A 230686-nucleotide genomic window follows, 5' to 3' on the forward strand; every position below is an offset into this window, starting at 1 on the left:
ACGTGGCGGAAATCATCCGTTCCGGTGTGCAGTCGATTGCCCGTGGCCAGAACGAAGCGGCGCGCTCGCTGGGTCTGAGTGCCGGCCAGTCGATGCGCCATGTGGTGCTGCCGCAAGCGTTCAAACGCGTGCTGCCACCGCTGGCCGGGCAGTTCATCAGTCTGGTCAAAGACACTTCGCTGGTGTCGGTGATCGCTATCACTGAGCTGCTGAAAAGCGGTCGTGAAGTCATCACCACGTCGTTCTCGCCGTTCGAGATCCTGTTCTGCGTCGCCGGCCTGTACCTGTTGATCAACCTGCCGCTGTCGAAAATCGCCAGCCGGCTTGAGCGGAGGCTCGCGCAAAGTGATTGAAGTCCGCGATCTGGTAAAAGTCTTCGACACCCGTGGGCAAGTGGTGCGCGCGGTGGATAACGTCAGCACGTCCGTCGCCAAGGGTGAAGTGCTGGTGGTGATCGGCCCGTCCGGTTCCGGCAAGTCGACCTTCCTGCGTTGCCTCAATGGTCTGGAAGAATTCGATTCCGGCTCGGTGAGCATCGACGGCCTGCAACTGGCCGACCCGAAAACCGACGTCAACGCCTACCGCCGCGAAGTCGGCATGGTATTCCAGCATTTCAATCTGTTCCCGCACATGACCGTGCTGGAAAACCTGTGCCTGGCGCAGAAAGTCGTGCGCAAGCGCGGCCAGAAGGAAAGCGAGGCCAAGGCCCTGGCGCTGCTGGAGAAGGTCGGCATCGCCCAGAAGGCCCGCGAATTCCCGTCGCGCCTGTCCGGTGGTCAGCAGCAGCGCGTGGCGATTGCCCGGGCGCTGGCGATGGACCCCAAGGTCATGCTGTTCGACGAGCCGACCTCGGCCCTCGACCCGGAAATGGTCGGTGAAGTGCTGGACGTGATGAAGAACCTGGCCGTGGAAGGCATGACCATGGTTTGCGTTACCCACGAAATGGGTTTTGCCCGTGAAGTGGCGGATCGGGTGCTGTTCTTCGATCACGGCAAACTGCTGGAAGACGCCTCGCCGGCGGATTTCTTCGATGCACCGAAGGATCCGCGAGCCCAGGCGTTCCTGCGGCAAGTCCTCTAACTGCGGCGTCCTCCCGGACGCCATCGCTGGCAAGCCAGCTCCCACAGTTAATGGGGTTGAACACAAACTTCGTGGTCGACTACAAACCCTGTGGGAGCTGCGGTGCGACGATTCGACTTGCCAGCGATAGCATCACCTCGGTCCACAGCGAACCGAGGTCTGCGCATCACCTCAAACCTTGAACCGGCCCACCAGCGTTTGCAGGTGAGTGCCCAACCGCGCCAGCTCGACGCTGGAGGCCGCCGTCTCTTCACTGGCCGCCGAGGTCTGGTCTGACACATCCCGCACGTTCAGCACGCTGCGGTTGATCTCTTCGGCCACGGCGCTCTGCTGCTCGGCCGCTGCTGCGATCTGCTGGTTCATCGCCTGAATTGCCGAGACGGTGCGGGTGATGCTTTCCAGCGAACCGCCGGCACGACGGGTCAGCTCGACGCTGCTGTCAGTCAGGGTGCGGCTGTTGTCCATGATCGTCGCCACTTGCTGGGTGCCGTTTTGCAGGCCGACGATCAGCTCTTCGATCTCTTCCGTGGACTTCTGGGTGCGCTGGGCCAGGCTGCGGACTTCGTCGGCGACCACCGCGAAACCACGTCCGGCTTCACCGGCTCGGGCGGCCTCGATGGCGGCGTTGAGAGCCAGCAGGTTGGTTTGCTGGGCCACGGACTTGATCACGTCGAGCACGCTGCCGATCTTGTCGCTTTCGCGCTTGAGCTCGCCCATGGCCTCGGTGGAGTGGCCAACTTCGGCGGCCAGACGTTCGATCTGGGCAATGGCCTCGCCAACCACCTTGTCGCCTTCACGGGCCTGCTGGTCAGCTGCGACGGCCGCTTCCGAAGCCTCCTCGGCGTTGCGCGCGACTTCCTGCACGGTGGCGGCCATTTCGTTCATGGCGGTGGCGACCTGATCGGTCTCGACTTTCTGGTTGTTGACCCCGGCGCTGGTCTGCTCGGTCACGGCGGACAGTTCTTCGGCGGCGCTGGCGATCTGGGTCACGCCGTCGCTGATCCCGCCGATCAATTCACGCAGGCCCTGGGTCATGCTCTGCATCGAGCGTTGCAGTTGACCGAGCTCGTCGCGGCGCAGGGATACGAGGTTGTGGGTCAGGTCACCGGCGGCCACACGCTCGGCGACCTTCAGAGTCTGTTCCAGCGGGATGATGATCTGGCGGGTGATTGCCCAGGCCGCGAGCAGGCCGAAAGCGACGGCCAGCAGGGTGGCGATCAGCAGCATGTTTTTGGCGTGCGCGGCGTCGGTGTCGCGGACGATGGTCTGGGATTCGGTGAGTTTCTTGCTGACGTCGAGCAGGATGTCGCCCTGGGCCGACATGCGAGCCTGCGCCTTGGCGTTGTTCACCTGAGAGTCACGGAACTGGCTGACGGCGGCGCGGTAAGCCTTGAGCGATTCGGTGGCCTGTTGCAGGTTGGCGATGTGTTGCTCGGGCAGTTTGCTCGGCAGGCTTTCCAGATTGCTCAGGGCGGCGGCGATGGCGTCCAGCGCCGGTTGTTCGGCGTCGGCCTTGCCGCTGTAGGTGTAGCCGCGCACCTGATAGCGCGCCTGCTGCAGCAGTTTGCTCAGTTCGATCACGCTGTTGAATTGCGCGACGCTGTCGCCTTGCAGCAGGGATTTCTCCACTTCGCTGACCTTGGCCACGGCGTTGTCGGCGCTGGCGCCGAGTTTGCTGCGGGCGTCTTCACGCTGCACGGTGGCCTGGGTCATGTCGCCAAAGGCGCGTTTGTACTCGGCGACTGCCGCCAGTTGCTGATCGATCATGGCCACGTCGGACGGTTGCTCGATCATGCCGCGGGCGCTTTGCAGGCCGCTGTCGAGTTTGCCGAGCAGGTCGTTGACCGCGCCGGGGCCTTGTTCGCCTCGGCGGGCTTCATAGTCCAGGCGCGCCAGGCGCAGGTCTTTGGTCAGCTCGTTGAGGCTGGAGATGAACCCGAGCTTGTCGCCCCGGCTGATGATGCCGCTCATGCCGGTCCAGCCGGTAAAGGTGATCAACAGCGTCAGCAGCAGCACCAGGCCGAAACCGATTCCCAGCTTGCGTTTGACGCTGACGTTTCCAAGATTCTCGGCTAACCAACGGTACATGCGACAACTCCCCTCGGACCACTAATTGGACTTATGGAGAGTGTATCGGCCGAATGATGGCAATCTGTAACGCGATTTGTCTGGCTAATTGCTCGGAACAGCAGTGCTCAGAACAGTCGGGCGAGCAGCGCGGTGACGGCGGTTTCGACCCGCAGAATACGCTCGCCCAGCTGCACCGGTTGCAACCCGGCCTTGGCCAGCAGGTCGATTTCGTAGGGAATCCAGCCACCCTCGGGGCCGATGGCCAGGGTCACCGGTTCGCTGAGGGCGCGGGGGCAGGGCGGGAAGTTGCCCGGATGGCCGACCAGACCGAGGGTGCCGTCGGTGATGGCCGGCAGGCGGTCTTCGACGAACGGCTTGAAGCGCTTCTCGATGATGATCTCCGGCAGCACCGTATCCCGGGCCTGTTCGAGGCCGAGGATCAGATTCTCGCGAATCGCTTCCGGCTCAAGAAACGGCGTCTGCCAGAAACTCTTCTCGACGCGATAGCTGTTGACCAGAATCACCTTCGACACGCCCATGGTCGCCACGGTCTGGAACACCCGGCGCAGCATCTTCGGACGTGGCAGGGCGAGCACCAGGGTCAGCGGCAGTTTGGCCGGCGGAGGCTGATCAAGGGTGACTCGCAGTTCAGCTTCGCCTGCTTCCAGACGAAGTAACTCGGCCGAGCCCATCAAGCCGTTGATGCGCCCGACCCGCAGGCTGTCGCCGACTTCCGAGCGGTGGACTTCCTGCATATGGGTCAGGCGCCGATCACGCAGCACGACGCGGTCGGCCGCAATGAAGTCGGCTTCTTCGAGCAGCAGCAGGTTCATGGCTGAGTCGCTGGCGGCTGGTCGTTGTGATCGTCGGCGGTTTCTTCCGGGCGCTCGCGCTTGCTGACCAGACTGCCGAACAGGATGCCGACTTCGAACAACATCCACATCGGCACGGCCAGCAGGGTCTGGGAGAAGATGTCCGGCGGGGTCAGGATCATGCCGACCACGAAGCAGCCGATGATCACGTACGGACGGATCTTCTTCAGGTATTTGACGTCGACCACGCCGATCCACACCAGCAGCACCACGGCCACCGGGATTTCGAACGCCACGCCGAAGGCGAAGAACAGCGTCATGACGAAATCGAGATAACTGGTGATGTCGGTCATCATTTCCACGCCGGCCGGGGTGGCCGAGGCGAAGAACTTGAAGATCAGCGGGAACACGAAGAAGTAGGCGAACGCCATGCCGGTGTAGAACAGCAGGATGCTGGAGATCAGCAACGGTACTGCGACGCGCTTTTCATGTTTGTACAGGCCTGGCGCGATGAAGCCCCAGATCTGATGCAGGATCACCGGAATCGCCAGGAACAGCGAGACCATCATTGTCAGCTTCAGCGGCGTCAGGAACGGCGACGACACGTCGGTGGCGATCATCGTCGCGCCGGCCGGCAGGTATTCACGCAGCGGCGTCGAGACGAAGGTGTAGATCTGCTGGGTGAAGGCAAACAACCCGGCGAAGATGATGAAGATCGCCGCGACGCAACGCAGCAGGCGGGTGCGCAACTCGGTGAGGTGCGAAACCAGCGGCATGTGCTGGTCGTTTTCGGGGAGATCGCTCATGGGGCTCGCGGCGGCAGTGTTGGGTCGTGAGGCGCTGGTGTAGTCGGCGCGGCGGTGGGAGCTACGTGTTCGACCGAGTTTTCTGCAACAGCAGGCGCAGAGCCGGTCGGCGCTACAACTGGTGCAGCTGGCGTCGTGGCGGCAGGCGCATGAATCGTCTGCTCACCCACGTGCTCGACCGGCGTCGGCTCCTGCTGAACCGGCGTGAAAATCTTCCGCGCCTCCTGTTCCAGCGACAGGATGTGCTCGTTGTGCAGTTGCCGACGGATTTCGTCGGCACCGATTTCACGCTCAACTTCCTGTTTGATCGCGTTGAAGCTGCGCTTCAGCCGTCCGACCCACAGGCCGGCGGTGCGCGCAGCACCCGGCAGACGCTCGGGGCCCAGCACCAGCAGGGCAACGAGGCCGACGAGCAGCAGTTCAGAGAAGCTGATACCAAACATTAGTCAGTGCTCACACGTCTTTGCGGATCGGCTCTTCGACTTTCTGCGCCTGCACGTCGATGGTGTGCGGCGGGTTGGCCTGAGCGGTGGCTTGCGGCTGTACCGGTGGCACCGGCTGTGCAGGCGTGACGGTCGGATCGGCCGGTTTTTCGTCGTCGTTCATGGCTTTACGGAAGCCCTTGATCGACTCGCCAACATCGGTGCCGAGGTTTTTCAGTTTCTTGGTACCGAACACCAGTACCACGACCACCAGGATGACGATCCAGTGTTTCCAGTCAAAAATGCCCATGTTGCTGTTCCTCTCTTGAAGTTGTTCAGGCGGACGGACGTGAGGCTTTCTCGACGTGTCCGGACAGGCCGAAACGGCGATCCAGTTCATCCAGCACTGCCTGTGGATGCTGCCCCAGTTGGGCGAGCATGACCATACTGTGGAACCACAGGTCGGCGGTCTCGTAGATCACGTCACTGCAGTCGCCACTGACGGCGGCGTCCTTGGCGGCAATAATCGTTTCGACCGACTCTTCGCCGACTTTCTCCAGAATCTTGTTCAGACCCTTGTGATACAGGCTGGCGACATACGAGCTGTCGGCGGGTGCGCCCTTGCGCTCTTCCAGCACCTGAGCGAGGCGGGTCAGGGTGTCACTCATGTTTGTGTCCTGCGGAGTAAATAGCGTGCGGGTCTTTCAGGACCGGGTCGACCGTTTTCCAGTCGCCGTTTTCGAAGACGCGGTAGAAGCAGCTTTGACGGCCGGTATGGCAAGCGATGTCGCCGATCTGTTCGACCATCAGGATGATGACGTCGGCGTCGCAGTCCAGACGCATTTCATGCAGCGTCTGTACGTGGCCGGACTCTTCGCCCTTGCGCCACAGCTTGCCACGGGAACGTGACCAATAGATGGCACGGTTTTCCGCCGCGGTCAGCTCCAGGGCTTCGCGGTTCATCCAGGCCATCATCAATACGCGTCCGGTCTTGTGATCCTGGGCAATCGCCGGCACCAGGCCATCGGCGTCCCACTTGATCTCGTCCAGCCAGTTTTTCATCTTCGACTCCGACAGCGAACCCACACTTCAATAGTCGGGTTCAGGCGTTGAAACAGTGTGCCAGCCGATCACGGAACTGGCTATCGGCGAACGACCAGATACAAGCCGACTGCCACCATGATCCCGGCGGGCCAATGCCCCAGTTCGTGCAACGGGCCCCCGGCGGCGAGGATCGTACCGCCCGCCAGGTGGGCGCAGCCGAGCAGGCGCAGGAACCAGTCGTCCTTGCGTTTTTTCCACGGCGGCGGCGGGTCGTTGGCGTGGGGCTGGGACATGCGTTCGAGCAGATCGCGAGCCATGTTGGCCAGGTGCGGCAGTTGTTCGAACTGGCTCTGGACGTTGCCGAGCAAGGCTTTCGGGCTGACGCGCTCACGCATCCAGCGTTCGAGGAACGGCTGCGCGGTGTTCCACAGATCGAGGTCCGGGTACAGCTGACGACCCAGGCCTTCGATGTTCAGCAGGGTCTTTTGCAGCAATACGAGTTGCGGCTGCACTTCCATGTTGAAGCGGCGCGCGGTCTGGAACAGGCGCATCAGCACCTGGCCAAATGAAATATCTTTTAATGGTTTTTCAAAGATCGGTTCGCACACAGTACGGATCGCCGCTTCGAATTCATTGAGCTTGGTTTCCGCCGGTACCCAGCCCGAATCGATATGCAATTGCGCCACGCGGCGGTAGTCGCGCTTGAAGAAGGCGAACAGGTTGCGCGCCAGGTAATCCTGGTCTTCCGGGGTCAGGCTGCCGACGATGCCGCAGTCGATCGCGATGTACTGCGGGCTCCACGGGTTGACGGTGCTGACGAAGATGTTGCCCGGGTGCATGTCGGCGTGGAAGAAACTGTCGCGGAATACCTGGGTGAAGAAGATCTCCACGCCACGTTCGGCAAGCATCTTCATGTCGGTGCGCTGGTCGGCGAGGGTTGCCAGGTCCGTCACCTGAATCCCGTAGATGCGCTCCATCACCAGCACTTTCGGCCGGCACCAGTCCCAATAGACTTGCGGCACGTAGAGCAGCGGCGAGCCTTCGAAGTTGCGTTTCAACTGGCTGGCGTTGGCCGCCTCGCGCAACAGGTCGAGTTCGTCGTAGATGGTTTTTTCGTAGTCGCTGACCACGTCCACCGGGTGCAGCAGACGGGCGTCGGCGGAGACCTTCTCGGCGGCGCGGGCGAGGATGAACAGCCACGCCAGATCCTGGGCGATGATCGGTTTGAGGCCGGGGCGGATCACCTTCACCACGACTTCTTCGCCGGTCTTCAGTTGCGCGGCGTGTACCTGCGCCACCGAGGCCGAGGCCAGCGGTTCGACGTCGAAACGGCTGAACACTTCGCTGATCTTCTTGCCCAGTTGCTCTTCGATCAGTTTGACCGACAACTGCGAATCGAACGGCGGCACGCGGTCCTGCAACAGCATCAGCTCATCGGCGATGTCTTCCGGCAGCAGGTCGCGGCGGGTCGAAAGGATCTGCCCGAACTTGATGAAGATCGGCCCCAGGTCCTGCAAGGCCAGGCGCAGGCGTGCGCCGCGGCTCAGGTCCAGCGGCTTGCGCGGGAACCAGCGCCACGGCAGAACGTAGCGCAGCGCCAGCAGGAACCACGGCAAAGGCAGATCGAACAGCAGATCATCGAGGCGGTAGCGGATCACGACGCGCTGGATGCGCAACAGACGGCGGACGGCGAGCAGCTTCATGCGTTATCGCTTGGGTCGAGGGATCGGGAAAGGCGCTCGAAGCGCGCCTCGAGACGTTCCAGATCGAGTTTGATCCGGTCCAGTTCGCTGAAACGGGCTTCGGCTTCGCGTTGCCCGACGAGGGTGCGCGATTCTTCGGCCAGGTATTCGGCGAGGTTCTGGTTGAGGCTGGCAAATCCTTGTTGATACCAGCGGGCGCGGCTGCGCAGGTGACCACCGACCAGTTGCGTGGCGACCGGGCCGAGCCAGCGCGAGAGTTCGTACTCCCAGTCCAGCTCGAGGTCCTGCAGCACGCCCGCCAGCTCCAGCAGCACGCCGCTGTCGCCGTCGAGTTCGACTTCCGGTGCGTGCAGCACCGCGGTCTTGTCCTTGCTCAGGGCCAGTTTCACCAGGCTCGAGGCCGGGGCGCGCAGGGTGCAGTCGACGCCGGTTTCCCAACGGGACGCCAGCATCAGGCCTTCGTCGCTCGGCAGGATGAACAGTTGCAGCGCCGGGCTGCGGCAATCCACGGCAATCACTTTGCCGGTCAGGTGCGCCAGTCGCGGCAGCGCCGTGCTGTCGAGACGCAGCACGCGGTTCAGGCCGAGTTCGACGCTGGCGAGCAGCCCGGTCAGCAGCATCAGGGTTTGATGCCGCGGTGCAGGGCGACAATGCCTGCGGTCATGTTGTGATAGGTCACGCGGTCGAAACCGGCGTCGACCATCATCGACTTCAGGGTTTCCTGATTCGGGTGCATGCGGATCGATTCGGCCAGGTAGCGATAGCTTTCCGAGTCGTTGGTGATCAGCTTGCCCATCAGCGGCATGAAGGCGAACGAGTAGGCGTCGTAGGCTTTGGACATCAGCGCGTTGGTCGGCTTGGAGAATTCCAGCACCAGCAGGCGGCCGCCCGGCTTGAGTACGCGCAGCATCGAGCGCAGGGCGTCTTCCTTGTGCGTCACGTTGCGCAGGCCGAAGGCGATCGTCACGCAGTCGAAATGGTTGTCCGGGAACGGCAGTTTTTCAGCGTCGGCCTGGACGAACTCGACATTGCCGGACACGCCGACATCCAGCAGGCGGTCACGACCGACCTTGAGCATGGATTCGTTGATGTCGGCCAGCACCACCTGACCGGTCGGGCCGACCAGGTGCGAGAATTTTTTGGTGAGGTCGCCGGTGCCGCCGGCGATGTCCAGCACGCGGTTGCCGGCGCGCACGCCCGACAGTTCGATTGCGAAGCGCTTCCACAGACGGTGCATGCCGCCCGACAGAAGGTCGTTCATCAGGTCGTACTTGGCGGCCACGGAGTGGAACACCTCAGCGACTTTTTCCGCTTTCTGGCTTTCCGGAACGTTTTTGAAGCCGAAGTGAGTGGTGGGTTCGGCATCGCTGCCTTTGCGCTGATCAGTCATATCGCTGTCACCAAAAGAGAATGCGCGACATTCTAATCCCCAAGCCATGCTTTGTCTTGGAATGGCTAAAGGTAAGATGGGCAACCTTCGGGACGATTTGCCGCAGTGGCGGTCAAGATTCGTTGCAGGCATTCATAGCCCCATTCAAAAAGCAGGAGTCATTCAATGGCCCATATCAGTGTTGAGCGTGCCCACAGCCTGGGCAAGGAAGCGGCCCGCGAGAAAGCCGACAAACTGGCGCAGAAACTCTCCGATCAATATGGCCTGGAGCCGCAGTGGTCGGGCGATGTCCTGAACCTCAAGCGTTCGGGCGTGAAGGGCGCGGTGCATGTGGCCGAGGATTCGATCCGGGTGGACGTGGAACTGGGCCTGATGATGTCGGCCATGAGCGGCATGATCAAAGCCGAGATCGAAAAGGCGCTCGACAAAGCCTTGGTCTGATTTCTGCCTGAAATGAAATCCCCCTGTGGGAGCAAGCTCGCTCCCACATTTGTTTTGTGGTGCACCTGCCTTTTATGTCAGTTGTTAGGGTGCCGTTTCTAATTTTTCTCCCTACTTTGTGCCTGAGCCCGACACTCGTCAGGGCAGTTCCTCAAACCTTCTGCGCGTGAGGTGCACCATGGCCAAAGTTATTTTGAAGAAAAAAATCGACGCCTCGACTTCTGCCCTGAGCGACGTCAAATCCTATGCCCGCAAGATCTGGCTGGCAGGCCTGGGTGCCTACACCAAGGTCGGTCAGGAGGGCAGCGAGTACTTTCAGGAGTTGATCAAGGCTGGTCAAACCGTTGAAAAGAAAGGCAAAAAAGCCGTCACCGAAAAACTCGAAGCGGCCAACGCCGAGATCGATGAAGCCAAGAGCGAAGTCAGCTCTTTCAAAGGCCGGGTCGAAGTCCAACTGGACAAGGTCGAGAAGGCGTTCGACACACGTGTCGCCAGTGCCTTGAATCGTATCGGCATTCCGTCTAAACATGACGTTGAGACACTCTCTGCTAAGCTCGATGAGCTGACGGCATTGCTCGAACGCGTCGCGCGTAAATCTTAAGGAGAACGGGATGGCTGGTAAAAAGAACACCGATAAAGAAGGCAGCTCGTGGATCGGAAAAGTCGAAGACTATTCCCGCAAGATCTGGCTGGCTGGTTTAGGCGTGTACTCGAAGATCGACACTGACGGCAGCAAGCTCTTCGATACATTGGTCAAAGACGGCGAGAAAGCCGAGAAGCTCACCAAGGCTGCAGTCGGCAAGAAAGTCGATGCTGCCAAGGATTCTGCAAGCTCGGCAAAATCGCGCATCAGCGGCGTGAAAGATCGCGCGCTGGGCACCTGGGATCAGCTGGAAGGGGCTTTCGACAAGCGTCTGAACAGTGCGATTTCGCGCCTTGGCGTACCGAGCCGCAACGAGGTGAAGGATCTGCACAAAAAGGTCGATACCCTGACCAAGCAGATCGAGAAACTCACCGGTCTGAAAGCTCAGCCTGTCGCGGCCAAAACCGCAGCAGCCAAGCCGGCGGCCAAAACCGCTGCCAAGCCACTGGCTAAAGCCGCCGCCAAACCGGCCGCAAAACCAGCAGCCAAAACCGCTGCCGCCAAGCCTGCAGCGAAAGCCGCGGCCAAACCGGTTGCCGCCAAGCCAGCTGCAAAACCAGCCGCCAAACCTGCGGCCAAGCCAGCAGCGAAAACCGCTGCCGCCAAACCCGCTGCCAAGACCGCCGCCAAACCGGCTGCGGCGAAAAAACCGGCAGTGAAAAAACCGGCCGCGCCGAAAGCTGCTGCACCGAAACCAGCTGCGCCAAAACCGGTGACCACGCCGCAAGCACTGGCAAGCACGTCGAACTCCGCCTCGGCTCCAACCCCGGCGCCTGCTCCGACTGCTGCATCGACTCCGTCGACGCCAACCAGTCAGTCCTGATTTTTCAGGGCTCAAGAAAACGCCCGGCCTGTGTAGGTCGGGCGTTTTTGTTTGGGCGATTTAAAACTTCCCCCTCTCCCCAAGGAAGAGGGGGCTTTGGGGTTACTCGTGATCTTCGAGATACTGCAAAGCCATCCTCTCCGTCGCCACCTTCACCGGCGGCAACAGGTGCGGCGCCACCAGCATCATGATCTGGTACACCACCAGCCGCACTTCCCCTTCGCGATCAAGAATCCGCTGATAGTCCAGCGAGAACAGCAGCGTCATGGTGATCTGCTCCACCAGTTGCCCCAGCGCCTGAGTGTCGCTGACCAGTTGCCCAGACGCCTTCAACCGTGCGAGCAATGACGCCAGCGTGCGCTTGAGCACGTTGAGGAACTGGCGAATGCCCTTGGCCAGTTTCGGCAGGCGTCCGGCCAGGTTCGACAGGTCCTGGAACAGAAAGCGGTACTGCGCCAGCCGTTCGACGATCAGGTGCAGGAACAGCCAGTAATCCTCCGGCGCCAGTTCGACATCGGCGGGCGGGTCGAGCAGCGGGGCGAGGTCGTTCTGGAAGCGCTCGAACAGTCCGAGAATCAGCGGTTCCTTGCCGTGGAAGTGGTAGTAGAGGTTGCCGGGGCTGATCCCCATTTCATTGGCAACCTCCATGGTGGAGACGTTCGGCTCGCCCTTTTCATTGAACAACTGCAGGGCACATTCGAGGATCCGTTCGCTTGTTTTCATCCAGTCTTCTTAAAAGGGCTTGAGTCAGTCAGCGCACACGCACATAGGTGCCGGGTGCCGCTTCCATCGGTGGATAATTGGCGTTGCCGAGGGTCATCCGGGTTTCGTGCAGGGTGCCGGAGCGCTGTTGCACCCACTCCAGCCACTGCGGCCACCAGCTGCCATCGACTTTTTTGGCGTCGTAGTACCAGGCGCGCGGATCACCGCTGAGCTTTCCGTTCTCGACATAGTTGGCTTTCGGGTTGCCCGGCGGGTTGAGGATGCTCTGCACGTGGCCGCTGTTGGACAGCACGAAGCGCCGCTCGCCGCCCAGCAACAGGGTCGAGCGATACACCGCGTCCCACGGCGTGATGTGGTCGTTCATCCCGGCCACGCTGAAACTGTCGACCGTGACCTTTTGCAGGTCGATCGGCGTGCCGCACACTTCCAGGCCACCTGGATGGGTCAACGGGTTGTGCTTGAAGAAGTCCAGAATGTCGCCATGAAACGCGGCGGGCAGGCGGGTGCTGTCGTTGTTCCAGTAGAGGATGTCGAACGCCGGCGGCTCCTTGCCCAGCAGGTAGTTATTGACGAAATAACTCCAGATCAGATCGTTGGGGCGCATCCAGGCGAACACCTTGGCCATGTCGCGACCGTCCAGCACGCCCTTCTGATAGGAGCGCCGCTTGGCCGCTTCGAGCGTTTGCTCATCGGCAAACAGGGTGGCCGGGGTGTTCATCTCACTGTCGAGCAGGCTCACCAGATAGGTGGCGCTGGAGACCCGACGCAACTGCCGCTTGGCCTGCAGATGCCCTTGCAGCGCCGCGATGGTCAGCCCGCCGGCGCAGGCGCCCATCAGGTTGACCTCGCGGGCGCCGGTGATCGCCCGGCAGATGTTCATCGCTTCTTCCACGGCTTCGACGTAGGTCGACAGGCCCCATTCGCGATGCCGCACATCCGGGTTGCGCCAGCTGATCATGAAGGTCTGCAAACCGTTCTTCAGCGCAAACTGGACGAAGCTGTTACTCGGGCTGAGGTCGAAAATGTAGTACTTGTTGATTTGCGGCGGCACCACCAGCAGCGGTTTCGAATACTGCTTTTCGCTCATTGGTCTGTACTGGATCAGCTCTAGCATTTCATTGCGAAACACCACCGAGCCGGTGGTGGTGGCGACGGTCTTGCCGACTTCGAAAGCCTGTTTGGTCACCTGCCGTGGCAGGCCGTCGTTGTGTAATAGATCATCGAACAGATGGCTCAGTCCGCGCACCAGGCTGTGGCCGCCGGAATTGAACAGTTCCTTGACCGCCAGCGGATTGAGCAATGTGTTGGAGGGCGCCACGGCGTCGTTGAGCAGGGTGAAGGCGAAGTGCGCGCGGGCGCGGTCGTCGTCGCTCATGTTGCTTTCGTCGATCCAGCTCTTGACCTGTTTCTGCCAGGCCAGATAGGCCTGGAGGCTGCGCCGATAGAAAGGGTTGAGGCTCCACGCCGGATCGGCGAAGCGGCTGTCCTGAGGATTGGTCGGGTGCAGGGTTTCGCCGAGCAGCACGCGTCCGAGCGCGCCCCCCAGCTTCAAGGCGTGTTTTGCACTGTGGATCGGATTGCGCAAGCCGTGGGCAGCCACGCTGCGCAAGGTCGAGATCAGGTCCCGGCCGCGCAGACCGGTCATGGCACTCTGTGCATTGATGAACACGGCGGGGCTGGGCACGACGCCCGTCGCTGGTTTGTCACGCATGACTCAACACTCCTTCGTCTTCAGGCCAAAAACAAACTCACCGAACCAGAACACCATAGACGCTGTTACGGGTTGTTGCCTGCGAGGCGTCCTGCCACGCATGTTCAAAAAGCTTTGCAAGGAACTGTCCAGAAAACCGTGTCGGGCCGGTTATCCGCCCAGCGGTGTCGGGTGCGGATGCATCACCGCACGCTGACGTTCCTCCTGGAGGAATTTCATGATGATCGGCGCCACCGCCTCGGCCCGGGTAATCAGGAACAGATGCCCGTCGTCGATGATATGCAGCTGCGCGTTGGGGATTCGCCAGGCGAGCATGCGCATGTTGATCAGCGGGATCAGCGGATCGTCGTCACCGGCCAGCACCAGCGTCGGCTGGTGGATCTTGTGCAGCCAGTGAATGCTGGTCCAGCCAAGGCCCGCGAACAGCTGCCAGTAGTAGCCGAGCTTGCCCGCCGAACGCACCTTGGCCGCATGGCTGGCGGCGAGTGTCGGGTCGCGGCGGAACGAACCGCCGTAGATCATCGGGGCGATGCGGATCACATGGGACGGCTGAATGTAGCGCCGTGGACTGGCCATCATCCACAGCACTTTCGGCTTGCCCGGCACCATCACCGCACCGGCAGCGGTCGCCGCCAGCACCAGCTTCTTGCAGCGCTCGGGATAGTCGTAGGCGAACTGCTGCGCCAGCGCGCCACCCCAGGACACGCCGATCACGTTGACCTGTCCGTAGTCGAGGTAATCGAGCATCCGCGCAGTGAGTTTCGCCAGCCCAGGAAAACGATACGGCCGGCTAGGCGTCGAGGAACCACCGACACCGGGCACGTCGAAGGCGATCACTTCCAGGTCCGGATCCAGTGCCGCGACAAAAGGAAACACCAGCTCCAGGTTGGCGCCGATGCCGTTGAATATCAGCAAGGGCGTCAAGTGAGGCTTGCCGGGGCGGACCGCCGTGCGGATGGTCTGGCCATCCAGCTCGACAGTTCGAAAGATGAACGGGTGCGGCATGCTTCAAGGCCCTGTGGGTCGCAAATTCTATGTTCCACCTCGAACCCTGTGGGAGCGGGCTTGCCCGCGATGACGGTGGCAGCTTCAGCCAATATGTCGACTGATATACCGCTATCGCGGCAAGTCGAATCGTCGAACCGCCGCTCCCACAGTTACTTCAGGTGTCGGTTACCGCTCGTGAACGTAAGTGCCCGGTGAAGCTTCGCCTGCCGGATACGCCTTGTTGCCCAGTTTGGTCGGCGCCTTTTTCAGCTCGCCCGAACGCGCCGCCTGCCACGCCTGCCAGTACAGCCACCAAGAGTCGGCGTGCTTGGTCGAGTTTTCCTGCCAGTCATCGGCATTGGCGGTCATTTCATCGCTGGTCATGTAGCGCGATTTCGGGTTGCCTGGCGGGTTCAGAATGCTCTGGATATGCCCGCTGCTCGACAGCACGAACTCGACCTTGCCGCCAAACAGCTGCGCCGACTTGTAGCAGGACTTCCACGGCGTGATGTGGTCGTTGGTGCCGGCCAGCGAGAAGATGTCGGCGGTCACCTGCTTGAGGTCGATCGGCGTGCCGCACACTTCCAGTGCATCGGGGCGGGTCAGTGGGTTGTTTTTGAACATCTCGATCAGGTCGCCGTGGAACGCGGCCGGCAGTCGAGTCGTATCGTTGTTCCAGAACAGGATGTCGAACACCGGCGGCTCGTTGCCGAGCAGATAGTTGTTGACCCAGTAGTTCCAGATCAGATCATTGGGGCGCATCCAGGCGAAGACCTTGGCCATGTCTTTGCCTTCGAGCACGCCGGCCTGGTACGAATGGCGCTTGGCGGTCTCCAGGGTCTGCTCGTCGACGAAGAGCGCGACGTCGCTGTCCAGCGTTGTATCGAGCACGCTGACCAGCAGGGTCAGGGCGTTGACCTTGTTCTCGCCGATCGCCGCGTAGTGGCCGAGCAGGGCGGTGCAGGTAATGCCGCCGGAGCAGGCGCCGAGCATGTTGACGTCCTTGCTGCCGGTGATCGCGGTGACCACGTCGACGGCTTCCTTCAGGGCTTCGATGTAGGTCGAGAGGCCCCACTCGCGCTGTTCCTTGGTCGGGTTGCGCCAGCTGACGATGAAAGTCTGCACATTGTTGCGCAGGCAGAAACGCGCCAGGCTCTTGTCCGGGCTCAGGTCGAATACATAGAACTTGTTGATCTGCGGCGGCACCACCAGCAGCGGACGCTCGTGCACTTGCTCGGTGATCGGCTTGTACTGGATCAGCTCCAGCACGTCGTTGCGAAACACCACCGCGCCTTCGGTCACGCCCAGGCTCTTGCCGACCTCGAACGCGCCCATGTTGACCTGGCTCGGCATGCCGCCGTTGTGTACCAGATCCTTGGCCAGGTGCGAGAGGCCGTCGAGCAGGCTCTTGCCGCCGGTCTCGAAGAAGCGTTTGACCGCCGCCGGATTCGCCGCCGTGTTGGTCGGCGCCATGGCCTCGGTCATCAGGTTGATCACGAAGTGGCCGCGCGCGATGTCCTTGGGCGAGAGGCTGCTGTCGTCGATCCAGGCATGGAGTTCCTTGCGCCATGCCAGGTAGGTTTGCAGATAACGTTTGTACAGCGGGTTCTGACTCCACGCCGGATCGACAAAGCGACGGTCATCGCCCGCCGGTTGCAGGTCTGATTTGCCGAACAGCACGTTCTTCAGTTCGAGGCCGAACTGGGTGACGTGTTTGACACTATGGATCGGTTGTTTGATGGCCTGGGTCAGCACCATTCGAGCAGAGGCCAGCAGATCCTTTCCGCGAAGCCCAACGACAGGATTCAGCCCCAGGGTGTTCTCCGAGGCCTGGTACTTCAAATCATCGTTATTCTTGTTACTCATCTACGACGCTCCATTGTCCTGAGACGAGTACCCGGTTTTCTGCTGTGCAGTTCCACAGCCAATGCCAGGTACTACTGCTCGGGTGACCGTTGATTCTGCATAGCTGCTTTACAGTCGTAGAGCATTGCAGGGAACTTGCCAGTTCCATTGGTTACCCGAGATTGATTTTTTTCGCAAGCAGCCGATCCCGGGCCGCTTTAGCGGAGCATTCAAACAGATGAATCTAGAAAATGCCCTCTAAACAGTCCGAGGCGCGGACTAGAGCATCAGCTTGACGACGGACTGGTCCGGGTCACGGGTTTTGCCGGCGGCTTTGAGCTCGGCCAGATAATCCGCCCAGAGTGCGTCATGACGTCGCCCCAGTTCGTACAGATAATCCCAGGTGAACAGGCCGCTGTCGTGACCGTCGTCGAAGGTCAGTTTCAGTGCGTACTGACCGGCCGGTTCTACCTTGCTCAGGCCGACATGAAGCTTGCCGAATTGCAGGATCGGTTTGCCGTGGCCCTGGACCTCGGCGGAGGGGGAATGCACGCGCAGGAATTCGGCGGGCAGGGTGTACTCCTCACCCGACGCGTATTTGAGCGACAGGGTTTTCGAGGCTTTGTGCAGTTTGATGTCGGTGGGGAGTTGGGTCATGGGCTGGCGTCCGAAGTGTGGGCGACCCTTGAGCAAGTGTGGGAGCGAGCTTGCTCGCGAAAGCGGTGTGTCAGACAACATTGATGTTGACTGACACGGCCTCTTCGCGAGCAAGCTCGCTCCCACAGGGTCCGCTACTGCTGTAAGTATGGCTTACAGGATATAACGGGACAGATCTTCGTTCTGCGCCAATTCGCCCAGGTGGCTGTTGACGTACTCGGCGTCGATCAGGATCGCCTTGTCGTCGTGGGCGCTGGCCAGATCGCCGGCACTGAACGACACCTCTTCCAGCAGACGCTCGAGCAGCGTGTGCAGGCGACGGGCACCGATGTTCTCGGTCTTCTCGTTGACCTGCCAGGCGATCTCCGCCAGACGCTTGATGCCTTCCGGCTGGAACTGGATGTTCAGGCCTTCGGTTTTCAGCAGCGCGCAGTACTGCTCGGTGAGCGAAGCGTGCGGTTCGCTGAGGATGCGTTCGAAGTCCTGCGGGCTCAGGGCCTTGAGTTCGACGCGGATCGGCAGACGGCCTTGCAGCTCCGGCACCAGATCGCTCGGCTTGCTCAGGTGGAACGCACCGGAGGCGATGAACAGGATGTGGTCGGTCTTGACCATGCCCAGCTTGGTGTTGACGGTGCAGCCTTCGATCAGCGGCAGCAGGTCACGTTGCACGCCCTCGCGGGACACATCGGCGCCGCCGACATTGCCGCGCTTGGCGACCTTGTCGATCTCGTCGATGAACACGATGCCGTGCTGCTCGACCGCTTCCAGAGCCTTGGCCTTCAACTCTTCTTCGTTGACCAGGCGACCGGCTTCTTCGTCGCGTACCAGTTTCAGCGCTTCCTTGACCTTGAGCTTGCGCGACTTCTTCTTGCCCTTGCCCATGTTGGCGAACAGGGACTGCAGCTGGTTGGTCATCTCTTCCATGCCCGGGGGCGTGGCGATTTCGATGCCGGCCATCTCGGCGACTTCGATCTCGATTTCCTTGTCGTCCAGCTGACCTTCGCGCAGGCGCTTGCGGAACAGCTGGCGGGTGTTGGAGTCCTGGCTCGGCGCTTCCTCGTTGCTGAAGCCCATGCGTGCCGGTGGCAGCAGGGCGTCGAGGATACGGTCCTCGGCGGCGTCTTCGGCGCGGTGGCGAACGCGGGTCATTTCCTGCTCGCGCAGCATCTTGATCGCAGCATCGGCCAGATCACGGATGATCGATTCGACGTCACGGCCGACGTAGCCGACTTCGGTGAACTTGGTCGCTTCGACCTTGATGAACGGCGCGTTGGCGAGTTTGGCCAGGCGACGGGCGATTTCGGTTTTACCGACACCGGTCGGGCCGATCATCAGGATGTTCTTCGGGGTCACTTCAACGCGCAGCTCTTCAGGCAGCTGCATGCGGCGCCAGCGGTTGCGCAGGGCAATTGCGACGGCGCGCTTGGCATCGTCCTGGCCGATGATGTGGCGATTGAGTTCGTGGACGATTTCGCGGGGAGTCATGGACATAATAATTGACGGTCCTCAAGCAGAAACAAGCCGTGGCACAGGGGCCGCGTCAGGCTTATTCAGCGAGATCCTGCTCCTCAATGGTCTGGGTGTGGTTGGTGAATACACAGATGTCGCCGGCGATGCCGAGAGCGGTCTCGACGATTTCACGGGCCGACAGGTCGGTCTTCTTCAGCAGGGCGCTGGCGGCGGCTTGCGCATAGGCGCCACCGGAACCCATGGCGATCAGGCCGTCTTCGGGTTCGACCACGTCACCGTTGCCGGTGATGATCAGCGAGGCGTCCTTGTTGGCGACCGCGAGCATCGCTTCGAGGCGGCTCAGGGAACGGTCGGTGCGCCATTCTTTGGCGAGTTCGACGGCGGCGCGAACCAGGTGACCCTGGTGCTTTTCAAGCTGGCCTTCGAAACGTTCGAACAGGGTAAAGGCGTCGGCGGTGGCACCGGCGAAACCGGCGATGACTTCGCCGTGGTACAGGCGACGAACTTTCTTCGCGTTGCCTTTCATCACGGTGTTGCCGAGAGAAACCTGGCCGTCGCCGCCCATGACGACTTTGCCGTGGCGGCGGACTGAAACGATGGTGGTCAAGGGAAGAGTCTCCACACTGCGGGGCGAAAATGCCTTATGCCCATTCATATGGGGGTGGTGGAGAGGATTTCAACTGCGGGGCGGGAGAGGGGACGAGCGGTGCTTTGTACATGATCGTTCCTACGCAGAACGACATGATCGTTCCCACGCTCCGCGTGGGAATGCCTCAATGGACGCTCCGCGTCCCTGCGGCAAGGGACGCGGAGCGTCCCGGGCTGCGTTCCCACGCAGAGCGTGGGAACGATCAGTGGGGAGTTGTTAGCGGCTCTGGCGTTGTTGTAACAACAGGTTGCTGAAGCCGGCGCCCGCCAGTTGTTTCTGGGCGGTGGTCAGCTGTTCGCGGTTGCTGAACGGGCCGACCAGTACGCGGTACCAGGTTTCATCCTTGACCGTCCCGGATTCAACCGCGACCGCCTGGCCGAGCAGAATGATCTGCGCGCGGACCTTGTCGGCATCGGTTTCCTTGCGGAACGACCCGGCCTGCAGGAAGAACTTGGTCACCGGTGCAGCCTTGGTCACCGGCGGCGCTGGTGGCGGGGTGATCCCGGCCAGTGCAGCCTGTGCACGCGCCGTGTCGATCTTCGCCGCTTCCGCCGGGGTTACCGGCGTAGTCGGGATCGCCGGCACTTGTGGCGTCGGCAGGGTTTTCTCCGGCACGGCATCAGGCGGCACGATCACTTCCGATTCCGGCAGCAGGGTGTAGAAGTCGTACTTCGGCTTCACCGGTTGCGTCGGGCTCGGCGGAGTCTTGTTGGCCTCGGCGATCTTGGTGGCTTTCTGTTGCTGCTGTTGCTCGATCTTCTCGCGCTTGACTGTGTCGCTGCCCTTGCCCGGTTCCAGTTTCATCAGGAATACGATGAACGCGCCGACCGTCAGGCCGATGGCCATCCACAGCCAGCCCGGGATCGGTTGCTTTGCAGGAGCTTGGTAACGGCTGGCGCCACGCTTGGGTGCAGGTTTTTTCTTGGCAGCCAACTTACATGCGCTCCAGGGTTTCCAGGCCGAGCAGTTCCAGGCCTTGCTTGAGGGTACGGCCGGTCAGCGCGGCGAGGCGCAGACGGCTTTGCATTTGTGCCGGGGTGTCGGCGGCGAGGATCGGGCAGTTCTCGTAGAAGCTGGAGAACAGGCCGGCAACGTCGTACAGGTAAGTGCACAGGGTGTGTGGCGTGCCCTTTTCCGCAACGTTGTTCAGCACTTCACCGAACTGCGCCAGTTTGGCCGCCAGTTCCTGCTCGTGCGCCGCTTCGAGGACGATCTGGCCGTCGACTTCGCTGAAATCCTTGCCCAGTTTGCGGAACACGCCGGCCACGCGGGTGTAGGCGTACAGCAGGTACGGCGCGGTGTTGCCTTCGAAGTTGAGCATCAGGTCGAAGTTGAAGCTGTAGTCGCTGGTGCGGTGCTTCGACAGGTCGGCGTATTTCACCGCGCCGATGCCGACCACTTTGGCGATCGCACGCAGTTCGTCTTCGGCCAGTGTCGGGTTCTTTTCCTTCACCAGGCTGTAGGCACGTTCCTGCGCTTCGGTCAGCAGGTCGATCAGCTTCACGGTGCCGCCGTCACGGGTCTTGAACGGACGGCCATCGGCGCCGTTCATGGTGCCGAAACCCATGTGCTCCATTTCCATCGGATGGGTCACGAAACCGGCCTTGCGCGCCACGGCGAACACTTGCTGGAAGTGCAGGGCCTGACGCTGGTCGACGAAGTACAGCGCGCGATCGGCTTTCAGCTTGCCGCTGCGGTAGCGCACGGCGGCCAGGTCGGTGGTGGCATACAGGTAGCCGCCGTCAGCCTTGACGATGATCACCGGCAGTGGCTCGCCTTCGGCGTTCTTGAATTCGTCGAGGAACACACACTGGGCGCCGTTGCTTTCAACCAGCATGCCGGCGGCTTTCAGGTCGTTGACCACGTTGATCAGGTCGTCGTTGTAGGCGCTTTCGCCCATCACGTCGGCCATGGTCAGTTTGACGTTGAGCAATTCGTAGATCTTCTGGCAGTGCGACAGCGAGATGTCCTTGAACTTGGTCCACAGCGCCAGGCATTCGGCGTCGCCGGCCTGCAACTTGACCACCAGGCCACGGGCGCGGTCGGCGAATTCCGGGGATTCGTCAAAGCGCTGCTTGGCGGCACGGTAGAAGTTTTCCAGGTCCGACAGCTCGTCGCTGGTGATCGGGTTTTCCTGCAGGTAGGCCATCAGCATGCCGAACTGGGTGCCCCAATCGCCGACGTGGTTCTGACGGATCACGGTGTCGCCGAGGAATTCGAGCACCCGCGCCACGCCGTCGCCGATGATGGTCGAACGCAGGTGGCCGACGTGCATCTCTTTGGCCAGGTTCGGTGCCGACAGGTCGACGACGGTGCGTTGCGCCGGGCCAGCCTTGCGCACGCCAACGTGAGCGTCGGCCAGTGCGGCGTCGAGGCGCGAGGCCAGCGCTTGGGTGTTCTGGAAGAAGTTGATGAAGCCGGGGCCGGCGATTTCGGCCTTGGTGACGTTCTCGTCAGCCGGCAGGGCGGCGATGATTTTTTCCGCCAGATCGCGCGGCTTCATGCCCGCAGGCTTGGCCAGCATCATCGCGATGTTGCTGGCGAAGTCGCCATGGGTCTTGTCCCGGGCGTTTTCCACCTGGATCGCCGGCGTCAGGCCTTCAGGCAACACACCTTCGTTGACGAGTTGGGTGAGGGCTTGTTGGATCAGCTGGCGAATGGTGTCTTTCATGGTCTTCTCTTTCGACCGCAAGCGCGGCGGCGCATCGATGCGCGGGTGGAAAAACTGGGCATTATCCGTTGCGAAGACGGGCTTGCCAACCTTAGCAGGCAGGATGTGGATGTGTGGTGACAAATGACTGCTTTTGCGAGCAGGCTCGCTCCCACCCTGGAATACATTTCCCTGTGGGAGCGAGCTTGCTCGCGAAGGCGAGCGTCAGGTCAATACAAATCGACAGGGTCGACATCCAGCGACCAGCGCACCGCCCGGCCGCTTGGCATCTGTTCCAGCACCAGCAACCAGCTCGCCAGCAAGCGGTGCAGCGGCGCCCGGGCCGTGGCCTGCAAAAGCAGCTGCGCGCGAAAGCGTCCGGCCCGACGTTCCATCGGTGCCGGTACGGGTCCCAGCAGTTCAATGCCGGTCAGGTTCTGCTCGGCCAGCAAGCGCTCGGCCTCGCTGCAGGCTTCATCGAGAAAACCTTCGGCCTGCCCCGGCTTGTGCGCTTCGGCGCGCAACAGCGCCAGATGCGAGAACGGCGGCAGCCCCGCAGCGCGGCGTTCGCTGAGGGCCTGTTCGGCGAAGGCGAAGTAACCCTGCTCGGTCAGTTGCACCAATAAAGGATGGTCGGCCAGATGCGTCTGGATGATCACCTTGCCCGGCTCTTCCGCCCGCCCGGCGCGCCCGGCGACCTGCACGATCAGTTGTGCCATACGCTCGCTGGCGCGGAAGTCGCCGGAAAACAGCCCGCCGTCGGCATCGAGGATCGACACCAGCGTCACCCGAGGGAAGTGGTGCCCCTTGGCCAACATCTGGGTGCCGACCAGAATGCACGGCTGGCCTTTCTGGATCGTGGCGAACAACTGGTTCATCGCGTCCTTGCGCGACGTGCTGTCGCGGTCGACGCGCAGCACCGGGTAATCCGGGAACAGAATCGCCAGCCGTTCCTCGGCCCGCTCGGTGCCGGCGCCCACGGGTCGCAGATCGACCTTGTTGCACTTCGGGCACTGGCGCGGCACGCGCTCGACGTAGCCGCAGTGGTGGCAGCGCAATTCGCCGTAGCGCTGGTGCACGGTCATCCGCGCATCGCAGCGCTGGCATTCGGACATCCAGCCGCAGTCATGGCACAGGAGTGTCGGAGCAAAACCCCGGCGGTTAAGGAACACCAGCACCTGCTGGCCGGCGGCGAGGGTCTGGCCGATGGCTTGCTGCATCGGCCCGGAAATGCCGCTGTCCAGTGGACGACTTTTTACATCCAGGCGCAGGAAACGTGGCTGTTTGGCGCCGCCGGCCCGCTCGTTCAGGCGTAGGAGTCCGTAGCGGCCGGTGTAGGCGTTGTGCAGGCTTTCCAGCGATGGCGTCGCGGAACCGAGCACGATCGGGATGTTTTCCTGCCGCGCGCGTACCAGCGCCAGATCCCGCGCGTGGTAGCGCAGGCCTTCCTGCTGTTTATAGGAGCCGTCGTGTTCTTCGTCGATGATGATCAGCCCCGGATTCTTCATCGGGGTGAACAGCGCCGAACGGGTACCGATAATAATGTCGGCTTCTCCGTCACGGGCGGCGAGCCAGGCATCCAGACGATCACGATCGTTGACCGCCGAGTGCAGCAGGGCGATGCGTGCATTGAAGCGTTGTTCGAAGCGGGCGAGGGTCTGCGGGCCGAGGTTGATCTCCGGAATCAGCACCAGCGCCTGCTTGCCGGCCTCGAGGGTTTCGCGGATCAACTGCAAATAGACTTCGGTCTTGCCGCTGCCGGTGACACCGGCGAGCAGGAACGCGTGATAACTGTCGAACCCGGCGCGAATCGCCTCGTACGCGGCGCGCTGTTCGCTGTTGAGCGGCAGCTCCGGTTGGGCCAGCCAATGTTCGTGGCGCGCGCCGGGGGCGTGGCGGCGCACTTCGACTTGCACCAGATCCTTGGCCAGCAGCAGATCGAGGCTGTCCTTGCTCAGCATCAGTTTGCTCAGCAACTGATGGGCGACGCCGTGGGGATGCTGGGCCAGTGTTGCCAGGGCTTCACGCTGGCGCGGGGCGCGGGCGATGCGCGGGTCATCGAGGCTGGCGCCGGGAGCAGCGGACCAGAAGCGTTCCTGCCGAACCTCGGCCAGTTCGCCTTGGCGCAACAGCACCGGCAATGCCCAGCTCAGGGTGTCGCCGAGGCTGTGCTGATAATACTGAGCCGTCCACAGGCACAGCTTGAACAGCGCCGGCGGCAGCGGCGCGGTGGCGTCGAGCAGGGCCAGTGCCGGTTTGAGCTTTTCCACCGGTACTTCGCTGGTGTCTGTGACTTCCACCAGAATCCCGATCATCTCCCGCCGGCCGAACGGCACCCGCAGGCGCATGCCCGGTTGCAACTGCGAACGCAGCACGCCGGCCGGGGCCCGATAGTCGAACAGGCGGCGCAGGGGCGAAGGCAGGGCGAGGCGCAGAATGGCGTCGGGCACGCGGGGGATTCTCGATAGCAACGATAAAAGGGATTGGTATTCAATCTGTGGGAGCGAGCTTGCTCGCGAAAACGGTGTGTCAGGCGGCTGATATGTTGCTGATAGATCGCCTTCGCGAGCAAGCTCGCTCCCACAGGGAACGCGCAATGGGCCGGGAGCCTAGCAGACGGTCGGTCTCAGTGACAGCTTGCGTGATCGGGATTGTCTGGTAGAATCCGCGGCCTAATTACGTGCGGTATTCAACAATCGTGTTGGATGGCGGCACGCCAGCTGAGGAAAACACCATGAAAGCCGATATCCACCCGAATTACCCAGAAGTTGCAGTAACTTGCAGCTGCGGCAACAAGTTCGAAACCCGTTCGACCTTCGGCAAAGCCCTGGCGATCGACGTTTGCAACGAGTGCCACCCGTTCTACACCGGTAAGCAGAAGACTCTGGACACCGGTGGTCGCGTTCAGAAGTTCGCCGACCGTTTCGGTGCTTTCGGCGCGAAAAAGGCCTAAGGCCCTTCATTCTGGAAAACCTCAGCGGCTTTTCCGGTCTGATGAAAAAGGCGTCCCTTGCGGGCGCCTTTTTTGTGTCCGCGATTTGGCTTTCCGCCGCCCAGGCCTTCTGCCCGGCGCCGTCCGGGCTGGACAGCGTCACGGTGCAGCGGGTGGTCGACGGCGACACTCTGCGCCTGAATGACGGGCGCAATGTGCGGATGATCGGCCTCAATACGCCCGAACTCGGCAAGCAGGGTCGCAGTGACGAGCCGTTCGCGGTGGCGGCGCGCAAGCGCCTTGAAGTCCTGGTCGCCGAGAGCGACGGGCGGGTTGGCCTGCGACTCGGCTCCGAGTCCAAGGACCGTTACGGCCGAACCCTGGCCCATGTTTTCAGCGCCAGGGGTGAGAACCTCGAAGCGCAGATGCTCGCCGATGGCCTCGGTTTCCAGGTCGCGGTGGCGCCAAATGTCGATCTTGTCGATTGCCAGCAAGCCGCCGAAAGCCATGCGCGACAGGCCGGGCTCGGCCTTTGGAAGCGCTCGCCTGTACTGAAAGCAGAGCAGATCGAGCGCTCGGGTTTCGCCCTGGTCAGCGGTCGTGTGAGCAAGGTTCAGCGCAATCGCGGCGGAATCTGGATCGAGTTGCAGGACAAGCTTGTACTGCGCGTTGCACCCAATTTGCTGGATCGCTTCGATGGCGCCTCTCTGCTGGCGTTGAAGGGCAAGCAGATCGAGGCTCGTGGCTGGGTGGTCGACCGTTCCCGGCGCGGTGGACTGAAATCAGGTCAGGCGCGCTGGCTGTTGCCGCTGACCGATCCTGCGATGCTCCAGCCGTCCCGCTGAAGAAAAAGTTGTAGACATTTTTTCTGTCGATTGTGAACAGTCCAGGCCTTGTGCGCCGTGGCTCTTGGCCCAAAGTCTTAGGGCAGGGCGCTTGACAGGGGTGACCGGGCAGTCTTGTGGGGACTTTGCGAGGCGCGTATCCTCGCTGACCAGTCTGTCCAACAGTAAAAAGCGGAATGCCAAAATGTCTGATCTGAAAACTGCCGCTCTCGAATATCATGCCAATCCTCGTCCAGGAAAGCTGAGTGTCGAGCTCACCAAGGCCACTGCTACCGCCCGCGACCTGTCGCTGGCCTACAGCCCCGGCGTAGCTGAACCAGTGCGCGAGATCGCCCGCGATCCTGAACTGGCCTACAAGTACACCGGCAAGGGCAACCTGGTTGCAGTCATTTCCGATGGCACCGCGATTCTGGGTCTGGGTAACCTCGGCCCACTGGCTTCCAAGCCAGTGATGGAAGGTAAAGGCGTGCTGTTCAAGCGCTTCGCCGGCATCGACGTCTTCGACATCGAAGTCGACTCCGAAAGCCCGCAAGCCTTCATCGACACCGTAAAACGCATCTCCATCACCTTCGGTGGCATCAACCTGGAAGACATCAAGGCACCTGAGTGCTTTGAGATCGAACGCGCTCTGATCGAGCAGTGCGACATTCCGGTCTTCCACGATGACCAGCACGGCACCGCGATCGTGACCGCTGCGGGCATGATCAACGCCCTGGAAATCGCTGGCAAAACCCTGGCCGACGCCAAGATCGTCTGCCTGGGCGCTGGTGCAGCCGCCATCTCCTGCATGAAGTTGCTGGTGAGCATGGGCGCCAAGGTCGAGAACATCTTCATGGTTGACCGTACTGGCGTGATCCACGCTGGCCGTGACGACCTGAACCAGTACAAGGCTGTGTTCGCTCACCCTACCGAGAAGCGCACCCTGGATGACGCCATCGAAGGCGCTGACGTATTCGTCGGCCTGTCGGGCCCGAACCTGCTGAGCGCCGAGCAACTCAAGCGCATGGCGGCCAACCCGATCGTCTTCGCCTGCTCCAACCCGGATCCGGAAATCTCCCCGGAACTGGCTCACGCCACCCGTAACGACGTGATCATGGCCACCGGCCGTTCGGACTACCCGAACCAGGTCAACAACGTACTGGGCTTCCCGTTCATCTTCCGTGGTGCCCTGGACGTTCGCGCCAAGCGCATCAACGAAGAAATGAAGATCGCTGCCGCCAACGCCCTGCGCGAACTGGCCAAGCTGCCGGTCCCACAGGAAGTGTGCGACGCCTACGGCGGTATCTCCCTGGAATTCGGCCGTGAGTACATCATTCCGAAGCCAATGGACAAGCGCCTGATCACCGTGATCTCCGACGCCGTGGCCAAGGCTGCGATCGAGACCGGTGTGGCGACCCTGCCGTATCCGAAGAACTACCCGCTGAAAAGCGTGGATGACGTGTTCAACGGCTAAGTCGTTGTAGCGCTTCAACCGAAAGCCCCGGCTCGTGAGAGTCGGGGCTTTTTTTGTGTCTGTTGATTTTGGGGTGATCTTAAGGGCCTCTTCGCGGGCAAGCCCGCTCCCACAGTAACCGGGTGTACGCTCCAGTTGTGAACGCCACAAAACCCTGTGGGAGCGGGCTTGCCCGCGAAAAGGCCGGCCCAGACAACACAAAATCAACAGGCAATAAAAAGCCCCGCACTTCAATCGAAGGCGGGGCTTTTTGCTGCTTCAGGATCAGAACAAGTCGATCGGCGCCTGTTCATCCGCCGGCAGCGGGCTACCCGGCACTGCGCCATTGCCGATCTCGTTGACCGATGGTGGCGTGTCTTCGGCCTTGAACAGCTCGAAGTACGCGCCCGGTGTGCTCGGCGATGCCGCACGACCGCTGACCGGGTCCACCCGCAGGCTGAGGATGCCTTCCGGCTCCGGCTGGACATGCGGTGGCTTGTCCTTGAGCGCGGCGGCCATGTAGTTCATCCAGATCGGCAGTGCCACGGTGCCGCCGAACTCCCGGCGACCGAGGCTTTCCGGCTGGTCGAAACCGGTCCACACGGTGGTCACGTAATCGGCGTTGTAGCCGGAGAACCACGCATCCTTGGATTCGTTGGTGGTACCGGTCTTGCCGGCGATGTCGCTGCGGCCCAGGGCCAGTGCGCGACGACCGGTGCCGAGCTTGATCACGTCCTGCAGCATGCTGTTGAGGATGTAAGTAGTACGGCCATCGACGATGCGCTCGGCGACTGCCGGTGCTTGCGGCACAGCGGCGCTGCCAGGCGCTTCACCCGGAACCGGCGCTGCATTGACCGTGAATGCCTGAGTGGCGGGCGCAGCAATACCGTCGGTGGCCGCGCCGCCCTGCGGTACGGTCGGCGGGTTGGCGACGAACAGCGTGTCGCCATTGCGGCTTTCGATCTTGTCGATGATGTACGGGGTGATCTTGTAGCCGCCGTTGGCGAAGGTGCTCCAGCCGGTGGCGATCTCCATCGGCGTCAGGGTCGCGGTGCCCAGTGCCAGGGACAGGTTTGGCGGCAGGTCCTGCTTGTTGAAGCCGAAGCGGGTGATGTAGTCGATGGTCTTGCCTACGCCCATGGCTTGCAGCAGGCGGATCGAAACCAGGTTGCGCGATTTGTACAGCGCTTCACGCAAACGGATCGGGCCGAGGAAGGTGTTGGTGTCGTTCTTCGGACGCCAGACCTTGTCCAGGTACTCGTCGACGAACACGATCGGCGCGTCGTTGACCAGGCTGGCGGCGGTGTAGCCGTTATCCAGCGCGGCGCTGTAGACGAACGGCTTGAAGCTCGAGCCCGGCTGACGCTTGGCCTGCATCGCGCGGTTGTAGTTGCTCTGCTCGAAGGCGAAACCGCCGACCAGCGAACGGATCGCGCCGTTCTGCGGATCCAGCGACACCAGCGCGCCCTGGGCCTGCGGAATCTGGCTGAACTTCAGCGAATTGTTAGGCTGGCGCTGTACGCGCACCAGATCGCCGACCTGCGCCACATCCGATGGCTGGCGCGGTGCGGCGCCCATGCTGTTGGTATTGAGGAACGGACGGGCCCATTTCATGGTGTCCCACGCCACGTGCTCTTCACCGGTGCGGGTCAGCACCTGCAGGCCGTTCTTGTCGACCTGGGTGACAATGGCCGGTTCGAGGCTGCTGATGGTGCGCTGCTTGGTCAGTTCGGTGGCCCAGGCTTCACGGGTCTTGCCCGGCAGGCGGGATTCAGGACCACGGTAGCCGTGACGCTGGTCGTAGGTCATCAGGCCTTCGTGCAGCGCGGTGTTGGCCATTTCCTGAAGGTTGCTCGGCACCGTGGTGGTGACGCGGAAACCTTCGGTATAGGCGTCGCTGCCGTAGCGGCCGACCATTTCGGCGCGGGCCATTTCGGCGATGTACGGCGCGTTCACTTCCGGGGTCGGCACGTGATAGCTGGCATTCAGCGGTTCGTTGATCGCGGCGGTGTAGTCGGCTTCGGTGATCTTGCCGAGCTTGTACATGCGGCCGAGGATCCAGTCGCGACGCTCCTTGCTGCGCGCCGGGTTGGCCAGCGGGTTGAAGCGCGACGGGGCTTTCGGCAGGCCGGCGATCATCGCCATCTGCGCCAGGCTGACTTCGCGGATCGACTTGCCGTAATACACCTGCGCCGCCGCCTCGATGCCGTAGGCGCGGTTGCCCAGATAGATCTTGTTCACATACAGCTCAAGGATCTCGTCCTTGGTCAGCTGGCGTTCGATCTGCAGGGCCAGAAGGATTTCCGTGGTCTTGCGCGAGAAGCTGCGTTCGCTGGTCAGGAAGAAGTTCTTCGCCACCTGCATGGTGATGGTGCTGCCGCCGGACTGGATATGCCCGCTCTTGACCAGTTGGGTCGCGGCCCGCATCAGGCTGCTCGGATCGACGCCGTAGTGGTTGGCGAAGTTGTCGTCTTCAGCACTTAGTAACGCATTGATGAAATTGGGGGGAATGTCGGCGAAACGGATCGGTGTGCGGCGCATTTCGCCAAATTCTGCGATCAACTTGTTGTCGCTGCTGTACACCCGGAGCGGAATCTGCAACTGAATGCTTCTCAGCGCCTCCACAGATGGCAAACCCGGACTAAGGTAAAGAAACGCGCCGCTGAGACCTAAAAGCAGTCCGCAGAAAACGGCGACGATGGACCAACCGAAAAATTTCAGCAGACGAATCAAGGCTTTTGGACATCCACGGCAAAGAATGAATTGGGCGACAGGGTTCCGGGTAACACACAGAACGACCCGCGCCGGCAGTAAAAAGCGGAAAAAAACGCTGGGCATTATAAGCACTTTTCCGCTGGGGGCGTCATTTGCGCTTCTGTCAAGACGGGGCGAGGGAACGCAATGCGCATTACAGAGTCCGTAACTCACGGATAGTCATAGGGAATTGGTAGTGCTAGGACTCTTCAATAAAAAGGCCAATACGTTACTGGGGATCGACATCAGCTCCACTTCGGTGAAGCTGCTGGAGCTGAGCCGCCAAGGTGAGCGCTACCGGGTCGAGGCGTACGCGGTGGAGCCGTTGCCGGCGAGTGCCGTGGTCGAAAAGAATATCGCCGAGCTCGAAGGCGTCGGCCAGGCCCTGTCCCGAGTGCTGGTCAAGGCGCGCACCGGGTTGAAAACCGTGGCGGTGGCAGTGGCCGGCTCGGCGGTGATCACCAAGGTCATCGAGATGGACGCCGGGCTGTCCGACGACGAGCTGGAAAACCAGCTCAAGATCGAGGCCGATCAATACATTCCCTATCCGCTGGACGAGGTCGCCATCGACTTTGAAGTCCAGGGCGTTTCGCCGCGCAACCCCGAGCGGGTCAACGTGCTGCTGGCCGCCTGTCGCAAGGAAAACGTCGAAGTCCGCGAGGCGGCACTCGCCCTCGCCGGGCTGACCGCGCGAGTGGTGGATGTCGAAGCCTATGCACTGGAGCGCTCGTTCGGCCTGCTGGCCACCCAACTCGCCGCGTCCCAGGATCGGCTGACAGTGGCCGTGGTCGATATCGGCGCCACCATGACTACCCTCAGCGTCCTGCACAACGGCCGGATCATCTACACCCGCGAACAACTGTTCGGCGGTCGACAACTGACCGAGGAAATCCAGCGCCGTTATGGCCTGACCCTTGAGCAGGCGGGGCTCGCCAAGAAGCAGGGCGGCTTGCCGGACGACTACGTCAGCGAGGTGCTGCAACCGTTTCGCGAGGCGCTGGTACAGCAGGTGTCGCGCTCCCTGCAGTTCTTTTTCGCTTCCGGCCAGTACAACGCCGTTGACCATATTCTGCTGGCGGGCGGCACGGCGTCGGTGCCCGGGCTGGACCGGCTGATCGAGGAACGCCTGAATACCCCGACCCAGGTCGCCAACCCGTTTTCCGACATGGCCTTGAGCAGCAAGGTCAACGCCGGGGCCCTGGCGAGCGATGCGCCGGCCCTGATGATTGCCTGCGGGCTCGCGCTCAGGAGTTTCGACTGATGGCGCGGATCAACCTTTTACCCTGGCGCGAGGAGCGCCGCGAAGAGCGGCGCAAACGCTTCCTGCTGGCCTTGACCGGTGTGGTGGTCGGTTCGGTGGGGGCAGTGCTCATCGCCGATCAGATCATCAGTGCCGGCATTGCACGGCAGGTCGCGCGCAATGACTACATCGGCAGGCAGATCGCCGTGGTCGACGAGCGGATCAAACAGATCAGCGACCTCAAGGCCCATCGCCAGCAACTGGTGGAGCGCATGCGCATCATCCAGGACTTGCAGGGCAACCGGCAGATCAGCGGGCGGATCTTCGATCAGCTGGCGCGCACCTTGCCCGACGGGGTGTATTTCACCGACGTGAAAATGGTCGGCAAGACCCTGTCGATCAGCGGTGCGGCGGAGTCCAACAATCGGGTGTCCGACCTGATGCGCAACCTTGACGCTTCCGACTGGTTCGATGCGCCCAACCTCAATGAAGTGAAAGCCACCACCGCCGGGCAAGTGGATCAGGCCAACGTTTTTCAGCTGACGGTGCGCCAGACTCGACCCCGGCTCGAGGAGGGCGACCAATGAAGCCGTCCGAGTGGCTGGAAAGCCTGCGCAATGTCGATTTCAACGACCTGAACACCAGCAACATCGGTTCCTGGCCGCCAGCGGTAAAAGGTCTGGCCGGCGGGCTGTTGATGGTGCTGGTCCTGGCGCTTGGCTATAACTTTTTCATCAGCGACCTGGAGAGCCAGCTCGAGCTCAAGCGCGAAGAGGAAATTACCCTCAAGGAGCAGTTCGCAAGCAAGGCGCACATGGCGGCCAATCTCGAGCTGTACACCCAACAGATGAAGGAGATGGAAAACTCGTTCGGCGTGCTGTTGCGGCAACTGCCCAGTGACACCGAAGTGCCGGGGTTGCTGGAAGACATCACCCGCACCGGACTGGGCAGCGGTCTTGAATTCGAAGAGATCAAGCTGCTGCCGGAGGTCACCCAGCAGTTCTACATCGAACTGCCCATCCAGATCACCGTGACCGGTGCCTATCACGACCTCGCCACCTTCGTCAGTGGCGTGGCCGGGCTGCCGCGGATCGTCACCCTGCACGATTTCGAGCTGGCGCCGGCCAATCCCGAAGGCGGGCCGAAATTGCGCATGAGCATTCTCGCCAAGACCTACCGCTACAACGACAAGGGGCTGCAAAAATGAGCCCGATCCGTTTTATCGCCTTGTCGGCATTGTTATTGGTACTCAGTGGCTGTGGCGGCGATGACTTCAGCGACCTCGACGCCTACATGAATGAGGTGCGGCTGCGTCCGCCCGGCAAGATCGAACCGACCCCGACATTTCGCTCCTACCCGACGTTCACCTACAGCGCCGCCAACCTGCGCAGTCCGTTTTCGCGTCAGCTGCGGGTCGATCTGGCCGGGCAGAAACATGGCTCGCGTGACGTGAAACCCGATCCCAACCGGGTCAAGCAATACCTCGAAGGCTTCAACATCGAGCAGTTTGAAATGGTCGGCACGATTGCCAACGCCTCCGGCTCCTTCGCGCTGTTGCGTGGTGCGGGCGGAGTCCATCGGCTCAAGGTCGGTGATTACCTGGGCCGCAATGACGGGCGCATCATCGCGATCAGCGCTTCACAGGTCGATGTGGTGGAAATCGTTCCGGATGGCCAGGGCGCCTGGCTTGAGCGGCCGCGCACCATTCCTTTGAAAGAGCACTCATAAGTGGAAGTCGAACAATGAACAGGATTTTCTCCACCCTCGGTTTTTCGCTATGGATAGCGCTGCTTTCGCCGATGGTACAGGCAGCCAATCTGAAGGCGCTGGACGTCGCGGCACTGCCGGGCGACCGGGTCGAGCTGAAGCTGTCGTTCGACGGCCCGCCTCCGCAGCCCAAGGGCTACACCACCGATTCACCGGCGCGGATCGCCCTCGATCTGCCGGGTGTCGCCAGTCAACTGGCGAGCAAGACCCGTGACCTGGGCAGTGGCAATGCCCGCACAGCCACGGTGGTCGAGGCCAATAACCGGACGCGGCTGATCATCAGCCTGACGCAACTGGCGCCTTACGACACCCGGGTCGAAGGCAATACGGTGTTCGTGGTGGTCGGGCAGGGCAGCAAAGTCGCTGCACCGCGTACGGCGGCTCGTGCACCGCGCGCAGCACCTGCTGCGGCGCCGGTCCGCACGTATACGCCGACCGCCAGGGCCATTCGCGGCGTGGATTTCCAGCGTGGCACGGCGGGCGAGGGCAACGTGGTCATCGACTTGTCCGATCCGGCCATTGCCCCGGACATCCAGGAACACGACGGCAAGATCATCCTCAATTTTGCCCGTACCCAATTGCCCGAACCGCTGCGGGTGCGCCTCGACGTCAAGGATTTCGCCACCCCGGTGCAGTTCGTCAATGCCGGTGTCAGCGGAGATCGCGCGACGATCACCGTCGAGCCCAGCGGGACTTTCGACTATTCCACTTACCAGACCGACAACAAGCTGACCGTCAGCATCCGGCCTTTGACCGTCGATGACCTGCAAAAGCGCAACGCCGATCGCAACAGCTATAACGGCGAAAAGCTCTCTCTCAACTTCCAGGACATCGATGTGCGTTCGGTGCTGCAACTGATCGCCGACTTCACCAACCTCAACCTGGTGGCCAGCGACACGGTGCAGGGCGGCATTACCTTGCGCCTGCAGAACGTGCCGTGGGATCAGGCGCTGGATCTGGTGCTCAAGACCAAAGGCCTGGACAAGCGCAAGGTCGGCAACGTGTTGCTGGTGGCGCCGGCCGATGAAATCGCTGCCCGCGAACGGCAGGAATTGGAGTCGCAGAAGCAGATCGCCGAACTGGCGCCGCTGCGCCGCGAACTCCTGCAAGTGAACTACGCCAAGGCTGCGGACATCGCCAAGCTGTTCCAGTCAGTCACCAGTGCCGAGGCCAAGGTCGACGAGCGCGGTTCGATCACCGTCGATGAGCGGACCAACAACATCATTGCCTACCAGACTCAGGATCGCCTCGACGAGCTGCGGCGGATCGTGGCGCAGCTGGATATTCCGGTGCGCCAGGTGATGATCGAGGCGCGGATCGTCGAGGCCAACGTCGATTACGACAAGAGTCTGGGTGTGCGCTGGGGTGGTTCCATCCAGAACAAGGGCAACTGGAACACTTCCGGGGTCAGCAACGGCTCTTCGACCACCATCGGTACGCCGGGCAGCACCAGCACCAACTCGCCGTTCGTCGACATGGGCACGGTCAACAACACCTCCGGAATCGGCATCGCGTTCATCACCGACAACGTCTTGCTCGACCTTGAGCTGACCGCGATGGAGAAGACCGGCAACGGCGAAATCGTCTCGCAGCCCAAGGTGGTCACCTCCGACAAGGAAACCGCGAAGATCCTCAAGGGCACCGAGATCCCGTACCAGGAGGCCAGCTCCAGCGGCGCTACGTCGGTGTCCTTCAAGGAGGCGTCGCTTTCGCTGGAGGTGACGCCGCAGATCACCCCGGACAACCGCATCATCATGGAGGTGAAAGTCACCAAGGATGAACCGGACTACCTGAACAAAGTGCAGGACGTACCGCCGATCAAGAAGAACGAGGTCAATGCCAAGGTACTGGTGAACGACGGCGAGACCATCGTGATTGGCGGGGTTTTCTCAAATACTCAAAGCAAGGTTGTAGATAAGGTGCCATTTCTTGGCGATGTGCCGTATCTTGGCCGCCTTTTCCGGCGTGATGTGGTTTCGGAGAAAAAATCCGAGCTGCTGGTATTTCTCACTCCGCGTATCATGAATAACCAGGCGATTGCTGTGAGTCGTTGATTCTGTGCGAAATTTGATTCTTGTAGGACCGATGGGGGCTGGAAAAAGCACCATCGGCCGATTACTGGCCAAAGAGCTGCGCCTGCCGTTCAAGGATTCCGACAAGGAAATTGAACTGCGTACGGGCGCCAATATCCCGTGGATCTTCGACAAGGAAGGCGAGCCCGGCTTTCGTGACCGTGAGCAGGCGATGATCGCCGAGCTGTGCGCGTTCGACGGCGTGGTCCTGGCGACCGGCGGCGGCGCGGTGATGCGCGATGCCAACCGTAAAGCCCTGCACGAGGGCGGGCGGGTGGTCTATCTGCACGCCTCCGTCGAGCAGCAGGTCGGCCGAACGTCACGCGACCGCAACCGGCCGCTGCTGCGCACGGCCAATCCCGAGAAAACCCTGCGTGACCTGCTGGCGATCCGTGATCCGCTCTATCGGGAAATCGCCGATCTGGTGGTGGAAACCGACGAGCGGCCACCGCGCATGGTCGTACTCGACATTCTCGACCGTCTGGCGCAGCTTCCGCCCCGTTAAAGCATCGCCCGAAATGCGCTATCCTCGGCGTCCTGTCACAACCCGTCGAGGTTGTGGCGGATGGCGTGCGAGCGGCGTCATACCCGCTATAGGCCGCAGACAACCAATAATTCAGGGCAGGACGCCTGCTTCCATCTTCACTGTGGGGACACATGCAGACACTCAAGGTCGACCTAGGCGAGCGCAGCTACCCGATTCACATTGGCGAAGGATTACTGGACCAGCCTGAGCTGCTGGCCCCGCATATCCACGGTCGGCAAGTGGCAATCATCTCCAACGAGACTGTTGCGCCGCTCTATCTCGAACGTCTGACCCGCAGCCTGGCGCAGTTTTCGGTGGTTTCCGTGGTGTTGCCCGACGGCGAAGCCTTCAAGAACTGGGAAACCCTGCAACTGATCTTCGACGGCTTGCTGACCGCCCGTCACGACCGCCGCACCACGGTGATCGCCCTCGGTGGCGGCGTGATCGGCGACATGGCCGGTTTCGCGGCCGCCTGCTATCAGCGCGGCGTCGATTTCATCCAGATTCCTACCACGCTGCTGTCCCAGGTCGATTCGTCGGTGGGCGGCAAGACCGGCATCAACCATCCGCTGGGCAAGAACATGGTCGGCGCGTTCTATCAGCCGAACGTGGTGCTGATCGATACCGCGTCCCTGAAAACCCTGCCAGCGCGCGAGCTGTCGGCGGGCCTGGCGGAGGTCATCAAGTACGGTCTGATCTGCGACGAGCCGTTCCTGACCTGGCTCGAAGACAATGTCGACGCCCTGCGTGCGCTGGATCAAACGGCCCTGACATACGCTATCGAGCGTTCCTGCGCCGCCAAGGCCGCGGTGGTCGGCGCCGACGAGAAAGAAACCGGTGTACGGGCCACCCTCAATCTCGGCCACACCTTTGGCCACGCCATCGAAACCCACATGGGCTATGGTGTCTGGTTGCATGGCGAAGCGGTTGCTGCTGGTACCGTGATGGCGCTGGAAATGTCCGCGCGCCTGGGCTGGATCAGCGAGCAGGAGCGCGATCGCGGCATCCGCCTGTTCCAGCGTGCCGGTCTGCCGGTGATTCCGCCGGAAGAGATGACCGAAGCCGATTTTCTTGAACACATGGCAATTGACAAAAAAGTGATCGACGGTCGCTTGCGCCTGGTGCTGCTGCGCCGGATGGGCGAAGCGGTGGTGACCGACGATTATCCGAAAGAGGTTCTACAGGCCACGCTGGGAGCGGACTACCGCGCTCTGGCTCAGCTTAAAGGTTAATAAGATTCCGATGACTAGTTTGCATGCCGACGAGGCGTTCCTCGGCCATTTCCAGTTAAGTCACGACCCTTTCGCGCCGCGGGTGCCGGGCTTCAAATTCTTCCCGGCCCAGCGCAAACCGGTGCTGGGTCAACTGCATCATCTGGCGCGTTACAGCCAGTTGCTGCTGGTGGTCACCGGCCCGCAGGGCAGCGGCAAGACCCTGCTGCGTCAGGCACTGGTTGCCAGCACCAACAAACAATCGGTGCAGAGCGTTGTTGTCTCCGCCCGTGGCGCCGGCGATGCAGCCGGTGTGCTGCGTCAGGTGGCGCAGGCGCTGGACGTGGCCCAGGCCGAGGTCGGGGCGATCCTCGATCAGGTTGTGCAACTCGCGCTGACCGGTCAGGAAGTCTATCTGCTGGTGGACGATGCCGAGCAGCTCGGCGAGTCCGCGCTTGAAGCCCTGATGGCGCTGGGCGCCGGCGCGCCGGAAGGCCGTCCGCATGTGTTCCTGTTCGGTGAGTCGTCGCTGATCGCGCAGCTTGAGGGCTTGCACCTTGAGGAAGAGCGCTTCCACGTCATCGAACTACAGCCGTACACCGAAGAAGAAACTCGCGAGTATCTCGACCAGCGGCTCGAAGGCGCCGGCCGGGGTGTCGAACTTTTCACCGCGGATCAGATCTCTGATATTCACGAAAGCTCCGAGGGTTGGCCGGGCAATATCAACCAGGTCGCTCGCGATGCTCTGATCGAAGTCATGATTGCCAGCCGCTCTGCGGTCAAGCGTCCAAGTATGGGGTTCAACATGCCGAAGAAACACGTATTGGCGATTTCCGCCGTCGTTGTGGTCGCGGTCGCCGCCGCCTGGCTGATGCCGGGTCGCAACAAGGCACCGACCACCGGTGCGCCGGCCAACGAGCAGGCGCAACTGCCATTGGGCCAGGGCACGCCGCAGGCGGGTGGCGCGCCGTCCGTCGAATTCAACGGCAATACCCAGCCGATGCCGCTGCCGCTGGTCGGCAATTCCCAACCGGTAATGCGCGGTCCGCTGGCTGAAGCCGCGGGTGGTATCACTGAAGGCGACGATGGCGTGCCGGTCGAAGGCTCCAGTAACACGCCACCGACCGTGACCACCACCGCGCCACCTGCGGGCGTTCAGGCCGGCCCTGCGCCGACCCCGGTTCCGGTTCCAGTCCCGGCAGCCAAGCCGACGCCGGCACCGACCCAGGTCGCGACCGCCAAGCCTGCTCCGGCCGCTCCAGTGGCCAAACCGGCTCCGGCGCCTGCCAAGCCTGTTGCCGCCGCGAAACCTGCCGAGAAGCCGGTCACCGTCGCCAAGGCTGCCGGTGGCAGCTGGTACGCCGGTCAGCCGACCAGCAATTACGTGGTGCAGATCCTCGGCACCAGCTCCGAAGCGACCGCGCAAAGCTTCGTCAAGGAGCAGGGCGGCGAGTACCGTTATTTCAAGAAAGTCCTCAACGGCAAGCCTCTCTACGTGATCACCTACGGCAACTTCGCCAATCGTGATGCAGCCGTTTCTGCCATCAAGGCCTTGCCAGCGAAGGTTCAGGCTGGTAAACCTTGGCCTCGCACTGTCGCCAGCGTCCAACAGGAACTGGCAACAACTCGCTGAAGATTCGGCGGCCTTACCCAGGCCGCCTCTCCAAGCACCTCAAAATCTCTACAAGTGCGCGCCGTCTCTACAGACCGCGTGCCTTGTGGTGTCTGCGTCACAGTAGTCTTTGAGTCGTTGCGGTCAAAATTAAAAAAGTTTTGACTAGCACAGCAGATCGCTTTAAACCTTTCACAAATGCGACATGAATTTGCGACATTTCGTCGTCAAATTTGTGAGCCTCTGTGTCGCTGTGTACAATGACCACCCTTTTGCCCCCGCTAAGCCGGCGTACGTTCGGCGCGAGATGCAAGTGGTTGAATTGAAAAGAAATTTGCCTCGAAAAGAGGCAGCCTGGTGAGAAAGTGTCTATGAAAGCAGGTCTGTACCAACCAGATGAATTCAAGGATAACTGCGGTTTCGGCCTGATAGCCCATATGCAGGGCGAACCCAGTCATACCCTTTTGCAAACGGCCATCGAGGCCCTGACCTGCATGACCCACCGCGGTGGGATTAATGCCGACGGCAAGACCGGTGACGGTTGCGGTCTGCTGATTCAAAAGCCCGACGCGTTCCTGCGTGCCATTGCCCAGGAAACCTTCAGCGTCGAGCTGCCCAAGCAATATGCCGTGGGCATGGTCTTCTTCAATCAGGATCCGGCCAAGGCCGAAGCCGCTCGCGAGAACATGAACCGCGAGATCCTGGCCGAAGGCCTGCAACTGATCGGCTGGCGCAAAGTGCCGATCGACACCAGCGTCCTCGGCCGCCTGGCCCTTGAGCGCCTGCCGCAGATCGAGCAGGTGTACATCGGCGGCGAAGGCCTGAGCGATCAGGACATGGCGGTCAAGCTGTTCAGCGCCCGTCGTCGTTCGTCGGTGGCCAACGCCGCCGACACCGACCACTACATCTGCAGCTTTTCCCACAAGACCATCATCTATAAAGGCCTGATGATGCCGGCCGACCTGGCCGCGTTCTATCCCGACCTGGGTGACCAGCGCCTGCAAACCGCAATCTGCGTGTTCCACCAGCGCTTCTCCACCAACACCCTGCCGAAATGGCCGCTCGCCCAGCCATTCCGCTTCCTCGCCCACAACGGCGAGATCAACACCATCACCGGTAACCGCAACTGGGCCCAGGCCCGTCGCACCAAGTTCACCAACGATCTGATGGATCTGGAAGAACTCGGCCCGCTGGTCAACCGTGTCGGTTCCGACTCCTCGAGCATGGACAACATGCTGGAGCTGATGGTCACCGGCGGCATCGACCTGTTCCGTGGCGTGCGGATGATCATTCCGCCAGCGTGGCAGAACGTCGAAACCATGGACCCGGATCTGCGTGCGTTCTACGAGTACAACTCGATGCACATGGAGCCGTGGGACGGCCCGGCCGGCGTGGTAATGACCGACGGTCGCTACGCGGTGTGCCTGCTCGACCGTAACGGTCTGCGCCCGGCGCGCTGGGTCACCACCACCAACGGTTTCATCACCCTCGCGTCGGAAATCGGAGTGTGGGACTACAAGCCTGAAGACGTGATTGCCAAAGGCCGTGTCGGCCCGGGCCAGATCTTCGCCGTGGACACCGAAACCGGGCAGATCCTCGACACCGACGCGATCGACAACCGTCTGAAATCCCGTCATCCGTACAAGCAATGGCTGCGCAAGAATGCCCTGCGCATCCAGGCGACCATGGAAGACAACGACCACGGTTCGGCTTTCTACGACGTCGATCAGCTCAAGCAATACATGAAGATGTATCAGGTCACGTTCGAAGAGCGCGATCAGGTACTGCGTCCGCTCGGCGAACAAGGCTACGAAGCCGTCGGCTCGATGGGCGACGACACGCCGATGGCCGTGCTGTCCCAGCGCGTGCGCACGCCGTACGACTATTTCCGTCAGCAGTTCGCCCAGGTGACCAACCCGCCGATCGACCCGCTGCGTGAAGCGATCGTGATGTCGCTGGAGATCTGCCTCGGTGCCGAGCGCAACATCTTCCAGGAGTCGCCGGAGCACGCTTCGCGTGTGATCCTCAGCTCGCCGGTCATTTCCCCGGCCAAGTGGCGCTCGCTGATGAACCTCGACCGCCCGGGTTTCGAGCGGCAGATCATCGACCTCAACTACGACGAAAGCGTCGGCCTCGAAGCGGCGATCCGCAATGTCGCCGATCAGGCTGAAGAAGCCGTGCGTGCCGGTCGTACCCAGATCGTTCTGAGCGACCGCCATATCGCCCCGGGCAAACTGCCGATCCACGCCTCGCTGGCCACCGGCGCGGTGCACCACCGCCTGACCGAAAAAGGCCTGCGTTGCGACTCCAACATCCTGGTTGAAACCGCCACTGCCCGCGATCCGCACCACTTCGCGGTGCTGATCGGCTTCGGTGCGTCGGCGGTCTATCCGTTCCTGGCCTACGAAGTGCTGGGCGACCTGATCCGTACCGGTGAAGTCCTGGGCGACCTCTACGAGGTGTTCAAGAACTACCGCAAAGGCATCACCAAAGGCCTGTTGAAGATCCTGTCGAAGATGGGCATCTCGACCATCGCGTCCTATCGCGGTGCTCAGCTGTTCGAAGCCATCGGTCTGTCCGAGGAAGTCTGCGAGCTGAGCTTCCGTGGCGTGCCGAGCCGCATCAAGGGTGCGCGTTTCGTCGACATCGAAGCCGAACAGAAAGCACTCGCCACCGAAGCCTGGAGTCCGCGCAAGCCGATCCAGCAGGGCGGTCTGCTGAAGTTCGTCCACGGTGGCGAATACCACGCGTACAACCCGGACGTGGTCAACACCCTGCAAGCCGCCGTGCAGCAGGGCGACTACGCCAAGTTCAAGGAATACACCTCGCTGGTGGACAACCGTCCGGTGTCGATGATCCGCGACCTGTTCAAGGTCAAGACCCTCGACACGCCGCTGGACATCAGTGAAGTCGAGCCGCTGGAATCGGTACTCAAGCGCTTCGACTCCGCCGGTATCTCGCTGGGCGCCCTGTCGCCGGAAGCTCACGAAGCCCTGGCCGAAGCCATGAACCGCCTCGGTGCGCGTTCCAACTCCGGCGAAGGCGGCGAAGACCCGGCGCGCTACGGCACCATCAAGAGCTCGAAAATCAAGCAGGTCGCGACCGGCCGTTTCGGGGTGACCCCGGAATACCTGGTCAACGCCGAAGTGCTGCAGATCAAGGTCGCTCAGGGCGCCAAACCGGGCGAGGGCGGGCAACTGCCGGGCGGTAAAGTGAACGGGCTGATCGCCAAACTGCGTTACGCAGTACCGGGCGTGACCCTGATTTCGCCACCGCCGCACCACGACATCTACTCGATCGAAGACTTGTCGCAGCTGATCTTTGACCTGAAACAGGTCAACCCGAAGGCGCTGGTCTCGGTGAAACTCGTGGCTGAAGCAGGCGTCGGCACCATCGCCGCCGGTGTGGCCAAGGCCTATGCGGACTTGATCACTATCTCCGGCTACGACGGCGGCACCGGTGCTTCGCCGCTGACCTCGATCAAATACGCTGGTGCGCCGTGGGAACTCGGCCTCGCCGAAACCCACCAGACTCTGCGCGGCAACGACCTGCGCGGCAAGGTCCGGGTCCAGACCGACGGCGGCCTGAAAACCGGCCTCGACGTGATCAAGGCAGCCATCCTCGGCGCCGAAAGCTTCGGCTTCGGCACTGCACCGATGATCGCGCTGGGCTGCAAATACCTGCGTATCTGCCACCTGAACAACTGCGCCACCGGCGTTGCGACTCAGAACGAGAAGCTGCGCAAGGATCACTACATCGGCACCGTCGACATGGTGGTGAACTTCTTCACCTACGTCGCCGAAGAAACCCGTGAGTGGCTGGCGAAGCTGGGCGTGCGTTCCCTCGAAGAGCTGATCGGCCGTACCGATCTGCTGGAAATCCTCGAAGGCCAGACTGCCAAGCAACATCACCTGGATCTGACCCCGCTGCTGGGCAGCGATCACATCCCGGCGGACAAACCGCAGTTCTGCGGCGTCGAGCGCAACCCGCCATTCGACCAGGGCCTGCTGGCCGAGAAAATGGTCGAGATGGCAACGTCGGCGATCAACGACCTCAGCGGCGCCGAGTTCGATCTGGACATCTGCAACTGCGACCGTTCGATCGGCGCACGGATCTCCGGCGAAATCGCGCGCAAGCACGGCAACCAGGGCATGGCGAAAGCGCCAATCACCTTCCGCTTCAAGGGCACTGCCGGTCAGAGCTTCGGCGTGTGGAACGCCGGCGGTCTGAACATGTACCTGGAAGGCGATGCCAACGACTACGTCGGCAAAGGCATGACCGGTGGCAAGCTGACCATCGTGCCGCCGAAGGGCAGCGTTTATAAGACTCAGGAAAGCGCCATCATCGGCAACACCTGCCTGTACGGCGCCACGGGCGGCAAGCTGTTCGCCGCCGGCACCGCAGGCGAGCGTTTCGCCGTGCGCAACTCCGGTGCCCACACGGTCGTGGAAGGCACTGGCGATCACTGCTGCGAGTACATGACCGGTGGTTTCGTCTGCGTTCTGGGCAAGACCGGTTACAACTTCGGCTCTGGCATGACCGGTGGTTTCGCCTACGTGCTCGATCAGGACAACACCTTCGTTGACCGGGTCAACCACGAACTGGTGGAAATCCAGCGGATCAGCGGCGAGGCGATGGAAGCCTATCGCAGCCACCTGCAGAACGTGCTGAACGAGTACGTCGCGGAAACCGACAGCGAGTGGGGTCGTGAACTCGCCGAGAACCTCGATGACTACCTGCGTCGTTTCTGGCTGGTCAAGCCGAAGGCTGCCAACCTGAAGTCGTTGCTTTCCAGCACCCGTGCCAACCCGCAGTGATATGCGCCTGAAGAGTTTGATGAGGTTTTAACAATGGCTGAACGTCTGAATAACGACTTCCAGTTCATCGATGTCGGGCGCAAGGATCCGAAGAAGAAACTGTTGCGTCAACGCAAGAAAGAGTTCGTGGAAATCTACGAACCGTTCAAACCCCAGCAGTCGGCCGACCAGGCCCATCGCTGCCTGGGTTGCGGCAACCCGTATTGCGAATGGAAGTGCCCGGTGCACAACTTCATTCCGAACTGGCTGAAGCTGGTGGCCGAGGGCAACATCCTCCAGGCCGCCGAGCTGTCGCACCAGACCAACACCCTGCCGGAAGTCTGCGGCCGGGTGTGCCCGCAGGATCGTCTGTGCGAGGGTGCCTGCACCCTTAACGACGGTTTCGGCGCGGTGACCATCGGTTCGGTCGAGAAGTACATCACCGACACCGCGTTCGCCATGGGCTGGCGCCCGGACATGTCCAAGGTCAAACCGACCGGCAAGCGTGTCGCGATCATTGGTGCAGGCCCGGCGGGCCTTGGTTGTGCCGACGTGCTGGTGCGTGGTGGCGTGACGCCGGTGGTGTTCGACAAGAACCCGGAAATCGGCGGTCTGCTGACCTTCGGCATCCCCGAGTTCAAGCTCGAGAAGACCGTGCTGAGCAATCGCCGCGAGGTCTTCACCGGCATGGGCATCGAGTTCCGCCTCAACACCGAGGTCGGCAAGGACGTGACCATGGAGCAACTGCTCGCCGAATATGATGCCGTGTTCATGGGCATGGGTACCTACACCTACATGAAGGGCGGTTTTGCCGGTGAGGACCTGCCGGGCGTTTACGACGCGCTGGACTTCCTGATCGCCAACGTCAACCGCAACCTGGGCTTTGAAAAGTCGCCGGAAGATTTCGTCGACATGAAAGGCAAGAAGGTCGTGGTGCTGGGCGGCGGCGACACGGCGATGGACTGCAACCGCACATCGATCCGCCAGGGCGCCAAGTCGGTGACCTGCGCTTATCGTCGTGACGAAGCGAACATGCCCGGCTCGCGCAAAGAGGTGAAGAACGCCAAGGAAGAAGGCGTGAAATTCCTCTACAACCGCCAGCCGATCGCCATCGTCGGCGAAGACAAGGTCGAAGGCGTGAAAGTGGTCGAGACCCGTCTCGGCGAGCCGGATGCCCGTGGCCGTCGCAGCCCAGAGCCGATCCCGGGTTCCGAAGAGATCATCCCGGCTGACGCCGTGGTCATCGCGTTCGGTTTCCGCCCGAGCCCGGCGCCGTGGTTCGAACAGTTCGAAATCCAGACCGACAGCCAGGGCCGCGTCGTTGCGCCCGAGCAAGGTCAGTACAAGCACCAGACCAGCAACCCGAAAATCTTCGCTGGTGGCGACATGGTGCGCGGTTCCGACCTGGTGGTGACGGCGATCTTCGAAGGTCGCAATGCGGCTGAAGGGATCCTGGATTACCTGGGCGTCTAAACCCGGTTCGAAACTGCACCGCAATACCTGTGGGAGCTGGCTCGCCAGCGATAGCATCACCTTGGTCGAACTGGACAACCGAGGTGTCTGCATCGCTGGCAAGCCAGCTCCCACAGTGTTTTGTGGTGCTGATAACTCTGTATTCCAGCGCGACAAATTGACCCGATAGACAAAAGGCTGACCTGCATCCGTGCCTTTTGCGTCGCGCTCTGAGAAAATGCCCGCACTTTTTTTCCGGATGCCGACATGACTGCCCTGAAGAACGACCGTTTCCTCCGCGCCCTGCTCAAGCAACCCGTAGACGTCACCCCTGTGTGGATGATGCGCCAGGCCGGCCGCTACCTGCCGGAATACCGCGCCAGCCGCGCCCAGGCCGGTGATTTCATGAGCCTGTGCATGAATCCGGAATTCGCCTGCGAAGTCACGCTGCAACCGCTCGACCGCTATCCGCAACTGGATGCGGCGATCCTGTTCTCCGACATCCTCACCATTCCCGATGCCATGGGCCAGGGCCTGTACTTCGAGACCGGTGAAGGTCCGCGCTTCAAGAAAGTCGTCAGCACCCTGGCCGACATCGAAGCCCTGCCGATCCCGGATCCGCACAAAGACCTCGGCTACGTGATGGACGCGGTCAGCACCATCCGCCGCGAACTGAACGGCCGTGTACCGCTGATCGGTTTCTCCGGCAGCCCGTGGACCCTCGCTACCTACATGGTCGAAGGCGGTTCGTCGAAAGACTTCCGCAAGACCAAGGCGATGCTCTACGACAACCCGCAAGCCATGCACCTGCTGCTGGACAAGCTGGCGCAGTCGGTGACTTCGTACTTGAACGGCCAGATCCAGGCCGGCGCGCAAGCGGTGCAGATCTTCGATACCTGGGGCGGCAACCTGTCGGCGGCGGCGTATCAGGAATTCTCCCTGGCCTACATGAAGAAAATCGTCAGCGGCCTGATCCGCGAGCACGACGGTCGCAAAGTGCCGGTGATCCTGTTCACCAAGAACGGCGGCCTGTGGCTGGAAAGCATCGCCGACGCCGGCGCCGACGCGTTGGGCCTGGACTGGACCTGCGACATCGGCAACGCCCGCGCCCGCGTCGGCGACAAGGTTGCCCTGCAAGGCAACATGGACCCGACCGTGCTCTACGCCAAGCCGGAAGCGATCCGCACCGAAGTCGGGCGCATCCTCGCCAGCTACGGCAAGGGCAGCGGCCACGTGTTCAACCTCGGCCACGGCATCACGCCGGAAGTCGACCCGGAACACGCCGGCGCGTTCCTGCGTGCGGTGCATGAGTTGTCGGCGCAGTATCACGAGTGATCACGCTTCAATAAAAAACGCCCGGCTTATGCCGGGCGTTTTTGTTTGCGATGGGTTTAGCGTCCGAGGAGCTGTTCGGCGTAGCGGGCGATGATGTGGTCGAAGGCTTTTTGATTGGGAATCGCGGTATTTCTGATCGCCGTCACCAACCTCTCAAGCTCTTCCTCGCTGACTTGCATGACGAACTCATCATCGAAGAGGCGACGGATTGTGTCCTGCCGTCGATTTTTGAGGTAGGCGATGTCTAGCGCCAATACCTCGATCATCTTTGTGGCGGGAAGGTCGTCAGAATCTTTTGGCTGGATTTCGCCGGTTCGCAGATATCGGAAGCGCTGTTCACAGTTCTCGTCGGTGGGAGAAATGTTTTGGTTTTCGTCGAACCAGTTGCCCTTCTTATGGCCGCAGTGCAACGGATTGCCGGGCTTGGTTTCTCGCAGGCAGGAGGCATGAAGGTTGTGAAACTCCAACGCCAGCTCTTCGAAATGCTCTTGAGGTCTGAAGTGCTCGATATGGCTGGTCGAGGCATCTATTTCCCGGCCGCAATAACAGCAGAAAAAGCCTTGCTCCTTAAGCAGGGCATTATGCAAATCCCGTTTTTGCGGGTTTTGTAGCGTTGGGTAAGTTGGGCTCCACTCGTCGTTCGCCGAGTTTTTCCAATCTGTAAATGAAGCGGGTTCAGTTCCTTTGAGCACTCGCTTCATTTGCCGAGAATCTCCTTGCGCCTGATCAGTGCTTCGGCGCCGGCGAATTCCGGTAGGTCGGGGGCTTTCTTTTTCAGCGCCTCAAGTTGTGATTTTGCCTTTTCGAGGTCGTTGTCTTCCAACGTGGAAAAAAGCTCGGACAGCAGATCTTCGATTTCTGGTTCGCGCTGCGTAACGCCCATCACCTCTTCAAGTACGCTGCTGGAGTCCAGACCGTAGGTGACCCGCGGATGAGTAGGATCCCCGTTGTGCAACACGATGACTTCCTCGGGTTTCAGGCTGCCGATGATTTGTGGGGAATGGCTTGCAGCGATGAACTGGACTTTGGGAAAAGCCTGTCTCAATGCAGGCACGATGCTGCGTTGCCAGGCCGGGTGAAGGTGGATATCCAGTTCGTCGATGATGACCACGCCTGAGGTGTTCTTCAGGACGTCTTTGCCCATGTGGGGATTGAGGATGCACATGCGGCGGGCGATATCGGCGAACAATGCAATCATCCCGCGTTGACCATCGCTAAGCTCATTGAAGGGAATGGTTTTTCCATCCAGGTCGATCAACAAGCTTTGCAGCCGGAGGTCATAGCGCAAATTTTGTGCGTGGGGAATAGCGCGCTCGATCGCAGTGTTTACCCAGTAAAGTTCGTCGTCGAACTCAAGTGACTGGGTGTTGGAATCAAGAAGGTTCTGCATCCGCTCCAGCGTTCTGCCGATTAACCAGCTTTCAAATTCTCTGAGATCCGCAACTGCATCGAACCAGTTAACGTAGGCATCGAAGCGCGAGACGCGTTGTTTCGCGGCGAACTCAGCAGATACTCCGCCCCCTTGCCAGCGGCGATTGGAGCGGTAGAAAGCAAGCACAGGCAAATCGACCGGAATGGCCAGGTTGATTTTCTGTTTTAGTTTGTCTATCTCGGCATCGAATACTGAATCTACAAGATGGGGCAAGTCTTCTGCATCTCGTTTCAGGACCCAGTCTGTAGCTCCGAAGAAACTGCCTATGCCATGTACCAGTAATGGGAACTTGCGCTCAAAGCGGCTTCTGTTTTCAAAACGATCTATGACAAAGCGAATGTCTTCATTTTTTATAGAGGTCTGACTTGGCTTCATGGCATTGCCGAGTTCGATGAACGAAACGGCAACCGCCTGCAACAACGAACTCTTCCCGCTCCCATTAACCCCCACCACCAGATTGAACCCTGGCTGAAAGTCGAAAGTGGCATCTTCGTAGCAACGAAAATTCTTAATGTGGAGACGGTCCAGGCGCATTCTGGCTTCCTTTACCAAAGCAGGCGAATGCCGTCAGTGTACCTTGGCCCGTGATTACCGCTAGGGCGCAGTTGTGGCTAAACCTTTTCGCCACCACCCAGCGGCGGCAGCTTCGCCAGCTTCAACGCCACCAACAGCGCCACCAGCAACAGCGCGCCGATAAACAGGCCGATCCCGTTCCATCCCGCCATGTGCCAGAACACCCCGCCCGCCGTCCCGGCGATACTCGAGCCGGCGTAATAGCTGAACAGGTACAACGACGACGCCTGGCCCTTGGCTTTGAGCGCCCGACGGCCGATCCAGCTGCTGGCCACCGAGTGCGCGCCGAAGAAGCCGAAGGTGAAGATCAGCATGCCAATGATCACCAGCGGCAGCGGTGTGAACATCGTCAGGGCGAGGCCGGCGAACATCAGCGCGATGGTGGCCCACAGCACTTTACGACGCCCCAGCTTATCGGCCAGCGAACCGATTTTCGCCGAGCTGTAGATGCCCGACAGGTAGACCACCGACAACAGCCCCACGAACACTTGATCCATGTGGTACGGCTCGGCCAGCAGGCGGTAGCCGATGTAGTTGAACAGGGTGACGAACGCGCCCATCAGCACGAACGCTTCGAGGAACAGCAGCGGCAGGCCGGCATCGCGAAAGTGCATGGTGAAGCCGTCGAGCAGGCTGCGCGGGTGCAGCGAGCGGGAGCGGAAGTTGCGTGATTCGGGCAGGATTTTCCAGAACACCGCTGCCGCGATCAGCGCCAGACCGCCGATCACCATCATCGCCGTGTGCCAGCTGACGAAGTCGATCAGTACGCCGGTGATCAACCGTCCGCTCATGCCGCCAATCGCATTGCCGCCGATGTACAGACCCATCGCCAGACCGATGTGCTGCGGATGGATTTCCTCGCTCAGGTACGTCATTGCTACCGCCGCCAGGCCGCTCAGTGACAGCCCGATCAGCGCGCGCATGATCAATACGCCGTGCCAACTGGGCATCATCGAACTGGCGATGGTGCACAGCGCCGCGGCAAACAGCGCGGCGACCATCACTGGTTTGCGCCCGATCCGATCAGAAATCGGGCCGGTGATCAGCAGCCCGAAGGCCAGCATACCGGTGGCCACCGACAGGATCAGGCTGCTCTGCGCCGCGTTGATCGAATATTCGTGGGACAGCAGCGGCATCATCGGCTGAACGCAGTACAGCAGGGCGAAGGTGGCGAAGCCGCCGCTGAACAGCGCGAGCACCGTGCGCATGAACGCGGGCGTTCCTTTCTCGATGTAGATCTCTTGCAGTTCGGTCAGTACATCGTCCGCCGCAGCGGGCGGGACTTCATGGGCCAGTGGAGCGACGGCGGTTTTCACATCAGACCTCGGAGGGCGCGGGCAGGCAGGCAATGAAAAAATCATATAGCTGGCTAATGTTTCTATCCAATATATTGTTCGACCTGTTTGATAGCTTTTACGACCTAATGGGGTGTCCATGGAATTGCGTCATCTGCGCTACTTCATCGCCGTCGCCGAAGAACTGCACTTCGGCCGCGCCGCACAGGTGCTGGGCATCTCCCAGCCACCGCTGAGCCAGCAGATCCAGGCGCTGGAACAGGAAGTCGGTGCACGGCTTTTCGAGCGTACCAATCGTCGGGTCGAGCTCAGCGAGGCCGGGCGACTGTTTCTGGAGGAAGCGCGGCTGGTGCTGGCTCAGGTCGACAAAGCGGCGGACGTGGCGCGACGTGCGCAACTCGGCGAGCTGGGTGAACTGAAGATCGGCTTCACCTCGTCGGCGCCGTTCAACTCAACCATTCCCCAAGCGATTTTTTCCTTCCGCCAGCGCTTCCCGGCGGTGCATCTGAACCTGCGGGAGATGAGCAGCACCATGGTGGCCGACGCGTTGGTGGACGAGTCGATCGAGGTCGGCATCATGCGGCCGCTGGGTTTGCCGGATTCGCTCAGCGTGGTCGAACTGATGCGCGAGCCGCTGGTGGCCGTGCTCAGCTCCAAACATCCGCTGGCGCAGGGCTCTGAAGAGGGGCTGTTTCTCTCGGCGCTGGCTCTGGAGCCGTTCGTGTTCTTCCCGCGCAGCTATGGCAGCGGTCTCTATTCGCAGTTGATCAGTCTGGCCCGTGACGCCGGTTTCAGCCCGCACTTCGCCCAGGAGGCTGGTGAGGCCATGACCATCATCGGTCTGGTGGCAGCCGGTCTGGGTGTGTCAGTGATGCCGGCGTCGTATCAGCGGATGCGCATCGACGGCGTGGTCTATCGCCCGCTGCTCGATCCCGAGGCCGTAACGGCGGTGTGGCTGGTGCAGCGCAAGGACCAGAAATCGCCGATGGCCAAGGCGTTTGTCGAATTGCTCACGCGTAAGGTCGAAGCCGGTTGATCAGGGCAGCCGCACCAGATCACCCTTCAACGCCACCCGCGTGACAAAGATGCCGGCCCGACATTCGTAAGTGTTCAGATCCTTGCGCACATGCTGGTCGTAGTAGCTGACGATATTGGTCACCGCATTCGCCCCGACGCGTTTTGCCTCGGCCTGCAACGCAATCAGATTCGACTGCAACACCCACTCGCAGGAGTCGTGATCGCTCTTGTTGAAACCGTTGGTCTTCAAGTCACTGACTACCCCGCGCTGCAACAACCGCTGAGTGCCCTGAGGCCCGTTGCCGACCAGATAAAACTTCACACTGCCATCCAGCCGCCCGGCCCGCGTTGCATCCGACACGACTGTTTCGAACGGCATGTACATCAGGTTGGTGGCGTGGCTGGCGCTGGGCAGCAGGCTGAAAAGGGTGGCGGTGATCAGGGCTTTCGCTTGCATGGTTGTCTCCTTGACGGTGAAAGAGAACCGCGAGTACTTGACCGATCGGGCTCGCCGTTCCGGCAGGCGCAGTGTGTCGGCCTGTTTGAGCGAGTGTAGTTGTGGCGCATGGATTTGGTGGCTGGGCTCCGTACATTTCGAGTAACGGAACTGTCTTAGGGAATATGGCCGTTGTTGCGCAAAATCAGTTCTTTTTCAAACGAGTGTCACGGATGCCACTTCGATATCAGCCTAAGGAGGGCAGCGTTTTGATTTGCGATTTCAGGGGTTATGAAATCCCCGAGATGGTCAAAGTCAGACCTGTTGTTGTGATACGTAAACATCGAACCAACAGCTTGTTGGTAACAGTAGTGCCGTTGAGTACCACCGCCCCTGACTGCTTGCTTGGGCACCATCTTGAACTTGCAAGTCACCTTCAGGGAGCCAGCCCGACCTGTTGGGCAAAGTGCGACATGATTGCCACGGTCAGTCTTTCGCGGCTTGATCGGATCAAAAGCCGGGATCGGCAAGGCAAACGCATCTACCTGATCTCACATCTTGCAACAGACGAATTTCACGCCATCAAAACCGCAGTCAGACGGGCGTTGGGACTGTGATGGCAACGGAAGTGGCGCATCGAAGCCAAATGCCAGCCGTTGCTCGACATGAGGTTTCAGGCAATACTGCCGGCGTTCCCGAAAGGGGCTTGTGAGACTCTGAGGATCCTGGGCAACCAGCCAACGCAGAGCCAGACAGGTGACAGGCGATGACAAGCCAACCTGTTTGTGAAAGGGCGCCGAAAGGCGCCCTTCGTCGTTCCGGCAGTTACTGAACCGTCGCCAGATCGCCCTTCAACGCTACGCCGGCCATGATCGCGCCCGCGTGGCATTCGTAGGTTTTCGCATCCTTGCGCTCGTTGCTCTTGTAGAAGCTGACGATGTTGGTCACGGCGTTGGCGCCGGCGTTTTTTGCAGCCTGGTGCAGGCTGATGATGGCCGATTGCACGACCCACTCGCAGGCTTCCTGGTCGGTCTTGTTGAAGGCGTTGGTCTTTTTGTTGGTCACGGCGCCGGGGCTGACGACGGTGACTTTGCCGGCCGGGGCGTTGCCCGCCAGATAGAATTTCACGCTGCCGTCGATCTTGCCGGTGCGGGTTGCTTCGGCGACGGCCTTGTCGAACGGCAGGTACACCGCCGTGTCACGGGCCTGGCTGACGGCCGGCAAGGCGCAGATGAGCAGGGTGGCAGCGAGTTTCTTGAAGTGCATGGAGGTCTCCTTGACCTGGATTAATTCGGTTGTGGCCAGCGACGGAAAATCAGCGAGGTGTTGACCCCGCCGAAAGCAAAGTTGTTGTTCATCACGTATTCGTGGCTCATCTGCCGGAACTCGCCGCGCAGGTAGTCGAGCTTGCCGCAGTGCGGATCGACCTCGTCGAGGTTGAGCGTGTGCACGTACAGGTCGCGGTTGAGCATCTCGATGCTGAACCACGATTCCAGCGCCCCGCAGGCGCCGAGGGTGTGGCCCAGGAAGCTCTTTTGCGAACTGATCGGCATGCGTTCGCCGAACAGGGCACTGGTGGCCAGGGTTTCGGCGACATCGCCCTGTTCGGTGGCGGTGCCGTGGCCGTTGACGTAGCCGATGGCATCCGGCGCAAGGCCTGCGTCTTCCAGCGCCAGTTCCATCGCCCGGCGCATGGTGACTTGTTCGGGGCGGGTGGTGTGCTGGCCGTCGGCGTTGCTGCCGAAGCCGACGATCTCGGCGTGAATGTGCGCACCGCGTGCCAGGGCATGTTCCAGCTCTTCAAGCACCAGCATGCCGCCGCCCTCGCCGATCACCAGACCGTCGCGGCCCTTGTCGTACGGACGTGGGGAGGTGTGCGGTGCATCGTTTTTCAGGCTGGTGGCGTACAGCGCGTCGAACACCATGGCTTCAGTCGGGCACAGCTCTTCGGCGCCGCCGGCGAGCATCAGCGGCAGGCGTCCGAACTTGATCGCCTCGTAGGCATAACCGATGCCCTGGCTGCCGCTGGTGCAGGCGCTGGAGGTCGGGATCAAACGACCGGTGAGGCCGAAGAAGATGCTGATGTTCGCCGCCGTGGTGTGCGGCATCATCCGCACGTAGGAGTTGGCGTTGAGGCCTTCGGCCACCGAGTTGAGCAGCATGTTGCCGAACGCCTTGATCTCGTCGGTGCTGCCGGTGGACGAACCACAGGCCACGCCCATGCGCCCGTCCTTGATCGACTCGTCGCCGAGCAGGCCGGCATCAGCCAACGCTTTTTCAGCCGCGCCGACAGCCAGCCGAGAAACACGGCCCATGCTGCGCAGCTGTTTGCGGGTCCAGTGCGCCGGCACCTGGAAATCGTCGATAGGCCCGGCCAGCCGGGTGTTGAGCTCGCTGAAGCGATCCCACTCGTCCATCCGGCGGATGCCGCTGCGGTTGGCGGCGAAATTGCCGGCGATGGTATCCCAGTCGCTGCCCAGCGAGGTAATGCCGGCCATGCCGGTGACGACGACGCGCTTCATCAGCACAAGCCTCCGTTGACCGCCAGCACCTGGCGGGTGATGTACGACGCTTCCGCCGACATCAGGAAATTCACCGCACCGGCCACCTCTTCAGGCGTGCCCATGCGTTGTGCGGGGATCATTTTCATCAGTTCTTCCACCGGCACGTTTTCATCCAGCATCGCCGTATCGATCAGGCCCGGCGCAACGCAGTTGACCGTGATCTTGCGCTTGGCCAGTTCGATCGCCAAGGCTTTTGCGGCGCCGATCACGCCCGCTTTCGACGCGCTGTAATTGACCTGGCCACGGTTGCCGATCAGCCCCGAAACCGAGGTGATGCAAACGATGCGACCAGCGGCGCGGCGGCGGATCATCGGCATCATCACCGGGTGCAGAACGTTGTAGAAACCGTCGAGGTTGGTGCGCAGCACCACGTCCCAGTCATCGTCGCTCAAGGCCGGAAAGGCGCCGTCGCGGGTCAGGCCGGCATTGAGCACCACGCCGTAGTACGCGCCGTGGGCTTCAACGTCGGCTTCGAGGATGGTTTTGCAGGTTTCGCGATCCGCCACGTCGAATTGCAGGATGCGCGCGTTGCGGCCGAGCGCTTCGACTTCGGCTTTCACCGCTTGCGCGTCGCTCAGGCCGCTGCGGCAATGCAGGACGATATCGTGGCCGGCACTGGCCAGACGCAGGGCAATGGCGCGGCCGATGCCACGGCTGGAGCCGGTGACCAGTATTGATTCAGTCATCGTTCGACTCCTTGTTTGTTTCGTTGCGGGATTGCTCTAGATAGTCCGCCGCGTGGGGCGGGCGGAATACGTTCAGCCGGGCGCTCGCCTCGATGCCGGGCGCGGTGATATGGCATTCGAATACGCCCATGCCGTTGTCGTCTTCCAGCGAGCGCAGGCCATGGATGGTCAGTTCGCTGCCGACCGGAAAGGCCGCAACGTTGCATTCGAACTTGCGTGTGCCGAGCAGAAAGCCCAGCTCCACCGGGTTGTCGTTCTGCCGCGCATGGCAGCCGGCGAACGCGGCGACGCTTTGTGCCATCAACTCGACGCCGACCCAGGCCGGCAGGCTGCCGTCGGGCAGGCTGAACAGGCCGCCGGGCCGGACGGTGAGGGTGGTGTGGATCTGTTCGTCGTCAAAGCTCAGGATCCGGTCGATCAGGATCATGTCGCCAGCGTGGGGCAGCAATTCGGCGAGCGGCCAGTGGGTCATGGGGCGTCTCCGATAATCAGGCTGACGTTATTGCCACCGAAGGCAAACGAGTTGCTCATCAGGTAGCGGGGTGCAATGGACGCCAGGCGTTCGCTTGCGGTCACCCACTTGAGCGGTGGAAGGTCCGGATCCGACTGGCCATCCCAGATGTGCGGCGGCAAGGCGTGGTCAGGGTTGTCGGCACTCAGGCTCAACCAGCAGAACGCCGCTTCCAGTGCGCCGGCGGCGCCGAGGGTGTGGCCGGTCATCGGTTTGGTCGAGGAACACGGCACGCCCTCGGCAAACAGCGCGGCGACGGCCAGGCTTTCCATGGCATCGTTGTGCTGGGTCGCGGTGCCGTGCAGGTTCAGGTAGCTGATGTCGCCGGCTTGCAGGTGGGCTTGGTCGAGCGCCTTCTGCATCGATTGCAGCGCGCCACGGCCGCTCGGTTCCGGTGCGGAAATGTGGTGTGCATCGGAGCTTGCGCCAGCGCCGAGCAGGGCGATGCCCGGCCCTGTGCCGCGTGCTTTGCTCATCACGAACAGCACCGCCGCTTCGCCGATGTTGATGCCGTTGCGGTTGGCGGAAAACGGATTGCAGCGCTCGTCCGACACGGCTTCCAGCGCACTGAAACCGTTGAGGGTCAGTTTGCACAGGCTGTCGACACCGCCGCACAGCACCGCGTCGCACAGGCCCAGATCAAGCAGGCGTCGGGCGCTCATCAGCGCGCGTGCGCTGGAGGTGCAGGCGGTGGAAATCACATAGGTCGGGCCGCTCAGTTGCAGCCAGTCGGCGAGGAAATTCGCCGGGGCGCCGAGTTCCTGTTGCCGGTAGTCGTAATCGGCCGGGAACTGGTGGTCGCGAATGTAGTGCGCCAGGCCACGGCTGGCCTCGTCGATGCCCGAAGTGCTGGTGCCGAGCACCACGCCGATGCGCTCGCGCCCGTAAGTCTGGATCGCCTGCTCGATGTCATCGCGAATCTGCAACGCGGCTTCCAGTAACAGTTGATTGTTGCGGCTGCGCTGGTCCGCCAGCGCCTCAGGAATCGGCGCCAGATCACCGTGTACGGCGGCCACCGGCAGTTCGCGCTCCGGCACCCAGCCGGACTCGCGGCGCATGCCCGAGCAGTCGCCGGCAAACAGGTTGCGTGCCACGGCTTGCTTGTCGCGCCCCAGGGCGCAGATCACGCCGAGGGCATTGAGGTAGGCGGTCATGACGTCGGTTCACCGAGTGGCGTTACGCGATAGTGCGGGCCTTGTGGCAGGTTCAATTCGAAGCTCAAGGATCGGGTGTAACGGATGTCCCAGCGCGCCGGCAGGGAACGTTGGCCGTCCTGTTGCTGCGCGTCGGGGTAGTTGCGCGACAGCTCGCCCGCCGGGGTCAGGGCGAACAGCAGCGCGGCGAACAACTCCCGGGCTTCCGGGTTGGGCGGCAGCAGGCCGTCGGCCTGCCAGTGTCCGTCGATCAACTGCTGACGCGCCTGGGGAATGCCCAGCGGATCCATCATCGACCAGCGGATGCCGGGCCCTTCGCGCTGGATCACCAGCAACCAGTCTTGCTGTTGCCCGGCCAGGTGACGCTCGATATGCAGTTGCATCGGCAGCGGCAGGCTCGGGTTGCCGGCCGGCAGCGGCGCCTGGCTGGCGCAGGCGCTGAGCAGCAAGACGCAGGCGAGCAGCAGAACACGCAACATCAGACAGCCTCGTTCAAGGGTTTGCGGGCCACTACGTTGACCAGGGTTTCTTCCCGCTGGCCAAAAGGCTTGGGCTGGCGCAGGCCAAAACGTTCGAGCAGACCGAAATCTTTCGACCGGCTCCACCACAAATACGGGTATGAAACGTTCTGTTCGGCGAACTCGAAACCCTGCTGGCGAATCATCTCCAGGTACTGCGCCGCGCTCTTTTGCACGTGCATCGGATGCCGGAACAGCCAGCGAATCACCCACGTATCAATGTAAGCCTCGGTGGACTCGGCGAACAGCAGATAACCGCCCGGCTTGAGCACCCGATAGAACTCGGCCAGGGCCTTTTCCTGTTCCACCAGATGATGGAAGGTCTGGTGACAGAACAGCAGATCGACGCTGGCATCCGGCACATTGAGCGTCGCGCAGTCGCTGCCGATCAGCTCGACGTCGAAGCCCTGACGCGCGGCCTCGGCGGCGCTCAGTTCCAGGCTGTGCGGGTCGGCATCGACGCCGATCAGGCGCTGTGGCGCGAAGGTTTGGCGCAGATGGCCGAACGACTTGCCCTGGCCGCAGCCGGCATCCAGCAGCACCGGACTGGCCGGCAACGATTCGCTGAACAGCCCGCGCAAATCGTTGATCGCCACGCGCAACACATGGTGCTGCCAGGTGTGGCTGCGCAGGAACCAGAAGCCGAAACGGGTTTCCTCGACGTAGTTGTCGCTCAGGTAATTCATGTGTCGTCCCTTGCACAGAGTTCGGAGATCGTCTTCAACCGACGGCGCGCTTCACTGACGAACGGGTTGCGTTCGTCCCAGGCGTAGCCGGCGAGGATCGAGCAGATCATGCGGCGGATTTCCGGAGAGCCTTGCTCGTGGAAAATCACGTCCTGGAAAGTGCCGGCGTACCAGCCTTCGACGTAGCAGCGGAAAGTGTCGACCCCGCGTTTCAGCGGCTCTGCGAACTCCCGCTGCCAGTCCACCGATTCGCCCTGCAACTGTCGGTGCAGCACAGCGGCGGCCATGCTCGCCGAACGCATGGCAATGGTCACGCCGGAGGAGAACACCGGGTCGAGAAATTCGGCCGCGTTGCCCAGCAGCGCGAAGCCCGGACCGTGCAGGGTTTTGACGTTGGCCGCATAGCCGCCGAGGGTGCGCGCCGGTGTATCCCACACGGCGTTGTTCAGCACTTTGGCCAGGCTCGGGGTTTCGGCGATGAAACCGCGCAGGCAGGCGTCGAGGTCGGTATCGCGACCTGCGAAATGTTCAGCGGCAGCCACCACGCCGACGGAGCAGCGCCCGTTGCTGAACGGGATTGACCAGAACCAGATATCGCGGTGCTGCGGGTGGGTGGTGATGAGGATTTTTTCACGGTCGAAACCGGGGTGATCGATGTGGTCTTCAACGTGGGTGAAGACAGCCTGGCGAACCGGGAAGTTCGATGGCGCTTCCAGTTCGAGCAGGCGCGACAGCACGCGGCCGTAGCCGCTGGCATCGAGGACAAAGTCGGCTTCGACGCGGTACTCGCTGCCGTCTTCGCGACGCACATCCAGCTGCGGTCGCGGTCGTTCGAAGTCGACGCTGACAATCGCGTCGCCGTAGCGGATTTCTGCGCCCTGCAACGCCGCCTGATCGGCCAGCAACTTGTCGAAGTCGGCGCGTTGCACCTGCAGGGTCGTGGGCTTGCCGGCGGTGAAGGTGTCACCAAAATCGAAGGCGCTGTAGCGCTCGCCCCAGGCGAATGCCGCGCCGTTCTTGCGCTGGAACCCGGCGGCATTCACCGCCTCGAGCATGCCGGCTTCTTCGACGAAATCCAGGCAATGGCAGAGCAGGCTTTCACCGATGGAGAACCTCGGGAAATGCTGGCGCTCGATCACCAGCACGTCATGTCCCTTGCGCTTGAGCAATGCGGCGGCAATGGCGCCGGAGGGGCCGGCGCCGATGATCACGACCTGACGGGATTCCATTTCAACGATTGGCACGCGAGCTCCTGGGTACGGCAATAGGGTTCAGTGACGCCCGGTGCAGGCCGATGAAGGCCGGCAGCAGCGTCGCGATCAGCCCCATCAGCATCAGCGCAAAGTACAGCGCCGGGCTGATGAGCTGTTGTTGCAACAGCAGGTTGAGAAAGACGATTTCGCTCAAGCCGCGAATGTTCAGCAGCACGCTTTCGCGCCAGCGGCTGGCGCCTGCGAACGACGCGCCGGCCCAGCCGAGACCGAGCCAGTTGCCCACGATTTTGCTGACGACCGGCAACAGCAGCAGCGCCGCCCATTGCACGGCGCCGAGGCTGGCGAGGGCGCTGTGCACGTCGATCTGGACGATGCCGAACGTGAGGATCAGCGGAATCGCGACCCAGGTCTGCCAGCGGTTCATCCAGTGCGCCGGCAGCGGCAACACCAGCGGCACCTTGAGCGCGGCCATGCACAGCAGATAGCCGATGCCGAAAATCAGTGCGTTGAGTTTGTAGTGTTCGGCCAGCACCAGCAGCGCAAAAAATCCGAGGCTGTAGGTCAACGGCCGGCGGATGCCGAACACCCGCAGCAGCACTGGCACGCAGGCCATCCCCAGCGGCAGCAACAGACTGCTCAGGTGCAGACTGCCCTGAGCGAGGCCGAACAGGGTCCAGCAGGTCAGGTCGATGAGGATCGCGGTCTGCACCAGACGCCGGGTGGCGGCGGGCGGATAGTCGATGTGGCGCAGGTACAGGTACAACACCGGGATCGCGGTGATGGCGAACACCAGACCGATGGCCAGCGAGTTGATCCACGGTTGCGTCGGCAACAGCCAGTACGCCGTCGCCAGGCCGCAGGTGAACGGCACGGCGAAACTCGGCAGGGCGATCTTCACGCTCTGGCGGTCCAGGCGCAGGTCGATCACATCGCTGAGGATGTGCCCCAGCAAGAGGGCGAAGCTCAGGCTGTAGAGGTTTTTCAGCCAGCCCGGCGCGATCAGTTCGGCGCCGTTGAGTTGCCAGCCCGGTTCGATCCAGAAGTACATCAGCAGCGGCAGGCCGAAGCTGGCCAGCAGCAATTGGCTGACGATCGGGATCAGCCCGAAATGCCGGCCGACCCGAGTGGCGACGAAGAACAGCGCCAGGGCCATCAGCCAGAAAATCATCACCATCATGCTGAAGGCTCCGTGACGGCAACCGCATGTGCCTGACGCCCGGCCCACGGCGCGAGCATGAAGCTGAACGCCAGTCCGAGGCTGACCGACAGGCCGAAGTTACTCACCGCCGGTGTGCTCGACACCGCCAGCAGGCCGAACGACAGCCAGGTGGTGGCGGCCGCGAGCAAGGTGCCGAGCAGGCTGACGGCCGCACCGCCAACCTGCTCGCGCATGAGGATTGCGTAGTCGACGCTGATCGCCGTTACCAGCAGCAGGCCGAACAGGCTGAACAGGGTCAGCGGCTGACCGAGCCAGCCCAGGCTGGCGAGGCTGCACAGCGCAGCAAGCAGCGGCAGGGCGACGATCCGCAGGGCGCCACCGAGACCGAACGGCAGCATCAGCACCAGCACGATCAACACGCAGGAGGCGAGTTTCAGTTCAGCGGCGCTGATCTGAGTTTGCGCGAATACCTTGTTCAGATCACCGAGCCGATCCACCAGCATCACGCCGGGCAGGTCCAGCGCCTGCACCCGCAGCAGCGACGGATTATTCAAGCCTTGCAAGCTGACCATCGCCGCCACTCCATCCTCGGTCGGTCCCAGCCACAAGGTGCGGTAGGGCTCCCCGAGCGGGCCGGCCAGCGCTGCATCAATGTCTTCGGCGGGCAGGGTCTGCAACTGTTGCAGTTCGGTTTGCAGCGCCGCCAGCGGCACGCCGACCTCCAGCAACGGCTGCCAGAACTGCGGCAACTTGCTCAGCGCCTCACGCACTTGTTGCTGCTGAGCCGGCGGGCTGACCAGTTGATTGAGCGCCAGATAACCCTGCAGTTTGTCGAGGTTGACCAGTTGATCAAGCCGCTCGCTCAGGGCCGCTTGCCGTTCCAGCAATTGCTGCTGATCGGCGGCGCGCACCAGGAAGAACTGGCTGGTTGGCTGATAGCCGGTAATCCGCGCGATGGTCTGTGCCTCATCGGTCAGACGTTGCGGCGCGCCGACCCACTGGCGGATGTCGTTTTTGCTCTCCAGTTGCAGCAGGCCGCCGACGCAGAAGGCGATCAGCAGGGCCAGCAACACCGGCGTTCTGACGTGCTCGAGCAGGGTTTCCCGCAGTCGCACCAGACGCTCGGCCAGTTGCAGCGGCCATTGCGCCGGGCGCAGTTCGACGTTTTTCAACAGCGCCGGCAACAGGCACACCGCCGACAGGTAGGCGCCGAGCAAACCGGCGGCGGAGAAAACCGCGATCTGGGTCAGGGCCGGGAAAGGCGTCCAGGCCAGCGCCAGGTAACCGATGGCGCTGGTGGTCAGGCTCAACGTCAGCCCGGACAGGGTCAGGCGCAACGCCGGCCAACTGTGCCACGGCTTGAGGCTCCAGCTCTTGGACAGGTAGTGCAGCGGGTAATCCACCGCCACGCCGATCAGGCTGGAGCCGAGCACCAGCGTCATCACGTGCATGTGCCCGAACAGCGCCACGCAGGCCACCGCACCGAACAGCATGCCGACCAGCACCGGAATGAACGCCAGCAGCACCCGCCAGCGGCGGAAGGCGAGCAGCAACAGCAACAGGATACCGATCGTGGCGCCGCCGCCGACCCAGGTCATTTCCCGGGTCGCCTGTTGCTGGCCGTTGGCGGCGTACAGCAAACCGCTGGCGGCCAGCAATTGCACGTCGGCGCGAGCCGCTTGCTCACGGCTGTGTTGCAACAGGGCGGCGACTTGCAGCGGCTGATTCATATCGAAGGCGCTGCCGGTGGTGCGTGCGCGCAGCAGCACCCAGCTTTTGCCGTCGGCGTCGGCGATCAACGCGCCGCTGCCGATGTCCAGTTGCACCGCGCCATGTTGCGGCTGGCTGTTCTGGATGCGTCCGGTCAGGCCCAGCCAGTCGTCCTGGCTCGGCACCAGGCTGAACCCGGTGAACGGGTCGAACAGCGCCTGCACCCGTTGCTGGATGAAGGCGTCGGGATGTTCGGTCAGCAGTTGCCGGTCATCCGCCGAAAGCATCGCCAGTCGCCCTTGCAGCAGTTGCGTGCGCAGGGCCGGCAGGTCGGCTTGCAGGTTCCACTGGACCTTTTCGAACAGCCCGCTGGCCTGCCATTGCTCGCCGAGAGTCTGGGCCATGGCGACGGCTTGCTGGCGATCGGCGTGACCGACCAGCACCAGCATGTCGCGGTTGAGCGGTTCCTGCATGCGTTGTTCGGCGCGCAGCTCGAGAGCGTCCGGGTGGGTGCCGGGCACCAGTTCCATCAGGTTGGCCGACAGCGGCGCACCGTCGCGCCACTGCCAGGCGCCCAGTGCGACGACGGCCAGCAGCAGGATCAGGAACAGCCAGGGCAGCCTGCGTTCACTCGGCAAAGTCATGTTGCTCCGCGTCGCTCAGAGGTTGGCCGGCAGTGCTGTCCTGCATGCGCAGCACGGTGCTGTCGCCCTGGGTTTCCAGCAGTTCGATGGTGTTCACCAACGCGTCGCCGCTGATGTTGATCTGATTGAACACTTGCTTGAGCAGCACCGAGCGCGGGGTCAGGGTCAGTTGCCATTTCTGCGCATCGCCGCTCAGGGCCAGTTCGAAATCCCGTTGCAAACCGCTGCTGTCGCCTTGCAGCACGGCGAGGAACAAGCGGTTCTGTTCGGCGCCGGTGCTCTTGCCGGGCAACAGTTGCCAACCGCTGACGTCACGACGGGCGATACCCTTGGCGCTGATGCGGTAATCCTGCTGCAGCGGGGTTTTCAGCAACCACAGCAGACCGTGGTTTTTGGCGAGGACAAAACTGCCCTTGCTGATCAGCGGCTGGGGCAGGGCGCGAAGGTGCTTCTCCTGGATGAACTGGCCGTGAATCACGTCCGGTTTCGCCAGTTGATCGCTCAACTGTTGCAGGTCGAAGGCGTTGGCCAGCGACGACAACGTCAGCAGCGCCAGGGCCCCAAGGGATTTCAACAGCACATTCATCGCAGCATCCTTTCCACGGCATCGGTGAAGACTTTCGGCGAGGCCAGTTGCATCTCGCGGCTGCTCACTTCGACGGCGACCTGCACGGAGCTTGCGCGGGTCAGGCGTTCGCCGGTCTGGGCGTCGGTGATCAGGTAGTGAATCTTCAGGCGGTTTTCCCACTCCACCAGACTGGCGCGCACGTTCAGCCGTTGACCGAACACCGCGCCGCGCACGTAGCGCAGTTGCAGGTCGATCACCGGCCAGGCATAGCCCGAGTCGACCATCTGGTTGTAGTTGTGGCCGATCTTGTCGAGCAGTGCGCAACGCGCCACTTCCAGGTATTTCACGTAATGGCCGTGCCAAACGACGTGCATGGTGTCGACGTCAAAGAACGGCACGAGGATTTCCGTATCGGCGTGAAGCACTCCGGCACTACGCATGCAGCCTCCAGTGTTGTTCGGCGATGCGTTGCAGACACAGGCGCAGTTCGCCTTCCAGGGCGCGATCTTCGATCACTGGCGGGAAGTCCCGGGCCAGTTGTTCGTGCATGGCGGCCAGCGACGGTGGCAGCGGACGCGCGTCTTCATCGCGACCACGCAGCCATACGCCCTGATTGGCCGCCAGCAGCGTGGCGGCGGCGACCTGTTCGGTCAGTTCCAGCACGCGGATGGCGTCGCGGGCGGCGATGGTGCCCATGCTCACCTTGTCCTGGTTGTGGCACTCGGTGGAGCGCGAGAAAACGCTGGCCGGCATGGTGTTTTTCAGCGCTTCGGCGGTCCACGCGCTGGCACCGATCTGTACGGCCTTGAAACCGTGGTTGAGCATCGCGCGGTCGGCGCTGGCGCCAGACAGGTTGCTCGGCAAACCGTGGTTGTAACGCTCGTCCACCAGCAGCGCGAGCTGTCGGTCGAGCAGGTCGGCGACGTTGGCCACGAGGTTTTTCAGGCTGTCCATGGCGAATGCAATGTGTCCGCCGTAGAAGTGTCCGCCGTGCAGCACGCGCTCGGCTTCGGCGTCGATGATCGGGTTGTCGTTGGCGCTGTTCAGCTCGGTTTCGATGAACGAGCGCAACCAGTTCAGGCTGTCGGCCAGCACGCCGAGCACGTGCGGTGCGCAGCGCAGCGAGTAGCGATCCTGCAAGCGGTGCAGCGGCGCGGTCGGTGCGTCGATCGCAAGATCCTTGCGCAGCCACGCGGCGACCTGCATCTGCCCCGGGTGCGGCTTGGCGGCGAACAGACGCTCGTCGAAGTGTTCCGGATTGCCCTGCAGCGCCACCACGTTCAACGCGGTGATGCGGGTGGCCAGTTGCAGCAGGTAGTCGGCGCGGGCGTAAGCCAGGCACGCCAGACCGGTCATCACGGCAGTGCCGTTCATCAATGCCAGCGCTTCTTTCGGGCGCAGCACCAACGGTGTCCAGCCCAGTTCGCGGTGTACGTCGGCCGCCTGGCGGCGTTCGCCACGGAACATCACTTCGCGCTCGCCGGACAGGGTCGCGGCGACGTAGGACAGTGGCGTTAAATCACCGCTGGCGCCCACCGAACCTTCTTCGGGGATCAGCGGCAAAATGTCGTGTTCAAGGAAGGCATGCAGGCGCTCCAATAACTCGATGCGCACACCGGACACGCCGTGGCACAGCGACTGCAAACGCGCCGCCAGCACTGCGCGGGTGGCCTGGGCATCGAGCAGCTTGCCCAGCCCGCAACCGTGGAAGGTGTAGAGATGACGCGGCAGTGCCTCGACGTGATGCAGCGGTACCGCGACCACGCAGGAATCGCCGTAACCGGTGGTCACGCCATAGATCACGCCTTCCTTGTCCAGCAGCGAATCGAGGAACCGCGCGCCCTTGGCGATGCGTTCGCGATAAGGCGCGTCGCTCTGCAACTGCACGGGCGCCTGACGGTTGGCCAGGGCCAGCACGTCTTCGATGCGCAAAGGGCGTTCGCCGAAGGTGACCGGCTCAGGAGTTGGCGTTGTCATCGGTTTTCCAGAATGGGTAAAAGTTGAACCATTGGCACGGTGCTTCGAGGCAATAGTGACTCAGGCGTTGCGCATAGCGAGTGGCCCACTGATGAATGACCTGTTCGCGCTCGCGACGTGACCACACCACGGCGTCGGCGAAGGGTTCGAGGGTCAGGCGATAGTGGCCGTCGGGCTGTTTAAGGCACATCAGCAGATTGACCGGGCATTTCAGCAGGCCGGCCAGCAGCCACGGCCCTTGCGGGAACGGTGCCGGGTGGCCGAGAAAGTCCACGGTCACGCTGCGTCCGCCATGCAGCGGCACGCGGTCGCCGGCAATCGCAAGCCACTCGCCGCGCTCCAGCCGTTCGTGCAGTTGCAGCATGATCACCGGGTCCAGTTCGCTGACCTGAATCAGCCGCAGGTTGGTCGCTCCGGCTTCGCCCAGCAGGCGATTGAATTGCTCGGCGTGCTTGGTGTGCACCAGCACGTTCATCGTGACCTTTTCGCCCAGCTCCGCGAGCGCGCGGCACACCTCGAGGTTGCCCAGATGCGCGCCCACCAGCATTTGCCCGCGACTGCCGCGCAATTGATTGCGCAACAGCGCCGGGTCGATGATTTCGATCTGCTCGATCTTCAGCTTGCCGTTCCACACGTCGAGCTTATCGAGCAGCGAATCGGCGAATGCCATGAACTGGCGGAACACCCGCCACCGGGTCGGACGCAGTTCGTGGCGACCGCTCCAGTCGGCGAGACGTTGCTGATACTGCCAGGCACTGCGCCGGGCGGTGCGGCCGAACAGGAAAAAGTACAGAACGATGCCGTACAGCAACGGACTCAGCAGGCGCCGGCCAAGGACCTTGGCGGCGAACGCGGTAAATTTCATCAGCAGGAAGCTGCCGCGCTCTTCGCGGTCGGCCCAGTGCTTCTTGTCGGTCTCGACCGTCATGCGCGCCACCGTCGCCAGAGGATCGCGGGCAGGCGCAGCAACATGCCGAAGAACAGGCGCGTGTGCATGCTGGAGATCAGCACGTTGTCGTGGAACAGGCGAAAGTGCGACACGCCGTCCAGCGGGTAATGCACGCTGGTCTGCAACCAGCGCATCGGCTGATTGCGCCACGCCAGGCGCACCAGAATGTCCGAGTCGAAATCCATGCGCTTGCCGATCCGCGCCGAGTCGATCACGCCCAGCGTCGGTTCCAGTGGATACACCCGGAAGCCGCACATCGAATCGCGAATCTGCAGCGACAAGGTGTTGATCCATACCATCACATGGGTCAGGTATCGCGCATACAAACGGCCTTTGGGCACGCTGGCGTCGTACAGCGGATAGCCGCAAATCAGCGACTTGGGATGAGCGCGGGATTCTTCGATGAAACGCGCGACATCCTGCAAATCGTGCTGACCGTCGGCGTCGACCTGCAAGGCATGGCTGAAGCCGAGCCGCGCCGCTTCACGCAGGCCGGTCATCACCGCGCCGCCCTTGCCTTGATTGACGGTGAGGCGCACCAGATAAACCCGCTCGCGCTCGGCCAGTGCGTCCAGCACCGCCGCGCAGGATTTGCTGCTGGCATCGTCCACCAGAATGCACGGCAGATCCTCGGCGAGCAGGGCGTCGACCACCGTGCCGATGGCGGTTTCGTGGTTGTAGACCGGGATCACTGCGCAAGGATTATGCATCGCCAACTCCCAGCAGAATCCGCCCGCTGGAGCAGGTGGCCGTGTCGTTGCGATAGGCGAAATACAACTTGCCGCGCTCCGGGTCGAAGCGCAGGTGCAACTGGATTTCATCGCCAGGGCGTACCAGTTGCTGGAATTTCAGCACTTCCATGCCGGCGAAGTCGCCGGGCAGGTTCAGCAGTTGCCGACCCAGGTTCAGCGCCCATTCGACCTGCACCACGCCCGGCAGTACCGGGGCCTTGGGGAAGTGGCCGCTGAAGTAGGCCAGGTCCGGCGGAACGCTCAATTGCAGATTCCATTCGCCCTCGGTTTCAGCCTGCTCCAGTATCTCCGGCGCCTTTGGCCGTGGTGCCAGCAGCAAGGCTTCGACGTCGGCTTGAGGCAATTTGCCCTGTGAGGTCAGCGGCAACTGTCGTAGCAGACGCCAGCGGCGGGGCAGGGCCAGGGCTTCGCAATGGTCGCCGAGATGACGGCGCAGGGTTTCGGTCAGGCTGCGCCGGCCGTGTTCGCGCAGGGCAAACAGGCCCGATTCGCTGAGCACCAGCAGGGCGCCGAGGGACGCGCGGTTTTCCTGCACCACGCCCAGACGCGCTTCGGCGACCCAGTCGTGGGCCACCAGCGCCTGTTCAAGCATCGGCAGGGAAATACGTTTTTCTTCGAGTTTGACGATCCGGTCGAGTCGCCCGAGCAATTCAAAGCGGCCATCGGCCTGAATGCGCGCCGCATCGGCGGTGTGCTCGATATGCCCGGCGGGCAGATAAGGCGAAGCGATCAGCAAGGCGCCGTCGCTGTCCTGGCTCAACTCGACGCCGGCAAACGGCTGCCACAACGATTCGCCCTGACGCCAGGCGATGCCGCCGGTTTCCGAGCTGCCGAGAATTTCTGTCGGCCATTTCCCCAAGCGTTGTTGCAGGCTGTGCGCGGCGTCTGCCGGCAGCGCGCCACCGGACGAAAACACCCGACGCACGGCGCTCAGGGCCGGCCAGTCGAGGTTGTCGCCCATGCGTTTGAGCAGCGCCGGGCTGGCGACCCAGGAAAAGGCCGGGTGCTCGCGGCTGGCGCGTTGCAGGTCTTCCGGGAAGGCCAGTTGCTTGCGCAGGAACGGACGCCCGGCGCACAACGGCCACAGCACGCGGAACAGCAAACCGTAGATGTGCTGGGTGGCGACGCTGCCAAGGATGCAGGCTTCGCCGAGATCCGCGCCCCAAAGCTGTTCGAGGGCTTCGACTTCGTTGGCCAGTTGGCGCAGGGATTTGTCGATGCGCTTGGGCTCGCCACTGGAGCCGGAGGTGCACAGGCTCAGACGGCACTGGTCGAGATCCAGTTCGGCAGCGGGCAGGGCCGGTTGCAGCAGATCGCTCAGGCGGGCGTCATCGGCCTGATCGGTCAGCCACAGATCGACGTCGTTCGACCAGCGCTGGCGGGTCTGCGCTTGCAGATCCGAGGGCAGCAATACGCTGACGCCGGCGCGCCAGGCGCCGAGCAGGGCAGCGGCCAGGTCGGCGGCATCTTCCAGATGCACCGCCAGACGTTGCACGCCGCGGGCTTGCAGACCGGCGGCCAGACTCAGGGCCTGTTCGTGCAGTTGTGCGTGATTGAGTGCCGGTTCGCTCGTGACAACACGCGCCGGCAGGGCCTTGAGCAACAGCTGCTCAAGTTTTATCCAGTTCATGGGCGACCTCTTACCCGTTGTCGTATCAGCCATTCAATGGCAAACATCAGGCCGATCAATCCATAGGAGATCAGGCCGGTGTACAACATCCACCAGTTCAGTGGCGCCCACAGTGTCAGCAGGGCGGCGCACAAACCGTTGCAAAAGAAAAACACGCTCCAGGCCACGGTGACCTGGCGGGTGTAACGAATCGCCTTGGGCGGCAGTTGCGGTTCACGCAGGCGAGCCAGACGCTCGACCATCGGCGGGCCGTATTTCAGGCTCAGGCTGAACAGCACCAGCATGAAGCCGCTGATCAGCACCGGATACCAACGCAACAGCAAAGGGCTGTCGAACACCGCCAGCAGCAGGCAGAACACGATCGCCACGCAGGCCATCCACAGGCTGCCGGGCTTGCGTTCGCCGGTCAGCGCCCGGGCCAGCCACAGACCGCCCAGCAGCAGGCCGAACTGCCATGGTGCGAAATGCTCCATGCCGAAATACACCGCAAAGGGATACAACAGGCCTGCCAGCAGCAGGCCGAGGCCGATCAGTCGGCTCATGCGGCCGGTTGAACCAGACGGTAGACCGCCTCGACCACGTCGCTGACGGTGCGCACCGACTTGAATTCCTCGGCGGCGATTTTCTTGCCGGTCTGGCGTTTGATGTGATCGATCAGGTCGACGGCGTCGATGCTGTCGATTTCCAGATCCTGATACAGGTTGGATTCCAGGCTCACGCGGGCCGGGTCCAGTTCGAACAGCTCGACCAGGGCATCGCGCAGGGTGTTGAAGATGTCGTCACGAGTTTGCATGGTCCGGTCTCAAGCTGCCTGTTTTGCCGTGACGAACGCCGCAAGGCTCGCCACGTTGGAGAAATGGTTACGGGTGTCCTTGGCATCGGCGTCGATCTTGATGCCGTACTTTTTCTGGATCGCCAGGCCGAGTTCCAGTGCGTCGACGGAATCCAGGCCCAGGCCTTCGCCGAACAGCGTCTGGTCGTCGCCGATGTCCTCTGCGCTGATGTCTTCGAGGCCCAGGGCGTCGATGATCAGCTCTTTGATGTCACGGTTTAGATCGCTCATCTTCGGCGAGCTCCTTGATAAAAAATTGGTGCAAATAGTCGTTGAGCTTGCGCGAAGCCTGTGGCGCGGGCCCCTGCGCGGCAAAAGTCTGTGGGTCTATATCGGCCCCGACGCGAAAACTGAAGTGCACGCGGCGACTGGGAATGCGATACCAGGGCTCGGCCTTGGTCAGGGTGGTCGGACTGACCTTGATCACCACCGGGGTGACGATTTTCGCACCGCGCAGCGCGATGGCAGCCGCCCCCCGATGAAAGGCCGGCGCCTGACCCGGCTGGGTGCGGGTGCCTTCGGGGAAAATGATCAGGGTCTGACCGCTTTGCAGCGCGCCGGCGGCGGCGTCGAGCATGTCCATGCTGCCGTCGTTGCTGATGTATTCGGTACTGCGCAGCGGGCCACGGGTGAAGGGGTTTTCCCACAGGCTTTTCTTCACCACGCAATTGGCCCGGCGCACCAGGCCGATCAGGAACACCACATCGATCAGCGACGGGTGGTTGGCAATGATCATCTGTCCCGGACGGCCGAGACGTTCGGCGCCCTGGATGTCGTAGGTCAGCACACCGGTACGGGCCATGAACCGGACGAAAAACCAGAACAGCCGGCTGACGGTCTGGCGTGCCCGCTCGCGATGCACCCGGGCATCGCCCGGCAGACAGCCAAGCAATGGAAATACCAGCAGGCGCAGGCACAGGCCACCGAGCCCGAACAGGGCGAAGCTGGTGGCGGTGGCCAGCAGACGCCAATAGTAGGCGTCGCGGGTTTTCCCGATTACGGGTTGCGTTGCCAGGTCCATAGACGAGTCTTCCAGGCATGTTGGCAATGGGATTGCTGACCGAGCAGGGTTCGCAGCAGATTCAGCGCATGGGGCCACTGCGTCTTGGACAGTGCTTGCGGGGCGCTGTTCAGGGTCAGCCGCCAGTCGGTACCGGGGGTGAGCAACAGCCCGACGGCATAGGGAAACGGAACGTCGTCGATCCACGTCGAGTAGGCTTCGGGCGGTTGTTCCTCGGTGATCACCAGCAGCACCGCCGGGGCACCCTCGTTCAGTAACGTGGCGGCTTCCAGCATGCCGTGTTCGAGGCCGTCGCCGGCGGCGGCGAGGGCGGTCATTTCGCTGGTTTCGCCACGCATGATCGACCACAGGCCGATGATCGCGTTGTGCACCGACAGGCTGAACTGGGTGGGTGACAGCGGCTGTTCGTTGGCCAGATCGCTGAGAATTTCAAAGGTGCGCGGGGTTTCGCCGTGCCGGGAGACAAACACCAGCGGCAGGTTTTCCAGACCTTCGGCCAGCGGCCAGCCGACACTGAACGCCATCCGCGCCAGACGACTGAGGCGACGGCGCTGCATGGCCGGCAGAAACGACACATCGGGTGCGGCATCGCTGCCTTCGAGCACGACCGGTTGTCGGCTCCAGGCTTGCCAGGCTTCCACACTGTCGAGCCCGGGAGCCCAGGCACGCCATTGGGCGATGTTGAAGTTGATCACGGACATTTATCCCGCCCCTGCGGGCTGATTTGACGCGGTTTCGCCAACGTCGCCGCTGAGCTGATTTAGCCGGAAGTGGCATGGCGCGTGGCGCCGGGTGGCGCGCATTATCCCGGTGCGACGAGTGTGTAGCAAATGCTGGTTACATTTTGCGCAGTGAAATGGACCGAATGGTACGCAGCAAAAACTGTCACTTGGCCATTATCCAGATTGTCAGGTGTCTGTCTGTCGGGCGAATCGGCGATCAGCGGGTGTCTTTGCGCCCTATTCATTGGGATATTGGCGCCTGACGCTGTAGTCCGTGTCCATCGAGGTAGCGAACCGGCACCGGGCACCACTACACTCGGTCATTCTTTGATACACGGAGGTTTTGTCATGCGGCGCGTGGTGTTCAATCAGAAAGGTGGCGTGGGCAAATCCAGCATTGCCTGCAATCTGGCGGCGGTGAGCGCCAGCGAGGGTTATCGCACGCTGTTGGTCGACCTCGATGCCCAGGCCAACTCCACTCAGTATCTGACCGGGCTCACGGGTGATGACATTCCGATGGGCATTGCCGACTTCTTCAAGCAGACCCTGTCTTCCGGACCGTTCTCGAAAAAGAATCAGGCGGATATCTACGAAACGCCGTTCGACAACCTGCACATCATCACCGCCACCGCCGAACTGGCCGACTTGCAGCCCAAACTCGAGGCCAAACACAAGATCAACAAGCTGCGAAAGCTACTCGACGAGCTGTCGGAAGATTACGACCGGATCTATCTGGATACGCCGCCGGCGCTGAATTTCTATGCGGTCTCGGCACTGATCGCCGCCGATCGGGTATTGATTCCCTTCGACTGCGACAGCTTCTCCCGTCAGGCCCTCTACGGTCTGATCGCCGAGATCGACGAGTTGAAGGAAGACCACAACGAAGGTCTGGAAGTCGAAGGCATTGTGGTCAATCAGTTCCAGGCCCGGGCCAGCCTGCCGCAGCAGATCCTCGACGAACTGATCGCCGAGGGCCTGCCGGTACTGCCGGTCTACCTCGCCAGTTCAGTGCGCATGCGCGAGTCGCATCAGGCCAACACGCCGCTGATCCACCTCGATCCACGGCACAAGCTGACGCAGCAGTTCGTCGAGCTGCACAACCTGCTCGAAGACGCCTGAAACCTTGTCAGATGCCCTGGCTGCGCAGCCATGCCATCAACTGCGGCAACGGGAATGCCCCGCTCTGACGGGCCACTTCCCGGCCATTCCTGAACAGAATCAGGCTCGGAATCGAACGAATCCCCAACTGCGCCGACAACTGCTGATTGGCCTCGCTGTCCAGCTTGGCCAGCCGGCACTTGCCCGCCAACTGCGCAGCCGCCTGCTCGAACACCGGCGCAAACGACTTGCACGGCCCGCACCAGTCCGCCCACACGTCCACCAGCAATGGCAGATCACCCTTGATCTGACTGGCGTAATCGCCTTGCTTGAGCTCGAACGGTTTGTTCAACAGCACGTCGGACTTGCAGCGCCCGCACTTCGGATGGTCGTTGAGGCGCTCGGCGGGGATGCGGTTGAGGCCGTTGCAGGAGGGGCAGGGGATGAGGAGTGGGTCGGTCATGATCGGGATCCAGTGGAAAGCTGATATCTCCTAGTTGGAGACGTTTGCTCATATTTTCAATCGTGCAGTGTTTGGCTGTGAGCCTAGGCTGAGATGGATCGGTCGAGACCCGTTGGTCTGCTCGGTCATATCGCAACTTGCGATAATTTTGATCTGTGATTAACTCCCCATAGCAGAATGCGATAAGGATGTTGCATGCATGTCATTACTGGAAAACGAATACGAGAGGCCAAGTCTAAATGGCCTATGGCAGCCAAAGCATTGGATTACTGGTTTCAGCTTGCTAAAGAAAGCAACCCATTGGATTTCGCTGAGATGAGGGATTTGTTTCCTGCGGTCGACGTCGTTGGTGATTTTCACGTTTTCGACATCGGTGGTAATAAGTTGCGGCTCATCGCATTTGTCAGATATCGATCTCAAAAGCTGTACATAAGGCATGTTTTGGATCACCGCGAATACGATCGCGGCAAATGGAAGGAGTGGAGCGCATGAGTGTTTTGGTCAAAAAAGCTGCGGAACATTGGGCGTTCGTAGCCCCGTTGTTGCGTAAGCCGAAAAACGAGGACGATTACGACCTGCTGGTGCGAGCAGTGGACGAGTTACTCGACATTACTGGTCACGATGAATCTCACCCATTGATGAGCTTGGTGGACATCATTGGTGACTGGATAGAGGAATGGGATCGCACGCATCACCCGATGCCGGTGCCTAGCGGTGCAGAAATGCTCGGCTACATGATGCGTGAACACCGCCTGACCCAGAGCGATCTTCCGGGTGTTGGATCTCAATCGGTTGTATCGGAAATTCTGAGTGGCAAACGTCAGCTCAACCTGCGGCAGGTCCGTTGGTTGGCTGAACGCTTCAAAGTGCCAATTGAGGTCTTTGTCCCGGCTCAAGAGGAACAACTGATCTCCAAATGCTTGCCCCACTCCGGCGGCCGTTCCGCATAGTTCTCCATTCCAGGTTGTTCCTCGAATGGATTGCTCAACACCGCATGCAGCCGGCGCACTTTGGAGTAGTCACCCTGTTCCGCCGCATCAATCGCCTTCTGCGCCAGATAGTTGCGCAGGATGTAGAGCGGATTCACCGCGTGCATCCGCGCGCGGCGCTGTTCCTGATCGGTTGCGCCATCGCGTGCGACACGGGCGACATAGCGCTCGCCCCACGCATCGAAACCTTTGATATCGACGAAGTCATCGCGCAGGCGTGCGACGGCCTGTTCGGCTGACTCTTCGCCCAGGCGGCGGAAGAACAGCGTGTAGTCGACGCCGCTGTTCTGCATCAGTTGCAGCAGTTGTTCCAGCAGTTGCTGGTCGTCGTCCTCGGCGGTGGTGAAGCCGAAGCGGCGGCGCATCAGGTCGAGGTAGTGCGCCTGGAACAGCGGCAGGTACAGGCCGAGGGTTTCGCGCAGGGCTTCGACGCTGATGAATGGCGTCAGGGCCTGGGCCAGGGCGCTGAGGTTCCACTGGCCGACCGGCACCTGATTGCTGAACGAGTAGCGGCCCTGGTCGTCGGAATGGTTGCAGATGAAGTTCGCGTCGAAATCGTCGAGGAAGGCGAACGGGCCGAAGTCGAAAGTGATGCCGAGGATCGACATGTTGTCGGTGTTCATCACGCCGTGGCAGAAGCCGTAGGCCTGCCACTTGGCGATCAGTTCGGCGTTGCGCTCGACGATCTCGCGGAACATCGCCAGATACGGTTCCGGCTGTTCCAGGCATTCGGGGTAGTGCATCGCCAACACGTGTTCGCCGAGCTGCTTCTGCTGTTCGGGACGCTTGGTGTAATAGAAATATTCGAAGTGGCCGAAACGGATATGGCTCGGCGCCAGGCGCAGCACCATCGCGGCGCGTTCCTGTTTCTCACGCCACACCGGGGTGTCGGAGCCGATCACGCAGGCGGCGCGCGAAGACGGGATGTTCAGCGCATGCAGCGCTTCGGACGCGAGAAACTCGCGGATCGACGAACGCAGCACAGCGCGACCATCGCCCATGCGCGAGAACGGCGTCTGCCCGGCGCCCTTCAGATGCAAGTCCCAGTGCTCACCGGCCGCGTTGTAGACCTCGCCCAGCAACAACCCACGACCGTCGCCCAGTTGCGGGGTGTAACCGCCGAACTGATGCCCGGAATAGACCATCGCCCGCGGCTCGGCATCGGCCCACAGCTTGTGGCCGCCGAACAGCTCGGCAAACTCCTGGGTGTCGGCCACCGCTGGATCCAGATCCAGCAGCGCCAGGGCCGCAGGGCTGGCGACCACCAGTCGCGGATTGTCGATCGGTTCAGGCAGCACATGGGCCGAGAACGCATCACCCAGACGGGCGAAGCGGTTGTCGAAGGTCAGTTCGTCGAGGGCTTTCAAGGACCGGCTCCAGCAGAATGTCCGAGCATTCTGCTGGGATTAGGCGGGTTAGTCGAGTTTGGCCGGCGGCGGTTCCTGCAACGGTTTCTGGTCGTCGCTGACCGGCACGATGGTTTTGGTTTCCGGTTCGATCGGCACCATCTTGTATTCCTGACCGTGTAGGTTCTTCAGGTAAACCTCCATCTGGCGGAACGAGATGTTGATGTGCTGCTTCTTGAATTCGCGGTTGATGAAGCGGTTGACCTCATCGAGCACCGGGTTGCGGTCGCCGAGATCGCGCACATGCATGCGCAATTCGTGGTCGAGGGTGCTTTCGCCGAAGTTGAGGAAGTACACGTGCGGCTCGGGTTCCTTGAGCACGCGCGGGTTTTCCCGGGCGGCCTTGAGCAGCAGTTCCTTGACCAGATCCAGATCCGAACCGTAATCGACGCCCAGTTTCAGGGTCACCCGGGTGATGGTGTCGGTCAGCGACCAGTTGATCAGTTGCCCGGTGATGAACGTCTTGTTCGGGACAATGATGTCCTTGCGGTCGAAGTCGGTGATGGTCGTGGCGCGGATGCGGATTTTGCTCACCGTGCCGGACAGGTTGCCGATGGTGATGGTGTCGCCGATCCGCACCGGGCGTTCGAACAGGATCATGATGCCGGAGATGAAGTTCGCGAAGATCTCCTGCATGCCGAAACCGAGGCCCACCGACAGCGCCGCCACCAGCCACTGCAACTTGTCCCAGCTCACGCCGAGGGTCGACAGGGTCGAGACGAAGCCGACCCCGGCGATCACGTAGGACAGCAGCGTCGTGGTCGCGTAGGCACTGCCCTGGGCCAGATTGAGTTTCGACAGTACGAACACTTCAAGCAGGCCCGGCAAGTTGCGGGCGAGCGCAAAGGTGATGCCGATGATGATCAGCGCGCCGAGCATGTCGCCGATGCTGATCGGCACCATGCTCATGTTGGCGCCGGTGCCGCTGGTGTACTCGTAGAGGGTGATGTTGTCGAGGTACGAGAACACCGTGATCAGGTCGGCCCAGACCCAGTACAGCGCGGCGATGAAACCGCCAAGCAGCGCCAGACGGATCAGGCGCAGGGACTGTTCGTTGACCTTCTCGATGTCCAGGGTCGGCTCTTCGATCACCGCTTCGCCGTCGCCGGCTTCTTTCGCGGCCTGACGTTTGGCCAGGGCGCGCTGGTAGGCCAGACGGCGTGCCGCAACCGCGAGGCCCCGGACGAACGTGGCTTCGATCACCAGCCAGAACATCAGCAGGTACAGGGTGTTGATCAAGCGGTCGCTGAGCTTCAGGGCGGTGTAGTAGTAGCCGAAGCACACGGCGACGAACAGCGCGATGGGCAGCAGGGTGAACATCACGCCCACGGCCTTGCGGAACAGCGAGGCGTTTTCGTGGGTCGGGCTGCTGATCAGCAGGCGGCTGAGCAGCCACGCCATCAGGGCGTAGCAGGTCAGCACCACCGGCATGCCGATGACATCGTCGGCCAGTGCCGCCGGTTGCAGTTCGGCAACCGCCACGACGGCCACCAGCGCCATGACCACCAATCCGAGGCGACGCACCCAGCCCTGCAGGAATTCGACCTGCGGCTTTTCCCAGCGGAAGTGCAACTCGGCCACGCCGCCTGGCGCGAGGATCCGGTAAGCGGTGTAAAACACGAGCCATGCCTGGGCCATTTGCAGCAGCGCCGCGCCCATGTTGGCGTTCTGCCCGCGGGCGTCGATCTGCAACGCCAGTCCGCACAGGGCCAGGCCCAGCGCCACCGGCATCGCCAGCAGAATATTGATCAGGATCGCCTGCGGTGTATGCCACTGGCTGTCACGCTTGAAGTGACCGATGTCCTGGTGAACCTTGTTCAGGCGCGAATACAGTTGCTTGCGGCGCCACAGCAGCGCGCCGATCAGCAGCGCCAGCGGCAGGAACAACAGCGGTCGCTGGGTCAGGCCGTCGGTCAGTTCGCTGAAGCTCGAGGCCAGCGGCAAGGTGTCGATCTGACGCTTCAGGCGTTCCGGCACGCCGCGCATCCACTCGGTGTCCAGCGGCTTGTTGCTGGGAATCCAGAACATCTGCTCGTCGAGGGTCGCGCGCAGGCTCTGCGCGGTGCTCAGCAGTTGTTTCTGGTTCAGTTGCAGGGTGATCGACTCGTTGAGCATCGCGCTCAGTTCGCGGTTCAGACGCTCCAGCAGGTCGGCGCGGGTGTTGGCCAGTTCCAGCAGGCTCTTGCGCAGTTGCGGCGTGACCTGCTCCGGCGGCTGGGTGGACAGCAGGTTGTCGACGTAAGCCGTCGGGTTGCTCAGCAGTTCACGTTGCTGGCTGACTTCGAACTGATACAGGCGGATGTCGGCGATCTGGTCCGCCAGGTCACGATCGACCTTGAGTCGCGGCAGCGCTTGTTTCTGCTTGTAGAGAATCTTCGACAGCAGCAGGCTGCCCTTGAGCACGTTGATCTGCTCGTCGAGGGCCGAATCGCTCTGGGTCACGCTGTCCAGTTGCTGTTTGGTCTGCAGGTTCTGCTGGGTGACTTCGTTGAGGCGGTCGGTGCTCTTGAGCAGGTAGTCGGAGAGCTTGAGGTTAGCCGCGCTTTCGGTGGCGAGCAGGGTGCTGCCGCCGGACTTCTGCGCCTCGATCGATTGCTGGGTCACGGTTTCCTGAGACAGGGCCAGACGCTTCTGGTTGATCAGGGTTTGCAGTTCCTGAATCTCGCGGTCCAGTCGGTCGGATTTCTCCGAGAGCAGGTCATGCTGACTGTTGCCCAGATCCTGCAACTGGTTATTGCCGGCCAGTTCCTGGCGGCGCAGCGGGATCAGCGCGTTCAGGGCGGCCAGCTCGGCGTTGATCTGGTCGCGTTGCTCGGCGCTCAGGGTCTTGCCGCCGTCCTTGCCGGTCTTGAGGATGTTGTTGATCTGCTGGATGCGCGTCTGGCTGCTGGAAATCTCGGCCTGGGCGCGCTCGGGGCGGGTCTGGGCGGTGATGATCAGGCTGTTGGCTTCGGCCAGGGCCTTTTGCAGATCGCTTTGCTGGGTCGAGCGCTCGGTGAGCATCTGCTCCAGCTGCTGGATGTTTTCCTTGGGGAAGCGCTGCGCCACCGGCACCAAGGCGCTGGCCTTGAGGCGGGTCAGCTCGCGTGCGTTCTCGATGGTCTGCTTCGGCGCGGTGGCCAACTGCTGCTTGAGGTCGCTGAGCTTTTGCTCGTAGTCACGCCGGTTGTTGAGCTGGTTCAGCGTGTTTTGCAGGACCGTCTGCAGGGTCTTTTTATCGGCGTCGGGCAGTTTGCTGTCGGCGATCTTGTCCAGACTGGCCTGCACGGCTTCGCTGGACGGCGGTTCGGCGGCTTGCAGCGGGCCGACGGAAAGACTCAGGCCCAGCAGGGCCGCGACGAAAAAGGAGCGCAGGGTAGGCATAGAGACCGGTCAAGCAAGTGAGAGTGGACGCAGTTTAGAGGAAGAGCCCGGGGCCCGGGCGACTTCCTTCGGGGAATCTGACGCCCACTTTGCCGATCTTGTTCCCGTCCATGACTGCAACCGTCCAGTGGGTGTTGTTCCATTCCACCTGGTCGCCGACGATCGGTGCACCCCCGACCTTGTGGGCGATGAACGTACCCAGTGTCATGTCCGGATCGATGCCTTCGGCCGAGAGGCCATAGAGCGCCGCAACCGCTTTGAGCTGGGCGTCTCCTTCGAGTACGAAGTCGCCGAAGAAGCGCAGATCGAGGCCCCGTTGCGGTGCCTGGCTGAACAGTTTTCCGAGGGCCGGCAAGTTGTGTTCATGGCCGATAACACACAGCAAATCATCGACTTCCAGCACCGTACTACCCGACGGATGGAGCAGTTGCTGACCGCGAAACAGGGCGGCGATACGGGTGCCTTCGGGCATTTTCAGTTCGCGCAGGGGAGAACCGATGCACCATTTTTCCGCGCCGAGCTTGTAAACGAACAGCTCCCACTCGCTGGTGACGTGCACTTCGAGGGCCGCGCGGGAGATCGGCGCCGGTTCCGGCGGTACGGTCACCTTGAGCAGCTTGGCCACCCACGGCAGGCTTGTGCCCTGTACCAGCAGCGACACCAGCACGATAAAGAACGCGAGGTTGAAGTACAGCTGTGCATTCGGCAGCCCGGCCATCAGTGGGAACACCGCCAGAATGATCGGTACCGCGCCACGCAGGCCGACCCAGGAAATGAACGCCTTTTCGCGGCCATGGAAAGCCTTGAACGGCAGCAGCCCGACCAGCACCGACAGCGGCCGTGCGAACAGAATCATCCACAGCGCCAGACCCAGTGCAGGCAAGGCAATTGGCAGCAGATCATGCGGCGTGACCAGCAGCCCCAGCACCAGGAACATGCCGATCTGCGCCAGCCACGCCATGCCGTCGAGCATGTGCAGGATGCCGTGACGGCTGCGCACCGGCCGGTTGCCGATCACCAGACCGCACAGGTACACGGCGAGGAAGCCGCTGCCGTGCAGGGCGTTGGTCAGGGCGAACACCACCAGACCGCCGGCGATCACCAGAATCGGATACAGACCGGCCGCCAGATTGATCCGGTTGACCAGTTGCAGCATCAGCCAGCCACCGCCCAGACCGATCACACCGCCGATGCCGAACTCGCGGATCAGGTGGGTCAGCAGGCTCCAGTGCAGACCGGTCTGGCCGCTGGCGAGCATGTCGATCAGGGTCACGGTGAGGAACACCGCCATCGGGTCGTTGCTGCCGGATTCGATTTCCAGGCTGGCGGTCACCCGCTCGTTCAGGCCCTTGCCGCCGAGCAGCGAGAACACTGCTGCGGCGTCTGTGGAACCGACGATGGCGCCGATCAGCAGGCCCTGGATCAGGTTGAGGTCGAACAGCCAAGCGGCGGCCATGCCGGTGAGGCCGGTGGTGATGAGTACCCCGACCGTCGCAAGTGACAATGCCGGCCACAGGGCCACACGGAAACTGGACACCCGGGTGCGCAAGCCACCGTCGAGCAGGATCACTGCCAGTGCGAGGTTGCCGACCAGATAGGCCGTCGGGTAGTTATCGAAAATGATGCCGCCGCCATCGACCCCGGCAGTCATGCCGACTGCGAGGATGATCACCAGAATCGGGATGCCGAGACGGGAAGAAAGGGAGCTGACAAGAATGCTTGCGCCTACCAGCAACGCGCCGATCAAGAACAGGCTGTTGATGGTCGTCGCATTCAAAGGCAGTACTCCAGAAGCGGAAAGACGGGCGCAAACTGACCATGCAGTCTGCGTGCCAGCGATTCTAACCTGTTGAAATGTGATGCTGTCAAAAAGCTTTTGTACCAGGGGAGGCGATCGTTCCCACGCTCCGCGTGGGAATGCCTCAATGGACGCTCTGCGTCCGCTTTTGGGACGCAGAGCGTCCCGGGCTGCATTCCCACGCAGAGCGTGGGAACGATCAACCTCTCGACGTGGGAATGATCAAAAGGGGGCTTCTATCTCAGAGGCTGAACCGCCCAACCATATTGTTCAGATCCAGCGCCAGGCGCGACAGCTCATTACTCGCCGCACTGGTCTGATTCGCCCCGGTCGCCGATTGCACCGACAGATCGCGGATGTTCACCAGGTTGCGATCCACTTCCCGCGCCACTTGCGCCTGTTCTTCGGCGGCACTGGCGATGACCAGGTTGCGCTCGTTGATCTGGACAATGGCCGTGTTGATGGTGTCCAGCGACAGGCCGGCGCCACGGGCGATGTTCAGAGTCGACTCGGCGCGCTCGGTGCTGTTGCGCATCGAGTCCACGGCGTGCTCGGTGCCGCTCTGGATGCTGCCGATCATGCGCTCGATTTCGCTGGTCGACTGCTGGGTGCGGTGGGCCAGAGCACGGACTTCGTCAGCCACCACGGCAAAACCACGACCGGCTTCACCGGCGCGGGCCGCTTCAATCGCAGCGTTCAGTGCCAGCAGGTTGGTCTGGTCGGCCAGGCCCCGGATCACATCCAGCACCTTGCCGATGTCGCGGGATTCGTTGGCCAGGTCGCCGATCAGGGTCGCAGTGCTCTGCACGTCGGCGCTCATGCGTTCGATGGCGCTGACGGTTTCCTGCACCAGGTCGCGGCCGTCGCCGGCGGAGGTGGTTGCGTCCTTCGAGGCTTCCGAGGTGCTGACCGCGTTGCGCGCGACTTCTTCCACGGCGCTGGTCATCTCGTTGACCGCGGTGGCGGCCTGCTCGATTTCGTTGTTCTGCTGGGTCAGGCCACGGGCGCTTTCGTCGGTGACGCTGTTCAGCTCTTCGGCGGCGGACGCCAGTTGGGTGGCCGAGCCGGAAATCCGCTGCAGGGTGTCGCGCAGCTTCGATTGCATCTTGGCCATGGCCGCCAGCAGACGCCCGGCTTCGTCGGTGCCGTCAACGTGGATCGGCTGGGTCAGGTTGCCTTCGGCGATGGTTTCCGCGGCCTCCAGTGCTTTCGAGATCGGCCTGGTGATGCTCAGGGTCAGCAGCCAGGCAAACAGGAAAGTCAGGCCGGTGGCGATCACCAGCAGGGTCACCACCAGATTGAAAGCCGAGGAATATTGGTCGGCGGCCTGCTGGTTGGTTTCGCTGATCTGCTTGCCGTTGATCTGCATCAGGCGATTGAGCACGGTATTGATCGCTTCAGAGTTGCTCAGCAATTCGGTGTTCAGCAGGTTGCGCAGCTCATCCACCTGATTGTTGCGCGACAGGGTTTTCATCCGGTCTTCGATCTGGCGGTATTGACCCAGCAACTGCACGTACTGGTCATAGGCCGCACGCTCGGCCGGGCTGCCGATCAATGGCTCGTAATCGGACTGGGCCTTGCGGATCTGCTGGTTGCGCATCTCCAGCAGCTCGACGGTTTTCTGCTGCACGTCCGGCTCGCGGTTTACCAGCAAACGGTACGACAGCACCCGCAGGCGCAGGGTCAACTGAGTGAACTCGTCGAGGTTCTTGATGCTCGGCACGCTGGTGGTGGTGATGTTTTCGGCGGCGCCGCGGATTTTGCTCATCTGGTTCAGGGCGAACACACCGAGAATCAGCATCAGGCCGCCGATCAGGGCGAAGCCGGTGAACGCCCGGGGGGCGATGTTCATATTGCGAAGGGACATGGAGGCGGATACCAAAGAAGGGCCGCATCCGTGCGGGCTGAGACTGCTGTTGGGTGACTTATCGGTCATACGACTAAAGTCTTGAGTCGGTGTGCGTATTTGTCGCATCCGCACGCAAGCGACGAAGTGCAGGAACCAGATCGGCAGATCACAGTCTCTAACACTCGCAAGAATGGTCGGCCGCCAGGAAAATCAAGGCCTTGCGCCGGTTTAACCCTGGCGTCAACGACGACTTTTCTTTATCGTACGCGCCCTTTGAAAAAGCCCTGGAAGATCAAAATGTTGGAAGCATCCCTCAGCCAATTGGAACAGCTCGTCAGCGATCTGGTGCAGCAGAACCAGACCCTCTCGCAAACCAACCAGACCCTGTCCACGGAACTGGCCCAGGCCAAGGATGAAAACGAAAGCCTGCAACTGAGCCTGATGGAACAGGAAGAAAAGCACGGCGCCACCGCCGCGCGCATCCAGGCCCTGGTTGATCGCGTCAACGCAGGTCCTGTCAGCGCATGAACCACGGCACAGCAGGGGTAAAAGTCATCTCCATCATGGGGGAGGACTATTCGATCAAGGCACCGGCCGGGGAAGAACAGACCCTGCTGGACGCCGCGTTGATGCTCAAGGCCGCACTGGCCGACACCAAGAAGAAGTACCCGACGCTGATCGGTGACCGCCTGCTGGTGCTGGCGGCGATGAATCTGTGCTCGCAGCAGATTGAAATGAAGAAGCAGCATCAGGAAGAGCTCGAGCGTTACCAAGAGCAAGTCAGCGCCACGGTCGAGAGCATCGCCAAGACCATCAATCAGGGTTGATGGGGTTGCGCACAACCAAAGAATAAGATTGTCGATTGTGTTGTATACAATCGGCACGGCTGTTGCAGTGTTTCAGCCTCTTATTCTTTGGGGGTGCTCCATGCAGTTCTGGCGTCGCAGTATTCAATGGCAGCTGATCCTCGGCATGGGCACCGCCCTGCTGGTCAGCATTCTGATCGTGGTTGGCATTTATACCCTGGTGGTCAACCGCCTCGCCCAGAGCTATCTGGTCGAACAGGCGCTGCCGTCGAGCATCGAAGCGACGCGCAACGACATCGAACGAATCCTCGTTCAACCCCTCACCGCCGCCAAGGACATCGCCAGCAACGCCATGGTCCGCGACTGGCTGGCCAATGGTGAGGACTCCGGCAAAACGTCGGGCTTCGCGCAGTATCTCGAAGGCATCCGCGCCGAACACAAGGCGTTCACCGCGCTGATCATCGGCACCGAATCCAATCACTACATCACCGAAAAAGGCCTGGATCGCACCCTCAGCCGATCCAAACCGGCCGATGCCTGGTTCTACTCTTTCCTCGACAGCAATCAGCCGCGAACCCTGAACATCGACAACGACGGGGCCACCGGAGAGCTGGCGCTGTTCATCGATTTGAAGGTCGAGCAGGCCGGCAAAGTGGTCGGTGTCGCGGGGCTCGGGTTGAGCATGAAAGAGCTGTCGGAGCTGATCCACAACTTCAGCTTCGGCGAGCGCGGCAAGGTCTATCTCGTGCGTTCCGACGGTCTGATCCAGGTCCATCCCGAGGCACAGTTCAGCGGCAAGCGCACCTTGAGCGAGCAGATCGGCGGCTCGGCGGCACAAGCGGTCATGGGTCATAAAGTGGCGACCAACAGCAGCTTCCAGCGCGATGGCGAAGACTTCCTCGCCTTCAGCCTGCCTTTGCGCGACCTCGGCTGGACGCTGGTGGCAGAAGTGCCACAGTCGCAGATCTACGCCGAAGCCCGCCGGGCGATGTGGATGAGCAGCGGCATCGGTCTGGCGGTGGCGCTGGTTTGCCTGGCGTTGGTGATCTGGCTGGCCCAGGGACTGGTGCGACCGATTCGTCAGGTAACAGCCGCGTTGGTAGCAATCGGTAGCGGTGGTGGAGATTTGACCCATCGGTTAGATTCCAGCCGCGCCGATGAGTTGGGTGATCTTGCGCGGGGCTTCAACCGTTTCCTCGACAGCCAGCGCGGGATGATCGGCGAAGTGCTGACCACGAGCGAGCGGCTGCGTGTCGCTGTCGGCCAGGTGGCCAGGGTTGTGGATAACACCGCCGAGCGCTCTGGCCGGCAGCAGGAAATGACCGACATGGTCGCCACCGCTGTCCACGAAATGGGCCTGACCGTGCAAGAAATCGCCCAGAACGCCGGCAATGCTGCGCTCGCCTCGCAAACGGCTCGCGATGAAGCGATGCAGGCGCGGGAAGTGGTGGGTGGCTCGATTCGCCATATAGAAAGCATGTCCGATGAAATCGGGGTCGCGGCGGGGGCGGTGGGTGAGCTGGCGCATCAGGTGGCGTCGATCGATCAGGTGCTCGCGGTGATTCGCGGTGTTTCCGAGCAGACCAATCTGTTGGCGCTGAACGCGGCAATTGAAGCGGCGCGAGCCGGGGACATGGGGCGTGGTTTTGCGGTGGTGGCGGATGAAGTCCGCACCTTGGCGCGTCGCACTCAGGCGTCTACCGACGAGATCCAGCAGATGATCGGCAGCCTCAAGCAGGGGGCGGAGAATGCGGTTTCATCGATGCGCACCGGGCAGGCCGCAACTGGCACCGGAGTCGAGTCGAGCCAGCGTACCGGGGCGTCTTTGACTGCCATTACAGGCCAGGTCGAGCGCATCAGCGACATGAATCATCAGGTGGCGACGGCGACCGAGGAACAGTCTGCGGTGACCGAGGAGATCAATCGTAACGTGCAGGGGATTTCCGATCTGGCCCGGGCAACGGCAGGGGAGGTTCGGGCTTGTCGCGAGGATTGTCAGATGTTGCAGCGGTTGGCGGATGATCTGGCGCGGCAGATGGGTGGGTTCAAACTCACCTGAATAATGCGGCGCCCGTGATGGCGCCATCGCGAGCAAGCTCGCTCCCACAGGTTCCGTGGAGAGTTCACTGCATGTGTGAACACCCTGTAACCCTGTGGGAGCGAGCTTGCTCGCGATTGGATCTTGGCCGTTATACAAGGCTGGGGTTAGAACCACGCATCCTGCATGCTCAGGCAAACATCATCCCGAGCCTCCAGCAACGCCAATTCATGCTGACACCCCGGCACTTCCCACGTCAGAAAATAACGCGCCGCCTGCAACTTGCCCTTATAGAAGTCGACATCCGCCGCATTCCCCTTGGCCAACCCTTCCTCGGCCCGAATCGCTTGTTCAAGCCAGCGCCAGCCAATCACCGCGTGCCCGAACACCTTCAGGTACAACGCCGAGTTCGCCAGGCTGCTGTTGACCTTGCCCTGGGCCAGATCGGTCAGCAGACCGATGGTCACCGTCTGCAAGCGCGCCACCAGTTTCTCCAGCGGCTCACGCAATGCGGTCAACGATTCGTACGCCACCGCGCGTTCGGCTGTGTCGGCAATCAGGCGAATCAGTTGCTTGAGCCTGGCGCCACCGTTCTGCGCCAGTTTGCGCCCGAGCAAGTCCAGCGACTGAATGCCGTGGGTGCCTTCGTGGATCGGGTTCAGGCGGTTGTCGCGGTAGTACTGCTCCACCGGGTATTCGCGGGTGTAGCCGTGGCCACCGAGAATCTGGATCGCCAGTTCGTTGGCTTTCAAGCAGAACTCGGACGGCCAGGATTTGACGATCGGTGTCAGCAAGTCCAGCAGTTCATGGGCCTGTTTGCGCTCGGCCTCGGTTTCCAGCGTGGTGGTGTCATCGAACAGTCGCGCCGCATACAGACCGAGATCGAACGCACCTTCAACGTAGGATTTCTGCGTCAGCAGCATGCGTCTGACATCGGCGTGCTGAATGATCGCCACTGGCGCCGTCGTCGGGTCCTTGCTGTCCGGGACACGGCCCTGCGGACGTTCGCGAGCGTATTCCAGCGAGTACAGGTAACCGGCATAACCGAGCATCACCGCGCCCATGCCGACGCCGATCCGCGCCTCGTTCATCATCTGGAACATATAGCTCAAACCATGATGCGGCTTGCCCACCAGATAGCCGACACACTCGCCGTTATCGCCGAAGTTCAGCGCCGTGGAAGTCGTACCGCGCCAGCCCATCTTGTGGAACAGCCCGGCCAGCAGCACGTCATTGCGCTTGCCCAGATTGCCGTCATCGTTGACCAGAAACTTCGGCACGATGAACAGCGAAATGCCCTTCACCCCGGCCGGTGCGTCCGGCAGCTTGGCCAGCACCATGTGCACGATGTTTTCCGATAGCGGGTGATCGCCGCCGGAAATGAAGATCTTGTTGCCCTTGAGGCGATAAGTGCCGTCAGACGCAGGCTCGGCGCGTGTACGAATATCCGACAGCGACGAGCCGGCATGGGGCTCGGTCAGGGCCATGGTGCCGAAGAAGCGGCCGTCGATCATCGGTTGCAGGAAGCGCTGCTTCTGCTCTTCGGTGCCGAAACTTTCGATCAGGTTGGCCGCACCCATGGTCAGGAACGGATAGGAAGTCGAAGCGGCGTTCGCCGACTGAAAGTGAGCGAAGCAAGCCTGGGACAGGAGTGTAGGAAGTTGCATGCCGCCGGCGTCGAAACTGCGCGCAGCGTTGAGGAATCCGGCTTCGAGGAAGGCATCCACCGCCGGTTTCACCTCGGGAATCAGAATCGCCTGACCGTTCTCGTAGCGCGGCTCGTTCTCGTCGCCCTTGCGGTTGTGCGGTGCGAAGTACTTCTCGGCGATGTTTCGCGCCGTGCCGATGGCCGCATCGAAGGTTTCGCGGTTGTGCTCGGCAAATCGCTCGCGCCGGGTCAGGCCCTCGGCATCGAGGACTTCGTACAGCTCGAAAGCCAGATTGCGGGAACTGAGCAGCGTCTCGGACATGGCGGCCTACCTTTTTTTGGAATGGGCCGAGTCTAGGCGTGCGAATAAAGGCTGAACAGGAAGATTGATGCGCGTGATGGAGAGGCCAAAGGAGGGTAAGGCATGATCGTTCCCACGCTCCGCGTGGGAATGCAGCCCGGGACGCTCCGCGCCCCTAAACGGCGTGACGCAGAGCGTCACAGGAGGCATTCCCACGCAGAGCGTGGGAACGATCAGCGGTGATCAGCGGGGGGTTAGCCGATAGTCATCAGGCTGGCGTTACCGCCCGCCGCCGCGGTGTTGACGCTCAACGCACGCTCGATCACCAGGCGCTCCAGTGCAATGTTGGTCTCGCCCTGGGACAAGCCCTGAACTCCAACGATGGCGCCGGCACGCTTGGCGATCTGCTGGCAGACCGCACGCAACTGGTCGGAATGGCCGTGATGCAGAACCGCATCAAACACCACGTCGTCCTTGTTCCAGTCGGAAACCAGTTTGATCCGCGCCTGAATCTCCTTCGGCAGGCGTGCGAACAATGCCTTGCTGGTGTCGGACTCCGGCCAGACCGCCGAACCGCCCACCGCCAGTACCGCAGCCAGTTGGGTCAGCAGATCGCCTTCGATGTCAGCAAGGCACAGCACGTGCTCGCGCGGCAGGATCGCGTAGCTGTTCTTCTCGCCGGTCGGGCCGGCCAGTACGCGGGTGATACCGCTTTGCGACTGCGCTGCGTACTGCACGCACAGGGTGCTCAGGTCGGCGAACTTGTTGCTGTCGGCCCAGGCTTTCAGGGCGGTCAGCGGCTTGCTCATGGCGTCGCGCAGACGAACGTCCGGTGCCACGGCAGCATCACCGCGAGCGAAGGACTGTTCGATGGCATCGGTAGGACGCGTCGATAGCAGGCGGTACAGGTACAGCGGGCCACCGGCCTTCGGACCGGTACCCGACAGACCTTCGCCACCGAACGGCTGGACGCCGACCACGGCACCGACGATGTTGCGGTTGACGTAGACGTTACCGGCGTTGACGTTGTCGATCACCTTGGCGATGGTCTCGTCGATGCGGGTGTGCACGCCGAGGGTCAGGCCGTAACCGGAGGCGTTGATCTGGGCGATCAACTGGTCGATCTCTTTACGCTTGTAGCGCACCACGTGCAGTACCGGACCGAAGATCTCGCGTTGCAGCTCGTCAAAGCTTTCCAGCTCGATCAGGGTCGGCATGACGAAGGTGCCGCGTTTGACTTCCTCGGTATCGGCGATGGCCACCTGGTACACGTTGCGACCTTTGTCGCGCATGCCCTGGATGTGCTTCTCGATACCGGCCTTGGCTTCGGCGTCGATCACCGGGCCGATGTCCACGGACAGGCGTTCCGGGTTGCCGAGACGGCTTTCAGCCATCGCACCTTTGAGCATTTCGATGACGCGATCAGCGGAATCTTCCTGCAAGCACAGGACGCGCAGGGCCGAGCAACGTTGACCGGCGCTGTCGAAGGCCGAAGACACCACGTCGATCACCACCTGTTCGGTCAGTGCCGAAGAGTCGACGATCATCGCGTTCTGGCCGCCAGTTTCGGCGATCAGCGGAATCGGACGGCCCTGGTTGTCGAGGCGACCAGCAATGTTGCGTTGCAGCAAACGCGCGACTTCGGTGGAGCCAGTGAACATCACGCCCTTGACGCGCTCATCGCCCACCAGACCGGCGCCGACGGTTTCACCGCGACCCGGCAGCAGTTGCAGCACGCCTTCCGGAATCCCGGCTTCGAGCAGCAGACGCACAGCCTGTGCTGCAACCAGTGGAGTTTGCTCGGCCGGTTTGGCCAGTACCGGGTTACCGGCGGCCAGTGCGGCGGCGACTTGACCGCTGAAGATCGCCAGCGGGAAGTTCCACGGGCTGATGCAGACCACCGGGCCCAGTGGGCGGTGGGCGTCGTTGCTGAAATCGTTGCGTGCCTGCACCGCGTAATAACGCAGGAAGTCGACGGCTTCGCGGACTTCGGCGATGGCGTTGGCGAAGGTCTTGCCGGCTTCGCGGGCCAGCAGGCCCATCAGCGGCTGGATTTCGCCTTCCATCAGATCAGCGGCGCGTTCCAGAATCGCGGCGCGTTCGGCCGGCGGGGTGGCCTGCCAGATCGGTGCAGCGTTCAGGGCGCATTGAATGGCGTTGTCGACGTCTTCGACGGTGGCTTCCTGCACGTGGCCGACCACGTCACGCAGATCGGACGGGTTCAGCACCGGTGCCGGCGCTTCGTTACTGGACGCGCAACCAAGCATCGGCGCGGCTTTCCAGTTGTTGTGCGCGGTGGCCAGCAGGGCGCAGGACAGCGACGCCAGACGGTGTTCGTTGGCCATGTCGATGCCGCTGGAGTTGGCGCGCTCGGAACCGTAAAGGTCACGCGGCAGCGGAATGCGCGGGTGCGGCAGGCCGAAACCACCTTCCACGGTTGCCATCTGCTCGATCTGCGCCACCGGATCGGCCACCAGTTCCTGAATCGAAATCGACTGGTCGGCGATACGGTTGACGAACGAGGTGTTGGCGCCGTTTTCCAGCAGACGACGTACGAGGTACGCCAGCAGGGTTTCGTGGGTGCCGACTGGAGCGTACACACGGCACGGACGATTCAGCTTGCCTTCGGAGACTTTGCCTACAACCTGCTCGTACAGAGGTTCGCCCATGCCGTGCAGGCACTGGAACTCGTACTGGCCCGGGTAATAGTTCTGACCGGCAATGTGATAAATCGCCGACAGGGTGTGGGCGTTATGCGTGGCGAACTGCGGGTAGATGACTTCCGGCACCGACAGCAGTTTGCGGGCGCAGGCGATGTAGGAAACGTCGGTGTACACCTTGCGGGTGTAGACCGGATAGCCTTCCAGGCCTTCGACCTGGGCGCGCTTGATTTCGCTGTCCCAGTACGCGCCTTTCACCAGGCGGATCATCAGGCGATGACGGCTGCGGCGAGCCAGGTCGATCACGTAGTCGATCACGTACGGGCAACGCTTCTGGTAGGCCTGGATCACGAAACCGATGCCGTTCCAGCCAGTCAGTTGCGGCTCGAAGCACAGGCGCTCGAGCAGATCCAGCGACAGCTCCAGGCGGTCGGCTTCTTCGGCGTCGATGTTCAGACCGATGTCGTATTGCTTGGCCAGCAGGGTCAGCGACAGCAGGCGCGGGTACAACTCGTCCATCACGCGCTCGTACTGGGCACGGCTGTAACGCGGGTGCAGGGCCGACAGCTTGATCGAGATGCCTGGGCCTTCATAAATCCCACGGCCGTGGGACGCTTTGCCGATCGAGTGAATGGCTTGTTCGTACGAGGCCAGGTACTTCTGGGCGTCGTGTTCGGTCAGCGCCGCTTCACCCAGCATGTCGTAGGAATAACGGAAGCCCTTGGCTTCGAACTTGCTCGCATTGGCCAGGGCTTCGGCGATGGTTTCGCCGGTCACGAATTGCTCGCCCATCAAGCGCATGGCCATGTCGACGCCCTTGCGGATCATCGGCTCGCCGCTCTTGCCGATGATGCGACTCAGGGACGAGGTCAGGCCGGCTTCGTTGTGGGTCGACACCAGTTTGCCGGTCAGCAGCAAACCCCAGGTCGCTGCGTTGACGAACAGCGACGGGCTGTTGCCCAGGTGTGGCTGCCAGTTGCCGGTGCTGATCTTGTCGCGGATCAGCGCATCGCGAGTGCCTTTGTCCGGGATACGCAGCAGCGCTTCGGCCAGGCACATCAGCGCCACGCCTTCCTGGGACGACAGGGAAAATTCCTGCAGCAGGCCCTGAACAATGCCTGCACGACCGCCGGCACTCTTCTGGTTACGCAGTTTTTCCGCGATGGTTGCGGCGAGTTTGTTGGTGGCTTCGGCCATCGGCGCCGGCAGGCGAGCCTGCTCGATCAGCATCGGCACCACTTCCGGCTCAGGGCGACGGTAAGCAGCGGTGATCGAGGCGCGCAGAACCGATTGCGGCAGGATGCTTTCGGCGAATTCGAGGAAGCATTGGTGAGCGTGATCGGTGTGGACTTCGCCCGCGTCGTCGGCGTCCTTTGCGGCCAAACCGTTCAGCTCGGTCAGGGTTGCACCACCCTCGAGTTTTTCCAGGTAATTGAAAATTGCCTGCTTGATCAGCCAGTGCGGTGTGCGATCAATCGAGGTTGCGGCGGCTTTCAGGCGCTCGCGGGTCGGGTCGTCAAGTTTGACCCCAAGGGTGGTGGTAGCCATATTTTTATCCTCATAGGTGCCGCAGTTGCGCGACAACAGCTGGCGGCAAGATTAGCCGCGAGCCGAAAGAGGTGCAACCGGGTGCAACCCTTTTTTTGTCGGAATAATCGGCAACTCGTCAGGAAATAATTTCTGGTACGAAAGTGCTGCTCCTGCTTGGTGCTTTTGCTTCTAGAAAAGCGCTGTGACTGCGTTAAAAGGGAGCAAAAAGCCACTTCCGTAGGATAAATCCGACTGGGTGCAACTAATTCTCAAGAAACTGGTTGCACCTGTTTTGCTTTGTTGCATAGGATTCGCGCCCAAGGTGCAACCGGGGAAACCCGGCGCACCGGCCAATGGCTTTCCTGGGGAAACATTGGTCATAAATGCGCGGCCGTGCGAATCGTCTGTCAGACGTCAGTCTGCAAACGGTGCAACCGCCGCCGCTACATAAAAACAAAGCCAGGGCACGTACGTAATGAGCGCAAGCAATCCAACCCTGATCACGTTCGTGATCTACATCGCAGCAATGGTGCTGATCGGCTTCATGGCCTATCGCTCCACCAACAACCTTTCTGACTATATTCTCGGTGGCCGCAGCCTGGGCAGCGTAGTGACGGCATTGTCCGCCGGCGCTTCCGACATGAGCGGCTGGTTGCTGATGGGCCTGCCGGGCGCCATCTACATGTCCGGCCTGTCCGAAAGCTGGATCGCCATCGGCCTGATCGTCGGTGCCTACCTGAACTGGCTGTTCGTCGCCGGCCGTCTGCGTGTTCAGACCGAGCACAACGGCGATGCACTGACCCTGCCGGACTACTTCTCCAGCCGTTTCGAAGACAAGAGCGGTCTGCTGCGGATCATTTCGGCAGTCGTGATTCTGGTGTTCTTCACTATCTACTGCGCTTCCGGCATCGTGGCCGGCGCCCGTCTGTTTGAAAGCACCTTCGGCATGTCCTACGAGACCGCGCTGTGGGCCGGTGCTGCGGCAACGATTGCCTACACCTTCGTCGGCGGTTTCCTCGCGGTGAGCTGGACCGATACCGTACAGGCCACCCTGATGATCTTCGCGCTGATCCTGACGCCGATCATCGTGCTGCTGGCCACCGGCGGTGTGGACACCACGTTCCTGGCCATCGAAGCACAGGACCCGAGCAACTTCGACATGCTCAAGGGCACCACTTTCATCGGCATCATCTCGCTGATGGGCTGGGGTCTGGGCTACTTTGGCCAGCCGCACATCCTGGCGCGTTTCATGGCGGCGGATTCGGTGAAGTCGATCGCCAAGGCCCGTCGTATCTCCATGACCTGGATGATCCTGTGCCTGGGCGGCACCGTGGCGGTGGGTTTCTTCGGTATCGCTTACTTCTCGGCGCACCCGGAAGTAGCAGGTCCTGTCACCGAAAACCACGAGCGCGTGTTCATCGAACTGGCGAAAATCCTGTTCAACCCATGGGTTGCAGGCGTTCTGTTGTCGGCAATTCTCGCGGCGGTAATGAGCACCCTGAGCTGCCAGTTGCTGGTGTGCTCGAGCGCCTTGACCGAAGACTTCTACAAGGCTTTCCTGCGCAAAAACGCTTCCCAGGTTGAGCTGGTATGGGTTGGTCGCGCCATGGTGCTGGTGGTTGCACTGATCGCTATCGCGATGGCCGCCAACCCGGACAACCGCGTACTGGGTCTGGTGTCCTACGCCTGGGCCGGTTTCGGTGCAGCCTTCGGTCCGGTGGTGCTGATCTCGGTGATCTGGAAGAAAATGACCCGTGACGGCGCACTGGCCGGCATCCTGGTCGGCGCGATCACCGTGATCGTCTGGAAGCACTTCGAGCTGCTGGGTCTGTACGAAATCATCCCGGGCTTCATCTTCGCCAGCCTGGCGATCTACTTCGTCAGCCTGATGGGCCAGCCGAGCGCCGGCATGGTTCAGCGCTTTGAAGCGGCCGAGAAGGATTTCCATCTGAACAAGTGATGGAGATGAGCTGAGGCTCACAAGAAAACGGCCCGCTTCCTGTAGGAAGCGGGCCGTTTTTTATTGCCTGTGATTTCTGATTAGCGCTGGCGATCCCTGTGGGAGCTGGCTTGCCAGCGATGAGGGCGACACATCCAGCACTTAGAGTGACTGACAAATCGCCATCGCTGGCAAGCCAGCTCCCACACGAGGCTGCGATATTTCTGACGGAAGTGTCTGTAGTTGGATGCGTTGATTGTTGAAGGCCAAATCGAAGTTTTGAGTAGGGAAAATCTGATTTTTCAGTCACCCAGCCTGCACCCCTTGCCCCTCATGCAGAATCGCCCGCCCTCAATCTGCAGAGAGACATCGGATGTTCGCGCCTGCCAATCAACCGCGTTTCACGTTGACCGTCGAAGGCGCCCAGTTTGACCTCAAAGTCCTTGAGTTCACGGGCAAGGAAGCCATCAGCCAACCCTATCGATTCGAGGTGGAGTTGGTCAGTGAGCGGCCGGATCTGGATCTGGAAAGCCTGCTGCATTGTCAGGCGTTTCTGAGTTTTGATGCCCAAGGTAACGGTGTTCACGGGCAGATTTATCAGATTGGTCAGTGGGATTCCGGAAAACGTCTGACCCGCTACCACTTGAGCCTTGTTCCACGTCTGATGTATCTCGGTCATCGGATCAATCAACGGATTTTCCAGCATCAGACGGTTCCGCAGATTGTCGCGCAGATCCTCAAAGATCATGCAATCCTGCGCGACGCCTTCGAGTTCCGACTGGGAAGTGACTACCCCGCGCGCGAATATTGCGTGCAGTACGCCGAGAGTGATTTGGCGTTTATCCAGCGCCTTTGTGCTGAGGTGGGCATTCATTTCCACTTTCAACACAGTTCCAGCGGACATTTTCTGGTATTCGGCGATGACCAGACCGTGTTTCCACGACTGGCCGAGCCCGTCTTGTATTTGCCCGGCAGCGGCATGATCGGGACAGCGTCGGCGATCCAGCGCTTCAACGTTCGCCTGGAAACGCGGACCAGTGTTGTCACTCGGCGCGACTACAACTTCGAGAAACCGCTGCTGCACATGCAAAGCGGCATCGACAGTGAACAGCGCCCGGTGCTGGAGGACTATCACTTTCCCGGCCAGTTCAGTGATCGCGAGAGCGGCAGGCAACTGGCTCAGCGCGCACTTGAGCGGCATGTCGCCGATTATCGGCAGGTCGAGGGACGCAGCGATGCATCCGCACTGGCCTGCGGACACTTCCTGCAACTGGCCGAGCACCCACGCCAGGATTGGAATGACCTCTGGTTGCTGACAGCCATCGAGCACTATGGCCGACAGCCGCAAGTGCTGGAGGAATCGGTGACCAGTGATGGGGAGGATGCCCAAGGTTACCGTAATGCCTTTCTTGCAACACCGTGGGATGTGTTTTTCCGTCCAGCTCTTGGGCCAGACAAACCACGAATGCTTGGCTATCAACCGGCCGTGGTCACCGGCCCGAAAGACAGTGAAATCCATTGCGACGAGTACGGTCGGGTCAAGGTGCAACTGGCCTGGGATCGCGACGGCGAACTCAACGAGCATTCCAGCTGCTGGCTGCGGGTCGCCAGCGGCTGGGCCCATGACCGTTATGGGAGCGTGCTGATTCCGCGGGTCGGCATGGAAGTGCTGGTGGGGTTCATCGATTCCGATGCCGACAAACCGCTGGTCATGGGTTGCCTGCCGAACGCCGCCACGCCGGTGCCGCTGGATCTGCCGGCCGACAAGACCCGCAGTATTTTCCGCAGCCAGAGTAGTCCCGGCGGCGGGGGCTACAACGAATTGCGCATCGAAGATCGCAAAGGCGCCGAGGAAATCTACCTGCGCGCCCAGCGAAACTGGACGCAGCATGTGCTGAATGATCAGCAGGTGCAGGTGGATAACCAGCGCAGCGTTGTCGTGACCGGTCTCGCTAAACATGAACTGAAAGCGGATGAGCAGCGCATCACCCATGGCCAGCGCCAGACCGAAGTGAAGCAGGATGATCACCTCACGGTGACCGGCGACCGACACATCCGCGTGAGCAATCAGGCGATCAACGCCAGCGCTCAATTCCACGTCAGCGCCGGGCAGCAAGTGGTGATCGACGGCGGGGCGAGCGCGACGATTCAGGCGGGCGGGCAGTGGATAAACATCGGCCCGGGCGGGATCTTCAGCAGCGTGCCGATTGTGGTGGGTGGCGCGCCGATGGCGGCGATGAGTGCGGCGCCGACAGTGCCGGGGTTGCCGGAGAAACTGATGGCGGCACCGGCAGCGATTTTGACTGCCGCGCAAATCATGAGCCTTAAAGGTGATGCGCCGTTCTGCGAAGAATGCGAGCGCTGCAAGGATGGTGTTTGTGCAGCCTGATCAATGGTTGAAGGATGAGCCGCTCAAACCGTCGGAGCAGTTGTTCGCGATTTTCAGTAGCTCCAGTGCGGCAGAGCCACTGAAGGCCTGGCCGCTGAAAGCGCAGATGCCGAAACCGGTCTGGGCGGAAACGATCTATGCGGAGTGGGATGCGGTGATGCCCTACGTGGGAATCGTCGACGCGGGCAGTGAGTTTCTGGATTGGGTGGCGACCACGGAGTCTCGGGACTGGGGCTGGCTGGCGGTGTCCTCGGCGGGGCTTGATACAGTGGTCGAGCACTTTCGCAGTTTGACCCAGGTGCTGATGCCGGACGGGAAAGCGGTGTTCTTCCGGTTCTGGGATGGGCGGTTTTTTTTGCCGATCCTTGAGTCGTCCGAGGTGGATGCCGGGCAATTGCTGCCGGTTCTCTCGCGAGTATTGATCAATGGTCAGCCAGTCGAGATCGGGGGCAGGGCGCGGGTCTCGGGGCGGGAGTATCCTTGGTGGTCGGTGCCGGAAAAGCTGCTGGCGCAATTTGGCGGTGATGCCCGGATCAACAATGCCTTGCAGTGGTTGAGCGAGGAGCAGCCGGCGTTGTTCGAGGCATTTCCCGCCGATGTTTTGCGCTGCAAGGTTGTCAGGTTTTTTGCGGTTTCGGCGTCGGACGAATCGTCGGCTTCGGCATTACTGGACTACTTGCGGGACGAATCAGAGTGAAATTTCCGGGCGAAGGCTTCGGACGTTTCCTGCGAGTTGCGGCGGTTTGCGTGAACTGGTGGGCGCGGTGGTGCGGGGATAGTCTTTGGTTGTCTCCGCAAGTGTGGAGGCAGGGCGTAGGAGCCCTGATTTCAGAGCAGTGCATAAGCGTCGTTGCCCGATTTGCGGCAGTCTTCGCTCGACCGTAAGATCCTTTGCGGCGGTTATGCGCGGGCACGCTTCGGCGTGGCTGAGTGCTCTGGTCTCAGTCCTCCTACCCCGCGCATGGCTGCCACCCAATCCTGTAGGAGGGAAACGGTGTGCGCCTCTTTCACTACCAGAGGATTAAACAATGAGCACGCTTCATCCAGATCCACCCTACGAACCCTTCATCCCTCACCCCAACAACCGCCTCATGGCGCTGACCAGCAACTGCAACGACATGCCCACCCTGTTCATCGACACCCACGCCCCGCTCGACATCCTGATGGACGCCGCCAACTACCGCATCCGCGCGGTCATCCAGGTCCTGGAAAACATGTGCATGCGCGGCTCGGTCGAGTGCGACTCGGTCATCCTCAGCGACTTCGCCCAGCTCTGCGTGATACCGCTGCGTGACGGCTGTGATGTCTTGGATGTGATTGGCAAACGCCTACACGCCATACCGTCCTGACTCGATCGTTCCCACGCTCTGCGTGGCTCCAGGGACGCTCTGCGTTCCAGGCATCCACCGCAATTGTGGCTGATACCCCATGCGACGCGGAGCGTCACGGGCTGCATTCCCACGCAGAGCGTGGGAACGATCATCAGTGCGGCGGGACGCCACTCAGCTGCGAGCCCCTGACTTGCCGCCCGGTAAAAGGTAAACTTCACGGCCCTCGCAGGAGCAGCCATGAATTATCGTCACGCCTTCCATGCCGGCAATCACGCCGATGTGTTCAAACACCTGACCTTGACCCGCCTCATCGCCCTGATGTCGCGCAAGGAGCAGCCGTTTGCCTATCTCGACAGCCACGCCGGCATCGGTCTGTATGACTTGCAGGGCGATCAGGCCAACCGTACCGGCGAGTACCTGGAAGGCATCGCGCGGTTGTGGGATCAGCCGGATCTGCCGGCGCTGACCGCTGACTACATGAAAGTGCTGCACGAGATGAACCCGGATGGCCAGTTGCGCTATTACCCGGGTTCGCCGGAGCTGGCGCGGCGTCTGACCCGGCCGCAGGATCGGGTGATGCTCAACGAGAAGCACCCCGAAGACGGCGTCTTGCTCAAAGACAACATGGCCGGCGATCGTCGGGTCAAAGTGCATCTGGGCGAGGGCTGGCATGTCGCCCGCGCGATGTTGCCGGTGCAGGAGAAGCGCGCGGTGATGCTGATTGATCCGCCGTTCGAGCAGCTTGATGAAATGCAGCGTTGTGCGGCGTCAATGAAAGAGGCCATTGGCCGGATGCGCCAGACCGTGGCAGCGATCTGGTATCCGGTGAAGGATCAGCGCGCGCTGCGTCGTTTCTATCAGGATCTGGCCGGCACCGGTGCGCCGAAGTTGCTGCGGGTCGAGCTGTTGGTGCATCCGCTGGACACGCCGAACAGCCTGAACGGTTCTGGCCTGGCGATTGCCAATCCGCCGTGGGGGCTGGAGGAAGAATTGCGTGAGCTGCTGCCGTGGCTGTCCAAGAAGCTTGGGCAGACCCAGGGTGGATGGCAGATGGATTGGTTGATCGCCGAGAGCTGATCTCTATTGATCGCCGATCGTTCCCACGCTCCGCGTGGGAATGCAGTCCGGGACGCTCCGCGTCCCAACAGCGGACGCAGAGCGTCCATTGAGGCATTCCCACGCAGAGCGTGGGAACGATCGGCCGAGGTGGTCAGTTACCCGCCAGGCTCGGTGGCATGCAAACGCCAGTGCCGCCAATCCCGCAGTAACCTTCCGGATTTTTCGCCAGATACTGCTGGTGATAGGTCTCGGCGAAGTAAACCGTCGGGGCCTGTTCAATCTCGGTGCTGATTTCACCCAGACCTGCCTTCGACAGCTCAGCCTGATAAACGGCTTTGCTCTTCAGCGCCGCATCCAGTTGCTCCGGATGGGTCGCGTAGATCACCGAACGGTACTGAGTGCCAATGTCATTGCCCTGGCGCATGCCCTGCGTCGGGTTGTGCAGTTCCCAGAACATCGCCAGCAGCTCTTCGTAGCTGACCTTGGCCTTGTCATACACCACCAGAACCACTTCAGCGTGGCCGGTCAGGCCCGAGCAGACTTCTTCGTAGGTCGGGTTCGGCGTGTAACCGCCGGCGTAACCGACCACGGTGCTGACCACGCCTTCACGCTGCCAGAAGCGCCGCTCGGCACCCCAGAAGCAGCCCAGACCGAAGATCGCGAAGTCGACGTCTTCGAAAAACGGGCCGAGCAGCGGTGTGTCTTCGAACACGAAGTGCTTTTCAGGCAGGGTCATTGCGGTTTCGCGGCCAGGCAGAGCTTGTTCTTTAGTCGGTAGCACGTTCTTGTTCACCAGAATTTCCGAGCGCAGAACCATGATCGTTCCTCTCAGTCAGGATGGGATGTCTATAAGCTGACCACCAGTGTGCCCAATGATGCCCGATTTCGCACTATTCAAATGTGGGAGCGAGCTTGCTCGCGAAGGCGGCGATCCATTCAACATTTGCAGTGACTGACCCACCGCCTTCGCGAGCAAGCTCGCTCCCACAGGGTTGGGGGGGATTATGGGATTTAGAGGCAGAGCGGGCCGCGCGGGTAGCGCTTGAGCGCCTGGATCAGTTCGGCACCCGGAATCGGCCGGTCGAACAGGTAGCCCTGGCCGACGTCGCAGCGGTGCCGGCGCAGGAACGCCAGTTGCTCGGCGGTCTCGATGCCTTCGGCCACGACCTTGAGTTTCAGGTTGTGGGCCATGGCAATCACGGCGGAGGTGATTTCCATGTCGTCCTGGTTATCCGGGATTTCGTGGATGAAGCTGCGATCGATCTTGATGATGTCGATCGGGAATTTCTTCAGGTAGCTGAGCGACGAATAGCCGGTGCCGAAGTCGTCCATGGCCAGAGTCAGGCCCAGACGCTTGAGCTGGTCGAGCTGCAAGTGGGTGTCTTCGGTGGCTTCCAGCAGCAAGCCTTCGGTCAGCTCCAGTTCCAGCAGATTGGCCGGCAGCGCTTCTTCCTTGAGGATGTTGGCGATGGAGGCCACCAGGTCGGGGTCGGAGAACTGCTTGGGCGACAGGTTGATCGCCACTTGCAGATTGCCCATGCCGGCGGCGGTCAGCGCCTTGCTCATGCGGCAGGCCTGGCGGGCAATCCACTTGCCGATCGGAATGATCAGGCCGGTTTCCTCTGCGACGCTGATGAACTGATCCGGGCGGATCATGCCGCGCTCCGGGTGGTTCCAGCGCAACAGCGCTTCCATGCCCAGCAGACGACCACTGCGCAGGCACAGCTTCGGTTGGTAGAACACGTCCAGTTCATTCTGGGTCAGGGCGCGGCGCAGGTTGTTTTCGACGAACAGTTTGTAGCTGGCCTCGGCGTTCAGCGCCTCGGTGAACACCTGCACCTGATGTTTGCCGTTGGCCTTGGCCTTGTGCAGGGCGAGGCCGGCGTTGCGCATCAGGGTCTGCGGGTCGCGGCCGTGCAGCGGCGCGCAGGCCAGGCCCACGGAGCCGGTGACGCTGATCAACTGGTTGTCGACGAACATCGGTTTGTCGAGGGTCAGCAGTAACTGGCTGGCGATCTGCTGCCCGGCCTCAAGGTCGGTGTTGTCGAGCAACACCGCGAACTCGTTACTGGCGAACCGCGCCAGGCTGCCACTCGGGCTGAGGCTGTTACGCAGGCGCCGGGCCAGGCTGATCAACAGTTTGTCGCCGGTCTGGTGACCGAGGCTGTCGTTGATCCGCTTGAAGTTATCGATGTCCACCAGCAGCAGGCTGATCGGGGTATCGCTATCCCGGGCGAAGCGTTCGTCCAGATTGCGGATAAATGCAGGGCGGTTACCGAGGTTGGTCAGGTTGTCGGTGTAGGCCAGGCGCTCGATGCGCTGCTGCGCCAGTTTGGTCTGGGTGATGTCTTCGTAGATGCCGATGTAATGCGTCAGCTCACGGTTGTCGCCGTAGACCTTGGAAATCGACAACTGGCCCCAGTAGGGTTCGAGGTTCTTGCGGCGGCTCTTGAATTCGCCCTGCCAGCTGTTGCTCTTGGCCAGCGCCGACGGCGCGTCGAACAGCAGCTCGCTGAGGTTTTCCAGGGCCGGCAACTCCGACAGGCGCTGGCCGTGGACTTCCTCGGTGGTGTACTGGGTGATCGCGGTGAAGCTCGGGTTGACGTACTCGACCACGCCGTCGCAATTGACCAGCAAAAAGGCGTTTGCACTTTGCTCGACCGCACGCTGGAACAGGTGCAGGGCGCTGGTGGCGGTGCGGCGGTTGTGGTTGTTGATGACCTGGGCGAACTGGTCGGCCAGTTCACCGGCAAAGGCGATTTCGTCGGACTGCCAGGCGCGGGTGACGCCGGTCTGCTCCAGGCACAGCACGCCGACCACCTGGCCGTCGACGCGGATGCTGGCGTCGAGCATGGCATTGACGTCACGCGGGCGCAGGGCTTCGGCCATTTCCCGGGTTCGCGGGTCACGCATCGCGTTGTGTGCATCGATGGCGCGGCTGCCGTGCAGCGCGTCCATGTAATCGGGGAAGTCGCTGACGTCGATCACGTCCGGCAGGATGTATTCCTGGGTGGCACGGTGGTACGCCGAGATCGGCACCAGCTTCTGGCCTTCGAGGTTCCACAGGCTGGCGCAGTCGATTTCGTAGATATCGCAGGCACAGCGGGTGATCAGCTCGGCGGCTTCCTGCAGGGAGTTCTGGCTGCTGTAGCGCTGGCGGGCCAGCAACAGGATCAGATCCTGTTGGGCGCGCACTCGCTCCAGGTGTTGCAGCTGTTCCTGCTGGGCACGCTGATTGAGCTCAAGGGCGATTTGCAGGCGCGAGTTCTGGGTTTCCAGGTCGACGGACTGCAGCGGCGGCGCTTCGTCGAACACATCGTCGACCGCCAGCAGGTAACCGCGCAGCAAGTGACGGTTGTGCTGTTTGTAGGCTTCGCCGAGTTCGAGAATGCTCAGCGCACCGGCGGCGGTGTGCAGGGTATAGCGCACCAGATAGTGCGGGCTGTCGCGCAATTGTTGCTGGATCGCGTCGTGCAACTGATAACGCGCTTCGGGCTCCATCAGGCTGGCGTAGGGCGAGCCGACCAAAGCGCAGAGTTCAACGGCGGGCTGGCCGAACTGGCGTTCGCAGTTGGGATCGAGAAACAGCATCGCCCAGCTGGCTTCATTCAGGCGCTCGAAACGCAGCATGCCGAGCCGCGAGGGCACAGGCAACTGCGTCACTACCTCGGCCACCATACGGCTGGCGGCATCGGGTTGGCTCTTCATGAAGGGAACTCGCTTGGAAATTTGCTGAACGCGCCGGGCTCGCGCCCTCTTTACTGTTGCCTGCGGCAAGGTTGCATCATTGCGGCACCGACTGACAAGAGACATGAAGGCCAAGTGCTATAAGAATATGTCGGCTGCAGTGAACATTTCTCCAGCACATGCCGGAAACTAATGCTGCGCAGCGTGAAGATGTCCGTTCCAGAGCCTTCCGGCATCCGGAACGGCCGTGCCGCTGGATTCATCGCAACGGAATATCGATGGATTGCAGGTGCCTGCCATCCCGGTCGTGATAGTTGACCTGGATCCGCCCGGCCTCGACCACCATGTGTGCGAAGTTGTCCTGGCTGATCACCTGGCTGGTCAGCGCGTGCCGGTATTCACCTGCCTCGGTCTGCGCCAGCGGCTTGTCGAGCATGAAGGTCGCGGCGGTGGCGTAGGGCAGCAGTTTGCTGTTGCTCAGCGGTGAGGACACGACGGTGTGCACTTCAAAGTCCGTGTCTTCGCTGTGTGTCAGGCGACTGGTCAGCGAGCCATGCACATCGCCGGAAATGAACACGACGTTCTTGAGCCGATGCTGGCGGATGGTTTCCAGCAGGCGCAGGCGCTGTTCGGGGAAGCCTGCCCAGGCATCATCGCCGTTCATTTTGCGGTCTGGGTAGAGCATGACGCTGGTGACCACGAACTTGACCCGTGCCGGGCTCTCCACCAGCCACTTGCACAAGGCCTGTTCCTGTTCTTCATCGAGGATGCGGCGGTCGTCGTTCGACAAGTTGCGGCGAGTTCGACTGTCCGTCACAAACCATTCGATATCGCCATCGCTGAATTGATACCAATAATGCTTCAGTGTCGTGCGATCAATTGTTCCGCTAGTTGTTGTTGAACAGATCGGGCTATGACTCGCTTGATAAATATCGTAAGTCGCCATTGCGTTGCGATAAAGCGTTTTATCGGACTCATGGGCGTTCATTGGCCAGTTATCTTCTATTTCGTGATCGTCCAGGATCATGTAGGTCGAAGTGCCGGACATCAATCGTCGAATATTAGGCAGGGAAAACGCCGCGCGATACTTTGCAATGAACTCGTCATAGTCGCGATCCGGGGCGAACAGGTTCAAGTCGTCGGCGTAGATCTGATCGCCACACATCATGATTGCGCTGATTGCCGGTTGTGCACCCTCGATCAACTGGCTGATGGACGCGAAGATCCGGTCGCCCAGATGCGGGAGCACCGGGACGCCGGCGGTCATGCGCAGGTAACGGCAGGAGCCGAGGATGTAGGCGCGAGGCTGCAAAGGCTGGCTGCTGCGGGTGCGCAGGCGATACGTCTCCCGTGGCCATTGCAGCGGCAACTCCGCCACGCTGTGGATAGTGTGGACGGGACTCATGGGGCTGAACCAGCCGGTCTGGTATTCGTAGTCGGTGTCAGCTTCCAGATAATCGAGTACCAGCACTTCAGTCATGTCGCGGGTTGAGTCAAGTTTGACGAACTGGCCCGGCTGCCATTGTTTCGAATTCAGTGGCCGGTAACGTATGCCGGCAAATACGGCCGCGTTATGTTGCAGCCCGCCACGAATAAATATTCGCGCCTGGTTAGTTGTTGTGTGGCCAATAATCGGGCCGACGGTAGGTTTTAGCATGTTCGAATCCATTCGAATAAGTGTTGGTGAGAATAAAGTTGTCCGGTGTTATTGGTGCAACTTTGATGTGCCAAGGTTAGTTGCGTGTTGCTGAAAAATATCGACAGGAAGTGGACTCGGGTCGTGGTCTATATCAGCGCAAGTTGTGGGAAAAGTGCGGACGACAGTTATTTCAGGCAAAAAAAAGCCCCGCCAAACTGACGGGGTTGAGGTACGAGCGTGTGGCGCTCGAAAACGTGGAGCACGGTCGGCCCTCCGTTGCCGGAGGGCCGAGCGCTTTACAGCAGGATGGTGCGGATGTCCGCCAGCAGGTCGCTCAGACGCTTGGTGAAGCGTGCAGCAGCGGCGCCGTTGATCACACGGTGATCGTAGGACAGCGACAGTGGCAGCATCAGTTTCGGCTGGAAGGCTTTGCCGTCCCAGACTGGCTGGATGGTTGCCTTGGAAACACCGAGGATCGCCACTTCCGGCGCGTTGACGATCGGCGTGAAGCCGGTGCCGCCAATGTGGCCGAGGCTGGAAATGGTGAAGCAGGCGCCTTGCATCTCGTCCGACGAGAGCTTCTTGGTCCGGGCTTTTTCAGCCAGGGAAGCGGCCTCGGCGGCCAGTTGCAGCAGGCTCTTCTGGTCGACGTTTTTGATGACCGGTACCAGCAGGCCATCCGGGGTGTCGACGGCGAAGCCGATGTTCACGTATTTCTTGCGGATGATCGCCTTGCCGCTTGGAGCCAGCGAGCTGTTGAAGTCCGGCAGTTCCTTGAGCAGGTGTGCGCAGGACTTGAGCAGCAGCGGCAGGATGGTCAGCTTGACGCCGGCCTTCTCTGCGACAGCTTTCTGTGCGGTGCGGAACGCTTCCAGTTCGGTGATATCCGCCGAGTCGAATTGCGTTACGTGCGGCACGTTCAGCCAGCTGCGGTGCAGGTTGGCAGCGCCGACCTGCATCAGGCGGGTCATCGGCACTTCTTCGATTTCGCCGAAACGGCTGAAGTCGACGACCGGAATCGGCGGGATGCCCGCGCCACCGGTTGCGCCAGCAGCAGCGGCCGGTGCTTCCTTGGCCTTCTGCATCATGGCTTTGACGTAGGTCTGCACGTCTTCTTTCAGGATGCGACCGTGCGGACCGCTGGCGCCGACAGCGCTCAGCTCGACGCCGAATTCGCGTGCCAGTTGACGCACGGCAGGGCCGGCGTGAACTTTCGCACCTGGCTTGGCTGGAGCAGCAACCGGAGCGGCGGCAGCAGGTGCAGCGGCAGCTGGAGCAGCAGCGGCCGGCGCCGGAGCGCTCGGAGCAGCAGCGGCAGCTGGAGCCGGGGCAGCAGCCGGAGCGGCGCCTTTGACTTTCAGCTTGAGGATCAGGTCGCCGGTGCCGACTTCGTCGTCCAGCTTGATGGAAATGCTTTCCACCACGCCCGCGGCAGGCGACGGGATTTCCATGCTTGCCTTGTCGGATTCCAGAGTGATCAGCGACTGGTCGGCTTCAACGCTGTCGCCAGCCTTGACCAGTACTTCGATGATCTTGGCCTTGCCGGCCGAACCGATGTCCGGAACGTGGATGTCCTGAACGCTGTCGGCAACCGGAGCTGCAGGTGCGGCAGCCGGAGCCGGCGCAGCGGCAGCGGCTGGAGCAGCAGCCTGGGCCGGAGCGGCAGCCGCAGGGGCCGCAGCACCCGCCACTTCCAGATCCAGGATCAGGTCGCCGGTGCCGACTTCGTCATTCAACTTGACGCTGATGGCCTTGACCACGCCAGCGGCAGGCGACGGGATTTCCATGCTCGCCTTGTCGGATTCCAGGGTGATCAGCGACTGATCAGCCTCGACGGTGTCGCCGACCTTGACCTGGATCTCGATGATCTGGGCCTTGCCCGACGAACCGATGTCCGGCACGTGCACTTGTTGAACCGAAGCGGCAGCTGGAGCGGCGGCAGGCGCAGCCGGTGCAGGCGCGGCAGCCGGCGCAGCTTCAGCCTTGGCGGCAGGAGCAGCAGCCGGAGCAGGGGCCGCTTGCGCGGCGCCCTCGACTTCCAGTTCCAGCAGTTCGTCGCCTTCTTTCAGACGGTCGCCCAGCTTCACTTTCAGGCTCTTGATGACCCCGGCCTTCGGGGCTGGCACTTCCATGCTGGCCTTGTCCGATTCCAGGGTCAGGATGCTCTGGTCGGCTTCGATACGGTCGCCGACCTTCACAAACAGTTCGATTACTTCACCTTCACCGCTGCCGATGTCAGGTACGCGAATGAGTTCGCTCACAAAGTTTCTCCTCAGCAGTCCAGTGGGTTGCGTTTTTCCGGGTCGATGCCGAACCTGGTAATGGCCTCGGCCACGACTTTAGGTTCGATATCACCACGGTCAGCCAGTGCTTCCAGGGCTGCCAACACCACGAAATGACGGTCGACTTCGAAGAAATGACGCAGTTTCTTGCGGCTGTCGCTGCGACCGAAACCGTCGGTGCCCAGGACTTTGAATTCCTTGGACGGTACCCACTGACGGATCTGCTCGGCGAACAGTTTCATGTAGTCGGTCGATGCGATGACCGGACCCTTACGGCCGCTCAGGCACTCTTCGACGTAGCTCTGTTTAGGCTTCTGGCCAGGTTTCAGACGGTTGCTGCGCTCTACGGCCAGGCCGTCGCGACGCAGTTCGTTGAAGCTGGTGACGCTCCACACATCGGCGCCGATGTTGAACTCTTCACGCAGGATCTTCGCCGCTTCACGGACTTCACGCAGGATGGTGCCGGAGCCCATCAGCTGTACGTGGTGCGCCGCATCGCGGGTGTCTTCTTCCAGCAGGTACATGCCTTTCTTGATGCCTTCTTCGGCACCGGCCGGCATGGCTGGCTGCTGGTAGGACTCGTTCATCACGGTGATGTAATAGAAGATGTCCTGTTGCTCTTCGGTCATCTTCTTCATGCCGTCCTGAATGATCACCGCCAGCTCGTAGCCGTAGGTCGGATCGTAGGTGCGGCAGTTCGGGATGGTGGCAGCCAGCAGGTGGCTGTGACCGTCTTCGTGCTGCAGGCCTTCACCGTTCAGGGTGGTACGGCCGGCGGTGCCGCCGATCAGGAAGCCACGGGTGCGGCTGTCGCCAGCGGCCCAGGCCAGATCGCCGATACGCTGGAAGCCGAACATCGAGTAGAAGATGTAGAACGGCAGCATTGGCTGGTTGTGGCTGGAGTACGAAGTACCGGCGGCGATGAAGGAGCTCATGGCGCCTGCTTCGTTGATGCCTTCTTCAAGGATCTGACCTTTCTGGTCTTCCTTGTAGAACATCACCTGGTCTTTATCGACTGGCTCGTAGAGCTGGCCGACGGACGAGTAGATGCCCAGCTGACGGAACATGCCTTCCATACCGAAGGTACGGGCTTCGTCCGGGATGATCGGAACGATGCGCGGGCCGATTTCCTTGTCCTTGACCAGTTGCGCGAGGATCCGCACGAAGGCCATGGTGGTGGAAATTTCACGGTCGCCGGAACCGTCGAGGATTGCCTTGAGGGTGTCCAGATCCGGAGTCGGTACGCTGAAGCTTTGTGCGCGGCGCTGAGGGACGAAACCGCCCAGTGCAGAGCGACGCTCGGCCAGGTAACGGGCTTCGGCGCTGTTTGGCTCAGGCTTGAAGAACGGCAGGTTTTCCAGCTCTTCGTCTTTCACCGGAATGTCGAAGCGGTCGCGGAACAGCTTCAGGCTGTCGACGTCGACTTTCTTGGTGTTGTGTGCGGTGTTCTTCGCTTCGCCCGCACCGGTACCGTAACCCTTGATGGTCTTGGCCAGGATGACGGTCGGTTGTTCTTTGTGGTTGACCGCTTCGTGGTACGCCGCGTAGACCTTGTACGGGTCGTGGCCGCCACGGTTGAGTTTCCAGATCTCGTCGTCGGACAGGTCTGCAACCATCGCCTTGAGTTCTGGCGTGTTGAAGAAGTGTTCACGAACGAATGCGCCGTCTTTGGCCTTGTAGTTCTGATACTCGCCGTCGATGACTTCGTCCATGCGACGTTGCAGGATGCCGTCGACGTCCTTGGCCAGCAGTGGGTCCCAGAAGCGGCCCCAGATGACTTTGGTCACGTTCCACTGAGCACCGCGGAACACGCCTTCGAGTTCCTGGATGATCTTGCCGTTGCCGCGAACCGGGCCGTCGAGGCGCTGCAGGTTGCAGTTGATGACGAAGATCAGGTTGTCCAGCTTCTCGCGGCCGGCCAGGGAGATCGCGCCCAGGGATTCCGGCTCGTCGCACTCGCCGTCGCCCAGGAAGCACCAGACTTTCTGTTTGCCCGGCTGGATGAAGCCGCGGTGTTCCAGGTACTTCATGAAGCGTGCCTGGTAGATCGCCTGGATCGGACCCAGACCCATCGAAACGGTCGGGAACTGCCAGAAGTCAGGCATCAGCCAAGGGTGCGGGTAGGACGAGAGGCCCTGACCGTCGACTTCCTGGCGGAAGTTGTTCATCTGGTCTTCGGTGATGCGGCCTTCCATGAATGCACGGGCGTAAACGCCTGGCGAGGTGTGGCCCTGGAAGTAGATCAGGTCGCCGCCGTGTTCGTCGGTCGGGGCCTGGAAGAAGTAGTTGAAGCCGATGTCGTACAGGGTCGCACTGGAAGCGAAGCTGGAGATGTGACCACCCAGGTCAGAATCTTTCAGGTTCGTACGCATTACCATCGCCATCGCGTTCCAGCGTACCAGCGAGCGAATGCGGCGTTCCATGAACAGGTCGCCAGGCATGCGTGCTTCGTGGGTAACGGGGATCGTGTTGCGGTAAGGCGTGGTGATGGCGTAAGGGAGCTGTGAACCGCTGCGGGTTGCCAGTTCACCCATACGGGTCATCAGATAGTGAGCACGGTCTTCGCCTTCTTTGTCGAGAACCGATTCCAGGGCGTCCAGCCATTCCTGGGTTTCGACGGGATCGAGGTCTTGCATGGCTTGCTCCAGGGCGGAAAGGCTTCCAGAATCGGTTGCCTGAGTTTGCGACTGGCCTTGTGGGCAGACGATTTAAAATTCTTGGATTGCCGACAGGTTGTTCCGGCGGCGTGTAGTTTTACTACAAATCATCCGGCATTTCAGCCTTTCGAATGTATAGACGAGTAGTAAAACTACAGATGAAAGGCTTGTGGCCTCCGGCTGCGTTGTGAGAATAATCGTTAAGGTTGGTCTTTAGCCATCCGTAAAAGGTGAAAGTTTGATGCTGGCTGCCAAAGAAAAAGAAATTTCAGCTATTTCTCACTTTTGTTCGACAGTCCTTCGCGTAGCGGTTTTTCAATCATCACTACAAGCGGCCATTTACACGCCGATCAAGGATAGACCATGACCCTGCCCGCGCTTGCCGAACTGCCCGCCATTCTCCTGCCGTTGGTCAGCCGATCGGAGCAGTCGTTCCGTGCGGCTGTCGGTCAACTGGAAGACGATCTCGGCTTCTCGTCCTGGACGCCGGAACGCTGGGCGCAGTTCGCCCGCGTCAGTGCCGCCAGCGATTTCGTCATTGAACAGAGCGTTCGTGACCCTTTGATGTTGTTGTCGCTGGTGCAGTCCGGCGAGCTGGACCGGCCGTTCGCCCCCGGCGAATTGTGTGGGCAGATTGCAGAGGCGGTCAGCACCGCGCAGACCGAAGATGAACTCGGGCGAGCACTGCGCCGTCAGCGCACCCGGCATCAGGTGCGGATCATCTGGCGCGACCTCAACCGCCAGGCCGACCTGGTGCAGACCTGCCGCGATCTCTCGGACATGGCCGACGCCAGCATCGATCAGGCCTATCAATGGTTGTACCGTCGCCATTGCGACCAGTTCGGCACACCGACTGGCCGGCGCAGCGGCGAACCGCAGCAGATGGTCATCCTCGGCATGGGCAAGCTCGGCGCGGTGGAGCTGAACCTGTCCTCGGACATCGACCTGATCTTCGCCTACCCCGAGGGCGGCGAAACCGTCGGCGTGAAGCGCCCGCTGGATAACCAGGAATTCTTCATCCGCCTCGGCCAGCGCCTGATCAAGGCTCTCGACCCGATCACCGTCGACGGCTTCGTGTTCCGCGTCGACATGCGCCTGCGCCCGTACGGCTCGTCCGGCGCGCTGGTGCTGAGCTTCAATGCGCTGGAGCAGTATTACCAGGATCAGGGCCGCGACTGGGAACGCTACGCGATGATCAAGTCGCGGGTGGTGGCCGGCGATCAGGTGGCCGGCGAGCAGTTGCAGGAAATGCTGCGGCCGTTCGTGTACCGGCGCTATCTGGACTTCTCGGCGATCGAAGCGCTGCGCACCATGAAGCAGCTGATCCAGCAGGAAGTGCGGCGCAAGGGCATGGCCGACAACATCAAGCTTGGCTCGGGCGGTATCCGCGAAGTCGAGTTCATCGCCCAGGCCTTTCAACTGATTCACGGCGGTCGCGACCTGAGTCTGCAACAGCGCCCTCTATTAAAGGTGTTGAGCACGCTTGAAGGGCAGGGCTATCTGCCGCCGGCGGTGATCAGCGAGCTGCGCGAAGGTTACGAATTCCTGCGTTACACCGAACACGCGATCCAGGCGATTGCCGACCGCCAGACCCAGATGCTGCCGGACAGCGCTCAGGATCAGGCGCGCATTGCGTTCATGCTGGGTTTCGCCGACTGGGAGGCGTTCCACGAGAAGCTGATGTTCTGGCGCGGCCGAGTAGCCTGGCACTTCGCGCAAGTGATCGCCGATCCCGATGAGGACGAAGGCGTCGAGAGTGAAGTGGTGGTCGGTGGCGAATGGCTGCCGCTGTGGGAAGAGGCTCAGGACGAAGAAGCGGCCTGCCGCCAATTGGAGGAAGGCGGTTTCGCCGACGCGACCAAGGCCTTGAAGGCATTGACGAGCCTGCGTGCCAGCCCGCAGTTGCGGGCGATGCAGCGTCTGGGGCGCGAGCGTCTCGATGCCTTCATTCCGCGCCTGCTCGCCCAGGCGGTGGAGCATGAAAATCCCGATCTGGTGCTGGAGCGGGTGCTGCCGCTGGTCGAAGCGGTGGCCCGGCGCTCGGCTTATCTGGTACTGCTGACCGAAAACCCCGGCGCGCTGCGGCGTTTGCTGACGTTGTGTGCCGCCAGCCCGTGGATCGCCGAGCAGATCACCCGTTTCCCGCTGTTGCTCGATGAATTGCTTAACGAAGGCCGGCTGTTCAAGCCTCCGCTGGCGCCGGAACTGGCCGCCGAATTGCGCGAGCGCCTGACCCGGATCCCGGAAGACGACCTCGAACAACAGATGGAAGCCCTGCGCCATTTCAAACTGGCGCACCGCTTGCGCGTCGCCGCCTCGGAAATCGCCGGTAGCCTGCCATTGATGAAAGTCAGCGATTACCTGACCTGGCTGGCCGAAGCGATTCTGGAGCAAGTGCTGGCTCTGGCCTGGCGCCAGACTGTGGCCAAGTACGGCACACCGCTGCGCACCGACGGCACGCTGTGCGATCCCGGCTTCATCATTGTCGGTTATGGGAAAGTCGGCGGGATCGAGTTGGGGCATGGTTCGGACCTGGACCTGGTGTTCATCCACGATGGTGACCAGCAGGCCGAAACCGATGGCCCGAAACCCATCGATGGCACGCAGTTCTTCACCCGGCTCGGCCAGCGGATCATCCACTTGCTGACGGCGCAGACCAACTCCGGTCAGTTGTACGAAGTGGACATGCGCTTGCGTCCGTCCGGGGCGTCCGGGCTGTTGGTCAGTTCGCTCGGCGCGTTTGCGCGCTATCAGGAAAATGAAGCCTGGACCTGGGAACATCAGGCGCTGGTGCGGGCGCGGGTGCTGGTGGGCAGCAAGGATGTCGGGCAGGCGTTCGAGAATGTCCGGGCCCAGGTGTTGGGCAAGGCGCGGGACCTCGCGAAACTGCAACAGGAAGTGAGCGAGATGCGCGCCAAGATGCGCGACAACCTCGGCAGCAAGAGCACCGCCGCCGGCACCGCGGCGAATGCCTTCGAGGCCACGGCGCCGTTCGACCTCAAGCAGGACGCCGGAGGTATCGTCGATATTGAATTTATGGTGCAATACGCGGCTCTGGCGTGGTCGCAAACCCACCCGCCGTTGCTGCGCTGGACGGACAATATCCGCATTCTGGAAGAGCTGGAGCAGGAAGGGCTGATGCCTGCCGAAGACGCCAGCCTGTTGCGCGAGGCCTACAAGGCCTATCGTTCCGCCGCCCACCGGCAGGCCTTGCAGAAGGACGCCGGGGTGATATCGGGCGATCAGTTCGCGGACGAACGGCGGCAGGTGATGCGGATCTGGCGTGAGCTGGGGCTAAGCTGAAACGCTTTAAATGTGGGAGCGGGCTTGCCCGCGATAGCGGAGTGTCAGGCGATGTCGATGTTGAATGTGCCGGCCCATCGCGAGCAAGCTCGCTCCCACAGTAATCTGCGGTGAATGGCAGATACGTGAACAGATGCAAAACCCTGTGGGAGCGGGCTTGCCCGCGATAGCGGAGTGTCAGGCGATGTCGATGTTGAATGTGCCGGCCTTTTCGCGAGCAAGCAGTCGGCAGAAATGTTGAAGGTAATGTCCCATCGCAGCTTCCGGTGCTCTCACAGTGATTGTCGAGACGGGGAGGCGTAAAGCCTCCCCGGTTCGTTTATGGAAACCACATGAATATTCTGATCGTTGGGCCCAGTTGGGTCGGTGACATGGTGATGGCGCAGACACTGTTTCAGTGTCTCAAGCAGCGCCACCCGCAGTGCGAAATCGACGTGCTGGCCCCCGAGTGGAGCCGGCCGATCCTCGAACGCATGCCCGAAGTGCGCAAGGCCTTGAGCTTCCCGCTCGGCCACGGCGCGCTGGAGCTGGCGACCCGTCGGCGGATCGGCAAATCCCTGGCCGGTCAGTACGACCAGGCGATCCTGCTGCCGAACTCGTTGAAGTCGGCACTGGTGCCGTTCTTCGCCGGCATCCCGAAACGCACCGGCTGGCGCGGCGAATTCCGCTACGGCCTGCTCAATGACGTGCGCACGCTGGATAAAGAACGTTATCCGCTGATGATCGAGCGTTTCATGGCGCTGGCTTACGAGCCGAACGCCGACCTGCCGAAACCGTATCCGCGCCCGAGTCTGCAAATCGATCCGGTGACCCGCGAGGCCGCCTTGGCCAAGTTCGGTCTGACTCTCGACCGTCCGGTGCTGGTGTTGTGCCCCGGCGCCGAATTCGGCGAAGCCAAGCGCTGGCCGTCCGAGCATTACGCCAAGGTCGCCGAGGCGCGGATTCGCGAAGGCTGGCAGGTCTGGCTGTTCGGCTCGAAGAACGATCACGCGGTCGGCGAAGACATTCGCGCGCGGCTGATTCCGGGCCTGCGCGAAGAGTCCGTGAACCTCAGCGGCGGCACTTCGCTGGCCGAGGCCATCGACCTGATGTCCTGCGCCGACTCGGTTGTCTCCAACGATTCCGGCCTGATGCACGTGGCCGCTGCGCTGAATCGCCCGTTGGTGGCGGTCTACGGTTCGACGTCGCCAGGTTTCACCCCGCCGCTGGCCGAACACGTGGAAATCGTCCGTCTGGGCCTCGATTGCAGCCCGTGTTTCGACCGCACCTGCCGTTTCGGCCATTACAACTGCCTGCGCCAGCTGATGCCGGACGCGGTCAACGATGCCTTGCAGCGTTTGCAGGGCTCTGTGGTCGAGGTTCATTAACTTGCGGGTATTGCTGATCAAGACTTCATCGCTGGGCGACGTGATTCACGCGTTGCCGGCGCTGACCGACGCCGCCCGGGCCATTCCCGGGATCAAGTTCGACTGGGTGGTGGAAGAAGGTTTCGCCGAGATCCCGACCTGGCACCCGGCCGTAGGCAAAGTGATTCCGGTGGCGATTCGCCGCTGGCGCAAAAACATCTGGAAAACCATCACCAGCGGTGAGTGGAAGCGCTTCAAGCAGTCCGTTCGTGCGAACAAATATGATCTGGTGATCGACGCTCAGGGCCTGCTGAAAAGCGCCTGGCTGACCCGCTACGTCAAAGCCCCGGTGGCCGGTCTCGACAAGGGTTCGGCCCGCGAGCCGATCGCCGCACGTTTTTATGACCGCAAACTGGCGGTGGCCCGTGGGCAGCACGCCGTCGAGCGTGTGCGCCAGTTGTTCGCGATTGCTTTGGGTTACGACTTGCCCAAGGGCCTGGGCGATTACGGCCTCAACGTCGAGCGTCTGGTCGAGTTGCCGCGCAAGAATGCCTACGTAGTGTTCCTCCATGGCACCACCTGGGACACCAAGCACTGGCCGGAAGCCTACTGGCGCGAGCTGACCGAACGGGTCGGCTACCTCGGCGTCGGGATCAGGCTGCCGTGGGGCAACCCGCTGGAGAAGGCCCGGGCCGAGCGCATCGCCGCCGGTTTCAACCACGCCGAAGTGCTGCCGAAGCTGAACCTGGCCGGTGTCGGCAAGGTGCTGGCCGGCGCCCAGGCCTGCGTTGCGGTAGACACCGGTCTCGGCCATCTGGCCGCGGCGCTGGATGTGCCGACGATTTCCCTGTTCGGCCCGACCAATCCGGGCCTGACCGGCGCGTACGGCAAGCTGCAGATTCACCTCGGCAGCGATTTCCCGTGCGCGCCGTGCCTGCAAAAGAAATGTACGTATCAACCGACCGCGCAGGATGCCCGTCAGTTTGACCTGAAACGCGAGTGGCCCCTGTGCTTCACGCGTCTGAATCCCGAGCGTGTTGCCAGCCGACTGAGCACGTTGTTGATGGCTGAGGAGCTGCGCTGATGCAATTGGCTTTTGTCCTGTACAAATATTTCCCGTTCGGCGGTTTGCAGCGCGATTTCATGCGCATCGCCCTCGAATGCCAGAAGCGCGGGCACCAGATCCGCGTCTACACCTTGATCTGGGAAGGCGACGTACCGCCCGGTTTCGAAGTGCTGGTGGCGCCGGTCAAGGCGTTCTTCAATCACCGCCGCAATGAAAAACTCAGCGCGTGGATGGAAGCGGACCTGGCCAAACGCCCGGTGGATCGCCTGATCGGCTTCAACAAGATGCCGGGGCTGGACGTCTACTACGCCGCCGATGGCTGCTTCGAAGACAAGGCGCAGAACCTGCGCAATTCGCTGTATCGCCGCTGGGGCCGTTACCGCCATTTCGCCGAGTACGAGCGCGCAGTGTTCGCCAAAGACGCGAAGACCGAAGTGCTGATGATCTCCGAAGTACAGCAGCCGCTGTTCATCAAGCATTACGACACGCCGCTGGAACGCTTCCACCTGCTGCCGCCGGGCATTGCCCAGGATCGTCGACGCCCTGCGGATGCCGACGAGATTCGCGCCGGTTTCCGCGCCGAATTCAACCTCAAGGACAACGAACTGCTGCTGGTGCAGATCGGCTCCGGGTTCAAGACCAAGGGCGTCGATCGCAGCCTGAAAGCGCTGGCCGCCTTGCCCGCCGAGCTGAAGAAACGCACCCGACTGTTTGTAATCGGCCAGGATGACCCCAAATTGTTCCAGATGCAGAGTGCGACGCTGGGCCTGGGCGACAACGTGACGTTCCTCAAGGGGCGTAGCGATATCCCGCGTTTCCTGCTCGGCGCCGATCTGTTGATCCACCCGGCGTACAACGAAAACACCGGCACGGTGCTGTTGGAAGCGCTGGTCGCCGGGTTGCCGGTGCTGGTCAGCGCGGTCTGCGGTTATGCCCATTACATCGCCGAGGCCGACGCCGGGCGAGTACTGGACGAGCCGTTCGATCAGGCGCAACTGACGCAATACCTGACTGACATGTTGAATGACGACGCTGCACGGGCGGCCTGGAGCCGCAACGGTCTGGCCTTCGCCGAGACGGCCGACCTCTACAGCATGCCGCAGCACGCGGCCGATGTGATTCTGGCGGAGCACGCTTAAATGAAGTTGATGCTGGCTGAACCGTTCAAGAGCCTGTGGGCTGGCCGCGATGCGTTCGTGGAAGTCGAAGGCTTGCAGGGCGAGGTGTACCGCGAGCTGGAAGCCCGCCGGACGTTGCGCACGGAAGTCGACGGCAATGGCTTTTTCGTCAAGATTCATCGGGGTATTGGCTGGGGCGAGATCTTCAAGAATCTGCTGACCGCCAAGCTGCCTGTACTCGGCGCGGGTCAGGAATGGAAAGCCATTCAGCGCTTGCAGGAAGTCGGTGTGCCGACCATGACCGCCGTCGCGTACGGCGAGAAGGGCAGCAACCCGGCGGATCAGCATTCGTTCATCGTCACCGAAGAGCTGGCGCCGACCATCAGCCTTGAAGACTTCAGCATCGACTGGGTCAAGCAACCGCCGCAGCCAAAACTCAAGCGGGCGCTGATCGCCGAGGTCGCGCGCATGACCGGCATGATGCACCGCGCGGGGGTCAACCACCGCGACTGCTACATCTGCCACTTCCTGTTGCACACCGACAAACCGGTCACCCCGGAAGATTTCAAACTCTCGGTGATCGACCTGCACCGCGCCCAGACCCGCCCGGCGATCACCCAGCGCTGGCGCAACAAGGATCTGGCGGCGCTGTACTTTTCCGCGCTGGATATCGGCCTGACCCGTCGCGACAAGCTGCGCTTCCTCAAAGGCTACTTCCAGCAACCGCTGCGCCAGATCCTGGCTGAAGAAGCACCGCTGCTGAGCTGGCTCGAAGGCAAGGCCAACAAGCTCTACGCGCGCAAGCAGCGTTACGGGGATGCGCTCTGATGGCGGGTTGGAATCTGGAGCCTGAGTACCGTGAACTTGCGCAGTATTTCGGTAGCCTCGAAGCGGTCTTTGCCCTTCAGGGCGAGCGCCTGACTCGCGATCCCTTGTCCGAAGTCATTCGCGTGGAACTCAACGGCGTCAATTATTACGTCAAGCGCTACGTCGGCGCCGGCAAAGGCCTGCGGCGTTATCTGGGCAAGCCCCGGGTGAAGATGGAATGGCAGAACCTCAAGCGCTTCGCCAAGTGGGGCATTCCCACCGCCGAAGTGGTGGCGTGGGGTCTGGAACGCAATGGCATGGCCTACGATCGCGGAGCGATGATCACCCGTGAACTGCCGCGCACCGAAGACCTGTCGGCACTGGCCGAGCGCAATGATCCCAAGCTCAAGGATCGCGCCTGGGTCGATGGCGTCAGCCGGCAGCTGGCCGGTTACACGCGTGTCATGCACGACCACCGCTTCACCCATAACGATCTGAAGTGGCGCAACCTGCTGATCGACGATCAGGCGCAGCTGTTTCTGATCGACTGCCCGAACGGCGATTTCTGGCGCGGCTTCTGGCTCAAGTACCGGATCACCAAGGATCTGGCCTGTCTCGACAAAGTGGCCAAGTATCATCTGTCGAACACGCAGCGCCTGCGCTTCTACCTGCAATACCGTGGACGTGATCGGCTGAATGCCGCCGACAAGCAACGGATTCGCCACGTGGTGAGATTTTTCGAGGGACGCGAATGACTGATTTTCTGGCCGCTGAAGACCGTGCGCTGCTGGAGCGCCACGGCCTCGGCACGTTCGATGCGCTGTGGTCCAAGCAGCTCGACGCCGTGGATGAGCCCAACACCGATGGTGGTGGCTGGAGCAGCGTTTTTCGTCTGGAGCTGGAAGGGCATGGCTATTACCTCAAGCGCCAGTGCAACTACCTGACCCGCACCTTGCACGCGCCCTTCGGCGAGCCGACCTTCGCCCGGGAATTTCGCAACATCAGTCGTTACAACAAGCTCGGCATTCCGGCGTTGCAGGCGGCGTTCTTCGGTGAGCGCAAGGTCAACGGCGAAGTCCGTGCGATCCTGCTGACCCGCGCGCTGGACGGTTGGGACGATCTCGATTCGCTGTTGCAGCGCTGGTCGGACCTCGATGCCGCGCAGCAATCGGCAATTCTCAAGGCTTGCGGGTTGCTGGCGCGCCATCTGCACGGTGTACGTCAGGTGCACGGCTGCTTCTATCCAAAGCACATCTTCCTGCGCGCCGAAGGCGATGGCTATCAGGCGCAGTTGATCGACCTGGAAAAGACCCGTCCGCTGTTGTTCGGTTTGCGTGACCGGGTCAAGGACCTGGAACCGCTGCTGCGCCGCGCGCCGGAGTGGAGCGACGCGCAATTGCGTGAGTTGTTGGCAGCGTATCTCGATCAATCGACGAACAGTTCGCTGGTCGATAGCTGGGTCACGCGGCTGACTGCACGGCGCAGTCGCAAGGAGACCCGCTGATGCAATTGTCCGACCTGAAAAGCGCCGGGCGCACGCCGAGTCTACCGCTGACGGTTTCGCTGGCCGATGCGGCCGGAACGGCAGATCTGCAATTGCTCAGTCTGTTGCGGGTGTTGCCGGGGCAGCGGTACGTCGGTGCCGGTGTGTGGCGCGGGCGTCCGGTGCTGGCCAAACTGTTGGTCGGTAGCAAGGCTGCGCGGCATTTTCAGCGTGAACTGGAAGGTGTGAAACTGCTCGCTGCTCAGGGCATGACCACGCCGTTGCTGCTGGCCGATGGCCTGAAGGACGGCGAGGGTGGCTGGCTGCTGTTCGAGTTCCTCGAAGGCGCCGAAAGCCTCGGCGATGCCTGGAACAAGGTCGAATCCTTGCCGGTGCTGGCCGACGAGCAGTCGGCGGTGCTGGCCGAAGCGCTTGGCGCCATTGGCCAGTTACACGGCAAAGGCTTGTGGCAGGAAGACCTGCACCTGGACAACCTGTTGCGCCACGGTGGTCAGCTGTATCTGATCGATGGCGCGGGCATCTGTGCGGAAAACGCCGGCCAACCGTTGTCCCGGCAGAAAGTGCTGGAAAACCTCGGGGTGTTCTTCGCCCAATTGCCCAAGTCGCTCGAGCCGTTCACCGAAGAACTACTGGTGTATTACCTGCTGAGCAACAGCGAGCACGCGCTGCCGCTGGAAGCCTTGCAGAAGCAGATCGACAAGGTGCGCGCCTGGCGGTTGAAGGATTTCCTGATCAAGGTCGGTCGTGAATGCACGTTGTTCAGTGTGCGACGCGGAGCCTTTGGCCTGCGTTCGATCCGTCGTGAAGAAGAACCCGCGATGCTGCCGGTGCTGGAGCAGGCCGACGCCTTGCTCGATCAGGGCCATCTGTACAAGACCGGCGGCGCGGCCAGTGTCGGCAAGGTCGAGGTTGCCGGACGTGCACTGGTGATCAAGCGCTACAACATCAAGAATTTTGCCCATTGGCTCAAGCGCTTCTGGCGTCCAAGCCGCGCCTGGCATTCCTGGCGCGAAGGCAATCGCCTGGCGTTCCTCGGCATCGCCACGCCCAAACCGCTGGCGGTGCTGGAAACCCGTTTTCTCTGGCTGCGCAGCAAGGCCTATCTGATCACCGAGCACCTGGCCGGGCCGGACATCATCGAGCGCTTTGCGCCGTATGTTGAAAGCGGTGCGGCGCCGGAAAGCGAGTTGCAGGCGCTGGATCAGCTGTTTGCACGGTTGATCGCCGAACGTATCAGCCATGGCGACTTCAAGGGGCACAACCTGTTCTGGCAGGAAGACCGCTGGGCGCTGATCGATCTGGATTCGATGTGCCAGCACGGCTCGGTGGGCAGCTTCGCCCCGGCCTATGCCCGGGATCGAGCGCGGTTCATGCGTAACTGGCCTGAAAGCAGTGCGTTGTATCAGGTGATTGATCAGCGGTTGCCCAAGGATGTCTCGGGCACTGCGTGATTGTTTTCACCAGCGCGTAAGACATTTCTGCAGTTGAATCCGGGTAAGGCATGTGGCGACAAATCCTTGTGACTTGTCCTACGGCCTTCCCCGACCCCATGAACTGCCCGCCGGAAAGCCCCGATGCTAGTTTGCCCCGACGTTCCCGGAGGGCAAATCTTGACCATCAAAGCGGCTATCACCATCGGCGCATTTTCCCTGGCATTGTCCGGCTGCGGCACCGCCGTCTCCGTGTTGCAGGATGACGAAGCCGCCACGCGCGGCCTGCGCAAACAGAAGACCTATTGTCAGTCGATTCCGCGCGTCTACAGCGGGCTCGCCCATGATTTCTGCCTGCTGCACGCGCCGCCCGATCCTACCGGCATTCTGGTGCCGGTCGTCCTGCTCGACCTGACCCTGTCCGGCGTCTTCGATACGGCGTTCCTGCCGTATACGATCTATCGCCAGGCGGTGGACGGGAATATCAGTGTTTATTGGCGATCAAGCCGGGGGTAGATACCTTGCCCCCAACCAGCGAATACAGCGATGTCATCGTTTATGTCGATGAGAGCGGAGATCACGGGATGCAGACACTGGATCCCAACTATCCAGTCTTCGTGCTCGCGTTTTGTGTCTTTCATAAGAGGCATTACTGCGAGAAAGTCATTCCTGCTCTACAGAAATTCAAGTTTGCACACATGGGACACGATTTGATCGGTCTGCATGAGCTCGAAATTCGTAAAGAAAAGGGAGCGTTTTCTGGCCTTTTCATGTCCAGAGAACACAAGAATGCTTTTCTTGAGGAGCTGACTTGCATCATTGAAGGCAGCAACTTCGTTCTGATCAGTTGCGTCGTAGACAAGGCTTCCCTTCGCGAGAAACAAGGCACGGGACACAATCCTTATCACCTCGCTCTCGGCTTTTGTCTGGAAACGCTCTATGAGTTTTTGCAAGAGAAGAATCAACAAGGGGCACTGACGCACGTGATTTTCGAGCGCCGAGGAAAGCGCGAGGATAACGAGCTTGAGTTGGAGTTTCGCAGGATGTGTGGTGGGGCGAATCGATGGGGTATTCAACTGCCGTTTGACATAGTTTTTGCAACCAAACAGGTGAATTCCACCGGCCTGCAGCTAGCCGATCTTGTTGCGAGGCCCATTGGCATGAGCGTGTTGAGGGCGGGGCAGGGAAACCGTGCTTTTGACGTGCTCAAGCGCAAGTTCTATTGCAGCGGGGGCGGAGCAAAGTTGGAGAGGGTTTCGAGAATTGGGGTTTGAAGATTTTCCCATCCCCAAAAAGCGAAAAGCCCCGGTGATCTCACCGAGGCATCAACGCCGACCGGGATCTCCCAGTCCATTTGCAGGGGAGTCTAAGTTGAAGCTTCTGTTGCGTCAACGCACCGGCCGGCCAGTTCCGCTAGAGGTTTGTCGGCGCTTTTAAGCTATAATCCCGCCCTTTAGCTGTCTCTCGCCCGGTGCGAGGGCACATCATTTTTCAAGGCGCATCGCGCCTGAATGCAGACTAAAGAGGCTAGACCCCTGTGGCATTGACGATTCTTGGCCTGTCCGGCGCCCTTAGCCATGATCCTTCAGCAGCCTTGTACATCGACGGCAAGCTGGTCGCGGCGGCTGAGGAAGAGCGCTTCGTACGCGATAAACATGCAAAGAACCGCATGCCCTACGAATCGGCGAAGTTCTGCCTGGAGCAGGCAGGCATCAAGCCGTCCGACGTTGACGTGGTCGCGATTCCGTTCGCCCCGATCAGCATTTTCGGCAAGGCCCGCTGGCAGTACGCCAAGCGTTACTGGTACGCCCCGGACCGCGCACTCGACGCGATCCTGATGGGCAACCGTCGCTACAAGCGCTATCGCAACAAGATCGTCTGGTGCCTGGAGCAACTGGGCTTCGATCCGAAGAAAATCAAGATCGAGCCGGTTGAACACCACCTGGCCCACGCTTCCAGCGCTTATCACTGCTCGGGTTTCAAAGAGAAAACCGCGATCCTCGGCATCGACGGCAAGGGCGAATACGCCACGACCTTCTTCGGTTACGGCGAAAACGGCAAGATCCACAAGATCAAGGAATTTTTCGACCCTGACTCCCTCGGTGGCCTGTACGGCGCGATCACCGAGTTCCTCGGTTTCGACATGCTGGACGGCGAGTTCAAGGTCATGGGCATGGCGCCGTACGGCGACGCCAGCAAATACGATTTCTCGCGTCTGGCCTCGTTCGAGAACGGCGAGCTGGTGATCAACACCGACTACGCCAACGTCATCGGCCTGCGTCGCTATAAAGAGAAGGGCAAGGGTTACTACTTCTCGCCGAAGCTGATCGAGTGGCTGGGTCCGAAGCGCGAAGGCGATATCGCCGACGAGCCGTACATCCACTACGCCGCCAGCATTCAGGCACTGTTCGAAAAAATCGCGCTGCAGATGATCGACTACTACCTGGGCGACGTGCTCAAGGAAACCGGCAAGCTGGCCTACGCCGGCGGCTGTGCGTTGAACGTCAAGCTCAACCAGAAAATCATCGCCCGTGACGACGTCAAGGAGCTGTTCGTACAGCCTGCCTCCGGCGATGCCGGCACCGCAGTCGGCGCAGCGGCCTATGTGTCGAACGCCCGTGGCGTGCCGGTCGAGAAGATGGAACACGTCTACCTCGGCCCGTCGTACAGCAACGAAGACGTGATCGCCGCGTGCGCCCGTCACGAGAACAAACCGACCTGGCGCAAGCTCGACAACATGCCGGAGCAGATCGCCAAAATCATGGTCGATGGCAACCCGGTGGCCTGGTTCCAGGGCCGCATGGAATTCGGTCCGCGCGCACTGGGCGGTCGTTCGATCATCGGCTGCCCGAGCGTGGCTGGTGTGGCTGACCGCATCAACCACCAGATCAAGTTCCGCGAGCGCTGGAGGCCTTTCTGCCCGTCGATGCTCGACACCGTTGCGCCACAGATGATCAAGATCGATCACCCGGCGCCGTTCATGACCTTCACCTTCGAAGTGGCGGAAGAGTGGAAGACCCGCGTGCCGGAAGTCGTCCACGAAGACGGTACTTCCCGGGCCCAGGTGCTCAAGCGCGAATACAACCCGCGCTACTACGACATGATGAAGGCGCTGGAAGTGCTGACCGGCAACGGCGTGTCCCTGAACACCTCGCTCAACCGCCGTGGTGAACCGATGATCTGCTCGCCGACCGATGCCCTGAACATGTTCTTCGGCTCGGATCTGCAGTACCTGATCATGGAAGACATCCTGGTGGTCAAAGAAGGCGCAAACGCTTATGACACGCTCGGCTGAACGCCATGTGCTGCAGTTCTGCCACGGCTATGACGGGCCGTTCCTGGACTGCGCGCGGCAGTACGCCAGCCTGTTCGCGGGCACCGGTTATCGGGTCACCACGGTCTTTCTGACCGGGGCTGCCGATAGCGAGGTGGCCGCGGCCTGCGCCTCCGATGAAGTGTTGTTCATGGAATACAGCTCCAAGGCCATTCGTGGCCTGAAGCTGGGTGCCATCGGCGATCTGCGCAAGATTGCCGCTTCACGCAATTTCAGTTTCTGCATCGCCCATCGCTTCAAGCCGATCTACATCGCCTTGCTCGGCACTTCGCTGCCGGTGATTGGCGTGCACCACGCGTTTGGCGATTACAAGCGCGGTTCGCGCAAACTCTTTGCGCACATTTTTCGCAAGCGCCTGAGCCTGCTCGGCGTGTCCGATGCGGTGCGCGACGACATGCGCCGTTGCCTGCCGAAATGGCCGGCGGCCCGTATCCAGACCCTCTACAACCGCATCGATGTATCGGCGTTGCAGATGAGTCAGGTGTCCGCCCGTGAAGCCCGCGAGACCCTCGGCCTGTCGGCGGATGCATTTATTGTCGGCAACGTCGGGCGTCTGCACCCGGACAAGGATCAGGCCACGCTGTTGCACGGTTTTGCCGCGGCATTGCCCGGTCTGCCAGCCAACAGCCAACTGGTGATTCTCGGCAAGGGGCGGCTTGAGGATGAACTCAAGGCGCAGGCTCGTGAGCTGGGCGTCGGTGATCGCGTGCTGTTTCTCGGCCAGGTGCCGGACGCGCGCAATTACTTCCGGGCGTTCGATGTGTTTGCCTTGAGCTCCGATCATGAACCGTTCGGCATGGTGCTGCTGGAGGCCATGGCCGCCGGTGTGCCGTTGCTGGCCACGGCGTGCGGCGGGGCGAAGGAAGTGGTTGAAGGCGTGGGCATCCTGTTCCCGCTGGGCGACGCCGAGCATCTGGCCCAGGGCCTGAAACATCTGGCCGGCATGGACGAGCAGCAGCGTCGTCAATGCGCGGAGATGATGTTCGATCGCCTGCGTGAGCGCTTCTCCGACCGCGCCGTACGCGACACCTTCTGGCATTTGCCGCAAGTTACCGATCTGGCACCGAGGGGCTGATGCTCAACCGATTTCAAGGCTGGCGCGAACGTGGCTGGTCGCCCGTTGACGCCTCAACTTATGCACAGGCCTGGCAACGTTTCGGCGGCAGCGTCGCGACTCATCCCATGGTCGTCGAGCGTCTGGCGGATCTGGCCGGCATCCCGGTGCGCTATCTGGCCTGGGAGCAGCAGGGCGAAGTCAAAGCCGCAATCCCGACCTGGGGCCGCGACCTGGCCTTGTCCAAGGACGTGCTCAAGCGCAACGGCAAGAAAGGCCTGTTCGATCTTGGCAACGCCGAGCTGATCCTGCCGGCCGCCGCCGATGCTCAGGCTCCGCTGCGCCATCGTGGGCGCTACCTGTCGGCGCTCAACGAAAACCGCTTCAGCGGCCTCAAGTTGCAGACCGAGCAACTGGCCATGGCCCGTACCCCCGAAGAACTGTCGAAGAAGTTTCGCTACAACCAGCGCCGCGAACTGCGCCTGCTGGAAGAGGCGGGCGGCGTGGTGCGGCCGGTCAGCGACTTCTCGAGTAGCGAGCTGGCAGCGATCTACTGCGACCTGTTCCAGCGCCGCTGGGGTTTCCCGGCCACTGGCGCGGCACGCATGGCTGACGTCATTGAGCTGTTGCGCGAGCTGTTGATCGGTTCGGTGATCTTCCTCAACGACGCGCCGATTGCCATTCAACTGGTGTATCGCGTCGAAGCCCAGGAGTGGATCAGCGTCGAGTACATCAACGGCGGCGTCGATCCCGAAACCCGCGAATTCAGCCCCGGCAGCGTTCTGAGTTTTCTCAATACGCAGAGTGCCTGGGAACATGCGCGGGCACTGAACAAGCCGCTGCGCTTTTCCTTCGGTCGTGCCGACCGTGAATACAAGGATCGCTGGTGCAATCCTGTGCCGGTCTTCACCGTATGAGTCAGCCCATGAGCCGCAAACAGCAACTGCTCAAGCGTCACCGGCGCAATAAACGCATCGGCCTGTTGATCGCACTGTTCGTGTTGATCGCCCTCGGCGTGCTGGTGGCCTGGTGGTTGCCGCTGGTGCTGGCGGTAGTCGGCTGGATTGCCCACGAAGCGTGGTTCGCCGATCACCTGTTCTATTCGCCGAAGGACGATTACCAATACAGCTTTCCGCCATTCACCCCGCAGCCCAAGGTGCATTTGAACGGTGAACATTTGCGCCTCGACGAGGGTGTGATGCTGGTGGACGACGCCACGCTGATCCTCGCGGTGAAGGTCAAAAGCAGCTTTCTGGGACGCTTCTTCGATCCTCGGGTCGAGCTGGCCGGTGGCACCGATCCCGATGTGCAGACGTTCGAGCGCGGCGTCAATGGCCTGCGCTATCTGAACCTCAGCGGCCAGGCACAGGCCCTGTCGCAAGGTCTGTTGCGTCTGCGCGGACGCTTTTGCCGGGTCTCCGGCGAGCCGGTGCTGTGGGCGCTGGAGCAACCGGATTACCGCCAGCAGCGGGTGATGGTCATCGCCCCCCACGCCGACGATGCCGAACTGGCCGCCTACGGACTGTACAGCCAGGCCAGTGAAACCTGGATCGTGACCCTGACCGCCGGCGAGATCGAAGCCGAACACTATCAGCAGATGGGCCTGAACAAGGTCGAGGCGGCACGGCTCAAGGGCCGCTTGCGTGCCTGGGACAGTCTTGCCGTACCGCGCTGGGCCGGCGTGCCGCAGGAACATTGCGTGCAGCTCGGGTATTTCTGCCTGCAACTGGCGGCGATGCAGGCTGCACCGAATCAGTCCATTGGCTCGCGCGAAGCCGATCTGAGCGACACGCGTCTGTTCCGTCAGTTGAATCCGTTTGCCCTGCCCGGCGATGCCGACGGCGCGCCGACCTGGAACAATCTGCTGGCCGACCTGCGTGAAGTGCTGTCCCGTGCGCGCCCGGATGTGATCGTGCTGCCGCATCCCACACTCGATCCGCATCCCGATCACATCTGCGCCCAGGAAGCCGTTCTGGAAGCCTTGCGCGGCCTCGATTGGCATCCGACGCTGCTCGGCTATGCCAACCACTTGCACGACAACGACCGTTGGCCGATGGGCGACAGCGGGCAGGGCATCGCCTTGCCGCCGACGTTCGACGCGGCACTCGCGATGCAGCCGCTGTGCCTGCCGCTGTCGATCGAAGTGCAACGGGACAAGGCCATGGCGCTGGGCATGATGCATGACCTGCAGCCACCGGCGCCGGTCAAGCGTCGCCTGCGCCGGTTGTTTCAGCGGCTGCTGGCCGGCCGGCGTCCGTCGGTCTACGGCGAGAACGAATTTTTCCGCAAAGCAATCAGGCGCCAGGAGTTGTTCTGGGTACTGAAGCAGAGCGAAACAGGGGCGACGGGATCGCACCGGGGAGAGGTATGAGTCAACGCGCAAAGGTTCTGCAGCTGCAGCCCGACTACAACGTCAAATCCCATGATTTCGCCGACCTCGCCGAGCAAATCGTCAAGGCGCTGCCGACCGATCGCTACGAGGTGACAGCAGCCTTCCTGCGCGGCAAGCCAGGGCCGGGCGAGGCCGTCAGCCGTGCCGACCGTTCAGTGTATTTCGAGTTTTCCGACAAGTCGCTCAAGGGCATGCGCCTGCGGGCGATGTGGCAGCTGTACAAGTTCTGCCGCCGGGAAAAATTCGACGTGGTGATCTGCAACCGCTTCAAACCGGTGAACATGATGCTGACGCTCAACCGCTGGTTGAAAGTGCCGCTGTGCATCGGCATTTCCCACGGTTTCGGCGAGTACGACCGCTTCTACCGTCGTCGCCAGACTCAACGCCTGATTGATCGGCACTGGCGTTTCGTTGGTGTGTCGCCGGCGGTCAAGCAGTACCTTCTGGACTGCGATTGCGGTTTCACTGACCAGAACACGTACGCGATCACCAACGCCATCGATATCGAACAGGCCGAAGGTTTGCAGCACAGCCGCGAACGTGCGCGCGAGTTGCTGGGTATCGACCCGAAGGTGCGTCTGATCGGTGCGCTGGGGCGACTGGTGTCGGTCAAGGGTCACACTTACCTGTTGCAGGCTTTCGCCCAGCTCAAAGACAAATACCCGAACACCCAACTGGCAATCATCGGTGCCGGACGCCTTCAGGCACCGCTGGCCGCCGAAATCGAGCAGTTGGGCCTCAGCGGTCGAGCGCACCTGCTGGGCTTCAAGGAAAACGCCCTGCAATACGTGCGCGCGTTCGATATCTGGACCATGCCGTCGCTGGCCGAAGGCCTGGGCCTGGCCTTGCTGGAGGGCATGAGCGGGCATCTGCCGGTGATCGCCTCGAACGTGCCGGCCATGCTGCCGCTGATCGAAGGTGCCGGTGGCTTGTCGATCACGCCCAAGGACGTGCCAAGCCTGGTCGCGGCGCTGGACACCTACCTCGCGCTGTCGGATGACGAGCTCAAGGCCAAGGGCGAGCAGGCCTACCGCTATTTGCAGGAACAGCACGACATCGAGGTCTTCCGCCAGGAATACCTGAACCTGATCGACTCCGGCCTGGAGCAGGCCCGCAAGGAACAGCCGTGAGCGAAGAAAGAGCCATGAGCGAAGAAAGAGTCATGAGCGAGTCCGCAGCCGTGAGCGGTGAGCAACCTCTCGTCACCGTCATCATCGCGTCCTATAACCACGGGCCGTACATCGAGGAAAGCATTCTCAGCGTCATCAACCAGAGCTACCGGAACATCGAGCTGCTGGTGGTCGACGACGGCTCGAAGGACGACAGCGTCGAGCGCATCAAGGCCTTGCAGGAAAAACACGGCTTCGACTTCCGGGTGCAGCAGAACCAGGGCCTGACCAATACGCTCAACGGTGCAATCGCACGGGCCAAGGGCAGCCTGATTGTGCCGTTCGGTTCCGACGACATCATGTACCCGGACCGGATCGCCACCCAGGTCGCCTACATGGACGGCAAGCCTGAAGTGGGCATCTGCGCCGGCAACATCGAACTGATGGATGCCGACGGCAACCTCTACCCGGAAAAACGTCAGCGTCGGGACGTGCCGTTCCGCCGCCTGGACTTCGATGACATGTTTCTGGAGCGCAAACCATATCCGCCGGCGCCGACCCTGATGATCCGCCGGGAAGCACTGGACAAGGTGGGGGGGTTCGATCCGACGATTCGTCTCGAGGATCTCTACATCGAGCTGAAAGTGACCCGCGCCGGCTACTTTATCGATGGCCTGAACGTAGTGATGGCGCGCTATCGCAAGCACGCCACCAACTCCTACAAGAACCACCGCTTCATGATCGAAAACATTCTGCGTACCTACGCGCTGTTCAGTGATCATCCGCTGTACGACGAAGTGCGTTACAAGTCGCTCAACTCGATGTTTCTGAAGACCGCCAACCGCGATCGCAAACTGGCCCGTGAACTGCTGGCGCAGATTCCCTTCAAGGCCTGGAACAAGAAAACCTGGCGCGGGCTGGGCCGGTTACTGTTTTCGCCACTGGAAAAAGACTGAGGTCGTTGTCGCTCGCACTCAGCGAGCGACTTTTTCCGCCAGTTGCTTGCTGCCTTTCTGACGCTGGCGAATCCACTGCACCACTTTCTTGCCCGCGTTCATGCCTGGCTGCTCGATGTAAAGGAATGTCGCGCTGCTGATCAGTATCAACAGGCAGGTGCAGGCAGCCAGCAACGGCAGGTAAACCCAGGTCTCACGGGCATCGAGATGCAGCACCGGCGGCAGACGCTGGACCATCAGCCAGAGCACGAAACCATGGAGCAGATAGGTGCTGTAGCTGATTTCACCCAGCCAGCGAATGCTGCGTGGTTTCAAGGCGCCGAACAACGTGTTGCCCGAAGCCACGATCACGAAAAACAGTGACAACAGAAACAGCGGCGCGATCTTGAAGGCCCGGTTGAACACGGTGAAGGCCAGTGCCAGAGCCACCAGGGCGATCACGCTGGCCAGCGTCGTGCGGCTCCAGGCCACCAGTTGCGGGCGGCGAACCCAGTAAGCAGCGGTGATACCGCCGAGAAAACTGGCCAGGAAATGCTTCTTGAGCGAATGCTCCCAACCGACCAGCTGGTAAAGCGTGTAGATCCCGATCAGGCACAGGACCACCTGTCGCCAATTGCCGCGATAGACGAATATCAGCGCCGCCAGTGGCAGCGCCAGATAGAAAAACACTTCATAGGCCAGCGTCCAGGTGACGTTGGAGATCAGCATGCCGGTTTGCGGATACTGGTTGACGTCGGGACGGTCGAACGTCAGCCATAGCAAGCCCTGCTTGAACAGCTGTGACAGCGGCACCTTCAGTTGCCAGTCCTGCAGGTAGAAAACGGTGACGAACACCGCCAGCATCAATGGCAGATACAGCGGATACAACCTGAACACCCGCGAAATGCCGAAGGCCAGCCAGTCGTGCTGACGGCCCTGGGCCAGCAGGCGGCTCCAGAACAGGAAACCGGTAATCATGAAGAACAAGGCCACGCTCCCCTGTCCCAGCATCGAGTAGAAGTTGCTCGGCGGAAACTCGATCACTCCCGTGCGCAGGAAAATCCAGGTGATGATCGAGTGATGCACGAATACACCGAATGCCAGATAGCCACGCAGGCCGTCGATACTTGCATAGCGGCTTTCACCCGAGTGCTGCAGGTGGCGTGCGATTTTCGGCACGGCTCGCAGCAGCAGCGCGGCGGATACGATGGCCAGCAGATAGGCGGCCGGCGCAATGAACGGACTGGTCTCAATCATCAATGAACCCGAGCCGGCGTGTTGCCGGCCAGCACTTGCCTGTGCAGATTGTCTACGGCGGATTTCGACGCCGTTACGGCGTACCCCTGGAGCAGCGCCTCGAGGTGGTCCTCGAAAAGCCAGCGTTTGTCGACGGTGTAGCGTTGCATGTGGCGCAGATTGCGCTGACGCAGTGACAGACTGAGTGGCGAAGGGTAGATCCGCAGGTCGGCCAGATCGATCAGCCCGAACTCGCCATCCTCCAGCACCAGTACGTTACCCAGATGCAGCGAGCGGAAATACACACCTTGCTCATGCAGGCTGGCCATGAATTTGCCGAAACGCTCCACCAGCGCATGCCGCACGGCCGGCGCGGTGATTCCCTGCAGAACCTGGCGCAGGGTATGGCCCGGCAGCGGCGTGTAATGCACGGCGCTGCTGCCGTCGTCGAGGCGATACAGGTTCAGCACCTGGGGCGTGGGAATGCCCATCCCGCGCAATTGCTCGCTGTTGACGGCAAACCGTTCGGAATACGGGTTGAAACTGCCCGAGGTGTACCAGCGGCGGCGGCGAAACAGCTTGAGAAAGCTGCCATCGGAAAGGCGCAGGACCTTCGGTCCGAGTCCGTCTTCCTCGATGACCTGGGCGTCGTTGCCGAGCTGTTGCAGGGCGGATGACGAAAGCTTCTGTACCGGCATCGTCAAAAGACGTCGGGCACGTTGATTGATGCTCAGGGCCGCAATCAGCGCCAAAGGAATCCAGAGCAGGAACCAGTGCTCCTTGGGGCGAGAAATGATCCCGCCACCCTCGGTCAGCCCGGCACCGATGCCGAACACCAGCCAGGTCGAAGCGATGATCAGCAGCGGTTGCACGCGCTGGCGCCAGCTGCTCAGCAGCCCCCAGGCCTGAAAAAACAACCAGGGCAGCATGCCGAGGATGCCGACGTAATAAAGAACGCCCAGCGCAAAGCTGTGCGGTTCCTGGAAGTTGTAACCGACGCCCGGGTCTATCGCCAGAACCGCGTTGTAGCCGTGGCCGATCCATGGATGTTCAGCGATTTTTTCCAGGGCCTGCTGCCAGATTTCGAAACGGTAGGAGTCACCGCGCTCGATGATCATCTTCGAGAACAGCACCGCCACGGTTGCGCCGCCGATCACCAGCGTGCCCAACAGCACCAGCGAGCGACGGTTCCAGCAAATCAGGCTCAGCCACAATGCTGCCATGGTCAGCGCTACCAGCGGGGTGCGGGAACCGGTTCCGATCACGGCCATGAACATGATCAGCATTGCAGGGATGCTGAGCCAGTACAGCCGGCGATTCTTGCAGGTCATGCTCAGACTGAGCCAGTAGGCGCAGAAAAATCCGAACAGGTGGGAGCTGAGCAGCGGGTTGTCGAACGCGCCGCCGCCGATCAGGCGCGCGCCGGGTTCAAAATGGAGCACGAACGGGACCAGGAAACAGGTCGTTGCGACCAGGGCCACCAGCGCGGCGCCGAACAGCAACGGTGAAAGGATGTCGCTGCGGTAGCGAACCAGCAGGAAACATCCGGCGAACAGCATCAGGGTATGCAGCGGTGGCTTGAACATGCCGCTTATCGGCTCGTCCTGCGGCCCCCAGCAAAGGCTGAGCAGTGCCCAGGCGGCGAACAGCAGCAGGGCGATGAACACCGGTTCACGCAGCATTTCCCTGATTTCCCGCGGGCGCAGGCACAGGGCGATCAGTGTCGGAATGCTGAACAGCCCGTAAAACAGCTTGTGATGAATACTGCGACCCGGCAGGAAGAACAGCGCGCACAAGAGCAGGAAGTAGCCGACGGGAAGTATCCACAGGCTGATGAAATCGAAAATTCGATTGGACGTACTGCTAAAGCCGCGAAGTTGCATGCTGAAAGATTCAATCCTGAGGTTGATCGGCCATTTCGATGATGGCTATTTGACGCTGAAAAAGACGCCTAACAATAACAGCCTTTGGCCGATTGCCAGAACCCTGAAGAAGCTGTGCTAAAGTCAGCGTCCTTTTTATCGACTTTCGCGTGATATGACCGACTCCAGTCCCGCCGCAAGCCCTTCGAGCTTGAAAATCTACTTCCGCCTGCTCGGCTATGTCCGGCCGTACATCAGTCTGTTCCTGATCAGCATCGTCGGTTTTCTGATTTTTGCCTCGACCCAGCCGATGCTCGGCTACATCCTCAAGTACTTTGTCGACGGTCTGTCCAATCCCGAGGCAGTGCTGTTTCCCACCGTGCCTTACCTGCGTGACCTGCAGCTGTTGCAGGCCGTACCGCTGCTGATCATCCTGATCGCCGCGTGGCAGGGGCTCGGATCTTATCTGGGCAACTATTTCCTGGCCAAGGTTTCCCTGGGCCTGGTGCATGATCTGCGGGTGCAGCTCTTCAACAACCTGCTGGTCCTGCCCAACCGTTACTTCGACAAGCATAACTCCGGGCACCTGATTTCGCGTATCACCTTCAACGTCACCATGGTCACGGGGGCGGCAACAGATGCGATCAAGGTCGTAATCCGTGAAGGCATGACGGTGATCTTCCTGTTCGCCTCCCTGCTGTTCATGAACTGGAAGCTGACGCTGGTGATGGTTGCGATCCTGCCGTTGATCGCCGTGATGGTGCGCACCGCCAGCAAGAAATTCCGCAAGCAGAGCAAGAAAATCCAGCTGGCCATGGGCGACGTGACCCACGTGGCGTCGGAAACCATTCAGGGCTATCGCGTGGTGCGCAGCTTCGGCGGCGAAGCCTACGAGGAGAAACGCTTCCTCGACGCCAGCCAGAGCAACACCGACAAGCAGCTGCGAATGACCCGCACTGGTGCGATCTATACGCCGATGCTGCAACTGGTGATCTACAGCGCCATGGCGGTGCTGATGTTCCTGGTGCTGTTCCTTCGTGGTGACGCGTCGGCCGGTGACATGGTCGCCTATATCACGCTGGCCGGCCTGCTGCCCAAGCCGATCCGTCAGTTGTCCGAAGTCAGTTCTACCATCCAGAAAGGTGTGGCCGGTGCCGAAAGCATTTTCGAGCAGCTGGACGTCGAACCGGAAGTCGATACCGGCACGGTCGAGCGCGACTCGGTCAGCGGTCGCCTCGATGTGCGCAACCTGAGTTTCACCTATCCGGGCACCGAGCGTCAGGTGCTCGACAACATCAGTTTCTCGGCCGAGCCGGGACAGATGGTGGCGCTGGTGGGGCGTTCGGGCAGCGGCAAGTCGACCCTGGCCAACCTGATTCCGCGCTTCTATCACCACGACAAGGGTGAAATCCTCATCGACGGCGTGGAAGTGGAGCAATACAAACTGCTCAACCTGCGCCGCCATATCGCCCAGGTCACCCAGCACGTCACGCTGTTCAGCGATACCGTGGCCAACAACATCGCTTATGGCGATCTGGCCGGCGCGCCGCGCGAAGACATCGAGAAAGCCGCGCGTGACGCCTACGCCATGGACTTCATTTCGCAGCTGCCTGAAGGCCTGGACACTCAGGTCGGCGAAAACGGCGTGCTGCTTTCCGGCGGCCAGCGCCAGCGTCTGGCGATTGCGCGCGCCCTGCTCAAGAACGCGCCGTTGCTGATTCTCGACGAAGCTACCTCGGCTCTGGACACCGAATCCGAGCGGCACATTCAAGCCGCGCTGGATCAAGTGATGAAGGGCCGCACCACGCTGGTGATCGCTCACCGTTTGTCGACAATCGAGAAGGCCGACCTGATTCTGGTGATGGATCAGGGCCGGATCGTCGAGCGCGGCACCCACGACGAGCTGCTGGCACAGAACGGCTACTACGCGCGTCTCAATGCCATGGGCCTCGACGCCCCGGCCGAAGACATCGCCTGATCAAGAAGTACACCCTGTGGGAGCGAGCCTGCCCGCGATGACGGTGCGACAGTCAACATCAATGTTGAATGTGCATACGCCATCGCGAGCAGGCTCGCTCCCACATTCATTTGTATCCAGACCTTTACCCTTCCTGACCAAACCGGCATAAAACCCGGCATCGCGCTTGTTAAGGTTCCTGAACGAACTCTGACTGCAAATCGAAGGGGCCATCCTCTTCGCGCGGGTGCTGGCATGCTGCAACGTTATCTCTGGAAATTGCTGCCCAAGCCGCAGCGGGCCTTTCTGCTGGGGCGTCTGTCGGTGGTCGACCGGCAGGTGGTGAACAAGTCGATGTCGGCCAACCTGCGTTTTCCCGAAGCTTTCGCACAGCGCTCGTGCCTGTTCATCCATGTGCCCAAATGCGCCGGCAGCAGCGTGTGCGCGGCGATGTTCGACGGCTGGCGTCCCGGCCATTTGCCGTTGTACTGGTATGAAGAGCAATTCCCTGCGCAGTTCGCCGCCGCGTACAAATTCGCTTTTGTGCGTGATCCGCTGGAGCGCGCCTACTCGGCCTACGCCTTCCTGCGCGGCAACGAGCTGAGCAGTCGTGACCATGCAGCGCAGCAACTGGTCCGACAGTACCGCGATTTTGACGATTTCGTCGGACGCTGGCTGCATGCCGACAATATCCCGCGGCAACTGCACTTTGCTGCGCAAACCGACTTTCTTACCGATTCGCTGGGCCATCTGGCGCTGGATTTCATCGGATATCAGGAGCACCTGGAGCGGGATTTCCGTCTGGTGTGCGAACACCTGGGGCTGAAGAACCCGTTGCCGCACGTCAACCACTCCCGGCAACGACGTCCGCTGCCGGCGCGAGAGTTTTGCACGCTGCGCACGCAGCGTCTGGTGCGACGGGTCTATGAGCGTGACTACGAGATGCTCGCCTATGAATGAGGCATCGTTGTTCAAAACATGAGCAAAAAATCCTGTTGTTTCATCCTGTTGCAGCCGCCGCACAAGCCTTCGCCAACCCTGTGTTAATATCGCGCCCCTGTTCATTTTGTATGTGGGTTGCTCCATGAAGTTGTCCATGCCGCGATTCGATCAAGCCCCTGTCTTGGTGGTCGGCGATGTCATGCTCGACCGTTACTGGCATGGTGGTACCTCACGGATTTCCCCTGAGGCGCCGGTTCCTGTCGTTAAAGTCGAGCAAATCGAAGACCGCCCGGGCGGTGCCGCCAACGTTGCCTTGAACATTGCCGCGCTGGGTGCGCCGGCGTCGCTGGTCGGTGTGACCGGTGACGACGAAGCCGCCGACAGCCTGAGCAACAGCCTCAAGGGGGCGGGCGTACGGGCTCTGTTCCAGCGCATCGCGCACCAGCCGACCATCGTCAAGCTGCGGGTCATGAGCCGGCACCAGCAATTGCTGCGTATCGACTTCGAAGAACCGTTCGCCACCGACGCACTGGCCCTCGGCGCGCAGGTCGACGACCTGCTCGAAGGCATCAAGGTGCTGGTGCTGTCCGACTACGGCAAAGGCGCCCTGAAAAACCATCAGGCGCTGATCCAGGCCGCGCGTGCCAAAGGCATTCCGGTGCTGGCCGACCCGAAGGGCAAGGATTTCTCGATCTACCGTGGCGCGAGCCTGATTACCCCGAATCTCAGCGAGTTCGAAGCCATCGTCGGCGGTTGCGCCGATGAGCACGAGTTGGTGACCAAGGGCGCGGCGCTGATGCACGACCTCGATCTCGGCGCACTGCTGGTGACCCGTGGCGAACACGGCATGACCCTGTTGCGTCCGGATCATCCGGCGCTGCATTTGCCTGCGCGGGCCCGTGAAGTGTTCGACGTGACCGGTGCCGGCGACACAGTGATTTCCACCCTGGCGGCCGCGATTGCCGCTGGCGAAGAACTGCCGCACGCGGTGGCGCTGGCCAACCTGGCGGCGGGCATCGTGGTCGGCAAGCTCGGTACGGCGGCGATCAGCGCCCCGGAACTGCGTCGCGCCATTCAGCGCGAGGAAGGTTCCGAGCGTGGCGTGCTGGGTCTGGAGCAACTGCTGCTGGCAGTCGCCGATGCCCGTGCGCACAACGAGCGGATCGTGTTCACCAACGGCTGCTTCGACATCCTGCATGCCGGCCACGTGACCTACCTCGAGCAGGCGCGAGCGCAAGGTGATCGTCTGATCGTCGCGATCAACGACGATGCTTCGGTCAGCCGCCTGAAAGGGCCGGGCCGGCCGATCAACAGCGTCGACCGGCGCATGGCGGTTCTCGCCGGTCTCGGCGCGGTGGACTGGGTGATCAGCTTTGCTGAAGGCACTCCGGAAAACCTGCTGCGCGAGGTCAAGCCGGACGTGCTGGTGAAGGGCGGCGACTATGGCATCGACCAGGTTGTCGGCGCCGACATTGTTAAAGCCTACGGCGGCACCGTCAAAGTGCTGGGGCTGGTGGAAAACAGCTCGACCACGGCGATTGTGGAAAAGATCCGCAAGTCCGAGTGATGCAAACATAAAGACCGCGCCTGCGATGACTCTCCGGAGTCACTCGCAGGCGCGGTCTTTTGCCGTTCAGGAATTCACTTTCTTGCGCGGCACGATCTTCTTCAGCAGTTGCTTGGCCTTGCCGCGCAACCGCGCCAGCCCTGTGTCCTTGGGCGGCGTCAAACCCTGCTGGCGCAACCAGTCCTTCCAGCGAATCCGCTCATCGCGCACCAGCCAGCCGTCCTGCCGGGCGAAGCTTTCCGCCAGGTACAGACCGCGAGTGCCCGCCGGGTACAACTGACCTTTCTTCAGCGTGTACAGCTCGGGCAGCGGCTCGCCGTCCTGCAACGGCATCAAGTACAGATCGGGGCGCTTGCGGTCGAGCCGGGCGACCAGTTGATCGCCTTCCAGTCGTTCATCGACATGGAACAGGCTCAGGTTCTTGGCTTCCTTGGGCACGTCCAGTCGCAGGTCGTAGATCAACTGCAGGGACGCAGTCGGCAAATGCACGTAAGCCCTCGGCCGTTCGAGCAATTGCAGATTGGCGCAGCGCACCGGCCGCGCCGAACCGGACAACGGTGTCAGGCGAAAGGGCAGGGCCTCGCGATAATGCAGCGCCGACGCATACGGCGCCGGCAGCCAGGTGTCGTTGAAGCGCCCGCCGAGCCAGCCTTCCGGGGTTTCCAGCAGGCATTCCTCGGCGATCTCCTGGATCGCCGTGTGCAGCGGAATGTTCAGCTCATGGGCCGGCACGTAGCCGGAAATCAGCTTGAGCACCACATCGCCGCGGTCCTGCCGGCGCTGGCGCACCAGCACCCAGTAATCGCGATTCTGCCAGTGCAGGGTCAGGCGCACCGAAACACCAAGGTTGGCCAGCTCCAGCGCAAAGCGTTCGGCGTCGGCCACACTGACCGGTTTGCGCCGCTGCAAGGTCTGGGCGAAATTCAGCGGCATGCCGACGCTCTGGTAGGTCAGGCCTTCCGGCGTGGCTTCGACGAACAGCGGCAGCGTCTTGAAGTTGCTCGGGTTCTTTCTGATGAGCGTACGCGGCATGTCGGCTCCTGCTTAAGGCCGCGAGGCGGCGTCAGTGACCACGAAGGACCTGGGCAACGGTCGCAACGTTATGGGCGAGGTGCAGCGGATTGATTGTCCCGACGATGGCGCTGGCCACGCCGGGCTGGGCGAACAGCAACTCGAAGCTGGCGCGCACCGGGTCAACGCCGGGACTCAGGCACACATGACCGCTGGCCAGGGCCTTCTTCACCAGAATGGCTTTGCCGTGGGCAGCAGCATAGTCAATGACCGCCTTCTCGTTTTGTTCGTTCAGATTGTAGGTGACCATCGCGCAGTCGCCTTGCTCCAGTGCCTTGAGGCCACCGTCGACGGTTTTGCCGGAAAAGCCGAAGCCGCGAATCTTGCCTTCGGCCTTCAGCGCCGCGAGGGTTGCATAGACCTCGCTGTCGTTGAGGATTGCCAGATCGTTACCGTCGGAGTGCACCAGCACCAGGTCGATAAAATCCGTTTCCAGACGTTGCAGGCTGCGCTCCACCGACATCCGGGTGTGAGCGGCGCTGAAGTCGTGGGTCGACTGGCCGTCGACAAATTCTTCGCCGACCTTGCTGACAATCACCCAGTCCTGACGCTGACCGCGCAGCAGCGGGCCGAGGCGTTCTTCGCTGCGGCCATAGGCCGGGGCGGTGTCGATCAGGTTGATGCCCAGCTCCCGCGCCTGCTTGAGCAGCATGCGCGCGGCGTCGTCGTCGGGGATCTGGAAGCCGTTGGGGTATTTCACGCCCTGGTCGCGGCCTAGCTTGACGGTGCCCAGGCCCAGCGGCGAAACCAGCAGGCCGGTGCTGCCCAGCGGACGGTGCAAATCGTGCAGGGTCGGCAGGCTCATGGCAGCAATTGCTCCCAGGCCGGAACACCCATCGGTGGTTTTGGCAGTTCGGGCAACGGGGCTGCGTGGCTTGGCTGGATGCCGTCGCGTTCGAGGGACGCGATCACGCGGTCAGCGAAGTCCGGCGCCAGGGCCAGTTTGGTTGGCCAGCCGACCAACAGGCGACCTTCTTCGGCGAGGAAGGCGTTGTCCGGGCGGGTCAGACCGCTTTGCAAAGGCTCGGCACGGTCAACGCGCAGGGTTGCCCATTGCGTGGTGCTGAGATCGATCCACGGCAACAACTGTGCGATTTCCTTTTGCGCAGTGACGATCTGCTCGGCCGGTTCGCGGGCAACGCCTTCGCTTTCGGCAATGTCACCCCCCATGTACCAGACCCACTGACCATTCGCTGCCGGATGGGTCGTCACGGTAATCCGTGGCTTGGTGCCGCCACCGAGGCAGTGCGCGTACAGCGGCTTAAGGCCCGGCCCCTTGGCGATGATCATGTGCAGTGGCCGGCGTTGCATGGCCGGATGAGTCAGGCCCAAGGCAGTCAGCAGATCGGCAGTGCCGGCACCGGCGCTGAGGACGATGCGCTGGGCGCGGATCTCGCGGCCGTCGACCTTCAGGCCGACCAGCACGCCGCTTTCCAGCAATGGCTCGATGGTCTGGCCAGCGAGCAGACCGTCACCCGACAGGTCGGCCAGGCGCTGGATCAGGCTCGGCACATCGATCACCAGTTCGGCGAGGCGGTAGACCTTGCCCTTGAAGCGCTTGTCTTGCAGGGCCGGTGGCAGTTGATCGCCCTTGACCTGATCGACCCGACCACGCACCGCTTTGCTGGCGAAGAAACTGGTGAGGTTGCCGGCCAGGGTGCCCGGCGACCAAAGATAATGGGCTTCGGACAGCAGGCGCACGCCGGTCAGGTCCAGTTCGCCGTTGCCGGCCAGGGCTTCACGCCAGCGGCGCGGCATGTCGGCGATGGCTTCCGAGGCGCCGGTCAGCGCACCGTGCAGCGCGTACTTGGCGCCGCCGTGGATGATGCCCTGGGACTTCACACTCTGCCCGCCGCCGAGGCTGGCGCTTTCCACCAGCACGGTCGAGAAACCCTGGCGACGCAGGCGCGCGTTCAGCCAGAGGCCGGCGACACCCGCGCCGACAATCAGCACGTCGGTGGAAATTGGAGATGGCATGCAACGACCTCAGTGTTCAAGACGAGGGCGCAGTATACAGACTCGGGGAAAAGGGGATTTGTCGATGATCAACAGGGCTGACGCAAATCCAAATGTGGGAGCAAGCTCGCTCCCACAGGAATAGTGGTTGACGTTCAGTGGCCAGCGGTTTTCGAGAACAACTGGATGACGACCACGCCGAGCACGATCAGCGCCATCCCGAGCATCGCCGGGATATCCAGCTTCTGCCCATAGATGAACAGTGCCGCGACACTGACCATCACGATGCCCATGCCGGCCCACACCGCGTAGGCCACACCCACCGGCACGCTGCGTACCACCAGGGTCAGCATCCAGAATGCAATGCCGTAGCCGACGATGACCAGCAACAGCGGCAAAGGCGTGCTGAAGCCTTTGACGGCTTTCATCGAAACGGTCGCGATCACTTCGGCACAGATGGCGATTGCCAGGTAGACGTAAGCGTTCATGTTCGAATCCTCGTGTATAGCGTTGCTTTCTGAGGCGGCATTCTAGTGACTCCCCAGATGGGGTAAAGTCATTACCTATCTGTATACAAGATGGGTTGGCGGATGAGCATGCAGTGGAATCTGGAGCAGTTGCGGGTGTTCGTCGCGGTGGCCGAACAGCGTTCGTTTTCCGCCGTGGCGCGTCAGCAACGCAAGGCGCAGTCGGCGATCAGCAGCGCGATTGCCATGCTCGAGGACGATCTCGGTGTCAGTCTGTTCGAGCGTAGCAGTGGTCGCCAGCCGAGTCTTACCGAAACGGGTGAAGCCTTGCTTGAAGAGGCGCGGGAAGTGTTGCGCCAGTGCGAGCGCCTGAATGGTCGGGCCATGGCCATGATGCGTGGGCAGGAAGCGCAGCTGCGAGTGGCCCAGGACGAGGCGATGCCTTATCAGGCGCTGGTGGAAAGCTTCGGCGCGCTGGCCGAGCAATTTCCCAGTCTTGAGGTGCAACTGACCAGCGCCGCCCAAGGTGAGGTTTCGCGCAAGCTGGTGGAGCGCCGGGCCGATCTCGGGTTGCTGTTCTATCACGATGAAATCCCCGAAGCGCTGGAGCGCCGGGTGCTGGGCAGTGTGGAAATGGTCACGGTCTGCGGCGTCAATCATCCGCTGGCGGCGCAATCCCGGGTCAACTGCCAGCAGCTTGCCCAGCATCGGCAATTGCTGATGTCGACCCAGACCAGCGTCTACCCCGGCAGCGAACCGGCCAGCCCACAGGTCTGGCGTGCCGACAGTTTCTACGTGATGGCCGAATGGCTGGTGCGCGACCTCGGCTGGGCCTGGCTGCCGCGCCACGTGGTGCAGTATTCGGCGTACCAGGGCCTGATGGTGGAACTCGACAGCGAATGGACGCCGCCGGCACTGGTGGTGGAACTGGTCTGGCGTCGCGACGAACCCCTCGGGCCGGCCGCCCGCTGGCTGGCGGAGCGATTTGCCATACACCTGCGGGCGATCGGCGGCAAAAGCCGATAAACTCCGCCGCCATGAATAGAACTCTCTACACCGCGCTGTTTTACCTGGGGCTGCCATTGGTGGCGATTCGGCTGTGGTTGCGCTCGCGCAAGGCGCCGGCGTATGCCAAACGGATTGGCGAACGTTTCTCCTATGGCATGCCGACCCTGCAGCCGGGCGGCATCTGGGTTCACGCGGTGTCGGTGGGCGAAAGCATCGCCGCCGCGCCGATGATTCGTGCACTGCTGCAACGTTATCCGCAGCTGCCGATCACCGTGACCTGCATGACGCCGACCGGTTCAGAGCGTATCCACGCGATGTTCGCCAACGAGCCACGGATCCAGCACTGTTACTTGCCCTACGATTTGCCCTGCGCGGCGGCGCGTTTTCTGGATCGCGTGCAGCCGAAGCTGGCAGTGATCATGGAAACCGAACTGTGGCCCAACCACATTCACCAATGCGCCAAGCGCGGGATTCCGGTAGCGCTGGCCAACGGACGCCTTTCCGAGCGCTCGGCCAAGGGCTATGGCCGCTTCAGCAAGCTGACCGCGCCGATGCTGGCCGAAATGAGCCTGTTCGCCGTGCAGACCGAAGCCGAAGCCCAGCGCTTCCGCGATCTCGGCGCGCGCCCGGAGACAGTCGAGGTCACCGGCTCGATCAAGTTCGACCTGACCATCGACCCGCAGCTGCTGCAACGCGCCGCTGAACTGCGCGGCCAGTGGCAGGCGCTGGAGCGGCCGGTGTGGATCGCCGCCAGCACCCATGAAGGCGAAGACGAGGTCGTGCTGAACGCCCACCGTCGTTTGCTGGCCAACCATCCGGATGCGCTGCTGATTCTGGTGCCGCGTCACCCGGAGCGTTTCACCTCAGTATTCGAGCTTTGCCAACGCGAAGGTTTCTCCACGGTACGCCGTTCCACTGGCGTGAGCGTCGATGCGCAGACTTCGGTGCTGCTCGGCGACACCATGGGCGAATTGCTGTTTCTATATGCATTAGCCGACAGCGCGTTCGTCGGCGGCAGTCTGGTGCCCAACGGCGGCCATAACCTGCTGGAGCCGGCAGCGCTGGCGAAACCGGTGATCAGCGGCCCGCACCTGTTCAACTTCCTCGACATCGCCGCGCAACTGCGCAGTGCCGGGGCGTTGGCCGAGGTGGATGACGCCGAAGGTCTGGCAACAGAAGTGCAGCGGCTGTTCGAACTGCCGCGCGATGCGCAGCGCATGGCCGAGGCCGGGCTGAGCGTGATGCGCCGCAATCAGGGCGCGTTGCAGCGCTTGCTCGATGGACTGGGCAGGTTGATCGACCGCCCATAAAAAAACGCAGCCTCAGGGCTGCGTTTTTGTTTAAGGCCGGGCCTTGAGCTGGGCTTCCGCAGCTTTGGCCAGATCCGGCGGCAGGAAGTCCTTGTCCGGGTTGTAGTCGGCTTTCAGATAACGCGTCAGATCCTGCAGATCACCCGGATTCAACGTCCCCGCCGCCTGCTTCAGGCGCAGGTTGTCGAGGATGTAGTCGTAGCGGGTGTTGTTGTAGTTGCGTACCGAGGTGTAGAGCTGGCGCTGGGCGTCGAGCACGTCGACGATGTTGCGCGTCCCCACCTGATAACCGATTTCCGTGGCTTCCACCGCGCTCTGGTTGGAAATGATCGACTGGCGACGCGCCTGCACTTGCTCGACGTCGGTGTTCACCGCGCGGTGCAGGTTGCGAGTGTTTTCGACTACTTGCCGGCGCAGGCCTTCACGCTGCTGCTCGGTCTGGTCCAGGCGTGAGTACGACTCACGCACTTGCGAACTGGTCAGCCCGCCGCTGTAGATCGGGATGTTCAGTTGCAGGCCCACAGTGCTCTGCTCGACGTTGCCACTGTACGGCGTACCGAACGCATTCGGGTTGGCGAAGCCGAGGGCGTCGTTGTCGCCTTTTTCGTATTTGGCCACGGCGTCGAGGGTCGGCAGGTGGCCGGCCTTGCGCTGTTTCAAGGTCTGTTCGGCGGAGCTGACGGCGTAGTTGCTGGCCAGCAGATTGAGGTTCTGTTTGGCGGCGGTGTCGACCCAGGCTTTGGCGTCGTTTGGCGCCGGCGGCAGGATCGGCAACGTGTGGACGATGCCCTGGATCGAGTTGTATTGACGGTTGGTCAGAGTGATCAGCGCTTCGAACGCATCATCGACCTGACGCTGGGCGACGATCCGGTTGGCGCGCGCGGTGTCGTAACTGGCTTGTGATTGCAGCACGTCGGTCTTGTCCGACAGGCCCACGTCGAAGCGCTCGTTGGACTGGTCGAGCTGGCGCTTGAATGCGGCTTCCTCGGCCTTGGTCGAGGCCAGGTTGTCCTGGCTGCGCAACACGTTGAAGTAGCTTTCGGCAGTTTGCAGGATCAGGTTCTGCTCGGTAGCCGAGAGTTGCAGCGCGGCCTGCTCGTTGACGTCCTTGGCGGCCTGGTACTGGAACCAGCGATCGGCGCGGAACAGTGGTTGCGCCAGTGTCGCCTGATAGGAATGCGCGCTGCGGTTGGCGATGGCCGAGGGCTGGTCGATCGAGGTGCGCACGTTGGCGGTTTCTGCGCCGCCGGACAGATTCGGCAGCAGCCCGGCGCGGGCCTGGGGCACGACTTCTTTCTGCGCGCCGTACTGGGCGCGGGCGGCGGCCAGGTCGGCGTTGTTGTCGACTGCTTCCTGATAAACGCTGACCAGGTCAGTCTTGGTCGATAAAGGCGCTTCTGCTGCCCAGACCGTTGCGGTGGACGCACAAGACACGGCGACAGCCAGTGAGAGTTTGCGCAGCATGAGGCGATCCCTAGCATGAATATTATGGAAATAATCCGGGCGCCAAAGGTAAGGCGCGGCCCATGCAGCGTCAAGGCGCAGCATGGCGTAGCGAGTGTAGTTGCGCAGGCGGCAGGCAACAATCTGCCAATTGCGCCATTCATCATGGTGTTTGCAGCGGTGTTGGCGTTCTTTGCCGGTTGTGTCTAGACTGGCCGGGTTCTTGTCGGGGTGCCTTGCTATGAGGCTGAGATCGAATAATTTCGGATCCCGTTGAACCTGATCAGGTTAGCGCCTGCGTAGGGAACAAGATTTCTCGTCACCCGGCGAGTCCTCTTGTGCTTCGTCCGGGAAATTGTTCGACAATCGAACGCTCGACGACGATGCACAGCACCAGTCCTGGTGCGTCCGTGCCTTTCAGGTTCTGCTCCGACAATCCACTGCCTGGATGCTGTCTGGAGAGCCCGTGATGACTACAAAATCTAAAAACGCGATCAACCTGAGTGACTCGGCCAAGGTCGACGAGCAGTCGGTTCAGCCGTTCACCCGTTCGCAAAAAGTCTACGTTCAGGGTTCCCGCCCGGACATCCGCGTGCCGATGCGCGAAATCACCCTCGATGTGACCCCGACCGATTTCGGCGGCGAAATCAACGCGCCGGTCACCGTCTACGACACCTCGGGTCCGTACACCGATCCGAACGTCGTAATCGACGTACGCAAAGGCCTGGGCGACGTGCGTTCGGCTTGGATCGACGACCGTGGCGACACCGAGCGCCTGCCAGGCCTGAGCTCGAATTTCGGTCAGCAACGTCTTGCCGACGCGGAACTGACCAAGCTGCGCTTCGCCCACGTCAACAACCCGCGCCGCGCCAAGGCCGGGGCCAACGTCAGCCAGATGCACTACGCCCGCAAAGGCATCATCACCGCCGAGATGGAATACGTCGCCATCCGCGAAAACATGAAGCTGCAAGAGGCCCGCGCTGCCGGTCTGTTGAAGCAGCAGCACGCCGGCCACAGCTTCGGCGCGAGCATCCCGAAAGAAATCACCCCCGAGTTCGTCCGTGAAGAAATCGCCCGTGGCCGCGCGATCATTCCGGCCAACATCAACCACGTCGAACTGGAACCGATGATCATCGGCCGTAACTTCCTGGTGAAGATCAACGGCAACATCGGCAACAGCGCGCTGGGTTCGTCCATCGAAGAAGAAGTGGCGAAACTGACCTGGGGCATTCGCTGGGGCTCGGACACAGTGATGGACTTGTCCACCGGCAAGCACATTCACGAAACCCGCGAGTGGATCATCCGTAACTCGCCGGTTCCGATCGGCACCGTGCCGATTTATCAGGCGCTGGAAAAAGTGAATGGCGTCGCGGAAGACCTGACCTGGGAGCTGTTCCGCGACACGCTGATCGAGCAGGCGGAGCAGGGCGTCGACTACTTCACCATCCACGCCGGCGTGTTGCTGCGCTATGTGCCGCTGACCGCCAAGCGCGTGACCGGCATCGTGTCCCGTGGCGGTTCGATCATGGCCAAGTGGTGCCTGGCCCACCACAAAGAGAACTTCCTCTACACCCACTTCGACGAAATCTGCGAAATCATGAAGGCCTACGACGTCAGCTTCTCGCTGGGCGATGGCCTGCGTCCGGGCTCGATTGCCGACGCCAACGACGAAGCTCAATTCGGCGAACTGGAAACCCTCGGCGAGCTGACCAAGATCGCCTGGAAGCACGACGTGCAATGCATGATCGAAGGCCCGGGCCACGTGCCGATGCAGTTGATCAAGGAGAACATGGACAAGCAGCTGGAGTGCTGCGACGAGGCGCCGTTCTACACCCTCGGCCCGCTGACCACCGACATTGCACCGGGTTACGACCACATCACCTCCGGCATCGGTGCGGCGATGATCGGCTGGTTCGGTTGCGCGATGCTCTGCTACGTGACGCCGAAGGAACACCTGGGTCTGCCGAACAAGGATGACGTGAAGACCGGGATCATCACCTACAAGATCGCGGCCCACGCAGCAGACTTGGCCAAAGGACATCCGGGCGCGCAGATCCGCGACAACGCCTTGAGCAAGGCGCGTTTCGAATTCCGTTGGGAAGACCAGTTCAACCTCGGTCTGGACCCGGACACCGCCCGTTCGTATCACGATGAAACCCTGCCGAAGGACTCGGCGAAGGTCGCGCATTTCTGTTCGATGTGCGGGCCGAAATTCTGCTCGATGAAGATCACTCAGGAAGTCCGCGAATACGCGGCCAACCAGCGGATCGACGCGGTCGACGTGGACGTCGCCCAGGGCCTGGCGGAACAGGCCGAGCGGTTCAAGAAGGAAGGCAGTCAGCTGTACAAGAAGGTTTGATCCCGCACTGATCGTTCCCACGCTCTGCGTGGGAATGCCTCTAGGGACGCTCCGCGTCCAGTGACGCGGAGCGTCACGGGCTGCATTCCCACGCGGACGGTTCGACGCCTCGACGTGGGAACGATCACAACGGGTCAGCACAACAACAAATGTCCCTCTGAGATAACACCCTTGAGCATTCAACCCGGTACTTATTCCCCCGACCTCGCCGTGCCCGCCGATAAGCGTGTATTCGGCGGTCGCGATCTGTTTTCCCTGTGGTTTTCCCTCGGCATCGGCCTGATGGTTTTGCAGACCGGTGCGCTGCTGGCCCCGGGGCTGGGCCTGTCGGGATCGCTGCTGGCGATCTTCCTCGGCACCCTGGTCGGCGTCCTGTTGCTGGCTGCCGTTGGCGTGATCGGCAGCGACACCGGCCTGTCGTCGATGGCTGCGCTGAAACTCAGCCTCGGCAGCAAAGGCGCGAGCCTGCCGGCGCTGCTCAACCTGCTGCAATTGATCGGTTGGGGCTCGTTCGAAATCATCGTCATGCGTGACGCCGCCAGCCTGCTCGGCACCCGTGCGTTCAGCGAAGGTTCGCTGTGGGCCAGTCCGATGTTGTGGACGCTGTGCTTCGGCGCATTGGCGACATTACTCGCGGTCAGCGGTCCGTTGACGTTTGTGCGCAAGATCCTGCGCAAATGGGGCATCTGGCTGATTCTGGCCGCGTGCATCTGGCTGACCTGGAATCTGTTCGCCAAGGCTGACCTCGCCGCCTTGTGGGCGCAGGCCGGGGATGGGTCGATGCCGCTCGCTGTGGGTTTCGACATCGCCATTGCGATGCCGCTGTCGTGGCTGCCGCTGATCGCCGACTACTCGCGTTTCGGCAAGAAGGCGAAGAACGTGTTTGGCGGCACGGCGATCGGTTTCTTCATCGGCAACTTCTGGCTGATGAGTCTGGGCGTGGCCTACACACTGGCGTTCGCGCCGAGCGGTGAAGTCAACGCGCTGCTGCTGGCACTGGCTGGCGCAGGTCTGGGCATTCCGCTGTTGCTGATTCTGCTGGATGAGTCGGAAAACGCTTTCGCCGACATTCACTCGGCAGCGGTTTCCAGCGGGATTCTGTTGCGTCTGAAAGTCGAGCATCTGGCGTTGGCCATCGGCGTGATCTGCACCCTGATCGCCCTGCTCGCGCCACTGGCGCAGTACCAGAACTTCCTGCTGCTGATCGGTTCGGTGTTTGCGCCGCTGTTCGGCGTGGTGTTGGTGGATCACTTCATCCTGCGCAAGCGCAGTGCCCAGGTGGCGTCGGCCGCGTTGCGCTGGCCGGCACTATTGGCCTGGCTGGGTGGCATCAGCACCTATCACTTGCTGGCCAATCTGTATCCGGATGTCGGCGCGACCCTGCCGGCGCTGGTGCTGGCAGGGCTGCTGCAACTCGTGCTCGGTCGGGCTTTCAGTTACGGCCGGGAAACAGCTCGGGCTTGAGAATGCCGTTCAGGCGCGGGTAAGGGATCTTCAGTTCGACGTGGCCCAGCGCATAAGGCGCGATGGTGGTCACGTCGTACTTGAGGATCACGCCGCCGTAGGTCAGCGCCACGTTCGGGGTTTTGACGAACGGCCAGCTCTTCACGAATTCCGGTTCCTGATCGAGCTTGGTGCTGATCAGCCAGCTGTTGTGCGCCACTTGCGCCGCTTTCCAGAACGCCTCTTCCTGACCCGGCAGCAACATGTCCGCCAGGGTCAGCACCTTGTGCTGCTGACGCGAATAGTTGATGAAACCGCGTCCCGGCGTGCCGTGGGCGCCGCCGGTGTCCAGGTAGCTCGACGTTTCAATGATCACCAGACCGTCATGCTGCTCGCGTACTTTCGCCTGCAAATAGCTGCTGTTGCGCGGGCCGGCGTTGGCCAGGAACTGCTCGCGATACGCTGCCAGCGTCGGCGCCACCGGGGCGTTCGGTGCAGTGCGGGTCATTTGCAGCAGGCGTTTTTCGATGATGCCGTCCAGCGCCGGTTCTGCCGGGAAGCGCAGGGTGTCGATGTTCACCAGTGGACAGTCCGGGTTGGAGCAACCGGGTTTCAGCGTTTCCGAGGCGTCGCGGGTGGTTTCCAGCGGCGTGCGGTAGTTGGGCTGGAACAGGCTGGCGCAGGCACCCAGGGTCAGGGCGATGGCGGCCACGGAGGCAATTTTGAAAAGCGACATGGGCGTCCTTTCTGAAGCAGGGGAAGGCAAAAAGTTACCGCTTCGACTCTCAACGAAGCGGTCAGTTCGCCACTAAGCTAATTAGAGTGGGTTTCGCCTCCACCGTCCATCCCGCTGACAGTAAAGGGGCTGCATCAAACGTCACGGGCGCGTTAGGATGGCGCGAAGTCGAGGTGGCAGGTAAGGCGCCTCGTATTGGATTTGCAGTAAAGAGGATGCTCATGACCGATTTTGCCAAAGCCATTCCGACCGCCGTCGATATCGTGCGACGCGAGCAGTGCTACAAGGGCTTCTACAAGCTCGACCGTCTGCACTTGCGCCACGAACTGTTCGCCGGTGGCATGAGCCGCGAAATCAATCGTGAAGTGTTCGTGCGCCACGATGCGGTGTGCATGCTGCCCTACGATCCGCAGCGCGATGAAGTGGTGCTGATCGAGCAGTTTCGCGTCGGCGCACTGGGCAAGGCGGACAACCCGTGGCTGGTGGAACTGGTCGCCGGTCTGATCGACAAGGATGAACAGCCGGAAGAAGTTGCTCACCGCGAGGCACAGGAGGAAGCTGGGCTGGACATCAAGGCCCTGTGGCCGATGACCAAATACTTTCCATCGCCGGGCGGCAGCAACGAATTCGTGCATTTGTATCTGGGGCGTTGCAGCACCGAAGGCGTGGGCGGCCTGCATGGGCTGGAGGAAGAAGCTGAAGATATTCGCGTCACGGTCTGGGCTTTTGAAGATGCCCTGCAGGCCGTACGTGACGGACGGATTGCCAATGCGGCGAGCATCATCGCCTTGCAGTGGCTGGCGCTCAATCGCGCCGAAGTGAGGGGGCTATGGTCGTAAACAAGCTGCGCGATCGCTACCGCGTCGACCTCGTGGGCCTGCAAGCCGCCTGCGAGGCCAACTACGCGCGCCTGATGCGACTGTTGCCGGACATGCGCAGCGACCCCGAGGCGCGGCGCATCGCCGTGACCCAGGGCGACCAGATGCTCGGCGTGCTGACTCTGGAAGTGTTGCAGGCCTGTCCATACACCACGACCCTGCAGGTGCGCCAGGAACACAGCCTGCCGTGGCTGCCGGTGCCGCAACTGGAAGTGCAGGTCTATCACGACGCGCGTATGGCCGAGGTGATCAGCGCCGAACATGCGCGACGTTTTCGCGGCGTCTATCCTTACCCGAATGCGGCCATGCATCAGCCCGACGAGAAGGCCCAGCTCAATCTGTTCCTGGGCGAATGGCTGAGTCATTGCCTGGCGTGCGGACACGAATACGCGGCGGTCCGATAACCGCCGCAAGTTGTGAACTGCGTCCGGTTCGCCGGTTTCTCTTTGCGCTGTCCCCCCGCATAATTGCCGCACCTTTCCAGTCCCGCGATCCCGGGGGAGAACGCCTTGCCGAGCGTATCGACTTTGACCACCGCCGACGCGGCGTTGCTGGTGCAACTCTCTGACAGTCATCTGTTCGCCGAGGCGGATGGAACGCTGCTGGGCATGAATACCCGCGAGAGCCTGCAAAAAGTCATCGAGCTGGTGCTCGAACAGCAACCCCGGATCGATCTGATCGTTGCCAGCGGCGACCTTTCCCAGGACGGTACGCTGGAGTCCTACCAGCAATTCCGCCAGATGACGGCGCAGATCGATGCACCGGCCCGCTGGATCCCCGGCAACCACGACGAGCCGCAGATCATGGCTCAGGCGACTGTGAAGAGTGCTTTGCTGGAGTCAGTTGTCGATGTCGGCAACTGGCGCGTGACCCTGCTCGATTCGGCGGTGCCCGGATCGGTGCCGGGGTATTTGCAGGATGACCAGTTGCAACTGCTCGCCCGCTCCCTGAGCGAAGCGCCGGATCGCCATCATCTGGTGTGCTTCCACCACCATCCGGTGTCGATCGGTTGCGCCTGGATGGAGCCGATCGGCTTGCGCAATCCGGAAGCGTTTTTCGAAGTGCTCGACCGTTTTCCGCAGGCGCGTGCGGTGCTGTGGGGGCATGTCCATCAGGAGATCGACCGCGAGCGCAACGGCGTAAGGCTGATGGCCTCGCCGTCGACCTGCATCCAGTTCGAACCGGGCAGCGAAGACTTCAAGGTCGGCGAGCAGGCACCGGGGTATCGATGGTTGCGGCTGTTGCCGGACGGGCGGATCGAGACGGGCGTGGAGCGTGTCACCGGTTTCCGGTTCACTGTTGATTACGGCTCCAACGGTTATTGATTAAAAGGGCACAACGCTGATTTGCTCGGGTGCTGGCCCAACACCCCTCGACTCCCTGTAAACTCCGCTATCTTCAGCCGACGCCCAGGGAGCTCAAATGTCCGGTTCGATTCTCTATATCCATGGTTTCAACAGCGCGCCGGCCTCGAAAAAGGCCTGTCAGTTGGTTGAGGTGATGGAGCGGCTGGGTTTGAGCGACCAACTGCGTGTGCCGGCGCTGCATCACCACCCGCGCGAGGCCATCGGTCAGCTGGAGCAGGCAATCGCCGAACTCGGCCGGCCATTGCTGGTGGGAAGCTCGCTCGGCGGCTACTATGCGACTCACCTGGCCGAGCGCCATGGCCTGAAAGCCCTGCTGGTCAACCCGGCCGTCAGTCCACACCGGATGTTCGACGGATACCTGGGCACCCAGAAAAACCTGTACACCGACGAAACCTGGGAGCTGACCCACGACCACGTGACGGCCCTGGCCGAGCTGGAAGTGCCGGCACCGCAGGATCCGCAGCGTTATCAGGTATGGTTGCAGACCGGGGATGAAACGCTGGATTATCGCCTTGCCCAGCAGTATTACCGGGCCTGTGCCTTGCGCATTCAGGCCGGCGGCGACCACAGTTTTCAGGGATTTGTTACACAATTGCCAGCATTGCTCAGCTTTGCCGGGATTGGCGCCGATACCTATCAGGCAATCGATTTCACCGCACTGTGAAGTCTTGCCCCATTTTCATTGAATCACTGACGACGAGACCCTATGGCCACTCCCAGCGCTAGCTCTTATAACGCCGACGCCATCGAAGTCCTCTCGGGCCTCGACCCGGTGCGCAAACGCCCCGGCATGTACACCGACACCAGTCGGCCGAACCACCTCGCCCAGGAAGTCATCGACAACAGTGTCGACGAAGCCCTGGCCGGCCACGCCAAATCGATCCAGGTCATCCTTCACGCCGATCACTCGCTGGAAGTCTGCGACGACGGTCGCGGCATGCCGGTCGACATCCACCCGGAAGAGGGCGTTTCGGGCGTCGAACTGATCCTGACCAAGCTCCATGCGGGCGGCAAGTTTTCCAACAAGAACTACCAGTTCTCCGGCGGTCTGCACGGGGTGGGTATTTCCGTGGTCAACGCCTTGTCGACGCAGGTGCGGGTGCGGGTCAAGCGTGACGGCAACGAATATGAAATGACTTTCGCCGACGGCTTCAAGGCCACCGATCTGCAAGTGATCGGCACCGTCGGCAAGCGCAATACCGGGACCAGCGTGTACTTCGCGCCGGACCCGAAATACTTCGATTCGCCGAAATTCTCCATCAGCCGCCTCAAGCACGTGCTCAAGGCCAAGGCCGTTCTGTGCCCGGGGCTGCTGATCAGCTTCGAAGACAAAGGCACCGGCGAAAAGGTCGAGTGGCACTACGAAGACGGCCTGCGCTCCTACCTGGTGGATGCGGTCAGCGAATTCGAGCGCCTGCCGGACGCGCCGTTCTGCGGCAACCTGGCCGGCACCAAGGAAGCGGTCGAGTGGGCCCTGCTGTGGTTGCCGGAGGGCGGCACCTCGGTCACTGAAAGCTACGTCAACCTGATCCCGACGGAGCAGGGCGGCACCCACGTCAACGGTCTGCGTCAGGGCCTGCTCGACGCGATGCGCGAGTTCTGCGAATTCCGCAGCCTGCTGCCACGCGGCGTGAAGCTGGCGCCGGAAGACGTCTGGGAACGCATTGCTTTCGTCCTGTCGATGAAGATGCAGGAACCGCAGTTCTCCGGTCAGACCAAGGAGCGTCTGTCGTCCCGTGAAGCGGCGGCTTTCGTTTCCGGCGTGGTCAAGGATGCGTTCAGCCTGTGGCTCAACGCCAACCCGGAAACCGGTCTGGCCCTGGCAGAACTGGCGATCAGCAACGCTGGCCGTCGTCTGAAAGCGAGCAAAAAGGTCGAGCGCAAGCGCATCACCCAGGGGCCGGCACTGCCGGGCAAGCTGGCCGATTGCGCCGGACAGGACCCGATGCGTTCCGAGCTGTTCCTGGTGGAAGGTGACTCCGCCGGTGGTTCGGCCAAACAGGCGCGGGACAAGGAATTCCAGGCGATCCTGCCGTTGCGCGGCAAGATCCTCAACACCTGGGAAGTCGACGGCAGCGAAGTGCTGGCCAGCCAGGAAGTGCACAACATTGCCGTGGCCATCGGTGTCGATCCGGGCGCCGAGGACATGAGCCAGCTGCGTTACGGCAAGATCTGTATCCTCGCCGACGCCGACTCCGACGGTCTGCACATCGCGACCTTGCTCTGCGCCTTGTTCGTGCAGCATTTCCGCCCACTGGTGGATGCCGGTCACGTCTATGTGGCGATGCCGCCGCTGTACCGCATCGACCTGGGCAAAGAGATTTTCTACGCCCTGGATGACGCCGAGCGCGACGGGATCCTCGACCGCCTGGTGGCCGAGAAAAAACGCGGCAAGCCGCAGGTCACCCGATTCAAAGGCCTGGGTGAAATGAACCCGCCGCAACTGCGTGAAACCACCATGGACCCGAACACCCGGCGCCTGGTGCAGTTGACCCTCGGCGACGACTTTGCCGAGACCTCGGAAATGATGGACATGCTGTTGGCGAAAAAACGCGCCGGCGACCGCAAGACCTGGCTCGAATCCAAGGGCAACCTTGCCGAGGTTCTGGCCTGATGCGGTTTGGCTGGGCCTTGGCGGGTGCGTTGCTGCTGGGTTCGATGACGGTGTCGGCAGAGCCTGTGCAGGAGCTGCGCGTGCTCGCCGAACACCCTGTCGAAGGCATGCGTGGCGGCAACCTGTCAGGGCTGGCCTTGTGCGGCAATGACCTGTGGACCGTATCGGATCGCGACGATGACCAGATCTACCGTCTCGATATCCGCGACCGGGTCTGGCAGGCCACGGCCGTGCGCATTGATCCGCCAAAAGTGCCGGACAGCGGCTTGCCGTGGGGCATCAGCTCGCGCACCTGGGCGGCGTCTTTCGTTCGTGGCGGCGATCTGGATTTCGAAGGCATCAGCTGCGATAACGCCGGCAACCGCTACATCGTCAGCGAAGCCCACGCGGCCGTGCTGCAAGTGCCGCCGCAGGGGCCGTCGTCGTGGCTGAAAATCTCGCCGATGATGGTTCGCGAAGCGCGGGCCAGTGGGATGTTGCTGCAATTCAACGCGATATTCGAAGGCCTGGCGATCAACCCGGCGGGCGATCAGATGTGGCTGGCTGCCGAGCGGCAAAGCCGTGGCTTGTTGATGATCAAGCGCCAGCAGACAGTGTGGGATTGCGATGGTCGCTGCGTGTTGCTCAGCGAAGGCGGCATGGAGATGCAACCGCCGCAGTTCCCGAAAGCCCGTCCGGTCAATCGGGATTTTTCCGACGTGTCCCTGTTCGACGGCAAACTGTTTACCCTTGAACGCAACGCCTACCAGATCTGTCGACGCGATGCGCAGACGGCCAAGGTCGAGATCTGCTGGTCGTATGCGGCCGAGCTGTTGCAGGCCAATCGGCGTTATTCGCAGAACTTCGGGCTGGAAGAAGCGCTAGTGGTCGATGCACAGGGTGCCTGGATCGGCGTCGACAACAATTTCGGCCCTCGCGCCGACGGCGAGGTTCGCCCGATCATCTGGCGCTTCGCCGCGCCTGAGGGTGGCTGGAGCGTCAAGCCTTAGACTTCCATTTTCTCGTGTTACTGATTGTTCGCTATCCGCAGCAGAATCGGAGAACCCTGTAATACTTGGGTCAGGAAAGATTGTCCCGTCATTGAAGGACTCGCCCGAGCGTTTCCGCCGGACAGGCTTGTGATGGGCACGCTGATGATTAAAAGTGCTCAATGAATTACAGCTTTGCTGCACTGGCTACTGGTTGAAGTCCTTAGCCTCAAGTGCACGCAATGACGCTCTGAAGCAATGCTGTCGAGACAGTAGTGAGGTCGTTGAATTCCGACATGTCGTGCAAGGCTCGGGGAAACTTGAAACGCCGACTGCGGGAGATTCAATGATGAAACTCAATTATGTTGTTGCGGGTATTTTGTTCGCCTGTAGTTCACTGGTACTGGCTGCCGATCCTGAGTTACATATGCTTTCGGAGCACCCAGTGGATGGAATGCGTGGTGGTAACCTATCCGGCCTGGCCAGGTGCGGTGGGCAGTTGTGGACGATTTCGGATCGAGATGACGATCGACTCTACAAGCTCGATACGCGAGCCACGGTGTGGAAGGCCGCTGCTGTTTTGATTAATGTTCCATCCGTACCTGACGATGCTGGACGGACTCTGGGCATGAAGGCCCAAAGCTTTTTCAGGTCGCTTGCGGGTAATGGTGCGTTGGACTTTGAAGGCATCACCTGCGACTCTGCCGGGAATCTGTACGTTCTCAGTGAAACGTATTCAGCCATTCTCAAGGTCTCGACGAGCGGAGTCTTGGCTTGGCTGACCGTCTCGCCGAAGGTGCTGACGAAGGCGAGGGAAGCCGGATTGTTGGCACACGCCAATGCGCTGTTTGAAGGATTGGTGATTACTGGCATTGCCAGTACTCAAATCTGGCTGGCTGCAGAGCGGCAAAAAAGAGGGTTGGTAAAAATCGAGCGGCGTATTACACCAATTTATTACACATGGTATTGCGCTGTCGGTTGTGTGGTGATGACCGAGGGAGGGTTGGCGCCGCAACCGCCCCAGTTCCCAGGCTCAAAATTAGTCGAGAAGGACTTTTCGGATATTGCTCTATTCAATAACAAGTTGTTTCTGCTGGATCGCAATGCTTTCAAAATCTGTCGCCATGAAATGTTGACGGGCAAGCAGGAGCGTTGCTGGTCATTCGCTGCGGATGCACTGGTTCCGAGCCGTCAATACAATGCCGAACACGGAATGGCCGAAGCGTTGCTGGTCGATGCGCAAGGCGCGTGGATCGGCGTCGACAACAATTCCACAACCCGTGCCGATGGCGAGTCTCGTCCAATTGTGTGGCGTTTTGCTGCTCCTGCGGGCGGCTGGGATGAGAGCCCTTGAGTCAGCAACCACCAGGCAAGCGCGCCGGCCGGGTGCTGATGATTCTGGCCTGGTGCGCGGCGCTGTTTCTGGCCACGCGGTTTTTCGGCCAGTGGGAAGAGCGCCAGCGCAATCCCAATGTGGAAGTGGCTTCGCAGCAGGGTAACGGCTTTATAGAAGTGAAATTGATCGGCAACGCCCAGGGACATTTTGTCGCCAGCGGACTGATCAACGGTCGGCCGGTGGAGTTCATGCTCGACACCGGCGCGACCGACGTGGCAATCCCGGCCGAGGTGGCGAAGAACCTCAGGCTGGAAGAAGGTTTCGGTGTGACCCTGAGCACGGCCAATGGCCTGAGCCAGGGCTATCGCACCCGTATCGACCGCCTGCAACTGGGCGACATCGTGCTGCGGGACGTCCGCGCACTGGTGGCGCCCGGACTGCATGGCGATCAGGTGCTGCTCGGCATGAGCGCCCTGAACAAACTTGAATTTACTCAGCGCGGCGGCACCATGCTGCTGCGCCAGACAACGAACCGATGAGGCCCGCATGAGCGACAACCTTGCAGACAGCTTAGATGGCGTAGAACGCCGGTCGCTGGCTGACTTCACCGAAAATGCCTACCTCAACTACTCCATGTACGTGATCATGGACCGTGCCCTGCCGCATATCGGCGACGGTCTGAAACCGGTACAGCGGCGTATCGTCTACGCCATGAGCGAGCTGGGGCTGGATGCCGATTCCAAGCACAAGAAGTCGGCGCGCACCGTCGGTGACGTGCTCGGCAAGTTCCACCCGCACGGCGATTCGGCGTGCTACGAAGCGATGGTGCTGATGGCCCAGCCGTTCAGCTATCGCTACACGCTGGTGGACGGCCAGGGTAACTGGGGTGCGCCGGACGATCCCAAGTCCTTCGCCGCCATGCGTTACACCGAAGCGCGGCTGTCGCGTTACTCCGAAGTACTGCTCAGCGAACTGGGCCAGGGCACCGCAGACTGGGGCCCGAACTTCGACGGCACCCTGCAGGAACCGCTGGTGTTGCCGGCACGTTTGCCGAACATCCTGCTCAACGGCACCACCGGTATCGCCGTGGGCATGGCCACCGACGTGCCGCCGCACAACCTGCGCGAAGTCGCCACCGCCTGCGTGCGCCTGCTCGATGAGCCGAAAGCTACGGTCGAACAGCTCTGCGAGCACATTCAGGGCCCGGACTATCCGACCGAAGCGGAAATCATCACCCCGCGCGCCGACCTGCTGAAAATGTACGAAACCGGCAAGGGCTCGGTGCGCATGCGCGCCGTTTACCACGTCGAGGACGGCGACATCATCGTGACCGCGCTGCCGCACCAGGTCTCCGGGGCCAAGGTGCTGGAGCAGATCGCCGCGCTGATGCAGGCCAAACCGTCGAAAGCGCCGCAGATCGCCGATCTTCGCGACGAGTCCGACCACGAAAACCCGTGCCGCATCGTGATCATTCCGGTCAACAGTCGTGTCGATCACGAAGCGCTGATGCAGCACCTGTTCGCCAGCACCGAGCTGGAGTCGACCTATCGGGTCAACGTCAACATCATCGGTCTGGACGGCAAGCCGCAACTGAAAAACCTCCGTGCGTTGCTGGTGGAGTGGCTGGAATTCCGTGTGCTGACCGTGCGTCGCCGCTTGCAATTCCGTCTCGACAAGGTCGAACGTCGCCTGCACCTGTTGGACGGTTTGCTGATTGCCTACCTCAACCTGGATGAAGTGATCCACATCATCCGCACCGAGGAACACCCGAAGGCCAAGCTGATCGAGCGTTTTGCCCTCAGCGAAATCCAGGCCGACTACATCCTCGACACCCGTCTGCGTCAGTTGGCGCGACTGGAAGAGATGAAGCTGCGCGACGAGCAGGACGAGCTGCTCAAGGAACAGGCCAAGCTGCAAGCCCTGCTGGGCAGCGAAGCCAAGCTGAAGAAGCTGGTGCGCACCGAACTGCTGAAAGATGCCGAAACCTACGGCGACGACCGTCGGTCGCCAATCGTCGAGCGCGCCGAAGCCAAGGCGCTGACCGAACACGATCTGCTGCCGAACGAAAAAGTCACTGTCGTGCTGTCGGAAAAAGGCTGGATCCGTTCGGCCAAGGGCCACGAGATCGACGCCACCGGCCTGTCGTACAAGGCCGGGGACGGCTTCAAGACCTCGGCGGCGGGGCGTTCGAACCAGTCGGCCGTGGTCATCGACTCCACGGGCCGCAGTTATTCGCTGGCCACCCACACCCTACCATCGGCACGGGGCCAGGGCGAGCCGTTGACCGGCCGTCTGACGCCGCCGCCGGGCGCAACGTTCGAATGTGTGTTGATGCCTGAGGAAGATTCGCTGTACGTCATCGCCTCCGACGCCGGCTACGGTTTTGTGGTGAAAGGCGAAGACCTGCAAGCCAAGAACAAGGCCGGCAAGGCCCTGTTGAGCCTGCCGAACAACGCCAAGGTGATCGCGCCGCGCCCGGTCGCCGACCGCGAGCATAACTGGCTGGCTTCGGTGACGACCGAAGGTCGCCTGTTGATCTTCAAGATCAGCGACCTGCCACAATTAGGGAAGGGCAAAGGCAACAAGATCATCGGCATTTCCGGTGAGCGTGTGGCCAGTCGCGAAGAATATGTCACGGACATCGCCGTTCTTCCGGAAGGCGCCACCTTGGTGCTGCAGGCCGGAAAACGCACCTTGTCGCTGAAAGCCGACGACCTCGAACACTACAAAGGTGAACGTGGTCGCCGTGGTAACAAACTGCCACGTGGCTTCCAGCGGGTGGATGCGCTGCTCGTCGAAAACCTCAATTAACCGTCCTAGACGCTCCGATCTACGATTTAACCCGTAGATCGGCGCTTTGGCGCTGGAGTCGGAACGCATATTCACGGATGATATGGCCTTTCCAAGCGCCGGCGTGGCCGAGCGTTCTTCATATTTATTGAGTATTTTCACTGTGGTCAGCCTTGTGGCGGCCACCTGGACGGGATGATGACTTCTCTGCGCCCCCTTATTTTCCTGCTCGCCGGCGTTCTTGGCCTGGCGGGTTGCAGCGTTCACCAGCCGGTGTCGCTGTATCAGCTGGACAGCGGAAGTCCGGCTCAGCCTGCGCAAAGCTCAGGCATGGCAGTTTTGCTTGGCCCTGTAATCGTTGCCGATTACCTGCAACGTGAAACCCTGTTGCAGCGTCAACCGGACGGCAGCCTGCAAGCCTCGGTCGATGGCCGCTGGGCTGGCAGCCTTTCTTCGGATATCGATCAGTTGCTGTTGCGTCAGGTCGCCGGGCATCTGGACAGTCAGCGCGTCGTGCTGGCGCCGGCCACCGTGGGCTTCACCCCGGACGTGCAGGTGCTGTTGACCATTACGCGTCTGGACTCGGGTCAGTCGCAACCGGCGATCCTCGACGCGCAATGGCGTCTGATCGACCGCCGTGGCCAGGTGCGCGACAACCGCATCGTCCATCTGCAAGAGCAGCATGCCGGCACCACCGCCGCACAGGTGCAGGCGCAAGGCGTGTTGTTGCAGCGTCTGGCCGAGCAGTTGTCGGTAGCGCTCAAGCCGTTGGCCAACCAGCCACCGGTTGCCGAGGCACCGCGCAAACCGGCAGCAAAACCGGCAGCGCCGGCGGCGGAAGCCGAGAAGCAGCCGAAGATACCGATGGCTTCGCCGATTCGTACCGATATGGAAGTGTTCCGCTTCTAGGTCTGGATCGAGTCAGGACAGAGCCCGCCTTGTGCGGGCTTTGTTGTGTCTGGGGTTCTGAGTCAAAGATCAAAAGCCCTCTCACCCCAACCCTCCCGAGACGTCGGACCGCCCGTAGGGAGAGGGAGCCGACCGAGGTGTCTGGCGCTATCCATCGACCTGAAAGATCTTGGCGATTATGGATTTGGCGCAGTTTGGTCTTTCGATTATGGATTCGGCACAGCACGTTCAGGTCGGTGTAGATCCCGAGCATTCCCCAATCGGTCCCCACTCCCGATGGGAGAGGGCTAGGGTGAGGGGGCTCTCAAGGCCAGGCGCAATCTCGAAACCACCACGCACAAAAAAGCCCGCAGACAATCACTCATCTGCGGGCTTCTTCACATCAGGGCCTCAGGCCCGACGCTCATGCATCCGCGCCATTTGCCGCTCGAGCATCGACGGATAAGGCTCCATCAACCGCTCCACACAGCAGGCACCTTCAGGGCTGGCAATCGGCCGGATTCGCGCACGTTGACGGATCAACGCGTCGTCACCGATCTTGCGCTCCACCAGCAGCAGGTTGCGGCTGTGTTGCGACAGGGCCAGGGCGTCCTGGGCGGAGTCGGTCAGCAACAAGTCAATCTGGCTCAGGCCGAACAGTTCGTCGCCGAGGGTCAGGCCCAGCTGCAATTGCAGGGTGATGCCGCTGTCGGCGACTTCGATCTGCAACTGGTGGCCCAGCGCTCGCAGCAGCTCGCCGCAGCAGATGGCGTTGGTCAGGTAATCGTCACCGCTGTCTTCGGTGTGGAACAGCATCAAGGTGCTGCCGTCGTTCAGGGTTTCGATTTCGCCCTGATACAACGAGGCAGCCTGCTCCAGGCAGTCGCGATAGCGATCCTGCAACTCTTCCAGACGTGCGCGCGGCAAACGGCGCAGTTGTTCCTGCGAGCCCAGTTGCACCGCCAGCACCGCCGTGTGTTGCGGCACGCTTGGGGTCGGTCGACGCACAGCCGGTTGTGCGGTTTCGTTCAGCGACTCGTCACGCAGGTCGGCGAACGGATCTTCGTCATCGTCGTCTTCAACGGTGCTGACCACATGGCGTGGCGCAGGTTTCTGCGCAGCCAGCGGGCGGCTTTCGTCGAAACTCGGATCACGCAGGTTGCGTACTTCGAATTCCGGCTCGTCGTCCTCGAACTCGGGTTCCGGCTCGGGCTCCGGTTCGGCCGGCTCCGGGGCATAGTTGGCGTGCAACTGACGGGCAAGGTCGCCGATCTCGTCCTGACGCTCGATACCCGGCGTGTATTCGTCGATCCGGCGCAGCCACACGCGCAATTGCAGCAGCGGCGTGGAGATGTGTCGGCCAAGGCGCAGACTCAGGGCCAGGGACAGCGCCAGCAGGATCGCACTCAGAATGCCCATGCTTTGCAGGCTGATGGTCATCGGCTGCTGGAACTGATCCATGTCCAGACTGATGCGCAGTTGCCCGGCGGTCACGTCCTGGAAGGTGATCTTGCTCTCGTACATGCCCTCGGCTTCGCCCAGCAGGCCGTGCTTGGGCCGCTGACCGGACTCGGCGAGGATGCGGTTGTCCACGCTGTAGATGGCGGCGTGGGCCACCAGCTTGTTCTTGGTCAGGTTGTTGAGCAGCACGTTGAGGCTGAGGATGTCGTTGGACACCAGCAGTTCGGTGGCGGAGGTGGCGGTCTGCGTGGTCAGGCTTTCGCCCAGCGCATCGGCCTGCTCGTGCATGGCCTGCTTGAACTGCAGCCCCATCACGCAGGCATAGATCACCAGGGCCAGGGCGACCAGGATCACGTTATGGCTGGCAATGCGCAATGCAATCGGTACACGGCGGTGGCGCAGTGCACGGAAGATCAGCAGAAAGAAGTTATCGGTTTTAACTGGCGTGGGCCGGTTCACTGAGCTCGGCTCTTTTGTCCGTGAAGTTGACGCGCAGTATAGCGACAGGCCCTAGACCGGCAAAGCGCTGGCGGTGCCCGATGGTCACTGAAAGTGGGTAGAATGCGGTTTTTTTCCAGTTGCGGGGGTGCGCGTTGCGCGAAATCGTCCTGATTAACATCACGGGAGTCGACCGTCCGGGTCTGACGGCGGCCATTACCGGTGTTCTGGCCCAGGGTGGTGTGAATATCCTCGACATCGGTCAGGCGGTAATCCACGACATGCTGTCGTTCGGCATCCTCGTGGAAATCCCCGATTCCGAGCAAGGCAAGTCGGTGCTCAAGGACATCCTGTTCAAGGGCTATGAGCTCGACCAGCAGGTGCGCTTCACCCCGGTATCCGAAGAGGATTACCAGCAATGGGTGGGCAATCAGGGCAAGAAACGCCACATCGTTACCCTGCTGACCCGCAAGGTCACCGCCGGCCAGTTGCAGGCCGTGAGCTCGATCACCGCCAAATACGGTCTGAACATCGACCATATCGACCGTCTGTCGGGTCGCATGCCGCTGGACACCCCGGCTGACAAGGGCAAGGGCTGCATCGAGTTCTCCGTGCGCGGCGAAGCTGCCGATCCGCAGGCCCTGCGCGCCGAATTCCTCAGCGTGGCCCAGGAGCTGAACGTCGACATCGCCTTCCAGGAAGATTCGCTGTTCCGTCGCAACCGTCGTCTGGCGGTGTTCGACATGGACTCGACGCTGATCGAAGCCGAAGTCATCGACGAGCTGGCCAAAGCCGCCGGCGTCGGCGACCAGGTTTCGGAAATCACCGAGCGGGCAATGGCCGGCGAGCTGGACTTCCGCGCCAGCTTCAAGGAGCGTCTGGCGCTGCTTAAAGGCCTGGATGTGAGCGTGCTCGATTCGATCGGCGCCTCGCTGCGCCTGACCGAAGGCGCGGAAACCCTGTTCGCCGAACTCAAGCGTCTGGGCTACAAGACCGCAATCCTGTCCGGCGGCTTCACCTACTTCGCCAAGCAATTGCAGGCCAAGCTCGGCATCGACTACGTGTTCGCCAACGAACTGGAAGTGGTCGACGGCAAGTGCACCGGCGTGGCGATCGAGCCGATCGTCGATGCCCAGCGCAAGGCGGATCTGCTGAAACAGCTGGCTGAAAAAGAAGGTTTGCGTCTGGAGCAGACCATCGCTGTGGGCGACGGCGCCAACGACCTGCCGATGCTGGCAATCGCCGGTCTGGGCGTGGCGTTCCGCGCCAAGCCGCTGGTCAAGCAGTCGGCGAAGCAGGCGATCTCGACCCTCGGTCTGGATGGCGTGCTGTACCTGCTGGGCTTCCGGGATCGCGACGGGCAGCTCTGACCCAGGCACAGGATCGCGGCCCTCGGCTGCGGTCCTGGCTCAAAGGGATTTCCACAACGAGTCGAAATCCTCCTCGCTCCCGCCATTCCTGGCGGCCTCCAGCGAGCGATAGGCAAACTGATTGAAACTGTGAGTGCTGGCCACCCGCCGATCCAGCCCGGCGCGGTGCTCTTCGCCCAGGGTGTTGATCAGCACTTTATTGCCTTCCTGAAACGGCAGCCGTGGCGCCAATAGCGTCGCAGGCAAGTCGATAGCGCTGATTTCCGGCAACAACAAACCTCGCAAGTAATGGCTGTGATCGTCCCGCGTGCGCACCAGTTGCAAGCCGCAGGGCTGGGCATGGGGCGCCACCAGTTCGATGCCCATTTGCGTTCCGGCACCGCGCACCTGACGGATCCAGCGCACCACGGCAATGCTCCAGCCTTGATTCGTAGTGTCCTGAATCCCGACCATTTCCCCGGTCTGCAATTCGGCGGGCACTTCTTTCGGCCACGCCAGGCAATAACCACCGGGGCTGTGGTTGATGACGGGCAACGCATAAGTCGGGTAATGCGGCGGGCTGTCGGCGTCGCCCTCGTCGTCGGACAGTGGTTCGTAGCGAATTTCTTCGTAAGGCAAAAACTCGTCGGACTTGCTCTGTGGGGCCGCGTCGAATGCCTGGCTCCAGCTGTCCTTTTCGCCTTGGGCCACCGCACGGCTGAAGTTCGCGGCGCGTGAGCCGGGATGCTTGAGCAATTCGCTGAAGGTGCGTTCGCCACCCAGATAGAAGTGCAGGGCGCTCATGCCGACGCACACGGTCAGGTTGCCCTGGCCGATAGTGCGCTGGAAGCTGCGTTCGGCGGCTTCGCCCCAAGTGGCGTGCAGATGTTGCAGAGTGTCGAGCGTCAGGCCGGCCGGCACTGGCAGCGGAGTCGAAGCCTGCTCATGCAGCAGATGAGCCTCGATGGCATTCACCAGCGGTTGTGGATCGAATCCCAGCAAGCCTGGCTGCTGTTCGCTGCGAAACTTGCTGCGATAACGCGGACCAGCGTCGATCTCCGCAGAAACGGCAAACAGCCCTTCGCCCGAGGCGCCGGGATGCAGTTTCAGCCAGGCACTCCACGGCTCAAGCACCTGCGCGAGTTGGGCGATCGGGTTCTGGCGCAACTGATTGCAGCGGGCGCTACCCAGCAGAAGGACGGCGAGGTAGGTCTGCTCGACGCTCAACTCGCCGGTCAGGCTGGCAAGGTCGTCGCGCACCCGACGGTGTTGCAGTTGCAGGTCGCAGGCGCAGCGAAACAATTGATGCAGTTCAAACCACAGCTGTTCCGGCGCGGCGCTGTACAACTGCGTAGCGCGAACCAGTTGCCCTTTCAGCGCATGGGCCGCCCGTTGCAGCGCTTCGCTCACCAGAGCTGCGCGATCCCGAGAGTATTTGGGCGCTATCCGCACAATGATCTGTTTGTAACCGATGGCCAGCTGACTTTGCAGGGCCTGGCACAGGTTGCTGATCTTGCGTGAACGCTCATCGAGCATGATCGCCTGATGCAGAAAATGCCGCTCCAGATGCTGGCAGACGAAGTACACCTCAGGTCGCAGCAGTTCCAGCAAGTGCAGGCGGTTGTCGCTGGGGGTCAGCAGTTGATTGAGTTCGCCGAGGCCTTGATACAGCAGGCGCGCGGTTTCGCCGATGTTGGCCTTGGGCAGGTCGGCAATCCAGCGCTTGAGGTCCCGCGGGGTGGCTTCACAGAAAGACAGGCGCAACTGCGTGGGCGTCGGGGCGCTCAGTTTTGGTTGGGATCGAGGCTCACTCATGCCGTGACCAGCTCCGGCGGCGAATAGGACAATGCCCAAAACTCTAGCAGTTGTGGTCTGTTTCGCAGGCGATTGTCAGGCTTTTTTACCGTTGGTCTGCTGGCCTGATGCCATTTCCGCAGGCGCTACTACGCTCTCAGGCGTGCGATCGGAAACGCACGGTTGCACGGCTTGCCGCAACGTCGGGCAGGTCTCTGAAAAACTTCAAGGAGATGAGGTTCATGTCTAAATACGCAGTGGCAAATCAATGGGGCGGTAGTTCGGCACCTTGGCATCCGGGTGGAACCTGGGTGCTGGGCGCGCGGGACAACCAGAACGTCGTCGCCATCGACATCAAGTCTGGCGATGGTGGCAAAACCTTTACCGGCACCATGACCTATGCCGGCGAAGGCCCTATTGGCTTCAAGGCTCAGCGCACTGGCCAGAACCAGTACAACGTCGAAAACCAGTGGGGTGGCAACGATGCCCCCTGGCATCCAGGTGGCAAGTGGGTGATCGGCGGGCGGGATAACCAGAACGTTATTGCATTGAGTGTCACGTCCAATGACGGAGGGAAAAACCTCAGCGGCACCAATACCTACGCCAACGAAGGGCCGATCGGCTTCCGTGGGCAGATAGAGTAACGGCGCCAACCAGGTCGTGTCCGCCCCTTCGCAGACGTGCGAAAGGGCGGATCAACAGGTTCAGGCGTTCGACAGTGCCAGGGCCTGGCCCATCTGTACCGGCGAGCCGGCTTTGAGTTCTTCAACCCATTTCACCTGATCCGGCCCGAACAGCACGATCGCGGTCGAACCCAGCTTGAAGCGCCCCAGTTCCGCACCTTTTTCCAGATGAATCGGCGCGCGGGCGGCTTCGTCGTAGCGGAAGGTTTTCAGCTCGCGCTTCGGCGGCGTGACCAGACCTGCCCACACGGTTTCGATCGATGCCACGATCATCGCGCCCACCAGCACCACGGCCATCGGCCCGCGCTCGGTGTCGAAAATGCACGCCACGCGCTCGTTGCGGGCGAACAGTTCCGGAACGTTTTCCGCGGTGGTCTGGTTGACCGAGAAGATCCGGCCCGGGATGTAGACCATTTCGCGCAGGGTGCCGGCCAGCGGCATGTGTACGCGGTGGTAGTCCTTCGGCGACAGGTAAACAGTCGCGAATTCACCGCCCATGAACGGCGCTGCATTGGCCGCGTCGCCGCCCAGCAGTTCCAGCACGCTGAAGCTGTGGCCCTTGGCCTGGAAGATACGACCGTGTTCGATCGGGCCGAGTTGGCTGATCGCACCGTCGGCCGGGCTGAGGATCGCGCCCGGGGTCTGGTCCAGCGGGCGTGCGCCGTCTTTCAGGGCACGGGTGAAGAAGGCGTTGAAGTGCTCGTAAGCGGTCACGTCTTCAACCAGTGCCTGCGACATGTCCACTTGGTAACGCTTGGCGAACCAGGTGGTGAAGGCATTCTTGAACCAGCGCACGCGGCACTCGGCGACGCAGCCGGCCAGGCGCGACAGCAGGTGATGAGGCAGCAGGTACTGGCTGATGATAAACAAACGCTCTTTCATGACTGTCCTTAAAAATCCTTAAAGCTCGACGGGGGTGTCGGGGTGGTTGCCCCATTCGCCCCAGGAACCGGCGTAGCCCTTGACCCGCGGATAACCGAGGGCCTTGGCCACCAGATAAGTGAAACCGGACCGGTGATGGGTCTGGCAGTGGGTAATGATTTCTTTGTCCTGGGTGATCCCGAGGTTTTCGAGGATCTGCGGCATGTCGGTACGGATGCGCAACTGACGCGCCTGATCCATGCCCGCCGTCCATTCGAAATTGACCGCGCCGGGGATGTGTCCACCCTTGGCCGCCAGGACTTTCTCGCCGGAATACTCCAGCGGCCCGCGAGCATCCCAGATCGCCAGGTCCGCAGCGCCGAGACGGCTTTGCAGGTATTCACGGGTGGCGGTCGGCTCCTCGTGCAGCGTGAGGGCAACCGGGCCGCCCACCGCTGGAGGAATCTGGATCGACATCGGCGAACCTTCCGCCAGCCACGCCGGCAGACCGCCGTCGAGGTAATGGTATTTGTCGTGACCGATCACATCGAGCAGCCAGATGAAGCGCCCGGCCCAGCCGCCGCCTTCGTCGTCATAGACCACGTAGACCGCGTCCTTGCGATGGCCGAGCTCGCCGAACAGTTCTTCGAGTTTTTCTTTGCTCGGCAACAGGCCCGGAGCCGGCGCCTGACCCAGCTGGGTGCGTTTCGGATCAACAAAACGTGCGCCGGGAATGTGTCCCTCGGCGTAGCGGGCGGCACTGGTCAGATCCACCAGAATCAGATCGCGGGATTCGAGGCGCGGCAGCAGGTCGCTCGGCTCGATCACCAGGGCCAGGCCAGAGAAATCAGACATGTGAGGTCTCCAGAGCACAAAGGGGAAGGATTGTAGCTGTCATTGGCCGCGCTGGCTAAAACTGTGCAGGGCTTTCTCGATGCACTGCGCGGTTTTGCCGAAGGCCTGCACGGTGATGTCGGCGAATGGCCCGCCACCCTGATCGGCGACCACGATCATGATCACCCGGCCGTTGTTCACCAGCGAACGCAGGAACAGGTGTTCGCCACGGAACAGCGTGCGCAACGAGGGCGGCAGCAGGGCAGAAAACTGGGCGTTGTTGTCCGGGGTGATCCGTACCTGCGCCTGCTGTGCGAGCAAGCGTTGCAGCACCGAACTCTGGCTGACGACGAAATTGAGCGCAGCGGCTTCCTTCGGCAATCCCGAGGTTTGATGGACGCGCAGATTGGCGTGGCTGCGGTCGGCCATCAGGATCATCACCCGACGCATGCCGCTGGCGATCAGCGCGTCGCGGGCGGCGACGGTCAGGCTCATGGCATTGGTGAAGCGGCTTGGCACGGCCAGCAGCTCGGCGCATTGCTGGCGCCACTGGGTCAGATCTTCAGCGGACGGCGCCGCAGCCGGCAGCATTCCGGCGGGCAGGCGACGGGTGCCCCACGGCCACAGCAGCGAAACCGCCGGGTGCCAGAGGTCGGGCATGAAATGATGGCGAGCGCTGACGGCGGCCTGTTGGTGCAGCTGCTGTTGCACTTCGTCCATCGAGATTTGCAGGTAGAGGCTGGTCAGGTATTGCCAGCGCTCGCTGTGCGGACTGTCCCAGGCCTGTTGCGCCGACAGTGCCAGGCCGTTGGCCAACAGCACGGTGTTGGCCGGCTGATTAAGCCAGCGGCGCAGGGTCGGGTCATCGTCGAGGCGGTTTTGCTGGCGCAGCGGATGATCGACGTCGCGGGCAATGCGCAGGACCTTGACCAGTTCGCGTTGTTCGGTCAGCAGCAGCCGATAACCTTGCTGGACCCAGATCGGCAAACGCCAGGCTTCCACCAGCGCTTCACCGATTTTCAGCAGGCGCACGCCGAACAGCTGCTTTTCCACGACGCGCGCCGATTCGCCCTTGTGGATAACCCGCACCTCCCATTCTTCAAGCAGTTTGGGAAAGGTCAGCGCCAACGGCCACAGTGGCGACAGAAACAGCAGGCTGCCCCAATGAATGTCTTGCCACAGTCGCGCCAGGCGGCTGGCGAAAAAGCCGTTGGCCTGTTGCGTCGCGTGCTGGCTGATCATCTGCAACTGGCGCAGGGCCTGGGGGATCTGTGCCGCAGGTTCGGCAGGCAGGCGCGCCAGCAACTCTTCGGTGCGGGCGAGGCCGAGGCGATTGATCGCCACTTCGAGGTTTTCCGCCGGCGCAGTCATGTTGCCGTGGGTGTGGCGGTTGGCCTCGCGGATGATGCTCAGGGCCAGCGCCGGGCTGTCCTGCATCAGGTCGGCGATGTCGCGCAGCGAGCTGCGGTCATCGCGAATCGCCCGGCAGACCCGGTCATGGGCATCTTGCGGCACCGGCAGGCGAACGCTGTCGAGCAGCTTCACCCAGCCATCGAGCGTGGTCGGTTTTGCGTGTGGGACGTTCGTTTCATTAGCCATGTCTGGACGGGATCTTCATCTGCTGTAGACGCGCCCGGCACGGGCTAAATTGGCTTTTCGCCTGAACTGGCTATAGTCTGGCGCAGTTTTGCCGATAAGTAGAAGAAGAGATTTTTTAACTTCCGAATATGACCTTGAACCCGACTTAAATAAGTACTTTCTACCTATGGCTAAAATTATCGGCATCATCGTCGTATTCGCGAGCGTGCTCGGCGGATACGTGCTCTCCCACGGCAAGATTGCCGCCCTGATCCAGCCTTTCGAGGTGATGATCATCGGTGGTGCTGCACTCGGTGCATTCTTGCAGGCCAACCCCGGCTACATGACGATGCACGTGCTCAAGAAATCCTTGAGCATGTTCAGCTCGCGTTTCAGCCACACGTTCTATCTGGAAGTGCTGGGCCTGATCTACGAGATCCTCAACAAGAGCCGCCGTGAAGGCATGATGGCCATCGAAGGCGACATCGAAGATGCCGCCGCGAGCCCGATCTTCGCCAAGTACCCGGCGGTACTGAAAGACGAACGCATGACCGCGTTCATCTGCGATTACCTGCGCATCATGTCGTCCGGCAACATGGCTCCCCACGAGCTGGAAGGCCTGTTCGACATGGAACTGTACAGCCTGAAGGAAGACCTCGAGCATCCGTCCCACGCGGTGAACGGCATCGCCGACGCCATGCCGGGTTTCGGTATCGTTGCGGCGGTACTGGGTATCGTAGTGACCATGGCCTCGCTGGGTGAAGGCGATCAGAAGTCCATCGGTCTGCACGTAGGTGCGGCACTGGTCGGTACCTTCTTCGGTATTCTCGCGGCGTACGGTTTCTTCGGTCCGTTGGCGCACTCCCTGGCCCACGATGCCAAGGAAGAGCTGAACGTCTACGAAGCCATCAAGGCCTCGCTGGTGGCTTCGGCTTCCGGCATGCCGCCATCGCTGGCTGTCGAGTTCGGTCGCAAGGTTCTGTACCCGGCTCACCGTCCAAGCTTTGCCGAGCTGGAACAAGCCGTTCGCGGTCGTTAAGTCATGGAAAATAACCAGCCGATAATCATCAAGCGCGTCAAGCGCATCGCCGGCGGGCATCACGGCGGGGCGTGGAAGATCGCCTTCGCCGACTTCGCGACGGCGATGATGGCGTTCTTCCTGGTGTTGTGGCTGCTGTCCACCGCGACCCCGGAACAGAAGATCGCCATCGCCGGTTACTTCAAGGACCCGGTCGGTTTCTCCGAGAGCGGTACGCCGTACATCATCGATCTGGGCGGTACGCCGACCCTCGCGCCGGAAAATACCCTCAACCCTGAAGTGAAGTCGCAGCCGCAACCGGACAAGGTCACGGTCGACACCGAACAGGTTGAAGGCATGGCCGAGCAGGTCGAGAAGGAACGCCTGGAACTGTTGCTGCAAGAACTGCAGAACAAGGTCGACGAGAACCCGCAACTGCAGAAGTTCAAGGATCAGATCCTGTTCGAAATCACGCCGAACGGCTTGCGCATCCAGATCATGGACGCCGAGAACCGGCCGATGTTCGACTCAGGTTCTGCACGCCTGAAACCGTACTTCGAAGACATCCTGCTGGCCATGGCCGACACCATCAAAGCGGTGCCGAACAAGATCAGCATCAGCGGCCACACCGATGCCAAGCCTTATGTGGGCAACGGTGACTTCGGCAACTGGGAGCTTTCGGCCAACCGTGCCAACGCCGCCCGGCGTGCGCTGGTGGCGGGCAGTTATCCGGATTCGCAAGTGGCGCGTGTGGTGGGTTACGCCTCGTCGGCGCTGTTCGACAAGGAGAACCCGTTCAACCCGGTCAACCGCCGCATCGACATCGTGGTGCTGACCAAGAAGGCCCAGGCAGCCATCGAAGGTTCGCAAGGTGCCGACCCGTCGAAACCGGCAGATCAAGGCCAGAACGGCGCCGCGCCGGCTACCCCGGTCGACCCGAACGCCTTGCCGGCGGATCAGCAGCCGGTGCCGGCCCACGAGTTGCGTGAACGGTTGAACCTGTTTGACGACGCGGCGCCGAAGCCAGCCGCGCCGGGCAGTGCGGCGCCAGCCCCGGTGCCTGCTGCACCGGCCACTGCTCCGGCGCCCGCGCCGAAACAGTGATCCACAAAAAAGCCGACAGTGATGTCGGCTTTTTTGTGTCTGGCAACTTGAAAACTCAGTAACCGTTTTCCGGCAGGCTGGCGATGATCGAGCGGTAGCTGTTCATTCGCTGCTGCTGCACGCGGCCGTCTTCCAGGGCCTTGAGCAGTGCGCATCCCGGTTCGCGATCATGCTTGCAATCGCGGAAGCGGCAGGTGCCGAGCAGGTCGTTGAACTCGATGAAGCCGGCTTCGACGTCGGCGCGGCTGACGTGGCCGAGGCCGAATTCGCGGATGCCCGGGGAGTCGATCAGTTCGCCGCCGCCGGGGAAGTGGAACAGACGCGCGGTGGTCGTGGTGTGCGTGCCCTGGCCGGACAGCTCGGACAGCGGGCCGACACGGGTTTCGACTTCCGGCAGCAGGCTGTTGACCAGCGACGACTTGCCGACACCGGACTGGCCGACGAACACGCTGATGCGACCGTCGAGCTGCTTCTGCAATTGCTCCATGCCGTTGCCGTGGTGCGCCGAGACTTCCAGCACCGGATAACCCAGCGTGCGATAGACCGCCAGCAAGGCATTCAGCGCCGGGGCGTTCTGCTCGTCGATCAGGTCGAATTTGTTCAGCAGCAGCAACGGGCGGATGCCGGCGTGCTCGGCCGCGACCAGATAACGGTCGATCAGGTTCGCATGGGGCTCGGGCAGCGGGGCGAAGACGATGACGATCATGTCGACGTTGGCGGCCACCGGTTTGAGCTGGCCACGGCTGTCCGGACGGCACAGCTCGGTGGTGCGCGGCAGTTGCGCGACAATCACGCCGATGCCCTGGTTTCCGGCTCTCCAGACCACCTGGTCGCCGGTCACCAATGCAGGCAGGTTGGCACGCAAGTGGCAGCGGAAGACCTGGCCGGCCAATTCACCGTCAACGGCCTCGACCTCGACCTGCACACCGAAGTGGGCGATCACCAGGCCGTGCTGTTCCGGGCCCAGGTCGCCGCCTTCGAGGGCCTCGACGGCCGAGGACTCGCGTTTGGCGGCGCGGGCGGCGCGCTCGCCCTGAATCTTTTCGATGCGCCAGTTTTGACGACGATTGAGTTGGCGTTTGGCCATGGGTGTTCCGTCTGAAGAATGCAGCGATTAGGTAAAACGGCCGCGAGTTTAGCACGCCCGGCAGGCTGCCTAGGCTAAACTGCGCAGCATTGCTCAGGAGCCGAAATATGCAAAACCCGCAGAATCTGATCTGGATCGACCTGGAAATGACCGGTCTCGATCCGGAAAACGACGTGATCATCGAAATGGCCACCATCGTCACCGACAGTAATCTGAACACCCTGGCCGAAGGCCCGGTGATCGCTATCCACCACAGCGATGAAGTCCTCGCGCGCATGGACGAGTGGAACACCCGCACCCACGGCAACTCCGGCCTGACCCAACGCGTGCGTGACAGCCGCGTGAGCATGGCCGAGGCCGAGGCCGAAACCATCGCCTTCCTCGAAAAGTGGGTGCCGAAGGGCAAGTCGCCGATCTGTGGCAACAGCATCTGCCAGGATCGCCGCTTCCTTTATACCCATATGAAGTCCCTGGAAAGCTATTTCCACTACCGCAACCTCGACGTCTCCACGCTCAAGGAACTGGCTGCGCGCTGGGCGCCGGACGTACGCGACAGCTTCAAGAAGGGCAGCACTCACCTGGCGCTGGATGACATCCGCGAGTCCATCGCCGAGCTGCAGCACTACCGCAAGCATTTCATCAAGTTCTGAGATCGGCACCCACGCCGGGGCGCCCTCTTTTGGTGCCTCGGCGAAGTGAGTAGACTGCGCGCCTTCCTGCCAGGATCGCCACCATGTTGCTGATGCTCTACCTCGTCGCCATTACTGCCGAAGCCATGACCGGCGCCCTGTCTGCGGGCCGTCGCGGCATGGACTGGTTCGGCGTGGTGCTGATCGCCTGCGTCACGGCTTTGGGTGGCGGTTCGGTGCGCGACGTACTGCTCGGGCACTATCCGCTGACCTGGGTCAAACACCCGGAGTACCTGGTGCTGACGACAGTTGCGGCAATGATCACCGTGTTCACCGCGCGCTGGATGCGTCACCTGCGCTCGCTGTTCCTGGTGCTCGACGCGGTCGGTCTGGTCGCGTTCACCCTGATCGGTTGCATGACTGCTCTGGAAATGGGTCACGGCATGCTCGTCGCCTCGGTCAGCGGGGTGATCACCGGCGTGTTCGGCGGCATCCTGCGCGATATTTTCTGCAACGATATTCCCTTGATCTTCCGCCGTGAGCTGTATGCCAGCGTCTCCTTTGCAGCTGCCTGGTGTTACATGCTGTGCCTGTATCTCAATGTGCCGAGTGAGCAGGCAATTCTGATCACCTTGTTTGGTGGTTTTCTGTTGCGATTGTTGGCGATTCGTTTTCATTGGGAAATGCCAAAGTTTGTCTATAACGACGAACATTGATATTTGTTGTAGCTGTTTTTCTGGGTAACAATTTGCAAGTTTCTGATGCCTCGCAAGTGTATGTTTCTTACATTTTTCGCTTTGCTGTTTGTTTTAAAGCCATGTTATTTCTTTTGTTGATGGGTTGTTCGATATCAATCCTTAAATGAAAATCTTCAAAGGAAATGCATCATGAGTGAAGACGTGAGCGCAACACCGCGTCAGCAAGCTGTACCGCCTGTTCTCGAAGGAATTGCCAACTTCAAAGTAAAGTTTGATGCAGGCGACAGTACCAGCAGCAAATCGCTATATGGTAATGGCCGTATGCAGGTGAAAGTTCAAGTTCTGGTTTCCGGGGTGGACGCCAACGGCGACGCCATGTACGTGCCTGAAGATGTAATGAATAGCATAGAACTCATTCATTACAGCACTGGCAGGACGTTGCGTGATGGCTGGGCCGCGAGTACCGAACAGGGGCGTTATACCCTTGAGACGCAGACTTCCGCCGCCGTCGGGATCATTCACGACGACGATGTTGAAAGTGACAGCGTCCATCCTCAGGTTCGCACCTTCTGGGTATCCTCGTCGGTCGCGGGGACGACCAGGATTGCTGCGCGCTTGTCACTGAACGGGATGAGGATTTTCAGTAACGGAACCACGCTTTCCAGCGTCCATGACAGCAGCATAACGATCGAAGCACAAACGCCTCCGGCCTATGCCATTGAGCAGTTTCGCTGGTATCAAGCCCGACGCGGTAATGAAGAACCCGGTAATCGTATCTTTAACTATTATCTGGGGCTTTACCCGCAGGGGCAGCAAATCAAACTGGTTGATTGGATTGCAGAAGGAGCCAGCGCAGGCGAAGACTACGCTTTTGCTGGGGGAAACAAGCTGCAAGAGTCGAGAACTAACTACATGCTGGCCACTTTTGTCCGCCCCGGACGAAGTACTTTGGACGTGAAGTTGCCGTTCGATGGAGATCCTATTGCGTTCCTTTTTTCCGAAGCCGTTACCAGAGCGTCTAAATGGTACTCTGTAAGGGTTAATGATCATGACGGAGAACTGACTGTCGTACAGGCTCTGTCCGAATACTCGGAAATTGCGCAGAGTTCCAGGTATGGCGAAATTCTTCGCTTTCGCGCCATAGATCAACACGGCACCGAGCACAAGCTGGCGTTCAGGCTGGATTTTTACACGCGCAATTTCACACTCGAGCGAGGCTGAGTTGCTACTTCGCTGATGCAAATTCGGTGGGAGTGGTAGGTATATATGCGCTTTTATACTGCGAGTATCGATAAGCTGTGAGGTTCAACTCCCAGGTATTCGCATGGAAAGTGCAGTACTTATGACTCCCGTTGGCTCTATGGTTTTGCGGGGCCAGCGCAACCACACCTCAAGGATGAGCGCTCATGGCTGATAAAACGCCCAAGGTCAAACCTGTTCCTGCCCCAAACAATTCACCCGATTTCAGCATCGATGTTGCACATCGGCCACCGCCCCCCACTTCTGCAGCGCCGCAGATATCCATGCCGAATCGACTGGAGCCGTCGCACACTTTCTCCCGGCCTGATTTGGACGCACTGACGCAGGAGAACAATATAAGTGCGACCCCGATCTCTTTTGCGATCGATGAACTCGCGATAATTTTCACATCCCCCTCGCTGACAGACTATCGGATACCCACATCAACACATCTTGGCGACGCCGATGCGCAGGGTATCCGAAGGTACAAGGGGCGTCAGTTTGTAGAAGTCGCCGACAACCATTTCGTGCAAGTGGTTCTGGATGCCGAGAGTGGTCTGTTTCGTGTCACGCAATCCACAGAGCTCAACCCTTCCGGCCCGCTATTGAAGCGCAATGGCGAAGGCAGGTTCTGGCATGCGGTGGACAGCGGTGGAGGGCAAGCGTTACAGCAATTGATTCGCCCGCAGCCGTTGCCATCGCGCCAGGCTGTGAGCGAAATTCTGGAGCTTGTACCGCTTCGGGCTACTGTCGACTCTGCCGACATGCAATACAGGCAGACAGGAAGGTTGCGAGGCGGGGCCGATAGTGATCCGGCACAGGCAAAGTCCATTGCAAAGCGCGTACGCGATCTTTATCCGCTGCTAACGGATGAGGAAGTGAAGATGTTTATCAACGAGCGTTTGAGGAGCGATCCATACGGATTGCTGAAACGGCTGGAAAAAGAGTTCCAAACGTTACGTCAGGAGTTGAAAGTGTGGAGTGCAGAAATACCTCCACCGCCAGGGGCGGGCCTGGAGTGGACACCCCTGGCACTGGCCGAGCAACTGCAGTTGCGCCAGCATTTTAGCGAAAATCTGCAAGCCATCTGGCAGCAAAAGTCGATAACACCCTATGACTCCGGTGGTGAAAGTTTTTCTTCGTTCATCGACTTCAGCGGTGAACTGCCGAACATGACTGCCAGATTCGAGTATGTGACGGAGCTTGCGCTGGAGGCACGCAATCCGAATGTGAAACTGGGCAAGTTGCTCGACAGTTTTCCCAACGTTCGCTACCTGATCCTTGAGAAGGTGCGGATGGAGGCATTCGCTCCGGGCATTTTTCAGATGCGCAACCTGCGGCATCTGGTCTTGAGGGATTGCTCACTTCGGCTGTCTGACAATGATGCGGATGGACTGGCGAGAATCGAAACGCTGACACTGTTGAGGCTTGATGAAAATCCGTTGGGTGTTGTTCCTCATCTGGGATTCATGCGCCAGTTGGAAGAGGTGTACTTGAGTGATACCGGCCTTGTTCGAGTTCCTTCCGGAGTGGAGCAACTGGAAAATCTCAAGCTGCTTGATTTGCACGATAACAATATTGTCGATATCAGAGAGGAGCTGTTTGAAATACCGGATACGCAGAATTTGTTTGTCAATTTGATCGGCAATCCGCTGGGGGAATCTGCAAGATTTCGTATCGACGAATATCTACAGGGCGCCAGTATGGATAGCAAGATTGATATAAGAACGCGAGAGCCTGTGTTTGATGATGTTTCAGATCTTTCCGACTCTTCTGATAGTGGAGTGGATTCTGAAAGCGATTGATGGCGGTTTTGGGCAAGCACGAGTGATGTGAGTTTTTGCCTGGCGGTAGTTTTTTGTTTTGGCCACCTGTTCCCTCGTTTTCTGGCGAGTGCGTGAAGGTGGCTTTTTTGTGGGTGAATGAATGTAACTTGATTGATGATTTTGGTGTTGTCGGGGGGGAGTTGTTTTAGGAAATGCTGGCGTGCTTTGGCTGGTGTTTGTGAGTTTTCAGGTTTTCTTGATTTTCAGAGTTTCTGTTTTTTAATATCTACTCTCGTTTGATCACATTTTGATATGGGGCGCTTCTGTTTTTTTATCTCTCGGAAATGTACTAATTGGTCTGCGCAATAAAGCGCTTGTCCAGTTTTTTCGGAGAAAGTTAATATGTTTGAGAATGATCTGAATATTCAACGACTCGAGGTAAAGTTTGAGTCGTCCACTGAACGTCAAAAATTACTTTATGCCAACGGCCGCATGCAAGTACGGGTGCTGGTGCTGGTTTCGGGAGAAAACGCTCAAGCAGAGGAAGTGTCGCTCCACGGGCATCCCGCTCTGGAGACGCTGAAGTTGATCAGCTATAACACCTCTGCTCCGCTTGGCGGTGACTGGAGTGTCGACGCACAGGAAAACCGTTATGCCCACGACATGGCAGGAGGGACTGCTCGCGTTATGCCGTTGGTACCTCTGGTGGGCAATCGAATTTCCGATTCATCGGAAAGTGTTCAGGTCTTCGAGTTTTGGGTGACCAGTCGGCGCCCGGGCTCGATCCAGGTTGCCGCTGAAATCATCCTGAATGGCAAAAAATACCGTAGCAATGGGCCCACCCATGAAAGCAGCATTACGCTGCAAGCGATTGCACCCAAGCTGTACCCGATCGCAAATTTCATGCTGAACAGGACCAGAGTCCTGGATTCGCCCCGTCTCTTCGAAAAACTGGAGCAGTACAGCCTGGTCTTGTATGGCGAAGGACGGCGGATCAACCTGCTTGATTGGAAAAGTCTGCAGGTTAACCATGATGCAGATTATGCAACCGAATTCTTCTCTTCGGGTGATGCCACAAAGATCTCGAGTGGGCTGAAAAGCTATGTCGGCTACATTGCTCCAATTTATGGTGCACAAGTGACGGCGCGAACCTCTCAAGGCTTTCGAACATTACCTCAGGATGTCGGAACAATATCGATACTCAGCCATTTGACAGCGGAACTTCCGAACAAACCTGAGCGCGCGGAACAGGTGGATTTGCAGGTTTTCGATGAGTTCGGTACAGAACACAGAATTCGTATCAGTCCTGATGTTGCCAATCGATCTTATAAAATAATTTGATGTGAGCTTTGAGGGTTCATGGCTTTTTTTTGCTCATTCGATCAAGTCAGCGGAGCTCTCGTTTTCATATTTTGTCTTGCAGGTTTCTGGATACTATTTCATGAGTTATCAAGCCCCCGATTTCGTGAGCTCCAATGCATTCAATTTTAGTGATTTTGTTTCCGGAGGCGTTGATCCCCGAACAGGTGTATATACCTGTGCCTTGAAACTGGGCGCTGTCCGGTCCGCCGGTCTCAATGGGCCCTCATTCAATCTTGCTCTGGGCTTCAACCCACTCAATACACGTAACGCCGGTTATGGTACGGGATGGTCGTTATCCATCAGTCGATATGACTTGCGCAGCAAAGTCATGACACTGGCCAGCGGTGAAACCTATAAAGCTTCTGAAACGAGCAATGCTTTGTTGTTCAGGGAAATGAAGCTGGAGAGTGCCAAAGTTCTGAAGGTCGGTACCGGGCATTACGAAGTCCGTTACAAGGATGGTCGGCGAGAAGAGCTAAAAGTCCACGGTGCCACCCATGTTGCCGTGCCCATGCGGATCATCGCGGCAAACGGGGCGAGCATCACCTTGAAGTACGCAACGTACAATGAGCAACCCATGCTTATTGAAGTCTCGGATGCAAAAACAACGCTGCTCAAAGTCAGCCGTACGGCTGGTAGGCTCACGATAGTTCAGAATCCGGGCACCCCGGCCAGTGCCGAGGTCTCGATGACGTTCAAGAACGATCGAGTCACGGCCATCGGTTTACCGGTCGGCAGGGGCTGGGATCTGCAGTACGAACTCATTGATGGCATCAGCTATCTGAGGCGAGTGGATTCGCCTCTTGGCGCGGTGGAAATCATGCGCTACAAGCAGGTCGGACATCTGCTCCCCACTCTTGAGGGCGCACAGAGTCTGCCGTATGTAATAGCCCACGACATTTTCGCCAGGCAGGGACAGCAGAAGGTCGTCAAGACTTACACGTATTCAGACCACAATTATTTGGGGCATGGCGTGCCATCGGATCCTGTTGATGCCGGTGACCCGCTCTACCGTGCACCCGGAAACTATCAGTACAGCTCTACCGAGCGATTGATTGTGGGAGAGAAAACTCATACCCAGATCAAGCGTACCTACAACAAATTTCATCTGTTGGTTTCTGAAGTGACCACCTGCGGTGATTCGGTGGCTTCGGTTTCTACCGAGTACCACGGTGACGTCAATAAGCCATTTACCGAGCAACCGGCGCAATTCCAGATGCCGAAGGTTCAGACTCGCCGTTACGAGAACAGCGTCAGCAAGAATAAACGCATTGAAATCTCCACCACTGAGTTCGATTCCTCCGGCAACCTGGTGAAGCAGGTACAAGCCAATGGCATCACCACGCAGTACGAATATTATCCGGACATCGATTCAGAGGACTGCCCGAAAGACCCTTTGGGCTTTATTCGCTTCTTGAAAACGAAAACCGTGGTGCCAGCGGCTGGCGGTGGTGCTTCCACCGTCACACGCTATCGCCATGCGCTTCACCCCGCCCTCGAAGGCGCAACGCTGGCCAGCGTTGTACCCGTCCAGGAAAGTTTTTTCGAACGGGTCGAAGGTCGTGAGGTTTTGCGCTCAAAGGTTGACCTGACCTACCTGAATACGCCCGGAAACCCTGCCACGCACGGCCTTTTGCAACAGCAAAGCGCCACCCGCAATGGCAAGGCGACACGCATCGAATACTCGTATGTGCTTGGCGCCGGCACGCGGGTGCTGAAGAAAACCGTGCACGGTTTTGACGGTACGACCCGCTCGACCGAGCATACGCTCTCGACCTTGAGCGGACTGATAATCTCCGAACGCGATGCTGACGACGGTGTAATCGAATTCGAATACGACAAGCTTGGCCGCCGTCTGCGCAAGTCCCTCGCGCCCGGTACGGCGCATGCCTCCTCTACTCATTGGAGTTATGAGGCCGCCAAGGGGAACGAACCCGCGACGGTGATCACGTCAGATTCGTCAGGCGGCATGCAAAAAATGACTTACGACGCACTGGGGCGTATCACCGAGGTTCAGGAAAAGGACTGTGACAATCCGGACTCGCAAGGCCGGTTTCCGATGCGCGCGATCTATACCGCCGTTCATGACAGCACGGGGCGGCCTTTTGAGGTCACTCACCGCGACTGGTGGGAAGGGCTTGTACGTGAGGTCAAATCGGATTTTTTTTACGACGACTGGGGACAGGTCAAGGAGACCCGCCATGGCGACGGGCGAATCGAGCACAGCGAGTTCGATCCGATCAGTCGCCAGCAAAAGAGCTGGCGACAGGGCATGGGCAAAACCGTCACGGTCATCAACGCTTTCGGCAAACCTGACAGCGTCGAGATATTCGATCTGAAAGACCAGAGCCTGGGCAAGACCGTCAATGAATATGACGGGCTGGGCCGGGCACTCAGTCAGACCGATCCGGCAGGCAACAAAACCCGTTATGAATATGACGTGTTCGACCGTATGGTTCGCACTATTCTGCCGGACGGCCATGTCGTGGAGACTGCGTTTGCAGCTCACAGCACCGATGAACTGGCTGTGGAAATCAAAGTGGCCGGCCTGTCACTGGGGCAGCAGATGTTCGATGGTTTGAACCGTGTGATCGAAAGTTCAGTGGGGGGACGTAAATCGGTCATCCGTTATGACGCGGGTCGCAGTCAACCCAAATCCCACACGAACCCCGCAGGTCAGGAGATCGAGTTCATCCATGCACCTGAACAGGGGGGGCAACTGACTGAGCGAAAAGCTGTGAAGGGCGACGGCGAAGGTCTGGTCACCCGCTTCACCTACGATGGCCTGAACGGGAAAACCAAAAGCTGCATCGAACAAGGTCGCGAGCGGCATTTCGAATATTTTCCTTCCGGGCGCCTGAAGTCGGAAACCACCCAATATGGCGAACACCGCAAGACCGTTTCCCATACCTATACTTTCACAGGCCTGCCCCTGACCTACGTGGATGTGCTGGGCACAAAGCATACGACCGAGTACGACACGTGGGGGCGCAGAACCTCGTTCAGGCAGGGTTCGGTGCAGGCCGGATTTTTCTATGACAAGCGCGGACTGCTGGAAAAAATCGAAACTCGCGATACCTCCTCCAAACGCCTGTTGACGACGCACCTGGTCTACGACGATATCGGGCGTGAAATTACCCGCAGTTACGAGGCCAATGGTTTACCCACCCAGACACTGACCTCCAGCTACACAGTGGCCGGCAAACTGGCGCAGAAAGTCTTGAGGCGTGGCAGTTTCGTGCTGCGCGACGAACGATTCACCTACGACGTGCGCGGGCGACTCAGTCAGTACGACTGCGACGGCAGCCAGCGGCCGAAGGATCCATACGGCAAGGAGATCGTTCAGCAAAAATTCACCTTCGATGCGCTCGACAACATTCTCTCCCTGCAAACCATCTTCCCGCAGGGGATCAACGTAACAACTTTCAGTTTCAGCCCGATCGATCCGGCGCAGCTCGTCAGGGTTACTCATTCCCATGCCGACTATCCCGCGCCGGTCACGCTGGAATACGACGCCGACGGCCGGATGATCAAGGATGATCAGGCGCGCACCCTGGCGTATGACGCCTTCGGACGTCTGATTCAGGTGAGCAATGCGCGAGGCGAGGTGGTACGTGGTTACCATTACGATGGCTTTGATCGGCTGGTCGAGCTTTCGCAGCCGCGAACGACAAATATGCAGCGCTACTATCAAAACGCCAATGTCAGCAGCGAAATCCGGGGCCAGGATTCACGCAGTGTCGTGCGCAACGACGGGTTGGTGTTGGGGCAGCAACAATCAGGAGCTGATGCGGGCAGCCGGATCTTCGGTACGGATCAACAGCAAAGTGTGTTGACTCAACTGCAAGGCGAGCAATGGGAGGACAGCGCCTACAGCCCCTACGGTTATCGTCCGGCCGAAGGCGGGCTGTTCAGCCTGGCGGGCTTCAACGGTGAGCAACTGGATGCGGTCACTGGTCTGTATCTGCTGGGCAATGGCTACCGAGCCTACAGCCCGACCCTGATGCGCTTCACCAGCCCCGACAGCATGAGCCCGTTCGGTGCGGGCGGCTTGAATACCTACGCCTACTGCCTGGGTGATCCGGTCAATCGCGTCGATCCTACGGGGCATGTTTCCTGGCAGTCGATTGCCGGGATTGCATTGGGGTTTATCGGGATTGTCGCCAGCATCGTTACTTTGGGGGCGGCCACACCGCTGGCGTTGTTTGCCATGGGGTTGGGCATTACTTCGGGCGTGGCTGCCATCGGCAGTGAACTGGCCAATGAGCTGGTGCCCCATTCTGAAGCGGGATCAATACTTGGCTGGGTAAGTCTTGGGCTGGGGATCGCGTCACTGGGCGCCGGACTGGCTGCCGGGGCAAAGGCAGCGATTAAGGCCGGAAGACAACTCGAGTCGGCATTCCGGCCGGGGCTTGCCGGCAAGGGCGCCAAAAAGGCAGCCAAGGCAATGGCAGCTCAGGACACGGCGCCACCTCCAGCCTGGACCTTGACCGAGGATTTCGCTGCGCACGATTACCTGCCCAACGGCAAGCCGGGCAACGTTTCAAGGGGTAAATACCAGGAGTTCAAAACCGACATCGCGACGAACAATAAATCGCCAATCGACGCCGCGAGAAATTATCCCGGGAGCAAATACGACCCTTATCCGAACTATGCCAATGCCAGGCCCTATAAGGGCTACGAGCATGCTCACCTGCGTCTGACTCAGGAACATCGTGTGTTCTTCCTGACAAACAAGGACACCCGGCATGTCATCATCAAGCAGGTAGGGGCGCACGACCCTGCGTGGTAACTGAAGCAATGAGGGAGCGTGAGGGGGTTACTCCGGGTTCTGTTGTCCCCGCTCTGAATGCCGGTTCAACGCCCACTCCACATGCTCCCTGACCAGCTCCGACGGATAATCCCGTCGTGCCTTCAACGCTTCCAGCACTGGAATCGTTGAAGGCGCATTCCCCAGCCCCACTGCCAGGTTGCGCAGCCAGCGCTCATAACCGGCTCGCCGCAACGGCGAGCCTTCGGTACTACTTAAAAACGTGTCTTCATCCCACATAAACAGCTCGGCCAACTCGGCATTGTCCAGATTGTGCCGTGGCTTGAAGTCGCTTTCGCCGGACGGTCGGGCGAAGCGGTTCCACGGGCAGCAGATCTGGCAGTCGTCGCAACCGAACACTCGATTGCCGATCAGCGGTCGCAGGTCTTCGGGAATGGCGTTCTTCAGTTCGATGGTCAGGTAGGAAATGCAGCGCCGTGCATCCAGCACATACGGGCCGACGAAGGCGTTGGTCGGGCAGATGTCGAGGCACGCGGTGCATCGTCCGCAATGTTCGGTACTGTGCGGTTCATCCACTGGCAGCGGCAGGTCGACGAACAGTTCGCTGAGAAAGAAGTAACTGCCGGCCTTGCGGTTGAGCACCAGGGTGTTTTTGCCGATCCAGCCCAGGCCCGCCTGTTCGGCGATGGCCTTTTCCAGCACCGGCGCACTGTCGACGAAGGCGCGGAAACCGAACGGGCCGATTTCGGACTGAATCCTGTCTGCCAGTTGTTGAACGCGTTTACGGATCAACTTGTGATAATCGCGGCCCAAGGCATAACGCGAGATGTAGGCTTTTTCCGGTTTGGCCAGCAATTGCGCCATTTGCGTGTCGCCCGGCAGGTAGTCCATGCGCAGCGACACCACGCGCAAGGTGCCCGGCACCAGCTCTTCGGGGTGCGAACGTTTGCTGCCATGGGCGCCCATGTAATCCATTTCGCCGTGGTAGCCAGCCTCGAGCCAGCGTTGCAGGTGCTGTTCATGCTCGGCCAGGTCCAGACCGCTGATGCCGACTTGCTGGAAGCCCAGCTCGCGGCCCCAGTCCTTGATGGATTGGGCGAGGGCAGGCAGATCTGTGGTGATGGCGGACATGAGGCAAGAGAAACCGGAGCTGAGGTGCGTATAATTCTGCCAGACATCGGAGCCCGAAGACGCATGCCGCACACTAAAGATCAATTACCCGACGCGCTGTACCGTGCCGCGCAGGTGCGGGAACTCGACGCACGGCTGATCGCCGCCGGCACGCCGGGCTTCGAATTGATGCAGCGTGCCGCTCATGCCACCTGGCGCGCACTGGTGCGCCAATGGCCGGCCGCGAATGAAATGACGGTACTGGCGGGGCACGGCAACAACGCCGGCGATGGTTATCTGGTGGCGGCGCTGGCCCATCGGGCGGGTTGGCAGGTTCAGGTACTGGCTGTCGGCGACCCGCAACGTCTGAAGGGCGATGCCGCCGTGGCCCACGCCGAAGCCGTGGCCGGTGGTGTCTCGATTGCTCCATGGGATCTCTCCTGCGAGTTGCGCGGTATCGTCGTTGACGCGTTGCTCGGCACCGGCCTGAGCGGTGAGGTGCGTGAGCCCTATGCCGCTGCGATTGCGGCGATCAATGCCAGCGGACTGCCGGTGGTGGCGGTCGATATCCCTTCCGGATTGTGCGCCGATACCGGTCATGCGCTGGGTGATGCGGTGTACGCCGACCTCACCGTGACTTTCATCGGCCTGAAGCTCGGGCTGTTCACGGGCGCGGCAGCGGATCACGTCGGCGAACTGCTGTTTAACGATCTGCAGGCTTCGGCCGAAAACTTCAGTGACATTCCTGCCGCCGCTCAACGGCTTGATGTGGCTAACCTGCCGCGTCTGGCTGCTCGTGCGCCCGCTGCGCACAAGGGGCGATTCGGTCATGTGCTGCTGGTCGGTGGCGATCACGGCTTTGGCGGGGCGATTCTGCTCAGCACCGAAAGTGCCTTGCGCAGCGGGGCCGGCATGGTTTCGCTGGCGACCCGTCCGGAACATGTGCCGGCGGCGCTGAGCCGGATACCGGAAGCCATGGTGCTGGGCACTTCTTCGGCCAATCAATTGATGGGGCTGCTGGAAAAGGTGTCCGTGCTGGTGGTCGGGCCAGGGCTGGGTCAGGCCAGTTGGGGCAGGGCGCTGTTGTCGGCCGCTGCCAATGCCTCGCTGCCGCAGGTGTGGGATGCCGATGCGCTGAACCTGCTGGCCTCCGGTCTTGTCAGTTTGCCCAAGGGTTGCGTGATCACGCCGCATCCGGGTGAGGCGGCGCGCCTTCTGGGGATCAGCACCGCCGACGTGCAGGCCGATCGTCCGGCGGCGGCGCTGGCGTTGAGCGAAAAATATACAGCGGTAGTGGTGTTAAAGGGCGCCGGCAGTCTTATCGCCGATCCCGACAGACGTCTGGCTTTGTGTCATCAAGGCCATCCGGCCATGGCCACTGCCGGGCTTGGCGATGTACTGGCCGGCCTGATCGGCGCGCTGCTGGCCCAGGGCATGAATGCGTTCGACGCGGCTTGTCTGGCTGTCTGGCTGCACGCCAACGCCGGTCTGCAACAAGGTAAATTCGGCCGTGGGCTGGCGGCCAGTGATCTGATTCCAGCCATTCGTCAGTTGTTGGAGGAGCATGCACCGTGTCTGAAGTAACCCTTTATCTGGCCGATGAACAGGCCATGAGCGACTTTGGCGCACGCATCGCCCGTATCACACAGGGCCATGGCCTGATCTTTCTTGAAGGCAACCTCGGGATGGGCAAAACCACGCTGTCGCGGGGCATCATTCGCGGTCTGGGGCACGTCGGGGCGGTGAAAAGTCCGACCTTCACCCTGGTCGAACCCTACGAAATCGGCGACGTGCGCGCGTTTCACTTCGACCTGTATCGTCTGGTCGATCCGGAAGAGCTGGAGTTTCTCGGCATTCGCGACTATTTCGAAGACGACGCCCTGTGCCTGATCGAATGGCCCGATAAAGGTGCAGGCTTTTTGCCAAAGCCTGACCTGACCATTACCATTAGCCCGCAAGACAGCGGACGTTCGCTGACCATTTTATCCCAGGGCTCGCGCGGCGAGGCCTGGTGTGCCGCTTTGGCATTGGAAACCAATTGAATGATGGGGTTAGGTATGCGCTTTCGCGCGTTGGTGGCTGCCGCTGGACTGATGTTGATGGCAGTAACCGTCAACGCCGTGGCCGACACGAAGGTCAACAGCGTGCGCCTCTGGCGGGCGCCGGACAATACGCGACTGGTATTTGACCTGACAGGCCCGGTGCAGCACAGCGTCTTCACGCTGACCGCGCCGGATCGTCTGGTGATCGATATCAACGGCGCCACCCTCGGCGCGCCGCTGAATGTGCAGACCGCCAACACGCCGATCACTGCCATGCGCTCGGCCCAGCGCACGCCGACCGACCTGCGGGTGGTCATCGACCTCAAAAAAGCTGTCACCCCGAAAAGCTTCTCGCTGGCGCCGAATGCGCAGTACGGCAACCGTCTGGTGGTCGACCTGTTCGACAACCCGTCCGACGCCGCACCGCCGCCTGCGCCGACGCCGTCGGTCGCAACCGTTCCGGCGGTGCCGGTCACCCCGGCCGAACCCGCGATCAAACTGCCACCGGCACCCGCCGGCAAGCGCGACATCATTGTGGTCATCGACGCCGGTCACGGTGGCGAAGACCCGGGTGCGTCGGGCTCGCGCGGCCAGCGTGAAAAAGACGTGGTACTGCAGATCGCCCGTGAGCTCCAGCGTCAGGTCAACGGCATGAAAGGCTTCCGCGCCGAACTGACCCGTACCGGCGACTACTTCATCCCGCTGCGCGGCCGTACTGAAATTGCCCGCAAGAAGGGCGCCGACCTGTTCGTCTCGATCCACGCCGACGCCGCGCCGTCTGCGGCCGCGTTCGGTGCCTCGGTGTTCGCCCTTTCCGACCGTGGTGCCACCTCGGAAACTGCCCGTTGGCTGGCCGACAGCGAAAACCGTTCCGACCTGATCGGCGGTGCCGGCAACGTCAGCCTCGACGACAAGGACCGGATGCTCGCCGGCGTTCTGCTCGACCTGTCGATGACCGCCTCGCTGACCTCCAGCCTCAACGTCGGCCAGAAAGTCCTGACCAACATTGGCCGGGTCACCCCGCTGCACAAGCAGCGCGTGGAGCAAGCCGGGTTCATGGTGCTGAAGTCGCCGGACATCCCGTCGATCCTGGTGGAAACCGGCTTCATCTCAAACGCCAACGAAGCTTCGAAACTCTCGGCCGCGAGCCACCAGCAGGCGCTGGCGCGTTCGATCAGCAGCGGCGTGCGCCAGTTCTTCCAGCAGAATCCGCCACCGGGCACTTACATCGCCTGGTTGCGCGATTCGGGCAAAATCGCTCAAGGGCCGCGTGATCACCGAGTGGGTCCGGGTGAGACCGTGGCGATGATTGCCGTGCGGTATCAGATCTCGCCGGCTACGCTGCGCAGCGCCAACAATCTGAAAAGCGATGATTTGAAAGTCGGTCAGCACCTGACCATTCCCGGCACCGAACTGGCGTCCAAAGAATGAATCAGGTCCTGAACGCTGCCCGCATCGAACTGCTCAGCCCGCGGCTGGCGAACCAGATCGCCGCCGGCGAGGTGGTCGAACGCCCGGCCTCGGTGATCAAGGAGCTGCTGGAAAACAGCCTCGACTCCGGCGCCAGGCGTATCGACGTCGATGTCGAACAGGGCGGCGTCAAACTGCTGCGGGTGCGTGACGACGGCAGCGGTATCTCTGCCGATGACTTGCCGCTGGCTCTGGCCCGTCACGCCACCAGCAAGATCCGCAACCTGGAAGACCTCGAACAGGTGATGAGCCTGGGTTTTCGCGGCGAAGCCCTGGCTTCGATCAGCTCCGTGGCACGCCTGACCCTGACTTCGCGCACCCGCGATGCTGATCAGGCCTGGCAAGTCGAGACCGAGGGGCGCGACATGGCACCCCGCGTGCAGCCGGCGGCGCACCCGGTCGGCACCTCGGTGGAAGTCCGTGACCTGTTCTTCAACACCCCGGCACGACGCAAATTCCTCAAGACCGAAAAAACCGAATTCGATCACCTGCAAGAAGTGATCAAGCGTCTGGCGCTGGCGCGTTTCGACGTGGCGTTCCATCTGCGCCACAACGGCAAGATCATCCTCAGCCTGCACGAGGCCCACGATGATGCGGCCCGCGCCCGGCGTGTGGCGGCGATCTGCGGTTCGGGTTTTCTTGAGCAGGCCTTGCCGATCGAGATTGAGCGCAATGGCCTGCACCTGTGGGGTTGGGTCGGTCTGCCGACCTTCAACCGCAGTCAGGCGGACTTGCAGTATTTCTTCGTCAACGGCCGCGCGGTACGCGACAAACTGGTGGCTCACGCGGTGCGTCAAGCCTATCGCGATGTGTTGTTCAATGGCCGGCATCCGACGTTCGCACTGTTTTTCGAGGTCGATCCGGCAGCGGTCGACGTCAACGTGCACCCGACCAAACACGAAGTGCGCTTCCGTGACGGGCGCATGGTGCATGACTTCCTGTATGGCACCTTGCACCGTGCGCTCGGTGATGTGCGGCCGGAGGATCAGCTTGCCGGTTCGGTCACCACCGCGATCGTCCGGCCAACCGGCCTTGAAGCCGGTGAATTCGGGCCGCAGGGCGAAATGCGTCTGGCGGCCAACGCGTTGCTGGAGCAGCCGCAGGCGCAGCCGGCCTTCAATACCTCGTCGGGCGCCAGCGCTGGCGGCGCTTATCAGTATCAATACACGCCGCGTCCGCAATCGACCGTGCCGGTTGCCGAGGCGCAGGCTGCGTATCGCGAGTTTTTTGCGCCGCTGCCCGAAGCGAATGCCAACGCGCTGCCGGCCGGTCAGGAAGACATTCCGCCGCTGGGCTACGCGCTGGCGCAGCTCAAGGGCATCTACATTCTGTCCGAGAACGCCCAGGGTCTGGTTTTGGTGGACATGCACGCCGCTCACGAGCGGATCATGTACGAGCGGCTGAAGATTGCCATGGCCAGCGAAGGCCTGAGTGGCCAGCCGCTGCTGGTGCCGGAATCGCTGGCGGTCAGTCAGCGCGAGGCCGATTGCGCTGAAGAGCATGCGGCATGGTTCCAGCGCCTCGGTTTTGAATTGCAGCGCCTTGGCCCGGAAACCCTGGCCATCCGGCAGATCCCGGCCCTGCTCAAACAGGCCGAAGCCAACCGTCTGGTGGGCGACGTATTGTCGGATCTGATGGAGTACGGCACCAGCGACCGCATCCAGGCCCATCTGAATGAACTGCTCGGCACCATGGCCTGCCACGGCGCGATCCGCGCCAACCGGCGCCTGGCCCTGCCGGAAATGAACGGCCTGCTACGCGACATGGAAAACACCGAGCGCAGCGGTCAATGCAACCATGGCCGACCGACCTGGACCCAGCTGGGCCTGGACGATCTGGACAAACTGTTCCTGCGCGGTCGTTGATGAGCCAGCTTCCTCCAGCGATTTTCCTGATGGGCCCGACCGCTGCGGGCAAGACCGACCTGGCCATCGAGCTGACCAAGGTGCTGCCGTGCGAGCTGATCAGTGTCGATTCGGCGCTGGTCTATCGCGGCATGGACATTGGCACCGCCAAGCCTTCCAGGGAACTGCTGGCTGAGTATCCTCATCGTCTGATCGACATTCTCGATCCGGCCGAAGCGTATTCTGCAGCGGATTTCCGTCGCGATGCACTGGTGGCCATGGCCGAGATCACCGCACGCGGAAAAATTCCGCTGCTGGTGGGCGGCACGATGCTCTATTACAAGGCTTTGATCGAAGGCCTTGCGGACATGCCGGCGGCCGATCCTGAAGTTCGCGCGCAGATCGAAGAAGAGGCTGCACGCCTTGGCTGGCAGGCCCTGCACGATCAACTGGCGATAATCGACCCAGAGTCGGCGGCACGCATCCATCCGAACGATCCGCAACGACTGAGTCGTGCGCTGGAAGTTTACCGGGTCAGCGGTCAGAGCATGACTGAACTGCGGCTGAAGCAATCTGTACAAAGTACCGAAGCGGCCGCATCGGGACTGCAACAATTGCCCTATACTGTCGCGAACCTGGCGATTGCTCCAACTAATCGGCAGGTACTGCACGAGCGCATTAAACAAAGATTCACAAATATGCTGGAACAGGGATTCATCGACGAGGTCGTAGCCCTGCGTAATAGAAGTGACCTGCATGCCGGGTTGCCGTCTATACGTGCGGTAGGCTACCGCCAGGTCTGGGACTTCCTGGATGGCAAGCTGACGTCGGCCGAGATGCAGGAGCGGGGCATCATCGCCACGCGCCAATTGGCCAAACGCCAGTTCACCTGGCTGCGCAGCTGGAAAGATTTACACTGGCTCGACAGTCTGGATTGCGACAATCTGCCACGCGCCTTGAAATACCTTGGGACGATCTCCATATTGAGCTGAGTCCTTGCAATTGCCGTCTATCCTTGGGGGTGTGGCGGCAAAAGCCATCTGTTTACCTATTTTTTATATTGAATCCTTAAAGGAGTGCGGCACATGTCAAAAGGGCATTCGCTACAAGACCCTTACTTGAATACTTTACGTAAAGAGAAAGTGGGGGTTTCCATCTACCTGGTGAACGGGATCAAACTGCAAGGCACGATCGAGTCGTTCGACCAGTTCGTTATCCTGCTGAAAAACACCGTCAGCCAGATGGTTTACAAACACGCTATCTCTACAGTCGTGCCGGTTCGTCCAATTCGTCTGCCTAGCGCAACCGAATCCGAAGCAGGTGACGCTGAGCCAGGTAACGCCTGATAGGAGTCTCCTTTGTTCTTTGAGCGCCACGGTGGTGGTGAACGAGTCATCCTCGTTCACTTGGATGGACAGGACCCTGAGGCGCGCGAAGATCCGCAGGAGTTTCAGGAACTGGCAAATTCGGCTGGCGCCGAGACCGTTGCGTTTTTTAACGTGCCGCGTCATCGGCCAACCGCCAAATACCTGATTGGCAGCGGCAAGGTCGAGGAACTGCGCGACCTGGTCCACGCCGAAGAAGCCGATCTGGTGATCTTCAATCACGTCCTCACGCCCAGTCAGGAACGTAACCTCGAACGTGTTTTCGAGTGTCGCGTGATCGACCGTACCGGTCTGATTCTCGATATTTTCGCCCAACGCGCCCGTACCCATGAGGGCAAGCTCCAGGTAGAACTGGCCCAGCTTGACCACATGAGCACCCGGCTGGTTCGCGGCTGGACTCACCTTGAGCGTCAGGGTGGTGGTATCGGCATGCGCGGCCCGGGTGAAACCCAGCTCGAAACCGACCGGCGACTGCTGCGGGTTCGCCTGCGCCAGATCAAGGGCCGGCTGGAAAAAGTGCGTAGCCAGCGCGAACAGTCGCGTCGCGGCCGCTCGCGTGCGGATATTCCTACCGTTTCTCTGGTGGGATACACCAACGCCGGTAAATCCACGCTGTTCAATAACGTGACGAAGTCCGAGGTTTACGCGGCTGACCAACTGTTCGCCACGCTGGACCCGACCCTGCGCCGTCTGGATCTGGACGACCTGGGGCCGATTGTCCTGGCCGACACGGTGGGTTTCATCCGCCACTTGCCGCACAAACTGGTCGAGGCATTTCGGTCTACGCTCGAAGAGTCGAGCAACTCCGACCTGCTGTTGCACGTGATCGATGCGGCCGAACCGGATCGCATGTTGCAGATCGAGCAGGTGATGGTGGTGCTGGGCGAGATCGGTGCCCAGGACTTGCCGATCCTCGAGGTCTATAACAAACTCGATTTGCTTGAAGGCGTTGAGCCACAAATCCAGCGCGATGAAAACGGCAAGCCCCAACGGGTCTGGCTGTCGGCGCGTGATGGCACCGGTCTGGAATTGCTCGAGCAGGCGATTGCCGAGTTGTTGGGCAGCGACCTGTTCGTGGGAACGTTGCGCCTGCCTCAGCGGTTCGCGCGTCTGCGTGCCCAGTTCTTCGAGCTGGGCGCGGTACAGAAAGAAGAACACGACGAAGAAGGGGTCAGCTTGCTGGCCGTTCGATTGCCACGCTCGGAGCTCAATCGACTGGTCAGTCGTGAAGGCGTTGTGCCGACGGAGTTCATCGAGCAACACACTTTGCAATAAAAGCCTGGCAAAGCGGTTGTGCCGCAACGGCAGGCATTCTGTAGCATTGGTCGGCGCGCCGTGGGTGCGTCTTTGCTTTATCAGATGGAGAGCGCTATGGCTTGGAATGAGCCGGGTGGCAACTCGAACAATCAGGATCCTTGGGGTGGCAAGCGTCGCAACAACGGCGACCGCAAGGGGCCGCCGGATCTCGACGAGGCCTTCCGAAAGCTGCAGGAAAGCCTGAACGGGTTGTTCGGTGGTGGAAAAAAACGCGGTGATGACGGTGGTGGCTCGGGCAAGAGCGGCGGCTTCGGCGGCCTGCTCGGCATCGGCCTTGTCGTGCTGGCGGCCGTCTGGCTGTACAGCGCGGTGTACGTCGTGGACGAGCAGGAGCAAGCCGTGGTGCTGCGCTTCGGCAAGTACTACGAGACTGTCGGTCCCGGTCTGAACATCTACTTCCCGCCGATCGACAAGAAGTACATGGAGAACGTCACGCGTGAGCGTGCCTACACCAAGCAGGGCCAGATGCTGACCGAAGACGAGAACATCGTCGAAGTGCCGCTGACCGTGCAGTACAAGATCAGCAACCTGCAAGACTTCGTGCTGAACGTCGACCAGCCGGAAATCAGCCTGCAACATGCGACCGACAGTGCGCTGCGCCATGTGGTGGGTTCCACCGCGATGGACCAGGTGCTGACCGAAGGTCGTGAGCTGATGGCCAGCGAGATCAAGGAGCGTCTGCAACGTTTCCTCGATACCTATCGCACCGGTATCACCGTCACCCAGGTCAACGTACAGAGCGCAGCGGCACCGCGTGAAGTGCAGGAAGCCTTCGATGACGTGATCCGCGCCCGTGAAGACGAGCAGCGTTCGCGCAACCAGGCTGAAACCTACGCCAACGGCGTGGTGCCGGAAGCCCGTGGTCAGGCCCAGCGTATCCTTGAAGATGCCAACGGTTACCGTGACGAAACGGTCTCGCGCGCCAAGGGTGAGGCAGATCGCTTCACCAAGCTGGTCGCCGAGTATCGCAAGGCGCCCGAGGTCACTCGCCAGCGTCTGTACCTGGACACCATGCAGGAAGTCTTCAGCAGCACCAGCAAGGTACTCGTGACCGGCAACAAGAACGGCCAGAGCAACCTGCTTTACCTGCCGCTGGACAAGATGATTCAGAACAGTTCGGGCAGTAATGCGCCGGTCACCGGTTCGGCTGCCGCCAGCAACAACACGGACGTCACGCCGCATGTCACTGACCTGCCGCAGTCGCGTACAAGGGAGACCCGCTGATGAGCAATAAATCGCTGATCGCCCTGATCGTTGGCGTTGTTGTAGTACTGGTTGGCTGGAACTGCTTCTACATCGTCGCTCAGACCGAGCGTGCGGTGCTGCTGCAATTCGGTCGCGTGGTTCAGGCTGACGTTCAGCCAGGTCTGCATGTGAAAGTGCCTTACGTTAACCAGGTGCGTAAATTCGACGCACGTCTGATGACGCTGGATGCACCGACACAACGCTTCCTGACGCTGGAAAAGAAAGCCGTGATGGTCGATGCCTACGCCAAGTGGCGCGTGAAAGATGCCGAGCGCTTCTACACCGCGACTTCCGGCCTCAAGCAGATTGCCGACGAGCGTCTGTCCCGTCGTCTGGAATCGGGCCTGCGTGACCAGTTCGGCAAGCGCACCCTGCACGAAGTGGTGTCGGGTGAGCGCGATGCGCTGATGGCTGACATCACCGCGTCGCTGAACAAGATGGCGGAAAAAGAGCTGGGTATCGAAGTGGTCGATGTCCGGGTCAAGGCCATCGATCTGCCGAAAGAAGTGAACCGCAGCGTGTTCGAACGTATGAGCACCGAGCGTGAGCGTGAAGCTCGCGAGCACCGCGCCAAGGGTAACGAGCTGGCTGAAGGCATCCGTGCCGACGCCGATCGTCAACGACGCGTGCTGCTGGCTGAAGCCTATCGTGAATCCGAGGAGATTCGCGGTGACGGTGACGCCCAGGCCGCTGCGATCTACTCCAAGGCCTACGGTCAGGATCAGGAGTTCTACGGTTTCTACCGTAGCCTTCGTGCCTACCGTGAAAGCTTCGCGAACAAATCCGACGTCCTGGTCCTTGACCCAAGCAGCGACTTCTTCCGTTACCTGGAAAAGTCCAAGCCTTGATACGACGTTGACCTGAATCATTCCGCCCGGCGGCTAAAACCTCGGGCGGGGTGATCCTTTGGGAAAACGTGTGTATGATGCGGCAGCCGGGAAATTCCCGGCTTTTTTGCGTCTGCACGTTTGATTGCTGTTTTTGTTGCAGAAGATCGGGTTGAATGGCCCGACAGTTTTTCGAGGAAAGTGATGGGCGAAGCCGGTAACAGGCCTTTCGCCGCGTCGTTCATGCGCGTGCGTTTTGAACGGGCCGGTCATTTTCTGCTTCACTCAAGGCTCGCCCTCGGGCTGGCCGCCCGGATCTAAGGGGAATGGCGTAATGGCAACGGTAGACCGCTGGCTGCTGCCAGATGGCATCGAAGAAGTACTGCCACCGGAAGCGGCGCGCATTGAAGTCGCGCGTCGTCAGGTGTTGGATCTGTTCCAGAGCTGGGGTTACGAATTTGTCGTGACTCCCCATATCGAGTACCTGGAATCCCTGCTGACCGGCGCGGGCCAGGACCTGGATCTGCGTACCTTCAAGGTCATCGACCCGCAATCGGGCCGGCAGATGGGTTTCCGTGCAGACATCACGCCGCAAGTGGCGCGCATCGATGCGCACACCCTGCGTCGCGAAGGCCCGAGCCGTCTGTGCTACGCCGGCAGCGTGCTGCATGCCCAGCCGCGTGCCTTGTCGTCCTCGCGCAGCCCGATCCAGCTGGGCGCCGAGTTGTACGGCGATGCGAGCCCGAGCAGCGACGTTGAAGTCATCAGCCTGATGCTGGCCATGTTGCAACTGGCCGACGTGCCGGACGTGCACATGGACCTCGGGCATGTCGGCATCTACCGCGGTCTGGCCCAGGCGGCCGGTCTGTCGGGTGAAGTCGAGCAGCAGTTGTTCGACGCGTTGCAACGCAAGGCCATCGACGAGGTCATTACCTTGACCGAAGGCCTGCCTGCCGATCTGTCCGGCATGTTGCGCGCGCTGGTCGACCTGTGCGGCGGCCGCGAAGTGCTGAGCGCTGCCCGCGAGCGTCTGGCCAATGCGCCGGCGCCGGTACTGGCGGCGCTGGAAGATTTGCTGGCGATCGCCGAGCGTCTGTCGGTGCGTTTCCCCGAACTGCCGCTGTACTTCGACCTGGGCGAGCTGCGCGGTTATCACTACCACACCGGTGTGGTGTTCGCGGTGTTCGTGCCGGGTGTTGGCCAGTCCATCGCCCAGGGCGGTCGCTACGACGACATCGGCGCCGACTTCGGTCGCGCCCGTCCGGCAACCGGCTTCTCCACCGATTTGAAAACCCTGGTGACCCTGGGGCGTGCTGAGATCGAGCTACCGTCTGGCGGTATCTGGATGCCTGACAGTACGGATGCGGCACTCTGGCAGCAGGTTTGCCAGTTGCGCAGTGAGGGTCAGCGTGTCGTTCAGGCGTTGCCTGGACAACCTTTGGCCGCCGCCCGTGATGCGGACTGCGACCGGCAATTGATCCAGCAGAACGGGCTTTGGCAAGTATCGCCACTGGCTTCTTGAGTTTTCCTGCCGGCTGACGCCGGCACCAAGTTTGCGCGAATGAGGACAAGTGTTATGGGTAAGAATGTCGTAGTCCTGGGCACCCAATGGGGTGATGAGGGCAAAGGCAAGATCGTTGATCTGCTGACCGAACATGCTGCCGCCGTAGTGCGCTACCAGGGTGGCCACAACGCCGGTCACACTCTGGTGATCGACGGTGAAAAAACCGTCTTGCACCTGATCCCGTCGGGCGTGCTGCGCGAAGGCGTGCAGTGCCTGATCGGCAACGGCGTGGTGGTTGCACCTGACGCCCTGCTGCGCGAGATCACCAAGCTGGAAGAGAAAGGCGTACCGGTGCGCGAGCGCCTGCGTATCAGCCCTTCCTGCCCGCTGATCCTGTCCTTCCACGTGGCGCTGGACCAGGCCCGTGAAAAGGCCCGTGGCGAGCTGAAGATCGGTACGACCGGTCGCGGCATCGGCCCGGCTTACGAAGACAAGGTTGCACGTCGTGGCCTGCGTGTTGGCGACCTGCTCAACATGCCGCGCTTTGAAGACAAGCTGCGTGAACTGGTGGACTACCACAACTTCATGCTGGTCGGGTACTACAAAGAGCCTGCCATCGAGTACGAAAAGACTCTGGCCGAGTGCAAGGAATACGCCGAGCTGCTCAAGCCGCTGATGCTGGACGTGACTGCCGAGCTGCACGACCTGCGTCGCGCCGGCAAAGACATCATGTTCGAAGGCGCCCAGGGTTCGTTGCTCGACATCGACCACGGCACCTACCCGTACGTGACCAGCTCCAACACCACCGCTGGTGGCGTGGCGACTGGTTCGGGCGTTGGCCCGATGTTCCTGGATTACATCCTGGGCATCACCAAGGCTTACACCACTCGCGTGGGTTCGGGTCCTTTCCCGACCGAGCTGTTCGACGAAGTCGGTGCGCACCTGGCCAAACAAGGTCACGAGTTCGGTGCTACCACCGGCCGTGCCCGTCGTTGCGGCTGGTTCGACGCCGTTATCCTGCGTCGCGCTATCGATGTGAACAGCATCTCGGGCATCTGCCTGACCAAGCTGGACGTACTCGACGGCCTGGAAACCATCAACATCTGCACCGGCTACAAAGATGCACAAGGCAACGCCGTTGCGCCGACTGACGCTGACAGCTACGTAGGCCTGCAGCCTGTGTACGAAGAAGTGCCGGGCTGGACCGAATCGACCGTGGGTGCCAAAACCCTGGAAGAGCTGCCGGCTAACGCTCGTGCCTACATCAAACGCGTTGAAGAGTTGATCGGCGCGCCGATCGACATTATTTCGACGGGTCCGGACCGCAACGAAACCATCGTTCTGCGTCATCCGTTCGCTTGATAAGTCGTTGATGTAAAAAACAAAGGCCCCTTCATCGGGGCCTTTGTCGTTTATGCCTGTTGGACGGCATGACCTTTGCTGTGATTCTGTCTACAAGAGTGCCATCAAATTAATGGCGTCAGAAGTAGAGGGATTCAAAGTGTCAGCCGTTCTCTCACTGTTACAAAGCCGTCTGTTACGGCCCGTGTTCGTTACCCTTGGTATCGCCCTTTTGGTGCAGGTGCTGGTGGCCGTCGCCCTGACGCGGAGCACTGTCACCGCGCTGGAAGCCGATCTCGGTACTCGCCTGGGCGCCGACAGCCAGAAGTTGTCCGGTGAACTGGAGCAGGCCGGTCGCGAAGTCACCTCGAGTCTCGACAACCTGTCCTCAAGTACCCGTCAGCGTCTCACCGCCGGTCTTTCTTCGCGCCTGAAGGAAGAGCAGGCGCAGCTGCGTGCGACCCTGGAAAAAGACCTGAAGGATTCGGCCAATGACATGGCCCAGTTGCTGGCCTCGGTGGCGCCCCGTGCCATGTGGGACAGCGACGTGCCGACCCTGTCCGAATTCGCCCGCCGGGCCCAGCGCAATCCCAATGTGCTGTTCGTGGTGTATGACGACGCCACCGGCCAGCATCTGACCCGCTACCTCAACCGCGAAAACCCGATCAACAAGGCCCTTTTGGAAAAGGGCCAGGGTGAGCGGGCACTGGATAAAGTGCTGGATGCGGCGAAGAACGATCCGTCGGTTTACTACGTTGAGGCCTCGATCAACCCCAATGGCGTGGAAATCGGCAAGGTGTTGATGGGTGTCTCGACCGCCTCGGTTGAAACCGATCTGGCGGCGCTCGATCAGCGCTTCACGGCGTTGATTGCCAGCAGCGATCAGCTGGTTGGCGACAGCCTCAAGGGCGCCGCTGCCGACAGTGCCACCGCCATGCGTGCGCGCCTGCAATCGGCGCAATCCACGGCTGCCGAGATGAAGGCCAACACCACCAGCACCGTGCAGGACGCTGCAGCAACCCTTCGTTGGCGCATCGGCATGGGCCTGGCGCTGGTCGGTGCCGGCGTGCTGTTGCTGCTGGCCGTGGTGCTCGGTCATCGAGTGGTCAATCGCCTGAAAATGCTCAACGCCGCCATGGATGATCTGGCAGCAGGCGAGGGTGATCTGACCAAGCGCGTGCAGATCAACAGCAAGGACGAAATCGGCGACATGGCCTCGGCGGTCAACCGCTTTGTGGATAAGTTGCAGCCGATCGTGCGCGAGGCCGGGGATGTGGCTCAGCGTACCGGTGTGGAAATCGGCGCCATGACTCTGCGCAACGCCGGTGCCGATGCGGCGGCCGGAATGCAGCGCGATGAAGTGGCCGAGAGTCTGCGGGCGCTTTCGCAAATGGCCGACGAAGCACAATCGGAAAGCCATGCGATGCAGGCCGCACTGAAGCAGGTTGTGGATATTCGCCAGGCCACCGACGAGAACACTCGCACCTCGGCGAAGGTCGGCAGCCTGATCGAGGCGCTGGCGGGGCAGGTCGACACGGGGGCGAAAGTCATCGAGCGGCTGGCGCAGCAGAGCGAGCAGATCGAAGTGGTGCTGACGGTGATTCACGGCATCGCCGAGCAGACCAACCTGCTGGCGCTCAACGCGGCCATCGAAGCGGCCCGGGCCGGTGAAACCGGACGCGGGTTTGCAGTGGTGGCGGACGAAGTCCGCGCGCTGGCGAGCAAGACCCAAAGCTCCACCGGCGACATTCAGGCGCACATCGTGGCCTTGCAGCAGGGTGCCCGTGAGGCGGTGGAGGCGATCGGTCAGGCCGGGCGTCAGGCCAGCGAAGGTTTGCTGGTGCTGCGTGACAGCGCGCGGTTGCAGCAGTCGGTGCAGGCGTCGGTCGAGCAGGTGCATGCGGCGATTGGTCTGGCGACTCAGGCAGCGGCGCATCAGGCGCAGGGCGCGCAGGCCGTGCGTGGGCGCGTCGAGACGATTCATGCCCAGGCCGAGAAGGCTGCACAGGCAGTGGTGGAAACCACGGCCAGCGGCAAGGTGCTGGATGGTCTGGCGGCGCAGCTCAAGGCCAGTCTGGGGCAATTCCGGGCCTGATACTCCGGGCAAAAAAAATCGCAGCCTCGGCTGCGATTTTTTTATCGGCTCAAATACATCCGGGTTGTCAGCAGGTAGACGGGCAATCCCGACACCACAATCAACAAGGCCGCATAAGGCGCCGCCGCTGCGAACTCGACATTGGCGGTGTGCGCCCAGACCTCGGTCGCCAATGTGTTGAGCCCGGTCGGGCTCAGCAGCAATGTCGCCGTCAGTTCCTTCATGGCATCCAGAAACACCAGCGCAAACGCCGCGCCCAGTGCCGGGAAGATGATCGGCAGGGTCACTCGACAGAACGCCGTAAACGAAGATGCGCCCAGTGTACGGGCGGCTTCTTCCAGTTGCGGCGCGGCCTTGTTCAGCGCCGTGCGAATCGGTGCCTGAGCCAGTGGCAGAAACAGCAGCGCGTAAGCGATCAGCAATAGCGCGGAGGTCTGGTACAGCACCGGCACGTAATGCAGGGCGAAATACACCAGCGTCAACGCAATCACCAATCCCGGCAGGGCGTGCAGCAGATAGGGCAGGCGTTCGGCCCAGATCGCCAGTTGGCCTTTGTAGCGCACCACCAGCAACCCGACCGGCACTGCCAGCACCAGACACAATCCCGCGCCACCCAGCGAGAGCGCCAGCGACGACAGCAATGCTTCGGTGATCGCCGCCACGGGGAATGCCGCTGACGATCCCACGGCGAGCCAGTAAGCCAGCATGCCCAGCGGAATCCCGCTGCCGACAATCGCCAGCATCAGGCAATACAGCTGACCGGCGATCGCCCAAGGCCCGAGTCGCACTTGTTCAGCCCGACGCGCCGCGCCCTGGCCGGTGCGCACATGACGGCCCTTGCCGCGAACGCGCAACTCCAGCCACAACAGCATCAAGCACAGCGCCAGCAATACCGCCGACAGCATCGCCGCGTTGGCATTGCTGAATTCCAGTTCGAATTGCTGATAGATCGCGGTGGTGAAGGTTTGCAGGCCAATGATCGACAGTGCGCCGAATTCCACCAGCATGTGCAGCGCGATCAGCAACGAGCCGGCCAGCAGTGAAGGCCAGAGTAAGGGCAGTGTGACGCGGAAAAACACGCCCCAGCGATTCTGTCCCAGCGTGCGAGCCGATTCTTCAAGAGAGGGATCGAGATTGCGCAGGGTTGCCGCCACCGGCAGAAAGATCAGCGGGTATTTCGACAGGCTCATTACCAGGATTGCCCCGCCAAGCCCTTCGAACTGTGCGCTCAATGAAACCCAGGTAAAGCTGCTGACGAATGCCGGTACAGCGAACGGCAGGCAAAGTATCACGCCCCACAGCCGTCGGCCCGGCAGATTGCTGCGTTCCAGCAACCAGGCCAGCGACAGGCCGATCACGCCACAGGTCACAGTCACGCCAACCATCAGCGCCAGCGTGTTGCGCAGCAGGCCAAACACGTAAGGGCGCCACAGCAAGTGCAGCGCTTCGGTCCATCCCGCCTGCCAGGCTTTGAGCCCGACGTAGGCCAGCGGCAACAGGCTCATGACCACCAGCAGCAACACCGGCAGCACCAGCCAGATCGACGGCCGCTTGCGCCGTGGCACGTAACCCCCGCGTGCAGCGGGGGTGGATAACGATGCGGTCATCAGTTCAGGCCAACTTCACGTTCCAGCTCCAGCGCTTCTTCGGCGTTGCCCAGATCGGCCGGCGTAACGTCCGGGGCTTCCAGTTCACTGAAAGGCTTGAGGCCGCGATCCGACTCCATACCTTTATGCAGCGGGTATTCGGCGGTGGTCTGGGTGATCACGCGCTGGCCTTCTTCGCTGGCCATGTAGGCGAGGAATTGCTGGGCTTCTTTTGGATGTTTGCTGGATTTCAGCACGGCTGCACTGGACACGGTGATCAAACCGCCCACGTCACCGCCGGTGAAATAATGCAATTTGGAATCAAGCTTGCCTTTTTCCCGTTGCAGGGCGAACCAGTAGTAGTTGTTCACCAGTACGGTGGCGACTTCGCCGTTTTCCACCGCCTTGAGGGCGACCATGTTGTTGCTGTAGGTCTTGCCGAAGGCGCGCAGGCCGGTCAGCCATTCTTCGGCGGCTTCGCGACCGTGCTTTTTGATGATGGCTACGGCCTGTTCCTGGAACGCGCCGCTGGTCGGTACGAAACCGACCTTGCCTTGCCACTGCGGGTCGGCGAAATCCAATACTGATTTCGGCAGGTCTTTTTCATCGACCAGTTTCGGGTTGAATGCGACTACGCGAACCCGGGCGGTGACGCCGATCCAGGTGCCGTTGCCGGCGACGTATTCTTTTGGCAGAACGGCCAGGGTTGCGTCGTCGGCCTTGGCCAGCAGGCCTTGCTCGCCGAGGTTGTTCAGTGGTGGTGATTCTTCGGTGTAGATGACATCGGCAGGGGAGCGGTCGCCTTCCTCGATGATCTGGCTGGCCAGTTGGTTGCTGCTGCCCTTGCGCACATTGACGTGAATGCCGGTCTTGGCTTCGAAGGCTTTGGCGATCGCGTCGCCGACTTCCTTGTGTTGACCGTTGTAGAGTGTCAGGGAAACCGCGTCGGCAGCCTGGGTGAGGGGAGTGGCGAGTGCCAGGCCGAGCAGGGTGAAGGTCAAGCCGCGGCGCAGGGTATTTCGAAACATCATTCGCAGGGTTCCTCACTGTCGCATTGCAAAAACTTGCAACAATGATAAACGATATTGTTTCTCAAGTGCGCCTTGCGGGGAGGGGGAGGGTCTGGTAGGCGTTGGGTTCCAGGATTTTCCAAACCCCGGAAACGCAAAAACCCGCTTTCGCGGGTTTTTGTGAGATTCAAGATCGTGACCTTGAATTTGAATTGGTGCCCAGAAGAAGACTCGAACTTCCACGACCGTAAGGTCACCAGCACCTGAAGCTGGCGTGTCTACCAATTTCACCATCTGGGCTTCATCTTCAGCGTTGCCGCTGTTGATGTGGCGCACTATACGGAGCGCCTTTTGATCTGTAAACCCCTGATTTGATTTTAATAAATCAATTTCAGAAAAAGGCGGGGCGCAGAATGCAAAAAACCCGCTTTCGCGGGTTTTTGTGTGAGTCTTGAAACTGATCTAGTCTCAAGCTCGAAATTGGTGCCCAGGAGAAGACTCGAACTTCCACGACCGTAAGGTCACCAGCACCTGAAGCTGGCGTGTCTACCAATTTCACCACCTGGGCATCTCGTCAACGTGTGTACGTCGTCGATGGCGCGCACTATACGGAGCACCTTTTTAACTGTAAACCCCTGCCAGCAAAAAAAATGATTTTTTTTACCAGCGGTGTTCAAAACGCCCTTCAGGCGTCGATACAAGGCGCCAGACGCGCCTTATATAGTCGGAAATTTCCCGTTTGATGGCGCCTATGCCAAACTAACCCGCATATAGACAAGGTGAAAACTCTCTAATGGCCGATTGGCAGTCCCTCGATCCCGAGGCCGCTCGTGAAGCGGAAAAATATGAAAACCCTATTCCCAGCCGCGAACTGATCCTTCAGCACCTTGCTGATCGGGGTTCGCCTGCTGCCCGCGAGCAACTGGTCGAAGAATTTGGTCTGACCACAGAAGACCAGATCGAAGCCCTGCGCCGCCGCCTGCGCGCCATGGAGCGCGATGCTCAACTGATCTACACCCGCCGTGGCACCTATGCGCCGGTGGACAAGCTCGACCTGATTCTCGGTCGCATCAGCGGTCACCGCGACGGTTTCGGCTTCCTGGTGCCGGATGACGGTTCCGACGACCTGTTCATGAGCCCGGCGCAGATGCGTCTGGTGTTCGATGGCGACCGTGCCCTGGCCCGTGTTTCCGGTCTGGACCGTCGTGGTCGCCGCGAAGGCGTGATCGTCGAAGTGGTGTCCCGTGCCCACGAAAGCATCGTCGGTCGTTACTTCGAAGAAGGTGGTATCGGCTTCGTTGTTGCGGACAACCCGAAGATCCAGCAGGAAGTGCTGGTTACCCCGGGCCGCAACGCCAACGCCCAGATCGGTCAGTTCGTCGAGGTGAAAATCACCCACTGGCCGACTCCGCGCTTCCAGCCACAAGGCGATGTGATCGAAGTGGTCGGCAACTACATGGCGCCGGGCATGGAAATCGATGTCGCTCTGCGCACCTACGATATTCCGCACGTCTGGCCTGAAGCCGTTCTGAAAGAAGCCGGCAAGCTCAAGCCGGAAGTCGAAGAGAAAGACAAAGAGAAACGCGTCGACCTGCGCCATCTGCCGTTCGTCACCATCGACGGCGAAGATGCCCGCGACTTCGACGACGCGGTCTACTGCGAATCCAAGCCAGGCAAACTGCGCCTGTTCTCCGGCGGCTGGAAGTTGTACGTGGCGATTGCCGACGTTTCCAGCTACGTGAAGATCGGCTCGGCCCTGGACAACGAAGCCCAGGTGCGCGGTAACTCGGTGTACTTCCCCGAGCGCGTGGTGCCGATGCTGCCGGAGCAGCTCTCCAACGGCCTGTGCTCGCTGAACCCGCACGTCGACCGTCTGGCCATGGTTTGCGAGATGACCATCTCCAAGTCCGGCGAAATGACCGACTACTGTTTCTATGAAGCGGTGATCCATTCTCACGCCCGCCTGACCTACAACAAGGTCAGTGCGATGCTGGAAACGCCAAAAGCGACCGAAGGTCGCAAGCTGCGCGGTGAGTACACCGACGTCTTGCCGCACCTCAAGCAGCTCTACGCGCTGTACAAGGTATTGCTGGCCGCCCGTCACGTGCGTGGCGCGATCGATTTCGAAACTCAGGAAACCCGGATCATCTTTGGTTCCGAGCGCAAGATTGCCGAAATCCGTCCGACCACTCGCAACGACGCGCACAAGCTGATCGAGGAATGCATGCTGGCGGCCAACGTGGCCACCGCCGAATTCCTGAAGAAGCACGAAATCCCTGCGCTGTACCGCGTCCATGACGGCCCGCCACCGGAGCGTCTGGAAAAACTTCGCGCGTTCCTTGGTGAGCTCGGTCTGTCCCTGCACAAAGGCAAGGATGGTCCGTCGCCGAAGGACTATCAGGCCCTGTTGGCCAGCATCAAGGACCGTCCGGATTTCCATCTGATCCAGACCGTGATGCTGCGCTCCCTGAGCCAGGCGGTGTACAGCGCCCAGAACGAAGGCCACTTCGGCCTGAATTACGAAGCCTATACCCACTTCACCTCGCCGATCCGTCGTTACCCGGACCTGCTCACGCACCGGGCGATCCGCAGCGTGATCCATTCGAAACAGGACACCCCGCACGTTCGTCGTGCCGGTGCGATGACCATTCCGAAGGCACGCATTTATCCGTACGACGAGGCCGCGCTGGAGCAACTCGGCGAGCAGTGCTCGATGAGCGAGCGCCGTGCCGACGAAGCGACCCGCGATGTGGTGAACTGGCTCAAGTGCGAGTTCATGAAAGACCGCGTGGGCGAGTCGTTCCCGGGCGTGATTACTGCCGTGACCGGTTTCGGCCTGTTCGTGGAGCTGACCGATATCTACGTCGAAGGTCTGGTGCACGTTACGGCGCTGCCGGGCGATTACTACCACTTCGACCCTGTGCATCACCGACTGGCGGGCGAGCGCACCGGTCGCAGCTTCCGTCTTGGCGATACCGTTGAAGTGCGGGTCATGCGCGTTGATCTCGACGAGCGCAAAATCGACTTCGAGATGGCTGAAAAAACCATCAGCGCGCCGATCGGCCGCAAGAAGCGTGGCGCCGAGGCGACCGCTCCAGCGGCCAAGGCTGTGGAAGAAAAGGCTCCGGCAAAAACCGCCAGCCGTCGTCCGGCCAAGGAAAAGGTTGCTGAGGCTTATCGCCCGAGCGATGCCGTGGCCAAAAACGCCGAGCTGCGCAAAAGCCGTGAAATGAAGAAGGCCTTGCTGGCCGACGCCAAAAACGGTGGTAAAGCGGCGTCCGGGGGAAAGACCGGACGGTCGGCGCCTGAAAAGGCCTCCGGCGGCAAGCCAGCCAAACCGAGCAAACACCGCAAGGGCCCGCCAAAAGCGGGTTCCGCTCCAGCCAAAAGCGGCGGGGCACGTAAACCGAAGGCGAAGTCATGAGTCAGTTGGAAAAAATCTACGGCGTTCACGCGGTAGAAGCGTTGCTGCGTCACCACCCTAAACGCGTCAAGCAGATCTGGCTGGCTGAAAGCCGCAACGATCCGCGCGTGCAGACACTGATCGAGCTGGCCAACGAAAACCGCGTTCAGGTCGGTCAGGCCGAGCGTCGTGAAATGGACGCCTGGGTCGAAGGCGTGCACCAGGGTGTGGTGGCGGACGTCAGTCCAAGCCAGGTCTGGGGCGAAGCGATGCTCGACGAACTGCTCGATCGCACTGAAGGCGCGCCGCTGTTGCTGGTGCTCGACGGTGTGACCGATCCGCACAACCTCGGCGCCTGCCTGCGCTCGGCAGATGCTGCCGGTGCGCTGGCGGTCATTGTGCCGAAGGACAAGTCCGCCACCCTGACCCCTGTGGTGCGTAAAGTGGCTTGCGGCGCCGCGGAAGTGATTCCGCTGGTGGCCGTGACCAACCTCGCACGCACCCTGGAAAAGCTTCAGCAGCGTGGTCTGTGGGTAGTCGGCACGGCGGGTGAGGCCGAGGTCAGCATTTATGACCAGGACCTGACCGGCCCGACCATCCTGATCATGGGCGCCGAAGGCAAAGGCATGCGTCGCCTGACCCGTGAACATTGCGACTACCTGGTGCACCTGCCGATGGCCGGTAGCGTCAGCAGCCTCAACGTTTCGGTGGCGACTGGCGTGTGCCTGTTCGAGGCCCAGCGCCAGCGCGGTGCCAAGGCCAAGGCGGCTGCCAAAAAGGCTTAAGTCTCACACCGATTTAAATGTGGGAGCGAGCTTGCTCGCGAAAACGGAGTGTCAGTCGACAAAAAATGTTGCCTGATGTATCCCCTTCGCGAGCAAGCTCGCTCCCACAGCGTCTTATGGCGGGGCAAAATTTCGGTGACTGTTCAAATAATCACCAATTGCCTTGCGCCTCTTCTATCCCTTCTCTACAATTGCGCCCCTTGCTGTGGCGGCAGGCATGCATGTGCCCCGCGCCAGCAAGTCCATAAGTGTCATTCACTCCTTGTCTGACCGTTTTTGAGCGGCAGGCTACAACCCGTAAGGAGCATTCATGCGTCATTACGAAATCATCTTTCTGGTCCACCCTGACCAGAGCGAGCAAGTCGGCGGCATGGTTGAGCGTTACACCAAGCTGATCGAAGAAGACGGCGGCAAAATCCACCGTCTGGAAGACTGGGGCCGTCGTCAACTGGCCTACGCAATCAACAATGTTCACAAGGCTCACTACGTGATGCTGAACGTTGAGTGCACCGGCAAGGCCCTGGCCGAGCTGGAAGACAACTTCCGCTACAACGATGCTGTGATCCGTAACCTGGTCATCCGTCGCGACGAAGCCGTTACCGGCCAGTCCGAGATGCTCAAGGCTGAAGAAAACCGCAGTGAGCGCCGTGAGCGTCGCGAACGTCCTGAGCACGATGGCAGCGCCGATGGCGATGACAGCGATAGCGACAGCGACAACAGCGATAACGCTGACGAGTAATCCACGGACCTTTTAAGGAGCCTATCAAATGGCACGTTTCTTCCGTCGTCGTAAATTCTGCCGCTTCACCGCTGAAGACGTGAAGGAGATCGACTACAAAGATCTCAACACTCTGAAAGCCTACGTATCCGAGACCGGCAAAATCGTTCCAAGCCGCATCACCGGTACCAAAGCTCGTTATCAGCGTCAGCTGGCCACCGCTATCAAGCGCGCCCGCTTCCTGGCCCTGCTGGCCTACACCGACAGCCACGGCCGCTGAGACCGGGCAGTCGACAAGTAGCAAAGGATTGAATGCATGCGTGCCTTAGCTGAGTTCATCATGCGCGGCCGCATGCAGGCCACTCTTGTAGTGGCCGGATGTGCAACATTGCCGTTGTTGTATTGGTTGGGTGCCGCCGCCGGGAGCCTGGTGCTTCTGCGGCGCGGACTGACCGACGCCCTGGGCGTCGTGTCGCTGGGACTGCTGCCGGCATTGATCTGGTGGCTGTATGCCGATGACCCACGGGCACTTCTGGTGCTGCTGGGGTCTTCGGGGCTTGCGCTGGTGTTGCGCGCAAGCGAGTCCTGGGTTCGTACGCTGCTGGTCAGCGTAGCCATGGGGCTGGTGTTTTCAGTGGTGCTCGGGGTGGCGTTTGCGCCCCAGATCGAGATGCTCGCGCAGGCCTTGATAAAGGTCATGCCCGCGCTTCTCGGTGATGCCTACCAACATTTGTCGGTAGACGAGCAGGCGCGTTTCGCGTCGCTGATTGCACCGGTCCTGACCGGCCTGATTGCGGCCCTGTTGCAGATCGTCAGCGTGCTGAGCCTGATTGTCGGGCGCTATTGGCAGGCGTTGTTGTACAACCCGGGTGGTTTTGGTCGCGAGTTTCGCGCCATCCGGATCCCGCTGGGGCTGGCGATGTTACTGCTGGCGTTGATGCTTCTGGGCCCGAATCTCGGTGCACAGATGGCCATGTTGACGCCGTTGTGCAGTGTACCGCTGGTGTTCGCCGGGCTGGCCCTGATTCACGGGCTGGTGGCGCAAAGGCGACTGGCCGGTTTCTGGCTGGTGGGGTTGTACGTGACGCTGTTGCTGTTCATGCAGCTGATCTATCCGTTGCTCGTGGTTCTGGCCATTGTCGACAGCCTGATTGATTTTCGCGGTCGGGTGTCGAAAGACACCGATAACGCGAACGGTGAAGGTTAAAAGTTAAGAGGATTTCCACATGCAACTGATCCTTCTGGAAAAAATCGCCAACCTGGGCAACCTGGGCGACAAAGTAAACGTTAAGGCCGGTTACGGCCGTAACTACCTGCTGCCTTTCGGCAAAGCCACCGCTGCGACCGCTGCCAACCTGGCTGCGTTCGAAGAGCGTCGCGCTGAGCTGGAAAAAGCCGCCGCAGACCGTAAAGCATCGGCTGAAAGCCGTGCTGCCCAACTGGCCGAGCTGGAAGTGACCATCACTGCCACCGCTGGCGACGAAGGCAAGCTGTTCGGTTCGATCGGTACTCACGACATCGCTGACGCACTGACCGCCTCCGGCGTTGAAGTTGCGAAAAGCGAAGTTCGTCTGCCGAACGGCACCATCCGCAACGTGGGTGAATTCGACGTGGCTGTGCACCTGCACGCCGAAGTTGAAGCCACCGTACGCGTTGTCGTGGTAGCAGCTTAAGCAACACCCTGATCGACTGGCGGCTTGTCCGTCAGACGGTTAACATCGGGCACGATCCTGTTTACAGGTCGTGCCCTTTGTCTTTCTGCACTCCCTGCTTTTCCTGATTAAAAAGTGGCCATGAACGAAATCTCCGCTCCCGAGCAATACGATCTGCAAACCGCCGCGCTGAAAGTGCCGCCGCATTCCATCGAGGCCGAACAGGCCGTGCTCGGTGGTCTGATGCTGGACAACAACGCCTGGGAACGCGTGCTCGATCAAGTCTCCGACGGCGATTTCTACCGACATGACCACCGTCTGATTTTCCGTGCGATCGCCAAACTGGCCGATCAGAACATGCCGATCGACGTCGTGACCCTTGCCGAGCAACTGGACAAGGAAGGTCAGACCTCGCAGGTCGGCGGCCTCGGCTATCTTGGCGAGCTGGCGAAAAACACGCCGTCCGTCGCCAACATCAAGGCCTATGCGCAGATCGTCCGCCAGCGTGCGACGTTGCGTCAGTTGATCGGTATCAGCACCGAAATTGCCGACAGCGCCTTCAACCCCGAAGGTCGCACCGCCGAGGAAATCCTCGACGAAGCCGAGCGGCAGATTTTCGCAATTGCCGAGGCTCGGCCAAAAACCGGCGGCCCGGTGGGTGTGAACGACCTGTTGACCAAGGCCATCGACCGTATCGATACCCTGTTCAACACCGCCGACGCGATCACCGGCCTGTCCACCGGCTACACCGACCTCGACGAGAAGACCAGCGGCTTGCAACCGTCCGACCTGATCATCGTCGCCGGTCGTCCGTCGATGGGTAAGACGACTTTCGCGATGAACCTGGTGGAAAACGCCGTGTTGCGCAGCGACAAGGTAGTGCTGGTGTACTCCCTAGAGATGCCAGGCGAATCGTTGATCATGCGTATGCTGTCGTCCCTCGGTCGCATCGACCAGACCAAGGTGCGTTCCGGTCAGCTGGAAGACGATGACTGGCCGCGCCTGACCTCGGCGGTCAACCTGCTCAACGACCGCAAGCTGTTCATCGATGACACCGCGGGTATCAGCCCGTCGGAGATGCGTGCCCGGACCCGCCGTCTGGTTCGTGAGCACGGTGACATCGGCCTGATCATGATCGACTACCTGCAGCTGATGCAGATCCCCGGCTCCAGCGGTGATAACCGGACCAACGAGATTTCCGAGATCTCCCGATCCCTGAAAGCCCTGGCCAAGGAGTTCAACTGCCCGGTGGTCGCCCTGTCGCAGCTCAACCGCTCCCTGGAACAGCGTCCCAACAAGCGCCCTGTGAACTCCGACTTGCGGGAATCCGGAGCGATCGAGCAGGACGCCGACGTGATCATGTTCGTGTACCGGGACGAGGTGTATCACCCGGAAACCGAGCACAAGGGCATCGCCGAAATCATCATCGGCAAGCAGCGGAACGGCCCGATCGGCTTCATTCGCCTGGCCTTCATCGGCAAGTACACCCGCTTCGAAAACCTTGCCCCGGGCAGCTACAACTTCGACGACGACGAGTAAGGGCTGACGGCCCCGGGCTGGTTTCCGATTGCCGGACGCCGCAGTTGCTGCGTCCGGCTTATGGCGAGCGACTCGTTATGCGAAGGCAAAGAGCTTCTGCGCCACTTTCGGACTGATGAGCTCTCGCCATATCGCCTGGTGTGCAAGCCCTGCCTGCTCCTGGCGTTGCTGATGCTGGCTGCCCAGCCTGGCCTGGGCAAGGGTTTTCAGGTGGGCGCCCTTGACGGTGAAGTCAAGCGGCTGCCGATCCTGGCGGTCGTAGTGGAAGTGGGCTTCCCACAACGGTGTATTGCCGGAGCGGTCATTGATCGAATAGACATCGAGAAATGATTTGTCCCTGCCCTTGCCGAGCTGTTTGCGATCGACTGTCTTGAAGACGCTGAGCTCTGAATGATCGAGCAGGTAGTAAAGTCGCAGGACATCCAGCACGTCCTTGTCCTTGTACATGCGCAACATGGTGTTGCGCCCCGCCTCGCTGAGCGAATCGCCTGCCGCTTTCAGCCGTTTGATGATTGCGACCTGTGCATCATCGATAGTCCCTTGGCTGCTCTCCAGACGCGTGGCCAACCCATGAAGCTCGTCGGCACCTTCGTCAAGTGATTCCCGGATACTGGTTGGATTTGCCTTGCGGTTTTCCATTGCCTGGCCTTCGGTGAGCAGTCCGTCGACTTTGGCCAGCAGGCGGTTTGCCTGGCCGAGCAGTTGTGCTTTCGATTCCGCAGGCGATGCGGAGCGTATGGGGCGCCATTCGCCCTGTCTTTTCTCGTAGCGTTGAGGAGGTTCGTTCGGTTTGAACGGATCCGGTACTTGAACGGTGACGCTACCGTCCGCATCGACTTCCTTGAGCCCCACAAGGACTCGGTAGGTGCCGTGCTGTCGGGTCCGGAAAATTTTTCGTGGTGCAGTGGGGGCCGCCGCGGGGACAGGTTGCTGTGGCACGAAATCCAGATCGATGTCCTGATCGAGCGCGGGCCAATCGGTGTTGTTCTCGATTCTGCTGTGAATGTCGTTCAGCCGAGTGTCGAGCCTTGATTCGAATGTGCCAAGCAAAGACAAGACCTCTTGGAGGTGAGGCGCGTTTTCAGCGTCTGGCGCTATAGATAGTTCCTCGAAACGGCCTTTTTCAAGCCTGATCTCATCGAGCGCGAGTCGCAGGGCAACTGGTTGAGTATGGCTGGCCACGTTGTGCAGCTCCTCCACGAAAAAGTGGATGGCCATGTAGCTGCGGATACCGAAGGCCGGTGGTTGCTGCGGGTCGTCGGAGAGCAGGCGCAGGCAGATGTTGTATTTGCTGTAGTTGACCTGATCAAAACTCGGTACGCCTCGATTGAGCTCCTCGATTTCGGACGCGGCACTGCGGGTCGATTTCTGGATCTGATCCATCACGGCTTGTCGTTCTTCAAGGATCCTGAGCTTCTTGTTCAGGTGGGCAAGATTGCTCGTCAATGCCTCGACCGTCATCGTTTGTAGGGTGGTGTACACCCGCCTGTCCATGACGGCGATCAGTTTGTTGAAAAAGTCGACCCGGTTCAGTTGTTGAGTATGCAGTTCGGACTTATAGACACCGCCGGCCTTCAGCAGAATCAGCCAGTCCTTGTTGTCGATGAGTGATTTGACGTAATCGGCCTGCATCCTGGTGTGTCTGATGATGTGCACTTCAAGTCCGATCAGCGCCGCTCTTTCTGCCTGACTGCCCTCCGGCAGATGTTTTGCAGCGTTCCAGAGTTGATGGAAGCGCATCTGGGACGTTTCCAGCGCACCGAAGGCTTGCTTGACGGGCTCGTACTGTTGCAACAGATAAGCCACTTTGTCCTGGGACGTTGCTGTGCGGCGCATGCCGCCTTGCAGCCCGAAGAAATGAGGAACCCATCGGTTATCAGCGTTTCGAGTGATGGCCAGGGACTCACCCGCTCGGCTTCCCCGATAAATGTTCGCGCTGTCGTGGGCAACCGGGTCCTTCGAGTTGACGATGCGCCAGACGCTCTGCGCGGGAGATGAGGCATCTACGTCGCGCATGATCTGGTAGGCGTGGCCCTCAACGACGGCGTACAGCTTGCCTTCAAAACCGTGCAGCCCGTCGTGGTCCGGCGTTGCAGCGGAGAAATCCAGTGGGGTGCGGAAGCTTTGCAGGCGCTGCCGTGGCAACGGGAAATGCATTGAGTCAGCGTCATCGAGCGAAAACCAGCGCAGGCTGGCAGGGTCCTGCAATAGAAAAGGTCCTGAGGGTTCCCGTTCGCCGGGCAGTTTGGCGCGGTACAGTCCGCTTGCGGAGTCCCGACCCACGTGCAGGACGTGGCCATCCTCGGTATGGACGAACAGCCGTCCTTTCAAATGCATGAGTCCTTGGGCATCGGCTGGCGGCAATACACCGCCGAGGGTGATGCGGTAGTCCGCCAGTGGCGACGCAAACGGGTTGTCAGGTGGGGCGGAGTCCGGGATTTCAGTAATGGTCAGCGGCGGGGCCGGCGTTATTGCATCAAGGTCGCCGGCGGCCGGCAGCCTGCCGGGTCCTTGGTGTGGAACAGAAGGCGTGTCGTGGGAGGGCGGCCGAGGCGTAACGCCAGTTCGGGGTCGGTGGTCGTTGATCGAGTGCGAGGGCGTATGCACTTCGGCGTTGGTGATCCCCCTTGAAGGCGGTTTTACGGGCATAAGTATTCATCCTTGAATGCTTGAGTGGTGTCTGGCGTTATTGCCGGTTTTGTGTGGTGAACCGGTGCGGCGCTTATCGTCTGGAGCGAAAAAGGGACAGATAAGCGGCAATTGGAGAATCCGACCACGGTCGTCGGAATTGGTCAAAATTTGTGCTATATTCCGCGCCCGCGAAATTCAATGAAAGCCAACACCGGTTATCGACATGCAAGCAGCCAAGCCGTTATTTGACTATCCAAAATATTGGGCCGAATGTTTCGGGCCAGCACCGTTCCTGCCCATGAGCAGGGAGGAGATGGATCAGCTTGGCTGGGATTCCTGCGACATCATCATTGTTACGGGAGATGCCTACGTCGATCACCCGTCGTTCGGCATGGCGATCATCGGCCGGCTGCTGGAGTCGCAAGGCTTCCGCGTCGGGATCATCGCGCAGCCGAACTGGCAGTCCAAAGACGACTTCATGAAGCTCGGCGAGCCGAACCTGTTTTTCGGTGTCGCGGCCGGCAACATGGACTCGATGATCAACCGCTACACCGCAGACAAGAAAATCCGTTCCGACGACGCCTACACCCCCGGTGGCATGGCCGGCAAACGTCCGGATCGCGCGAGCCTGGTTTACAGCCAGCGCTGCAAGGAAGCCTACAAGCACGTGCCGATCGTGCTCGGCGGCATCGAAGCCTCGCTGCGCCGCATCGCCCACTACGACTACTGGCAGGATCGCGTGCGCAACTCGATCCTGATCGACGCCAGCGCCGACATCCTGCTGTACGGCAACGCCGAGCGAGCGATTGTCGAAGTCGCCCAGCGTCTGTCCTACGGTCACAAGATCGAAGACATCACCGATGTGCGCGGCACCGCGTTCATCCGTCGTGATACGCCGGCGGGCTGGTACGAAGTCGACTCCACGCGCATCGACCGTCCGGGCAAGATCGACAAGATCATCAACCCGTATGTGAACACCCAGGACACTCAGGCTTGCGCGATCGAGCAGGAGAAGGGCCCGGTTGACGATCCGGAAGAAGCCAAGGTCGTACAGATCCTGGCCAGCCCGAAAATGACCCGCGACAAGACCGTGATCCGCCTGCCGTCGATGGAAAAGGTGCGTAACGACCCGGTCCTGTATGCCCACGCCAACCGCGTGCTGCACCTGGAAACCAACCCGGGCAACGCCCGAGCGCTGGTGCAGAAGCATGGCGAAATCGACGTCTGGTTCAACCCGCCGCCGATTCCGATGACCACCGAAGAAATGGACTACGTGTTCGGCATGCCCTACGCACGTATCCCGCACCCTGCGTACGGCAAGGAAAAGATCCCGGCCTACGACATGATCCGTTTCTCGGTGAACATCATGCGTGGCTGCTTCGGCGGCTGCACCTTCTGCTCGATCACCGAGCACGAAGGCCGGATCATCCAGAACCGTTCCGAAGAGTCGATCATTCGCGAAATCGAAGAGATCCGCGACAAGGTGCCGGGTTTCACCGGCGTCATTTCCGACCTCGGCGGCCCGACCGCGAACATGTACCGCATCGCCTGCAAGAGCCCGGAAATCGAATCCGCGTGCCGCAAGCCGTCCTGCGTGTTCCCGGGCATCTGCCCGAATCTGAACACCGACCACTCGTCGCTGATTCAGCTGTACCGCAGCGCCCGCGCCTTGCCGGGTGTGAAGAAGATCCTGATTGCCTCCGGCCTGCGTTACGACCTCGCGGTCGAGTCGCCGGAGTACGTCAAGGAGCTGGTGACTCACCACGTTGGTGGTTACCTGAAGATCGCCCCGGAACACACCGAGGAAGGTCCGCTCAACCAGATGATGAAGCCGGGGATCGGCACCTACGATCGCTTCAAGCGCATGTTCGAGAAGTACACCAAGGAAGCCGGGAAAGAGCAGTACCTGATTCCGTACTTCATCGCCGCGCACCCGGGCACCACCGACGAAGACATGATGAACCTGGCCCTGTGGCTCAAGGGCAACGGCTTCCGGGCCGACCAGGTGCAGGCGTTCTACCCGTCGCCGATGGCCACCGCCACCGCGATGTACCACTCGGGCAAGAACCCGCTGCGCAAGGTCACCTACAAGAGCGACGGCGTGACCATCGTCAAGAGCGAGGAGCAGCGTCGTCTGCACAAGGCTTTCCTGCGCTATCACGACCCGAAAGGCTGGCCGATGCTGCGTGAAGCGCTGACCCGCATGGGCCGCGCCGACCTGATCGGGCCGGGCAAGAACCAGTTGATCCCGCTGCATCAGCCGGCTACCGACAGCTACCAGAGTGCCCGTCGCAAGAACTCGACCCCGGCCGGCAGCCACAAGGTCGCGAAAGAGAAGACCACCAAGATCCTCACCCAGCACACCGGTCTGCCACCGCGCGCCAGCGACGGCGGCAATCCTTGGGACAAGCGTGAACAGGCCAAGGCCGCGGCGTTCGCCCGTAACCAGCAGGCCGCCAAGGAGCGCAAGGAAGCCGCGAAGGGCAAAGGGCCGAAACCGGCACGCAAGCCGGTCGTACCGCGCTAAAACGCACTTGAGCTGAACAAAACGCCAACCTTCGGGTTGGCGTTTTGCATTTCAGGGTTCAATGCATGTGTTAGCGCCACGGGCCTCATCGCTGGCAAGCCAGCTCCCACAGGTTTATCTGCCGTTCCCAAAACTGTGGCCACTGAAGCTAGTTGTGGGAGCTGGCTTGCCAGCGATGGCGCAAGTTCCAACACCGCGTAAACATCTGCCCGCCACATTTAGGCGCAACTTCGCCAAACCATTTCACCGCATCGCCCGATTTTGGTGCTGTACTGCCCTAAGCATTCCGGGAAAGCGCCCAAGCCTCTGCATGGCATAAGTCTTGCGCGCTTTCGAATACGCTTGGGCTCGCAGGAGGCACGCCGTGTCGATTCATGTCGCATTGCATCACGTCACGCATTACCGCTACGACCGCGCTGTCGAACTCGGCCCGCAGATCGTGCGTCTGCGCCCGGCTGCTCACAGCCGCACGCGGATTCTGTCTTATTCACTGAAAGTCTCGCCCGAGCAGCACTTCATCAACTGGCAGCAGGATCCTCAAGGCAACTACCTTGCACGGCTGGTGTTCCCCGAGAAAACCGCCGAGTTGCAAATCGAGGTCGATCTGCTGGCCGAGATGGCGGTGTTCAACCCGTTCGACTTTTTCCTCGAGCCCTACGCCGAGAAAATCCCCTTCGCCTACGCCGCCGATGAGCGCAAGGAGCTGGCGCCGTACCTCGAAACCCTGCCGCTGACGCCGAAATTCAAGGCCTATCTGGACGCCATCGACCGTACGCCGCTGCCGGCCGTGGACTTCCTGGTGGCGCTCAACCAGCGTCTGAGCGAAGACATCAATTACCTGATCCGCATGGAGCCGGGCGTACAGACCCCGGAACACACCCTCGAGCATGCCTCCGGCTCCTGCCGCGATTCGGCGTGGCTGCTGGTGCAACTGCTGCGCAATCTCGGGCTGGCGGCGCGTTTCGTCTCCGGTTACCTGATTCAACTGACTGCCGACGTGAAAAGCCTCGACGGCCCTTCCGGCACCGAAGTGGACTTCACCGACCTGCACGCCTGGTGCGAGGTGTATTTGCCCGGCGCCGGCTGGATCGGCCTTGATGCAACGTCGGGGTTGTTCGCCGGTGAAGGGCATATTCCGTTGGCCTGCAGTCCCGATCCCTCCTCGGCGGCGCCGATCAGTGGTCTGGTGGAACCTTGCGAGTGCGAGTTCAGCCACGAAATGTCGGTGGAGCGGATCTGGGAAGCGCCGCGGGTCACCAAGCCCTACACCGATGAGCAATGGCTGGCGATCCAGGCGCTGGGCCGGCAGATCGACGCCGACCTGTTTGAAGGCGACGTGCGCCTGACCATGGGCGGCGAACCGACCTTCGTGTCCATCGACGACCCGGACGGCGCCGAATGGAACACCGCCGCGCTGGGCCCTGACAAGCGCCGGCTCTCCGCGGAACTGTTCCAGCGCATGCGCAAGCACTATGCGCCGAAGGGCTTGGTGCATTTCGGTCAGGGCAAGTGGTATCCGGGCGAGCAACTGCCGCGCTGGTCGCTGAATTGCTACTGGCGTCGCGACGGTGTGCCGATCTGGCACAACAACGCGCTGATCGCTGATGAGCAGCAGGATTACGGCGCGGATGGCGCATTGGCAGGGCGCTTTCTGGCGAGTGTCGCCGAACGCCTGAAACTGCCGACACGCTTTGTGTTCCCGGCCTACGAAGACAATTTCTACTACCTCTGGCGCGAAGGCGCCTTGCCGAGCAACGTCAGCGCCGAAGACTCGCGCCTAGAGGAACCGCTGGAACGTGCGCGACTGCGCAAGGTGTTCAGTCAGGGGCTGGACAAGGTCATCGGCCAGGTGCTGCCGCTGGCGCGCACTGCCAAGGGCGATCAATGGCAGAGCGGGCGCTGGTATCTGCGTGATGAGCATTGCCGGCTGGTGCCGGGGGATTCACCGCTGGGCTACCGCCTGCCGTTGGGTTCGCAGCCCTGGGTGAAGGCGGCGGAGTATCCGTTCATTCATCCGAACGACCCGAATCAGGATTTCTCCGAGTTGCCCGAAACATCGCAGCTCAACGAACACGGCGAGCCAGCTCCGGCGGACGAGCGTGTACCGAAGATCGACGAGTCCGCCGACTGGCTGACCCGCACCGCGTTCTGCGCCGAGGCACGGGAAGGCCGCTTGTACCTGTTCATGCCGCCGCTGGAGCGGGTCGAGGATTATCTGGAGCTGGTGGCCGCCATTGAAGCCACCGCCGAGGAACTGCATTGTCCGGTGCTGCTGGAAGGCTACGAACCGCCGAGTGATCCGCGCTTGAGCAACTTCCGCATCACCCCGGACCCTGGTGTGATCGAGGTCAACGTCCAGCCGTCCGCGACGTGGGACGAGTTGGTTGAACGCACGGAGTTCCTGTACGAGGAGGCGCGCCAGACCCGGTTGTCCACCGAGAAATTCATGATCGACGGGCGACACACCGGCACGGGCGGCGGCAACCATTTCGTCCTCGGCGGCGCGACACCGGGTGATTCACCGTTCCTGCGCCGCCCGGATCTGCTGCGCAGTCTGATCAGTTACTGGCACAACCATCCCTCGCTGTCCTACCTGTTTTCCGGCCTGTTCATCGGCCCGACCTCTCAGGCGCCGCGAGTCGATGAAGCGCGCAACGATGCGTTGTATGAGCTGGAAATCGCTTTCGCGCAGATGCCGGCGCCGGGAGAAGAGTGCGCCCCATGGCTGGTGGATCGGCTGTTGCGCAATTTGCTGATCGACGTCACCGGCAACACCCATCGCGCCGAGTTCTGTATCGACAAACTGTATTCACCGGACGGCGCCACCGGGCGCCTCGGTCTGCTGGAGTTGCGTGCGTTCGAAATGCCGCCCCATGCGCGCATGAGCCTGGCCCAGCAACTGTTGCTGCGGGCGCTGGTGGCGCGGTTCTGGCGCGAGCCTTATGCACCGCCGAAACTGGCACGCTGGGGCACCGAATTGCATGACCGTTTCCTGCTGCCGCACTTCATCGAGCAGGACTTCGCTGACGTCATCGTCGAACTCAGCAATGCCGGTTATCCCTTGCGCGCGGAATGGTTTGCGGCGCATCTGGAGTTCCGCTTTCCCAAGGTCGGCGACTACGCCGTCAATGGTATCGAACTGGAACTGCGCCAGGCTCTCGAACCCTGGCACGTGCTGGGCGAGGAGGGCGCGGCGGGCGGTACGGTGCGCTACGTTGACTCATCGCTGGAGCGTTTGCAGGTCAAGCTTACGGGGCTGCCTGCGCAGCGTTACCTGCTGACCTGCAACGGCATCCCGGTGCCGCTGCAACCGACGGGACGGGTCGGCGAGTTTGTTGCCGGTGTGCGTTTCCGCGCGTGGCAACCGGCCAACTGCCTGCAACCGATGATCCCGGTGCATGCGCCATTGGTGTTCGATCTGCTCGACACCTGGATGCAACGCTCGCTGGGTGGCTGCCAGTACCACGTCGCCCATCCGGGCGGACGCAATTACGAGACACTGCCGGTCAACGCCAACGAAGCGGAGAGCCGGCGCATGGCGCGTTTCTTCCGCATCGGACATACGCCGGGGAAACTTCCTATACCGAACCTTACAACCTCCGACGAGCTGCCGATGACGCTCGATTTACGACGTTTCTGAATCATGCACGACGCTCGGATTTTTCGTATATCCGGGCGTCATGTGCCTGCGTTAGTCTGACCGCTCCTTGCCGGCTGCCGAGCTTTCCATGCCTGACCTGCTTGACCGCTACCCGCTGACGGCGGGCACCTACCACGAACTGCTCGACGACAGCGGAGCGGTGCGCCCGCACTGGCGGCGACTGGTCGACCAATTGCAGCGCAGCACCCCGGCGCAACTGGTGCAGCGTCAGGCGTTGCTGACCCGGCAGATTCAGGAAAACGGCGTTACCTATAACGTCTACGCGGACCCGAAAGGCGCGGATCGTCCTTGGGAACTGGATCTGCTGCCTCATGTGATCGCCGCTGACGAATGGCAAAAACTGTCGGCCGGGATTGCCCAGCGCGCGCGGCTGCTCAATGCGGTGCTGGCGGACCTGTATGGCCCGCAGCAGTTGATCCGCGAAGGCTTGTTGCCGGCGGAGCTGGTGTTCGGCCACAACAACTTCCTCTGGCCCTGTCAGGGCATTGCGCCGCCGGACGGGGCCTTTCTGCATCTGTATGCCGTCGATCTTGCGCGCACGCCGGACGGGCGCTGGTGGGTGACGGCGGATCGTACTCAGGCACCTTCCGGTGCCGGTTATGCGCTGGAAAACCGCACCATCGTGTCCCGCGCCTTCCCCGAGTTGTACCGGGATCTGAAAGTGCAGCATCTGGCCGGATTCTTCCGCACCTTGCAGGAAACCCTGGCCCGTCAGGCCCCCTGCGACGATGACGCGCCGCTGGTGGTGTTGCTGACGCCGGGGCGCTTCAACGAGAGCTATTTCGAACATCTTTATCTGGCGCGCCAGTTGGGTTATCCGTTGGTGGAGGGCGGCGACCTGACGGTGCGTGATGCCACGGTCTACCTGAAGACCCTCAGCGGCCTGCGCCGGGTGCACGCGATCATGCGCCGGCTCGACGATGACTTCTGCGATCCGCTGGAATTGCGCACCGATTCGGCACTGGGCGTTCCGGGATTGCTGGAGGCGGTACGTCAGGGCCGGGTGCTGGTGGCCAACGCCCTGGGCAGCGGCGTGCTGGAGTCACCGGGGCTGCTGGGTTTCCTGCCGAAGATCAATCAGTACCTGTTCGGCGAAGAGCTGATCCTGCCGTCCATCGCCACGTGGTGGTGCGGCGAAGCGCCGGTGTTGGCCCAGGCCCTGGAAAAACTGCCGGAGCTATTGATCAAACCGGCGTTCCCGTCGCAAAGCTTTACGCCGGTGTTTGGCCGGGATCTGAGCGAAAAACAGCGTGAAAGTCTCGCCGCGCGCATGCAGGCCCGCCCTTATGCCTATGTCGCGCAAGAACTCGCCCAGTTGTCCCAGGCGCCGATCTGGCAGCCCGAGGATGGCCAACTGCGAGCCCGGGCGATCGGCATGCGCATGTACGCGGTGGCCAGTCACGACGGTTATCGGGTGCTGCCCGGGGGCCTGACCCGGGTCGCGGCCGAGGCCGATGCCGAAGTGGTGTCGATGCAGCGCGGTGGCGCGAGCAAGGACACTTGGGTGCTGGGGGATCGACCGCCGAGCGGCGAGCAGTGGAAAGCTCAGCGCAATATCGGCGTGCCTGATCTGGTGCGCCGCGATCCGTATCTGCCGTCGCGGGTGGTAGAGAACCTGTTCTGGTTCGGCCGTTATTGCGAGCGTTGCGACGACAGCGCACGGCTGCTGCGGATCATGCTGGCGCGCTACGTCGACGGCGATGATCCTCAAGCCTTGCAGGCCGCTGTTGATCTGGGCGAGCGGCTGATGCTGCTGCCGGACGAAGGTGAGCTGCCGGAACGCTTGCTCGCGGCACTGCTCGGCGAGGACTGGTCGTTCAGTTTGCGTTCCAACCTGCAACGCTTGCAGTGGGCGGCATCGCAAGTGCGCGGCAAGCTGTCCCGGGAAAACTGGCAGGCGCTGGTGGAGCTGCAGCGTGAGGCTTCAGAGTTGGACACCGATGAACCGGATTTCGGCGAGCTGCTGGATTTTCTCAACCGGTTGGTGATGTCGCTGGCGGCGCTGTCCGGGTTTGCCCTCGACGACATGACCCGTGACGAAGGCTGGCGCTTCCTGATGATCGGCCGGCGGATCGAGCGCCTGCAATTTCTCAGCAGCAGCCTCGCGGGTTTCCTGCGTGGCGCCGGGGCGTTCGATCAGGCAGGGCTTGAGTGGTTGCTGGAACTGGGCAATAGCAGCATCACCTATCGCTCTCGTTATCTGGCAGTGGCGCAGTTGATTCCGGTGCTCGACCTGTTGCTGCTGGATGAGCAGAACCCTCATGCGGTGCTGTTCCAGTTGAAACTGGTGACCCGCACCCTGAAGCGGCTGAATGATGACTTCGGTGTGCCGAGGGAGGCGGGGTTGCCGCCGCTGGTCGAGCGTCTGGCGCGCTTCGACCTGAGCTGTCTGGAGAATCCGCTGTTCGGCGAATCCAGCGTGCGCGCGGCCCTCGACGGTCTGGCGGATCTGCTGCAGGAAATCGCCGACGCCAGCAGTCAGGTGTCCGACCGTCTGGCCCTGCGCCATTTCGCCCATGTCGATGATGTCAGCCAGCGCACGGTGTCCGTCTGATGAGCGCCCAATACCAGATTTTTCACGACACCTGCTATCGCTACGACAGCCCGGTGTCCCTGGCCCAGCAACTGGCGCATCTGTGGCCGCGCGAATGCGAGTGGCAGCGCTGCACCGAACAGCAACTGCTGATCAGTCCGGAGCCGACCACTCGCCGTGACGAGCAGGATGTGTTCGGCAATCCGCTGACCCGCCTGGCCTTCGAACGGCCCCACGATGAATTGCAGGTCAACGCACGGCTGACGGTCGAAGTGCTGGCGCGGCCCGTGGTGGATTTCCACCAGTCACCGGCCTGGGAACTGACCCGTAATGCGCTGACCTACAGCAGCCAGCCGCTGTCTGCCTCGTTGCTGGAAGCCTGTCGCTATCGATTTCAGTCGCCCTACGTGCATCTGAAGCGCAGCTTCGTCGAGTTCTCGGAGAGCTGTTTCCCGGCCGGCAGGCCGTTGATGTTGGGCGTGCAGGCCCTGATGCAGAAGATTTTCAGCGAATTCACCTTCGATGCCGAAGCGACGCAAGTCGCGACGCCGTTGGTCGAAGTGCTGGAGCGTCGGCGCGGGGTCTGCCAGGACTTCGCGCACCTGATGCTCGCCTGCGTGCGATCACGCGGACTGGCGGCGCGTTACGTCAGCGGCTATCTGCTGACCCAACCGCCACCGGGGCAGCCACGGTTGATCGGCGCCGACGCTTCCCATGCCTGGGTCTCGGTGTTTTGCCCGGTGCTGGGCTGGGTGGATTTCGATCCGACCAACAATGTGCAGCCGGCGCTGGAACACATCACCCTGGCCTGGGGCCGGGATTTCTCCGATGTCTCGCCGTTGCGCGGGGTGATTCTGGGAGGGGGGAGCCATGATCCCGAGGTCCGGGTCACGGTGATGCCGCTGGAAGAATAAAAAAAATGTGGGAGCGAGCTTGCTCGCGATTACAGTGGGTCAGTCACATCCATTTCAGATGTGCCGCCCTCATCGCGAGCAAGCCCGCTCCCACAGGGATTGTGTTCAGTGGTCTTGCGGTGTTGCTCAGGCGTCGGGCGCCTGGTCTTTCGGTGCCTCAACATCATCATCGGTCGCCACTTCACCGTCAGGGTTCAGTGCCGCTTCTTCAGCCATCTGTTTCTTGCGCTGAAGCTTTTCCTCTTTCTTCTGTTCCTTGGCCAGGTCACGTTGACGTTTGGCGAAGGAGTAATTGGGTTTGGCCATGGGCGATCCTCTGGGGTCGAAGGTGAGGTTGAGCGGCGCGTATTCTGCCCTGTATCGGTGCCCGGCGGTTAACCGGGTTTCTGGTCGACCCATTTTGGGGTGACGGTGGGCTTCCAGTTGTCGAGGGCTTCGAGCAGCGTTTGCGGCGATTCACTCACTTGCAGCATGTCACGGTGCGGCGCACGAACGAAGCCTTCGCCGACGATGTGATCGAGAAATGCAGTGAGTTTGCTGTAGAAACCGTTCACTTCCAGCAGGCCCAGTGGCTTGCCGTGGTAGCCGAGCTGGCCCCAGGTCCAGACTTCGAACAGCTCTTCCAGAGTGCCGAGGCCACCGGGCAAGGCGATGAACGCATCGCTGAGTTCAGCCATCCGCGCCTTGCGGGCGTGCATGCCGTCGACCACTTCCAGGCGGGTCAGGCTCTTGTGACCGATTTCCTTGTCCATCAGGCTCTGCGGGATGATGCCGATCACTTCGCCACCGGCCGCCAGCGCGGCGTCAGCGACAATCCCCATCAGGCCGACAGCGCCACCGCCGTAGACCAGCGTCAGCTTACGCTCGGCGAGAGCTGTGCCGAGGGCGATCGCGGCTTCGGTGTACGCCGGGGTGGTGCCGGCGTTGGCACCGCAAAATACACAAACGGATGTGAGAGACATGCCTTCCTCCTGGGTCAATCGGTCACAGGGTAATGGCTGGCACGCCTTGATCCAAGGGCTAGACTTCGCGTTTCGGGGTTTCATAAGTGCCGCTGGCACCACAGGCGTAGGCGGCGAGCAGACTGCACAACAGGCTGTTGAAGGACATGACGGATGCTCCAGATGAGTATTGAGCCCTGAAGATACGGCCCGGCCAAACGTCTGGCTGTTAGATTGTTTCGATGAGTGTCATAGCCTGAAAGTTGTATACAATTTTTGACTCAAGTCATAGGAACTTGCGAAGATTTCAGGCAGTCTTCCAACCATTCGTGTTTTTGTTAACCCTGCCTTGGAGATTCACCATGTTTTCCAAAGTTGTTGCGGTATCCCTGCTGGCCCTGGCCAGCAGCCAATTGATGGCTGCCGAGTGCAAAACCACCGTTGATTCCACCGACCAGATGTCCTTCAACACCAAGGCCATCGAAATCGACAAGAGCTGCAAGACCTTCACCGTCGAGCTGACCCACTCCGGCAGCCTGCCGAAGAACGTCATGGGCCATAACCTGGTGATCAGCAAAGAAGCCGACATGCAGCCGATCGCCACCGACGGCCTGGCCGCCGGCATCGACAAGAACTACCTGAAGGACGGTGACGAGCGCGTCATCGCTCACACCAAGATCATCGGCGCCAAGGAAACCGACTCGCTGACCATCGACGTGTCCAAGCTCAAGGCTGACGAGAAGTACGGCTTCTTCTGCTCGTTCCCGGGCCACATCTCGATGATGAAAGGCACTGTGACCCTGAAGTAAATTTCAGCGACACCAGTCAGCAAAAAGCCGCTGTAGTTCGCTACAGCGGCTTTTTTATGTCTTGACCGTTTGTCGGATTTCGCTCTGAACCTGTTATTTCTGACAGTAGACGCAGACTTTCTTCGAGGCTCAAATCGCCAGACATCGCGCGTGTCGTGCGACATGAGAAAGAAGGGAATGGTCATGAACAAAAAAGTTGAAGTCGATGAGTGCGAAATTACCGAGGTCACGAATTTGAAGGGCAAACTGATCGAGCGGGGCGGGGAAACCTCCGATCGGACACTGATTATCCGCGGGAAAGCCTATCGTGATGCGAAAGTAACCATTGAGGATGATTTTCTCACACGTGCGGAAGTGCGCTCAGATCCAACCGGGAATTGGAACGTAACGTTGGAAAACCTGCCTGAGGGCGAGCGTTATTTTGAAGCGGTAGTTGACGGTAAGCGTTCAAAGAGCTGGATTGTTTTTATCGTGTGACAGCGTTCAGTGATGGCTCTAGTCATCAAAGCAAGTGACTGCCCTGCGCTAAGTGAGGCGCTCTGAACAAGCGCCTCACTTAGAGACATAACATCAAGGCGCAAACGGCATCACGCGTTTGTGATGAGTCTTTTTGTAGGTGTTGACGATGATGTCGAACGCTTCCTGACGCACGGGCTCTCCGTGCAGGAACGCGTCGATCTCGGCGTAGGTCACGCCGTGGGACGCCTCGTCCGGCTTGCCCGGCGACAGGTCTTCCAGATCCGCCGTCGGCACTTTTTCCACCAGCGATTCCGGTGCGCCAAAGCTGCGGGCGATGGCCCGGACCTGGTTTTTCACCAGACCGCTGAGCGGGGCCAGGTCGCAGGCGCCGTCACCGAACTTGGTGAAGAAACCCATCACTGCTTCCGCCGCGTGGTCGGTGCCGATCACCAGGCCGTGAGCCGCGCCGGCGATGGTGTACTGGGCGACCATGCGCATCCGGGCCTTGGTGTTGCCGAGCACGAAATCCACCGACACCGCATGCTTGCCTTCGAAGGCTGCGACTTCGCTGGCCAGGGATTTGACCGCCGGGCCGATGTTGACGGTGTGGCGCTCGTCCGGGGCGATGAAGTCCACCGAAGCCTGGGCGTCGTGTTCATCGAACTGCACGTCGTACGGCAGGCGCACGGCGATGAACTTGTAGGCCTCGTCACCGGTGCGCTCGCGCAGCTCACGCATGGCGCGCTGGGCCAAAAGGCCTGCGGTCAGCGAATCGACACCGCCGCTGATGCCCAGCACCAGGGTCTTGAGTCCGGAACTGGTCAGGCAATTCTGGATGAAGGTGATGCGTCGGGCGACTTCCGCTTCGAGGGCCTGGTAATCGGCGAACGGCGGCTGAACGTTGAGTTGTTCAGCAATCTCACGCTGTACGGCTTGCATGAATTCACTCCTTGCTGGAAAGGCTGGAAACGGCAGGAACCTGGAAAACGTGTCGCAAATAGGCGACGAAATTCGGGTCTTTGCAGTGGGTCTTGCCCGGCTCGTCGGAGATCTTCGCCACCGGTTGGCCGTTGCAGGCGGTCATTTTAAGCACGATGCTCATCGGTTCGACACCCGGAATATCGCAGGTCAGGTTGGTGCCGATGCCGAAGCTGACATTGATCCGGCCGCGCAGCGCCCGGAAGATCTCCAGCGACTTGGGCAGCGTCAGGCTGTCGGAGAACACCAGGGTCTTGCTCATCGGGTCGATGCCGAGCTTGTGATAGTGGGCGATGCATTTTTCGCCCCACTGCACCGGATCCCCGGAGTCATGCCGCAAACCGTCGAACAGCTTGGCGAAGAACAGATCGAAATCGCCGAGGAACGCGTCGGTGGTGATGCAGTCGGTCAGGGCGATACCCAGCAGGCCGCGATACTCGCGGACCCAGCAATCGAGGGCGGCGATCTGGCTGTCTATCAGCCGTGGGCCGAGTTGCTGGTGGGCCATGATCCATTCGTGGGCCATGGTGCCCAGCGGTTTCATGTCCAGTTCGCGGGACAGGTGCACGTTGCTGGTGCCGACGAAACGCCCGGGGAAGTCGTGCTTGAGCACGTTCACCACTTCTTCCTGCACGCGGTAGGAAAACCGGCGACGGGTGCCGAAATCGGCGACCTGCAACTGCGACAACTCTTCGGCCGAGGCATTGGCGGTCAGCCAGTCGAACTTGCGGTACAGCTGCTCGCGCGCCTGTTCCAGCACCGTTTCACGGTAGCGATAACGGTTGCGCACTTCGCTGACTATCGCCAGCAGCGGCACTTCAAACAGAATCACATGCAGCCACGGCCCGCGCAGGCGGATGAACAGCTCGCCGTTCTCGATGCCGGTGTGCAGATAGCGCAGGTTGAAACGGAACAGACCGAGGAAGCGCAGGAAATCCGGCTTGAGGAACGAGATGCGCTCGAGAAAACTCAACTGATCGGCGCTCAGGCTCAACTCGGCCAGACGCTCGACCTGAAAGCGGATCTCCGCCAGGTAAGGGCGCAGATCTTCACTGTTACGGCAACGAAACTCCCATTCGACTTCGACGTTGGGGTAGTTGTGCAGCACCGCCTGCATCATCGTCAGTTTGTAGAAGTCGGTGTCGAGCAGGTTCTGCACGATGCGATCGGCAAACACACTCTCGCTCATAACGGGGTCTCCAGACGGGCCGCGCGTTGGCGCGGTATCAATCAATGGCGCTAGTGGCGCATATCCGGGGTGGGGATTGCCAGTGATTTTTATCCCGGCACCGGCTCTCAGACCGCATCAGGACTGTCGATCTGCTCCAGCATCCACTTCACGAAATCCCGCACCTTGGGCACTTCTGCCGCGTGTTCCGGGTAGGCCAGGTAATAGGCGTCGGTGCTGGGCATTGCATGCTGCCAGGGAATGACCAGTTTGCCGTCGGCCAATTCCTCTTCCACCAGAAACCTTGGTAATAGCGCGACGCCGCAGCCGACCTGCGCGGCGCGGATGCACATATAAAAGGTTTCGAAACGCGGGCCGTGGTAGCTGTGTTCGGTCTGATAACCCTGACTGTCGAACCAGTCGTGCCACGCTTGCGGGCGCGAAGCATTCTGCAGCAGGACCAGATCGGTGAGTTGCGTTGGATCAGTCAACGGCGTGTCCGGCAGGCTGCTCGGCGCGCAGACCGGCACCAGTTCTTCGCCGAACAGCTTCAGGCATTCGGTGCCGGGGCGTGAACCCTGGCCGAAATAGAACGCCAGGTCGCTGCGCCCTTGCAGCAGGTCATCGGCCTCCTGCTCGTTGCACAGGTCCAGATGAATCGACGGATGGCGCAGGCGCCAGCCCTTGAGGCGCGGCACCAGCCAGCGGGCGCCGAAGGTCGAGGGTGTGGAGACGCGCAGGACTTCGGTCTCGCCGCCGTAGGAACGCAGGTAATGGGTCGACATCTCGACCTGGGTCAGGATTTTTCTGACTTCCACCAGGTACAGATCGCCGGCCGGGGTCATCTGCAAACGGCGGCGTACCCGGCGGAACAACAAGTGCTGTAACAATTCTTCGAGCTGCGCCACCTGCTTGCTGACGGCGCTCTGGGTCAGGTTCAGTTCCTCGGCGGCCCGGGTGAAACTCAGGTGCCGGGTCACGGCCTCGAAGCACTGCAGCGCGGTGATCGACGGCAAGTGGCGTTTGTTCAGCATGGGCGATCCTTTTCTTGTCTTTCTGCGCAGCATGAATAAACGGAATGATATCTCGCGTAAAGGTCGTTTGTTGCACAGCCTTCCTGACGCTACAACTAAAGGTCTGCCCGGTCGTGAAATCGCGCCCGCACACATTCAGTTTTTTGCTTGAGGAGTGACCCATGGTTGCCGCATTGCTTGATCGTCTAGGTGTGAACCCGGCCCTGTACCAGAACGGCAAAGTGCCGGTGCATTCGCCCATCGACGGCAGCCGCATCGGCGCCGTGAACTGGGAAGGCCCGGCCGAAGTCGAGCAGCACATCAGTCGCGCAGATCATGCGTTCGAACAGTGGCGCAAGGTGCCGGCCCCGCGTCGCGGCGAGCTGGTGCGTCAGTTCGGCGAAGTGCTGCGTGAATACAAGGCCGACCTCGGCGAGCTGGTGTCCTGGGAAGCGGGCAAGATCACCCAGGAAGGCCTTGGTGAAGTGCAGGAGATGATCGACATCTGCGATTTCGCCGTCGGTCTGTCCCGTCAGTTGTACGGTTTGACCATCGCTTCCGAGCGCCCGGGCCACCACATGCGTGAAACCTGGCATCCGCTGGGCGTGGTCGGCGTGATCAGTGCGTTCAACTTCCCGGTCGCGGTGTGGGCGTGGAACACCACGCTGGCGCTGGTCTGCGGTAACCCGGTGGTGTGGAAGCCGTCGGAGAAAACCCCGCTGACCGCACTGGCCTGTCAGGCGCTGTTCGAGCGCGTACTGAAGAATTTCAGCGATGCCCCGGCGCACCTGAGCCAGGTGATCATCGGCGGCCGCGATGCCGGCGAAGCGCTGGTCGATGACCCGCGTGTCGCACTGATCAGCGCCACCGGCAGCACCCGCATGGGCCGCGAAGTGGCGCCGAAAGTCGCCGCACGCTTCGCTCGCAGCATTCTCGAACTGGGCGGCAACAACGCGATGATCCTCGGCCCGAGCGCCGATCTGGACATGGCCGTGCGCGCCATTCTGTTCAGCGCAGTAGGCACTGCCGGCCAGCGTTGCACCACGTTGCGTCGCCTGATCGCACACGAATCGGTGAAAGAAGAAATCGTCACCCGCCTCAAAGCTGCGTACGCCAAGGTTCGTATCGGTCACCCGCTGGAAGGCAACCTGATCGGCCCGCTGATCGACAAGCACAGCTTCGAAAACATGCAGGACGCGCTGGAGCAGGCGCTGAGCGAGGGCGGCCGGGTGTTCGGCGGCAAGCGCCAACTGGAAGATCAATTCCCGAATGCCTACTACGTGGCGCCGGCCATCGTTGAAATGCCGGAGCAGAGCGACGTGGTGTGCAGCGAGACCTTCGCACCGATCCTCTACGTGGTCGGTTACAGCGATTTCGAAGAGGCACTGCGCCTGAACAACGCCGTGCCGCAAGGTCTGTCGTCGTGCATCTTCACCACCGATGTGCGCGAGGCCGAGAAATTCATGTCGGCAGTCGGCAGTGACTGCGGCATCGCCAACGTCAACATCGGCCCGAGCGGCGCGGAAATCGGCGGCGCGTTTGGCGGTGAAAAAGAAACCGGTGGTGGTCGTGAGTCCGGTTCGGATGCGTGGCGCGCGTACATGCGCCGCCAGACCAACACTGTGAACTACTCGCTGGAGTTGCCGCTGGCTCAGGGCATTACTTTCGATTGACAGAATAATCGATGCGACGAAGAAACCTGTGGGAGCGGGCTTGCCCGCGATGGCAGTCTGTCAGCCAACTAATCTCTGACTGGACTGACGCAATCGCGGGCAAGCCCGCTCCCACAGGATCAGCAATGTGTTTGGCAGGTTTCTGTTGGAGTCTGGCAATGCCGTTACGCGAAGAATGTCTGTGGGAAAAACTCACGCCGCAACGACCGGATAACACCGCGCTCAGGGGCGAGGTCAAAGTCGATGTCTGCGTGATCGGCGCCGGGTTTACCGGGTTGTCGGCGGCGCTGCATCTGTTGGAAAAGGGCAAAAGCGTCTGCGTGCTCGAAGCCCATCGCGCCGGGCATGGCGGGTCCGGACGCAACGTCGGGCTGGTCAACGCCGGGATGTGGATTGCGCCGGACGAGATCGAGGCCGGTTTCGGCGAGGCGGTCGGCAGTCAGCTCAACCGCATGCTCGGTGCGGCGCCGGCGCTGGTGTTCAGCCTTGTGGATAAATACAACATCGATTGCCAGTTGCGCCGCGAAGGCACCCTGCACATGGCGCACAACGCCAAGGGCGAGGCGGATCTGCGCAGTCGTGAAGAACAGTGGAAACGCCGGGGTGCGCCGGTCGAACTGCTGACCGGCAAGGCCTGTGAACAGGCGACCGGTACACAGAAGATTGCCGCCGCGCTGCTTGACCGGCGTGCCGGAACGCTCAATCCGATGGCTTATGTCACCGGGCTGGCCAACGCTGTCATTAAGCTTGGCGGAAAGATGTTCGATCATTCCCCGGTCGCGCGTCTTGAGCGTCAGGGCCAGCAATGGTCGGTGCAGACCGTGCAGGGTTCGGTGCTCGCCGAACAAGTGGTGATCGCCTCCAACGCCTACACCGAAGGCGACTGGACCGAACTCAAGCGCAATTTCTTCCCCGGTTATTACTATCAGGTCGCTTCGGTGCCGCTCACCGAAGACGCTGCCCATGAAATCCTCCCGGGCGGGCAGGGCTCGTGGGATACCCGTCAGGTGCTGAGCAGCATTCGCCGCGACAAGGACGGTCGTCTGTTGCTGGGCAGCCTCGGCAACGGCAATCAGAAACCGACCTGGTTCCTCAAGGCCTGGGCCGACCGGGTGCAGCAGCATTACTTCCCCAACCTCAAACCCGTGGAGTGGGAATGCACCTGGACCGGGCGCATTGCTTTCACTCCCGATCATCTGATGCGCCTGTTCGAACCAGCGCCGGGACTGGTGGCCGTCACCGGTTACAACGGTCGTGGCGTGACCACCGGCACCGTGGTCGGCAAGGCCTTCGCCGATTACCTGTGTAACGGAAATCCTCAGGCGTTGCCGATTCCCTTTGCACCGATGCAGCCTCTGGCGGGTGTGGGTTTGCGCAGTTGTCTATACGAGGCCGGGTTCTCGCTGTATCACGCGGGCCAGTGCCTGCGCATTGTCATTTGAGTGTTGAAATATGTTGCGTGAAGCGGCGCTTTTCGGCGTAGCGACTAGCCTGTAATGGTGCGGGTTGTAGCAGTCCCGCACCAGCAGTGTGCAGTTCGGTGACGCGGGCTGTTACAGGCTGGTTGCACGTCGTTTGGTGCCGCGGTTGCAATGATGGCGCGTGCGGGTTGCGCCTGAAAAAATAACTGGTTTCACCTTCCGCGGTTTAGACGGTTGCACGCCCAATGAAAATGGGAACGAAACAGTCGAAATAACAAGAAAGCAGCGACTTTTTGAAGAATAAAAAACCGATGGCACGGCCCTTGCTCTGAGCATTCAAGTGAAGTCGCAGTGCCAACTAAAAAAAACCTTGGAGCACCACCTCATGTCCCAGACGTTTTACAAGAAAGGCTTTCTGGCCCTCGCAGTGGCTACTGCGCTGGGTGTTTCTGCGTTTGCACAAGCTGATGTGAAAATCGGTGTGGCGGGTCCGATGACGGGCGCCAACGCGGCATTTGGCGAACAGTACATGAAAGGGGCACAAGCGGCGGCCGACGCGGTCAACGCGGCGGGCGGCGTCAACGGGGAGAAGATCGTCCTGGTCAAGGGCGATGACGCCTGCGAGCCGAAACAGGCGGTGACGGTCGCCAAGGACCTCACCAACCAGAAAGTCGCCGGTGTGGTCGGCCACTTCTGCTCGTCCTCCACCATTCCTGCGTCCGAGATCTACGACGAAGCCGGCATCATCGCGATCACCCCGGGTTCCACCAACCCGCAAGTGACCGAGCGCGGCCTGAGCGCCATGTTCCGTATGTGCGGCCGTGACGACCAGCAAGGCATCGTGGCCGGCGACTACATCGTCGACGTGCTAAAGGGCAAGAAAGTGGCCGTGCTGCACGACAAGGACACCTACGGTCAGGGCCTGGCCGATGCGACCAAGGCTCAACTGGAAAAACGCGGCGTGAAGCCGGTGCTGTACGAAGGCCTGACCCGTGGCGAGAAAGACTTCAGCGCCGTGGTCACCAAGATCCGTGCGGCCGGTGCCGACGTGGTCTACTTCGGCGGCCTGCACCCGGAAGCCGGTCCACTGGTCAAACAACTGCGTACCGAAGGCCTGAAAGACGTGAAGTTCATGTCTGACGACGGCATCGTGACCGACGAACTGGTGACCACCGCCGGCGGCCCGCAATACGTCGACGGCGTGCTGATGACCTTCGGCGCCGACCCGCGCCTGCTGCCGGAAAGCAAGACGGTTGTGGATGCCTTCCGCAAGGCCGGCACCGAGCCTGAAGGCTACACCCTGTACGCCTACGCTTCGGTTCAGGCACTGGCCGCCGGCTTCAATGGCGCCAAGTCCAACAAGGGCGAAGACGCTGCCAAATGGCTGAAAGCCAACCCTGTGAAAACCGTGATGGGCGAGAAGACCTGGGACGCCAAGGGCGACCTGAAAGTCTCCGACTACGTGGTTTACCAGTGGGACAAGGACGGCAAATATCACCAGCTGGAAAAACAGAAATAACGGCACCTGATCAACCGGACGCCACATTCCCTGTGGGAGCGGGCTTGCCCGCGATGACGGCCTGACAGTCGACAACTTTGTTGAATGTTCTACCGCTATCGCTGGCAAGCCAGCTCCCACAAGGGGGCTGCGGTTTCCTGTCTGACATTGCTCCGACGTAAATCTGTATTTTTCCTAGAAGAACCGCGCGCCCCAGGGTGTGCAGGTTCTCACTGCGTGAGATTGCGTTATGGATGGTATTTTCCTGCAGCAACTGGTCAACGGCCTGACCCTCGGGTCGGTCTATGGCCTGATCGCCATCGGCTACACAATGGTCTACGGCATCATCGGCATGATCAACTTCGCCCACGGCGAGGTTTACATGATTTCCGCTTACCTCGCGGCAATCAGTCTGGCTCTGCTGGCTTACTTCGGTATCGAATCCTTCCCGCTGCTGATGCTCGGCACACTGGTCTTCACCATCGTCGTCACGGGGGTGTATGGCTGGGTCATCGAACGCATCGCCTACAAACCACTGCGCAACTCCACCCGACTGGCACCGCTGATCAGCGCCATCGGTATCTCCCTGATCCTGCAAAACTATGCCCAGATCAGCCAGGGCGCCCGTCAACAGGGTGTTCCGACGCTGCTCACCGGTGCCTGGCGCATCGACGTCGGCTCGGGCTTCGTCCAGCTGACCTACACCAAGATCTTCATCCTCGTCGCGGCGTTCGTCGGGATGGGCCTGCTGACCTACGTGATCAAGTACACCAAGCTCGGCCGCATGTGCCGCGCGACCCAGCAAGACCGCAAGATGGCTTCGATTCTGGGGATCAACACCGACCGGGTGATTTCCTATGTGTTCATCATCGGTGCAGCAATGGCGGCCCTGGCCGGCGTGCTGATCACCATGAACTACGGCACGTTCGACTTCTACGCGGGCTTCGTCATCGGCATCAAGGCGTTCACTGCTGCGGTGCTCGGCGGGATCGGTTCGCTGCCTGGCGCCATGCTCGGCGGGATCATCCTCGGGATCTCCGAGTCGCTGTTCTCGGGCCTGGTCAACTCCGACTACAAAGACGTGTTCAGCTTCTCGCTGCTCGTACTTGTTCTGGTCTTCCGGCCTCAGGGCCTGCTGGGCCGTCCTCTTGTGTCGAAGGTGTAAGCGATGTCTTCAACCACTACAAAATCCATCGATGTCAAAAAAAGCCTGGTTGAGGCGATTCTCGCCGGTCTGATCGCCCTGATCGTGTTCGGGCCGATTGTCGGCGTGGTTCTCGACGGCTACAGCTTCAACCTCGAACCGACCCGCGTGGCGTGGATCATCGCCATCGTCATGGCTGGCCGCTTTGCCCTCAGCCTGTTCCTGCAAACCCCCAAGGGGCTGCGCATTCTCGAAGGATTCGAGAGCACCGGTTCCGGCGTGCACGTGTTGCCCGCCGATCACAAATCCCGCCTGCGCTGGATCATCCCGCTGCTGATCGTGCTCGCCGTGGCCGTGCCGTTCGTGTCCAACTCCTACCTGCTGGGCGTGGTCATCCTCGGTTTGATCTACGTGCTGCTGGGGCTGGGACTGAACATCGTGGTCGGTCTGGCCGGCCTGCTCGACCTCGGTTATGTGGCGTTCTACGCCATCGGTGCCTACGGTCTGGCGCTCGGTTATCAGTACCTCGGGCTGGGCTTCTGGACCGTGCTGCCGCTGGCGGCGATCACCGCTGGCCTTGCCGGTTGCATCCTCGGTTTCCCGGTACTGCGCCTGCACGGCGACTACCTGGCGATCGTGACCCTAGGCTTCGGTGAAATCATTCGTCTGGTGCTCAACAACTGGCTGTCCCTGACCGGCGGCCCGAACGGCATGCCGGCGCCACTGCCGACCTTCTTCGGTCTGGAATTCGGCAAGCGGGCGAAGGATGGCGGGGTACCGTTTCACGAGTTCTTCGGCATCGCCTACAACCCGGATGTGAAGTATTACTTCATCTATGCGGTGCTGTTCCTGGTGGTGCTGGCCGTGCTTTACATCAAGCACCGTCTGGTGAAGATGCCGGTCGGCCGCGCCTGGGAAGCCCTGCGTGAAGACGAGATCGCCTGCCGCTCGATGGGCCTCAACCACGTGCTGGTCAAGCTCTCGGCGTTCACCATCGGTGCATCCACGGCGGGTCTGGCGGGTGTGTTCTTCGCCACCTACCAAGGCTTCGTCAACCCGACTTCGTTCACCTTCTTCGAATCGGCATTGATCCTCGCCATCGTGGTGCTCGGCGGCATGGGCTCGACCATCGGTGTGGTGATCGCAGCGTTCGTGCTGACCGTCGCCCCGGAACTGCTGCGCGGCTTCGCCGAATACCGCGTGTTGCTGTTCGGGATCCTGATGGTGTTGATGATGATCTGGCGACCTCGCGGGCTGATCCGCATCAGCCGCACCGGGGTCACTCCACGCAAA

The 230686-nt window shown here is 61.1% G+C and carries 185 protein-coding genes, 2 tRNA genes, 4 pseudogenes and 1 riboswitch (2 of these 192 running past the window's edge); of the genes and pseudogenes, 107 read left to right on the forward strand and 84 right to left on the reverse strand.

All coding sequences use genetic code 11. From position 1 onward, the window contains the following. Both IHQ43_RS02000 and IHQ43_RS02005 read left to right on the forward strand, forming a co-directional pair. Nucleotides 1–353: the 3' end of an amino acid ABC transporter permease gene (locus IHQ43_RS02000; RefSeq protein WP_007952431.1), read on the forward strand. It extends 607 nt beyond the left edge of the window; only the last 353 of its 960 coding nucleotides appear in the window; its start codon lies beyond the left edge, outside the window; the stop codon is at nt 351–353. Then, entirely contained in the window at nt 346–1080 is a 735-nt protein-coding gene (locus IHQ43_RS02005) for an amino acid ABC transporter ATP-binding protein (protein ID WP_192563199.1), read from the forward strand. Before IHQ43_RS02000 ends, IHQ43_RS02005 begins: the two co-directional genes overlap by 8 nt. A gap of 171 nt (nt 1081–1251) precedes the next feature. On the opposite strand, the gene IHQ43_RS29745 is transcribed toward IHQ43_RS02005, so the two are convergent. The 11 genes and pseudogenes from IHQ43_RS29745 to ubiE all read right to left on the reverse strand — a co-directional run bounded on the left by IHQ43_RS29745 (nt 1252) and on the right by ubiE (nt 9327). Further along, complete coding sequence (locus IHQ43_RS29745; protein ID WP_371807397.1) at nt 1252–2124, reverse strand: methyl-accepting chemotaxis protein; 873 nt, start codon at nt 2122–2124, stop codon at nt 1252–1254. Further along, nucleotides 2107–3168 (reverse strand): annotated as a pseudogene (locus tag IHQ43_RS29750) (methyl-accepting chemotaxis protein); the annotation flags it as partial. The gene IHQ43_RS29745 and the pseudogene IHQ43_RS29750, both read right to left, overlap by 18 nt. Nucleotides 3169–3275: 107 nt before the next feature. Continuing rightward, nucleotides 3276–3983, reverse strand: coding sequence for a 16S rRNA (uracil(1498)-N(3))-methyltransferase (locus tag IHQ43_RS02015; protein WP_192563201.1), 708 nt, complete (start codon nt 3981–3983; stop codon nt 3276–3278). Continuing rightward, nucleotides 3980–4768, reverse strand: coding sequence for a twin-arginine translocase subunit TatC (gene tatC / locus IHQ43_RS02020; protein ID WP_007952425.1), 789 nt, complete (start codon nt 4766–4768; stop codon nt 3980–3982). Before tatC ends, IHQ43_RS02015 begins: the two co-directional genes overlap by 4 nt. After that, complete coding sequence (gene tatB / locus IHQ43_RS02025; RefSeq protein ID WP_192563202.1) at nt 4765–5211, reverse strand: Sec-independent protein translocase protein TatB; 447 nt, start codon at nt 5209–5211, stop codon at nt 4765–4767. Before tatB ends, tatC begins: the two co-directional genes overlap by 4 nt. Before the next feature lie 10 nt (nt 5212–5221). Continuing rightward, the gene (locus IHQ43_RS02030; RefSeq protein ID WP_007952423.1) at nt 5222–5500 is read right to left on the reverse strand and encodes a twin-arginine translocase TatA/TatE family subunit; all 279 of its coding nucleotides are present in this window, start codon (nt 5498–5500) and stop codon (nt 5222–5224) included. A gap of 25 nt (nt 5501–5525) precedes the next feature. Next, complete coding sequence (locus IHQ43_RS02035; RefSeq protein WP_192563203.1) at nt 5526–5858, reverse strand: phosphoribosyl-ATP diphosphatase; 333 nt, start codon at nt 5856–5858, stop codon at nt 5526–5528. Continuing rightward, nucleotides 5851–6252 carry a phosphoribosyl-AMP cyclohydrolase gene (hisI, locus tag IHQ43_RS02040; RefSeq protein WP_007909357.1) on the reverse strand — a complete coding sequence of 134 codons (402 nt, stop codon included), beginning with the start codon at nt 6250–6252 and terminating at the stop codon, nt 5851–5853. Before hisI ends, IHQ43_RS02035 begins: the two co-directional genes overlap by 8 nt. A gap of 80 nt (nt 6253–6332) precedes the next feature. Beyond that, entirely contained in the window at nt 6333–7937 is a 1605-nt protein-coding gene (gene ubiB, locus IHQ43_RS02045; RefSeq protein WP_192563204.1) for a ubiquinone biosynthesis regulatory protein kinase UbiB, read from the reverse strand. Beyond that, nucleotides 7934–8557, reverse strand: coding sequence for a ubiquinone biosynthesis accessory factor UbiJ (locus IHQ43_RS02050; RefSeq protein WP_039772453.1), 624 nt, complete (start codon nt 8555–8557; stop codon nt 7934–7936). Before IHQ43_RS02050 ends, ubiB begins: the two co-directional genes overlap by 4 nt. After that, nucleotides 8557–9327 (reverse strand): bifunctional demethylmenaquinone methyltransferase/2-methoxy-6-polyprenyl-1,4-benzoquinol methylase UbiE, encoded by a 771-nt coding sequence (gene ubiE, locus IHQ43_RS02055; RefSeq protein ID WP_007952418.1) that lies wholly within the window; start codon nt 9325–9327, stop codon nt 8557–8559. Before ubiE ends, IHQ43_RS02050 begins: the two co-directional genes overlap by 1 nt. A 165-nt stretch (nt 9328–9492) precedes the next feature. On the opposite strand from ubiE, the gene IHQ43_RS02060 reads away from it, so the two are divergent. The 3 genes from IHQ43_RS02060 (at nt 9493) to IHQ43_RS02070 (ending at nt 11234) form a co-directional block, all read left to right on the forward strand. Continuing rightward, nucleotides 9493–9768 carry a polyhydroxyalkanoic acid system family protein gene (locus IHQ43_RS02060; RefSeq protein ID WP_007952417.1) on the forward strand — a complete coding sequence of 92 codons (276 nt, stop codon included), beginning with the start codon at nt 9493–9495 and terminating at the stop codon, nt 9766–9768. Between the two features lie 178 nt (nt 9769–9946). Next, nucleotides 9947–10369 carry a phasin family protein gene (locus IHQ43_RS02065; protein WP_039772451.1) on the forward strand — a complete coding sequence of 141 codons (423 nt, stop codon included), beginning with the start codon at nt 9947–9949 and terminating at the stop codon, nt 10367–10369. 10 nt (nt 10370–10379) lie between these two features. Next, nucleotides 10380–11234 (forward strand): phasin family protein, encoded by an 855-nt coding sequence (locus tag IHQ43_RS02070; protein ID WP_192563205.1) that lies wholly within the window; start codon nt 10380–10382, stop codon nt 11232–11234. Nucleotides 11235–11336: 102 nt separating this feature from the next. Here the strand turns inward: IHQ43_RS02070 and IHQ43_RS02075 are convergent, their stop codons facing one another. The 10 genes from IHQ43_RS02075 to IHQ43_RS02120 form a co-directional block, all read right to left on the reverse strand. After that, nucleotides 11337–11957: a TetR/AcrR family transcriptional regulator gene (locus IHQ43_RS02075; protein WP_007952414.1), complete on the reverse strand. Its 621-nt coding sequence runs from the start codon at nt 11955–11957 to the stop codon at nt 11337–11339. Nucleotides 11958–11985: 28 nt separating this feature from the next. Further along, nucleotides 11986–13668 (reverse strand): class II poly(R)-hydroxyalkanoic acid synthase, encoded by a 1683-nt coding sequence (phaC, locus tag IHQ43_RS02080; RefSeq protein ID WP_192563206.1) that lies wholly within the window; start codon nt 13666–13668, stop codon nt 11986–11988. Nucleotides 13669–13818: 150 nt separating this feature from the next. After that, nucleotides 13819–14673 carry a poly(3-hydroxyalkanoate) depolymerase gene (gene phaZ / locus IHQ43_RS02085; RefSeq protein WP_007952412.1) on the reverse strand — a complete coding sequence of 285 codons (855 nt, stop codon included), beginning with the start codon at nt 14671–14673 and terminating at the stop codon, nt 13819–13821. A gap of 168 nt (nt 14674–14841) precedes the next feature. After that, nucleotides 14842–16521 (reverse strand): class II poly(R)-hydroxyalkanoic acid synthase, encoded by a 1680-nt coding sequence (phaC, locus tag IHQ43_RS02090; protein WP_192563207.1) that lies wholly within the window; start codon nt 16519–16521, stop codon nt 14842–14844. Nucleotides 16522–16779: 258 nt separating this feature from the next. Beyond that, nucleotides 16780–17157: a gamma-butyrobetaine hydroxylase family protein gene (locus IHQ43_RS02095; RefSeq protein WP_192563208.1), complete on the reverse strand. Its 378-nt coding sequence runs from the start codon at nt 17155–17157 to the stop codon at nt 16780–16782. A gap of 153 nt (nt 17158–17310) precedes the next feature. Next, the gene (hslU, locus tag IHQ43_RS02100; protein ID WP_192563209.1) at nt 17311–18648 is read right to left on the reverse strand and encodes an ATP-dependent protease ATPase subunit HslU; all 1338 of its coding nucleotides are present in this window, start codon (nt 18646–18648) and stop codon (nt 17311–17313) included. A gap of 55 nt (nt 18649–18703) precedes the next feature. Further along, nucleotides 18704–19234 (reverse strand): ATP-dependent protease subunit HslV, encoded by a 531-nt coding sequence (hslV, locus tag IHQ43_RS02105; protein WP_003196958.1) that lies wholly within the window; start codon nt 19232–19234, stop codon nt 18704–18706. 258 nt (nt 19235–19492) lie between these two features. Continuing rightward, a complete protein-coding gene (locus tag IHQ43_RS02110) occupies nt 19493–20209 on the reverse strand; it encodes an SPOR domain-containing protein (protein ID WP_011332070.1) in 717 nt (238 codons plus the stop codon). Between the two features lies 1 nt (nt 20210). Next, nucleotides 20211–21947, reverse strand: a complete 1737-nt coding sequence (gene argS, locus IHQ43_RS02115; protein WP_102718298.1) for an arginine--tRNA ligase — start codon at nt 21945–21947, stop codon at nt 20211–20213. A gap of 209 nt (nt 21948–22156) precedes the next feature. Beyond that, entirely contained in the window at nt 22157–24376 is a 2220-nt protein-coding gene (locus IHQ43_RS02120; protein WP_192563210.1) for a primosomal protein N', read from the reverse strand. Nucleotides 24377–24660: 284 nt separating this feature from the next. Between IHQ43_RS02120 and rpmE the strand changes: the two genes are divergently transcribed. The 3 genes from rpmE to IHQ43_RS02135 all read left to right on the forward strand — a co-directional run bounded on the left by rpmE (nt 24661) and on the right by IHQ43_RS02135 (nt 27156). Beyond that, nucleotides 24661–24879, forward strand: a complete 219-nt coding sequence (gene rpmE, locus IHQ43_RS02125) for a 50S ribosomal protein L31 (RefSeq protein ID WP_007952398.1) — start codon at nt 24661–24663, stop codon at nt 24877–24879. Nucleotides 24880–24920: 41 nt separating this feature from the next. Beyond that, nucleotides 24921–25703 carry a thermonuclease family protein gene (locus IHQ43_RS02130; RefSeq protein ID WP_192563211.1) on the forward strand — a complete coding sequence of 261 codons (783 nt, stop codon included), beginning with the start codon at nt 24921–24923 and terminating at the stop codon, nt 25701–25703. 184 nt (nt 25704–25887) lie between these two features. After that, entirely contained in the window at nt 25888–27156 is a 1269-nt protein-coding gene (locus IHQ43_RS02135) for a malic enzyme-like NAD(P)-binding protein (protein WP_007952395.1), read from the forward strand. A 264-nt stretch (nt 27157–27420) separates the two neighbouring features. Here IHQ43_RS02135 and IHQ43_RS02140 read toward each other — a convergent pair whose 3' ends face one another. Continuing rightward, entirely contained in the window at nt 27421–29868 is a 2448-nt protein-coding gene (locus IHQ43_RS02140; RefSeq protein ID WP_192563212.1) for a penicillin-binding protein 1A, read from the reverse strand. Between the two features lie 217 nt (nt 29869–30085). Between IHQ43_RS02140 and IHQ43_RS02145 the strand changes: the two genes are divergently transcribed. The 11 genes from IHQ43_RS02145 to hemE all read left to right on the forward strand — a co-directional run bounded on the left by IHQ43_RS02145 (nt 30086) and on the right by hemE (nt 45900). Beyond that, nucleotides 30086–31150 carry a pilus assembly protein PilM gene (locus IHQ43_RS02145; protein ID WP_007952389.1) on the forward strand — a complete coding sequence of 355 codons (1065 nt, stop codon included), beginning with the start codon at nt 30086–30088 and terminating at the stop codon, nt 31148–31150. Continuing rightward, nucleotides 31150–31716 carry a PilN domain-containing protein gene (locus IHQ43_RS02150; protein WP_192563213.1) on the forward strand — a complete coding sequence of 189 codons (567 nt, stop codon included), beginning with the start codon at nt 31150–31152 and terminating at the stop codon, nt 31714–31716. Before IHQ43_RS02145 ends, IHQ43_RS02150 begins: the two co-directional genes overlap by 1 nt. Beyond that, nucleotides 31713–32336, forward strand: a complete 624-nt coding sequence (gene pilO / locus IHQ43_RS02155; protein WP_192563214.1) for a type 4a pilus biogenesis protein PilO — start codon at nt 31713–31715, stop codon at nt 32334–32336. Before IHQ43_RS02150 ends, pilO begins: the two co-directional genes overlap by 4 nt. Continuing rightward, nucleotides 32333–32857 carry a pilus assembly protein PilP gene (locus tag IHQ43_RS02160; protein WP_192563215.1) on the forward strand — a complete coding sequence of 175 codons (525 nt, stop codon included), beginning with the start codon at nt 32333–32335 and terminating at the stop codon, nt 32855–32857. Before pilO ends, IHQ43_RS02160 begins: the two co-directional genes overlap by 4 nt. Before the next feature lie 14 nt (nt 32858–32871). Further along, nucleotides 32872–34950, forward strand: coding sequence for a type IV pilus secretin PilQ (locus IHQ43_RS02165; protein WP_192563216.1), 2079 nt, complete (start codon nt 32872–32874; stop codon nt 34948–34950). Nucleotides 34951–34954: 4 nt separating this feature from the next. After that, nucleotides 34955–35473, forward strand: coding sequence for a shikimate kinase AroK (gene aroK / locus IHQ43_RS02170; protein ID WP_011332081.1), 519 nt, complete (start codon nt 34955–34957; stop codon nt 35471–35473). A gap of 152 nt (nt 35474–35625) precedes the next feature. Next, nucleotides 35626–36726: a 3-dehydroquinate synthase gene (aroB, locus tag IHQ43_RS02175; protein WP_011332082.1), complete on the forward strand. Its 1101-nt coding sequence runs from the start codon at nt 35626–35628 to the stop codon at nt 36724–36726. 10 nt (nt 36727–36736) lie between these two features. Next, on the forward strand, nt 36737–38338 hold the full coding sequence (locus tag IHQ43_RS02180) for an AAA family ATPase (protein WP_192563217.1): 1602 nt from the start codon (nt 36737–36739) through the stop codon (nt 38336–38338). Nucleotides 38339–38688: 350 nt separating this feature from the next. Further along, entirely contained in the window at nt 38689–43134 is a 4446-nt protein-coding gene (gltB, locus tag IHQ43_RS02185; protein ID WP_192563218.1) for a glutamate synthase large subunit, read from the forward strand. A gap of 33 nt (nt 43135–43167) precedes the next feature. Further along, nucleotides 43168–44586: an FAD-dependent oxidoreductase gene (locus IHQ43_RS02190; RefSeq protein ID WP_007909438.1), complete on the forward strand. Its 1419-nt coding sequence runs from the start codon at nt 43168–43170 to the stop codon at nt 44584–44586. A gap of 246 nt (nt 44587–44832) precedes the next feature. Continuing rightward, complete coding sequence (hemE, locus tag IHQ43_RS02195) at nt 44833–45900, forward strand: uroporphyrinogen decarboxylase (RefSeq protein ID WP_007952372.1); 1068 nt, start codon at nt 44833–44835, stop codon at nt 45898–45900. A 56-nt stretch (nt 45901–45956) separates the two neighbouring features. On the opposite strand, the gene IHQ43_RS02200 is transcribed toward hemE, so the two are convergent. From IHQ43_RS02200 to IHQ43_RS02210, 3 genes are all read right to left on the reverse strand, one after another. Then, nucleotides 45957–46601 (reverse strand): retron system putative HNH endonuclease, encoded by a 645-nt coding sequence (locus tag IHQ43_RS02200; RefSeq protein ID WP_192563219.1) that lies wholly within the window; start codon nt 46599–46601, stop codon nt 45957–45959. After that, complete coding sequence (locus IHQ43_RS02205) at nt 46598–47866, reverse strand: AAA family ATPase (RefSeq protein WP_192563220.1); 1269 nt, start codon at nt 47864–47866, stop codon at nt 46598–46600. The genes IHQ43_RS02200 and IHQ43_RS02205 overlap by 4 nt, the downstream gene beginning before the upstream one ends. Before the next feature lie 77 nt (nt 47867–47943). Beyond that, the gene (locus tag IHQ43_RS02210) at nt 47944–49221 is read right to left on the reverse strand and encodes an MFS transporter (protein ID WP_192563221.1); all 1278 of its coding nucleotides are present in this window, start codon (nt 49219–49221) and stop codon (nt 47944–47946) included. 118 nt (nt 49222–49339) lie between these two features. On the opposite strand from IHQ43_RS02210, the gene IHQ43_RS02215 reads away from it, so the two are divergent. Further along, nucleotides 49340–50236, forward strand: a complete 897-nt coding sequence (locus tag IHQ43_RS02215; protein ID WP_039766450.1) for a LysR family transcriptional regulator — start codon at nt 49340–49342, stop codon at nt 50234–50236. On the opposite strand, the gene IHQ43_RS02220 is transcribed toward IHQ43_RS02215, so the two are convergent. Beyond that, nucleotides 50237–50674, reverse strand: coding sequence for an excinuclease (locus tag IHQ43_RS02220; RefSeq protein WP_192563222.1), 438 nt, complete (start codon nt 50672–50674; stop codon nt 50237–50239). A gap of 212 nt (nt 50675–50886) precedes the next feature. Between IHQ43_RS02220 and IHQ43_RS02225 the strand changes: the two genes are divergently transcribed. Next, nucleotides 50887–51270 carry a type II toxin-antitoxin system PemK/MazF family toxin gene (locus IHQ43_RS02225; RefSeq protein WP_085611128.1) on the forward strand — a complete coding sequence of 128 codons (384 nt, stop codon included), beginning with the start codon at nt 50887–50889 and terminating at the stop codon, nt 51268–51270. Between the two features lie 208 nt (nt 51271–51478). Here IHQ43_RS02225 and IHQ43_RS02230 read toward each other — a convergent pair whose 3' ends face one another. The 21 genes from IHQ43_RS02230 to IHQ43_RS02330 are packed head-to-tail and all read right to left on the reverse strand — an operon-like array spanning nt 51479 to nt 69929. Beyond that, nucleotides 51479–51919 carry an excinuclease gene (locus tag IHQ43_RS02230; RefSeq protein ID WP_085648021.1) on the reverse strand — a complete coding sequence of 147 codons (441 nt, stop codon included), beginning with the start codon at nt 51917–51919 and terminating at the stop codon, nt 51479–51481. Between the two features lie 20 nt (nt 51920–51939). Continuing rightward, nucleotides 51940–53175, reverse strand: coding sequence for a beta-ketoacyl-ACP synthase (locus IHQ43_RS02235; protein WP_192563223.1), 1236 nt, complete (start codon nt 53173–53175; stop codon nt 51940–51942). Next, nucleotides 53175–53903: a 3-ketoacyl-ACP reductase FabG2 gene (locus IHQ43_RS02240; RefSeq protein WP_192563224.1), complete on the reverse strand. Its 729-nt coding sequence runs from the start codon at nt 53901–53903 to the stop codon at nt 53175–53177. Before IHQ43_RS02240 ends, IHQ43_RS02235 begins: the two co-directional genes overlap by 1 nt. Beyond that, nucleotides 53896–54375, reverse strand: a complete 480-nt coding sequence (locus IHQ43_RS02245) for a hotdog family protein (RefSeq protein ID WP_192563225.1) — start codon at nt 54373–54375, stop codon at nt 53896–53898. Before IHQ43_RS02245 ends, IHQ43_RS02240 begins: the two co-directional genes overlap by 8 nt. Further along, nucleotides 54372–55568, reverse strand: coding sequence for a beta-ketoacyl-[acyl-carrier-protein] synthase family protein (locus IHQ43_RS02250; RefSeq protein ID WP_192563226.1), 1197 nt, complete (start codon nt 55566–55568; stop codon nt 54372–54374). The genes IHQ43_RS02245 and IHQ43_RS02250 overlap by 4 nt, the downstream gene beginning before the upstream one ends. After that, the gene (locus IHQ43_RS02255; RefSeq protein ID WP_192563227.1) at nt 55565–56047 is read right to left on the reverse strand and encodes a hypothetical protein; all 483 of its coding nucleotides are present in this window, start codon (nt 56045–56047) and stop codon (nt 55565–55567) included. Before IHQ43_RS02255 ends, IHQ43_RS02250 begins: the two co-directional genes overlap by 4 nt. Further along, nucleotides 56047–56772 carry a class I SAM-dependent methyltransferase gene (locus tag IHQ43_RS02260; protein WP_011332096.1) on the reverse strand — a complete coding sequence of 242 codons (726 nt, stop codon included), beginning with the start codon at nt 56770–56772 and terminating at the stop codon, nt 56047–56049. The genes IHQ43_RS02255 and IHQ43_RS02260 overlap by 1 nt, the downstream gene beginning before the upstream one ends. Next, entirely contained in the window at nt 56769–58016 is a 1248-nt protein-coding gene (locus IHQ43_RS02265) for an NAD(P)/FAD-dependent oxidoreductase (protein ID WP_192563228.1), read from the reverse strand. Before IHQ43_RS02265 ends, IHQ43_RS02260 begins: the two co-directional genes overlap by 4 nt. Next, nucleotides 58003–59163, reverse strand: a complete 1161-nt coding sequence (locus IHQ43_RS02270) for a cation:proton antiporter (protein WP_192563229.1) — start codon at nt 59161–59163, stop codon at nt 58003–58005. The genes IHQ43_RS02265 and IHQ43_RS02270 overlap by 14 nt, the downstream gene beginning before the upstream one ends. Continuing rightward, complete coding sequence (locus IHQ43_RS02275; RefSeq protein WP_192563230.1) at nt 59160–61499, reverse strand: MMPL family transporter; 2340 nt, start codon at nt 61497–61499, stop codon at nt 59160–59162. Before IHQ43_RS02275 ends, IHQ43_RS02270 begins: the two co-directional genes overlap by 4 nt. Beyond that, nucleotides 61483–62085, reverse strand: a complete 603-nt coding sequence (locus IHQ43_RS02280; protein ID WP_192563231.1) for an outer membrane lipoprotein carrier protein LolA — start codon at nt 62083–62085, stop codon at nt 61483–61485. Before IHQ43_RS02280 ends, IHQ43_RS02275 begins: the two co-directional genes overlap by 17 nt. After that, nucleotides 62082–62507: an acyl-CoA thioesterase gene (locus IHQ43_RS02285; RefSeq protein WP_011332100.1), complete on the reverse strand. Its 426-nt coding sequence runs from the start codon at nt 62505–62507 to the stop codon at nt 62082–62084. The genes IHQ43_RS02280 and IHQ43_RS02285 overlap by 4 nt, the downstream gene beginning before the upstream one ends. Beyond that, entirely contained in the window at nt 62500–64044 is a 1545-nt protein-coding gene (locus tag IHQ43_RS02290) for an HAL/PAL/TAL family ammonia-lyase (protein WP_074689588.1), read from the reverse strand. The genes IHQ43_RS02285 and IHQ43_RS02290 overlap by 8 nt, the downstream gene beginning before the upstream one ends. Continuing rightward, nucleotides 64025–64972, reverse strand: coding sequence for an LpxL/LpxP family acyltransferase (locus IHQ43_RS02295; RefSeq protein WP_039766474.1), 948 nt, complete (start codon nt 64970–64972; stop codon nt 64025–64027). Before IHQ43_RS02295 ends, IHQ43_RS02290 begins: the two co-directional genes overlap by 20 nt. After that, entirely contained in the window at nt 64969–65703 is a 735-nt protein-coding gene (locus IHQ43_RS02300; RefSeq protein ID WP_192563232.1) for a glycosyltransferase family 2 protein, read from the reverse strand. Before IHQ43_RS02300 ends, IHQ43_RS02295 begins: the two co-directional genes overlap by 4 nt. Beyond that, nucleotides 65696–67375, reverse strand: coding sequence for an acyl-CoA synthetase family protein (locus IHQ43_RS02305; protein WP_192563233.1), 1680 nt, complete (start codon nt 67373–67375; stop codon nt 65696–65698). The genes IHQ43_RS02300 and IHQ43_RS02305 overlap by 8 nt, the downstream gene beginning before the upstream one ends. After that, nucleotides 67372–67917, reverse strand: coding sequence for a COG4648 family protein (locus IHQ43_RS02310; protein WP_007952346.1), 546 nt, complete (start codon nt 67915–67917; stop codon nt 67372–67374). The genes IHQ43_RS02305 and IHQ43_RS02310 overlap by 4 nt, the downstream gene beginning before the upstream one ends. Beyond that, nucleotides 67914–68168: an acyl carrier protein gene (locus IHQ43_RS02315; RefSeq protein ID WP_007947135.1), complete on the reverse strand. Its 255-nt coding sequence runs from the start codon at nt 68166–68168 to the stop codon at nt 67914–67916. The genes IHQ43_RS02310 and IHQ43_RS02315 overlap by 4 nt, the downstream gene beginning before the upstream one ends. Before the next feature lie 9 nt (nt 68169–68177). After that, nucleotides 68178–68438, reverse strand: a complete 261-nt coding sequence (locus tag IHQ43_RS02320) for a phosphopantetheine-binding protein (RefSeq protein WP_007952344.1) — start codon at nt 68436–68438, stop codon at nt 68178–68180. Next, nucleotides 68419–69228 (reverse strand): lysophospholipid acyltransferase family protein, encoded by an 810-nt coding sequence (locus IHQ43_RS02325; protein WP_192563234.1) that lies wholly within the window; start codon nt 69226–69228, stop codon nt 68419–68421. The genes IHQ43_RS02320 and IHQ43_RS02325 overlap by 20 nt, the downstream gene beginning before the upstream one ends. After that, on the reverse strand, nt 69204–69929 hold the full coding sequence (locus IHQ43_RS02330; RefSeq protein WP_192563235.1) for a beta-ketoacyl synthase chain length factor: 726 nt from the start codon (nt 69927–69929) through the stop codon (nt 69204–69206). Before IHQ43_RS02330 ends, IHQ43_RS02325 begins: the two co-directional genes overlap by 25 nt. Before the next feature lie 369 nt (nt 69930–70298). Between IHQ43_RS02330 and IHQ43_RS02335 the strand changes: the two genes are divergently transcribed. Next, on the forward strand, nt 70299–71069 hold the full coding sequence (locus IHQ43_RS02335; protein ID WP_007952339.1) for a ParA family protein: 771 nt from the start codon (nt 70299–70301) through the stop codon (nt 71067–71069). A 7-nt stretch (nt 71070–71076) separates the two neighbouring features. On the opposite strand, the gene trxC is transcribed toward IHQ43_RS02335, so the two are convergent. Further along, on the reverse strand, nt 71077–71511 hold the full coding sequence (trxC, locus tag IHQ43_RS02340) for a thioredoxin TrxC (protein ID WP_192563236.1): 435 nt from the start codon (nt 71509–71511) through the stop codon (nt 71077–71079). A gap of 195 nt (nt 71512–71706) precedes the next feature. Here trxC and IHQ43_RS02345 point away from each other — a divergent pair, with 195 nt between their 5' ends. Then, nucleotides 71707–72003, forward strand: coding sequence for a type II toxin-antitoxin system HigB family toxin (locus IHQ43_RS02345; RefSeq protein ID WP_192563237.1), 297 nt, complete (start codon nt 71707–71709; stop codon nt 72001–72003). Beyond that, nucleotides 72000–72398, forward strand: a pseudogene (locus tag IHQ43_RS02350) (helix-turn-helix domain-containing protein); the annotation flags it as partial. The gene IHQ43_RS02345 and the pseudogene IHQ43_RS02350, both read left to right, overlap by 4 nt. A gap of 5 nt (nt 72399–72403) precedes the next feature. Here the strand turns inward: IHQ43_RS02350 and selO are convergent. From selO to IHQ43_RS02370, 4 genes are all read right to left on the reverse strand, one after another. Further along, nucleotides 72404–73867 carry a protein adenylyltransferase SelO gene (gene selO / locus IHQ43_RS02355; protein WP_192563238.1) on the reverse strand — a complete coding sequence of 488 codons (1464 nt, stop codon included), beginning with the start codon at nt 73865–73867 and terminating at the stop codon, nt 72404–72406. Between the two features lie 48 nt (nt 73868–73915). Next, nucleotides 73916–77269 (reverse strand): mechanosensitive channel MscK, encoded by a 3354-nt coding sequence (gene mscK / locus IHQ43_RS02360; RefSeq protein ID WP_192563239.1) that lies wholly within the window; start codon nt 77267–77269, stop codon nt 73916–73918. 34 nt (nt 77270–77303) lie between these two features. Then, nucleotides 77304–79046 (reverse strand): potassium/proton antiporter, encoded by a 1743-nt coding sequence (locus IHQ43_RS02365; RefSeq protein ID WP_192563240.1) that lies wholly within the window; start codon nt 79044–79046, stop codon nt 77304–77306. Between the two features lie 262 nt (nt 79047–79308). Then, a complete protein-coding gene (locus IHQ43_RS02370; RefSeq protein WP_192563241.1) occupies nt 79309–80934 on the reverse strand; it encodes a methyl-accepting chemotaxis protein in 1626 nt (541 codons plus the stop codon). A 279-nt stretch (nt 80935–81213) separates the two neighbouring features. Here IHQ43_RS02370 and IHQ43_RS02375 point away from each other — a divergent pair, with 279 nt between their 5' ends. The 4 genes and pseudogenes from IHQ43_RS02375 to IHQ43_RS29925 all read left to right on the forward strand — a co-directional run bounded on the left by IHQ43_RS02375 (nt 81214) and on the right by IHQ43_RS29925 (nt 83781). Then, complete coding sequence (locus IHQ43_RS02375; RefSeq protein ID WP_064592964.1) at nt 81214–81444, forward strand: hypothetical protein; 231 nt, start codon at nt 81214–81216, stop codon at nt 81442–81444. Continuing rightward, nucleotides 81441–81743 (forward strand): cell division protein ZapA, encoded by a 303-nt coding sequence (locus tag IHQ43_RS02380; RefSeq protein WP_192563242.1) that lies wholly within the window; start codon nt 81441–81443, stop codon nt 81741–81743. Before IHQ43_RS02375 ends, IHQ43_RS02380 begins: the two co-directional genes overlap by 4 nt. 145 nt (nt 81744–81888) lie before the next feature. After that, nucleotides 81889–82914 (forward strand): annotated as a pseudogene (locus IHQ43_RS29920) (cache domain-containing protein); the annotation flags it as partial. A gap of 135 nt (nt 82915–83049) precedes the next feature. Further along, nucleotides 83050–83781, forward strand: coding sequence for a methyl-accepting chemotaxis protein (locus IHQ43_RS29925; RefSeq protein WP_459797306.1), 732 nt, complete (start codon nt 83050–83052; stop codon nt 83779–83781). A 146-nt stretch (nt 83782–83927) separates the two neighbouring features. Here IHQ43_RS29925 and IHQ43_RS02390 read toward each other — a convergent pair whose 3' ends face one another. Continuing rightward, nucleotides 83928–85730 (reverse strand): acyl-CoA dehydrogenase, encoded by a 1803-nt coding sequence (locus IHQ43_RS02390; RefSeq protein ID WP_192563244.1) that lies wholly within the window; start codon nt 85728–85730, stop codon nt 83928–83930. A 233-nt stretch (nt 85731–85963) separates the two neighbouring features. Beyond that, nucleotides 85964–89917, reverse strand: coding sequence for a trifunctional transcriptional regulator/proline dehydrogenase/L-glutamate gamma-semialdehyde dehydrogenase (putA, locus tag IHQ43_RS02395; protein WP_192563245.1), 3954 nt, complete (start codon nt 89915–89917; stop codon nt 85964–85966). Nucleotides 89918–90374: 457 nt separating this feature from the next. On the opposite strand from putA, the gene putP reads away from it, so the two are divergent. The 5 genes from putP (at nt 90375) to IHQ43_RS02420 (ending at nt 96635) form a co-directional block, all read left to right on the forward strand. Further along, nucleotides 90375–91859, forward strand: a complete 1485-nt coding sequence (gene putP, locus IHQ43_RS02400; protein WP_192563246.1) for a sodium/proline symporter PutP — start codon at nt 90375–90377, stop codon at nt 91857–91859. 352 nt (nt 91860–92211) lie between these two features. After that, nucleotides 92212–94227 carry a type VI secretion system Vgr family protein gene (locus tag IHQ43_RS02405; RefSeq protein WP_192563247.1) on the forward strand — a complete coding sequence of 672 codons (2016 nt, stop codon included), beginning with the start codon at nt 92212–92214 and terminating at the stop codon, nt 94225–94227. Beyond that, entirely contained in the window at nt 94208–94924 is a 717-nt protein-coding gene (locus tag IHQ43_RS02410) for a DUF4123 domain-containing protein (RefSeq protein ID WP_192564938.1), read from the forward strand. The genes IHQ43_RS02405 and IHQ43_RS02410 overlap by 20 nt, the downstream gene beginning before the upstream one ends. Nucleotides 94925–95255: 331 nt before the next feature. Further along, nucleotides 95256–95576, forward strand: coding sequence for a hypothetical protein (locus tag IHQ43_RS02415; RefSeq protein ID WP_085608455.1), 321 nt, complete (start codon nt 95256–95258; stop codon nt 95574–95576). A gap of 219 nt (nt 95577–95795) precedes the next feature. Then, nucleotides 95796–96635: a 23S rRNA (adenine(2030)-N(6))-methyltransferase RlmJ gene (locus tag IHQ43_RS02420; RefSeq protein ID WP_007952304.1), complete on the forward strand. Its 840-nt coding sequence runs from the start codon at nt 95796–95798 to the stop codon at nt 96633–96635. Nucleotides 96636–96768: 133 nt separating this feature from the next. On the opposite strand, the gene msrA is transcribed toward IHQ43_RS02420, so the two are convergent. The 5 genes from msrA to aceE all read right to left on the reverse strand — a co-directional run bounded on the left by msrA (nt 96769) and on the right by aceE (nt 106861). Further along, on the reverse strand, nt 96769–97434 hold the full coding sequence (gene msrA / locus IHQ43_RS02425) for a peptide-methionine (S)-S-oxide reductase MsrA (RefSeq protein WP_007952303.1): 666 nt from the start codon (nt 97432–97434) through the stop codon (nt 96769–96771). Between the two features lie 194 nt (nt 97435–97628). Beyond that, complete coding sequence (locus IHQ43_RS02430) at nt 97629–100325, reverse strand: putative bifunctional diguanylate cyclase/phosphodiesterase (protein ID WP_192563248.1); 2697 nt, start codon at nt 100323–100325, stop codon at nt 97629–97631. Nucleotides 100326–100563: 238 nt separating this feature from the next. Further along, nucleotides 100564–101961 (reverse strand): alkaline phosphatase D family protein, encoded by a 1398-nt coding sequence (locus IHQ43_RS02435; protein WP_192563249.1) that lies wholly within the window; start codon nt 101959–101961, stop codon nt 100564–100566. Nucleotides 101962–102239: 278 nt separating this feature from the next. After that, nucleotides 102240–104204, reverse strand: a complete 1965-nt coding sequence (gene aceF, locus IHQ43_RS02440) for a dihydrolipoyllysine-residue acetyltransferase (protein ID WP_192563250.1) — start codon at nt 104202–104204, stop codon at nt 102240–102242. A gap of 11 nt (nt 104205–104215) precedes the next feature. After that, complete coding sequence (aceE, locus tag IHQ43_RS02445; RefSeq protein WP_192563251.1) at nt 104216–106861, reverse strand: pyruvate dehydrogenase (acetyl-transferring), homodimeric type; 2646 nt, start codon at nt 106859–106861, stop codon at nt 104216–104218. Nucleotides 106862–107123: 262 nt separating this feature from the next. On the opposite strand from aceE, the gene IHQ43_RS29665 reads away from it, so the two are divergent. The 17 genes and pseudogenes from IHQ43_RS29665 to IHQ43_RS02525 all read left to right on the forward strand — a co-directional run bounded on the left by IHQ43_RS29665 (nt 107124) and on the right by IHQ43_RS02525 (nt 126301). After that, complete coding sequence (locus tag IHQ43_RS29665; protein WP_255261909.1) at nt 107124–107249, forward strand: hypothetical protein; 126 nt, start codon at nt 107124–107126, stop codon at nt 107247–107249. Beyond that, a complete protein-coding gene (gene glnE / locus IHQ43_RS02450) occupies nt 107246–110185 on the forward strand; it encodes a bifunctional [glutamate--ammonia ligase]-adenylyl-L-tyrosine phosphorylase/[glutamate--ammonia-ligase] adenylyltransferase (RefSeq protein WP_192563252.1) in 2940 nt (979 codons plus the stop codon). Before IHQ43_RS29665 ends, glnE begins: the two co-directional genes overlap by 4 nt. 332 nt (nt 110186–110517) lie before the next feature. Continuing rightward, nucleotides 110518–111552: a lipopolysaccharide heptosyltransferase II gene (gene waaF, locus IHQ43_RS02455; RefSeq protein WP_192563253.1), complete on the forward strand. Its 1035-nt coding sequence runs from the start codon at nt 110518–110520 to the stop codon at nt 111550–111552. A 1-nt stretch (nt 111553) separates the two neighbouring features. Continuing rightward, on the forward strand, nt 111554–112615 hold the full coding sequence (waaC, locus tag IHQ43_RS02460; RefSeq protein WP_192563254.1) for a lipopolysaccharide heptosyltransferase I: 1062 nt from the start codon (nt 111554–111556) through the stop codon (nt 112613–112615). Then, a complete protein-coding gene (locus IHQ43_RS02465; RefSeq protein ID WP_192563255.1) occupies nt 112615–113736 on the forward strand; it encodes a glycosyltransferase family 4 protein in 1122 nt (373 codons plus the stop codon). Before waaC ends, IHQ43_RS02465 begins: the two co-directional genes overlap by 1 nt. Then, complete coding sequence (rfaP, locus tag IHQ43_RS02470; protein ID WP_085608461.1) at nt 113737–114543, forward strand: lipopolysaccharide core heptose(I) kinase RfaP; 807 nt, start codon at nt 113737–113739, stop codon at nt 114541–114543. It abuts the gene before it with no gap. After that, entirely contained in the window at nt 114543–115277 is a 735-nt protein-coding gene (locus tag IHQ43_RS02475; RefSeq protein ID WP_192563256.1) for a lipopolysaccharide kinase InaA family protein, read from the forward strand. Before rfaP ends, IHQ43_RS02475 begins: the two co-directional genes overlap by 1 nt. Continuing rightward, nucleotides 115274–116026 carry a lipopolysaccharide kinase InaA family protein gene (locus IHQ43_RS02480; RefSeq protein ID WP_192563257.1) on the forward strand — a complete coding sequence of 251 codons (753 nt, stop codon included), beginning with the start codon at nt 115274–115276 and terminating at the stop codon, nt 116024–116026. The genes IHQ43_RS02475 and IHQ43_RS02480 overlap by 4 nt, the downstream gene beginning before the upstream one ends. Next, nucleotides 116026–117477 carry a lipopolysaccharide kinase InaA family protein gene (locus tag IHQ43_RS02485; protein ID WP_192563258.1) on the forward strand — a complete coding sequence of 484 codons (1452 nt, stop codon included), beginning with the start codon at nt 116026–116028 and terminating at the stop codon, nt 117475–117477. Before IHQ43_RS02480 ends, IHQ43_RS02485 begins: the two co-directional genes overlap by 1 nt. 159 nt (nt 117478–117636) lie before the next feature. Then, complete coding sequence (locus tag IHQ43_RS02490; RefSeq protein WP_192563259.1) at nt 117637–117972, forward strand: YceK/YidQ family lipoprotein; 336 nt, start codon at nt 117637–117639, stop codon at nt 117970–117972. Nucleotides 117973–117980: 8 nt separating this feature from the next. Further along, nucleotides 117981–118768: pseudogene (locus IHQ43_RS02495) on the forward strand (DUF3800 domain-containing protein); the annotation flags it as partial. Between the two features lie 225 nt (nt 118769–118993). Then, nucleotides 118994–120751 carry a carbamoyltransferase family protein gene (locus IHQ43_RS02500; RefSeq protein WP_007952261.1) on the forward strand — a complete coding sequence of 586 codons (1758 nt, stop codon included), beginning with the start codon at nt 118994–118996 and terminating at the stop codon, nt 120749–120751. Then, the gene (locus IHQ43_RS02505) at nt 120735–121865 is read left to right on the forward strand and encodes a glycosyltransferase (protein ID WP_192563260.1); all 1131 of its coding nucleotides are present in this window, start codon (nt 120735–120737) and stop codon (nt 121863–121865) included. The genes IHQ43_RS02500 and IHQ43_RS02505 overlap by 17 nt, the downstream gene beginning before the upstream one ends. Further along, entirely contained in the window at nt 121865–122761 is an 897-nt protein-coding gene (locus tag IHQ43_RS02510; RefSeq protein WP_192563261.1) for an antimicrobial resistance protein Mig-14, read from the forward strand. Before IHQ43_RS02505 ends, IHQ43_RS02510 begins: the two co-directional genes overlap by 1 nt. Nucleotides 122762–122769: 8 nt before the next feature. After that, nucleotides 122770–124215, forward strand: coding sequence for a PIG-L family deacetylase (locus tag IHQ43_RS02515; RefSeq protein WP_192563262.1), 1446 nt, complete (start codon nt 122770–122772; stop codon nt 124213–124215). Further along, complete coding sequence (locus IHQ43_RS02520; protein WP_039766564.1) at nt 124212–125366, forward strand: glycosyltransferase family 4 protein; 1155 nt, start codon at nt 124212–124214, stop codon at nt 125364–125366. The genes IHQ43_RS02515 and IHQ43_RS02520 overlap by 4 nt, the downstream gene beginning before the upstream one ends. Before the next feature lie 32 nt (nt 125367–125398). Beyond that, nucleotides 125399–126301 carry a glycosyltransferase gene (locus tag IHQ43_RS02525; RefSeq protein ID WP_208492429.1) on the forward strand — a complete coding sequence of 301 codons (903 nt, stop codon included), beginning with the start codon at nt 125399–125401 and terminating at the stop codon, nt 126299–126301. Nucleotides 126302–126319: 18 nt separating this feature from the next. Here IHQ43_RS02525 and IHQ43_RS02530 read toward each other — a convergent pair whose 3' ends face one another. Next, on the reverse strand, nt 126320–127537 hold the full coding sequence (locus IHQ43_RS02530; protein WP_192563263.1) for an acyltransferase family protein: 1218 nt from the start codon (nt 127535–127537) through the stop codon (nt 126320–126322). Further along, the gene (locus tag IHQ43_RS02535) at nt 127537–129399 is read right to left on the reverse strand and encodes a bifunctional O-antigen ligase/aminoglycoside phosphotransferase family protein (protein WP_192563264.1); all 1863 of its coding nucleotides are present in this window, start codon (nt 129397–129399) and stop codon (nt 127537–127539) included. The genes IHQ43_RS02530 and IHQ43_RS02535 overlap by 1 nt, the downstream gene beginning before the upstream one ends. A 154-nt stretch (nt 129400–129553) precedes the next feature. Between IHQ43_RS02535 and msbA the strand changes: the two genes are divergently transcribed. The 3 genes from msbA to hldE all read left to right on the forward strand — a co-directional run bounded on the left by msbA (nt 129554) and on the right by hldE (nt 133844). Further along, a complete protein-coding gene (gene msbA / locus IHQ43_RS02540) occupies nt 129554–131356 on the forward strand; it encodes a lipid A export permease/ATP-binding protein MsbA (RefSeq protein WP_192563265.1) in 1803 nt (600 codons plus the stop codon). A 234-nt stretch (nt 131357–131590) separates the two neighbouring features. After that, nucleotides 131591–132295: a sulfotransferase family 2 domain-containing protein gene (locus IHQ43_RS02545; RefSeq protein ID WP_192563266.1), complete on the forward strand. Its 705-nt coding sequence runs from the start codon at nt 131591–131593 to the stop codon at nt 132293–132295. Between the two features lie 124 nt (nt 132296–132419). Continuing rightward, a complete protein-coding gene (gene hldE, locus IHQ43_RS02550) occupies nt 132420–133844 on the forward strand; it encodes a bifunctional D-glycero-beta-D-manno-heptose-7-phosphate kinase/D-glycero-beta-D-manno-heptose 1-phosphate adenylyltransferase HldE (RefSeq protein WP_192563267.1) in 1425 nt (474 codons plus the stop codon). A gap of 66 nt (nt 133845–133910) precedes the next feature. Here hldE and IHQ43_RS02555 read toward each other — a convergent pair whose 3' ends face one another. From IHQ43_RS02555 to IHQ43_RS02570, 4 genes are all read right to left on the reverse strand, one after another. Beyond that, nucleotides 133911–134876: a metal ABC transporter ATPase gene (locus IHQ43_RS02555; RefSeq protein WP_192563268.1), complete on the reverse strand. Its 966-nt coding sequence runs from the start codon at nt 134874–134876 to the stop codon at nt 133911–133913. Between the two features lie 31 nt (nt 134877–134907). After that, nucleotides 134908–135720 carry an aldo/keto reductase gene (locus tag IHQ43_RS02560; RefSeq protein ID WP_011332151.1) on the reverse strand — a complete coding sequence of 271 codons (813 nt, stop codon included), beginning with the start codon at nt 135718–135720 and terminating at the stop codon, nt 134908–134910. Next, entirely contained in the window at nt 135717–136892 is a 1176-nt protein-coding gene (locus IHQ43_RS02565) for an NAD(P)/FAD-dependent oxidoreductase (RefSeq protein WP_192563269.1), read from the reverse strand. Before IHQ43_RS02565 ends, IHQ43_RS02560 begins: the two co-directional genes overlap by 4 nt. A 134-nt stretch (nt 136893–137026) precedes the next feature. Beyond that, complete coding sequence (locus IHQ43_RS02570; protein WP_085654394.1) at nt 137027–137359, reverse strand: DMT family transporter; 333 nt, start codon at nt 137357–137359, stop codon at nt 137027–137029. Nucleotides 137360–137461: 102 nt separating this feature from the next. Here IHQ43_RS02570 and IHQ43_RS02575 point away from each other — a divergent pair, with 102 nt between their 5' ends. Together IHQ43_RS02575 and waaA are read left to right on the forward strand one after the other, a co-directional pair. Continuing rightward, nucleotides 137462–138364, forward strand: coding sequence for a LysR family transcriptional regulator (locus tag IHQ43_RS02575; protein WP_192563270.1), 903 nt, complete (start codon nt 137462–137464; stop codon nt 138362–138364). A gap of 11 nt (nt 138365–138375) precedes the next feature. Continuing rightward, nucleotides 138376–139656, forward strand: a complete 1281-nt coding sequence (gene waaA / locus IHQ43_RS02580; protein ID WP_192563271.1) for a lipid IV(A) 3-deoxy-D-manno-octulosonic acid transferase — start codon at nt 138376–138378, stop codon at nt 139654–139656. A gap of 30 nt (nt 139657–139686) precedes the next feature. On the opposite strand, the gene IHQ43_RS02585 is transcribed toward waaA, so the two are convergent. Beyond that, nucleotides 139687–141120 carry a TolC family outer membrane protein gene (locus tag IHQ43_RS02585; protein WP_192563272.1) on the reverse strand — a complete coding sequence of 478 codons (1434 nt, stop codon included), beginning with the start codon at nt 141118–141120 and terminating at the stop codon, nt 139687–139689. 196 nt (nt 141121–141316) lie between these two features. After that, nucleotides 141317–141422: riboswitch (TPP riboswitch) on the forward strand. Between the two features lie 146 nt (nt 141423–141568). On the opposite strand from IHQ43_RS02585, the gene thiC reads away from it, so the two are divergent. Next, nucleotides 141569–143458, forward strand: a complete 1890-nt coding sequence (gene thiC, locus IHQ43_RS02590; RefSeq protein WP_127796733.1) for a phosphomethylpyrimidine synthase ThiC — start codon at nt 141569–141571, stop codon at nt 143456–143458. A gap of 171 nt (nt 143459–143629) precedes the next feature. Beyond that, entirely contained in the window at nt 143630–144922 is a 1293-nt protein-coding gene (gene cytX, locus IHQ43_RS02595) for a putative hydroxymethylpyrimidine transporter CytX (RefSeq protein ID WP_192563273.1), read from the forward strand. Here cytX and IHQ43_RS02600 read toward each other — a convergent pair. Then, nucleotides 144891–145637, reverse strand: a complete 747-nt coding sequence (locus IHQ43_RS02600) for an RsiV family protein (protein ID WP_085701039.1) — start codon at nt 145635–145637, stop codon at nt 144891–144893. The two genes, cytX and IHQ43_RS02600, sit on opposite strands and share 32 nt — an antisense overlap. A 221-nt stretch (nt 145638–145858) precedes the next feature. Between IHQ43_RS02600 and IHQ43_RS02605 the strand changes: the two genes are divergently transcribed. The 10 genes from IHQ43_RS02605 to IHQ43_RS02650 all read left to right on the forward strand — a co-directional run bounded on the left by IHQ43_RS02605 (nt 145859) and on the right by IHQ43_RS02650 (nt 156499). Continuing rightward, complete coding sequence (locus tag IHQ43_RS02605) at nt 145859–146476, forward strand: NUDIX domain-containing protein (protein ID WP_192563274.1); 618 nt, start codon at nt 145859–145861, stop codon at nt 146474–146476. Continuing rightward, entirely contained in the window at nt 146467–146919 is a 453-nt protein-coding gene (locus tag IHQ43_RS02610; RefSeq protein ID WP_007952222.1) for a DUF1249 domain-containing protein, read from the forward strand. The genes IHQ43_RS02605 and IHQ43_RS02610 overlap by 10 nt, the downstream gene beginning before the upstream one ends. Before the next feature lie 105 nt (nt 146920–147024). Next, the gene (gene cpdA, locus IHQ43_RS02615; protein ID WP_192563275.1) at nt 147025–147840 is read left to right on the forward strand and encodes a 3',5'-cyclic-AMP phosphodiesterase; all 816 of its coding nucleotides are present in this window, start codon (nt 147025–147027) and stop codon (nt 147838–147840) included. Nucleotides 147841–147937: 97 nt separating this feature from the next. Next, complete coding sequence (locus tag IHQ43_RS02620) at nt 147938–148546, forward strand: YqiA/YcfP family alpha/beta fold hydrolase (RefSeq protein WP_064382909.1); 609 nt, start codon at nt 147938–147940, stop codon at nt 148544–148546. 42 nt (nt 148547–148588) lie between these two features. Further along, the gene (gene parE / locus IHQ43_RS02625; protein WP_085608483.1) at nt 148589–150496 is read left to right on the forward strand and encodes a DNA topoisomerase IV subunit B; all 1908 of its coding nucleotides are present in this window, start codon (nt 148589–148591) and stop codon (nt 150494–150496) included. Continuing rightward, nucleotides 150496–151485, forward strand: coding sequence for an esterase-like activity of phytase family protein (locus IHQ43_RS02630; protein ID WP_192563276.1), 990 nt, complete (start codon nt 150496–150498; stop codon nt 151483–151485). Before parE ends, IHQ43_RS02630 begins: the two co-directional genes overlap by 1 nt. 328 nt (nt 151486–151813) lie before the next feature. Continuing rightward, nucleotides 151814–152818, forward strand: coding sequence for an esterase-like activity of phytase family protein (locus IHQ43_RS02635; protein ID WP_192564940.1), 1005 nt, complete (start codon nt 151814–151816; stop codon nt 152816–152818). Continuing rightward, a complete protein-coding gene (locus IHQ43_RS02640; protein WP_007952204.1) occupies nt 152815–153339 on the forward strand; it encodes a retropepsin-like aspartic protease family protein in 525 nt (174 codons plus the stop codon). The genes IHQ43_RS02635 and IHQ43_RS02640 overlap by 4 nt, the downstream gene beginning before the upstream one ends. A 7-nt stretch (nt 153340–153346) precedes the next feature. Beyond that, complete coding sequence (gene parC, locus IHQ43_RS02645) at nt 153347–155611, forward strand: DNA topoisomerase IV subunit A (RefSeq protein WP_129972327.1); 2265 nt, start codon at nt 153347–153349, stop codon at nt 155609–155611. Nucleotides 155612–155788: 177 nt separating this feature from the next. Further along, nucleotides 155789–156499, forward strand: coding sequence for a PqiC family protein (locus IHQ43_RS02650; RefSeq protein WP_192563277.1), 711 nt, complete (start codon nt 155789–155791; stop codon nt 156497–156499). Between the two features lie 390 nt (nt 156500–156889). On the opposite strand, the gene IHQ43_RS02655 is transcribed toward IHQ43_RS02650, so the two are convergent. Further along, nucleotides 156890–158398, reverse strand: a complete 1509-nt coding sequence (locus IHQ43_RS02655; RefSeq protein WP_192563278.1) for an AhpA/YtjB family protein — start codon at nt 158396–158398, stop codon at nt 156890–156892. 134 nt (nt 158399–158532) lie between these two features. On the opposite strand from IHQ43_RS02655, the gene serB reads away from it, so the two are divergent. Next, nucleotides 158533–159747: a phosphoserine phosphatase SerB gene (serB, locus tag IHQ43_RS02660; protein ID WP_007952163.1), complete on the forward strand. Its 1215-nt coding sequence runs from the start codon at nt 158533–158535 to the stop codon at nt 159745–159747. Between the two features lie 39 nt (nt 159748–159786). Here the strand turns inward: serB and IHQ43_RS02665 are convergent, their stop codons facing one another. After that, a complete protein-coding gene (locus tag IHQ43_RS02665) occupies nt 159787–161541 on the reverse strand; it encodes a molecular chaperone (protein ID WP_192563279.1) in 1755 nt (584 codons plus the stop codon). Nucleotides 161542–161762: 221 nt separating this feature from the next. On the opposite strand from IHQ43_RS02665, the gene IHQ43_RS02670 reads away from it, so the two are divergent. Next, complete coding sequence (locus IHQ43_RS02670; RefSeq protein ID WP_064379080.1) at nt 161763–162164, forward strand: lectin OAA family protein; 402 nt, start codon at nt 161763–161765, stop codon at nt 162162–162164. A 60-nt stretch (nt 162165–162224) separates the two neighbouring features. Here IHQ43_RS02670 and asd read toward each other — a convergent pair whose 3' ends face one another. From asd to IHQ43_RS02685, 3 genes are read right to left on the reverse strand one after another with little or no spacing between them, the layout of a single operon-like run. After that, complete coding sequence (gene asd, locus IHQ43_RS02675) at nt 162225–163085, reverse strand: archaetidylserine decarboxylase (RefSeq protein WP_007952166.1); 861 nt, start codon at nt 163083–163085, stop codon at nt 162225–162227. Between the two features lie 18 nt (nt 163086–163103). Beyond that, nucleotides 163104–163919, reverse strand: coding sequence for a rhodanese-like domain-containing protein (locus tag IHQ43_RS02680; protein ID WP_192563280.1), 816 nt, complete (start codon nt 163917–163919; stop codon nt 163104–163106). Between the two features lie 39 nt (nt 163920–163958). Beyond that, nucleotides 163959–165497 carry an HDOD domain-containing protein gene (locus IHQ43_RS02685; protein WP_192563281.1) on the reverse strand — a complete coding sequence of 513 codons (1539 nt, stop codon included), beginning with the start codon at nt 165495–165497 and terminating at the stop codon, nt 163959–163961. A gap of 166 nt (nt 165498–165663) precedes the next feature. On the opposite strand from IHQ43_RS02685, the gene motA reads away from it, so the two are divergent. Together motA and motB are read left to right on the forward strand one after the other, a co-directional pair. Then, nucleotides 165664–166515, forward strand: a complete 852-nt coding sequence (gene motA / locus IHQ43_RS02690; protein WP_007952169.1) for a flagellar motor stator protein MotA — start codon at nt 165664–165666, stop codon at nt 166513–166515. A gap of 3 nt (nt 166516–166518) precedes the next feature. Continuing rightward, entirely contained in the window at nt 166519–167598 is a 1080-nt protein-coding gene (motB, locus tag IHQ43_RS02695) for a flagellar motor protein MotB (protein WP_192563282.1), read from the forward strand. A 55-nt stretch (nt 167599–167653) separates the two neighbouring features. Here motB and rsgA read toward each other — a convergent pair whose 3' ends face one another. Next, nucleotides 167654–168685: a small ribosomal subunit biogenesis GTPase RsgA gene (rsgA, locus tag IHQ43_RS02700; RefSeq protein WP_007950741.1), complete on the reverse strand. Its 1032-nt coding sequence runs from the start codon at nt 168683–168685 to the stop codon at nt 167654–167656. A gap of 107 nt (nt 168686–168792) precedes the next feature. Here rsgA and orn point away from each other — a divergent pair, with 107 nt between their 5' ends. The 6 genes from orn (at nt 168793) to IHQ43_RS02730 (ending at nt 179171) form a co-directional block, all read left to right on the forward strand. Next, nucleotides 168793–169335: an oligoribonuclease gene (orn, locus tag IHQ43_RS02705; protein WP_192563283.1), complete on the forward strand. Its 543-nt coding sequence runs from the start codon at nt 168793–168795 to the stop codon at nt 169333–169335. 83 nt (nt 169336–169418) lie between these two features. Beyond that, a complete protein-coding gene (locus IHQ43_RS02710) occupies nt 169419–170030 on the forward strand; it encodes a trimeric intracellular cation channel family protein (RefSeq protein WP_064379088.1) in 612 nt (203 codons plus the stop codon). A 171-nt stretch (nt 170031–170201) separates the two neighbouring features. Beyond that, on the forward strand, nt 170202–171233 hold the full coding sequence (locus IHQ43_RS02715) for a hypothetical protein (RefSeq protein WP_192563284.1): 1032 nt from the start codon (nt 170202–170204) through the stop codon (nt 171231–171233). 185 nt (nt 171234–171418) lie between these two features. Next, nucleotides 171419–173056 (forward strand): leucine-rich repeat domain-containing protein, encoded by a 1638-nt coding sequence (locus tag IHQ43_RS02720; RefSeq protein WP_192563285.1) that lies wholly within the window; start codon nt 171419–171421, stop codon nt 173054–173056. Nucleotides 173057–173419: 363 nt separating this feature from the next. Further along, on the forward strand, nt 173420–174358 hold the full coding sequence (locus IHQ43_RS02725) for a hypothetical protein (RefSeq protein ID WP_192563286.1): 939 nt from the start codon (nt 173420–173422) through the stop codon (nt 174356–174358). Nucleotides 174359–174458: 100 nt separating this feature from the next. Next, complete coding sequence (locus IHQ43_RS02730) at nt 174459–179171, forward strand: RHS repeat domain-containing protein (RefSeq protein ID WP_244142238.1); 4713 nt, start codon at nt 174459–174461, stop codon at nt 179169–179171. Nucleotides 179172–179198: 27 nt separating this feature from the next. On the opposite strand, the gene queG is transcribed toward IHQ43_RS02730, so the two are convergent. Then, nucleotides 179199–180281, reverse strand: a complete 1083-nt coding sequence (gene queG / locus IHQ43_RS02735; protein WP_192563287.1) for a tRNA epoxyqueuosine(34) reductase QueG — start codon at nt 180279–180281, stop codon at nt 179199–179201. A gap of 63 nt (nt 180282–180344) precedes the next feature. Between queG and IHQ43_RS02740 the strand changes: the two genes are divergently transcribed. The 12 genes from IHQ43_RS02740 to IHQ43_RS02795 all read left to right on the forward strand — a co-directional run bounded on the left by IHQ43_RS02740 (nt 180345) and on the right by IHQ43_RS02795 (nt 195330). After that, nucleotides 180345–181844, forward strand: a complete 1500-nt coding sequence (locus IHQ43_RS02740) for an NAD(P)H-hydrate dehydratase (RefSeq protein WP_192563288.1) — start codon at nt 180345–180347, stop codon at nt 181842–181844. Next, the gene (tsaE, locus tag IHQ43_RS02745; RefSeq protein WP_007950729.1) at nt 181832–182302 is read left to right on the forward strand and encodes a tRNA (adenosine(37)-N6)-threonylcarbamoyltransferase complex ATPase subunit type 1 TsaE; all 471 of its coding nucleotides are present in this window, start codon (nt 181832–181834) and stop codon (nt 182300–182302) included. Before IHQ43_RS02740 ends, tsaE begins: the two co-directional genes overlap by 13 nt. Before the next feature lie 51 nt (nt 182303–182353). Continuing rightward, on the forward strand, nt 182354–183733 hold the full coding sequence (locus IHQ43_RS02750) for an N-acetylmuramoyl-L-alanine amidase (RefSeq protein ID WP_425220299.1): 1380 nt from the start codon (nt 182354–182356) through the stop codon (nt 183731–183733). After that, complete coding sequence (mutL, locus tag IHQ43_RS02755; protein WP_192563290.1) at nt 183730–185637, forward strand: DNA mismatch repair endonuclease MutL; 1908 nt, start codon at nt 183730–183732, stop codon at nt 185635–185637. Before IHQ43_RS02750 ends, mutL begins: the two co-directional genes overlap by 4 nt. Further along, entirely contained in the window at nt 185637–186608 is a 972-nt protein-coding gene (gene miaA / locus IHQ43_RS02760) for a tRNA (adenosine(37)-N6)-dimethylallyltransferase MiaA (protein ID WP_192564942.1), read from the forward strand. The genes mutL and miaA overlap by 1 nt, the downstream gene beginning before the upstream one ends. A 93-nt stretch (nt 186609–186701) precedes the next feature. Then, nucleotides 186702–186962 (forward strand): RNA chaperone Hfq, encoded by a 261-nt coding sequence (gene hfq, locus IHQ43_RS02765; protein ID WP_007902656.1) that lies wholly within the window; start codon nt 186702–186704, stop codon nt 186960–186962. 12 nt (nt 186963–186974) lie between these two features. Next, nucleotides 186975–188276, forward strand: a complete 1302-nt coding sequence (gene hflX / locus IHQ43_RS02770; protein ID WP_192563291.1) for a ribosome rescue GTPase HflX — start codon at nt 186975–186977, stop codon at nt 188274–188276. 96 nt (nt 188277–188372) lie between these two features. Then, entirely contained in the window at nt 188373–189542 is a 1170-nt protein-coding gene (gene hflK / locus IHQ43_RS02775) for an FtsH protease activity modulator HflK (RefSeq protein ID WP_085685164.1), read from the forward strand. Beyond that, a complete protein-coding gene (gene hflC, locus IHQ43_RS02780) occupies nt 189542–190411 on the forward strand; it encodes a protease modulator HflC (RefSeq protein ID WP_007950723.1) in 870 nt (289 codons plus the stop codon). The genes hflK and hflC overlap by 1 nt, the downstream gene beginning before the upstream one ends. Before the next feature lie 313 nt (nt 190412–190724). Continuing rightward, nucleotides 190725–191912 (forward strand): ATP phosphoribosyltransferase regulatory subunit, encoded by a 1188-nt coding sequence (locus tag IHQ43_RS02785; RefSeq protein WP_011332186.1) that lies wholly within the window; start codon nt 190725–190727, stop codon nt 191910–191912. Between the two features lie 54 nt (nt 191913–191966). Next, nucleotides 191967–193256 (forward strand): adenylosuccinate synthase, encoded by a 1290-nt coding sequence (locus IHQ43_RS02790; protein ID WP_007950715.1) that lies wholly within the window; start codon nt 191967–191969, stop codon nt 193254–193256. A 139-nt stretch (nt 193257–193395) separates the two neighbouring features. Next, a complete protein-coding gene (locus IHQ43_RS02795) occupies nt 193396–195330 on the forward strand; it encodes a methyl-accepting chemotaxis protein (RefSeq protein WP_192563292.1) in 1935 nt (644 codons plus the stop codon). A 41-nt stretch (nt 195331–195371) separates the two neighbouring features. On the opposite strand, the gene IHQ43_RS02800 is transcribed toward IHQ43_RS02795, so the two are convergent. From IHQ43_RS02800 to IHQ43_RS02815, 4 genes are all read right to left on the reverse strand, one after another. Beyond that, the gene (locus tag IHQ43_RS02800; protein ID WP_192563293.1) at nt 195372–196937 is read right to left on the reverse strand and encodes an ABC transporter permease; all 1566 of its coding nucleotides are present in this window, start codon (nt 196935–196937) and stop codon (nt 195372–195374) included. Beyond that, nucleotides 196937–197947, reverse strand: a complete 1011-nt coding sequence (locus tag IHQ43_RS02805; RefSeq protein ID WP_192563294.1) for an extracellular solute-binding protein — start codon at nt 197945–197947, stop codon at nt 196937–196939. Before IHQ43_RS02805 ends, IHQ43_RS02800 begins: the two co-directional genes overlap by 1 nt. A gap of 192 nt (nt 197948–198139) precedes the next feature. Further along, nucleotides 198140–198226, reverse strand: a tRNA-Leu gene (locus IHQ43_RS02810). 181 nt (nt 198227–198407) lie between these two features. Then, nucleotides 198408–198494, reverse strand: a tRNA-Leu gene (locus IHQ43_RS02815). A gap of 225 nt (nt 198495–198719) precedes the next feature. Here IHQ43_RS02815 and rnr point away from each other — a divergent pair. From rnr to dnaB, 7 genes are all read left to right on the forward strand, one after another. After that, nucleotides 198720–201350 (forward strand): ribonuclease R, encoded by a 2631-nt coding sequence (gene rnr, locus IHQ43_RS02820; RefSeq protein WP_192563295.1) that lies wholly within the window; start codon nt 198720–198722, stop codon nt 201348–201350. Continuing rightward, the gene (gene rlmB / locus IHQ43_RS02825) at nt 201347–202114 is read left to right on the forward strand and encodes a 23S rRNA (guanosine(2251)-2'-O)-methyltransferase RlmB (protein ID WP_192563296.1); all 768 of its coding nucleotides are present in this window, start codon (nt 201347–201349) and stop codon (nt 202112–202114) included. Before rnr ends, rlmB begins: the two co-directional genes overlap by 4 nt. Before the next feature lie 310 nt (nt 202115–202424). Beyond that, nucleotides 202425–202853: a 30S ribosomal protein S6 gene (rpsF, locus tag IHQ43_RS02830; protein ID WP_007950702.1), complete on the forward strand. Its 429-nt coding sequence runs from the start codon at nt 202425–202427 to the stop codon at nt 202851–202853. A 28-nt stretch (nt 202854–202881) separates the two neighbouring features. After that, entirely contained in the window at nt 202882–203112 is a 231-nt protein-coding gene (gene rpsR, locus IHQ43_RS02835) for a 30S ribosomal protein S18 (RefSeq protein WP_002551829.1), read from the forward strand. 36 nt (nt 203113–203148) lie between these two features. Further along, entirely contained in the window at nt 203149–204039 is an 891-nt protein-coding gene (locus IHQ43_RS02840) for a YybS family protein (protein WP_192563297.1), read from the forward strand. Between the two features lie 19 nt (nt 204040–204058). Beyond that, complete coding sequence (gene rplI, locus IHQ43_RS02845; RefSeq protein WP_003186385.1) at nt 204059–204505, forward strand: 50S ribosomal protein L9; 447 nt, start codon at nt 204059–204061, stop codon at nt 204503–204505. A 120-nt stretch (nt 204506–204625) separates the two neighbouring features. Further along, a complete protein-coding gene (gene dnaB, locus IHQ43_RS02850; RefSeq protein ID WP_192563298.1) occupies nt 204626–206023 on the forward strand; it encodes a replicative DNA helicase in 1398 nt (465 codons plus the stop codon). Between the two features lie 75 nt (nt 206024–206098). Here dnaB and IHQ43_RS02855 read toward each other — a convergent pair whose 3' ends face one another. Further along, the gene (locus tag IHQ43_RS02855) at nt 206099–208672 is read right to left on the reverse strand and encodes a hypothetical protein (RefSeq protein WP_192563299.1); all 2574 of its coding nucleotides are present in this window, start codon (nt 208670–208672) and stop codon (nt 206099–206101) included. A 205-nt stretch (nt 208673–208877) separates the two neighbouring features. On the opposite strand from IHQ43_RS02855, the gene IHQ43_RS02860 reads away from it, so the two are divergent. The 4 genes from IHQ43_RS02860 to IHQ43_RS02875 all read left to right on the forward strand — a co-directional run bounded on the left by IHQ43_RS02860 (nt 208878) and on the right by IHQ43_RS02875 (nt 218289). Next, the gene (locus IHQ43_RS02860; protein WP_192563300.1) at nt 208878–211181 is read left to right on the forward strand and encodes a YgiQ family radical SAM protein; all 2304 of its coding nucleotides are present in this window, start codon (nt 208878–208880) and stop codon (nt 211179–211181) included. A gap of 364 nt (nt 211182–211545) precedes the next feature. Next, complete coding sequence (locus IHQ43_RS02865) at nt 211546–214821, forward strand: transglutaminase family protein (protein WP_192563301.1); 3276 nt, start codon at nt 211546–211548, stop codon at nt 214819–214821. An 88-nt stretch (nt 214822–214909) separates the two neighbouring features. Continuing rightward, entirely contained in the window at nt 214910–217396 is a 2487-nt protein-coding gene (locus IHQ43_RS02870) for a circularly permuted type 2 ATP-grasp protein (RefSeq protein WP_192563302.1), read from the forward strand. Continuing rightward, complete coding sequence (locus tag IHQ43_RS02875) at nt 217396–218289, forward strand: transglutaminase family protein (RefSeq protein ID WP_192563303.1); 894 nt, start codon at nt 217396–217398, stop codon at nt 218287–218289. The genes IHQ43_RS02870 and IHQ43_RS02875 overlap by 1 nt, the downstream gene beginning before the upstream one ends. 126 nt (nt 218290–218415) lie before the next feature. On the opposite strand, the gene IHQ43_RS02880 is transcribed toward IHQ43_RS02875, so the two are convergent. Both IHQ43_RS02880 and IHQ43_RS02885 read right to left on the reverse strand, forming a co-directional pair. Beyond that, nucleotides 218416–218595 carry a hypothetical protein gene (locus tag IHQ43_RS02880; protein ID WP_007950694.1) on the reverse strand — a complete coding sequence of 60 codons (180 nt, stop codon included), beginning with the start codon at nt 218593–218595 and terminating at the stop codon, nt 218416–218418. 68 nt (nt 218596–218663) lie between these two features. Continuing rightward, nucleotides 218664–219251: an LOG family protein gene (locus IHQ43_RS02885; RefSeq protein ID WP_192563304.1), complete on the reverse strand. Its 588-nt coding sequence runs from the start codon at nt 219249–219251 to the stop codon at nt 218664–218666. Between the two features lie 341 nt (nt 219252–219592). On the opposite strand from IHQ43_RS02885, the gene azu reads away from it, so the two are divergent. Then, nucleotides 219593–220039, forward strand: a complete 447-nt coding sequence (azu, locus tag IHQ43_RS02890; protein WP_007950684.1) for an azurin — start codon at nt 219593–219595, stop codon at nt 220037–220039. A gap of 183 nt (nt 220040–220222) precedes the next feature. Further along, on the forward strand, nt 220223–220516 hold the full coding sequence (locus tag IHQ43_RS02895; protein ID WP_192563305.1) for a hypothetical protein: 294 nt from the start codon (nt 220223–220225) through the stop codon (nt 220514–220516). 93 nt (nt 220517–220609) lie between these two features. Here the strand turns inward: IHQ43_RS02895 and nadE are convergent, their stop codons facing one another. The 3 genes from nadE to IHQ43_RS02910 form a co-directional block, all read right to left on the reverse strand. Further along, the gene (gene nadE, locus IHQ43_RS02900; RefSeq protein ID WP_192563306.1) at nt 220610–221437 is read right to left on the reverse strand and encodes an ammonia-dependent NAD(+) synthetase; all 828 of its coding nucleotides are present in this window, start codon (nt 221435–221437) and stop codon (nt 220610–220612) included. A gap of 4 nt (nt 221438–221441) precedes the next feature. Next, nucleotides 221442–222665 (reverse strand): nicotinate phosphoribosyltransferase, encoded by a 1224-nt coding sequence (gene pncB / locus IHQ43_RS02905; protein ID WP_085685119.1) that lies wholly within the window; start codon nt 222663–222665, stop codon nt 221442–221444. A gap of 107 nt (nt 222666–222772) precedes the next feature. Then, a complete protein-coding gene (locus IHQ43_RS02910) occupies nt 222773–223678 on the reverse strand; it encodes a LysR family transcriptional regulator (RefSeq protein ID WP_007950669.1) in 906 nt (301 codons plus the stop codon). 161 nt (nt 223679–223839) lie between these two features. Here IHQ43_RS02910 and amaB point away from each other — a divergent pair, with 161 nt between their 5' ends. The 5 genes from amaB to livM all read left to right on the forward strand — a co-directional run. Next, entirely contained in the window at nt 223840–225330 is a 1491-nt protein-coding gene (gene amaB, locus IHQ43_RS02915) for an L-piperidine-6-carboxylate dehydrogenase (protein ID WP_192563307.1), read from the forward strand. A gap of 158 nt (nt 225331–225488) precedes the next feature. Then, nucleotides 225489–226772 (forward strand): L-pipecolate oxidase, encoded by a 1284-nt coding sequence (gene amaA / locus IHQ43_RS02920; RefSeq protein WP_192563308.1) that lies wholly within the window; start codon nt 225489–225491, stop codon nt 226770–226772. A gap of 364 nt (nt 226773–227136) precedes the next feature. After that, on the forward strand, nt 227137–228270 hold the full coding sequence (locus IHQ43_RS02925) for an ABC transporter substrate-binding protein (RefSeq protein ID WP_192563309.1): 1134 nt from the start codon (nt 227137–227139) through the stop codon (nt 228268–228270). Nucleotides 228271–228499: 229 nt separating this feature from the next. Beyond that, on the forward strand, nt 228500–229414 hold the full coding sequence (locus IHQ43_RS02930) for an ABC transporter permease subunit (RefSeq protein ID WP_007950661.1): 915 nt from the start codon (nt 228500–228502) through the stop codon (nt 229412–229414). 3 nt (nt 229415–229417) lie between these two features. Beyond that, on the forward strand, nt 229418–230686 hold the 5' portion of the coding sequence (livM, locus tag IHQ43_RS02935) for a high-affinity branched-chain amino acid ABC transporter permease LivM (RefSeq protein ID WP_007950660.1). It continues 33 nt past the right edge of the window; the window shows 1269 of its 1302 coding nt (coding positions 1–1269); its start codon is at nt 229418–229420; its stop codon lies beyond the right edge, outside the window.

Origin of the sequence: Pseudomonas gozinkensis (genome assembly GCF_014863585.1) — a bacterium.
In the GTDB taxonomy this organism is placed as follows: Bacteria; Pseudomonadota; Gammaproteobacteria; order Pseudomonadales; family Pseudomonadaceae; genus Aquipseudomonas; species Aquipseudomonas gozinkensis.

Coding starts and splice junctions, on each gene's coding strand:
- IHQ43_RS02130 (WP_192563211.1), top strand. CDS start 24,921: ATGAAAAAGGCGTCCCTTGCGGGCGCCTTTTTTGTGTCCGCGATTTGG.
- IHQ43_RS02535 (WP_192563264.1), bottom strand. CDS start 129,399: ATGCAACTTCGCGGCTTTAGCAGTACGTCCAATCGAATTTTCGATTTC.
- IHQ43_RS02620 (WP_064382909.1), top strand. CDS start 147,938: ATGTCCGGTTCGATTCTCTATATCCATGGTTTCAACAGCGCGCCGGCC.
- aroB (WP_011332082.1), top strand. CDS start 35,626: ATGCAGACACTCAAGGTCGACCTAGGCGAGCGCAGCTACCCGATTCAC.
- IHQ43_RS02610 (WP_007952222.1), top strand. CDS start 146,467: ATGGTCGTAAACAAGCTGCGCGATCGCTACCGCGTCGACCTCGTGGGC.
- parC (WP_129972327.1), top strand. CDS start 153,347: ATGAGCGACAACCTTGCAGACAGCTTAGATGGCGTAGAACGCCGGTCG.
- IHQ43_RS02160 (WP_192563215.1), top strand. CDS start 32,333: ATGAGCCCGATCCGTTTTATCGCCTTGTCGGCATTGTTATTGGTACTC.
- IHQ43_RS02415 (WP_085608455.1), top strand. CDS start 95,256: ATGAGCACGCTTCATCCAGATCCACCCTACGAACCCTTCATCCCTCAC.
- IHQ43_RS02015 (WP_192563201.1), bottom strand. CDS start 3,983: ATGAACCTGCTGCTGCTCGAAGAAGCCGACTTCATTGCGGCCGACCGC.
- IHQ43_RS02255 (WP_192563227.1), bottom strand. CDS start 56,047: ATGTTGCGTGTTCTGCTGCTCGCCTGCGTCTTGCTGCTCAGCGCCTGC.
- IHQ43_RS02345 (WP_192563237.1), top strand. CDS start 71,707: ATGCATGTCATTACTGGAAAACGAATACGAGAGGCCAAGTCTAAATGG.
- IHQ43_RS02135 (WP_007952395.1), top strand. CDS start 25,888: ATGTCTGATCTGAAAACTGCCGCTCTCGAATATCATGCCAATCCTCGT.
- IHQ43_RS02370 (WP_192563241.1), bottom strand. CDS start 80,934: ATGTCCCTTCGCAATATGAACATCGCCCCCCGGGCGTTCACCGGCTTC.
- hflC (WP_007950723.1), top strand. CDS start 189,542: ATGAGCAATAAATCGCTGATCGCCCTGATCGTTGGCGTTGTTGTAGTA.
- phaZ (WP_007952412.1), bottom strand. CDS start 14,673: ATGCCGCACCCGTTCATCTTTCGAACTGTCGAGCTGGATGGCCAGACC.
- IHQ43_RS02390 (WP_192563244.1), bottom strand. CDS start 85,730: ATGTCCGAGACGCTGCTCAGTTCCCGCAATCTGGCTTTCGAGCTGTAC.
- IHQ43_RS02290 (WP_074689588.1), bottom strand. CDS start 64,044: ATGACAACGCCAACTCCTGAGCCGGTCACCTTCGGCGAACGCCCTTTG.
- IHQ43_RS02405 (WP_192563247.1), top strand. CDS start 92,212: ATGTTCGCGCCTGCCAATCAACCGCGTTTCACGTTGACCGTCGAAGGC.
- trxC (WP_192563236.1), bottom strand. CDS start 71,511: ATGACCGACCCACTCCTCATCCCCTGCCCCTCCTGCAACGGCCTCAAC.
- IHQ43_RS29665 (WP_255261909.1), top strand. CDS start 107,124: ATGCTGGCTGCCAAAGAAAAAGAAATTTCAGCTATTTCTCACTTTTGT.
- IHQ43_RS02260 (WP_011332096.1), bottom strand. CDS start 56,772: ATGAATTACCTGAGCGACAACTACGTCGAGGAAACCCGTTTCGGCTTC.
- IHQ43_RS02205 (WP_192563220.1), bottom strand. CDS start 47,866: ATGCGCCTGGACCGTCTCCACATTAAGAATTTTCGTTGCTACGAAGAT.
- IHQ43_RS02095 (WP_192563208.1), bottom strand. CDS start 17,157: ATGACCCAACTCCCCACCGACATCAAACTGCACAAAGCCTCGAAAACC.
- IHQ43_RS02305 (WP_192563233.1), bottom strand. CDS start 67,375: ATGAACTGGATAAAACTTGAGCAGCTGTTGCTCAAGGCCCTGCCGGCG.
- IHQ43_RS02545 (WP_192563266.1), top strand. CDS start 131,591: ATGCTGCAACGTTATCTCTGGAAATTGCTGCCCAAGCCGCAGCGGGCC.
- glnE (WP_192563252.1), top strand. CDS start 107,246: ATGACCCTGCCCGCGCTTGCCGAACTGCCCGCCATTCTCCTGCCGTTG.
- IHQ43_RS02710 (WP_064379088.1), top strand. CDS start 169,419: ATGTTGCTGATGCTCTACCTCGTCGCCATTACTGCCGAAGCCATGACC.
- IHQ43_RS02075 (WP_007952414.1), bottom strand. CDS start 11,957: ATGAAAACAAGCGAACGGATCCTCGAATGTGCCCTGCAGTTGTTCAAT.
- IHQ43_RS02515 (WP_192563262.1), top strand. CDS start 122,770: ATGAGCCGCAAACAGCAACTGCTCAAGCGTCACCGGCGCAATAAACGC.
- IHQ43_RS02720 (WP_192563285.1), top strand. CDS start 171,419: ATGGCTGATAAAACGCCCAAGGTCAAACCTGTTCCTGCCCCAAACAAT.
- hslU (WP_192563209.1), bottom strand. CDS start 18,648: ATGTCCATGACTCCCCGCGAAATCGTCCACGAACTCAATCGCCACATC.
- aceE (WP_192563251.1), bottom strand. CDS start 106,861: ATGCAAGACCTCGATCCCGTCGAAACCCAGGAATGGCTGGACGCCCTG.
- IHQ43_RS29925 (WP_459797306.1), top strand. CDS start 83,050: ATGGTCGCCACCGCTGTCCACGAAATGGGCCTGACCGTGCAAGAAATC.
- IHQ43_RS02525 (WP_208492429.1), top strand. CDS start 125,399: ATGAGCGAGTCCGCAGCCGTGAGCGGTGAGCAACCTCTCGTCACCGTC.
- IHQ43_RS02910 (WP_007950669.1), bottom strand. CDS start 223,678: ATGCTGAACAAACGCCACTTGCCGTCGATCACCGCGCTGCAGTGCTTC.
- IHQ43_RS02715 (WP_192563284.1), top strand. CDS start 170,202: ATGAGTGAAGACGTGAGCGCAACACCGCGTCAGCAAGCTGTACCGCCT.
- hflK (WP_085685164.1), top strand. CDS start 188,373: ATGGCTTGGAATGAGCCGGGTGGCAACTCGAACAATCAGGATCCTTGG.
- IHQ43_RS02150 (WP_192563213.1), top strand. CDS start 31,150: ATGGCGCGGATCAACCTTTTACCCTGGCGCGAGGAGCGCCGCGAAGAG.
- IHQ43_RS02505 (WP_192563260.1), top strand. CDS start 120,735: ATGACACGCTCGGCTGAACGCCATGTGCTGCAGTTCTGCCACGGCTAT.
- IHQ43_RS02875 (WP_192563303.1), top strand. CDS start 217,396: ATGAGCGCCCAATACCAGATTTTTCACGACACCTGCTATCGCTACGAC.
- IHQ43_RS02600 (WP_085701039.1), bottom strand. CDS start 145,637: ATGTCGCTTTTCAAAATTGCCTCCGTGGCCGCCATCGCCCTGACCCTG.
- hemE (WP_007952372.1), top strand. CDS start 44,833: ATGACTGCCCTGAAGAACGACCGTTTCCTCCGCGCCCTGCTCAAGCAA.
- IHQ43_RS02930 (WP_007950661.1), top strand. CDS start 228,500: ATGGATGGTATTTTCCTGCAGCAACTGGTCAACGGCCTGACCCTCGGG.
- rplI (WP_003186385.1), top strand. CDS start 204,059: ATGCAACTGATCCTTCTGGAAAAAATCGCCAACCTGGGCAACCTGGGC.
- waaF (WP_192563253.1), top strand. CDS start 110,518: ATGAATATTCTGATCGTTGGGCCCAGTTGGGTCGGTGACATGGTGATG.
- hfq (WP_007902656.1), top strand. CDS start 186,702: ATGTCAAAAGGGCATTCGCTACAAGACCCTTACTTGAATACTTTACGT.
- IHQ43_RS02200 (WP_192563219.1), bottom strand. CDS start 46,601: ATGAAGCGAGTGCTCAAAGGAACTGAACCCGCTTCATTTACAGATTGG.
- IHQ43_RS02060 (WP_007952417.1), top strand. CDS start 9,493: ATGGCCCATATCAGTGTTGAGCGTGCCCACAGCCTGGGCAAGGAAGCG.
- IHQ43_RS02725 (WP_192563286.1), top strand. CDS start 173,420: ATGTTTGAGAATGATCTGAATATTCAACGACTCGAGGTAAAGTTTGAG.
- IHQ43_RS02410 (WP_192564938.1), top strand. CDS start 94,208: ATGGTGTTTGTGCAGCCTGATCAATGGTTGAAGGATGAGCCGCTCAAA.
- hisI (WP_007909357.1), bottom strand. CDS start 6,252: ATGAAAAACTGGCTGGACGAGATCAAGTGGGACGCCGATGGCCTGGTG.
- IHQ43_RS29745 (WP_371807397.1), bottom strand. CDS start 2,124: ATGCAGAGCATGACCCAGGGCCTGCGTGAATTGATCGGCGGGATCAGC.
- IHQ43_RS02035 (WP_192563203.1), bottom strand. CDS start 5,858: ATGAGTGACACCCTGACCCGCCTCGCTCAGGTGCTGGAAGAGCGCAAG.
- IHQ43_RS02730 (WP_244142238.1), top strand. CDS start 174,459: ATGAGTTATCAAGCCCCCGATTTCGTGAGCTCCAATGCATTCAATTTT.
- IHQ43_RS02670 (WP_064379080.1), top strand. CDS start 161,763: ATGTCTAAATACGCAGTGGCAAATCAATGGGGCGGTAGTTCGGCACCT.
- rpmE (WP_007952398.1), top strand. CDS start 24,661: ATGAAAGCCGATATCCACCCGAATTACCCAGAAGTTGCAGTAACTTGC.
- IHQ43_RS02310 (WP_007952346.1), bottom strand. CDS start 67,917: ATGAGCCGACTGATCGGCCTCGGCCTGCTGCTGGCAGGCCTGTTGTAT.
- IHQ43_RS02275 (WP_192563230.1), bottom strand. CDS start 61,499: ATGACTTTGCCGAGTGAACGCAGGCTGCCCTGGCTGTTCCTGATCCTG.
- IHQ43_RS02485 (WP_192563258.1), top strand. CDS start 116,026: ATGCAATTGTCCGACCTGAAAAGCGCCGGGCGCACGCCGAGTCTACCG.
- IHQ43_RS02685 (WP_192563281.1), bottom strand. CDS start 165,497: ATGGCTAATGAAACGAACGTCCCACACGCAAAACCGACCACGCTCGAT.
- azu (WP_007950684.1), top strand. CDS start 219,593: ATGTTTTCCAAAGTTGTTGCGGTATCCCTGCTGGCCCTGGCCAGCAGC.
- IHQ43_RS02215 (WP_039766450.1), top strand. CDS start 49,340: ATGGAATTGCGTCATCTGCGCTACTTCATCGCCGTCGCCGAAGAACTG.
- argS (WP_102718298.1), bottom strand. CDS start 21,947: ATGAAAGACACCATTCGCCAGCTGATCCAACAAGCCCTCACCCAACTC.
- IHQ43_RS02180 (WP_192563217.1), top strand. CDS start 36,737: ATGACTAGTTTGCATGCCGACGAGGCGTTCCTCGGCCATTTCCAGTTA.
- IHQ43_RS02585 (WP_192563272.1), bottom strand. CDS start 141,120: ATGCTGCGCAAACTCTCACTGGCTGTCGCCGTGTCTTGTGCGTCCACC.
- IHQ43_RS02520 (WP_039766564.1), top strand. CDS start 124,212: ATGAGTCAACGCGCAAAGGTTCTGCAGCTGCAGCCCGACTACAACGTC.
- rfaP (WP_085608461.1), top strand. CDS start 113,737: ATGAAGTTGATGCTGGCTGAACCGTTCAAGAGCCTGTGGGCTGGCCGC.
- IHQ43_RS02295 (WP_039766474.1), bottom strand. CDS start 64,972: ATGACGGTCGAGACCGACAAGAAGCACTGGGCCGACCGCGAAGAGCGC.
- IHQ43_RS02480 (WP_192563257.1), top strand. CDS start 115,274: ATGACTGATTTTCTGGCCGCTGAAGACCGTGCGCTGCTGGAGCGCCAC.
- asd (WP_007952166.1), bottom strand. CDS start 163,085: ATGAAAGAGCGTTTGTTTATCATCAGCCAGTACCTGCTGCCTCATCAC.
- IHQ43_RS02420 (WP_007952304.1), top strand. CDS start 95,796: ATGAATTATCGTCACGCCTTCCATGCCGGCAATCACGCCGATGTGTTC.
- IHQ43_RS02070 (WP_192563205.1), top strand. CDS start 10,380: ATGGCTGGTAAAAAGAACACCGATAAAGAAGGCAGCTCGTGGATCGGA.
- amaB (WP_192563307.1), top strand. CDS start 223,840: ATGGTTGCCGCATTGCTTGATCGTCTAGGTGTGAACCCGGCCCTGTAC.
- tatC (WP_007952425.1), bottom strand. CDS start 4,768: ATGAGCGATCTCCCCGAAAACGACCAGCACATGCCGCTGGTTTCGCAC.
- queG (WP_192563287.1), bottom strand. CDS start 180,281: ATGTCCGCCATCACCACAGATCTGCCTGCCCTCGCCCAATCCATCAAG.
- rsgA (WP_007950741.1), bottom strand. CDS start 168,685: ATGGCCAAACGCCAACTCAATCGTCGTCAAAACTGGCGCATCGAAAAG.
- nadE (WP_192563306.1), bottom strand. CDS start 221,437: ATGCAAGCCGTACAGCGTGAGATTGCTGAACAACTCAACGTTCAGCCG.
- IHQ43_RS02635 (WP_192564940.1), top strand. CDS start 151,814: ATGAAACTCAATTATGTTGTTGCGGGTATTTTGTTCGCCTGTAGTTCA.
- miaA (WP_192564942.1), top strand. CDS start 185,637: ATGAGCCAGCTTCCTCCAGCGATTTTCCTGATGGGCCCGACCGCTGCG.
- IHQ43_RS02860 (WP_192563300.1), top strand. CDS start 208,878: ATGCAAGCAGCCAAGCCGTTATTTGACTATCCAAAATATTGGGCCGAA.
- IHQ43_RS02740 (WP_192563288.1), top strand. CDS start 180,345: ATGCCGCACACTAAAGATCAATTACCCGACGCGCTGTACCGTGCCGCG.
- IHQ43_RS02240 (WP_192563224.1), bottom strand. CDS start 53,903: ATGACTGAATCAATACTGGTCACCGGCTCCAGCCGTGGCATCGGCCGC.
- IHQ43_RS02885 (WP_192563304.1), bottom strand. CDS start 219,251: ATGTCTCTCACATCCGTTTGTGTATTTTGCGGTGCCAACGCCGGCACC.
- IHQ43_RS02300 (WP_192563232.1), bottom strand. CDS start 65,703: ATGCATAATCCTTGCGCAGTGATCCCGGTCTACAACCACGAAACCGCC.
- IHQ43_RS02285 (WP_011332100.1), bottom strand. CDS start 62,507: ATGCGTAGTGCCGGAGTGCTTCACGCCGATACGGAAATCCTCGTGCCG.
- rpsF (WP_007950702.1), top strand. CDS start 202,425: ATGCGTCATTACGAAATCATCTTTCTGGTCCACCCTGACCAGAGCGAG.
- IHQ43_RS02050 (WP_039772453.1), bottom strand. CDS start 8,557: ATGCTGCTGACCGGGCTGCTCGCCAGCGTCGAACTCGGCCTGAACCGC.
- IHQ43_RS02895 (WP_192563305.1), top strand. CDS start 220,223: ATGAACAAAAAAGTTGAAGTCGATGAGTGCGAAATTACCGAGGTCACG.
- IHQ43_RS02680 (WP_192563280.1), bottom strand. CDS start 163,919: ATGTCTGATTTCTCTGGCCTGGCCCTGGTGATCGAGCCGAGCGACCTG.
- thiC (WP_127796733.1), top strand. CDS start 141,569: ATGACTACAAAATCTAAAAACGCGATCAACCTGAGTGACTCGGCCAAG.
- IHQ43_RS02330 (WP_192563235.1), bottom strand. CDS start 69,929: ATGTCCGTGATCAACTTCAACATCGCCCAATGGCGTGCCTGGGCTCCC.
- rnr (WP_192563295.1), top strand. CDS start 198,720: ATGGCCGATTGGCAGTCCCTCGATCCCGAGGCCGCTCGTGAAGCGGAA.
- IHQ43_RS02320 (WP_007952344.1), bottom strand. CDS start 68,438: ATGAGCGATCTAAACCGTGACATCAAAGAGCTGATCATCGACGCCCTG.
- IHQ43_RS02805 (WP_192563294.1), bottom strand. CDS start 197,947: ATGATGTTTCGAAATACCCTGCGCCGCGGCTTGACCTTCACCCTGCTC.
- pncB (WP_085685119.1), bottom strand. CDS start 222,665: ATGAGCGAGAGTGTGTTTGCCGATCGCATCGTGCAGAACCTGCTCGAC.
- IHQ43_RS02855 (WP_192563299.1), bottom strand. CDS start 208,672: ATGCCCGTAAAACCGCCTTCAAGGGGGATCACCAACGCCGAAGTGCAT.
- msbA (WP_192563265.1), top strand. CDS start 129,554: ATGACCGACTCCAGTCCCGCCGCAAGCCCTTCGAGCTTGAAAATCTAC.
- IHQ43_RS02650 (WP_192563277.1), top strand. CDS start 155,789: ATGACTTCTCTGCGCCCCCTTATTTTCCTGCTCGCCGGCGTTCTTGGC.
- amaA (WP_192563308.1), top strand. CDS start 225,489: ATGCCGTTACGCGAAGAATGTCTGTGGGAAAAACTCACGCCGCAACGA.
- phaC (WP_192563207.1), bottom strand. CDS start 16,521: ATGAGTAACAAGAATAACGATGATTTGAAGTACCAGGCCTCGGAGAAC.
- IHQ43_RS02375 (WP_064592964.1), top strand. CDS start 81,214: ATGTTGGAAGCATCCCTCAGCCAATTGGAACAGCTCGTCAGCGATCTG.
- IHQ43_RS02190 (WP_007909438.1), top strand. CDS start 43,168: ATGGCTGAACGTCTGAATAACGACTTCCAGTTCATCGATGTCGGGCGC.
- IHQ43_RS02325 (WP_192563234.1), bottom strand. CDS start 69,228: ATGGACCTGGCAACGCAACCCGTAATCGGGAAAACCCGCGACGCCTAC.
- IHQ43_RS02245 (WP_192563225.1), bottom strand. CDS start 54,375: ATGACCCACTGGCCGCTCGCCGAATTGCTGCCCCACGCTGGCGACATG.
- rpsR (WP_002551829.1), top strand. CDS start 202,882: ATGGCACGTTTCTTCCGTCGTCGTAAATTCTGCCGCTTCACCGCTGAA.
- ubiE (WP_007952418.1), bottom strand. CDS start 9,327: ATGACTGATCAGCGCAAAGGCAGCGATGCCGAACCCACCACTCACTTC.
- IHQ43_RS02840 (WP_192563297.1), top strand. CDS start 203,149: ATGCGTGCCTTAGCTGAGTTCATCATGCGCGGCCGCATGCAGGCCACT.
- IHQ43_RS02560 (WP_011332151.1), bottom strand. CDS start 135,720: ATGAGCCTGCCGACCCTGCACGATTTGCACCGTCCGCTGGGCAGCACC.
- orn (WP_192563283.1), top strand. CDS start 168,793: ATGCAAAACCCGCAGAATCTGATCTGGATCGACCTGGAAATGACCGGT.
- tatB (WP_192563202.1), bottom strand. CDS start 5,211: ATGTTTGGTATCAGCTTCTCTGAACTGCTGCTCGTCGGCCTCGTTGCC.
- IHQ43_RS02315 (WP_007947135.1), bottom strand. CDS start 68,168: ATGCAAACTCGTGACGACATCTTCAACACCCTGCGCGATGCCCTGGTC.
- gltB (WP_192563218.1), top strand. CDS start 38,689: ATGAAAGCAGGTCTGTACCAACCAGATGAATTCAAGGATAACTGCGGT.
- IHQ43_RS02785 (WP_011332186.1), top strand. CDS start 190,725: ATGGCAACGGTAGACCGCTGGCTGCTGCCAGATGGCATCGAAGAAGTA.
- rlmB (WP_192563296.1), top strand. CDS start 201,347: ATGAGTCAGTTGGAAAAAATCTACGGCGTTCACGCGGTAGAAGCGTTG.
- IHQ43_RS02605 (WP_192563274.1), top strand. CDS start 145,859: ATGACCGATTTTGCCAAAGCCATTCCGACCGCCGTCGATATCGTGCGA.
- IHQ43_RS02570 (WP_085654394.1), bottom strand. CDS start 137,359: ATGAACGCTTACGTCTACCTGGCAATCGCCATCTGTGCCGAAGTGATC.
- pilO (WP_192563214.1), top strand. CDS start 31,713: ATGAAGCCGTCCGAGTGGCTGGAAAGCCTGCGCAATGTCGATTTCAAC.
- IHQ43_RS02220 (WP_192563222.1), bottom strand. CDS start 50,674: ATGCAAGCGAAAGCCCTGATCACCGCCACCCTTTTCAGCCTGCTGCCC.
- putA (WP_192563245.1), bottom strand. CDS start 89,917: ATGGCTACCACCACCCTTGGGGTCAAACTTGACGACCCGACCCGCGAG.
- IHQ43_RS02270 (WP_192563229.1), bottom strand. CDS start 59,163: ATGATGGTGATGATTTTCTGGCTGATGGCCCTGGCGCTGTTCTTCGTC.
- IHQ43_RS02880 (WP_007950694.1), bottom strand. CDS start 218,595: ATGGCCAAACCCAATTACTCCTTCGCCAAACGTCAACGTGACCTGGCC.
- IHQ43_RS02510 (WP_192563261.1), top strand. CDS start 121,865: ATGCTCAACCGATTTCAAGGCTGGCGCGAACGTGGCTGGTCGCCCGTT.
- ubiB (WP_192563204.1), bottom strand. CDS start 7,937: ATGAAGCTGCTCGCCGTCCGCCGTCTGTTGCGCATCCAGCGCGTCGTG.
- phaC (WP_192563206.1), bottom strand. CDS start 13,668: ATGCGTGACAAACCAGCGACGGGCGTCGTGCCCAGCCCCGCCGTGTTC.
- IHQ43_RS02555 (WP_192563268.1), bottom strand. CDS start 134,876: ATGCCGCGTACGCTCATCAGAAAGAACCCGAGCAACTTCAAGACGCTG.
- IHQ43_RS02250 (WP_192563226.1), bottom strand. CDS start 55,568: ATGACCGCCTACCTCAATGCCCTCGGCGTGATCTGCGCCCTGGGGCGC.
- waaA (WP_192563271.1), top strand. CDS start 138,376: ATGAATAGAACTCTCTACACCGCGCTGTTTTACCTGGGGCTGCCATTG.
- IHQ43_RS02430 (WP_192563248.1), bottom strand. CDS start 100,325: ATGAAGAGCCAACCCGATGCCGCCAGCCGTATGGTGGCCGAGGTAGTG.
- IHQ43_RS02630 (WP_192563276.1), top strand. CDS start 150,496: ATGCGGTTTGGCTGGGCCTTGGCGGGTGCGTTGCTGCTGGGTTCGATG.
- IHQ43_RS02665 (WP_192563279.1), bottom strand. CDS start 161,541: ATGAGTGAGCCTCGATCCCAACCAAAACTGAGCGCCCCGACGCCCACG.
- IHQ43_RS02030 (WP_007952423.1), bottom strand. CDS start 5,500: ATGGGCATTTTTGACTGGAAACACTGGATCGTCATCCTGGTGGTCGTG.
- IHQ43_RS02565 (WP_192563269.1), bottom strand. CDS start 136,892: ATGCCATCTCCAATTTCCACCGACGTGCTGATTGTCGGCGCGGGTGTC.
- IHQ43_RS02790 (WP_007950715.1), top strand. CDS start 191,967: ATGGGTAAGAATGTCGTAGTCCTGGGCACCCAATGGGGTGATGAGGGC.
- motB (WP_192563282.1), top strand. CDS start 166,519: ATGGAAAATAACCAGCCGATAATCATCAAGCGCGTCAAGCGCATCGCC.
- IHQ43_RS02230 (WP_085648021.1), bottom strand. CDS start 51,919: ATGCACTTCAAGAAACTCGCTGCCACCCTGCTCATCTGCGCCTTGCCG.
- motA (WP_007952169.1), top strand. CDS start 165,664: ATGGCTAAAATTATCGGCATCATCGTCGTATTCGCGAGCGTGCTCGGC.
- mscK (WP_192563239.1), bottom strand. CDS start 77,269: ATGCCTACCCTGCGCTCCTTTTTCGTCGCGGCCCTGCTGGGCCTGAGT.
- IHQ43_RS02065 (WP_039772451.1), top strand. CDS start 9,947: ATGGCCAAAGTTATTTTGAAGAAAAAAATCGACGCCTCGACTTCTGCC.
- IHQ43_RS02435 (WP_192563249.1), bottom strand. CDS start 101,961: ATGCTAAAACCTACCGTCGGCCCGATTATTGGCCACACAACAACTAAC.
- IHQ43_RS02235 (WP_192563223.1), bottom strand. CDS start 53,175: ATGAAGCGCGTCGTCGTCACCGGCATGGCCGGCATTACCTCGCTGGGC.
- IHQ43_RS02575 (WP_192563270.1), top strand. CDS start 137,462: ATGAGCATGCAGTGGAATCTGGAGCAGTTGCGGGTGTTCGTCGCGGTG.
- IHQ43_RS02335 (WP_007952339.1), top strand. CDS start 70,299: ATGCGGCGCGTGGTGTTCAATCAGAAAGGTGGCGTGGGCAAATCCAGC.
- IHQ43_RS02870 (WP_192563302.1), top strand. CDS start 214,910: ATGCCTGACCTGCTTGACCGCTACCCGCTGACGGCGGGCACCTACCAC.
- dnaB (WP_192563298.1), top strand. CDS start 204,626: ATGAACGAAATCTCCGCTCCCGAGCAATACGATCTGCAAACCGCCGCG.
- hldE (WP_192563267.1), top strand. CDS start 132,420: ATGAAGTTGTCCATGCCGCGATTCGATCAAGCCCCTGTCTTGGTGGTC.
- IHQ43_RS02280 (WP_192563231.1), bottom strand. CDS start 62,085: ATGAATGTGCTGTTGAAATCCCTTGGGGCCCTGGCGCTGCTGACGTTG.
- IHQ43_RS02475 (WP_192563256.1), top strand. CDS start 114,543: ATGGCGGGTTGGAATCTGGAGCCTGAGTACCGTGAACTTGCGCAGTAT.
- IHQ43_RS02530 (WP_192563263.1), bottom strand. CDS start 127,537: ATGATTGAGACCAGTCCGTTCATTGCGCCGGCCGCCTATCTGCTGGCC.
- parE (WP_085608483.1), top strand. CDS start 148,589: ATGGCCACTCCCAGCGCTAGCTCTTATAACGCCGACGCCATCGAAGTC.
- IHQ43_RS02750 (WP_425220299.1), top strand. CDS start 182,354: ATGTTGATGGCAGTAACCGTCAACGCCGTGGCCGACACGAAGGTCAAC.
- IHQ43_RS02380 (WP_192563242.1), top strand. CDS start 81,441: ATGAACCACGGCACAGCAGGGGTAAAAGTCATCTCCATCATGGGGGAG.
- putP (WP_192563246.1), top strand. CDS start 90,375: ATGAGCGCAAGCAATCCAACCCTGATCACGTTCGTGATCTACATCGCA.
- IHQ43_RS02800 (WP_192563293.1), bottom strand. CDS start 196,937: ATGACCGCATCGTTATCCACCCCCGCTGCACGCGGGGGTTACGTGCCA.
- IHQ43_RS02465 (WP_192563255.1), top strand. CDS start 112,615: ATGCAATTGGCTTTTGTCCTGTACAAATATTTCCCGTTCGGCGGTTTG.
- IHQ43_RS02225 (WP_085611128.1), top strand. CDS start 50,887: ATGCCACTTCGATATCAGCCTAAGGAGGGCAGCGTTTTGATTTGCGAT.
- mutL (WP_192563290.1), top strand. CDS start 183,730: ATGAATCAGGTCCTGAACGCTGCCCGCATCGAACTGCTCAGCCCGCGG.
- IHQ43_RS02925 (WP_192563309.1), top strand. CDS start 227,137: ATGTCCCAGACGTTTTACAAGAAAGGCTTTCTGGCCCTCGCAGTGGCT.
- msrA (WP_007952303.1), bottom strand. CDS start 97,434: ATGGTTCTGCGCTCGGAAATTCTGGTGAACAAGAACGTGCTACCGACT.
- IHQ43_RS02165 (WP_192563216.1), top strand. CDS start 32,872: ATGAACAGGATTTTCTCCACCCTCGGTTTTTCGCTATGGATAGCGCTG.